General features: G+C 62.7%; 215 protein-coding genes and 3 riboswitches (2 of these 218 running past the window's edge). Of the genes, 86 read left to right on the forward strand and 129 right to left on the reverse strand.

From position 1 onward, the window contains the following. From B9A23_RS01890 to B9A23_RS01900, 3 genes are all read left to right on the forward strand, one after another. Positions 1–481: the 3' end of a LacI family DNA-binding transcriptional regulator gene (locus B9A23_RS01890; protein WP_084277126.1), read on the forward strand. Its footprint begins 554 nt before the window's first position; the window shows 481 of its 1,035 coding nt (coding positions 555–1,035); its start codon lies beyond the left edge, outside the window; its stop codon occupies positions 479–481. A 151-nt stretch (positions 482–632) separates the two neighbouring features. Next, entirely contained in the window at positions 633–2,138 is a 1,506-nt protein-coding gene (locus B9A23_RS01895; protein ID WP_084277485.1) for an MFS transporter, read from the forward strand. After that, a complete protein-coding gene (locus tag B9A23_RS01900) occupies positions 2,135–3,034 on the forward strand; it encodes an ROK family protein (RefSeq protein WP_084277129.1) in 900 nt (299 codons plus the stop codon). The genes B9A23_RS01895 and B9A23_RS01900 overlap by 4 nt, the downstream gene beginning before the upstream one ends. On the opposite strand, the gene B9A23_RS01905 is transcribed toward B9A23_RS01900, so the two are convergent. From B9A23_RS01905 to B9A23_RS01920, 4 genes are all read right to left on the reverse strand, one after another. Beyond that, positions 3,013–4,338: a glycoside hydrolase family 32 protein gene (locus tag B9A23_RS01905; RefSeq protein ID WP_084277132.1), complete on the reverse strand. Its 1,326-nt coding sequence runs from the start codon at positions 4,336–4,338 to the stop codon at positions 3,013–3,015. The genes B9A23_RS01900 and B9A23_RS01905 overlap by 22 nt on opposite strands. A gap of 1 nt (position 4,339) precedes the next feature. Further along, a complete protein-coding gene (locus B9A23_RS01910; protein WP_084277133.1) occupies positions 4,340–5,719 on the reverse strand; it encodes a putative 2OG-Fe(II) oxygenase in 1,380 nt (459 codons plus the stop codon). Beyond that, on the reverse strand, positions 5,716–7,218 hold the full coding sequence (locus tag B9A23_RS01915) for a tryptophan halogenase family protein (protein ID WP_084277135.1): 1,503 nt from the start codon (positions 7,216–7,218) through the stop codon (positions 5,716–5,718). Before B9A23_RS01915 ends, B9A23_RS01910 begins: the two co-directional genes overlap by 4 nt. Before the next feature lie 171 nt (positions 7,219–7,389). Further along, positions 7,390–9,897, reverse strand: coding sequence for a TonB-dependent receptor domain-containing protein (locus tag B9A23_RS01920; RefSeq protein WP_254894918.1), 2,508 nt, complete (start codon positions 9,895–9,897; stop codon positions 7,390–7,392). A 268-nt stretch (positions 9,898–10,165) separates the two neighbouring features. On the opposite strand from B9A23_RS01920, the gene B9A23_RS01925 reads away from it, so the two are divergent. After that, complete coding sequence (locus B9A23_RS01925; RefSeq protein ID WP_084277139.1) at positions 10,166–11,185, forward strand: LacI family DNA-binding transcriptional regulator; 1,020 nt, start codon at positions 10,166–10,168, stop codon at positions 11,183–11,185. Positions 11,186–11,187: 2 nt separating this feature from the next. Here B9A23_RS01925 and B9A23_RS01930 read toward each other — a convergent pair whose 3' ends face one another. The 15 genes from B9A23_RS01930 to B9A23_RS02000 all read right to left on the reverse strand — a co-directional run bounded on the left by B9A23_RS01930 (position 11,188) and on the right by B9A23_RS02000 (position 28,115). Next, the gene (locus tag B9A23_RS01930; RefSeq protein WP_084277141.1) at positions 11,188–12,312 is read right to left on the reverse strand and encodes a glycoside hydrolase family 68 protein; all 1,125 of its coding nucleotides are present in this window, start codon (positions 12,310–12,312) and stop codon (positions 11,188–11,190) included. A 21-nt stretch (positions 12,313–12,333) separates the two neighbouring features. Next, positions 12,334–14,436, reverse strand: coding sequence for an alpha-galactosidase (locus B9A23_RS01935; RefSeq protein ID WP_084277143.1), 2,103 nt, complete (start codon positions 14,434–14,436; stop codon positions 12,334–12,336). Further along, a complete protein-coding gene (locus B9A23_RS01940) occupies positions 14,433–15,755 on the reverse strand; it encodes an MFS transporter (RefSeq protein WP_139797283.1) in 1,323 nt (440 codons plus the stop codon). The genes B9A23_RS01935 and B9A23_RS01940 overlap by 4 nt, the downstream gene beginning before the upstream one ends. Before the next feature lie 179 nt (positions 15,756–15,934). Then, the gene (locus tag B9A23_RS01945) at positions 15,935–16,942 is read right to left on the reverse strand and encodes an alcohol dehydrogenase catalytic domain-containing protein (RefSeq protein ID WP_084277147.1); all 1,008 of its coding nucleotides are present in this window, start codon (positions 16,940–16,942) and stop codon (positions 15,935–15,937) included. A gap of 10 nt (positions 16,943–16,952) precedes the next feature. Next, entirely contained in the window at positions 16,953–17,792 is an 840-nt protein-coding gene (locus tag B9A23_RS01950; RefSeq protein ID WP_084277486.1) for an SDR family NAD(P)-dependent oxidoreductase, read from the reverse strand. Positions 17,793–17,818: 26 nt separating this feature from the next. Further along, the gene (locus B9A23_RS01955; RefSeq protein ID WP_176217840.1) at positions 17,819–18,886 is read right to left on the reverse strand and encodes an aromatic ring-hydroxylating dioxygenase subunit alpha; all 1,068 of its coding nucleotides are present in this window, start codon (positions 18,884–18,886) and stop codon (positions 17,819–17,821) included. Between the two features lie 10 nt (positions 18,887–18,896). After that, positions 18,897–19,430, reverse strand: a complete 534-nt coding sequence (locus tag B9A23_RS01960) for a 2,4'-dihydroxyacetophenone dioxygenase family protein (RefSeq protein WP_084277151.1) — start codon at positions 19,428–19,430, stop codon at positions 18,897–18,899. Between the two features lie 7 nt (positions 19,431–19,437). After that, a complete protein-coding gene (locus B9A23_RS01965; RefSeq protein ID WP_084277153.1) occupies positions 19,438–19,983 on the reverse strand; it encodes a 2,4'-dihydroxyacetophenone dioxygenase family protein in 546 nt (181 codons plus the stop codon). 14 nt (positions 19,984–19,997) lie between these two features. Continuing rightward, complete coding sequence (locus B9A23_RS01970; RefSeq protein WP_084277154.1) at positions 19,998–20,531, reverse strand: 2,4'-dihydroxyacetophenone dioxygenase family protein; 534 nt, start codon at positions 20,529–20,531, stop codon at positions 19,998–20,000. A gap of 69 nt (positions 20,532–20,600) precedes the next feature. After that, on the reverse strand, positions 20,601–23,120 hold the full coding sequence (locus B9A23_RS01975) for a TonB-dependent receptor (protein ID WP_084277156.1): 2,520 nt from the start codon (positions 23,118–23,120) through the stop codon (positions 20,601–20,603). A gap of 162 nt (positions 23,121–23,282) precedes the next feature. Further along, positions 23,283–24,224, reverse strand: coding sequence for a helix-turn-helix domain-containing protein (locus B9A23_RS01980; RefSeq protein ID WP_084277158.1), 942 nt, complete (start codon positions 24,222–24,224; stop codon positions 23,283–23,285). Between the two features lie 17 nt (positions 24,225–24,241). After that, the gene (locus tag B9A23_RS01985; protein WP_176217841.1) at positions 24,242–25,501 is read right to left on the reverse strand and encodes an MFS transporter; all 1,260 of its coding nucleotides are present in this window, start codon (positions 25,499–25,501) and stop codon (positions 24,242–24,244) included. A gap of 115 nt (positions 25,502–25,616) precedes the next feature. Beyond that, positions 25,617–26,120 (reverse strand): VOC family protein, encoded by a 504-nt coding sequence (locus tag B9A23_RS01990; protein WP_254894919.1) that lies wholly within the window; start codon positions 26,118–26,120, stop codon positions 25,617–25,619. A 96-nt stretch (positions 26,121–26,216) separates the two neighbouring features. Further along, a complete protein-coding gene (locus B9A23_RS01995; protein WP_084277487.1) occupies positions 26,217–27,230 on the reverse strand; it encodes a zinc-dependent alcohol dehydrogenase family protein in 1,014 nt (337 codons plus the stop codon). A gap of 84 nt (positions 27,231–27,314) precedes the next feature. After that, positions 27,315–28,115, reverse strand: a complete 801-nt coding sequence (locus B9A23_RS02000; protein ID WP_084277164.1) for an IclR family transcriptional regulator domain-containing protein — start codon at positions 28,113–28,115, stop codon at positions 27,315–27,317. 116 nt (positions 28,116–28,231) lie between these two features. Here B9A23_RS02000 and B9A23_RS02005 point away from each other — a divergent pair, with 116 nt between their 5' ends. The 5 genes from B9A23_RS02005 to B9A23_RS02025 are packed head-to-tail and all read left to right on the forward strand — an operon-like array spanning position 28,232 to position 33,544. Then, on the forward strand, positions 28,232–29,449 hold the full coding sequence (locus B9A23_RS02005) for a Tm-1-like ATP-binding domain-containing protein (protein WP_084277488.1): 1,218 nt from the start codon (positions 28,232–28,234) through the stop codon (positions 29,447–29,449). Between the two features lie 7 nt (positions 29,450–29,456). Then, positions 29,457–29,900, forward strand: a complete 444-nt coding sequence (locus tag B9A23_RS02010) for an acetyl-CoA carboxylase biotin carboxyl carrier protein (RefSeq protein WP_084277166.1) — start codon at positions 29,457–29,459, stop codon at positions 29,898–29,900. Between the two features lies 1 nt (position 29,901). After that, the gene (locus B9A23_RS02015) at positions 29,902–31,236 is read left to right on the forward strand and encodes an acetyl-CoA carboxylase biotin carboxylase subunit (RefSeq protein ID WP_084277168.1); all 1,335 of its coding nucleotides are present in this window, start codon (positions 29,902–29,904) and stop codon (positions 31,234–31,236) included. Then, positions 31,233–32,705: a biotin carboxyl carrier protein gene (locus B9A23_RS02020; protein WP_084277170.1), complete on the forward strand. Its 1,473-nt coding sequence runs from the start codon at positions 31,233–31,235 to the stop codon at positions 32,703–32,705. The genes B9A23_RS02015 and B9A23_RS02020 overlap by 4 nt, the downstream gene beginning before the upstream one ends. Beyond that, on the forward strand, positions 32,702–33,544 hold the full coding sequence (locus B9A23_RS02025) for an HAD-IIA family hydrolase (protein ID WP_254894920.1): 843 nt from the start codon (positions 32,702–32,704) through the stop codon (positions 33,542–33,544). The genes B9A23_RS02020 and B9A23_RS02025 overlap by 4 nt, the downstream gene beginning before the upstream one ends. Here the strand turns inward: B9A23_RS02025 and B9A23_RS23175 are convergent. Next, on the reverse strand, positions 33,541–33,825 hold the full coding sequence (locus tag B9A23_RS23175) for an HNH endonuclease (protein WP_084277172.1): 285 nt from the start codon (positions 33,823–33,825) through the stop codon (positions 33,541–33,543). The two genes, B9A23_RS02025 and B9A23_RS23175, sit on opposite strands and share 4 nt — an antisense overlap. Continuing rightward, a complete protein-coding gene (locus B9A23_RS02035; RefSeq protein ID WP_254894921.1) occupies positions 33,822–34,802 on the reverse strand; it encodes a DMT family transporter in 981 nt (326 codons plus the stop codon). The genes B9A23_RS23175 and B9A23_RS02035 overlap by 4 nt, the downstream gene beginning before the upstream one ends. 243 nt (positions 34,803–35,045) lie before the next feature. Between B9A23_RS02035 and B9A23_RS02040 the strand changes: the two genes are divergently transcribed. Then, a complete protein-coding gene (locus B9A23_RS02040; protein ID WP_084277174.1) occupies positions 35,046–36,587 on the forward strand; it encodes a CpaF family protein in 1,542 nt (513 codons plus the stop codon). 7 nt (positions 36,588–36,594) lie between these two features. Here B9A23_RS02040 and B9A23_RS02045 read toward each other — a convergent pair whose 3' ends face one another. Further along, positions 36,595–36,813, reverse strand: a complete 219-nt coding sequence (locus B9A23_RS02045; RefSeq protein WP_084277176.1) for a hypothetical protein — start codon at positions 36,811–36,813, stop codon at positions 36,595–36,597. Positions 36,814–36,873: 60 nt separating this feature from the next. Between B9A23_RS02045 and B9A23_RS02050 the strand changes: the two genes are divergently transcribed. Beyond that, the gene (locus B9A23_RS02050) at positions 36,874–37,788 is read left to right on the forward strand and encodes a DMT family transporter (RefSeq protein WP_084277178.1); all 915 of its coding nucleotides are present in this window, start codon (positions 36,874–36,876) and stop codon (positions 37,786–37,788) included. Between the two features lie 97 nt (positions 37,789–37,885). Then, entirely contained in the window at positions 37,886–38,017 is a 132-nt protein-coding gene (locus B9A23_RS23180) for a hypothetical protein (RefSeq protein ID WP_254894922.1), read from the forward strand. 61 nt (positions 38,018–38,078) lie between these two features. Here B9A23_RS23180 and gcvPB read toward each other — a convergent pair whose 3' ends face one another. The 12 genes from gcvPB to B9A23_RS02110 form a co-directional block, all read right to left on the reverse strand. Next, entirely contained in the window at positions 38,079–39,632 is a 1,554-nt protein-coding gene (gene gcvPB / locus B9A23_RS02055) for an aminomethyl-transferring glycine dehydrogenase subunit GcvPB (RefSeq protein ID WP_084277180.1), read from the reverse strand. Then, positions 39,629–40,987, reverse strand: coding sequence for an aminomethyl-transferring glycine dehydrogenase subunit GcvPA (gene gcvPA / locus B9A23_RS02060; RefSeq protein ID WP_084277182.1), 1,359 nt, complete (start codon positions 40,985–40,987; stop codon positions 39,629–39,631). The genes gcvPB and gcvPA overlap by 4 nt, the downstream gene beginning before the upstream one ends. A gap of 4 nt (positions 40,988–40,991) precedes the next feature. Further along, a complete protein-coding gene (gene gcvH, locus B9A23_RS02065) occupies positions 40,992–41,363 on the reverse strand; it encodes a glycine cleavage system protein GcvH (RefSeq protein ID WP_084277491.1) in 372 nt (123 codons plus the stop codon). After that, a complete protein-coding gene (gcvT, locus tag B9A23_RS02070) occupies positions 41,363–42,499 on the reverse strand; it encodes a glycine cleavage system aminomethyltransferase GcvT (RefSeq protein WP_254894960.1) in 1,137 nt (378 codons plus the stop codon). Before gcvT ends, gcvH begins: the two co-directional genes overlap by 1 nt. A 63-nt stretch (positions 42,500–42,562) precedes the next feature. Beyond that, a riboswitch (glycine riboswitch) is annotated at positions 42,563–42,688 on the reverse strand. After that, positions 42,689–42,789: riboswitch (glycine riboswitch) on the reverse strand. It lies immediately after the preceding riboswitch. A gap of 53 nt (positions 42,790–42,842) precedes the next feature. Then, positions 42,843–43,520, reverse strand: coding sequence for an NAD(P)H-binding protein (locus B9A23_RS02075; protein WP_084277187.1), 678 nt, complete (start codon positions 43,518–43,520; stop codon positions 42,843–42,845). Then, positions 43,513–44,727: a deoxyguanosinetriphosphate triphosphohydrolase gene (locus tag B9A23_RS02080; RefSeq protein WP_254894923.1), complete on the reverse strand. Its 1,215-nt coding sequence runs from the start codon at positions 44,725–44,727 to the stop codon at positions 43,513–43,515. The genes B9A23_RS02075 and B9A23_RS02080 overlap by 8 nt, the downstream gene beginning before the upstream one ends. Beyond that, positions 44,693–45,382, reverse strand: coding sequence for an aspartate/glutamate racemase family protein (locus B9A23_RS02085; protein WP_084277189.1), 690 nt, complete (start codon positions 45,380–45,382; stop codon positions 44,693–44,695). The genes B9A23_RS02080 and B9A23_RS02085 overlap by 35 nt, the downstream gene beginning before the upstream one ends. A gap of 79 nt (positions 45,383–45,461) precedes the next feature. After that, complete coding sequence (locus B9A23_RS02090; protein ID WP_084277190.1) at positions 45,462–45,782, reverse strand: hypothetical protein; 321 nt, start codon at positions 45,780–45,782, stop codon at positions 45,462–45,464. Beyond that, positions 45,782–47,194, reverse strand: a complete 1,413-nt coding sequence (locus B9A23_RS02095) for an NAD(P)(+) transhydrogenase (Re/Si-specific) subunit beta (RefSeq protein WP_084277191.1) — start codon at positions 47,192–47,194, stop codon at positions 45,782–45,784. The genes B9A23_RS02090 and B9A23_RS02095 overlap by 1 nt, the downstream gene beginning before the upstream one ends. Beyond that, a complete protein-coding gene (locus tag B9A23_RS02100; protein WP_011445494.1) occupies positions 47,194–47,478 on the reverse strand; it encodes an NAD(P) transhydrogenase subunit alpha part 2 in 285 nt (94 codons plus the stop codon). The genes B9A23_RS02095 and B9A23_RS02100 overlap by 1 nt, the downstream gene beginning before the upstream one ends. A gap of 11 nt (positions 47,479–47,489) precedes the next feature. Beyond that, entirely contained in the window at positions 47,490–48,605 is a 1,116-nt protein-coding gene (locus B9A23_RS02105) for an NAD(P) transhydrogenase subunit alpha (RefSeq protein ID WP_084277492.1), read from the reverse strand. Between the two features lie 19 nt (positions 48,606–48,624). Next, a complete protein-coding gene (locus tag B9A23_RS02110) occupies positions 48,625–48,747 on the reverse strand; it encodes an aa3-type cytochrome c oxidase subunit IV (RefSeq protein ID WP_139797307.1) in 123 nt (40 codons plus the stop codon). Between the two features lie 165 nt (positions 48,748–48,912). Between B9A23_RS02110 and B9A23_RS02115 the strand changes: the two genes are divergently transcribed. Both B9A23_RS02115 and B9A23_RS02120 read left to right on the forward strand, forming a co-directional pair. After that, positions 48,913–50,331, forward strand: a complete 1,419-nt coding sequence (locus B9A23_RS02115; protein WP_084277193.1) for a sigma-54-dependent transcriptional regulator — start codon at positions 48,913–48,915, stop codon at positions 50,329–50,331. A gap of 19 nt (positions 50,332–50,350) precedes the next feature. After that, the gene (locus B9A23_RS02120) at positions 50,351–51,118 is read left to right on the forward strand and encodes an SDR family NAD(P)-dependent oxidoreductase (RefSeq protein WP_368655922.1); all 768 of its coding nucleotides are present in this window, start codon (positions 50,351–50,353) and stop codon (positions 51,116–51,118) included. Here B9A23_RS02120 and folP read toward each other — a convergent pair. The 3 genes from folP to B9A23_RS02135 form a co-directional block, all read right to left on the reverse strand. After that, a complete protein-coding gene (gene folP / locus B9A23_RS02125; protein WP_139797284.1) occupies positions 51,115–52,224 on the reverse strand; it encodes a dihydropteroate synthase in 1,110 nt (369 codons plus the stop codon). The genes B9A23_RS02120 and folP overlap by 4 nt on opposite strands. Then, the gene (locus B9A23_RS02130) at positions 52,221–53,363 is read right to left on the reverse strand and encodes a site-specific DNA-methyltransferase (protein WP_084277195.1); all 1,143 of its coding nucleotides are present in this window, start codon (positions 53,361–53,363) and stop codon (positions 52,221–52,223) included. The genes folP and B9A23_RS02130 overlap by 4 nt, the downstream gene beginning before the upstream one ends. A gap of 207 nt (positions 53,364–53,570) precedes the next feature. Beyond that, positions 53,571–54,161 (reverse strand): ribonuclease HII, encoded by a 591-nt coding sequence (locus B9A23_RS02135; RefSeq protein ID WP_084277196.1) that lies wholly within the window; start codon positions 54,159–54,161, stop codon positions 53,571–53,573. A gap of 49 nt (positions 54,162–54,210) precedes the next feature. Between B9A23_RS02135 and B9A23_RS02140 the strand changes: the two genes are divergently transcribed. After that, positions 54,211–55,344 (forward strand): PQQ-dependent sugar dehydrogenase, encoded by a 1,134-nt coding sequence (locus tag B9A23_RS02140; protein WP_084277494.1) that lies wholly within the window; start codon positions 54,211–54,213, stop codon positions 55,342–55,344. Positions 55,345–55,829: 485 nt separating this feature from the next. Here the strand turns inward: B9A23_RS02140 and B9A23_RS02145 are convergent, their stop codons facing one another. Then, positions 55,830–57,929: a S8 family peptidase gene (locus B9A23_RS02145; RefSeq protein WP_176217843.1), complete on the reverse strand. Its 2,100-nt coding sequence runs from the start codon at positions 57,927–57,929 to the stop codon at positions 55,830–55,832. 353 nt (positions 57,930–58,282) lie between these two features. On the opposite strand from B9A23_RS02145, the gene B9A23_RS02150 reads away from it, so the two are divergent. The 7 genes from B9A23_RS02150 to B9A23_RS02175 all read left to right on the forward strand — a co-directional run bounded on the left by B9A23_RS02150 (position 58,283) and on the right by B9A23_RS02175 (position 62,128). After that, the gene (locus B9A23_RS02150; protein ID WP_084277495.1) at positions 58,283–58,972 is read left to right on the forward strand and encodes a pyrimidine 5'-nucleotidase; all 690 of its coding nucleotides are present in this window, start codon (positions 58,283–58,285) and stop codon (positions 58,970–58,972) included. Positions 58,973–59,018: 46 nt separating this feature from the next. Further along, positions 59,019–59,855, forward strand: a complete 837-nt coding sequence (gene dapD, locus B9A23_RS02155; protein WP_084277198.1) for a 2,3,4,5-tetrahydropyridine-2,6-dicarboxylate N-succinyltransferase — start codon at positions 59,019–59,021, stop codon at positions 59,853–59,855. A gap of 111 nt (positions 59,856–59,966) precedes the next feature. Further along, positions 59,967–60,125: a hypothetical protein gene (locus tag B9A23_RS22655; RefSeq protein WP_176217844.1), complete on the forward strand. Its 159-nt coding sequence runs from the start codon at positions 59,967–59,969 to the stop codon at positions 60,123–60,125. A 22-nt stretch (positions 60,126–60,147) separates the two neighbouring features. Beyond that, positions 60,148–60,501: a hypothetical protein gene (locus B9A23_RS02160; RefSeq protein WP_084277199.1), complete on the forward strand. Its 354-nt coding sequence runs from the start codon at positions 60,148–60,150 to the stop codon at positions 60,499–60,501. 35 nt (positions 60,502–60,536) lie between these two features. Then, a complete protein-coding gene (locus B9A23_RS02165; protein ID WP_084277496.1) occupies positions 60,537–60,971 on the forward strand; it encodes a cupin domain-containing protein in 435 nt (144 codons plus the stop codon). After that, the gene (locus tag B9A23_RS02170; RefSeq protein WP_084277200.1) at positions 60,968–61,372 is read left to right on the forward strand and encodes a DoxX family protein; all 405 of its coding nucleotides are present in this window, start codon (positions 60,968–60,970) and stop codon (positions 61,370–61,372) included. The genes B9A23_RS02165 and B9A23_RS02170 overlap by 4 nt, the downstream gene beginning before the upstream one ends. A 3-nt stretch (positions 61,373–61,375) precedes the next feature. Then, positions 61,376–62,128, forward strand: a complete 753-nt coding sequence (locus B9A23_RS02175) for a sulfite exporter TauE/SafE family protein (protein WP_084277201.1) — start codon at positions 61,376–61,378, stop codon at positions 62,126–62,128. Here the strand turns inward: B9A23_RS02175 and B9A23_RS02180 are convergent. Next, positions 62,121–62,723, reverse strand: a complete 603-nt coding sequence (locus B9A23_RS02180) for a GNAT family N-acetyltransferase (RefSeq protein ID WP_084277202.1) — start codon at positions 62,721–62,723, stop codon at positions 62,121–62,123. The genes B9A23_RS02175 and B9A23_RS02180 overlap by 8 nt on opposite strands. 76 nt (positions 62,724–62,799) lie before the next feature. Between B9A23_RS02180 and B9A23_RS02185 the strand changes: the two genes are divergently transcribed. After that, positions 62,800–63,105 (forward strand): alkylphosphonate utilization protein, encoded by a 306-nt coding sequence (locus B9A23_RS02185; RefSeq protein ID WP_084277203.1) that lies wholly within the window; start codon positions 62,800–62,802, stop codon positions 63,103–63,105. Between the two features lie 6 nt (positions 63,106–63,111). Here the strand turns inward: B9A23_RS02185 and B9A23_RS02190 are convergent, their stop codons facing one another. Next, a complete protein-coding gene (locus B9A23_RS02190) occupies positions 63,112–63,630 on the reverse strand; it encodes a DUF4142 domain-containing protein (protein ID WP_084277204.1) in 519 nt (172 codons plus the stop codon). Between the two features lie 425 nt (positions 63,631–64,055). Here B9A23_RS02190 and B9A23_RS02195 point away from each other — a divergent pair, with 425 nt between their 5' ends. Both B9A23_RS02195 and B9A23_RS02200 read left to right on the forward strand, forming a co-directional pair. Next, a complete protein-coding gene (locus B9A23_RS02195; RefSeq protein ID WP_084277497.1) occupies positions 64,056–64,346 on the forward strand; it encodes a hypothetical protein in 291 nt (96 codons plus the stop codon). Between the two features lie 222 nt (positions 64,347–64,568). Continuing rightward, positions 64,569–65,015: a hypothetical protein gene (locus B9A23_RS02200; RefSeq protein WP_084277205.1), complete on the forward strand. Its 447-nt coding sequence runs from the start codon at positions 64,569–64,571 to the stop codon at positions 65,013–65,015. Here B9A23_RS02200 and B9A23_RS02205 read toward each other — a convergent pair. The 3 genes from B9A23_RS02205 to B9A23_RS02215 all read right to left on the reverse strand — a co-directional run bounded on the left by B9A23_RS02205 (position 64,993) and on the right by B9A23_RS02215 (position 66,105). Then, positions 64,993–65,379 (reverse strand): hypothetical protein, encoded by a 387-nt coding sequence (locus B9A23_RS02205; protein WP_084277206.1) that lies wholly within the window; start codon positions 65,377–65,379, stop codon positions 64,993–64,995. The two genes, B9A23_RS02200 and B9A23_RS02205, sit on opposite strands and share 23 nt — an antisense overlap. A gap of 67 nt (positions 65,380–65,446) precedes the next feature. Continuing rightward, a complete protein-coding gene (locus tag B9A23_RS02210) occupies positions 65,447–65,839 on the reverse strand; it encodes a DUF4440 domain-containing protein (RefSeq protein ID WP_084277207.1) in 393 nt (130 codons plus the stop codon). Positions 65,840–65,898: 59 nt separating this feature from the next. Continuing rightward, positions 65,899–66,105, reverse strand: a complete 207-nt coding sequence (locus tag B9A23_RS02215) for a cold-shock protein (protein WP_084277208.1) — start codon at positions 66,103–66,105, stop codon at positions 65,899–65,901. Between the two features lie 248 nt (positions 66,106–66,353). On the opposite strand from B9A23_RS02215, the gene B9A23_RS02220 reads away from it, so the two are divergent. Continuing rightward, positions 66,354–66,809 (forward strand): YaiI/YqxD family protein, encoded by a 456-nt coding sequence (locus tag B9A23_RS02220; protein WP_084277498.1) that lies wholly within the window; start codon positions 66,354–66,356, stop codon positions 66,807–66,809. Between the two features lie 65 nt (positions 66,810–66,874). Then, on the forward strand, positions 66,875–67,009 hold the full coding sequence (locus B9A23_RS23185) for a hypothetical protein (RefSeq protein WP_254894924.1): 135 nt from the start codon (positions 66,875–66,877) through the stop codon (positions 67,007–67,009). Between the two features lie 50 nt (positions 67,010–67,059). Here the strand turns inward: B9A23_RS23185 and B9A23_RS02225 are convergent, their stop codons facing one another. Next, a complete protein-coding gene (locus tag B9A23_RS02225) occupies positions 67,060–67,539 on the reverse strand; it encodes a hypothetical protein (RefSeq protein ID WP_084277499.1) in 480 nt (159 codons plus the stop codon). 157 nt (positions 67,540–67,696) lie between these two features. Then, a complete protein-coding gene (thiC, locus tag B9A23_RS02230; protein ID WP_084277209.1) occupies positions 67,697–69,580 on the reverse strand; it encodes a phosphomethylpyrimidine synthase ThiC in 1,884 nt (627 codons plus the stop codon). 50 nt (positions 69,581–69,630) lie between these two features. Continuing rightward, positions 69,631–69,738: riboswitch (TPP riboswitch) on the reverse strand. Between the two features lie 187 nt (positions 69,739–69,925). Between thiC and B9A23_RS02235 the strand changes: the two genes are divergently transcribed. Next, entirely contained in the window at positions 69,926–71,971 is a 2,046-nt protein-coding gene (locus B9A23_RS02235) for a TonB-dependent siderophore receptor (protein ID WP_176217845.1), read from the forward strand. Next, a complete protein-coding gene (locus B9A23_RS02240) occupies positions 71,971–73,251 on the forward strand; it encodes a PepSY-associated TM helix domain-containing protein (protein ID WP_084277211.1) in 1,281 nt (426 codons plus the stop codon). The genes B9A23_RS02235 and B9A23_RS02240 overlap by 1 nt, the downstream gene beginning before the upstream one ends. Before the next feature lies 1 nt (position 73,252). Here the strand turns inward: B9A23_RS02240 and B9A23_RS02245 are convergent, their stop codons facing one another. Together B9A23_RS02245 and B9A23_RS02250 are read right to left on the reverse strand one after the other, a co-directional pair. After that, positions 73,253–74,770, reverse strand: a complete 1,518-nt coding sequence (locus tag B9A23_RS02245; protein ID WP_084277500.1) for a flavin-containing monooxygenase — start codon at positions 74,768–74,770, stop codon at positions 73,253–73,255. Between the two features lie 127 nt (positions 74,771–74,897). After that, positions 74,898–75,491 carry a DUF2585 domain-containing protein gene (locus B9A23_RS02250; protein ID WP_084277501.1) on the reverse strand — a complete coding sequence of 198 codons (594 nt, stop codon included), beginning with the start codon at positions 75,489–75,491 and terminating at the stop codon, positions 74,898–74,900. A 99-nt stretch (positions 75,492–75,590) separates the two neighbouring features. Between B9A23_RS02250 and crtY the strand changes: the two genes are divergently transcribed. The 6 genes from crtY (at position 75,591) to B9A23_RS02280 (ending at position 81,505) form a co-directional block, all read left to right on the forward strand. Then, complete coding sequence (crtY, locus tag B9A23_RS02255; protein WP_084277502.1) at positions 75,591–76,787, forward strand: lycopene beta-cyclase CrtY; 1,197 nt, start codon at positions 75,591–75,593, stop codon at positions 76,785–76,787. Then, a complete protein-coding gene (locus tag B9A23_RS02260) occupies positions 76,784–78,262 on the forward strand; it encodes a phytoene desaturase (protein WP_084277212.1) in 1,479 nt (492 codons plus the stop codon). The genes crtY and B9A23_RS02260 overlap by 4 nt, the downstream gene beginning before the upstream one ends. Continuing rightward, positions 78,259–78,840, forward strand: coding sequence for an LOG family protein (locus B9A23_RS02265; RefSeq protein WP_084277213.1), 582 nt, complete (start codon positions 78,259–78,261; stop codon positions 78,838–78,840). Before B9A23_RS02260 ends, B9A23_RS02265 begins: the two co-directional genes overlap by 4 nt. A 3-nt stretch (positions 78,841–78,843) precedes the next feature. Continuing rightward, positions 78,844–79,827, forward strand: a complete 984-nt coding sequence (locus B9A23_RS02270; protein ID WP_084277503.1) for a phytoene/squalene synthase family protein — start codon at positions 78,844–78,846, stop codon at positions 79,825–79,827. A 77-nt stretch (positions 79,828–79,904) separates the two neighbouring features. Then, the gene (locus B9A23_RS02275; protein ID WP_084277214.1) at positions 79,905–80,759 is read left to right on the forward strand and encodes a cytochrome b/b6 domain-containing protein; all 855 of its coding nucleotides are present in this window, start codon (positions 79,905–79,907) and stop codon (positions 80,757–80,759) included. Further along, positions 80,756–81,505 (forward strand): molybdopterin-binding protein, encoded by a 750-nt coding sequence (locus B9A23_RS02280; RefSeq protein ID WP_084277215.1) that lies wholly within the window; start codon positions 80,756–80,758, stop codon positions 81,503–81,505. The genes B9A23_RS02275 and B9A23_RS02280 overlap by 4 nt, the downstream gene beginning before the upstream one ends. 145 nt (positions 81,506–81,650) lie before the next feature. On the opposite strand, the gene gorA is transcribed toward B9A23_RS02280, so the two are convergent. Together gorA and pgi are read right to left on the reverse strand one after the other, a co-directional pair. After that, a complete protein-coding gene (gene gorA, locus B9A23_RS02285; protein WP_084277216.1) occupies positions 81,651–83,021 on the reverse strand; it encodes a glutathione-disulfide reductase in 1,371 nt (456 codons plus the stop codon). 86 nt (positions 83,022–83,107) lie between these two features. Next, positions 83,108–84,628, reverse strand: a complete 1,521-nt coding sequence (gene pgi / locus B9A23_RS02290) for a glucose-6-phosphate isomerase (RefSeq protein ID WP_084277217.1) — start codon at positions 84,626–84,628, stop codon at positions 83,108–83,110. Between the two features lie 168 nt (positions 84,629–84,796). Here pgi and lepB point away from each other — a divergent pair, with 168 nt between their 5' ends. From lepB to B9A23_RS02315, 5 genes are all read left to right on the forward strand, one after another. After that, complete coding sequence (gene lepB, locus B9A23_RS02295; RefSeq protein ID WP_084277504.1) at positions 84,797–85,645, forward strand: signal peptidase I; 849 nt, start codon at positions 84,797–84,799, stop codon at positions 85,643–85,645. Beyond that, positions 85,594–86,316, forward strand: coding sequence for a ribonuclease III (rnc, locus tag B9A23_RS02300; RefSeq protein WP_084277218.1), 723 nt, complete (start codon positions 85,594–85,596; stop codon positions 86,314–86,316). Before lepB ends, rnc begins: the two co-directional genes overlap by 52 nt. 65 nt (positions 86,317–86,381) lie before the next feature. After that, positions 86,382–87,287, forward strand: coding sequence for a GTPase Era (gene era / locus B9A23_RS02305; RefSeq protein ID WP_084277219.1), 906 nt, complete (start codon positions 86,382–86,384; stop codon positions 87,285–87,287). Then, positions 87,275–88,141: an SGNH/GDSL hydrolase family protein gene (locus B9A23_RS02310; RefSeq protein WP_084277220.1), complete on the forward strand. Its 867-nt coding sequence runs from the start codon at positions 87,275–87,277 to the stop codon at positions 88,139–88,141. Before era ends, B9A23_RS02310 begins: the two co-directional genes overlap by 13 nt. Before the next feature lie 148 nt (positions 88,142–88,289). Then, complete coding sequence (locus B9A23_RS02315) at positions 88,290–89,837, forward strand: hypothetical protein (RefSeq protein ID WP_254894925.1); 1,548 nt, start codon at positions 88,290–88,292, stop codon at positions 89,835–89,837. Positions 89,838–89,883: 46 nt separating this feature from the next. On the opposite strand, the gene topA is transcribed toward B9A23_RS02315, so the two are convergent. The 3 genes from topA to plsY form a co-directional block, all read right to left on the reverse strand. Next, entirely contained in the window at positions 89,884–92,517 is a 2,634-nt protein-coding gene (gene topA / locus B9A23_RS02320) for a type I DNA topoisomerase (protein WP_084277221.1), read from the reverse strand. A 101-nt stretch (positions 92,518–92,618) separates the two neighbouring features. Continuing rightward, positions 92,619–93,734 (reverse strand): DNA-processing protein DprA, encoded by a 1,116-nt coding sequence (gene dprA, locus B9A23_RS02325; RefSeq protein WP_084277222.1) that lies wholly within the window; start codon positions 93,732–93,734, stop codon positions 92,619–92,621. Next, the gene (gene plsY / locus B9A23_RS02330) at positions 93,731–94,324 is read right to left on the reverse strand and encodes a glycerol-3-phosphate 1-O-acyltransferase PlsY (RefSeq protein WP_084277223.1); all 594 of its coding nucleotides are present in this window, start codon (positions 94,322–94,324) and stop codon (positions 93,731–93,733) included. Before plsY ends, dprA begins: the two co-directional genes overlap by 4 nt. Positions 94,325–94,397: 73 nt before the next feature. Here plsY and murI point away from each other — a divergent pair, with 73 nt between their 5' ends. The 5 genes from murI to B9A23_RS02355 all read left to right on the forward strand — a co-directional run bounded on the left by murI (position 94,398) and on the right by B9A23_RS02355 (position 98,728). Further along, a complete protein-coding gene (gene murI, locus B9A23_RS02335) occupies positions 94,398–95,225 on the forward strand; it encodes a glutamate racemase (RefSeq protein ID WP_084277224.1) in 828 nt (275 codons plus the stop codon). 30 nt (positions 95,226–95,255) lie between these two features. Next, a complete protein-coding gene (locus B9A23_RS02340) occupies positions 95,256–96,143 on the forward strand; it encodes an MBL fold metallo-hydrolase (protein WP_139797285.1) in 888 nt (295 codons plus the stop codon). 140 nt (positions 96,144–96,283) lie between these two features. Next, positions 96,284–97,504: a 5-aminolevulinate synthase gene (gene hemA / locus B9A23_RS02345; RefSeq protein WP_084277226.1), complete on the forward strand. Its 1,221-nt coding sequence runs from the start codon at positions 96,284–96,286 to the stop codon at positions 97,502–97,504. A 118-nt stretch (positions 97,505–97,622) separates the two neighbouring features. After that, the gene (locus tag B9A23_RS02350; RefSeq protein ID WP_084277227.1) at positions 97,623–98,306 is read left to right on the forward strand and encodes a nitroreductase; all 684 of its coding nucleotides are present in this window, start codon (positions 97,623–97,625) and stop codon (positions 98,304–98,306) included. A gap of 38 nt (positions 98,307–98,344) precedes the next feature. Continuing rightward, positions 98,345–98,728, forward strand: a complete 384-nt coding sequence (locus tag B9A23_RS02355) for a YkvA family protein (RefSeq protein ID WP_084277228.1) — start codon at positions 98,345–98,347, stop codon at positions 98,726–98,728. Positions 98,729–98,786: 58 nt separating this feature from the next. On the opposite strand, the gene B9A23_RS02360 is transcribed toward B9A23_RS02355, so the two are convergent. From B9A23_RS02360 to B9A23_RS02375, 4 genes are all read right to left on the reverse strand, one after another. Further along, the gene (locus B9A23_RS02360) at positions 98,787–100,010 is read right to left on the reverse strand and encodes a type III PLP-dependent enzyme (protein WP_084277229.1); all 1,224 of its coding nucleotides are present in this window, start codon (positions 100,008–100,010) and stop codon (positions 98,787–98,789) included. A gap of 172 nt (positions 100,011–100,182) precedes the next feature. Next, positions 100,183–101,409 (reverse strand): serine hydrolase domain-containing protein, encoded by a 1,227-nt coding sequence (locus tag B9A23_RS02365; RefSeq protein WP_084277230.1) that lies wholly within the window; start codon positions 101,407–101,409, stop codon positions 100,183–100,185. A gap of 41 nt (positions 101,410–101,450) precedes the next feature. Further along, the gene (locus tag B9A23_RS02370) at positions 101,451–102,650 is read right to left on the reverse strand and encodes a carboxynorspermidine decarboxylase (protein ID WP_084277231.1); all 1,200 of its coding nucleotides are present in this window, start codon (positions 102,648–102,650) and stop codon (positions 101,451–101,453) included. A 195-nt stretch (positions 102,651–102,845) separates the two neighbouring features. After that, positions 102,846–104,051: a saccharopine dehydrogenase family protein gene (locus B9A23_RS02375; protein WP_084277232.1), complete on the reverse strand. Its 1,206-nt coding sequence runs from the start codon at positions 104,049–104,051 to the stop codon at positions 102,846–102,848. 92 nt (positions 104,052–104,143) lie between these two features. Here B9A23_RS02375 and B9A23_RS02380 point away from each other — a divergent pair, with 92 nt between their 5' ends. From B9A23_RS02380 to B9A23_RS02390, 3 genes are all read left to right on the forward strand, one after another. After that, positions 104,144–105,154, forward strand: a complete 1,011-nt coding sequence (locus B9A23_RS02380; RefSeq protein WP_084277233.1) for a threonine ammonia-lyase — start codon at positions 104,144–104,146, stop codon at positions 105,152–105,154. Between the two features lie 64 nt (positions 105,155–105,218). Next, entirely contained in the window at positions 105,219–105,650 is a 432-nt protein-coding gene (locus tag B9A23_RS02385; protein WP_084277234.1) for an MAPEG family protein, read from the forward strand. Between the two features lie 27 nt (positions 105,651–105,677). Next, positions 105,678–106,112: an MAPEG family protein gene (locus B9A23_RS02390; RefSeq protein ID WP_084277235.1), complete on the forward strand. Its 435-nt coding sequence runs from the start codon at positions 105,678–105,680 to the stop codon at positions 106,110–106,112. Between the two features lies 1 nt (position 106,113). On the opposite strand, the gene B9A23_RS02395 is transcribed toward B9A23_RS02390, so the two are convergent. The 7 genes from B9A23_RS02395 to B9A23_RS02425 form a co-directional block, all read right to left on the reverse strand. Beyond that, entirely contained in the window at positions 106,114–107,319 is a 1,206-nt protein-coding gene (locus B9A23_RS02395; protein ID WP_084277236.1) for a class I SAM-dependent RNA methyltransferase, read from the reverse strand. Further along, positions 107,316–108,737 carry an NAD(P)H-hydrate dehydratase gene (locus B9A23_RS02400; protein ID WP_084277237.1) on the reverse strand — a complete coding sequence of 474 codons (1,422 nt, stop codon included), beginning with the start codon at positions 108,735–108,737 and terminating at the stop codon, positions 107,316–107,318. The genes B9A23_RS02395 and B9A23_RS02400 overlap by 4 nt, the downstream gene beginning before the upstream one ends. After that, positions 108,721–109,077: a hypothetical protein gene (locus B9A23_RS02405; RefSeq protein WP_084277238.1), complete on the reverse strand. Its 357-nt coding sequence runs from the start codon at positions 109,075–109,077 to the stop codon at positions 108,721–108,723. The genes B9A23_RS02400 and B9A23_RS02405 overlap by 17 nt, the downstream gene beginning before the upstream one ends. Further along, on the reverse strand, positions 109,077–110,924 hold the full coding sequence (gene ilvD / locus B9A23_RS02410) for a dihydroxy-acid dehydratase (RefSeq protein ID WP_084277239.1): 1,848 nt from the start codon (positions 110,922–110,924) through the stop codon (positions 109,077–109,079). Before ilvD ends, B9A23_RS02405 begins: the two co-directional genes overlap by 1 nt. 123 nt (positions 110,925–111,047) lie before the next feature. Beyond that, positions 111,048–111,770, reverse strand: coding sequence for an N-formylglutamate amidohydrolase (locus tag B9A23_RS02415; RefSeq protein ID WP_254894926.1), 723 nt, complete (start codon positions 111,768–111,770; stop codon positions 111,048–111,050). Then, positions 111,767–112,570: a 4-(cytidine 5'-diphospho)-2-C-methyl-D-erythritol kinase gene (locus tag B9A23_RS02420; RefSeq protein WP_084277241.1), complete on the reverse strand. Its 804-nt coding sequence runs from the start codon at positions 112,568–112,570 to the stop codon at positions 111,767–111,769. The genes B9A23_RS02415 and B9A23_RS02420 overlap by 4 nt, the downstream gene beginning before the upstream one ends. 68 nt (positions 112,571–112,638) lie before the next feature. Continuing rightward, on the reverse strand, positions 112,639–114,288 hold the full coding sequence (locus B9A23_RS02425) for an electron transfer flavoprotein-ubiquinone oxidoreductase (RefSeq protein WP_084277242.1): 1,650 nt from the start codon (positions 114,286–114,288) through the stop codon (positions 112,639–112,641). Between the two features lie 110 nt (positions 114,289–114,398). Between B9A23_RS02425 and B9A23_RS02430 the strand changes: the two genes are divergently transcribed. The 5 genes from B9A23_RS02430 to B9A23_RS02450 are packed head-to-tail and all read left to right on the forward strand — an operon-like array spanning position 114,399 to position 119,239. Continuing rightward, positions 114,399–115,178, forward strand: coding sequence for a uracil-DNA glycosylase family protein (locus B9A23_RS02430; protein WP_084277506.1), 780 nt, complete (start codon positions 114,399–114,401; stop codon positions 115,176–115,178). Further along, entirely contained in the window at positions 115,175–116,950 is a 1,776-nt protein-coding gene (locus B9A23_RS02435) for a lytic transglycosylase domain-containing protein (RefSeq protein WP_084277243.1), read from the forward strand. The genes B9A23_RS02430 and B9A23_RS02435 overlap by 4 nt, the downstream gene beginning before the upstream one ends. After that, positions 116,940–117,467 carry a molybdenum cofactor biosynthesis protein B gene (gene moaB, locus B9A23_RS02440; RefSeq protein ID WP_084277507.1) on the forward strand — a complete coding sequence of 176 codons (528 nt, stop codon included), beginning with the start codon at positions 116,940–116,942 and terminating at the stop codon, positions 117,465–117,467. Before B9A23_RS02435 ends, moaB begins: the two co-directional genes overlap by 11 nt. A gap of 51 nt (positions 117,468–117,518) precedes the next feature. After that, positions 117,519–118,175 carry a hypothetical protein gene (locus tag B9A23_RS02445; protein WP_084277244.1) on the forward strand — a complete coding sequence of 219 codons (657 nt, stop codon included), beginning with the start codon at positions 117,519–117,521 and terminating at the stop codon, positions 118,173–118,175. Further along, positions 118,169–119,239, forward strand: coding sequence for a PA0069 family radical SAM protein (locus B9A23_RS02450; RefSeq protein ID WP_084277245.1), 1,071 nt, complete (start codon positions 118,169–118,171; stop codon positions 119,237–119,239). Before B9A23_RS02445 ends, B9A23_RS02450 begins: the two co-directional genes overlap by 7 nt. A gap of 631 nt (positions 119,240–119,870) precedes the next feature. Here B9A23_RS02450 and B9A23_RS02455 read toward each other — a convergent pair. From B9A23_RS02455 to B9A23_RS02495, 9 genes are all read right to left on the reverse strand, one after another. After that, complete coding sequence (locus B9A23_RS02455) at positions 119,871–120,284, reverse strand: DUF1330 domain-containing protein (RefSeq protein ID WP_084277246.1); 414 nt, start codon at positions 120,282–120,284, stop codon at positions 119,871–119,873. Positions 120,285–120,286: 2 nt separating this feature from the next. Beyond that, entirely contained in the window at positions 120,287–121,918 is a 1,632-nt protein-coding gene (locus B9A23_RS02460) for a long-chain fatty acid--CoA ligase (protein WP_084277247.1), read from the reverse strand. A 20-nt stretch (positions 121,919–121,938) separates the two neighbouring features. Then, positions 121,939–125,529: a DNA polymerase III subunit alpha gene (dnaE, locus tag B9A23_RS02465; RefSeq protein WP_084277248.1), complete on the reverse strand. Its 3,591-nt coding sequence runs from the start codon at positions 125,527–125,529 to the stop codon at positions 121,939–121,941. Positions 125,530–125,602: 73 nt separating this feature from the next. After that, positions 125,603–126,091, reverse strand: a complete 489-nt coding sequence (locus B9A23_RS02470; RefSeq protein ID WP_084277249.1) for a glutathione peroxidase — start codon at positions 126,089–126,091, stop codon at positions 125,603–125,605. Beyond that, positions 126,088–126,321: a hypothetical protein gene (locus B9A23_RS02475; protein ID WP_084277250.1), complete on the reverse strand. Its 234-nt coding sequence runs from the start codon at positions 126,319–126,321 to the stop codon at positions 126,088–126,090. Before B9A23_RS02475 ends, B9A23_RS02470 begins: the two co-directional genes overlap by 4 nt. A gap of 57 nt (positions 126,322–126,378) precedes the next feature. Then, positions 126,379–126,642 carry a hypothetical protein gene (locus tag B9A23_RS02480; RefSeq protein WP_084277251.1) on the reverse strand — a complete coding sequence of 88 codons (264 nt, stop codon included), beginning with the start codon at positions 126,640–126,642 and terminating at the stop codon, positions 126,379–126,381. Positions 126,643–126,695: 53 nt separating this feature from the next. Beyond that, positions 126,696–127,385 (reverse strand): ABC transporter ATP-binding protein, encoded by a 690-nt coding sequence (locus B9A23_RS02485; protein WP_084277252.1) that lies wholly within the window; start codon positions 127,383–127,385, stop codon positions 126,696–126,698. After that, entirely contained in the window at positions 127,378–128,619 is a 1,242-nt protein-coding gene (locus tag B9A23_RS02490; RefSeq protein ID WP_084277253.1) for a lipoprotein-releasing ABC transporter permease subunit, read from the reverse strand. The genes B9A23_RS02485 and B9A23_RS02490 overlap by 8 nt, the downstream gene beginning before the upstream one ends. 109 nt (positions 128,620–128,728) lie before the next feature. Beyond that, positions 128,729–129,664 carry an MASE1 domain-containing protein gene (locus B9A23_RS02495; protein WP_084277254.1) on the reverse strand — a complete coding sequence of 312 codons (936 nt, stop codon included), beginning with the start codon at positions 129,662–129,664 and terminating at the stop codon, positions 128,729–128,731. Between the two features lie 285 nt (positions 129,665–129,949). Between B9A23_RS02495 and purF the strand changes: the two genes are divergently transcribed. The 3 genes from purF to B9A23_RS02510 all read left to right on the forward strand — a co-directional run bounded on the left by purF (position 129,950) and on the right by B9A23_RS02510 (position 132,594). Next, positions 129,950–131,440: an amidophosphoribosyltransferase gene (gene purF, locus B9A23_RS02500; RefSeq protein WP_084277508.1), complete on the forward strand. Its 1,491-nt coding sequence runs from the start codon at positions 129,950–129,952 to the stop codon at positions 131,438–131,440. 6 nt (positions 131,441–131,446) lie between these two features. Further along, positions 131,447–132,148, forward strand: a complete 702-nt coding sequence (locus tag B9A23_RS02505) for an SDR family NAD(P)-dependent oxidoreductase (RefSeq protein WP_254894927.1) — start codon at positions 131,447–131,449, stop codon at positions 132,146–132,148. Between the two features lie 92 nt (positions 132,149–132,240). Continuing rightward, positions 132,241–132,594 (forward strand): PilZ domain-containing protein, encoded by a 354-nt coding sequence (locus B9A23_RS02510; RefSeq protein WP_084277256.1) that lies wholly within the window; start codon positions 132,241–132,243, stop codon positions 132,592–132,594. Here B9A23_RS02510 and B9A23_RS02515 read toward each other — a convergent pair. Then, positions 132,591–133,859, reverse strand: a complete 1,269-nt coding sequence (locus B9A23_RS02515; RefSeq protein ID WP_084277257.1) for an SAM-dependent methyltransferase — start codon at positions 133,857–133,859, stop codon at positions 132,591–132,593. The two genes, B9A23_RS02510 and B9A23_RS02515, sit on opposite strands and share 4 nt — an antisense overlap. A gap of 37 nt (positions 133,860–133,896) precedes the next feature. Then, a complete protein-coding gene (locus tag B9A23_RS02520) occupies positions 133,897–135,276 on the reverse strand; it encodes a cryptochrome/photolyase family protein (RefSeq protein WP_084277258.1) in 1,380 nt (459 codons plus the stop codon). A gap of 157 nt (positions 135,277–135,433) precedes the next feature. On the opposite strand from B9A23_RS02520, the gene B9A23_RS02525 reads away from it, so the two are divergent. Next, positions 135,434–136,099, forward strand: coding sequence for a phosphatase PAP2 family protein (locus B9A23_RS02525; protein ID WP_254894928.1), 666 nt, complete (start codon positions 135,434–135,436; stop codon positions 136,097–136,099). On the opposite strand, the gene B9A23_RS02530 is transcribed toward B9A23_RS02525, so the two are convergent. The 3 genes from B9A23_RS02530 to B9A23_RS02540 all read right to left on the reverse strand — a co-directional run bounded on the left by B9A23_RS02530 (position 136,096) and on the right by B9A23_RS02540 (position 140,119). Further along, the gene (locus B9A23_RS02530; RefSeq protein WP_084277260.1) at positions 136,096–137,037 is read right to left on the reverse strand and encodes a metal-dependent hydrolase; all 942 of its coding nucleotides are present in this window, start codon (positions 137,035–137,037) and stop codon (positions 136,096–136,098) included. The two genes, B9A23_RS02525 and B9A23_RS02530, sit on opposite strands and share 4 nt — an antisense overlap. An 83-nt stretch (positions 137,038–137,120) precedes the next feature. After that, entirely contained in the window at positions 137,121–138,173 is a 1,053-nt protein-coding gene (locus B9A23_RS02535) for a 2-oxoacid:ferredoxin oxidoreductase subunit beta (RefSeq protein ID WP_084277261.1), read from the reverse strand. Then, complete coding sequence (locus B9A23_RS02540) at positions 138,170–140,119, reverse strand: 2-oxoacid:acceptor oxidoreductase subunit alpha (protein WP_084277262.1); 1,950 nt, start codon at positions 140,117–140,119, stop codon at positions 138,170–138,172. Before B9A23_RS02540 ends, B9A23_RS02535 begins: the two co-directional genes overlap by 4 nt. 205 nt (positions 140,120–140,324) lie before the next feature. On the opposite strand from B9A23_RS02540, the gene B9A23_RS02545 reads away from it, so the two are divergent. Beyond that, positions 140,325–141,278, forward strand: a complete 954-nt coding sequence (locus tag B9A23_RS02545) for an alpha/beta hydrolase (protein WP_084277263.1) — start codon at positions 140,325–140,327, stop codon at positions 141,276–141,278. Next, a complete protein-coding gene (locus B9A23_RS02550) occupies positions 141,275–141,760 on the forward strand; it encodes an RNA pyrophosphohydrolase (protein ID WP_084277264.1) in 486 nt (161 codons plus the stop codon). Before B9A23_RS02545 ends, B9A23_RS02550 begins: the two co-directional genes overlap by 4 nt. Positions 141,761–141,772: 12 nt before the next feature. On the opposite strand, the gene B9A23_RS02555 is transcribed toward B9A23_RS02550, so the two are convergent. The 5 genes from B9A23_RS02555 to B9A23_RS02575 form a co-directional block, all read right to left on the reverse strand. After that, positions 141,773–142,279: a tetratricopeptide repeat protein gene (locus tag B9A23_RS02555; protein WP_254894929.1), complete on the reverse strand. Its 507-nt coding sequence runs from the start codon at positions 142,277–142,279 to the stop codon at positions 141,773–141,775. Positions 142,280–142,345: 66 nt separating this feature from the next. Next, a complete protein-coding gene (locus B9A23_RS02560; RefSeq protein ID WP_084277266.1) occupies positions 142,346–143,533 on the reverse strand; it encodes an RsmB/NOP family class I SAM-dependent RNA methyltransferase in 1,188 nt (395 codons plus the stop codon). A 10-nt stretch (positions 143,534–143,543) separates the two neighbouring features. Next, complete coding sequence (gene guaB / locus B9A23_RS02565) at positions 143,544–145,001, reverse strand: IMP dehydrogenase (RefSeq protein ID WP_084277509.1); 1,458 nt, start codon at positions 144,999–145,001, stop codon at positions 143,544–143,546. Positions 145,002–145,093: 92 nt separating this feature from the next. Beyond that, a complete protein-coding gene (locus B9A23_RS02570; protein WP_139797286.1) occupies positions 145,094–146,626 on the reverse strand; it encodes a M28 family peptidase in 1,533 nt (510 codons plus the stop codon). Between the two features lie 133 nt (positions 146,627–146,759). After that, the gene (locus B9A23_RS02575; protein WP_084277267.1) at positions 146,760–147,545 is read right to left on the reverse strand and encodes a 3-hydroxybutyrate dehydrogenase; all 786 of its coding nucleotides are present in this window, start codon (positions 147,543–147,545) and stop codon (positions 146,760–146,762) included. Between the two features lie 93 nt (positions 147,546–147,638). On the opposite strand from B9A23_RS02575, the gene B9A23_RS02580 reads away from it, so the two are divergent. Together B9A23_RS02580 and B9A23_RS02585 are read left to right on the forward strand one after the other, a co-directional pair. Beyond that, the gene (locus tag B9A23_RS02580; protein ID WP_084277268.1) at positions 147,639–148,502 is read left to right on the forward strand and encodes a KPN_02809 family neutral zinc metallopeptidase; all 864 of its coding nucleotides are present in this window, start codon (positions 147,639–147,641) and stop codon (positions 148,500–148,502) included. Positions 148,503–148,580: 78 nt separating this feature from the next. Next, positions 148,581–149,246: a hypothetical protein gene (locus B9A23_RS02585; protein ID WP_176217821.1), complete on the forward strand. Its 666-nt coding sequence runs from the start codon at positions 148,581–148,583 to the stop codon at positions 149,244–149,246. Positions 149,247–149,329: 83 nt separating this feature from the next. Here B9A23_RS02585 and B9A23_RS02590 read toward each other — a convergent pair whose 3' ends face one another. The 4 genes from B9A23_RS02590 to sdhC form a co-directional block, all read right to left on the reverse strand. Next, positions 149,330–150,049 carry a hypothetical protein gene (locus B9A23_RS02590; protein ID WP_084277269.1) on the reverse strand — a complete coding sequence of 240 codons (720 nt, stop codon included), beginning with the start codon at positions 150,047–150,049 and terminating at the stop codon, positions 149,330–149,332. Between the two features lie 136 nt (positions 150,050–150,185). Beyond that, complete coding sequence (sdhA, locus tag B9A23_RS02595) at positions 150,186–151,997, reverse strand: succinate dehydrogenase flavoprotein subunit (protein ID WP_084277270.1); 1,812 nt, start codon at positions 151,995–151,997, stop codon at positions 150,186–150,188. Between the two features lie 3 nt (positions 151,998–152,000). Continuing rightward, the gene (sdhD, locus tag B9A23_RS02600; protein ID WP_084277271.1) at positions 152,001–152,384 is read right to left on the reverse strand and encodes a succinate dehydrogenase, hydrophobic membrane anchor protein; all 384 of its coding nucleotides are present in this window, start codon (positions 152,382–152,384) and stop codon (positions 152,001–152,003) included. A 34-nt stretch (positions 152,385–152,418) separates the two neighbouring features. Next, positions 152,419–152,844 carry a succinate dehydrogenase, cytochrome b556 subunit gene (gene sdhC, locus B9A23_RS02605; RefSeq protein ID WP_084277272.1) on the reverse strand — a complete coding sequence of 142 codons (426 nt, stop codon included), beginning with the start codon at positions 152,842–152,844 and terminating at the stop codon, positions 152,419–152,421. 159 nt (positions 152,845–153,003) lie between these two features. On the opposite strand from sdhC, the gene bla reads away from it, so the two are divergent. Genes bla through B9A23_RS02620 form a run of 3 tightly spaced genes read left to right on the forward strand, consistent with a single transcriptional unit; the run spans position 153,004 to position 155,671 of the window. Continuing rightward, positions 153,004–153,864: a subclass B3 metallo-beta-lactamase gene (bla, locus tag B9A23_RS02610; protein WP_084277273.1), complete on the forward strand. Its 861-nt coding sequence runs from the start codon at positions 153,004–153,006 to the stop codon at positions 153,862–153,864. After that, positions 153,861–154,817: a 50S ribosomal protein L11 methyltransferase gene (locus B9A23_RS02615; RefSeq protein ID WP_084277274.1), complete on the forward strand. Its 957-nt coding sequence runs from the start codon at positions 153,861–153,863 to the stop codon at positions 154,815–154,817. The genes bla and B9A23_RS02615 overlap by 4 nt, the downstream gene beginning before the upstream one ends. 56 nt (positions 154,818–154,873) lie before the next feature. Then, positions 154,874–155,671 (forward strand): enoyl-CoA hydratase/isomerase family protein, encoded by a 798-nt coding sequence (locus B9A23_RS02620; protein WP_084277275.1) that lies wholly within the window; start codon positions 154,874–154,876, stop codon positions 155,669–155,671. Here B9A23_RS02620 and B9A23_RS02625 read toward each other — a convergent pair. Genes B9A23_RS02625 through recN form a run of 5 tightly spaced genes read right to left on the reverse strand, consistent with a single transcriptional unit; the run spans position 155,656 to position 161,233 of the window. After that, positions 155,656–156,159, reverse strand: coding sequence for a CinA family protein (locus B9A23_RS02625; protein ID WP_084277276.1), 504 nt, complete (start codon positions 156,157–156,159; stop codon positions 155,656–155,658). The genes B9A23_RS02620 and B9A23_RS02625 overlap by 16 nt on opposite strands. A gap of 15 nt (positions 156,160–156,174) precedes the next feature. Then, a complete protein-coding gene (locus B9A23_RS02630) occupies positions 156,175–156,801 on the reverse strand; it encodes a LysE family translocator (RefSeq protein WP_084277277.1) in 627 nt (208 codons plus the stop codon). 12 nt (positions 156,802–156,813) lie between these two features. Then, positions 156,814–158,880 (reverse strand): NAD-dependent DNA ligase LigA, encoded by a 2,067-nt coding sequence (gene ligA, locus B9A23_RS02635; protein ID WP_084277278.1) that lies wholly within the window; start codon positions 158,878–158,880, stop codon positions 156,814–156,816. Then, positions 158,877–159,572 carry a GNAT family N-acetyltransferase gene (locus B9A23_RS02640; protein ID WP_254894930.1) on the reverse strand — a complete coding sequence of 232 codons (696 nt, stop codon included), beginning with the start codon at positions 159,570–159,572 and terminating at the stop codon, positions 158,877–158,879. Before B9A23_RS02640 ends, ligA begins: the two co-directional genes overlap by 4 nt. Beyond that, positions 159,569–161,233, reverse strand: a complete 1,665-nt coding sequence (gene recN, locus B9A23_RS02645) for a DNA repair protein RecN (protein WP_084277280.1) — start codon at positions 161,231–161,233, stop codon at positions 159,569–159,571. The genes B9A23_RS02640 and recN overlap by 4 nt, the downstream gene beginning before the upstream one ends. Before the next feature lie 146 nt (positions 161,234–161,379). On the opposite strand from recN, the gene B9A23_RS02650 reads away from it, so the two are divergent. From B9A23_RS02650 to B9A23_RS02660, 3 genes are all read left to right on the forward strand, one after another. Further along, positions 161,380–162,291 carry a UDP-2,3-diacylglucosamine diphosphatase gene (locus tag B9A23_RS02650; RefSeq protein WP_084277511.1) on the forward strand — a complete coding sequence of 304 codons (912 nt, stop codon included), beginning with the start codon at positions 161,380–161,382 and terminating at the stop codon, positions 162,289–162,291. Further along, positions 162,288–163,358, forward strand: a complete 1,071-nt coding sequence (locus B9A23_RS02655) for a glycosyltransferase family 4 protein (protein WP_084277281.1) — start codon at positions 162,288–162,290, stop codon at positions 163,356–163,358. The genes B9A23_RS02650 and B9A23_RS02655 overlap by 4 nt, the downstream gene beginning before the upstream one ends. 65 nt (positions 163,359–163,423) lie before the next feature. Further along, positions 163,424–164,437, forward strand: a complete 1,014-nt coding sequence (locus B9A23_RS02660) for a DUF481 domain-containing protein (protein ID WP_254894931.1) — start codon at positions 163,424–163,426, stop codon at positions 164,435–164,437. A gap of 39 nt (positions 164,438–164,476) precedes the next feature. On the opposite strand, the gene B9A23_RS02665 is transcribed toward B9A23_RS02660, so the two are convergent. From B9A23_RS02665 to B9A23_RS02675, 3 genes are all read right to left on the reverse strand, one after another. After that, entirely contained in the window at positions 164,477–165,283 is an 807-nt protein-coding gene (locus tag B9A23_RS02665) for an outer membrane protein assembly factor BamD (RefSeq protein ID WP_084277282.1), read from the reverse strand. Between the two features lie 51 nt (positions 165,284–165,334). After that, positions 165,335–165,769 carry an RrF2 family transcriptional regulator gene (locus B9A23_RS02670; RefSeq protein WP_084277283.1) on the reverse strand — a complete coding sequence of 145 codons (435 nt, stop codon included), beginning with the start codon at positions 165,767–165,769 and terminating at the stop codon, positions 165,335–165,337. Positions 165,770–165,908: 139 nt separating this feature from the next. Then, positions 165,909–167,414, reverse strand: coding sequence for a carboxylesterase/lipase family protein (locus B9A23_RS02675; protein WP_084277284.1), 1,506 nt, complete (start codon positions 167,412–167,414; stop codon positions 165,909–165,911). 162 nt (positions 167,415–167,576) lie between these two features. Here B9A23_RS02675 and B9A23_RS02680 point away from each other — a divergent pair, with 162 nt between their 5' ends. Continuing rightward, positions 167,577–168,611 (forward strand): LacI family DNA-binding transcriptional regulator, encoded by a 1,035-nt coding sequence (locus B9A23_RS02680; protein WP_176217846.1) that lies wholly within the window; start codon positions 167,577–167,579, stop codon positions 168,609–168,611. On the opposite strand, the gene B9A23_RS02685 is transcribed toward B9A23_RS02680, so the two are convergent. The 5 genes from B9A23_RS02685 to B9A23_RS02705 all read right to left on the reverse strand — a co-directional run bounded on the left by B9A23_RS02685 (position 168,577) and on the right by B9A23_RS02705 (position 176,534). Next, entirely contained in the window at positions 168,577–171,984 is a 3,408-nt protein-coding gene (locus B9A23_RS02685; RefSeq protein ID WP_084277286.1) for a glycosyl hydrolase, read from the reverse strand. The two genes, B9A23_RS02680 and B9A23_RS02685, sit on opposite strands and share 35 nt — an antisense overlap. 47 nt (positions 171,985–172,031) lie before the next feature. Then, the gene (gene rhaI, locus B9A23_RS02690) at positions 172,032–173,324 is read right to left on the reverse strand and encodes an L-rhamnose catabolism isomerase (protein WP_084277287.1); all 1,293 of its coding nucleotides are present in this window, start codon (positions 173,322–173,324) and stop codon (positions 172,032–172,034) included. Between the two features lie 22 nt (positions 173,325–173,346). After that, the gene (locus tag B9A23_RS02695; protein ID WP_217806571.1) at positions 173,347–175,473 is read right to left on the reverse strand and encodes a bifunctional rhamnulose-1-phosphate aldolase/short-chain dehydrogenase; all 2,127 of its coding nucleotides are present in this window, start codon (positions 175,471–175,473) and stop codon (positions 173,347–173,349) included. Between the two features lie 140 nt (positions 175,474–175,613). Next, positions 175,614–175,991 (reverse strand): c-type cytochrome, encoded by a 378-nt coding sequence (locus B9A23_RS02700; protein ID WP_084277289.1) that lies wholly within the window; start codon positions 175,989–175,991, stop codon positions 175,614–175,616. Positions 175,992–176,054: 63 nt separating this feature from the next. Next, a complete protein-coding gene (locus B9A23_RS02705; protein WP_176217847.1) occupies positions 176,055–176,534 on the reverse strand; it encodes a MarR family winged helix-turn-helix transcriptional regulator in 480 nt (159 codons plus the stop codon). 215 nt (positions 176,535–176,749) lie between these two features. Between B9A23_RS02705 and B9A23_RS02710 the strand changes: the two genes are divergently transcribed. Next, positions 176,750–177,292, forward strand: coding sequence for a DUF3237 domain-containing protein (locus B9A23_RS02710; RefSeq protein ID WP_254894932.1), 543 nt, complete (start codon positions 176,750–176,752; stop codon positions 177,290–177,292). A gap of 7 nt (positions 177,293–177,299) precedes the next feature. On the opposite strand, the gene B9A23_RS02715 is transcribed toward B9A23_RS02710, so the two are convergent. The 4 genes from B9A23_RS02715 to ahpC all read right to left on the reverse strand — a co-directional run bounded on the left by B9A23_RS02715 (position 177,300) and on the right by ahpC (position 183,232). Next, positions 177,300–178,766 (reverse strand): helicase HerA domain-containing protein, encoded by a 1,467-nt coding sequence (locus B9A23_RS02715; RefSeq protein ID WP_084277291.1) that lies wholly within the window; start codon positions 178,764–178,766, stop codon positions 177,300–177,302. Positions 178,767–178,841: 75 nt separating this feature from the next. Beyond that, positions 178,842–180,770, reverse strand: coding sequence for a glycoside hydrolase family 3 protein (locus B9A23_RS02720; RefSeq protein ID WP_084277292.1), 1,929 nt, complete (start codon positions 180,768–180,770; stop codon positions 178,842–178,844). Between the two features lie 167 nt (positions 180,771–180,937). After that, the gene (ahpF, locus tag B9A23_RS02725) at positions 180,938–182,497 is read right to left on the reverse strand and encodes an alkyl hydroperoxide reductase subunit F (protein WP_084277293.1); all 1,560 of its coding nucleotides are present in this window, start codon (positions 182,495–182,497) and stop codon (positions 180,938–180,940) included. 171 nt (positions 182,498–182,668) lie between these two features. Further along, positions 182,669–183,232: an alkyl hydroperoxide reductase subunit C gene (ahpC, locus tag B9A23_RS02730; RefSeq protein ID WP_084277294.1), complete on the reverse strand. Its 564-nt coding sequence runs from the start codon at positions 183,230–183,232 to the stop codon at positions 182,669–182,671. A gap of 343 nt (positions 183,233–183,575) precedes the next feature. Here ahpC and B9A23_RS02735 point away from each other — a divergent pair, with 343 nt between their 5' ends. The 5 genes from B9A23_RS02735 to B9A23_RS02755 all read left to right on the forward strand — a co-directional run bounded on the left by B9A23_RS02735 (position 183,576) and on the right by B9A23_RS02755 (position 188,701). Continuing rightward, entirely contained in the window at positions 183,576–184,715 is a 1,140-nt protein-coding gene (locus B9A23_RS02735) for an HlyD family secretion protein (protein WP_084277295.1), read from the forward strand. Positions 184,716–184,744: 29 nt separating this feature from the next. Next, positions 184,745–186,301 carry an MDR family MFS transporter gene (locus tag B9A23_RS02740; RefSeq protein ID WP_084277514.1) on the forward strand — a complete coding sequence of 519 codons (1,557 nt, stop codon included), beginning with the start codon at positions 184,745–184,747 and terminating at the stop codon, positions 186,299–186,301. A gap of 41 nt (positions 186,302–186,342) precedes the next feature. Further along, positions 186,343–187,758: an efflux transporter outer membrane subunit gene (locus B9A23_RS02745; protein WP_084277296.1), complete on the forward strand. Its 1,416-nt coding sequence runs from the start codon at positions 186,343–186,345 to the stop codon at positions 187,756–187,758. A gap of 84 nt (positions 187,759–187,842) precedes the next feature. Beyond that, the gene (locus B9A23_RS02750; RefSeq protein WP_084277297.1) at positions 187,843–188,034 is read left to right on the forward strand and encodes a hypothetical protein; all 192 of its coding nucleotides are present in this window, start codon (positions 187,843–187,845) and stop codon (positions 188,032–188,034) included. Then, the gene (locus tag B9A23_RS02755; RefSeq protein WP_084277298.1) at positions 187,982–188,701 is read left to right on the forward strand and encodes a TetR/AcrR family transcriptional regulator; all 720 of its coding nucleotides are present in this window, start codon (positions 187,982–187,984) and stop codon (positions 188,699–188,701) included. Before B9A23_RS02750 ends, B9A23_RS02755 begins: the two co-directional genes overlap by 53 nt. Here the strand turns inward: B9A23_RS02755 and B9A23_RS02760 are convergent. Then, positions 188,670–189,947 carry a cytochrome b/b6 domain-containing protein gene (locus B9A23_RS02760; protein WP_084277299.1) on the reverse strand — a complete coding sequence of 426 codons (1,278 nt, stop codon included), beginning with the start codon at positions 189,945–189,947 and terminating at the stop codon, positions 188,670–188,672. The two genes, B9A23_RS02755 and B9A23_RS02760, sit on opposite strands and share 32 nt — an antisense overlap. Before the next feature lie 121 nt (positions 189,948–190,068). Here B9A23_RS02760 and B9A23_RS02765 point away from each other — a divergent pair, with 121 nt between their 5' ends. Next, positions 190,069–190,902: a TIGR00266 family protein gene (locus B9A23_RS02765; protein ID WP_084277300.1), complete on the forward strand. Its 834-nt coding sequence runs from the start codon at positions 190,069–190,071 to the stop codon at positions 190,900–190,902. A 51-nt stretch (positions 190,903–190,953) separates the two neighbouring features. Here B9A23_RS02765 and B9A23_RS02770 read toward each other — a convergent pair whose 3' ends face one another. From B9A23_RS02770 to B9A23_RS02805, 8 genes are all read right to left on the reverse strand, one after another. After that, positions 190,954–191,088 carry a YezD family protein gene (locus tag B9A23_RS02770; RefSeq protein WP_254894961.1) on the reverse strand — a complete coding sequence of 45 codons (135 nt, stop codon included), beginning with the start codon at positions 191,086–191,088 and terminating at the stop codon, positions 190,954–190,956. Between the two features lie 342 nt (positions 191,089–191,430). Then, the gene (locus B9A23_RS02775) at positions 191,431–191,649 is read right to left on the reverse strand and encodes a hypothetical protein (RefSeq protein ID WP_084277302.1); all 219 of its coding nucleotides are present in this window, start codon (positions 191,647–191,649) and stop codon (positions 191,431–191,433) included. A 384-nt stretch (positions 191,650–192,033) separates the two neighbouring features. Continuing rightward, complete coding sequence (locus B9A23_RS02780) at positions 192,034–192,555, reverse strand: c-type cytochrome (RefSeq protein WP_254894933.1); 522 nt, start codon at positions 192,553–192,555, stop codon at positions 192,034–192,036. A gap of 7 nt (positions 192,556–192,562) precedes the next feature. Next, positions 192,563–193,120 carry a methylamine dehydrogenase light chain gene (locus B9A23_RS02785; protein WP_176217849.1) on the reverse strand — a complete coding sequence of 186 codons (558 nt, stop codon included), beginning with the start codon at positions 193,118–193,120 and terminating at the stop codon, positions 192,563–192,565. A 33-nt stretch (positions 193,121–193,153) separates the two neighbouring features. Continuing rightward, complete coding sequence (locus B9A23_RS02790) at positions 193,154–193,753, reverse strand: thioredoxin domain-containing protein (protein ID WP_254894934.1); 600 nt, start codon at positions 193,751–193,753, stop codon at positions 193,154–193,156. 2 nt (positions 193,754–193,755) lie between these two features. Further along, positions 193,756–194,301 carry a MauE/DoxX family redox-associated membrane protein gene (locus tag B9A23_RS02795; RefSeq protein ID WP_254894935.1) on the reverse strand — a complete coding sequence of 182 codons (546 nt, stop codon included), beginning with the start codon at positions 194,299–194,301 and terminating at the stop codon, positions 193,756–193,758. After that, positions 194,298–195,461 (reverse strand): amine dehydrogenase large subunit, encoded by a 1,164-nt coding sequence (locus tag B9A23_RS02800; protein ID WP_254894936.1) that lies wholly within the window; start codon positions 195,459–195,461, stop codon positions 194,298–194,300. Before B9A23_RS02800 ends, B9A23_RS02795 begins: the two co-directional genes overlap by 4 nt. 101 nt (positions 195,462–195,562) lie before the next feature. Next, the gene (locus B9A23_RS02805; RefSeq protein WP_084277305.1) at positions 195,563–196,243 is read right to left on the reverse strand and encodes a TetR/AcrR family transcriptional regulator; all 681 of its coding nucleotides are present in this window, start codon (positions 196,241–196,243) and stop codon (positions 195,563–195,565) included. A 184-nt stretch (positions 196,244–196,427) separates the two neighbouring features. Here B9A23_RS02805 and B9A23_RS02810 point away from each other — a divergent pair, with 184 nt between their 5' ends. Genes B9A23_RS02810 through B9A23_RS02825 form a run of 4 tightly spaced genes read left to right on the forward strand, consistent with a single transcriptional unit; the run spans position 196,428 to position 200,648 of the window. Then, a complete protein-coding gene (locus B9A23_RS02810) occupies positions 196,428–196,931 on the forward strand; it encodes a (2Fe-2S)-binding protein (RefSeq protein ID WP_084277306.1) in 504 nt (167 codons plus the stop codon). Then, positions 196,928–199,090, forward strand: a complete 2,163-nt coding sequence (locus B9A23_RS02815) for a xanthine dehydrogenase family protein molybdopterin-binding subunit (RefSeq protein ID WP_084277307.1) — start codon at positions 196,928–196,930, stop codon at positions 199,088–199,090. The genes B9A23_RS02810 and B9A23_RS02815 overlap by 4 nt, the downstream gene beginning before the upstream one ends. 14 nt (positions 199,091–199,104) lie before the next feature. Next, positions 199,105–200,082 carry an XdhC family protein gene (locus tag B9A23_RS02820; protein ID WP_084277308.1) on the forward strand — a complete coding sequence of 326 codons (978 nt, stop codon included), beginning with the start codon at positions 199,105–199,107 and terminating at the stop codon, positions 200,080–200,082. Beyond that, on the forward strand, positions 200,079–200,648 hold the full coding sequence (locus tag B9A23_RS02825) for a nucleotidyltransferase family protein (RefSeq protein WP_084277309.1): 570 nt from the start codon (positions 200,079–200,081) through the stop codon (positions 200,646–200,648). The genes B9A23_RS02820 and B9A23_RS02825 overlap by 4 nt, the downstream gene beginning before the upstream one ends. On the opposite strand, the gene B9A23_RS02830 is transcribed toward B9A23_RS02825, so the two are convergent. Further along, positions 200,636–202,786, reverse strand: a complete 2,151-nt coding sequence (locus tag B9A23_RS02830; RefSeq protein ID WP_084277310.1) for a penicillin acylase family protein — start codon at positions 202,784–202,786, stop codon at positions 200,636–200,638. The genes B9A23_RS02825 and B9A23_RS02830 overlap by 13 nt on opposite strands. 263 nt (positions 202,787–203,049) lie before the next feature. Further along, positions 203,050–203,835, reverse strand: coding sequence for a sulfotransferase family protein (locus B9A23_RS02835; RefSeq protein ID WP_084277311.1), 786 nt, complete (start codon positions 203,833–203,835; stop codon positions 203,050–203,052). A gap of 322 nt (positions 203,836–204,157) precedes the next feature. Between B9A23_RS02835 and B9A23_RS02840 the strand changes: the two genes are divergently transcribed. The 3 genes from B9A23_RS02840 to fumC are packed head-to-tail and all read left to right on the forward strand — an operon-like array spanning position 204,158 to position 206,159. Beyond that, a complete protein-coding gene (locus tag B9A23_RS02840; RefSeq protein ID WP_084277312.1) occupies positions 204,158–204,346 on the forward strand; it encodes a DUF3008 family protein in 189 nt (62 codons plus the stop codon). Positions 204,347–204,348: 2 nt separating this feature from the next. Continuing rightward, positions 204,349–204,759, forward strand: coding sequence for a low affinity iron permease family protein (locus tag B9A23_RS02845; RefSeq protein ID WP_084277313.1), 411 nt, complete (start codon positions 204,349–204,351; stop codon positions 204,757–204,759). A gap of 11 nt (positions 204,760–204,770) precedes the next feature. Then, positions 204,771–206,159: a class II fumarate hydratase gene (fumC, locus tag B9A23_RS02850; RefSeq protein WP_084277314.1), complete on the forward strand. Its 1,389-nt coding sequence runs from the start codon at positions 204,771–204,773 to the stop codon at positions 206,157–206,159. Between the two features lie 19 nt (positions 206,160–206,178). Here the strand turns inward: fumC and ligD are convergent, their stop codons facing one another. The 3 genes from ligD to B9A23_RS02865 all read right to left on the reverse strand — a co-directional run bounded on the left by ligD (position 206,179) and on the right by B9A23_RS02865 (position 210,811). After that, positions 206,179–208,713, reverse strand: a complete 2,535-nt coding sequence (ligD, locus tag B9A23_RS02855) for a DNA ligase D (protein ID WP_084277315.1) — start codon at positions 208,711–208,713, stop codon at positions 206,179–206,181. 3 nt (positions 208,714–208,716) lie between these two features. Beyond that, positions 208,717–209,574: a non-homologous end joining protein Ku gene (locus tag B9A23_RS02860; RefSeq protein WP_084277316.1), complete on the reverse strand. Its 858-nt coding sequence runs from the start codon at positions 209,572–209,574 to the stop codon at positions 208,717–208,719. Between the two features lie 766 nt (positions 209,575–210,340). After that, complete coding sequence (locus B9A23_RS02865; protein ID WP_084277317.1) at positions 210,341–210,811, reverse strand: Lrp/AsnC family transcriptional regulator; 471 nt, start codon at positions 210,809–210,811, stop codon at positions 210,341–210,343. Between the two features lie 140 nt (positions 210,812–210,951). On the opposite strand from B9A23_RS02865, the gene ald reads away from it, so the two are divergent. Both ald and B9A23_RS02875 read left to right on the forward strand, forming a co-directional pair. After that, a complete protein-coding gene (gene ald, locus B9A23_RS02870; RefSeq protein WP_084277318.1) occupies positions 210,952–212,067 on the forward strand; it encodes an alanine dehydrogenase in 1,116 nt (371 codons plus the stop codon). A gap of 158 nt (positions 212,068–212,225) precedes the next feature. After that, entirely contained in the window at positions 212,226–213,176 is a 951-nt protein-coding gene (locus tag B9A23_RS02875; RefSeq protein WP_084277319.1) for a YihY/virulence factor BrkB family protein, read from the forward strand. A 593-nt stretch (positions 213,177–213,769) separates the two neighbouring features. On the opposite strand, the gene B9A23_RS02880 is transcribed toward B9A23_RS02875, so the two are convergent. Beyond that, a complete protein-coding gene (locus B9A23_RS02880) occupies positions 213,770–214,531 on the reverse strand; it encodes an SDR family NAD(P)-dependent oxidoreductase (protein WP_084277320.1) in 762 nt (253 codons plus the stop codon). 50 nt (positions 214,532–214,581) lie between these two features. Beyond that, on the reverse strand, positions 214,582–215,817 hold the full coding sequence (locus B9A23_RS02885) for an aromatic ring-hydroxylating oxygenase subunit alpha (protein ID WP_139797287.1): 1,236 nt from the start codon (positions 215,815–215,817) through the stop codon (positions 214,582–214,584). Between the two features lie 175 nt (positions 215,818–215,992). On the opposite strand from B9A23_RS02885, the gene B9A23_RS02890 reads away from it, so the two are divergent. After that, positions 215,993–216,682: a CoA transferase subunit A gene (locus B9A23_RS02890; protein WP_084277322.1), complete on the forward strand. Its 690-nt coding sequence runs from the start codon at positions 215,993–215,995 to the stop codon at positions 216,680–216,682. Positions 216,683–216,684: 2 nt separating this feature from the next. Next, positions 216,685–217,323: a 3-oxoacid CoA-transferase subunit B gene (locus tag B9A23_RS02895; protein WP_084277323.1), complete on the forward strand. Its 639-nt coding sequence runs from the start codon at positions 216,685–216,687 to the stop codon at positions 217,321–217,323. Positions 217,324–217,455: 132 nt separating this feature from the next. On the opposite strand, the gene B9A23_RS02900 is transcribed toward B9A23_RS02895, so the two are convergent. From B9A23_RS02900 to B9A23_RS02945, 10 genes are all read right to left on the reverse strand, one after another. Then, positions 217,456–218,220 carry an SDR family NAD(P)-dependent oxidoreductase gene (locus B9A23_RS02900; protein ID WP_176217850.1) on the reverse strand — a complete coding sequence of 255 codons (765 nt, stop codon included), beginning with the start codon at positions 218,218–218,220 and terminating at the stop codon, positions 217,456–217,458. Between the two features lie 60 nt (positions 218,221–218,280). Further along, complete coding sequence (locus tag B9A23_RS02905) at positions 218,281–219,072, reverse strand: SDR family NAD(P)-dependent oxidoreductase (RefSeq protein ID WP_084277325.1); 792 nt, start codon at positions 219,070–219,072, stop codon at positions 218,281–218,283. After that, positions 219,073–219,885 carry an enoyl-CoA hydratase/isomerase family protein gene (locus tag B9A23_RS02910; RefSeq protein WP_084277326.1) on the reverse strand — a complete coding sequence of 271 codons (813 nt, stop codon included), beginning with the start codon at positions 219,883–219,885 and terminating at the stop codon, positions 219,073–219,075. 15 nt (positions 219,886–219,900) lie between these two features. Continuing rightward, positions 219,901–221,544 carry a GMC family oxidoreductase gene (locus tag B9A23_RS02915; protein WP_084277327.1) on the reverse strand — a complete coding sequence of 548 codons (1,644 nt, stop codon included), beginning with the start codon at positions 221,542–221,544 and terminating at the stop codon, positions 219,901–219,903. 40 nt (positions 221,545–221,584) lie between these two features. Next, positions 221,585–223,060: an AMP-binding protein gene (locus B9A23_RS02920; protein WP_084277328.1), complete on the reverse strand. Its 1,476-nt coding sequence runs from the start codon at positions 223,058–223,060 to the stop codon at positions 221,585–221,587. A 43-nt stretch (positions 223,061–223,103) separates the two neighbouring features. Beyond that, positions 223,104–223,994, reverse strand: a complete 891-nt coding sequence (locus B9A23_RS02925) for an enoyl-CoA hydratase (protein WP_084277329.1) — start codon at positions 223,992–223,994, stop codon at positions 223,104–223,106. A 64-nt stretch (positions 223,995–224,058) separates the two neighbouring features. Further along, positions 224,059–224,922: an enoyl-CoA hydratase/isomerase family protein gene (locus tag B9A23_RS02930; protein ID WP_084277330.1), complete on the reverse strand. Its 864-nt coding sequence runs from the start codon at positions 224,920–224,922 to the stop codon at positions 224,059–224,061. 38 nt (positions 224,923–224,960) lie between these two features. Then, entirely contained in the window at positions 224,961–225,728 is a 768-nt protein-coding gene (locus tag B9A23_RS02935) for an SDR family NAD(P)-dependent oxidoreductase (protein WP_217806572.1), read from the reverse strand. Between the two features lie 33 nt (positions 225,729–225,761). Continuing rightward, positions 225,762–226,610 (reverse strand): TauD/TfdA dioxygenase family protein, encoded by an 849-nt coding sequence (locus B9A23_RS02940; RefSeq protein ID WP_084277331.1) that lies wholly within the window; start codon positions 226,608–226,610, stop codon positions 225,762–225,764. Between the two features lie 81 nt (positions 226,611–226,691). Next, positions 226,692–226,993: the 3' end of a diflavin oxidoreductase gene (locus B9A23_RS02945; RefSeq protein ID WP_084277332.1), read on the reverse strand. It continues 1,411 nt past the right edge of the window; the window shows 302 of its 1,713 coding nt (coding positions 1,412–1,713); its start codon lies off the right edge, out of view; its stop codon occupies positions 226,692–226,694.

A 226,993-nucleotide genomic window follows, 5' to 3' on the forward strand; every position in this document is an offset into this window, starting at 1 on the left:
GCTGGCGCGCGGGCGGCGGAATATCGCATTCCTGGGCCAAGCGGATCCGCATTACCCGGAATTCCAGCAGCGTCATGCCGGACTGATGAAAGCGATCGCGACCGCCGGCCTGGTCGCCGATCGCGATCTCGTGGTCGACGCGACGTCATCGGAGGAGATCGGATACAATGCGGGGCGAACCCTGCTGGCCCGCGGCAAGCCGTTCGATGCGATATTTGCGGCGAGTGATCTGATCGCGATCGGAGCGATGCGTGCGCTGTCCGAAGCCGGCATTTCCTCGCCGGGAGATGTCGCGATCGTCGGATTTGACGACATTCCCGCCGCATCGTTGACCAATCCCCCCCTGACGACGCTGATGCAGGATATCAGGCTCGCCGGAGAGGCGCTGGTAGAGAGCGTGATTGCGCAGATCGAGGGCCGCCCTGCAACCACCCGCGTGCTCCCTGCCCGGCTCGTCGTGCGCGCAAGTACTGGTGGATGACGAGCTGGCAGCCGATGCATGTGTTTGGTATTCGTATGCGCATCGATTGCAGCAGAGGCCTGTTTCTGCGAGTTCGAACGCCGTAACGACGCTCGGCAAGGCAAGCGCCTGCCATCAACCAGCGCATAAGCGTCGGCAGGCGGGAGCCAGGATGAATACCTCGACACCATTCACGGCACGCGAGAAGCCACCGCAGTCCTTTGGCGGTCTGTGGAACATCAGTTTCGGCTACTTCGGCATCCAGATCGCGTTTGCCCTGCAGAATGCCAATGTCAGCCGCATATTCCAATCGCTGGGAAGCGCCGTCGACGATCTGGCCTTCCTGTGGATCGCCGGACCGGTGACCGGGCTCATCGTGCAGCCGTTGATCGGTTATCATTCGGACCGGACCTGGAGCCGCTTCGGCCGCAGGCGTCCCTACTTTCTCGCCGGCGCAGTGCTGGCAGCTCTCGCCCTCGTCGGCTTGCCCAACACCGGCCTGCTCCTGATCGCTGCTGCGTTTCTGTGGTTGCTGGACGCCTCGCTCAACGTCGCGATGGAGCCGTTCCGGGCGTTTGCCGGCGACATGACGTCAGAACGCCAGCGGGCGCAGGCTTTTGCCTTCCAAACGTGCTTCATCGGCGCAGGCGCGGTCGTCGGCAGTCTGGCACCCGCCCTGTTCAACTGGCTGGGCATAGCCAACACCGCGCCCGAAGGCGTCATTCCGGCATCGGTGCGCTACAGCTTCTACCTGGGAGCGGTCGCCATGCTGTTGAGCGTGGGGTGGACGGTTTTTAGTGTGAAGGAATATTCACCGGCTGAAATGGCGGCGTTCGAAGGAGTTGCCGAGGACTCCGGGGCAGAGGCGCACGAGCCGCTTGTCTATCCGCGCAGCGGCCCGATCTGGGTGGTCGTCGGCGTGATCCTGCTGGGGCTTGTGGCGATGCTTGGTCTCGACAAGCAACTGTATGTGCTGGGCGGCGGGATTTCCGTATTTGGACTGATGCAGATCGGCGTGAGGGCGACCACGGCACGCGGTGCCCTCGCCCATATCGTCAGCGACCTTGCCCAGATGCCGCCTCAGATGCGGCAGCTTGCCGTGGCGCAGTTCTTCACGTGGATCGGCTTCTTCATCGTCTGGATCTACACGACGCCTGTCGTGACGGCGCAGGCGTTCGGTGCGCGCGACACCACAAGCCAGGCATTCAACGCCGGGGCAGACTGGGTCGGCGTGATGTTCGCATTCTACAATGGGGTCGCCGCCGTGGCCGCATTTCTGCTGCCCGCTCTCTCGAGGCGCGTGGGCAATGCGGCCACGCATGCCGTAGCCTTGCTGTGCGGTGCTGCCGGCTTTGTCGGCATCCTGCTGATCCGGGACCCGATGCTGCTGCTTCTGCCGATGGTCGGCATGGGTGTGGCCTGGGCGTCGGTTCTCTCGATGCCCTACGTCATCCTGACCCGCGTCCTGCCGCCACGCAAATTCGGCATCTACATCGGAATCTTCAACTTCTTCATCGTGATACCGCAATTGGTCGTCGCCACGCTGATGGGCGGGGTGATGCGCAGCTTCTTCCCTGGCGAGCCACGGTGGACCATGCTGGTTGCGGCGCTGATGATGGCGGCAGCGGCTGGCGCGATGATGCTGGTCAAGGAAAACACGGAAGGGACGGTCGCATGAGCGGGCAGGGTCTGATCGGCGCGGTCGAAGCAGGTGGAACGAAGTTCGTCCTTGCCGTTTCCACGCAACAGGGCGAGATCATGGCCCGCACGCGCATGCCGACCAATACGCCTGCAGAAACGTGGCCAGCCATGCGTGCCTTCTTCGCGGAGGCAAGTGCGCAGCATGGGCCAATCGCTGCATTCGGAGTGGCGAGCTTCGGGCCGATCGATATCGATCCGGCTTCGCCAGCCTATGGCACATTTACGACCACGCCCAAGCCGGGCTGGTCCGGCGCGCGGTTTCAGGACGTGCTGGCCGGGTTCGGCGCGCCGATAAAGGTCGACACCGATGTAAACGGCGCAGCGATCGGTGAGTGGATGGCAGGTGCCGGGCAAGGTTGCCGCACTTTGGCCTACACCACTATCGGCACCGGGGTCGGCACCGGCGTGGTCCGGGATGGGCAGTCGCTGATGGGCATATCGCATTTCGAGAGCGGCCATATCGCCACGCCGCGTGACCCTTCTGTCGATCCTTTCACGGGAATCTGCCCCTATCATGGCGACTGTCTCGAGGGGCTATCCTGCGGACCTGCGATTGAACGGCGCTGGGGCACCAGCCTTGACCAGCTGGGGTCGGAACACGTCGCCATCATTGCAGGCTATATCGCGCATCTCGCCAGCACACTGGTGCTGCTGCATATGCCTGATCGCCTGATCTTTGGCGGGGGAGTGATGAAGGCTCCGGGGCTGGTCGAAGCGGTCCGTGAAGCGACCGCAGCGAAGCTCAACGGCTATGTGCAGCACCCACGCCTTGACGCAGGGCTTGAGCGTTACATCGTGACGCCCGGCCTTGGCGATGATGCCGGGATCACGGGTGCAATCGAACTTGGTCGTCAGGCTTTGCTGGCGAGATAAAGCGCATCGAGGCGGCCTTCGCCGCGTATCGCCCACGCTTCTCCCTGCAGCCGATGCTGCAGGGTAAGGCAGGCAGTGCCGCCCCCGGCGATGACTTCGATGCTGCCGCTGTCGAGCCAGATGCTTACCGGTGCATCGACGCCTACCGCCATCGTCGAGGTGCGGTCCAATTGCGGCGTTACCGGATCGCGCCTGTCAACCTGGAACTGCCCCGCCCTCAGCGAGCAGGAAAGGTTGCGACCAGCGTCGTCGCAGATCGCGAAGTGACAGGTGTCGCCCGCGCGGACGGAAAGCAAGGCGCTTGCAGCAAGCGGACGCGGGCCCTGCCCCAGCGACATGGCCTCAGGATTGCCAAAAAGGGCACGGCAGGTGGGCTCGATTTCCTGAACCAGCAGAAACCCGTCGCCCGCCATGCGCAGCGAAAGCCGACGCGGCAGGCTCATCGCGCCGCGCCATCCCTGCCGCGGCAGATGCTTTTGCACCGCATGATTGCCCATCCAACCGAGCCACGCCGGGCGCCCTGACCGGTCACGCGGGTCGTTCCATCCGATCGCGGCATAGAACTCATCGCCATGATCGGCCAATTGCCAAGCCGTCTGCGGTTCGAAGCGTTCACCATCGAAGGTTCCGACGCGATAAAGCGCGCCTGATCCGGGAGCGCCTGACAGGACATCGACCTTGAACAGCCAGCGCGTTTCGCCACTGCCCTCCACGGGAAGTTCAACCAGGTACGGGCATTCCCACAGATGACCGGGGGCGTCGTCTGTCGGGATTTCGGACAACTCGGCCCATGCCTTGAGGTCAGTTGACGCATAGAGCAGTGCCCGATTTTCGTCTGACAGGACAACGACCATGATCCAGCGGCGTGAAGGTTCGTGCCAGAACACGTTGGGATCGCGAAAGTCTGCCATGGTGCGGTCGAGCACCGGATTGCCAGGGTGTTTGACGAAGGTGCGGCCGCGATCATTGCTGGCCGCGATGCATTGGAACTGGTGGGCGCGGTCGGTCCGGGCACCGGTATAGATCGCCACCATCGCATCGTTGCCGAAACCTGCGCTGCCAACGTGATCGATGACGGCCGACCCGGAAAAGATCATCGTCTGATCTTCTTCCGCCAGCGCGACTGGCATTTCCTGCCAGTGCGCAAGATCGGGAGAGACTGCATGGCCCCATGACATGTGGCACCAGTCTTCACCGAAGGGATTGTACTGGTAGAACATGTGCCATTCGCCGTCCTGCCAGACGAGGCCATTGGGATCGCTCAGCCAGTTGGCAGTGGGGGCATAGTGGTAACGAGGGCGCATGTCAGGCTTTCGGGGGCATGGCAGGAATGACGTCGAACGCGATGGTCATCCTTTCACCATCACTGAACGGAACGGTGCCGTGCCACATGGTTGACGGGAACAGCGCAAGCCTTCCGGGCATGGGAGCAATTGCGCCATAAGGGGCGAGGGGCAGGCCGAGTTCGGGTGGCGGACTCCCGAACTGCAGATGTCCGGCAGGCGGTGGCCCCAGAGCTTGCCCTTCGGGCACGGTCACGTAGAGGGCCGAGCTGATCCAGCCCATGGGATGGGTGTGCATGGCGTGAAAGCCGCCGGGACGAAGCCGCACCGACCAGCTGCCCGCAAAAAGGAACCGGCCCCGCGGTGCAGCAAGCAAAGGATGTTGCGGATCGGCAGGCGGCAGTTCTGCGATGTAATGCGTGACCGCCGCTTCGATCTTCGTGCGCACCGATGCAATCACGGGATCAAGGCGGAGAAGCAGGGGGCGTTCGGTCTGCGTGCCGCCCCGGACGGATTGCTCGTGCCACGGCTCGCGCATCGTGTGAAGGCGGCGCAGGGTGTCGGCAAGCGCTGCAAGTTCTGTCTGCGAGAACGTGAGATCGAAGGAGCGTACGTCACGCATACCGGCGTCGAGCCAGTCGGCGCGGGGATCATGCAGCAGGCGCAAGGAAAGCGACAGGTAGGACCAGAACGCGCGCATAGCCGGTGTGCCGACATGCCGAAGGCAAACATCACGCGCTCGCTCCACCTGGTTCGTGCGCAGGAAGTGGCGGACACGGGCGAGGTCAAGGCCGACATCCTGCACTTGTTCGACCGTATCGAACAGCGCCGGATCGTCGGCTGAGTGGCCGCTTTCGCTGGCAATGAAGAGCTTGCCGAGCAGCGAGGCCTGTCTTTCACCAAGGGCGGCCTCCGCATCCGCTAGGACCTTGCGAGCCACGTCCCATTTACGTGCCGTGGCAAGGATATGAAACCATGCCATGCGCAGGCCGAAGTTTGCAGGTTCGCGCTCGATCGCGGAAGAAAAGCTGCGCGCGAAGTCAGCGTCTCCCGCCGTTGCGCGCAGCCCGCAAAGTGTGCGATGCCCATCGATCCAAGCCGGGTTTTGGGCGAGGACCGCCTCGAGAAGCGCTTCAGCCTCTCCCTGCCTGCCTTCTGCTGCAAGCGCGCTTGCACGACTGCGCTGCAGATCGACCCGCAGCGGTTGCAGGCGCGCAGCATCGGCATAAAGTTCTGCAGCATCGAGACCCGCCTCGAACGAGATTTGTGCAAGCCCGAGCGCGACATTCGGATCTGCGGGCGCTGCCTTGGCTGCGAGCAGTATCGCATCGAGTGCGCCACCAAGATCCTGCACCTCGCGCAAGGAGATGGCGCGTTGAAGCAGGGCTTGCGCTTCGTTCATGCGGCGCAGTTGGCTCTGATGAACTGCTCGTGCGCTGGTTGCTGCAAAGCTGCATGGTGCATCGCCGCGCGCAGCTTGCTCAGCCACTCGCGGCCGTCGATCCCGCGATAGTCGGCGAGCGGATCGGTACGCTCAGGGATGTTGCCCTGTCCGACATGCACCGCCAGCCACGAAGGCGCGCCGAACAGGTCGGCATCACGCTGCACAAGGCGGCCGTAGCGGCGGAAATGCTCGATCTTCATCAATAGCGTATCGGGAATGTCCATCGCCGCGCAGTAGCGCCACAGTTCTGCATCGTCGCGGGTGGTGAGCTTGTAGTGCAGGATAAGGAAATCGCGGATCCGCTCGTACTCGTTGATGGCGATGCGGTTGTATTCGTCAATCACGATCGGATCGAAGGTGCGGTCGGGAAACAGCGCGAGCAGCTTCGAGATTCCGGCCTGGATCAGGTGGATCGATGTCGACTCCAGCGGCTCCATGAATCCGCTGGAGAGGCCGATCGCGATCACGTTCTTCTCCCAAAACGTTTTTCGCCGCCCAGTCACGAAACGCAGTGGACGAGGGTCAGCCAAGGCCTTGCCATCGAGGCGCGACAGCAGTTTTTCCGCTGCCTCATCCTCGGACAGGAACTGGCTGCAGAAGACATAACCGTTGCCGGTGCGATGCTGCAGCGGGATACGCCACTGCCAGCCCGCCTCACGTGCAGTGGACCGGGTATACGGTGTCAACGGCCCGGCGTTCTCGCAGGGCACGGCCATGGCGCGATCACACGGGAGCCAGTGAGTCCAGTCTTCGTAGCCCGCTTTCAGCGCACCTTCGATCAGGAGACCGCGGAAGCCCGAGCAATCGATGAAAAGCTCGGCCTCGACAGCGCGACCATCTTCCAGCGTCACGCCAGTCACGAAGCCGGTCTGGGCGTCCTGCTCAACACTGGCGACCTTGCCCTCCATGCGCGTAACGCCCTTGGCTTCGGAGTATTCGCGCAGAAACCTTGCGTAGAGCCCCGCGTCGAAATGATAGGCGTAATCGTAAGTGGAAAGGACATTGCGCTGGTCGGGCATCGGTGGCGCAAAGCGGTTCTCCTTCGCCAGCGCCCAGGCCATCGAATGCTCATCGAGAGGGGCTGTCTCGCCCCCTTCGCGGGCGCGGAGCCAATAGTGGTGCAGGTTGACGATATCGAACGCCCGTCCGTGCGGACCGAACGGATGGAAGTAGCTGTTTCCGAGGCTGCCCCAGTCGACGAACTCGATACCGAGCTTGAACGAACCCTTTGTCTTGCGGACGAAGTCGCGCTCGTCGATCTGCAGGGTCTCGTTGAAGGTGCGGATCGGCGGAATCGTCGCTTCGCCCACTCCCACTGTGCCGATCTCATCGGATTCGACCAGCGTGATGCGACAATTGTGCCGCAGCGCCTGTGCCAGTGCGGCAGCGGTCATCCAGCCTGCGGTGCCCCCGCCGATCACGGCGACCGAGCGGATCATCAGGCCCGAATCGTTCATGCCTCATTGCCCATGCGGTAGTGCCTCTCCTTGGCGTCCCCTCGCCCCTTATCACCAATCGCTCTTGCGGCGATATTGGAACGGAAGGGCGAGACGCCAAATGCGCCCCGCCCCTCCCTCAATGCGACCCGATATGTCGGGAGGAAGCATCTGGCCCTCCTCCCGCCAGCATCAGAAGTTGTAGCGGACCGAGGCCGAGACCGTGCGACCCAGCGCCGGTGCCCCGCCGATCACGACCGGGTTGGCAGTCGGGTCGGCAATGCCGCCGTTGCCGCGCAGGTCGAAGGTGTCGAACACGTTGTAGACCTGCAGGCCGAGTTCGAGATTCTTCATCGGGTAGACGCGCAGCGACGGGTTGAAGATCGCCTTGCCCGGATATTCGAAGCCACCATCATCGATCGCGCTTGTCTGGCCGGTCATGGCGATACCGAGAGTGGCAATGTCGCCGAGATCATAGTTGGCAGACGCCGTATAGATCAGGTCAGGCAGGTTGGGCGAGCGGGTGTACGCCGTTGTCCCTGCCGACTGGCGCTTCGCCTTCGAGTACGTCGCGTTGCCGACGAAGCTGAAGCCACCGTTGCGATAGGTTGCGAAGAATTCCGCGCCGGTCGACTTGAACTTGGCGTCGATCACGCAGCCGCCCGAACCGCCGGGGCAGCGAGTGGCAGACAACTCATAGGTCGACTGCTTGAAGTTGCCCTTGAGCAGCGTCATTTCCATGGTGAATTGGCCACCAAGCAGATCGCCCCGGCTCTTGATGCCGAGTTCGTGCTGGGTAACGAAGTCCACCGAAGGCGTCACGCCGTCTGCCGAGCAGCCATTCTTGCCGATATCGCTTGCCCGGCACAGCGCGCCGTCGTTGCGGATCTTGCCGCCCAGCGTCTGACGGTCGCTGTTGAAGCGGCCACCGCGCGACGTGCGGGCGAAGAGCGTCACGTTCGGCGTGACCTTGAACAGGCCGCCCACGGTCCACGAAGTGTAGCTACGCGTGTAGTTCAGGTTCTCGCGAACGCCATTGGCGGTGATCGCGGGGATGGTCACGCCATTGCTGTTGATCGGGAACTCCGACCCGCCACCGATGGCATAGCCGGTCGACTTGATGCGCTCAAAACGGACCGAGCCATCAAGCCCGAACTGGTCGTGGTCGAAGTCGAGCGAGAGATACGGCGCGGTGTTCGCATACGACAGGTCATAATCGCGAGCGCAGCATTCGCCCCAATTGTTGTTGTAACCCGAAGTGCCGGCCTGAGTCAGCTTGTTGCCCGCGCTGTCGAACAGGTCGAGCTGCGAGGGATTGTCGCCGTTCAACTCGCGCAGCGACTTGTTGACGTGCCAGTCCATCGCGATCTTCTGGTTCATGTAGAACAGACCGGCGCGGGTGGTCAGCTTGCCCGAGGCGACATCGAACTTGCCAGCCAGGGTCAGGTCGTTGGCAAAGCTGCCGATGTCGCGGATGTTGGTGCGGACGTTGACGTTGTTGTCGAGATAGCGGTCGGTGAACAGCTGCCCGGCCTTGGGTCCGCTGGCATAGCGGATGGCCGCGACGGTCTTGCCGTTGACTGTCGAGCCGAGCACCGTCGACGTCAGGGCAGTGTTGAGGAAAGGAGAAGCAAACGCGCCGCTCATGTTGGTGTAGCGCATGTTGTTGTCGACGGTGATGCCGCCGTCGAAGTCGTAGTGGAACTGGCCGCCGAAGGACTGCGCCTTGGTGGTGATCCCGTCCATCTTCACGCGCTCGAGGTTGCCCTCGCGATTGTAGATCAGGAAGTCCTGATTGTAGATCGAGTAGTTCGAGGAGTCCCGACCGTCGAAGCCCGGATAGGGGCGGATGTTCGTGACCTTCTTGCCGGTGATCGTGGCAAGTGCAGGAGCGCCGGTGTAGTTCGGCTCCTGCGTATCGGCCACCTTGAAGTTCAGACGGAAATAGCCGCGGCCTTCGTTGAATTCCTTCGTCAGGTTGCCCTTGATCTGGAACGAGTCCGAGACGGTATAGTCAGCCTTGAGCGGACCACGGCCGTTCTTCACATAACCACCGATGTGGAAGTACATCGTGTCGTTGATCGGACCGCCATAGCGGAAGTCAGCGCGGGTCTCGTCGTAGCCGAGGCCGCGATTGATCGAGACGAAGCCGCCTTCCTGCTTGCCGGTGTGGCTGATGTAGTTGATGACGGCGCCAGGTGCCTGCGAGGCGAAGGTGCCGGCCGAACCGCCGCGCACGCCTTCGATATTCTGCACCGAGCCATCAAAACGGGTCCAGTAGTCGTTGTTGCCGAACTGGATGTCGCCGAACAGCACGGTCGGCAGGCCGTCTTCCTGGATTTGCACGAAGGGCGAACCGCCCGTGGCAACCGGAAGACCGCGAACCGCGATGTTCGAGTTGCCGCCCGGACCGGCAGTGCCCGCGACCTGAATGCCCGGGATCGCACGGAACACTTCTGCTTCAGACGTCGGCCGAATGGCCTGGATCGTTTCCGAAGAGATCGAACTGACCGAAACAGCGCTGTTGAGCTGCGTCTTGTCGCGACCCGATGCGGTTACGACGATCGCGTCGAGACCGACGGCTTCGGGAGCTTCTTCGGCGGAATTGGCTTGCGGCGCGTCCTGGGCGGACACAGGCGCCGCCAAGGCTGCGGCGGCGAGCGCAACGACAGAGGCACACGCACGATAATTGAAATGCATCTTCAATACCCTCCCTGCTTGCTCCTGCGGTAACCGCAAGAATCATCTGAGTGTGGGATACGCATGCCTGCAATCGTTTGCAACCGAAATCTTGCAATCGATTTCAAAAACCCATGCGCAAGCTGACGCATTCCCAGTTTCGGAGATGCTGCCTTGGACTGGCGCTGTCTATACGGTTGACATCGGTTGCAAACGCGTCGCATCAAACGCGCCGGGAGCGATACGTCCGCATTCGCGTGCACGGCATCGCGCAGGATTACGAAACACAATGACTGACGTGAAAAAGCCGTCCAAAATCAAGAACATTGCGGAGCTTGCGCGCCTTGCTGGCGTTTCGGCCGGCACGGTTTCGCGCGCGCTCGCGGACAAGTCCCTGGTCAATAAGGAGACCAGAGAACGCATACAGGCGCTTGCCCGACAGCATGGGTTCAGGCCGAACCAGATGGCGCGTCGGCTAAGAACGCAGCAAACTGGTGTGATCGGCGTGGTGATACCGCTGGGTCATGAGCGTCGCCAGCATATCTCCGATCCCTTTTTCATGACGCTGTTCGGATATCTGGCGGACGAATTGACCGAAAGCGGTCATGACCTGATGCTCTCCCGGGTCATTCCGGGAGACGATGAATGGCTCGATCGCATCGTCGATTCCGGAATGCTGGATGGTGCGCTGGTCATCGGCCAGTCAGACCAGTTCGAAGCAATCGAACGTGTTGCGCGCGACTATCGCCCCCTGGTGGTTTGGGGGAGCTGCAGGGCAGGACAGGCCCAGTGCACGGTTGGGGTCGACAATGCCGCTGGCGGCAGGCTCGCTGCCGACAGGCTTCTGTCACGGGGCCGCCGCAAGCTCGCCTTCTTCGGTGATACTCGTGGTCCCGAAATCGCGGAACGCCTGCGCGGCGTGGAAGAGGCGATCAAAGCCGCCGGCCATGCTGCCTTGGCCGTGTTTCCCACCCATCTTGCAAGCGACGAGATGTCGGCACAGATCGGCAGTCATCTCGATGCACTGGGTGACGAGGTCGACGGTATAGTCTGCGCCTCGGACATCATCGCAATGACGACAATACGCCTGCTGCACGAACGAGGCATCATCGTGCCCGAACGGGTCGCCGTCACCGGATTCGATGACTTGCCCCTCGCAACCCGCATGGTGCCCCAATTGACGACGATCCGGCAGGATATCGCCGCCGGCGCCCGAGCCATGGTGGCAGCGTTGCACCGCCGGATTGCAGGCGAGGACGCGCCGTCAACCGTAATGCAACCACTGCTGGTCGAACGCGAAAGCGCCTGACTTCACGCAACGGTTACCCGATCGCCCGAGAATACCAGGGAGAAGCGCGGAGCGGGGGTTCCACCGAAATTGCTGCGCAAGAGTTCAGGGTGTCGCGATACGTCGCGGCCCTGCAGGCCCCAATAGTCCACGAAGCTCCACACCTCGCCCTTGCCCGTCACCCACCAGCTGTAGGACTGCTTCGGTTCATCCGCGGGATTGGCCGCAACGAGGCCACCTTCGTTCAGTGGGCGCCATGGACCAGTCATCGCATCGGCAACCATGCCGTACAATCCGTTTGGCCCCGCCGCTGCGCCAGGCGCGAAAGTGTGGGTCTGCGTTGACCAGAACAGGTAGTATCGACCGTCTCGAACAATTACGTGCGGGCGTTCAAGCTCGTTGTTCACGCCGACAGCTTCGATGATCACGTCTCCCAGCGTCCAGCGACCTTCATCAAGCACGGCTTGACCGATGATGCCGTTGAATGGGTCGTCCGACCATGCTGCACTGGCCGTGAATAGCAGGTGCGCCTTCCCGGTTGCCGGGTCGCGCAACCAGGCCGGGTCCCGGAACCCTTTGATCAGGCCCGGTGCGCCCTTGTCCTGTCTGTCCAGAACGTAGCGTTCGCCATCAGCTCTGACGACCTCCTCCGGCACTTGCCAGGCGGTCGGACCTTCTTCCGCAAGTTGGCCCATGCTGCAAAACAGCCGCTGCTCGAAAGTCAGTGCGCTTTCACCCCTTCGACCTGCGGCAGTGAAAAACTGCCGTATGGTGACACCATCGTCCATGAGTACGGCCGAGCCTGCCCACTCCCGGCTGCCTGGCGTGAAGCCTTCGGGGAAGGCGTTGCCGTGATCGCGCCAGCCATCGGTCCCATGCGACAGAAGCCTTATGCGGGCATGGCCATGACGTTCCACGGGATCTGCAAAGACCGGCGCAGAAAGGAAGAACCACCAGTGTCGCCCGACGTGCTCGACGGTGCGGCCATCCTCGTGCGCGAGCGGCCAACAATCCCACAAGTCGAGATGGTCGAACAACCGTTCAACATCTTCGCGGGCAATACGTGGTATCAATGGACCGTGACCATACTCAGCCGGCTCCCAGCGCGAAGTGGCAACAGATTGAATGGACGAGGAAATTTCGGGCATTCTGAGCTTTCTGCAACGGTATCAGGCGCGCTTGCGCATATGAAAAATGGTAACGGTTTCGGCCTTGCCCGGCGGCAACGGCAAACCTGCACGCGATAGCCAGCTCGCTGCGAATTGCCGGGGGCCTGTGCGCATCGCGTCGAAAAGGGGTGCGCTGTGCGCCGCATGGCCGCCTTCACCGCCAGCAATTCTAAGGAGCTGCACATCCCAATGGCCCGCGCTGCCGCAGAACGGCAGTATCAAGGGCTGTGGTCGACGATCAGCCGGCGGAGACGCGCGAATGACGAAAAGGAGAAGTTCGTCGGCATCCCCCAGGGCCTGCCAGACGATGTCATCCGCTCCCTGCCCAAACTGGACTTTGCCCCGGTGCAGGAGTGACCTCCACTGCTTGTGAAAGACAATCCAGTCAGCAAGTTCTGCACGCTCGCTCTCAGCAAGCGTCCTCGGGTCCATCTCGACACCGAGGTGCCCGGTCATCGCCATCGCCGCGCGAAAGCCCAGCGAGTGCCGCCGCCCAGTCGCGTGAGCTGGGCTTGCTGCCACGTGGGAGCCCATTACCTCGGGGGGCAGGAAGGCAAGGAAACCACGCTGAATGCTGATGCGGCTTACGGCGTCGATGTTGTCGCTCGTCCAGTAGCGATGGCAATAATCGGCCATGCCGGCATCGTTGCGACCGCCGCCACCTGCACATGCCTCGATCTCGACGTGCGGATGTGCAGCGCGCAGGCGACGCAAGAGATCGTACAGCCCCTGCACCTGTTGCGCTCCGCCGGCCGGGGCGAGATCGCGGTTGTGATCCCACTTGAGATAACCAATCGGAAGCTCGGTCAGCAACTTGTCCAGGCAAATGAACAAGTGCTCGCGCACATCGGTACGGCGCAGATCAAGCACCAGCTGATTGCGCGCGGTCGTTCTTGGCAAACCGCTTTCTGCCAGCACCCACTCCGGATGCGCGCGATGGAGATCGCTGTCCGGATTGATCATTTCAGGCTCGACCCAAAGGCCGAACTCCATACCCAGCGCATTGATCCGCTCTGCCAGCGGGCGCAGGCCATTGGGATATTTGCGAGGGTCTGCGGTCCAGTCTCCCAGCCCGGCGGTATCGTCATTGCGATTCCGGAACCAGCCGTCGTCAAGGATGAAGCGCTCTACGCCGATTGCACCTGCTGCCTCGGCAAGCGCGATGATCCGCCCCTCATCGTGATCGAAGTAGCACGCCTCCCACGAATTGAGATGAACCGGACGCGGACGCATGGTCCCGCCAGGCCATTGCAAGCGCAGCCTGACCGCTTCGTGGAATGCCCCAACCACGCCATTTCGGCCATTGTCGGACACGGCAACCAAAGCATCCGGCGAACGCCAGCTCTCGCTCGGCGCCAGGACGATTTCGCCCGGCTGAAGCACCGCTCCGGCATTGAGCGTCCAATAACCTTCGTCGTCGCGCTCGATGGTTATGTTGTTGTCGCCCGACCATGCGAGTTGCACGGCGCGAACGATGCCGCTGTGCCACGTTGCACCATCGTCGAGCACGTATACGCCGCCTGGCCCGCCGTGCCCGGACAAGCCTCGGCGTACTTCGCGCACCCAGCTCTGCTGCGGCATGGCCTCACGACATTCAACCAGCTCGGCATTGTGGCGGCCCCGCCAGGACACGATCTCTCGCGCGCTTGCCGACAAAGGCACAAGCACACTCGCCAACCAATCAACGGTGAATGGCTCTGAACCGACATTGTGCAATTGGTTGTGGCATACGTATGCCGAGCCGACCTTGCGGAAGGTTTGTTCTAGCTCGACGCCCGCCAGAGTATCGATCGCTCGGAAAATAACCCCTTCTTCAGCCTGTAGGACTTCAGTCGTTGCAAAGCGCAGCAGGACGCGCCGACCGGCACGGCTGATCCGGACCAGCTCGGGGCCAAACCACCCCAAGCCTGCCGTGGGTGCAGTGCAGAGTGGAACGTCATCGTCTAGCGAATAGGACGCGGGCGTCCGCGTGGCATCAAGCGAAGGCATATCGCTCACTGCGACAGCGAGTCCGAAATGGCGCCACGCCGGCAACTGGTCCGGGCGCTCCTCCCAGACCATGGAGCCACAACCAGCTTCAAGCAGGATGGTCGATGATGTCATGCTGGTTGGACCGAGGCAGGCGTTGCAACCACTCGGCCTTCGCGCACCCAGAGCACTGACAGTCCTGCCAACAGGAGGCAAACGCCGCAGAACATCAGCATGTTGCGCGGATCGCCCCCGAGCACCTGCTTGTAGGCATCAAATCCCAGAGTGATGAACCCGAGATCCAGGCTGCTCATCACGATTGCGAAGAGCAGCATTGGGATCACGATCATCATGTTGAAGATGCCCATGTAGACCCCAGTGCGATGGGGTGGGATCGAGTTGCTCAGGATGGCATAGGGATTTCCCATGATGCTTCCCCACGCGAGGCCGATGCCTATGGCGGGGACAAACAGTAGTGCCTTGTCCGTCACGTTGGGCAACAGCACCATGCCGATGCCTCCGGCAAACAGGCAGATAGCGTGGAGGGGGCCGGGGCCGATCCGCTTGACCAGCGGTACCATCGCAAATGCCGTGACAAAGGCGATCGCGTTGTAGAACGCAGCAATCTCACCATTGGTCAGGACAGCGGTGTGAAAGGAACTGCTGTGTGCGTCGGTCGTGCCATACACGGTGCGACTGATCGAGTAGACCGCATATGTCCAATAACCCGACATGCCGACCCATTGGAAAAGGCTCATCAGGCCGAGCTTGCGCATGGCCAAGGGCATATCGGCGATTGCACCGGCAATCTCGCGCAGGGTCGCCGCAGGCCCCTTTGGCAGCGTTCTGATATGAGTTATTTCCTGCTGGCTCAATGGCAGCTCGGGCACCCTCAATACCGACCAGAGTATGGTGCCGAGCGAAAGAGCCGCGCCGACCATGAAAACAACCCGGACCGTGTAGGGAATTCCATGATCGTCGACCCAGTCCTGGTTCATGCCAAGGCCAACGAGGATAGAGGGAGTCAGAAAGGCGAGCATCTGGGCAAGGCCGGTGAAGGCGCTTTGCGAAAGAAAGCCGGTCTGGCGCTGATCCGGGTTCAACCGATCAGACACATAAGCGCGATAGGGCTCCATCGTGATGTTGTTACCGGCATCAAGAATCCACAGCAGCGACATGGCCATGAGGATCGAACTCGAAAGCGGCATGAACACCAGGCCAAGGCAGCAAAGGACAGCTCCGATCAGGAAATAGGGGGTGCGACGGCCCCATCGGCTGATCGTGCGGTCGCTCATCGCTCCGATGATGGGCTGGACAAGAAGCCCCGTGATCGGCCCGGCGAGCTGCAACATGGGAAGCTGCGATTCGTCCGCGCCGAGGTAGCTGTAGATCGGCCCCATGTTTCCCTGCTGCAGGCCGAAGCTGAATTGCAGGCCAAGAAACCCGAGATTCATTTCGAGAATGCGGGCCAACGGCAGACGTGGTCTACGATTTTGGCAGGCTACATCCATGCTCAGACTCTCCCGTCGGGTTCGCGAGGACCCGTTGCGAGAACCATGTCACAAGCAGACGACTAACACAACAATCGATTGCATTAACGTGCGAACATAACCTTCGAATTTGGCAGCCGACCTCAGGCGTGTGGGTCGATCAGGACCTTGCACTGCTCCGTGCGCTTGCGCAGGCTCTCGAAAACGTCAGGCGTGGAGCACAGGTCGATCGTGTCCGTGACGAGCAAGCGCGGTTCGATCGCACCGCAAACGAGCGCGTCGAGTGCGGCCTCGTATTCCTGCCGGGTAAAGAATGCCGAGGTTACAAGTTTCACCTGCTTCGACAGCATTGCAAAGCTGTTGAACGTGTCCGGACGAGTGCAAAGGCCGAGCAGGGTTACAGTGCCATCGTTGCGCACCTGATCCACCGCCTGCGCAATCAGGCCGGGCACGCCGACGCATTCGAAGACAACATCCGCCTTGCCGCCAACCGCGCGCTCCGCGCTGCCCACGGGGTCTGCCGGTTCCACGACAAAGTCATGCGCACCCATTTGCAGCGCGCGGTCACGCTGCCATGGCGCGAGGTCTTGCACCACCACCCTCCCTGCCCCGAACCGGCGCGCCCAGAAGGCAACAGCCAGGCCAATGGGACCAGCGCCAAGAATCAGTACCTTGTCACCGATGCGCATGCAGCTGAGTGCGACGCCGTGCAGTGCCACGGCGAGCGGTTCGATGATGGCCCCGTCTGGGAGGCTGGCGCTCGACGGAAGGAGAACGCACTGGTTTGGCCGCGTGAGCGCGTATTCGGCATAACCCCCGCCCTGCAGTCCGAACCTGTCGCACCATTGAACTTTTCCAGTCCGGCAAGAATGACACTTGCCGCAGCTTTGCAGGGGGATGACCGAAACAAGGTCCCCAGCCCTCAGTCCCTCTACGCCCTTGCCAAGCGCAACGACCTCGCCGGCAAACTCGTGGCCGAGAACGGAGCCGGCTCCCGGCCCGTAGGCCGGGTCCTCGGTCATGTGGAGGTCAGAGCCGCAGATACCACAGCGTCCGACCTTCACGACGACGTCGCCCTCCCCCGGCGTCGGGTCGGCTATCGTCTCGACGGCCAATGGCTTGTGCAGACCCTGCATCACGGCGGCGCGCATGGGGAGTATCCTACTTGTACTTGCCGAGCATCATTCCGCCGTCGATCACGACATGGCTGCCGGTCATGTAGTCCGAGGCATCGGACGCGAGCAGGAGGGCTAGAGGCTTAAGTTGCTCGGTTTCGGCCACCGAGCCGAGCGGCACGATCGCATCCCAGGCGGCGCGAGCGACTGGATCCTTCTTCAGCCAGCCTCCGCCGATGTTTGTGACGAACGGCCCTGGCGCAATGGCGTTGATGCGGATCTTGAATTCGGCGAGTTCAAGACCGAGCGCCCGCACCATGTGCAGCACGCCTGCCTTGGCGGGCATGTAGGGCAAGCCGACGATCGGCTCCGTGACCAGCCCGGCGTTGGACGCCGTGGTGATGATCGAACCTCCGCTGCGGCCGTTTGCACGGCCTGTCTTCTTCATGACGCGCACGGCGTTGCTGACTGTGTAGAACACCCCGTTGAGGTTGACCTGGATCGACCGGTCCCAGCGGTTGTGGTCGTATGTATCGACCTGGCCCTCCGCGTTGCGATGGCCAGCAGGGTTCCAGAAGCCTGCGCCAGTGTCGATCCCTGCGTTGGCGAAGCAAATGTCGAGGCCGCCGTAAGCGGCATCGTGCGCATCGAAGGCAGCCGCGACAGCCTCCCAGTTCGACACATCGAGTTGATCCGCGCGGACCTCATGGCCATCGGCTCGCAGGCGGGCCGCTTCGCGCTCTGCACCTTCAGCGTCGATATCGGTCAGAGTAACCGCAGCGCCTGCCTCTGCCATGGCCTCCGCATACGCCAGGCCAATCCCCGATGCGGCACCCGTAACAAGCGCAGAGCGGCCCTTGATATCAAACCTGTCGAGCGTTCCCATTGGCATCCTCTCGTTCTTGCTTTCATTCAGGCGGCGCTGAATTCACGCTCGCGGTCGATCAGGCGTTGCAGCATGCGGCGCGCGCGCACGCCGCCGCCGTCGCCATTCAGGATCAGCGGGCGCAGATCCCAGAATTCTGCACCGCGCATCAGACGGTGGCTGTCGCGGATGATCGGCATGTCTTCCTGCTCGAACGCGAACTCGAGCGCGGCCCGCATGGCCGCGGTAAATTCGGCGTCGCCAAGCTTGTAGTTACGGGCTGTAGCCCAGAAGTAGTGGGTGGTGTCTGGAGTCTCGGGGGTAAAAGCGTGGAGCGAGGGCAATAGGGTGCATGCCTCGCGCGGGGTGCCGGGATCGCCGGCGCGAAAATCGAAGTAGAGGACGGCGGGGGCGTGCCACTGGACCAAGCCATAGAAGTCCTGTTTGCGTCCTTCTGTGCCCATGACAGCGGAAATACCCACGGACAATTCGTCGTTCAGCCGTATGTACTGGGCGAAGACGCTCTCCCCGTCCTGCCAGAACTTGCGCTCGCCCTCGGTGAAGGCGCTAGCGACAAGCGCGGGATGGACAAAGTTGGCATGGCTGAGGTCGAGGATGTTGTCGCTATAGAGTTCGTAATGGCCCTCAGCGATTGTTGCGCCGCGCACTGCTTCCCATTTCGGGTCCGAAAGCCAGCCGAAGTCCGGGATGAGGGCCGGATCGGCTTTCTCGGGATCGCCCATCCAGATCCACAGCAGGGCGTGGCGCTCGATCAGGGGGTAGACTTGCAGCCGGGCCTCGGGAAGCTGGCCGCCGGGGTGCGGATTGTTGACACAGCGCCCTTCCCCGCTGAAGCGCAGGCCGTGGTAAGGGCATGCCAAGGCACCATCGACCACGGTGCCATGGCCGAGCGGAGCGAAGCGGTGCGGGCAGCGACCGGTGATGGCCTGCGCCACACCTTCCGCATTGCGGAATAGCGCGACCGGCTCCTCGAGAAAGGTGCGTTGCTGCGGTTCCGCACCGAGATCGCCGGCCCAGCCTGCCACGTACCAGGTGTTGCGCAGATACGTGGCCTGAGGCTTGGCGGACAGTTTCGGAACGGGACCATTGCTCACCGCCGTACCCTCAGAGGTAGAGCGCGGGGTTGATCGCGATGTTGTGTTCGCGGCAGTAGCTCTCGTAGTGATTCATGAACCACCACACGTCGAGCGTCTCGACGTGATTGCCGTGCTCGTCAAAGAACTCGTTGGCACCCTGCATGTGGAACAGGGCCTTCATGCCGTTCGGATCATCGGTGACGAGCGTGTGCGCCGTGCCTGGGGTTTCCGTGATGAAATCGCCGGGACGGCAGACCCAGTCATATTCCAGATAGCGGAACGAGCCTTCCAGGCCGATTGCCCAGACCTTGCCGCGGTGCTTGTGCGTGCCGATGACACCGGGACCCTTGATCCAAAGCACGTTGACGTAGACGTTCTCGCGCACATCGAAGGCAAGGTGACGGATGGCGGCGTTATCTCCGAACGGGACCCACGGGCTTTCGGCTTGAGAGGACCCGACATAAGTCCCTTCGACGCCCTTCGCACGGATCAGGTCACCGTAGAGTTCGGGAACGTTGACGATCTTGTAAGCGCCCGAAGGTGGCGCAGTCATGGTACCCATGGCAGCCTCAGAGATAGAGCTTGGGGTTGATGGCGATACCGTTCTCGCGGCAGTAGTTTTCGTAGTGGTTGATGAACCACCAGACGTCCGTGGTGTCCACGAGCACGGCGTTTTCGTCGTAGAACTCGATCGGGCCCTGCATCCAGCCGAACAGCTTGCACCCCTGCGGGTGATCGGTGACGAGCGTGTGGCTCTCACCCGGGGTTTCAAGGATCAGGCCGCCGGGTGTCGCTACCCAGTCATATTCAAGATAGCGGACGCTCCCTTCAAGGCAGACCATGGTTATGGTGCCACGGTGGAAATGGGTGCCGATCCCGCCCGGCCCCTTCACCCACAGGATGTTGGAAAACAGGTTCTGGCGCACATCGAAAGCCAGGTGCTTGATTGCGGCATTGTCGCCAAAGGGAACCCAAGGGCTGTCGATGTCGGTCTGTGCGTCGATATAGCGGCCCCCCGGACTCAGTCTCTTGACCAGATCCTTGTGCGCAAACGGTACGTCGACGATCTCGGCCTTGTCGGAAGGCGGGGCGGTCATCACGGCGGCGGTTGTCATTTCTGCAAATCCTCTCAGCGGATCAGGGTATCGACATAATCGGCGCCAATACCGACCGCGTCGTAATGCTCGCGCGCGGCCTTCATGTAGTCGAACACATCGTAGTGCCCGACCGTGTTGCCTTCATCGTCCAGCCACATCAGCGGACCCGAAACCACAAAGAACACCTTCATCGGGTCCTCGTGTTCGTAGCAGACCAGAGTGTGGCTCTCGCCCGGGGTCTCGTAAACGAAATCGCCAGCCGTCGCGGTCCAGCTGTGCTCAAGGTAGGCCCACTTGCCGCTGATGGTGTAGGCCCAGATCGGATGCGGGTGGTAATGGCGGTTTACCAGGCCCGCCTGCTTGCTCATCAGGACATCGGCCCACATGTTCTTGGACGGGCTGATCCAGACGGGCTTGGAAAAAACCGTCTCGGAAATCGGGACCCAGTAGCGCTCGTCGCCCTCGGCGATCTTGGGCAGGTACACTTCGGGGAGGCCGCCCTCACGAAACACCTTGTCGACCGGCTTGATGTCTTTCCAGAATTCGGTGTGCGCCGCTTCAGGCATGTTCTCTCTCCGCAGTATCCAAGTGCAGGCGAGGCCGATTGCTGGCCCCGCCTGCCTTATCGAGTTTTATCAGAACTCCACGCCAAGGCGCGCGAACCATTCACGCGGGCGGCTGTAGGTGCCGTAGAACTGACCACCGGCGATCTGGGCCTGGCCCGTCACGAGATAGCGTTCATCGGTTATGTTGGTCATGCCTACGGTCAGCTCCCAATGATTGCCGGACTTGTAGGTGATATTGCCGTTGACGATGTCGGTCGGGCCGCGCTGCAGCAGGAAGGCCCGCTCGGTATCGTTCCACAGCGAGGTGGTATGGGTCCAGTCAGCCAGCACGACCAGCCTGGCATCTCCGCCCATCGACAGCTCGTAGCGCGGGCTGACGTTGAACTTCCACTTCGGCGTCTTGGGCAGATCGGCACCCGGGAAAACGCCTGCCTGGAAAGGATTGGCGGCAACCTGCGCACCAGCCAGCACGGCGGTGTAGTAGGCGTCGGTGTATCCTACCGAGGCATTGATCAGGAACCCGTCCGTCGGAGCCGCGACAACCTCGACTTCGAAGCCCTTGATGCGCGCGTCGCCTGCGTTCTGGATCGTCGGCGAGACGCCCTGCTGGAAGTTCAGCTGAATGCCCTTGTAGTCAGTAAGGAATGCTGCTGCGTTGACCTGAAGCCGGCGGTCAAGCAGCGTGGACTTGAGGCCCACTTCCCAAGTGGTGGCCTTTTCCTCGTTGAAGTCCGGCGCGGTGGGCAGAGGATTTGACAGGCGCGTGGTCCAGCCGCCCGTCTTGTAGCCCTTGGACCAGCTTGCGTAGAGCATGGCATCGTCGTTCGGGTGATATTGCAGGCCGATCTTGGGTGAGAAGTCGCTGAAGGATTTGCGCTGCGTTCCCGCGATGTAATAGCGCAGCGGCTGGCCCGGGTTGGGAAAGCCAGCGGCTACGCGACAAGCATCGCTGATCGGGTTGATCGAAGCGCAAGGCGGTACGCCGATCTGGGTGAGGATCTTGTAGGTCAGACCATTGGCATCCGACTGGAAGCCTTCGAAGGTCTTGTTCTCCTTGGTATAGCGTCCACCAACAGTGATGCCGAACTGCTCGGTCGGGCGATAATCGATCTGACCGAAGAATGCGTAGTTCTTGGTCGATAGGTCGTTGGGACCGTCCACCTGCAGCAGACCTTCGGCAAAGGTCACGTAATCGTGCAGATCGCCTGCTTCCTTGAAGAAGTATGCGCCAAGGACATAGTTCAGTGTCTTGTCCATGGCTGAGCCGTTGAGCTGCAGTTCCTGGCTGAACTGCCACTGGTTCATCGTGAAGCTGGTATGGAGGAAGTTGAGCGGCGAACCGTCAAGGTCCATCCCGGCATTCCAGTGAAGCTCGCGATAGGCAGTGATCGACTTGACCATCACCGTGTCCGACAGATCGAACTCTACCGTGCCGGCGCCGCCGTAGGTCTTGAGCTTCGAGTAATTGTTGCCGTTGGCGTACGATACATCGATATCCTTCGACACGAAGCGATTGTCGTAAGGCAGGCGATTGTTCGCCGGGTTTGCGTCAGCATTCACCCCGAAAACGGTCGGGTTGTCGAAGATCGAATTGAGGCCGCCAATTCCGCCTATGTACGCAAAAGCAGGCGGGCCACCGCCGCAGTCGGCGGAAACCACACCACGGATCGCGCAGTTGTAGGTTCCGGCAAATACGGCAGGCGTGGTCGAAATAAGCGTGTTGGGGAGCTGCGACTGGTCGATGTTGCCGTAATCACCCGACAAGGTGATGCGCATGTTGGACTTGTTGTCGTAGCGGAGCTTGCCGCGCAGGTTCCAGACGTTGTCACCGCCTTCGCTACCATAGCCGATGTTGTAATAGCCGGCTGCCTTGTAGCGCGTGATTGGCGTTGACGCGAAGTTCTCGGCACCGGGGAACGCTACGCGCTTCACGTAGCCATCGCGGTTTTTGGTCGAGAAGCTGACCGAGGCGCCCAATCCGTCGGCGAGCGGAACATCGACCGTGCCGCGTGTCTGCAACAGACCAAAACGGCCCGTGGTGACGTCACCCTTGAAGCGGAATTCGTCGCCCGGATCATGCGTCACGATCGAGATTGCACCGCCGATGGTGTTGCGGCCGAACAGTGTGCCTTGCGGCCCCTTGAGAACTTCGATGCGCTCGACGTCAGGCAGATCCTGGTTCGCACCGACCGAGCGAGCGAGATAGACGCCATCAAGATAGACGCCGACACCTGGATCGATGTTGAAGGCGAAGTCGTTGGCACCGATCCCGCGGATGAAAGCCGACAGAACTGCCGAGGAGCCGGAGAACGGCGTGCCGGCATCAAGCGTTACGTTAGGGGAAATGTTCGACAGCGAGGCGACGCTTCCAACTGCGCGCTCCTGCAACGCGTCTGCACTGAACGCCGAGATCGCAATCGGAACGTCCTGGACGTTCTCCGCGCGCTTTTGTGCGGTTACGACGATCTCGGCAATGCCGCCGCTGCTGCCGCTGCCTGCGCTGCCTTCGGCTTGCGCCTGATCCTGTGCCAACGCCGGCGCGGCCAGGACCGTCGCCATTGCAGCTATGGAAACCGATGCAATTCTCATGGTTTTCCTCTCCCTGTTTTATCCGTTCGATACCCAGACCGGAGCCTTTCCTCCGGGAACCCGCCAGCTTGATAAGCCACTGGCGGAACTTGCTGCTTGCACTCACGCGCAAGTGGATCAGGACAACTGCGCAAAAGTCATGCTGCTCAGCATTCCGCTACGTCATCCTTGTCCGTTCCGACCAAGGCGCCAGTCCCGGGGCGCGACGCCAAACTGCTGGCGGAAGCACCGGGTGAAATAGGCACTGTCGTTGAAACCAAGCTCGAACGCGATCTCGGTGATGCTTGCGCTGGGTCGTGCCACCAGCCTGTCGGCAGCCCGGCGCAAGCGTTGTTCCAGGATGTAGGCGGTCGGCGTCGTCCCGATTGCGGCGAAGACGTTCTGCACGGTACGCACCGAAATGCTGCAGGCCTCGGCAATCGATGCAGTGCGAAGCGCAGGGTCCTCAAGGTTTGAAGAAACCATCTTGACGATACGGCGCCGCATATCGGCTTCCGCAACCATGCACGAAGGACGCTGCGCCCCGCGCATTGCCATCGCGGCGAGATCGTAGAACACGGCGTTGACGCCGGATTCCCACTCGGGGTCTTCGGCCGCTTGCTCTCCTTGCTGCCATAATGAGAGTAGGAAGTCGTGGAAGACGCGGCCGCCCGGTGTTGCGCCGCACATCCGCTGCATCAGGGCATCGTCAATGCCGGGGAAGCGCTCTGCCAAGGGGGCACGCGGAAACTCCACCACCAGCAGCTCATGGCCGGTGAGCTTGATGGAATAGGGCGAATGCGGACTGGCCAGTACGAAGTCGCCCGGGTCCAGCGCACATTCTGCCTGCTTTTGCGAATGGGTGCTCGAGCCACGGCACTGCAGGTGCAGAATGAGCCGTTCCTCGTTCTGCGGGATCGGTGTCCTGCCTACCGCGGAATTGCTGGAATCCGTGCGGATCATGTCTAGTTCGCCAACCCGCCATGCAAGCATCCGGCCGGTGAAATCCTCGCCGGGTACGTTGACGAACGTGCCGGTGAAGGCGCGATCGGCTATCTCGTTCCAATATCGCGCCCGGTCGGCCGGGGCGACATCGCCGGTGTGAAACTTGAGAAGTGCACTCATGGTTCTTCTCCAATGTCTCAGGCGATCGACGGGATCGCATTCTCAGAGCGCCGCGCCACGACACGCGGCGCGGATTCGATGAGGCCCAGTGTGAGGAAGCCGGCCAGAACCGTGCAGACCAGCATCAGCCATAGAGGCGCAGAAAGTCCGTAAATGTCGGCCAGCGTTCCGGCGAGGAAAGGGGAAAGGACACCGCCCAGCACTTCCCCTGTTCCCATGACAACGCCTGTCAGTGTGGCAGTGAGCCTGGGGTCGACCGATTCCGAAGGGATTGTCGCCATGAACATCGGGAACAGTCCATTGAGACCCCACCCGAAGAAGAAGATCGCAGCCAGGCCCCACGTCGATCCCTCATAGTAAAGCCCGCCGAGAGGAAGGATCACGCCCAGGAACGAGAAGAAGATCATCACGGGGCGGCGTCCGATTGCATCGGATATCGCCGGGACGACGAAGCTGCCGAGACCCGCCGAAATGCCCAAGGTTGCCATCAGCCACCCCATCGTCTCAGGGGCCAAGCCTCGGGCCTTGGTGAGATAGAGCGGCATGAAGGCCCAGCAGACGACAAGATAGGAAACCAGCAGGATCGAGATCAGGGCGCAAAGGATGACGTTGCGGTGCGCAAAGGCTTCGCGCAGGGTCACGCGTGGCGTGGCGTCATCGTGTGTCTCTGCCGGTGGTTCACGCAAGGTGAACCAGATGAGCGCAGCGGTGACGAGACCCGGGACGGCAGCGAGGTAAAAGCCGGTGCGCCAGCCTGCGGCAACCGCGACCGGCACGAGGAGGATCGGTGCAAGGCCTGATCCCAGCAGGTTCGAGCCAAGATTCTGCGCAACGCCCATGGCAAGGCCGCGACGCTCTGGGGAAACCTCCGACACGATCATCGAATGGCTGACCGGCATCACTCCCCCCTCGGCCGCTCCCATCAAAAGGCGGGCGCCAAGCAGCATGAGAAACGACGATGCCGCGCCGGAAATGAAGGAGCAGAGGCAGAAGGCGACAGTCGCGACCACCACAACCGGCTTGCGTGAACCGAGCTTGTCGGAAATTCGCCCGACCAGGAGCCCGGAAAGCGCCCACGTCAGTGACAGGGCGGAACTGAACATGCCCACCTGCGTGTTGGTGAGCTGGAGGTCCGGCTGCACGAACGGCATGAGAAAATTCAGCGCGTTGCGATCAAAGAACAGGATGCCAAAGTTCAGGCTGAGCAATGCGGTCACCCAGATCTGGTAGCCGCTTCCCCTTTCCCGTCCGGTACCGTTGCCTGCCCGTGCCAACATCGCCATCTCCCATACCCCGCGTCGATCCTGCGCCGACGTTTCCTGTCTTCTAGGTCGCTATTGCCTTTCCCTCTTGCATTTGCGCGCAGTCCGACCGGGACCAGCACGCACGGGTTCACATAAATGGACGGATGGGATCACTTCCGTCCCAGTCTAGAGAGGCTCGCCACATCGCCGTGAAATGGGTGTCCATGCCGGGCGTTGCCGGGATCAGTTCAATGAAGCCAGGTGCGGTCCGCGATCCGCTATCAAGATAGGCGACACTGCCTCCTGTCGGCACCGCAGCCTTGAACGCCAGTTCATGACCCCGGGCTAGGTAAGCAGGCAGTTCAGCCTCCACGTCCTCGCAAGCAATGCCGAAATGGTGGAAGCCGAAGCCACGCTGCTGAACGGTTTCCCGGTATACCGAAGGATTGTCGTCCAGAGGCTGGATCAATTCGACCTGCATGTGGCCGATAAAGCCCATTGCGATAGCAACATCGGCTGTCGATTGCGCACCGCGATAGGTTTGCTGGTCTCCAAGAAAATGATCGAGCAGAAAGAACGGGCCAGCACCGCAATCCTGCTGGAAGTGCGCGATCGAAGCGCGCACATCCTCGACCACGAACGCGGTCTGCATGACGCCACCAAAGGGCTGGCCAAAGCCTAGCATTCTCGCCATTTGTGTCCTCTCCCCGCCCGCCGCCTCTTGTGGACAGCGACACGCCAAACAAGCTCAGAGCGTTATCGCGACTTTTCCGAACAGACCCGCTGATGACTGGTAAGCATAGGCATCCCGAGCGTTTTCCATCTCGAATGTCCGGTCGACCACCGGCCTGATGCCATGGGTGTCGATGAACGCGTTCAGTCGCGCGGCCATGCCTTTCGATCCCACGAATATACCACGGATCGAGGCTCCCTTGAACATCAGGCCGTGCGGGTTTGTATCCCCTTCCCGCGTGAGCACGCCGATCAGCGCAATTTCGCCGGCAAAGCCGACGGCGGCGATGGACTGCTTCAAGGTTCCCGCGCCACCGACTTCGACCACCTTGTCGACGCCGCCGCCAGCAAGGCTTGCAGCTTGCGCACCCCACTCGGGCGTGGTGCGGTAGTTGATCAGATGGTCGGCGCCGAGCGCCCTTGCTCGTTCAAGCTTCTCATCCGATGATGACGTGGCAATAACCGTGGCTCCGGCTGCCTTAGCGATCTGCAACGCCAGCAGCGACACGCCACCTGTGCCAAGCACCAGCACGGTGTCGCCCGGCCTTACCGGGCGCGGCCCTTCCATGAGCGCGTTCCAGGCCGTAACGCCTGCGCAGGGCAGGCAAGAGGCCTGAACGAAGTCGAGGCTGTCTGCCAGGCGGACGACACCATGTTCAGGCAGCACCACATAGTCCTGCAACATTCCAGGAGCGGGCGGCGCCCCGAGCGCGGCGCCCATCCCGGGGTTCGGCGGACCATCCATCCAGCCCTGAAAGAAGATGCCGGCAACACGATCGCCGACTTTCAATGTTTCGACACCCTCGCCGACGGCGGCAACCTCGCCCGCGCCATCTGACAAGGGCACAGTATCGTGCTGCACCACGCCGCCCATGTAGAGGCCGAGCGGGATGATCTGATCACGGTAGTTCAGCGAACAGGCGTGAACACGCACGAGCACTTCGCCCGGCCCGGGTTTCGGCGTAGCAGTCTCGTCCAGTCGCAAATCATCCAGCGACGTCGAGCCTGCGGTTATTACCCACTGGCGCATCGGTTCTTCTCCCTGTCCGGGGAGCATCACCGATAATGCCGCACAAATTAATCAGTTGGACAAACGGATTTCACCTGTTGAAATTCAACAGGGGGAAGCCTGAAGTGCGGCAGCGATGGCGCGGGCGGTGGCCTTGAGCGCGTCCAGATGCCTCTGCACTACCGTCTCGTCCGCACCTCTGCGCCCCGGCCAGGTAACGTTTATCGTCGCGATCGGCGTGCCTGCCACGATGATCGGCACGGCCATGGACCTGCGTCCATCGCGCAAAACCAACTGCTTCGAGCGATCGGGCCATGGCAGCATCGGATCGCGCGTTGCATATCCGCGTTGCCGAACGAGCTGGAGCATCTGCCGCAATTCCGCCTCGCTACCTTCGCCGGGGTTGGCAGGACGCAAGCGATCGATGATGGAATCCCGTTCAGTATCGCCGCAGGCCGCCAGATAGGCGCGCCCCGTCGCCGTATGAATATAGGACAGCTTGACCCCAACCGGGCCGAGTGTGGCCGAGTCCAGCCGGAACAGCGGGCTGTTTGTCTCGATTATTTCCATGTGGTCGAGTCGCGGCGCGGCAAGGACCGAGGGCCATGCGACCTTGGTGGAAAGCGCCTTCATATGCGGCGAGGCAACTTCGGCAATGTGCGCCGCCGATGTGAACGATGCTCTCTCTATCCGGTCAACGTGCGGGAGATAGGCTCCGTCCGCCAGCCGTTGCCAGACCAGCCCCTTTTGTCCCAGCGTGACAAGCATTCTCAACAGCGTGGCCTTCGGCAAGCCGGTGGCCAGATGCAGTTCGTGCAGGCTTGCCGCCTTGCGCGTCTGAACCTCTATCAGCACATCCAGCCCACGCTCCAGCGCGCGCACGGTCTTGACCCTGCGTTCCAGCATCCCGTCCTGCTCCGGCAGATTCTGCGTTTCACCTTATGCAACGCAAAATCATCAAACCCCCGTGCAAAGTCAACCGCACTGTCGCAGCAATAGGCGACGGAGAGGAAAACAAGACGATGACCAAGCCGAGCGTTCTGTTCATCTGCACGCAGGATACCAAGGAGGAGGAAGCCCGCTTCACGCGAGCAGCGCTCGAGGCTGCGGGCGTCGAAGTGGTCCACCTCGATCCCAGCGTGCGCCGCACCATCGGGGGCGCCGAGATTTCACCGGAGATGGTCGCGCAGGGCGCTGGCATGGCCATCGAGGACGTCCGCAAGCTTGGCCACGAAGGCAAGTGTCAGGACGCGATGATCCGCGGTGCCATCGTCGCAGCGCACGCCTGGGACAGCAAATCGCCGGTATCCGGCATCCTCGCGGTGGGCGGATCGATGGGGTCGGCATTGGCGGGCGCGCTGATGCAGAGCTTCCCCTATGGCCTGCCCAAGCTGATCGTCTCCACCATGGCCTCGGGTTTTACCAAACCCTACATGGGCGTGAAGGACATCGCGATGATGAACGCGGTCACCGATATCTCGGGCATCAACACGATCAGCCGCGATGTCTTCCGCAACGCTGCCAATGCCGTGGCCGGCATGGCCAAGGGTTATGACCGCGATAAGGGCCCGGAAAAGCCACTTGTGCTGATCACAACCCTCGGCACCACCGAAACGAGCGTGAAAAGGATCCGGCAGGCGCTGGAAGCCGATGGCTGCGAGGTGATGGTGTTCCACTCATCGGGCGCCGGCGGGCCGACACTGGATGGTCTGGCGACCGACAAGGACGTGGCGCTGGTGCTCGATCTCTCGCAGACAGAAATCCTCGATCACATCTTTGGTGGCCTTGCGGATTCCGGACCCGACCGAGGCAGGGCGGCATTGCGCAAGGGAATTCCGACAATCATTGCGCCGGGCAACGCCGACTTCATCATTGGCGGCCCGATCGACATTTCGCGTGAGCAGTTTCCCGGCCGCCGCTATCACGAGCATAACCCGCAACTCACCGCGGTGCGCACGGGCATCGAAGATCTCAGGAAACTCGCCGATCACCTCGCCGCGAATGCGGGCGAGGCCAAGGGGCCGGTCAGGGTATTCACACCGCTCAAGGGTTTTTCCAGCCACGACAGTGCGACAGGTCATTTGCAGGACCTCACGGTTCCGGGCCCCTTCGCGGCATATCTGACGCAGGTCATGCCTGAAAGCGTGCCGGTGACCGCCATCGATTCCCACTTCAATGACGAAGCCTTTTCGAGCGCGGTGATCTCTGCCGCACGCGAGATGCTGGCCGCAAAGAATTGAACTCGAGATGACAGACGACCTGCCACTAACTCACGAAGACATTGCAGAGATCACTACGATCCTCGAAAATTCGGGATATCGCGAACTCGACCTTGCGACGCGCCGCTTCCGGTTACGCGTTGCAAAAGGCGATGTTCAGGGCGGTTCCACGCAGGAATGGCAATGGGCAGGTACCGCACCGGAAGTCGCTGGCGATGCCGAGTCCGCTGTGGTCGACCCCGAGGCAATCTGCTCACCCTTGCCCGGAACATTCTACCACGCTCCACAGCCTGGAGCGCCGCCCTATGTCCAGCCCGGCGATGCAGTGGGTCCAGAAACGGTCATCGGCATTGTCGAGACGATGAAGCTGATGAACCCGGTCCATGCAGGCCGCAGCGGCACCATTGCGCAAGTGCTGGTGGCAGACGGAACGCTCGTGGCCAAGGGCGAGCCATTGGTGCGGCTGACCTGACATGATCCGCAGACTGTTCATCGCCAACCGCGGGGAGATTGCACTCCGCGTGATTCGAACCGCAAGAGCCATGGGTATCGAAACCGTACTCGGCGCGTCCGAAGCGGATGCGTCGTCGCTTCCGGCAACTTTCGCCGACCGGGTCGAGATCGTTGGCCCCGGTCCGTCGGCGCAAGGCTACCTGGCGATCGAGCGAGTGATCGCTGCGGCCGTCCGCTCGGGGTGCGATGCGGTGCATCCCGGTTACGGCTTCCTTTCGGAGAATGCACAGTTTGCGCGCGCCGTGCTGGCTGCAGGCCTGCGCTTTGTCGGCCCGGACATAGCGACGCTTGAAGGCATGGGAGACAAATTGGCGGCGCGTGCCCTGGCGGTGGAGGCAGGATTGCCGGTATTGCCCGGCGGCGAAGCGGCCACGCGCGCCGACGTTCACGCCCGCGCCGCCCAGACCGGTTACCCGCTCCTGCTAAAGGCCGTGGCAGGCGGTGGCGGCAAGGGAATGCGCAGGGTCGATCGGCCCGAAGACCTCGATAACGCGCTCGATATGGCGCAAGCGGAAGCGCAGGCAGCCTTTGGCAATGCCGCCGTTTATGTGGAGCGCTTTGTGGCGCGGGGCCGGCATGTCGAGGTGCAACTGCTTGGCGATGGCGCAGATGCCCTCCATCTTGGCACGCGCGACTGTTCGATCCAGCGGCGCTTCCAGAAACTGGTGGAGGAGGCACCCGCTCCGGCCATGCCGCTTGCGGCACGCGACGGGATCGAGCAGGCAGCAGTAAGGCTTGCCCGACACCTGAATTATCGCGGAGCCGGCACAGCCGAGTTTCTCGTCGATGCAACCGACTTCTCGTTCTATTTCCTGGAGCTGAATGCCCGCATCCAGGTCGAGCATCCGGTGACCGAGGCGATCACCGGGGTTGATCTGGTCGAACAGCAATTGCTGGTGGCGATGGGCAAGCCGCTGTCGTTGACGCAAGCCATGATCCGTCCCACGGGCCACGCGATCGAGGTTCGGATCAACGCTGAAGACCCCGATGCCGATTTCCGCCCCTCGCCAGGACGCGCAACACGCGCAGCTTGGCCTTCCGGTGAGGGTGTCCGCGTCGACACGCACATCGGCGTCGGCGGGGAAGTGCCACCCTTCTACGATTCCCTGATGGGCAAGCTGATCGTGCACGGTGCCACACGTCAGCAGGCAGTCGATCGCCTCGAAAAGGCATTGGGCGCGTTGCACATCGCTGGCCTGCCGACAACGGCTCCTCTCCATCGCCGCATCGTCGCCGATCCGCGCTTCGTCGCCGGCGGCGTCGACACCGGCTTCCTCGTGGGACTTGCCCTATGACCGAGATCCGTCTCGTCGACGTTACCATGCGCGACGGCAATCAGAGCCTGTGGGGCGCGACCGGCCTCAACACCGCGCACATGCTGCAGGCTGCCTCTCTCACCGAAGCCTGCGGGTTCAGGGCCATCGACTTCACGTCCTCGAGCCACATGGCCGTGGCGGTGCGATACTTCCAGAACAATCCGTGGGAACGCCTGCGCCGGATGGCCGCGGCTATGCCGACGACGCCGCTACAGTTCATCACGACGGGCCTGCGCTTCATTGCCTGGCAGCAGGCAGACCCTGAATTCATGCAGCTCGTATATCGCGCATTGCAGGCGAACGGGGTCGGACGCTTCGTCCTGCTCGACCCGATGCACGAAGTGCCTGCGGTGATAGAGGCGGCAAAGCTCGTCAAGGAAGAGGGAAGCGCCGAAGTCATGGCGGCGCTGACCTTCACGCTATCCGAAATTCACACCGACGAGTTCTATGCCGATTTTGCAAAGGCAGTCGGCCAAAGCCCGCATATCGACCTGTTTTACATCAAGGATCCCGCAGGTCTGCTCTCGGTCGACCGCGCGCGGACACTGGTGCCGGCGGTCAAGGCTGTCATCGGCAACCGCCCGCTGGAAATTCACGCCCACACCACGGTCGGTCTTGGCATGATGGCCAGCCTCGAAGCCGCAAGGCTGGGTATCTCGGCAATTCACGTCGGCGTTGGCCCCGGGGGGGACGGCTCTTCCCTTCCGGAAGCCAACCGCATGGTCGCGAACCTCGAGGAGGCTGGATTTGATGTCGGCATCGACAAGGCAGCACTGAAGCGACTGACAACCTATTGGCAACGCGTCGCGCTTGCCGAGGGCCTGCCACCAGGTCGTCCGCAGAATTTCGATGCCAGCTTCCTGCGCCACCAGATCGCGGGCGGAGTCATGACCACGATTGCCCGCCAACTTGAAGAACTGGGGCTGTCTGACCGTATGGACGCGGTCATCGAGGAAACTGGCCATGTTCGCGCTGACCTCGGCTTCCCGATCATGGTCACGCCTTTCCCCCAGATGGTCATGACGCAAGCGCTGTTCAACGTGATCGGTGACCGGCGCTATGCGCAAGTGTCGGATCAGGTGATCCGCTATTGCATGGGCAAGTTTGGCAAACCGACCTCGCCTGTTGACCCACAGGTGCTGGCAACGATCATGGACCGCCCGCGCGCGCGCGAACTGGAAAAGGAACCCACGTTCCCGGCCCTTGGCGACCTGCGCCGCCAATTCGGTACCAACCTGCAGGACGAGGAATTCCTGCTCCGCGCGGTCATGCCAGCTGAACAGGTTGACGCAATGCTTGCGGCCGGGCGCTCGCGCGCGACCTATTCGCCAGCAGCAGCGCCGATTATCTCGCTGCTGCGCAGGCTCGCCGCTAATCCGCAGGCGCGCGACATCGTGATCGAACGCGAAGGCTTCCGCCTCGCCCTGCATGCCGGAGCATCGCTTTGATACTTGGTTCCGAATTCAAGGCGCGTGCGCGCGATGCTGCCGGCTATATCTTCGACATGGACGGCACCATCGCTTTGGGTGACTCCAAGAGCGGCGGCCACCGTGCCCTGCCTCACGCCATTGCCGTTCTCGAGGCGTTGAGGGCAACCGGCAAACCTTACGTGGTCTTCACCAACGGCACGGCAAAGCCACCTGCCGCCTATGCCAACTCGCTGCGCAATGCCGGTTTTCCTGTAGACGATCGGCAGATGCTGACGCCTTCCAGTTCGGCTGCGATATGGCTAGGCAAGGCTGGATTGAGCAAGGTTCGGGTGCTGGGAAATGCCGGCTGCGCCGCTCCGCTAGTGGACGCCGGTCTGGAAGTGGTCGGTCCTTCAGAGGAAGCCGAAGGGGTTCAGGCTGTCTATACTGGCTGGTTTCGCGAGTTTGATTTCAACGCGCTCGAAGCGGCCTGCCACTCGCTATGGAACGGCGCGCGATTGGTCACGGCGAGCAATGTCCCGTTCTTCGCAACCGAGAATGGTCGCGCAATCGGCGCGAGCTTTCCCATCAATGCGATGTTGACGGCAATGACGCGCAAGCGCCCGCGCATCTTGGGCAAGCCATCGAAGGTCGCCTTCGATACTGCGATGTCGATCATGGGTCTGCCGAGGTCCGCCGCCTCCGGAGTGGTTGTCGTCGGCGATGATCCCGCGCTTGAGATGCGGATGGCCAATGCTGCGGGTGCCGTGTCTATTGGACTGGCAACCGGTGTGATGGCCCGCGATGTCGAACTTCCCGAGAAGGATCGCCCCACAGTGCTGCTGAACGATCTGGCGCCGCTTCTCGACGCGCTCTAGCGCTTTTTCCGTGCGGTAGGAGCGTGGAAGTCGGGATGTTTGTCGGCAATCCAGACGAGAAATCGTGCCATTGCGGGGTTGGCAATGATAACTCCACGGTCTGCGCCAATGCGCGCGAGTTCGCTGTTCGAAAAGGTCGAATGAAGAGTGCGATGGCAGATGGGATGAACCTCTTCAGTCGTGCGGCCGCCCCGGCTTTTGGGCACCGGGTGATGCTGTTCGGAGCGGCGACCGATCGGCCTGCTACAAAGCCAGCAGACCGGTCGCGGCGCTTCGGTCATTCGCCGATTGCCGGGGTCGCCACGGCCCTGCCCGTCCGCCACAGATAAAGCCCGGCTGCCACGATCACCAGCGCCCCGGCGACGGACACCAGATCGGGACGCTCGCCGAACAGGGCCCAGCCGAATGTACCGGCAAGCAGCAATTGCACATAGGTCATCGGTGCGATCGAGGCTGCGCCGGCCTTTGTTGTGGCAAGGTACAACAACGCATGCGCACAACTAGCGGTAACGGAAATGATCGCGGCCTTGATCAGCACCGAAACCGGCAAAGCTGGCACCGCAAATAACGGAATGCCGCTGGCATCGCCCGCAACCGCACCGACGCAGAGGAATACCGCACCGATCAGCGCCACGTTGAACTGCATCGACAACGCCGATCCGGTGCCCGTCACGTTGCGGTTCGCCACCATAAGCAGCGCCATGCCCGAGGCGGCCAGGACCGGCAATAATGCCGCCGGCCCCAGTACGGCGAGGTTCGGGCGCAGGATTACCAGAACACCGCAAAATGCGATTATTGTCGCGATCCAAGTTTGCCGGCGCATCGGCTCCTTGAGCAGCGCTGCTGCAAGGAAGGCAGTGATCATCGGGCTGGTAAACGAAATGGCCGTGGCCTCGCCTATCGGCATCAGGTGAAAAGCCGTGAACGATGTCATTGCCGCCACCGCTACGCTGCCTCCGCGCGCGATCTGCCAGCCCAACTTGGGGAAAGTGAAACTGGCTGGACCTTCCTTCACCAGCAGCAGCACGCCGAGGCCAATGGTTCCGAACACATAACGCAGCGCAGCGATGGCGGTCCCTGGCCATGCACCGGCCATGCTTTTGACAAGGACATCGCCTACCGAGAGAAGTGCGAAGCCTCCAAGGGCCAGCAATAGCGCCGAACGTGACTGATCTGACAAGGCTGAAACTCTCACCACCGACTTGGCCATCCAAGGCGGGTTGTTGCACTGTTCGGGACCATTAGCCGCATAGAACATTGTGTTGAGTTGACAAAGGTCAGTTGCGGGGCGGGCAAGACGGGAATCTGCCCCTTCTCCCGATCGACTGCGGTATGGTTCAGTCGCACTGGCTGCCGTGTCCAGCGCGGTCCCTCACGGCCCACGGAGCCAGTGCATTATCATTAGGAAATCCTAAAAGGTTCACGGGCTATTACCCCTTCAGATCGTGACCGGCGGGGCTATCCGTCACGCCAGGTCCGGCAGCTTGACGGGACATTGCATATGAGCGCTTTCGGGCGAAAGAACGGCGTTGCAGGAACAACAGGCGGGGCGCGGCCATCGTTTGGTGTTGCGCGCCCAATGCGCAATGGCGAGACAGCCGCCCCCGCTCCTTCGCCTGCCGCCGTACCGATGCCGATGGGAGGAGAGCAGTTTCCGCCACTGCCCCCGATGGATGCGATCGACACGCCAGTTAATGCTGCATCCCTGAAGGCCGATGCCCTGACCCGACTCGCCGATCGCGCGAATGGCGTGAACGAGGGGAACTATCAGGCCGAGGGTTTCGAAGCATCGGTTCACAAGATCAAGGAACAGGTGCTGCCGCGCCTGCTCGAACGCGTCGATCCCGAAGCTGCCGCTACGCTCACCAAGGAAGAGCTGTCGGAGGAATTCCGGCCGATCATCATGGAAGTGCTGGCCGAACTTAAGGTCACGCTCAATCGGCGCGAACAGTTCGCGCTGGAAAAGGTGCTGATCGACGAACTGCTCGGCTTCGGTCCGCTGGAAGAGCTGCTCAACGATCCAGATGTGTCCGATATCATGGTCAACGGGCCCGAGCAGACCTACATCGAAAAGAAGGGCAAGCTCCAGCTTGCCCCGATCCGCTTCCGCGACGAAAGCCACTTGTTTCAGATCGCGCAGCGCATCGTCAACCAGGTCGGCCGCCGCGTCGACCAGACCACGCCGCTGGCCGACGCCCGGCTCAAGGACGGTAGCCGCGTCAACGTCATCGTCCCGCCGCTCTCGCTTCGCGGCACTGCCATCTCGATCCGTAAATTTTCGGAGAAGCCGATCACGATCGACATGCTGCGTGATTTCGGGTCGATGTCAGACAAGATGGCGACGGCGCTGAAAATTGCCGGTGCATGCCGCATGAACATCGTCATCTCGGGCGGTACCGGCTCGGGCAAGACGACCATGCTCAATGCCCTGTCGAAGATGATCGACCCGGGCGAACGTGTGCTGACGATCGAAGACGCCGCAGAACTCCGCCTGCAGCAGCCGCACTGGCTGCCTCTGGAAACGCGCCCGCCGAACCTCGAAGGCCAAGGCGCGATTACCATCGGCGACCTCGTCAAGAACGCCCTGCGTATGCGACCTGACCGGATCATCCTGGGCGAAATTCGTGGCGCGGAGTGTTTCGACCTCCTCGCGGCGATGAACACTGGTCACGACGGTTCGATGTGCACCCTGCACGCCAACAGCCCGCGCGAATGCCTCGGCCGTATGGAAAACATGATCCTGATGGGCGACATCAAGATCCCCAAGGAAGCCATCAGCCGCCAGATCGCGGAGTCGGTCGATCTTATCGTTCAGGTCAAGCGCCTGCGCGACGGTTCTCGCCGTACCACCAACATCACCGAGGTGATCGGGATGGAAGGCGACGTCATCGTGACGCAGGAACTGTTCAAGTTCGAGTATCTCGACGAAACCGAGGAGGGCAAGATCATCGGCGAATTCAGGCCTTCAGGCCTGCGCCCGTACACGCTTGAGAAGGCACGTCAGTTCGGTTTTGACCAGGCGTACCTCGAAGCCTGCCTGTAACTGGAACTCATCCTGCGAACCACTCTCGTGCCGCAAGGCCGAGAAACACGCAGGCCGCCAGGAAGGCGATCAGGTAGATCACGGTCCAAGGCATGAAGCCGACAGCATCGAGATTCACCCGCCGGAAGCGACGACGCTCGGCCCAGACCGAAACGATCGCAACGGCCAGCGCAAGGCTCCCCGCGACGACGTGAAACTGCCAGAGATGCGGGAACCAGTCTTCCATCGCGTCGCAGATGGGCAACGAAGGGGTTGATCGCAAGGGGCATTCGCCTATGCCCCCGGCATGTCCGCAGCCAAGCCAACCTCGCTCGATCGCCCGATGCTGGCGCTTGGACTGCGCCTCATGGCTACAGTGCTTTTCTCGGTCATGTTGTTGCTGGTCAAGTTGACGGGCGAGCGCAACATCGCGCTGCCCGAGACGCTGTTCTTCCGGCAGGCGCTTCCCGCCCTCGGCATTCTGGGATGGCTGACGGCGCGAGGCGAGCTGCACCGTTTGCGAACCAAGCGCCCATGGATCCATGCCCGTCGTGCGCTGATCGGCGGGACCGGCATGTTCCTCACGCTTGGCGTGGTGCGGCTGTTGCCCTTGGCGGAGGCGACCGTCCTCGGTTTTACAACGCCCATGTTCGCAGTGATCCTGTCAGCCATATTCCTGAAGGAGAAGGTGGGTATCTGGCGCTGGACCGCCGTGATCCTCGGCCTCGTCGGCGTGCTTGTCATCGCCGGGCCGGAAACCTCCAGTCTTCCTCCGTTTGGCGTCGCCGTGGGCATTGGAGCAGCGCTGATGGTAGCGCTCGTCACCATACAGGTGCGCGACCTGGGGCGGACAGAGGAACCGCTGACGGTCGTATTCTACTTTTCGGCATTCAGCGCCCCAGTGCTGGCGATTGGCCTCATCGGTCAGGACATGAACCATGACGCCATAGGCTGGGCCATGCTTGGCGGCATTGGCCTGACAGGCCTGTTTGCGCAGATCGCCATGACCGCTTCATTACGCTTCGGGTCAGTGTCGAGCGTCATGGTCGTCGATTACATCCAGCTCGCATGGGCTACCATGTGGGGATGGCTGATCTTCGATCATTTGCCACCGCCAACCACATGGCTTGGCGCTCCAGTCATCATCGGGGCGAGTTTGCTGATTGCCTGGCGCGAACATGTGCTCTCCCGCGCAAGGGAGCGCGCGCCACTCGCGGCATGATGGAACCACGCAGGGCGATCAGCGTTCTGCCTTTCGTCCAGTTCGTGAGGTCGGGGAATATCCCTTGCCTCGCACCAAGGTTCGAAAGGTCAAAGCCATGGTCCGCAAGTTTGTTTTCGCCACCATGATGGGTGGTCTTCTTCTCGGCGCAACTGCCTGCAACACCGTCCGCGGCGCAGGCGATGACCTCAAGTCGGCAGCCAACACCACCGAAGAAGCGATCAACTGATCCTTCCTCAGGTGCGTACAAAGGGCCGCTCCGGTTATCCGGGGCGGCCCTTTTCGCATTCTCAGTCCTTGTAAACCAGCTTCGGCTTGCGCGCAGCCAAGGTCTCGTCAAGCCGGCGGCGCGGCGCAAGATGCGGCGCTGATTTGAGCAGTTCATCACCTGCCCGTGCCCGCTCGGCCAGGGAGCGCATAGCTCCGATGAACTGGTCAAGCCCGGCCCTGCTCTCGGTTTCGGTGGGTTCGACCAGCATCGCGCCGTGAACGACGAGCGGGAAGTACACCGTCATCGGGTGATACCCCTCATCGATCAGGCCCTTGGCGAGGTCGTTGGTCGAGAAGCCCTCGGCAAAACCATCGTCAGAGAACAACGCTTCGTGCATGCAAGGCCCGGATGCACCGAATGGCGCATCGAGCACGTCTTCGAGACTGCGCAGGACATAGTTGGCGTTGAGCACGGCATCGCCCGATACCTGGCGAAGACCATCGGCGCCGTGGCTCAGGATGTAGGCGAGCGCGCGGGTGTACATACCCATCTGGCCGTGGAATGCGCACATGCGTCCGAAAGCCTGCGGGTGCTCGTCATGCGCCTGCTCTTCCTCGATCAGCTTGATCGAGCCATCGGCCTGCCGCGCCGTGAAGGGCAGCGGGCCGAACGGCGAAAGTGCCTCGGACAGGACGACAGGTCCCGAACCCGGACCACCGCCTCCGTGCGGGGTAGAGAAGGTCTTGTGCAGGTTGATATGCATTGCATCGACGCCAAGATCGCCCGGACGCACGCGGCCCACGATGGCGTTGAAGTTCGCGCCATCACAGTAGACATAGCCACCTGCTGCGTGAACCGCATCGGCAATGGTCTTCAGGTCCCGTTCGAACAGACCGCAGGTGTTCGGATTGGTGATCATCACGCCCGCAACGTCCGGACCTAGCCGCGCGATCAGGGCGGCGGTGTCAACGCGGCCGTCCGGCGTGGCCGGGATGTTCTCGACCTTGAAGCCGGCGAATGCCGCTGTAGCCGGGTTTGTGCCGTGGGCGCTCTCCGGAACGAGGATGACATCGCGCGGGTCGCCCTTTGCTTCAAGCGCAGCGCGAATGCACAGCAGGCCGCACAGCTCGCCATGGGCACCAGCCTTGGGCGTCATCGCAACGCCGTGCATGCCGGTAAGCTCGATCAGCCAGTGCGCCAGTTCGTTGATGACGCCAAGCGCGCCCTGCACGGTGTGGACCGGCTGCAGCGGATGAACATCGGCAAAGCCGGGCATACGCGCGACCTTTTCGTCGAGCCGCGGGTTGTGCTTCATCGTGCACGAACCCAGCGGGAATAGACCGAGGTCAATCGCATAGTTCTGGCGCGAGAGGCGGGTATAGTGGCGAACGGTCTCCGGCTCGGAAAGACCCGGAAGTTCAGGACGCTCGGCGCGCGCCATCGGCCCCAGTGCGGACATGTCGATGCCACCGGTTTCGGGGAAATCCACGCCTGAGCGGTCAGCATCGCCAAGCTCGAAGATCAACGCTTCCTCAAGCTGCAACGCACGGTTGCCGGTAAAGGTCTGGATTGCGTTGTCAGGGGCGCCTTCCCCCATCGATGGACGCCATCCGTTAGGATTGATCGCGTTCATGCCAAAACCTCCTTCAGCGCCGCGACCAGCGCAGCGATGTCCTCGTCCGTCGTGCATTCGGTAGCTGCAACCACCATGCCGTTAGCCAGGGCGTCTTCCTGCGGATAAAGCCGCCCGAGCGAAATTCCACCCAGCACCTGGCGGTCGGCCATCTCACGCACGATCTGACGTGCATCCCTTGGCAGGGTCACGGCGAACTCGTTGAAATAATGGTTGTTCACCACCGTAACGCCCGGCACTTCTGCCAGAGCCGCCGCCGTCTTGCGCGCCGCATGGTGGCTTAGCCTGGCCATGTTCGACAGGCCCGAACCTCCCAGCAAGGTCATGTGGATCGAGAACGCCAGCGCGCAGAGGCCCGAATTGGTGCAGATGTTGCTCGTCGCCTTCTCGCGGCGGATGTGCTGCTCACGCGTGGAGAGTGTCAGCACAAAGCCGCGCTTGCCATCGGCATCCACGGTTTCGCCACACAGGCGGCCAGGGATCTGGCGAAGGTACTTCTCGCGGCAACCGAACAGGCCGAGGTATGGTCCGCCGAACTGCAGGCCCACTCCAAGCGACTGGCCTTCGCCCACCACGATATCGGCGCCAAGGCTGCCGGGGCTTTGCAGCACGCCCAGGGCCACGGGTTCGGTCACCACTGCGATCAAGAGCGCACCTGCAGCCTGCGCTGCTTGTGCAATCCTTGCCAGATCGGGAATTCGGCCCAGAATGTCTGGATACTGCACAACCACACACGAGGTCTGAGCGTCGATCTTCGCGATCAGCGCATCCTCGTCAGCGCTGGCTTCGAGAACAGGGGCGCAAGTATCCAGAACGTCGCCGGTGAACTTTGCCATGGTCCGCGCAGTCTCGACATAGTGCGGATGCACGCCACCTGAAAGCACGGCGCGGCCGCGCTTGGTGATACGGCCAGCCATTGCGATGGCTTCCCAGCATGCGGTCGAACCATCGTAGAGCGAGGCGTTCGCCACATCAGTGCCGAACAGGCGCGCGACCTGCGTCTGGAATTCGAACAGCACCTGCAGCGTGCCTTGCGCGATTTCGGGCTGATAGGGCGTGTAAGCCGTCAGGAACTCGCCGCGCTGGATCATGTGATCCACCGTGGCTGGCACGTGGTGGCGGTAGGCGCCCGCACCAAGGAAGAACGGCACCGAGCCTGCGGTCGTGTTGTTGGCGGAAAGCCGCGCCATGTGGCGCTCGACCGCCATTTCGGTCGCATGTTTGGGCAGGCCCGAAATCGGGGCAGTCAGACGCGCTTCGGCGGGCACATCGGCGAACAGTTCGTCGATCGAGCCTGCGCCGATGACCGAGAGCATCGCGCTCCGGTCGGCGTCGGTCAGGGGAAGATAGCGCATGGGATCACAGCTCCGCGACGTAGGCCTGGTAAGCGGCCTCATCCATCAGGCCTTCGAGTTCGGCAGTGTCGGCAAGCGCCATTTTCCACAGCCAGCCCTCGCCTTCGGGGTCCGTGTTGACCAGTTCGGGTTGGTCCTCGAGCGCGGCGTTGGCAACCGTCACCTTGCCCGAGACCGGGGCATAGACATCGGAGGCGGCCTTCACGCTGTCGACGACCGAGGCGCTATCGCCCTTGCCGACTTCGCTGCCCTCGGCGGGCAGTTCGACAAACGTAATGTCGCCAAGCTGGCTCTGTGCGTAGTCGGTGATGCCGACCGTAGCTTCATCGCCCTCGACCGCAATCCATTCGTGGTCCTTGGTGAAATAGCGGGTCATCAAGCGGCTCCTTTGCGGTGGTAGCGATGGGGAACGAAAGGCATGGGCACGACGCTGGCAGCGAGCTTGCGGCCGCGCACATCGATGGAAAGCTGGGTGCCAGAGACGGCGAGTTCGGCCGGTACATAGGCCATGGCGATCGGGCGCTCGAGGCTGGGGGAGAAGCCACCCGAGGTGACGATACCGACTTCGTTTTCGCCAGAAAGAACCTTGGCCCCCTCACGAGCGGCCATGCGTCCTTCGATGGCGAGCCCGACACGGCGGGTGGCAGCGCCCGCGGCAATGACCGGCAAGACCTTGTCTGCACCGATGAACCCGCCATCGGTACGACGGCGCTTGTTGATGCCGAACAGCAGGTCGGCGCTGACCGGATCGATGGTCTCGGTCATGTCGTGCCCATACAGGGGCAGCCCTGCTTCGAGGCGGAGGCTGTCACGCGCGCCAAGACCAATCGGCTTCACCTGCGGCTGGGCGCAGATCAGGTCGGCAAGTTCCGCAGCGTTTTCAGCTGGAACCGCAATCTCGAACCCATCCTCGCCCGTGTAGCCGGAGCGGCTGATCCAGGCATCGATGCCGCCAAGCTTGAACTGACCGCCGCGCATGAATGTCAGCGCCGACAGCGGATGATCGCCCGAAACCAGCGGCTCGAGAGCTTCAAACGCCTTCGGTCCCTGCAAGGCAAAGAGGGCATTGTCCTCAAGATGGTTCAGCGTCACCGCATCGGGCAGATGTTCGCGCAAATGGCCGATGTCGTCCCACTTGGTTGCTCCGTTGACCACGAGATAGAAGCCCGTGCCCCAGCGCGTGACCATCAGGTCATCGAGGATGCCGCCTTCTTCGTTCAACAGCAGCGAATAGCGCACGCCGCCCACGGGCAGGGTTGAAAGATCGATCGGCAGAACTTGCTCGAGCGCGGCCTCGGCACCCTCGCCCGATACGTAAAGCTGGCCCATGTGCGAGACGTCGAAGAACCCAGCGCTCTCGCGGGTCCACAGGTGCTCGGCGATTATTCCTTCGAACTGCACCGGCATCCAGTACCCGGCAAAGTCCACCATACGCCCACCACGGGCGCGATGCCACTGGTCAAGCGGAAGCACCAGCGGGCCGGTCGGTACGTCCGGATCGATATCGTCAATGTCGGCAGGATTATTGTATGTGTCGCTCACAAATATCATTCCCGTGCAGTTCAGACGCCATGCGGCGCCCCCTCTGTCACGGAAACCTGAGAGCTTTCCCCCGCCCGCCTCTCCAGACGGGTTTGGTTGGGGTTACCCCTTCGGCGGCCCTTCCCTTTTCGGGAAGTGGCACTTTCCAGAGTGTCGCTATCGACCAACGCGGTCCATTTGCCTGAGAGATTCCGGGGCGGTTGCTCCTTCGGCGTCTCTCGACCCTGAACGAATCGAGAGAGCTCTCCCGCGCGATCAGCGACGGCTCCTCATCGTTGCACTGCAGCGCCAAGTCAACTGCGCTGCGACAAGCTTATCCCCGACGCAGGATGCGCTGCATATCGTCATGCTGATGCACGACGCGCCCGCGCTGCCTCGTACCGGCCAGCGTCAGTATGACCCGCGCGACATCGCCCGCCTTGGCCGACCGATATTTGCGCAAGCTTCCCATCATCAGCAAGTCGGCCAGTGGGCTCAGGATCATCCCGACCTTCTCGGCAAGGCGCACGGGCCCTTCGCGCTTGCCGCGCAACAAGCCCGGACGGATGATGTCGAGCCGGTCGAAATGCAGCTTGGCCAGCTTGTCCTCAACCTCTCCCTTGACCGATAGATAGAAGTTCTTCGACGAGAACTGCGCACCGACCGAGGAAACGACGATCAATTGCCTCGCCCCAGCTGCCTTGGCCGCCGCAGCACTTTCCAACACAAGATCGTGATCCACGGCCCGGAAGGCCTGCTTGTCGCCACCCACGGCCTTGATCGTGGTGCCCAGTGCAATCACCACGGTATCGGGCCGTCCCGCGGCGATGGCATCGGGCCAGTGCCCGGTGTCGGACAGGAGCATTTCCATCCGCGCGCCCTTCGGCAAGGGCACTTCGCGGCGGGCTACGGCCACGAGGTGAACGTCAGGACGTCCGACAGCCTCTGCCATGACGGCCCGGCCAATCAGCCCGGTTGCGCCGACCAGAACCACGCGCGTCTGGTCAGACATTGCGCAGCCCCTCCGGCGCCTGCCCGAACAGCTTGGCGTAACTGTCGATCGCGTAGCGGTCGGTCATGCCGGAGATGAAGTCGGCGATGTGCCGGGTTCTGGCAGGTTCTTCGGCAGGCAGCGACGAACGCCAGCTTTCCGGCAAGAGCGCTGGGTCATTTGCATAAGCCCTGAACAGCGATGCGATCACGTTTCGCGCGCGATCTGCCGTCTGGCACTGTTCTTCGTGCAGATAGAGGCGCTGATACATGAACTGCTTTAGCGCCCGTTCCTCCTCGGCCATCGCGGCAGAGAAGCCGGCCAGTGGCCGACCTGCACTGCGAACATCCTCGACGCTCGCCACACCGGCATCCCTGATGTTGGCCTGCGCTGTCGCGATGACGTCGTTGACCATGTGGCCGATCTGCCCGCGAACCAGTTCGCGCAACATCCGGTCTTGCTGCGCCCCCGGAAAACGACGCTCTATTCCGCGCCACTGATCCGCCACGGATGGCAGTTCGAGCAACTGGTCGAGGCAGAGGAACCCCGCTCGCAACCCGTCGTCGATGTCGTGGTTGTCGTACGCAATATCGTCGGAAATCGCGGCCACTTGCGCTTCGAGCGACGCAAATGTCCGAAGATCAAGCGGAAAACCTGCGTCCAGTTCCTCCAGCGCCCAGGTCGGCTTCAGGATCGGCCCGTTGTGCTTTGCAAGGCCCTCAAGTGTCTCCCACGAAAGGTTCAGCCCTTCATGCCCGCAATAGGGGCTCTCGAGCCGCATCAGCACGCGAAGGGTATTCGCGTTGTGATCAAAGCCGCCAGCCCCGGCCATCGCCTCTTCCAGGGCATCTTCCCCGGCGTGGCCGAAAGGCGGATGGCCGATGTCGTGCGCCAGGCACAAAGCCTCGGTCAGGTCTTCGTCCAGGCCGAGCGCGCGCGCAATCACGCGCCCGATCTGGGCCACTTCCAGACTGTGCGTCAGTCGTACGCGATAGTGGTCGCCGTCGGGCGCGATGAACACCTGCGTCTTGTGGCGAAGCCGCCGGAACGCGATGGAATGGATAATGCGGTCGCGATCACGCTGGAACGCGCTGCGAGGCCCGCGCGATGCCTTGTCGTCAAGACCGAACTCCCGCCCGCGCGTGCGCGCAGGGTCGCTGGCGAAAGGTGCGCGGCCCTCGATCATGCTGAGATCAACCGAGAATCCAGTCGACTGCCGCCTGTGCATGGATCCGCGTACCGTCAAAGATCGGCAGCACGTTGGCATCGACATCGATCACCATGTCGAGTTCGGTGCACGCCAGAACTGCACCTCTCGCGCCGCGCTGGCCCATGTTGGTCAGCATCGTCTTGAACGTCCGCTCTGCCGAGCGCGAGGCCTTGCCCAGCATCAGCTCGTCATAGATGATCTGGTCCATTGCCTCGACTTCCTCGACCACCGGCGGCAGCAGGCTCACCCCGTGGGCAACCAGGCGCTTGCGGTAGAAGCTCTCCATCACGACATTGCGCGTGCCAAGGAGCGTTGCGTTGGTAACGCCGGCCTCCTTCATCTTCGCGCCAACCGCGTCGGCAATATGGATCACGGGTACCGATACGGCCTCCGCCACCTTGTCATAGACCTTGTGCATCGAATTCGCGCCAATCAACAGCGCGGTGGCTCCGGCCTGCTCCAACCTGCGGGCGCTGTCAGTCAGCACCTCGGCGGCATGGTCCCACTGCTCCGGCGTGGACAGCCGGATCAGGTCGGTGAAGTCGAGGCTTTCGATCAGCAGCGGCGCGCTGGCCATCTTCGAGGTGCGAGCCTGCACCAGCTGGTTGATGTCTTCATAATAGGTGCGGGTCGAAACCCAGCTCATGCCGCCGATAAGGCCGATCTTGCGCAAAACGATAACTCCCCGGGCTTGGATGACAGGCCCCTGTTTGCACCGGCCTTACGAAAGGCCGCGCGGGAGGTCCAGAGTGCTAGCGCCTCTTCTCGGGCGCCAGACCGCTCGCACAGAGCGCTGCGGCGCTTGTCGTCACGCCGAGCAGCTCGGCGTCTCCCAGACGCTTTACGGTAGCGACATAGTCGGCCAACCCGCGCTTGACGCCCTGCAGCGCCTGCAGGCGCTTCAACTGGCCGATGCTCAGACGGTCGGTCATCCGTTCTGCCATGCAGGCGGCATTGCTATCGGACAGGCCCGCATCGACCAGAGCCGAGCGGACCTTTCCGTAAGCCAATTTCGATGGCGCGCATGACGCCACCATCAATGCGATTGCAACGACGGTGACGCACCTGGCCATCAGTGGGCCAGCGCCTTGACGATGTCCTCGACCATCTTCTTGGCATCGGCCAGCAGCATCATCGTCTGGTCCATGTAGAACACGTCGTTGTCGACGCCGGCATAGCCCACGCCGCCCATCGAGCGCTTGACGAAGAAGATCGTCTTGGCCTTGTCCACATCGAACACCGGCATGCCGTAGATCGGCGAGGACTTGTCGGTCTTGGCAGCCGGATTGACCACGTCGTTGGCGCCAATGATGAAGGCAACGTCAGCTTGCGCGAACTCGCTGTTGATGTCCTCAAGTTCGAACACTTCATCATACGGCACGTTGGCCTCGGCCAGCAGCACGTTCATGTGGCCGGGCATGCGGCCCGCGACCGGGTGAATGGCGTATTTGACGTTGACGCCTTCCTTCTTGAGTACGTCGCCCATCTCGCGCAGCGCGTGCTGCGCCTGGGACACGGCCATGCCGTAACCCGGAATGATGATGACGTTCTCGGCTTCCTTCATCATGTAAGCGGCATCTTCGGCAGAGCCGCGCTTCCAGGGGCGTTGCTCCTTGGCAGCGCCGCCACCGGCAGCAGCCTCAGCACCGAAGCCGCCTGCGATAACCGCCAGGAACCCGCGGTTCATCGCCTTGCACATGATGTACGAAAGGATCGCACCCGAGGAGCCGACCAGCGCGCCGGTCACGATCATCGCGGTGTTGTGCAGCGTGAAGCCCATCGCTGCAGCCGCCCAGCCCGAGTAGGAGTTGAGCATCGAGACGACCACCGGCATGTCCGCGCCGCCGATCGGGATGATCAGCAGGAAGCCGATGATGAACGACAGCACGGTGATGGTGGCGATCACCCAGGCTGACTGGTCCTGCGTGAAGTAGGCCACCAGCCCGATGATCGCGATCAGCGTGCCGAGGTTCAGCACATGGCGTCCCGGCAGCAGGATCGGCGAACCGCTCATCTTGCCCGCCAGCTTGAGGAAGGCGATGACCGAGCCGGAGAAGGTGATCGCGCCGATGGCAATGCCAAGGCCCAGTTCGATGCGGCTGACCGGGTTGATCTGGCCATCGGGCAGCATGATCCCGAAGGCATCGGGATTGAGATAGGCCGCAAGGCCCACCAGCACGGCGGCAAGGCCGACCAGCGAGTGGAACGCGGCGACCAGCTGCGGCATGTCGGTCATCGCGATCTTGCGGGCGATGACGAAGCCGATGCCGCCGCCGATGGCCAGCGCCACGATGATTTCAGGTAGGCTCGCAATTTCGTGCGTCAGCAGTGTGGTGGCGACCGCGATGGTCATGCCGATCATGCCATAGCGGTTGCCTGCACGGCTCGTCGCGGGACTGGAAAGCCCACGCAGCGCGAGAATGAAGAGGACGCCCGAGACCAGATAGGCCAGCGCGACCCAGGGAGAGACAGCGACGTGTTCCATCACTTCTTCTCCTTCTTCTTGTACATCGCGAGCATCCGCGCCGTCACGGCGAAGCCGCCGAAGATGTTGACCGAAGCCAGCACCACCGCGCCCAGCCCCAGCCACTTGGCCGAAGGACTACCGGCAGCGGCCGAAGCGACCAGCGCGCCAACCACGATCACAGAGGAGATCGCATTGGTCACCGCCATCAGCGGCGTATGCAAAGCCGGCGTGACCGACCAGACGACGTAATACCCGACAAAGCAGGCGAGCACGAAAATGCTCAGGATCGAAATGAAATCCATGTCAGGCCCCCTCAGCCGAGCAGTCGTTCGTTTACAACCTTGCCGCCCTGCGTCAGGCGAATGGAGTTGCCGATTTCCTCGTCCAGAACAGGTTTGCCCTGCTCCTTGTCCCAGAAGGCCGAGAGGAAGTTGTAGAGATTGCGTGCAAACAGCGCCGAAGCGTCGGCCGGAAGGTGCGCAGGCGTGTTCGAATAGCCGACGATCTTGACGCCATGCTTTTCGACGACCTGATCGGGCACCGAACCCTCGACGTTTCCGCCTTGCGCCACGGCAAGGTCGTAGATCACCGAGCCGGGCTTCATTGTCGCGATCTGCGCGTCAGAGATCAGGCGTGGTGCAGCGCGGCCCGGGATCAGCGCGGTGGTGATCACGATGTCCTGCTTGGCAATGTGCGAGCTGACCAATTCGGCCTGCGCCTTCTGGTATTCCTCGCTCATTTCCGTGGCATAGCCACCGGCGCCCTCACCTTCGATGCCAGCAACGCTCTCCACGAAGATCGGCTTGGCGCCGAGCGACTGGATCTGTTCCTTGGTGGCCGAGCGCACGTCAGTTGCCGAAACCTGCGCGCCAAGTCGGCGCGCCGTTGCGATCGCCTGAAGCCCGGCAACGCCTACGCCCATGACAAAGCACTTGGCAGCAGAGACCGTGCCCGCCGCGGTCATCATCATCGGAAACGCGCGGCCATAGAGGTTGGCGGCGACCAGCACCGCCTTGTAACCGGCGAGGTTCGACTGCGAAGACAGGATGTCCATGCTCTGTGCGCGGGTGATGCGCGGCATGAATTCCATCGCCAGCGCTTCGAACCCGGCAGCGGCATAGGCATCGACCCGCGCCCGCTTGCCGAACGGATCGAGCCCGGCAACAATCCACGCGCCGGGATTGGTGCCAGCCAGCAGCTCAGGTTCCGGCCCCTGCACGCCGAGCACGATATCCGCACCCTGCACCGCATTGTCCGCAACCTCGGCCCCTGCTGCGCGATAATCATCGTCGGAGATCGAGGCGGTGATGCCCGCCCCGCTTTCGACAGCTACCGTGGCCCCGAGGGCAATGAACTTCTTCACAGTCTCCGGCGATGCCGAAACCCTGCTCTCCCCTGTCGCGCGTTCCCGAAGGACGGCGATCTTCATTGCCCCCGCCACGGCGCTCTTACTGGATCACCAGGATGACCACGAAAACCAGCACACAAATTGCCGGCGTGGCCCACTTCACCATGTTCACGAAACCTTCGTAGGTCGACTTAGCAGCCTTGATGTCGTTTGCCGGAGCCATTTTCTTCCCCAAAAACCATGCGCCACCGGGGCGCGACATTCATGCTCTAGCGCTCGCTGTCTGCACTCTCAAGTGTGGAGCAGTCGCATAGCGCTTAATCGGCTCTTTACCCTATCGCCTTAGAGCAAGGCTCCTGACGTATTTGCGGGGGTCATAAAGGTAGACATGCAGGAGTCCGAACAGCGCCTTCTCATGCTGATCGATGACGAACCCGCCCAGTGCCGCCTGATTTCAGCGCTGGCATCGCGGGAGGGATGGCGCACGATCATCGCGCGCGATTCGGAGAGTGCGATTGCCACGCTCGGTACGCGCCAGGGCATGCAGCTTGGCGCGATCATCCTCGACCAGTGGGTGCCGGGCGACGATGCCTGCGCCCTGATTGCCGAACTCAAGGCCCGCCGCCCCGCTCTGCCAATCCTCATGCTGACAACCAGCAGTTCGCCCCTCCTTGCCGTAGAGGCCATGCGCGCCGGGGCCACGGATTACCTCATCAAGCCGGTTGCTCCCGAGCGTTTGCTGCAGGCTCTGCGCAGTGCGACGTCACGCGAGACCGACGCCAGCGAATTGCAGCCCCTGACCGAAAAGCTGGGCGCTCCACTCGACTTCGATTCGATGATCGGCGCAGCCCCAGCCTTCCGGGCGGCGCTTGCTGTTGCAGCCAAGGCCGCCCGCACCCACGGGAATATCCTGATCGAAGGCGAAAGCGGCACGGGCAAGGAAATGCTTGTGCGCGCCATGCACGCCGCAAGCCCGCGAAGCCGCAGCGCGTTGCGGACGATCAATGCCGGCGGCATTCCCGCCAACCAGATAGAATCGGCCTTGTTCGGCCACGAGAAGGGTGCCTTCGCCGGTGCGTTCGAACGGCACGTAGGCCTGCTCCAGCATGCTGATGGCGGCACGCTCGTGATCGACGAGGTCGATCGCCTGCCAGACAACGTTCAGGAACGCCTCGCTCGCTTCCTCGATCGTGGCGATGTCCAACCGATCGGCGCCCGCCACTCGTTCCGGGTCGACGTGCGGGTGATAGCCTGCGCCAACGCCGGTTTGCGAGATCTTGTCGAGACTGGGGATTTCCGGTCGGATCTGCATGCACTGCTCGCGCAGACCCAGGTGCACCTGCCCGCATTGCGCGAACGTCCTGCCGACATCCCGGCACTGGCCCGCCATTTCCTTGCCCGCATCGGAGAACAGCCCGGTCTTCGCCCGCTCGGGATCACCGACGGCGCACTGGCACTGCTTGCCGCCTATGACTGGCCCGGCAATGTCCGCCAATTGCAGGCCACCCTGTTCCGCGCCGCCGTGTTCTGTGATGGCGAAGCGCTGACGGCGCAGGATTTCCCGAGCCTTTCCAGCATGATCGGCGAAAGCAGCCGCCGCGCGCCCAGCGTCACCGACGGTGCCGGCATCACGCTGTTCGCTCCTGACGGCAACCTGCGCCCCCTCGAGGAAATCGAGGCCGACGTCATCCGCCTTGCCATCGGCCATTACCGCGGCCGCATGACCGAGGTTGCCCGGCGCCTCGGTATCGGGCGCTCCACCCTTTATCGCAAGCTTTCGGAACTGGGCATCGACAACGCCGCCTGACCCGCGCTAGCCTTTCGTCATGATGGGAATGACGGAATTTGCAGGGCGGACCGCGCTCGTGACCGGAGCCGCTTCAGGCATCGGCGCCGCCAGTGCGAGATGGCTTGATGCGCAAGGCATCGGCGAACTCATTGTTATCGATCTGGATCGTCCGGCCCTCGACGAACTGAAGCTGTCGTGCCGCGTTTCCCCGGTCGGCGGTGACGTATCCGATCCTGCGCTCTGGAAACTCCTGGAGCGCGAAGGACGGGCCATCGACTATGCCGTGCTCAACGCGGGCATAGCCTCCAACGGCGAAATCACCGATCTCGACATCGCCAGTTGGCGCAAAACGCTCGCCGTCAATCTTGATGGCATGTTCCTCTCCTTGCGCACTTCGCTTCGGGTGATGAAGAAGGCCGGCAAGGGAGCCGTCGTGCTCACCGCGTCAGTCTCGGGCATCAAGGCGGCGGCCGGCACTGCTGCCTATTCGGCATCGAAGGCCGCAACCATCCAGCTTGCCAAGGTCGCTGCAGCCGAAGCCGCGCGATATGGCGTCAGGGTCAATGCCATTGCCCCGGGTGGCGTGGATACCGGCATCTGGGACCGTGCAGAATGGTTCGGAGCCCTCGTCGAACAGCATGGTGGCCGGGCCGAAGCTCTCGCGGCAATGGCGCGCGATGCAACACCGCTCGGACGTTTCGCCAGCGCAGAGGAGGTCGCCGCGCAGATCGGTTTCCTGCTTTCAGACGCTGCGGCAACCGTAACCGGCACGTGCCTCGTCAGCGACGGTGGCGTATCGCTCTAGGCCAGTTGGCTGAAGTCCGTCAGCGCCGCATCGCGTAGGCCCCGCCAGACATGCAGTGCTTGCACCGTCTCGGCAACGTCATGCACGCGCACCATCTGGCATCCCGCGTCCATCGCCTTGAGCGCCAGCATGACCGAGCCAGCCATGCGCTGGTGCGCAGGCGCCTCGTTCGAAAGCGCACCGATCATCCGCTTGCGGCTTGCGCCGAACAGGATCGGTTGGCCCAACGCGTGAAACATTGGCAGCGCATTGATCAGGGCAAGGTTCTCGGCGAGCGACTTGCCAAAGCCGATGCCCGGATCGAGCAGGATCCTGTCCCGTGCGATTCCCGCCGCCATTGCGGCATCGCGCCGTTCGCGCAGCGCGTCGAAGACATCCAGCACGACATCGGCATAGTCGCCATCGGCATGAAGATCCCCGTCACTGCCTGGCGCATGCATCAGGATCACTGGCGCACCGGATCGCGCAACGATCTCGGCCGTGCGGGCATCGTGGCGCATTGCCGATACGTCGTTGACGATATGCGCTCCTGCGGCCAACGCGGCCTCGATCACCGTCGATCGCCTGCTGTCGATCGAGATGGCGGCGCCCGCAGCCGCCAGATTCTCGATCACCGGGACGACGCGCTTCACCTCGTCCCCTTCCCACACCGCGCCTGCGCCGGGCCGCGTCGATTCTCCGCCCACATCTATCAGCGCGGCCCCGGCTGAAAGCATCGCGTGCGCATGTTCCAACGCTGCATCGGGCTTGTCGAGGAACTTGCCGCCGTCAGAGAAGCTGTCAGGCGTCACATTCAGGATGCCCATGAGCTGCGGCTGGTCGAGCCGCAGCATGCGCTGACCGCAAGCGATTGGCGCGTGTGAGCGGCGCAAGTTGTCCCACTGCTCTGTCGCATCGGCGGCAAGTGCATCGGGAAGGCCGGCAATAGCCTCACGTGCCTCGGCTCCACCAAAGCGGCGTCGCGACACCACTTTGGTGCCATCGCACACGAGCAGGCCGAAGCGGCTGGCATAGACCAGTCCTCCGCCCAGCCTGATCGCTTCGCCGTCCTCCGCCTGCGGACTGTCGGCCAGCGCGATTGGCCGGATATAGACGCTTGGCATCAGTCCTCGACGGCGAGGAGGTAGAGTTGCCGCAGCGCATCGATGGGCTTCACCTCGCCCTCATGCTCGACATGCCAGAACGTCCAGCCATTGCACGAAGGCGCGCCTTGCAGCTTGGCACCAAGTCCGTGGATCGAACCGATCTCCGCGCCGGCCTGAAGCGAACCGTCGGCGCGCACCACCGCTTCGAACTTCGCCTTCTTGGCCGTCAGCCGCGTGCCGGGGGCAAGCATCCCGCTTTCGACCAGCGCACCGAACGCCACCTTGGGCGCGCTGCGCTTGGATTGCATTGTCGTTAGCGCACTCTCATCAAGCGGCAGCGCCAGTTCGATGCGCTCCTGCGCCACTTCGATGTAGTCGTCCTCACGCTCGCAGCCGATCCAGTCTCGGCCCAAACGCTTGGCTACTGCGCCCGTGGTGCCAGTGCCGAAGAACGGGTCGAGCACCACGTCGCCCTTGTTGGTCGTTGCCAGCATCACGCGATAGAGCAGGGCCTCGGGCTTTTGCGTCGGGTGCGCCTTGGTGCCGTTGCGGCGCAGGCGTTCCGGTCCCGAACAGATCGGCAGCACCCAGTCCGAGCGCATCTGCAACTCGTCGTTGAGCGTCTTCATCGCGCGATAGTTGAAGGTGTACTTCGACTTCTCGCTCTTCGATGCCCAGATCAGCGTCTCGTGCGCATTGGTGAACCGCGTGCCCTTGAAGTTTGGCATCGGGTTCGCCTTGCGCCAGATGATGTCGTTCAGGATCCAGAAGCCCAGGTCCTGCAGGATCGTGCCGACGCGGAAGATGTTGTGATAGCTGCCGATCACCCAGATCGACCCGTCGGGCTTCAGCAGGCGTCGCGCTTCGGCCAGCCATTCGCGGGTGAACTTGTCGTAAGTCGCAAAGCTGGAAAACTTGTCCCAGTCGTTGGTCACCGCATCGACATGGCTGCCATCAGGCCGCGCCAGATCGCCACCCAACTGCAGGTTGTAAGGCGGATCGGCAAAGATCATGTCGATCGAGGCATCGGGGAGTTTGCGCATCTCGGCAATGCAGTCACCGCGCAGGATCTGGTTTACCGGAAGCGCAACATCCGCCTTCAGCACCTTTGCCGGCGCCGCACGCAATGCTTTCGCGCGTTCCTTGACTGCAACTGCCATATCTTGTCCCTGACCCCTTGTGGATAAGGTCACCGTTTGAGTCATCGCGGACTCGCCGTCAAGCGTCGACTCGCCAGAATTCGGCGAGTCGCGCGGGGTTCAGGATGAGAACGAACAGAGTCTATTTCGATATGTTGAGTCTTGGACAGCCTACGAGACTCAACATCTGGTGGTGTGTCCGCGCGGACTCACCACCAAAATTTTTCGTCAGAGCAACTGCAACTGCGCGACCGGAGCAAAGCTGCGCCGATGCAGCGGGGTCGGCCCATGTTCACGCAGCGCCGCAAGGTGTTCGGGCGTGCCATATCCTGCATTGCGCTCCCACCCGTAGTGCGGATGCTCCAGCGCCGCCTCGCGCATGATCCGGTCGCGGTGTTCCTTGGCGATGATCGAGGCGGCGGATATGCACGGCTCCAGCGCATCCCCGCCGACGATCGGCCGCGCCGGCCAGCACCATTCTGGCCGACGACCATGAGGCGTCAAGTTGCCGTCGACGAGCACCTCGCCCACGCCCTCGTCATGCGCAATCTGATCGCACAACGCCTGCACTGCCAGCGTCATCGCCAGCATCGTCGCGCCGAAGATGTTGAGCCGGTCGATCTCCTCGGGCTCGACCACGCCAACCGCCCATCTGCACCGGCGCTTGATCTTCTCTTCCAGCTCCGCCCGCCGTGCCGCGCTCAGCTTCTTGGAATCGTCCAGCCCTGATGGCCGCGGCTTGCACAGCACCACGGCTGCCGCCACGACCGGCCCGGCCAAAGGCCCACGCCCCGCCTCGTCCACGCCAATGGTGACCATGGACGAAAAGGAGGTGGCACAACTGGCGTCTGAGGGCATTGTGGCTTGCATGACGAATCCGATCCTGCGCTCGCTATCGCCGCTCGCCTTGCTTCTCGCAAGCTGCGGCTCATCGATTTCCGCCCAAGGTGCCGATCCGGCCGCCGCTGGCATCGCGATCACCGACGTCGCCACCTTTGACGAGCCATGGGCGATGACCTTCCTGCCCGGCACCAGGATGGCACTGATCACCGAGAAGAAGGGCAAGCTCAAGCTCTGGACCGAAGGCACGAGCAACGCCGTTGACGTCTCCGGCACGCCGACCGTCGATTACGGCGGACAGGGCGGCTTCGGCGACGTCGTAGCCGCACCCGATTTCGCTCAGAGCGGCATGGTCTATCTCAGCTGGGTCGAAGCGGGCGAAAGCGACACGCGCGGCGCAGTCGTCGCGCGGGCCAAACTGGTGATGGGCGACGCGCCGCGCCTCGAAGGCTTAAATGTGATCTGGCGGCAGTTCCCCAAGGTCACCGGCAAGGGCCACTTCTCGCACCGCATCGCCTTCTCGCCAGACGGAAAGTACCTGTTCATCTCCTCGGGCGAGCGGCAGAAGTTCACCCCGGCACAGGACCTTGCGGTCAACCTCGGCAAGGTCATCCGCCTCCTGCCCGATGGCACCCCCGCTCCCGGCAATCCCTTTGCCGACAAGGGCGGCGTTTCGGCGCAAATCTGGTCCTACGGTCACCGCAACCTGCTCGGCCTCGCCTTCTCGCCCGACGGCCGCCTGTGGGACCTCGAACACGGCCCTGCCGGCGGTGACGAAATCAACCACGTCGAACCCGGCAAGAACTACGGCTGGCCCTTGGTGTCAGACGGCGACCACTACGACGGCAAGCCGATTCCCCGCAACAAGACCCGCCCTGACCTCGCCCAGCCCGCGATCAGCTGGAACCCCGTCATCGCGCCGGGCGACATGATCTTCTACACCGGCCAAGCCTTCCCCCAATGGCAAGGCCAGGCCCTGATCGCCGCCTTGGGCGCAGGCGGCATCGTCCGCGTGAAGATCGACGGCGAAAAGGCGACGGAACTGGAGCGCATAGACTTCGGCAACCGCATCCGCGAAATCGAGCAGGCCCCGGATGGCACGATCTATGTGCTGGAGGATGGTGAAGGCGCGAAGTTAAGGCATGTGGTGCCGAAGGGGTGAGCCAAACTAGCGCTGATCAGTTTTGTGTGAGAGCGGATGGCACAACTAGCATGTCCTCTTTCGCCCATTTGCGAACGCTAGACACTTAACCGCGCTGGCTTCAACCACGCTAACAGCACCGCAAAGACACCTCCCACGAATGCAGAAATCGCGATCCAGCCTGCAATGAACGGCAAGGTAGGAGCGCAGTAATCGAAGCAAAACCTATTCGGTCCATTACCTACAGACCGACCTCCGAAAATGCCAACGAAGTGGTCCCAGTAGTCTCCTCCCCCCATGACCGCTGCGGTGATATAAAGCCGGATGATCCATGCTTGAATAATACCGGCAACAAGAGCGGCGCTAAAGAGGATCAGTGCTAGTAGGAGCCTTCTGTCTCGCCTCAATCTATGCCTCCCTTACAGTGCCGATGATCAGGATAATCCAAACAACGTCCGGTTTCACCCACCGTCAGTCGCTTCGCCAAACAAGGATGGTGTCACTTCTCAAAACCCCCGCGACCACCTTACCGCAACCCCACCATCGTCCGGCGCACCCACAAAATGCCCCGGCTCCCGGCGGAAGAACACGCTGGCCGAGGCATCGCCGCCCCACAGCGCCGTCGCCCAGGCCAGTTCGGCATCAAGCTCCCGCCCCTTAGGCGCCAGCGACAGCGGCACGCGGGCGAAAGTGGCGCTTTGCGTCGCATAGTCCCACGCTACCGGCAGGTTCAGTTCCAACCCGCCGCGCTCAACCCGCAGCGGTTGCGAGACGCGCAAGGCCAGTCGGTCGCCACCCGCCAGCACGCCTTCGCGCGATAGATCTACGCTCCACGATGACGACACCAGTCGCGAACCACCGGTCGCCACCGCCCCACTGTCGATCCGCGTGAAGCCGAGGCTGCCAGTCGCGCCCAGCGCCCAGCCCTTCCCAAACCGCCAGCCAAGCCCCGGCGAAACAGTCGCCGTCGTCGCCCCACCGCCGCCCAGCGCATCGGCAAACCGCGCGCCCAGTACCGTGCGCTCCTCGCGCATCAGGCCGAGGCCAAGCCGCCAATCGAACGCCCCGCCCTGCCCGCCATCGAGCGCAAAGCCGATCTGCGTCATCCAGTCCTCGCGCCGTTCGCGCAAGGGATCGGGCCGCACCAGCACGCTGCGCTCCGCCGAAACCGTCAGGCCAAGCTTGCCCAACCGATAGCGCGCCGCCATCCCCGTCTCGGGCCGGGTGAAGAGCCCGCTCGCCATGCCCGCCACAAGAAACTGCGGTTCGTGCCGCTGCTGCAACCGCGCGGTGAGGCTGTCCGCGCTGACCTTCCAGCCCAGCGCCAGATCGAGGGACTTGTCGAGCCGCGTCACCACCGAAGATGCGAGGACTCGCGCCTGCGCCTGCTGTCCGGGCTCCAGCCGCATCGGCACGGCGCCGAAACGGCGATCCACCGTGAAGGCCAGTGCCACGGGGCCGGCATCGATCGCCAAGGGGCGCAAGCCGGTGCTGAGGCTGTCGTGCAGGACTGGCCTCAAGGCCGCACTACGCAAGCCTGCAGCCAGATCGAGGCGATAGGCGCGCTGATAGCCATCGAGCATTACGGTTCCGACCGAACTGCCGGTGATGGCGTCGCCCATGGCGGTGCTCGTGGCCCCGGCCAGAGTGCTCAGCGAGACCTGCGTCGCCGTCCCGGCAAGCGAGGTTGCCCCCTGCGGCGAAAAAGCGTTGGCGATGTCGAGGATGCCGCGTCCGTAGAGCGAATCCGTGCCAGCGGCACCGGCGTCGCGCGCGGTGCGCAGCAACAGGCTCACGATCTGTGCACCCGTCAGGTTTGGGAACGCTTGTGCCAGCAGCGCCACCGCGCCCGAGACCTGAGGCGCTGCAAAGCTGGTCCCGTTGACGACCGTGACGAACGTGCCTTGCGCGTTGGTGGTCGTCCTGATCTGGCTGCCGTCATAAACGCAGCAGATACCCTGCCCTTGCGCCATGATGACCGACGAGGCCAGCGTACCGGGCCGATTGCTGAAGTCCGAAAGCGTACCGTTCTCGTCAACCGAGCCAACGATGATCACGTTGCCCGGTGCGGCCTGCAGGACTGAAGCGGCAAGCGGATCTGGATTGTTGGGATCGACACCGGCTGCAGTGCTCTTGCCCTCGTTCCCTGCCGAGATGACCACGACAACGCCGGCATTCGCTGCCCGGGCCACGGCATTGCGCAGGACTGCGTTGGCCGCGTCCCCGCCCAGAGACAGGTTGATGACGCGGGCCCCCGCATTCACGGCGGCATCAATGCCGGCAGCAATGTTGCTGTCGGAAAACGTGCAGCCGTCGCCGCTCGAGCAGGATCCGTCGGTGTCGGCCCGCAACATTTGGACAGTCGCGTTCCAGGCAATCCCGAGAATGCCGGAATTGTTGCGCGCTGCGGCAGCCACCAGGGCAACCTGGGTGCCGTGGTCATCGTCTGCGTTCGCCACCTGCCGTCCGGAGACGACGTCGCGCGAAGAGGCTGCGATCCGGCCGGCGAACTCTGTATTTGCAGTATCAATGCCGGAATCGACAATGCTGATGGTCACGCCCTTGCCGTCGGCGCCGGCCTGCCATGCGCTGATTGCACGATGCAAGGTCGGTCCGTCGGAGCGGCGATATTCGGCAGTGTCGAAATTGATCCCGGCCGGTGTCGCCGTTGGCGTCGGCGTCGGCGTAGGTGTGGGAGAAGGTGTCGGTGCCGGGGAAGGCGTCGGGGTTGGCGTCGGAGCTGGCGCCGGAGCGGGAGTTGGCGCAGGCGTGCTGGAAATGCCTCCGCCGCCGCATCCGGCAAGTGCCAGGCAACCGGCCAGAGCGGTAGCAGTTGTAAAACCGGCAGAAAGCCGCACGCTGGCCATTATGCTTCTCGCCTCCTGTGGCATTCCCCAAACCTTGCTGATAACTGCCAGTCGGTAAATGTCGAATGACACAACCGTGCGAGGAAATCCCGATGCCGTTCGATCCCACCATCGTGGATTGCTGGATCTTCGATCTCGACAATACACTCTATCCCCCCTCTACGCGGCTGTTCGATCAGATCGATCAGCGCATGGGGCAATTCATTCAGGAATTGCTCGGCTGCGATGGCCAGGAGGCTCGCCGTGTGCAGAAGCTCTACTTCCACGATCACGGTACGACCCTTTCGGGCCTGATGCATTATCATGCCACTGATCCGCACGAGTTCCTGGGCTTCGTGCACGATATCGACATGGCCCCGCTGGCCGCCGCGCCGCGTCTTGCAGACCGGCTGGCACGCCTGCCAGGGCGCAAGATTCTTTTCACGAATGGGGACGATGCCTATGCGGCCAAAGTGCTTGCCGCGCTTGACCTTGCGGGGAGCTTCGAGGCCGTGTGGGACATCCACGCCATGGCTTATCGGCCCAAGCCCGAGCCTTCCGCCTATACCGGAATGATCGAGGCCTTCGCGATCCATCCAGACACCGCCGTTTTCGTCGAAGACATGGCCCGAAACCTCTCCCCGGCAAAGGCGCTGGGCATGCAGACCGTGTGGCTTGATCTCGGCACCGACTGGGGTGATCGCGCCAAGGACGACGGCGCGATCGATGTCATCGCCGACGACATCGTCGCTTGGCTAGATCATACGATTGCGAGCCTTGCCGAGGCGGCATCGCTGGGCTAGTCGCCACGCAATTTTGTTCCACGATGATCGCGCACGGAGACACAGCATGACCGAACAGCTGCAAGCTGCCATCGAAGCCGCCTGGGAAGATCGCGCCAACGTCACCCCGGCCAGCGCTGCTGTGCGCGAAGTGGTCGAAGCAGCGCTCGAACTGCTTGACAGCGGCCAGGCACGCGCCGCCGAAAAGATCGGCGGCGAATGGCGCGTGAACCAGTGGCTCAAGAAGGCCGTGCTGCTCTCGTTCCGCCTCAATGACAATGCCGTGATCGAAGCCGGCTCGGGCGGTGCGCCTGCGTTCGACAAGGTGCCATCGAAGTTCGCCGGTTGGGGCGAGAACCGCTTCCGCGATGCCGGTTTTCGCGTCGTCCCCGGGGCGGTTGCCCGCAAGGGCGCCCACATCGCCAAGGGCGTGGTGCTGATGCCAAGCTTCGTCAACATCGGCGCATTCGTCGATGAAGGCACGATGGTCGATACCTGGGCAACGGTCGGCTCTTGCGCGCAGATCGGCAAGAACGTGCACATTTCCGGGGGCGCCGGCATTGGCGGCGTGCTCGAACCGCTTCAGGCTGGCCCGGTGATCATCGAGGACGGCGCGTTCATCGGTGCGCGTTCGGAAGTGGCCGAAGGCGTGATCGTCGGCGAAGGCGCGGTGCTGTCGATGGGCGTCTATCTCGGCGCTTCCACCAAGATCGTCGACCGTGCGACCGGCGAAGTCCACATTGGTCGTGTACCACCCTATGCTGTCGTCGTCCCTGGTGCGATGCCTGGCAAGCCCCTGCCCGATGGCACCCCCGGCCCCTCGCTCTACTGCGCCGTGATCGTCAAGACGGTCGATGCGCAGACCCGCAGCAAGACCGGCATCAACGAATTGCTTCGCGATTGATTCATCTGGTTTAATTCCGGTTCGGCCCCTGCCCCTCGGGACATGGGCCGGAACAGGGCGCTTTCCCGCGCGTAGAGTCGTCAAACACGGTCCTACCGAAGGAGAAGCGCCATGGAACGACAGGGCGAAGAAACACACATTACCACCGAGGAAGTTCGCGGGGGCGAAGGTCTCAACGTGGTCCGCTGGGTCCTGCTGATCAGCCTGATCCTCGCGATCGGCGCATTGACGGTTATCTGGGTAACCGGGGCCTTGACCACGCCCCAATAAGACCTGCACGAAAGGGGGCGGCATGACATTGGGTTGGAAGCTGGACAGAATTCAGCGCGACGCCCTGCTTGCCGCCCTTCCTCTGCGTTACGGCCGGCCGGTCGCGGATCACGTAACGCTCTCCGTCAGCGGCAATGTTTTGCCCAATCCCGTAACAAGCAGTGCCATTGTCGGCCACGCTGACGATGGTCAGGGCGTCGAAGCCTATGTTGTCGAGATCGATGGCTCGACCGCACGACCCGACGGGGGAACATGGCACATTACCTGGTCACTGGCAGAAGGTCGGGCGGCGAAGGAAAGCAATGCCGTCATCGCCGATCTGGGATGGACAGCCATCTCGTGCATCCCCGTTCACCTGATACCAGCGCAGTGGTGATTGACACGCCCCTTGCCAGCGGCAACCGTTCCTCGATGCTCACCGCGCAAGACATCATCGCCGAATTGAACCTCGCCCGGCACCCCGAAGGTGGCTGGTACCGCGAGACTTGGCGCGCACCGACCGAGCACGGCCAGCGCCCGGCAAGCACTGCGATCCTCTTCCTTCTGCCTGCCGGCGAACGTTCGCACTGGCATGCGGTCGATGCCGACGAGATCTGGATCTGGCAGTCGGGCGATCCGCTGGCCCTCCATGTCTACGAGAATGACAAGACGCCGCCGACAACCAAAATCTTGGGCGGAAACATTTCATCCCACGAGCTTCAGGGCGTAGTCCCGACCGGCCATTGGCAATCGGCCGAGCCACTGGCTGGCGCGCACGGCTACGCGCTCGTCTCGTGTATCGTCGCCCCGGGCTTCGATTTCAGCGGTTTCACGCTCGCTCCCGCCGACTGGAAGCCAGGCGCATGACACGAAACGTCCTGCGCTGGATCCTGGCGCTGTTCTACTTTGCCGCCGGTGTCATCCACATCGCCGCGCCAGCTCCGTTCATGACGATCATGCCCCGCTGGGTCCCCATGCCGGAAGAGGTCGTGTTTCTCACAGGCATCGCTGAACTGCTCGGCGCTGTCGGCCTCGCCCAAGGCATTTCGCTTCCCCTGCGCCGAGCGGCAGCGATCGGGCTGGCGCTCTATGCCGTCTGCGTATTCCCGGCCAACATAAATCACTTTGTGCTAGACATGGCCAAGCCCGGCCACGGCGCAGGCCTTGTCTATCACGTGCCCCGCATGTTCGCTCAACCGCTGCTCGTCTGGCTGGCGCTGTGGACCGGCGGCGTCACCGATTGGCCGTGGAAGGCAAGGCACCGCTAGACAATGCTTCTTTCCGATCCTGCCGTCGTCGCTGCCTGTGCGGTAGCGGTCGTCCTCGTTGGCATGGCCAAGGGTGGCTTTTCGGGCCTGGGCGCTCTTGGAACGCCGGTCGCCGCGCTGGTCCTGCCACCATCGACAGCCGCGGCCATTCTGCTGCCCATATTGATCGTGCAGGACGTGGTCAGCGTCTGGTCGTTCCGTCATGCGTGGGACAAGTGGATCGTCGGCTGGATGCTGCCCGGGGCCGCGGTCGGTATCGGCATAGGCTGGGCCATCGCCGCCAGCGTCGACGAGAAGGCGTTGATGGGCGTGCTCGGCGCCATAACACTTCTGTTTGGCATCTACCGGCTCTGGATCGAACGCGGCAATCGCGAGGTGGCAGCGTCAGCCTCGCCCGGCTGGGTCGGCGCGCTTTTCGGCGTCGCCACCGGTTTCACCAGCCAGGTAGCCCACGCCGGAGGGCCGCCATTCCAGATGTGGGTCACCCCGCGCAAGCTGCCGCACCTTACCTACGCTGGTACCAACAGCATCCTGTTTGCTACGATCAACTGGCTGAAGGTGCCGAGCTATGTGATGCTCGGAGCCTTTACCCATGACGTCATCGTCGCCGCCGCCATGCTCGTGCCGCTGGCGATTATCACCACGCTGGTTTCGGTCCGTGTGGTGCGCGTGCTGCAGCCGGAGCGCTTCTATACGATCATCTACCTGCTGATGGTCCTGCTCGGCGGAAAGCTGATGATCGATGCCGTCACCTGACCGGGACCGGCCGCGTCATCGTCCAGAATGTCGGACCATTTTTGGCCACCGGCCAGGTGTCGACCAGCTCGAATCTCATTGCGCGGTAAAGCCCGACGTTGCTCTCCGTCGCAGTCTCCAGCACAGCGGGGAGCCCCTTCGCGTCAGCTTCGGCCAGCCCGGCGCGGATGGCAAGTCCGCCCAGTCCCTGTCCCTGCCGGTCAGGCCGAACGCCTGCCATGCGCAGATAGAACTGCCCTTCTCCCTTGGGCAGATGCTTGCCGATCATGCGATCCGCCCGCTCGGCCCGCAGGACAGCGGTGCCCAGCATCCTGACGAAGCGCACCAGTGCCGGTGGCGTCAGGGGCGCATGTTCGTGAACGGTCCCCGGCGGGCGCCACAGCGTCACCACCTCGCATCCGGGCGTGCCAAGCACCATGCCGTGCCGCAGATGGTCGTGGAACATCCAGTGGATCAGCCGGGGCATTCGCCGCGCCCTTGTCGCAGCATCGGGAAACATCCAGCACATCGCCGGGTCGTCGCGGAATGCCGCCGCGAGCGTCTGTGTTGCCGCGTCGGCATCGCCAGCGCCAAGCCTCACGATTGTGCGCTCCACGCAATCCTCCCATCGGTACCACTTTCGCTGGCAAGTCTCCCCACTGCGTGCAAGGGAGCGCCAAACGGAGGGAACGATGAGCGAAGACGAAGACTATGTCTATGATGAGGATAGCGGCGAATGGCTGCCGGCGTCCGAGCTTGCGGCAAAGCAGGCGGCGGCCAACGCCGTGGAAGTGCGCGATGCCGTCGGCAATCTGCTGGCAGACGGAGATCAGGTGACGCTGGTCAAGGATCTGGAGGTCAAGGGTGCTGGCCAGACTCTCAAGCAGGGTACGCTGATCAAGTCGATCCGCCTCACCGGCGATCCGCAGGAGATCGATTGCAAGTATCCCGGCATCAAGGGCCTGGTGCTGCGCGCCGAATTTGTCCGCAAGCGCTGATTTGCGTCAGGGAAGCCGCCGGGCCTCTTCAAGGTGGTGGCTCACGACCTGCGCAGTCTTGCCGGCGAAGTCCATGAGAGGCTTGGCGTCGCCGCTCTGGGCATAGGTCTGGAGCATGGCCAGTGCCTTTTCGTGCGCCGCCACCTGCTGCCGCGCATAGATTGCGGGCATCTGCTGCGTGTTGGCGGCCTTCAGCGCGGCAAGCTGTGCCTGCTGATCGGCCGTCATTGCCGGAGTCTCGTCCAACCGCACCTTGTCCACCTCACTGGTGGTCCTGCGCAATTCGTCGCTCGACTTCTGGTGATCGCGGATCATCATCTGGGCGAAGCTTCGCGTGGTTCCAGCCACACCCGCCGACTGCACGGTCCTTGCGCTTTCAAGCTCAAACCTGTCACTGGCTGACATTGCATCGGCAAAAGCCTGTCCGGTCAGCGGCACCGCATCTCCGCGCGCTGCGCCAGACGCCTCCTCGACAACCGTCGATGTAGCCGCTGCCTGCTCATCCGCCGCCGTCGTGGACGGCACCTGGGGATCTTCGGCCCCGGCTTCCGCAAGCGCTCACAAACAGCAATGGAAGGATAATGAGCGAGGAATGCCTGAGCTTGGTGATCTCCTGATCCAGCCCACGGGATCCGCGTCCAAAGCTTGTGGGCAGGACCGGAATAGCCTGAGGCATGTCATGTTCCGCCGCTCTGCCAGACGGCCCCAACCTCCGACAGGACGATGATTGCGCTGATCCATGTTAGGCATGCTTACGTATGTTTGGGCATGTCGCGGTCTTGGACGAGGCGCTAACCATCTGCGATTCCGCAACTTTTCCACCACTTGCAGAACATGCAACTGCAGCATCCCGAAATACAATTGCCGCACTGCACACGATTTGTATGCTGCAACGCAACAAGATAAGGGTGCTGAAGGCAATCTTTCCTTATCTTCCAGGAGATATTGCCATGATCAAGACTGTTCTCGCCGCAGCCGCCGCCGTTCTGATCGCCACGCCGGTCTTCGCTGCCGAGCCGGAAACCGGCTCCTTCACCTATCAGGGCGTCAAGTACGACTACACCGCCGAGCAGCAGGGCGAAGTCAAGGTTCTCAAGGGTTCGGCCTATGCTGGCAAGGTCCCGTTCGAACTGAAGGTCACCAAGCGCTCGGTCACCGGCCGTTTCAATGGCCGCCCGGTCTCGTTTGACGTCAAGGACGTCAAGCCGATCGCAAGCAAGGCTGCTGCCAGCAACGATTGACTGCCAAGCAACACGGGGCTGCCTCGCCAACTGGCTAGCAGTGCAAGATCCGTGAACCGCGCCAGCTACGCGCTGAACCGGTAAAAAGCGTAGGGCGCTTCCGGAAACGGAGGCGCCCTTGGCATTTCCACTCCCTGCCTGCCGCGTGCTCGTTGTGGCCGGAACCACTCACCACCGTTCCGCATTGCTCCAGACGAAGGAGGGGCATGAGGAGATGGAACAGTGTCGTTCGACCGCTTTGCCACCGCGATGATCGTGATCGGAGCAGGTGTTGGGTTTGCCGCGGCCAGCGTCGTGCCCACGAGCCAGGCGTCGCATGACAAGTCCTATCGCTCCGCAAGCGCTGCCGACTATCCCGAAATTGCTGCGGTCACTTACGAAAGGTACCCGATAGCGCAGGCTCCACTCATGCGCCGCGCCCCGCTCAAGCTTGCTGCCTGGGATGCGCCTTGGTCAGAAAATTCGAGCGATAGCGCCGTGCAGCTGCCCGAGCAGATCGATCCCGATTTCCAGCCCGACCCGCAAGTCGTCGAGGATGACCACGACGCCGAGCCGCCTGCAGCAGACCGCGGCACCTTGCAGCGGGCAAGCTTCGAGCCCGAACGCGAGCCGGTGGTCGACGCTCAGCCGGCCAAGGCCGTGCGCATCACCCTTTCGGACCTCCCATAAGTCGCACGTCGAGGCTCTTTCCATCGGTGCCAGCTTCATGGCGCGCGGTGATCTCGCTCAAGAAGTCCTCGACTTGTCGGGGGCTGGCATCCCGCTCGATCGGGTAGCGTGCCACCACCAACCCATCTGCGATATTGGTCACGCAGATGAACCGGATGCTCGAGCTTGTGGCAAGGGCATCAAGATCGATCCCGTCCGAAAGCACCCACGACTTGCCCCCTTGCGAGTGAACTTCGCGTTCGCAATGGCGGCAAACAGCGTGCAGCGTGCCGTTCTCGTCACGCCAGCGCTTCGGCCCCGGCTGATGAATGCGGGTGTACCAGCACTGCGTAAGCGTATGCGATGTGGCAGGCCTGATAAGCATGCCGCAAGGATCGCCATGTGTGGTTAATATCAAACTTGCGCTCAGCTACGTAAATCACGCTTATTCATCAGCCTAGCGTGACGAATATCTCGGCCATCAGCATCCAGGCACCGGTGCGCGACAAGCGCCACTTGGCAGAATAGATGCCGGACGCCGCCACAATACCGTCGTTCGCGCCCTGCCAATGGCCTTGCTCCATCGCGATCGGCTCGACTGCGGATGCGATCACGCGATCGGTCGTGCGTGCATAGAGCGTTCTCGGGACATGCGCGAACTCGCGCTTCCAGGCGGCAAGTTGCGCCTTGCGCCCGGCGATCACGGCGCTGTCGCTGCCAGTGATCATCATGACATCGGGAGCGATGATTTCCCCGATGGCGGCTAGGTCCGCCTCCGCCAGCGCACGGTTGAACGCAGCGCGGCGCAGGCGGACCTGCAGTTCGGCTTCTGTCTGGTTACGCATCAGGCCGCGATGGCAGGCATCGAACCCGTTGCAAAGTCCCTATCGAAGCCGAAGATCGATCAGGCCGAAGCGAGATTGACGGCCGAGGCCTTGCCATTGCGGCCGGTCTCGACCTCGTAGCTCAGGCGCTGGTCCTTATCGAGGCTGGCCATGCCGGCAGCCTGGACGGCCGAGATGTGGACGAAGCTGTCAGCGCCGCCGTTGTCCGGCTGAATGAAGCCATAGCCCTTTTCGGTGTTGAAGAATTTTACGGTGCCTACGGGCATGGGATGTCCTTTCAAGAACGAAGGTTGCCCGGAAGCGAAAGTGCCGCCGGGCCGTGCGTGTTTCGTCAATTGAAAGGAAATCGTCGTCGAAGGCCGCATATGCGCACAAGGGCGAACGGGCGGTAGTCTAGGCCGAAGTCCGTCGCAAAATTCGACGTCAGCGGCGCTCTTGTAGCACCATTGAACCTCTTTGGCGAATGGTATCGCGCGCAGTGGCAATCGCACAGCCGCCCGGCTATGACCCGGCGATGTCAGAAACGCTGCAAATCCTCGTCGATGGCGATGCCTGTCCGGTCAAGGAAGAGATTTACAAGGTCGCCTACCGTCGGAACGTGTCGGTCGTCGTCGTCAGCAATTCGCCGTTCCGTGTACCGGTTCACCCGCTCGTCCGTCGGGTCGTGGTAAGTGACGGTTTCGATGCAGCAGACAACTGGATCGCCGAAGCTGCGCACGCCCGTTCTGTCATCGTTACGGCAGATATACTGCTTGCCGAACGCGGTATCAAAGCCGGCGCCACGGTGATTTCCCCGGCAGGTAGGCCCTTCACCACCAGCTCGATAGGGAGCCAGATCGCAAACCGGGCCATCATGGCGGACCTGCGGGCTGGGGGCGACATCGTCGGTGGGCCAGCCCCGTTCTCAAAGGCAGACCGTTCGCGCTTCCTCTCCGCGCTCGACGAAGCTTTGGCCCGGTTGGCGCGTTAAGGTTCGCTATTGGCCCCAGATGCGCCTAGCCAGGTACTGGGCAACCGCCCGCATGGAGAACGATAATGGCCAAGGGCCAGAAGAAATCGAACCGCGAGGTTCGCAAACCCAAAGCTGAAAAGCCGAAGAAGCTGAACGCTTCCAACCCGTCGCAAAAGCCCGGCGTGGTCACCGGACTCGAAAATATCAAGAACACCTGATCGACAGGTGGGCTCCACTTGGGAGCCCACCGATGTAGCCAGATTACTGTTTACCGGCAGCGTACATTCGTACGGTCATTGCGATTACGGTTGCCGCTGTCGATAGCCGCACCGATGGCTGCGCCACCGATCGCGCCGATGATTGCGCCCAGCGGCTTGCTGTCGCCCTCGGCGATGATCGCGCCTGCAGCCGCGCCACCAAGGCCGCCTACGATCAGGCCCGTCGAACCATCCGAACGGCGGCAGTAGTAGCGTCCGTCGCGTCCGCGGTAGACGCGGTCGTCATAGGAAAGCTGGCGCTCGCGATACCGCGAATTGTTGCGGTAATAACGGTCAGCGTAATACCCGCCATAGCGGGGATCGGGGTTGTTGTAGTCGTAACGGCCGTTCTGGTTGTAATACCCGCGGTCGTAATACCCCCAGTCGCCATAGCCGTCAGCGTACCCGGGTCGATCGTAATAGCCGTTGCTGGTGCACGCACCGGTCAGCGTAGCCGCCGCCAGGGCGGAAATCATAAGGGCCTTCTTCATGGCCATCTCCACTGCGTCTGACAGGGCGCACGGAAGTGGCGCCCGATTGTCTAGGCAATGGATGGAGGGCAGCAGGGTTCCCCGCCGCCCTCCACATGCCGTCCTTCCTCGTGCCACCCGCCAGATGCCGCCCGGCACATGCCCGACGTCTGGCAGATCAGTCGTGTTCGCGCCCGCCCGCGCCGATGTAGAGCTCGCGGCCCATCTCGTCGTACTTGGCGCTCATCGCCTTCATGCCCGCTTCCGCTTCTGCTTCATCAGCTGCAACGAACGTCTCGATCGGCTGGTTCTGCTTGGCAGCAAATTCGCGCACTTCCTGGCTGATCCTCATTGAGCAGAACTTCGGCCCGCACATCGAGCAGAAGTGCGCAGACTTCGCGCCCTCTGCCGGCAGCGTCTGGTCGTGATACTGCTCGGCGGTGTCGGGATCGAGCGACAGGTTGAACTGGTCGCGCCAGCGGAACTCGAAGCGCGCCTTGCTCAACGCATCGTCGCGGACCTGCGCCGCCGGGTGGCCCTTGGCGAGGTCGGCTGCATGGGCCGCCAGCTTGTAGGTCACCACGCCAACCTTGACGTCGTCGCGGTCGGGCAGGCCAAGGTGCTCCTTGGGCGTCACGTAGCAGAGCATCGCCGTGCCGTACCAGCCGATCTGGGCAGCACCGATGCCGCTGGTGATGTGGTCGTAGCCCGGGGCGATATCGGTGACGAGCGGCCCGAGCGTATAAAACGGCGCTTCGCCGCACGCTTCGAGCTGCTTGGTCATGTTCTCCTTGATCTTGTGCATCGGCACGTGGCCGGGGCCTTCGATCATGACCTGCACGTCTTGTGCCCAGGCGCGCTTGGTCAGTTCGCCCAGTGTGTAGAGCTCGGCGAACTGGGCTTCGTCGTTGGCATCGTAGATCGAGCCGGGGCGCAGGCCATCGCCCAGCGAATAGGCCACGTCATAGGCCTTCATGATCTCGGTGATCTCGTCGAAGTTGTCGTAGAGGAACGACTCCTTGTGATGCGCCAGGCACCACTTGGCCATGATCGAACCGCCACGGCTGACGATCCCGGTCATGCGCTTGGCCGCCAGCGGAATGTACGGCAGGCGCACGCCGGCATGGATGGTGAAGTAGTCCACGCCCTGCTCGGCCTGCTCGATCAGCGTGTCTCGGAAGATCTCCCAGGTCAGGTCCTCGGCCACGCCACCAACCTTTTCCAGTGCCTGGTAGATCGGCACCGTGCCGATCGGCACCGGCGAGTTGCGCAGGATCCACTCGCGGGTGTCATGGATGTTGCGCCCCGTCGAAAGGTCCATCACGGTGTCCGCACCCCAGCGGATCGACCAGACCATCTTGTCGACTTCGCTGGCCACGTCCGAGGCCACGGCCGAATTGCCGATGTTGGCGTTGATCTTGACCAGGAAATTGCGCCCGATCGCCATCGGTTCGCTCTCGGGGTGGTTGATGTTCGACGGGATGATCGCACGGCCCCGCGCCACTTCGTCGCGCACGAACTCCGGCGTGACATAGTCGGGGATCGAAGCGTCCCAGTCCTGCCCGTCGCGGATCAGCGCTTCCTTGGCCTGCTTGCGGCCAAGGTTCTCGCGGATCGCGACGTATTCCATCTCGGGCGTGATGATGCCCTGCCGCGCATAGTGCATCTGGCTGACATTGCCGCCGGCCTTCGCGCGTAGCGGGCGCTTCACCACATTCGGGAACGCCGGTACGCCGGCCGAGCGGTCAGGCCCCTTCAAGCCGTTGTCCTCTGGCTTCACTTCGCGCGCATCGTACTCCTCGACGTCGCCGCGCCCCATGATCCAGTCACGGCGCAACTTGGGCAGGCCTGCGGCAATGTCGATCATCACATTGGTGTCGGTGTAGGGACCCGAGGTATCGTAGACCCGCACCGGCGGCTCGCCGCTCGAAGGCTCGAGGGAAATCTCGCGCATCGCCACGGTCAGTCCCGGGAAACGCGCGCTCTCTACGTGGATCTTGCGGCTGCCGCGGATCGGCCCGGTGGTCACGCCGATTTCCAGCTTGGAGTTGATGTCGGCCATTCAAGCGCTCCTCTCGTCAGGCATCGGGAGCGCGGATGCCATGGCTGCTCGGCCGCTGGCACTGCCCTTCCCTCCGCCCGTGCTAACGGGTTCAGGTTCAACGGGTCGGGCTGCGTGACCAGCCCCTCTCAGCCACACTGGCTCCCCGGGGTATGCCGCCACTTCTACTGCCGTCCCCCGGTGCTGGCAACCTGACATTCCAAGCGGCTTCATTCATCTTTAATGCGAATGATTCTTACTTGCATTGACTCTTGAGAATGAATCGCACTAAGCGTTGCCCATCACTGACGGGAGCCTAACGTGCCGTATCGCCTGCAATTTCTCTCTGCTTCTTCGCTGGCCGCCTTGGCTCTTACCTCCCAGCCCGCCCTTGCTGATGAGGTCGAAGACACGGAAAACCGCATCACCGTGATCGGTGATCGGGTCGAAGCGGTCCCTTCAGGCGCAACCGGACTTCCGCTTGCCATTGTCGACACGCCCCAGTCGGTCACCGTGATTGACCGGACCCTGATCGACGATTTCGCCTTCGACGAAGTCAACGATCTGCTGCGCTATGTCACCGGCGTGAATGTCGAGGAGGCCGAGACTGACCGCACCTACTATAACGCCCGCGGTTTCGACATCACCGAGGCGATGGTCGACGGCATCCAGCTCCCCAATATCTGGGGACCGTCTATCGGCTCGCTGGACACGGTGCTCTGGGATTCGATCGAAGTGGTGCGTGGCGCCAATGGCCTCCTTTCAGGCGTCGGCAATCCGTCTGGCACGATCAACTACCGCCGGCGCCATTATACCGGACAGAAGCGGGTCACTGCCGAACTGACCGCTGCGTCGTGGAACCGGGTCCGCGGCGAAGTCGATATTGAAATGCCGCTCACTTCCGATGGCAACTGGGGCGTCCGTCTTGTCGGCGCGGCGCAGAATGCGGACTCCTACCTGCGCGACTACCGCTCGAACCGAACCGCCTTGCAAGGTGTGATCGACGGCCGCATCGCCGATAGCCTTGCCGTGTCCTTCGGCTACGCCCGCCAGCAGGGCACCTCGCGTGGCGTCCTGTGGGGCGCATTGCCGCTGCTCGACAGCGCAGGCAACCAGCTCGACTGGGATTTCTCCACTTCGACCACACAGGACTGGACGTACTGGAAGTCCAAGGACCAGACCGCGTTCGGCGAGGCCACATGGACCTTTGCTCCGGGCTGGAGCGTAAAGACCCACCTCACCCGGCGCATCAACGATGAACCCTCGCGCCTGTTCTACGTTTACGGAACGCCTGACGCGCAAACCGGCCTCGGCCTGATGGGCAATCCCGGCGGCTACCTGTCCACGGCACGCGGCTGGATCTGGGACAACCGCCTCGATGGCACGTTCAAGCTGTTCGGTCGGGACCAGAAGCTGACCTTCGGCATCCAACGCACCGCCGCAAGGTTTGGCTATCTTTCCTACCCCGTGCCCCTCACCGATCCCGCGTGGGCACCTTTGCCGCCGCTGCAATCGGGCTGGAATGGCAGCGAAGTTCCATATCCCGCCTTTGGCGATCCCGTCGAAAGTGCCAGCATCAACGACAAGCAGTGGCGGATTCGCGCCGCTACAGATCTTGAGCTGGGCGATCGCCTGAGCCTGATCCTCGGCGCAAACTATGTCGATGTGAAGACCACCGGCTTCACCTTCGGCGTGAGCGCAGCGCGCAGCGAAAGCGCCGTCAGCCCATTCCTCGGCGCAACATTCAAGATTGTCCCCGGCGTCAATCTCTACGCCAGCTATTCCGATATCTTCAATCCGCAGAAGGAACTCGGCACCGATCTCAAACCGGTCGGCTCGGCCAAGGGCAAAAGCTGGGAGGCAGGCCTCAAGGGGGAGACATCCGACAAGGCGCTGTTCGGCTCGCTCGCCCTGTTCCGTTCCGAACAGGCCAACCTCGCCGAATCCTCGGGCTACGACGCCAATCTCGGCCAGACACTCTACACCGGCATCTTCGTGCGCAGCCAGGGCGTCGAGGCTGAAGTCGGCGGTCGCATCGCCCCCGGCCTCACCGTGCAGGGTGGCCTGACGCATCTGTCCCTCGAAGGGCGCGATGGCAACCCCGTGCGCACCTATGTGCCCCGTACCACGGCCAACCTGCTCGTCCGCTGGGAGCCGGTCGAGAAGGTGCAACTCGGCGCGGCCATGCGCTGGCAGGATGCGGTCTACTCGACCAACGCTCTCGGCACGATCAGGCAAGGCGATTATGCCACGCTGCAGTTGCAGGCCGGCTACCGGCTCAATGACAACGTCAGCTTCAACCTCAATGTCGCCAACGCCACCAATCACAAGCATCTCGCCAGCCTCTACTGGGACCAGTCCTTCCTCGCCCCGCCGCGCAGCGTGACCGGCTCGGTCAGGATGACGTTCTGATGGCCACGCGCGCGCAGGGATCGCTCGCTCCTCCCCGGCGCCTTGCGCTGCCGGGGCGTGCGACATGGGTTGTGGTCCACCGCTGGGCGGGCCTGACTCTCGCGCTGTTCCTCGCCGTGGCGGGCCTCACCGGCTCGCTATTGCCGTGGATCGAGGAGCTCGAGGCCGCCACCGCGCCCGAACTGCACAATTCCCGCTGGATTGGCACGCCCGATCCCCTGCGCGTGCGCGAGGAAGTTCTGGCGCGCTATCCCGGCGCTGGGCTGGATTTCCTGCCGCTCTCGGTCGAACCCGGCAAGGCCCTTCGCCTTCACCTTCACTGGCTCGACCCCAGGACCGGGCTTGAGCGCGAAAACGGCCCCGGCGTGCCCGAATGGGACGACCTGTTTCTCAACCCCGTTACGGGCGAGGAACAGGGCCGCCGCGAATGGGGCAACATCGGCCAGGGCACGAAGAACCTGATGCCGTTTCTCTATCGCCTGCATTATTCCCTCGCACTCGGCACCATCGGTACGCTGGCCTTCGGCATCGCCGCGCTGATCTGGACAGTCGATTGCTTCGTAGGCTTCTACCTCACCCTGCCACCCAAGGCGCCCAAGCCCGCCCGCACACCCTTCCTCGATCGCTGGCGGCCAAGCTGGCGCATTCGGAGGAAATCCACACCCTACAAGCTCAACTTCGATCTCCACCGTGCCGGAGGCCTGTGGCTCTGGCCGCTGCTGCTTGTATTCGCCTGGTCGAGCGTGTCGTTCAATCTGCCACAGGTCTATGTGCCGGTGATGGAATCCCTTGGAGCCAGGGACGGGCGCGCGATCCTGATCGAAAAGGCCCTGCCTGCCCCTCGCAACGCGCCCGCGCTCGATTTCCGCATGGCCACGCAGCGTGGTGAGGACCTTGCCAGAAGCGAAGCGATGAAAAGGGGCCTAGCCCCGCTCGAGGATGGAGAGCGCTGGATCTGGCACATTCCCACCAGCGGCCTCTATGTCTACGGCTTCACCACCAAGTCCGACATCGGTCACCACGGCGGTGGCACCCGGGTGGCTTTCGATAGCAACACCGGCGAACTGCAGGCGGTCGAATGGCCAAGCGGCGTCAATACGACCAATACTTTCAGCAACTGGCTGGCGGCACTGCACATGGCGCAGGTCTTCGGCCTGCCTTATCGCATCTTCGTGAGCGCGCTCGGGATCGCGGTGACCATGCTTTCGGTCACCGGTGTGGTCATTTGGCTGAAGAAGCGTTCCGCACGGGCTGGCCGGACGATGCGCCGGTCAGCCTGATCTATTCAGCCGCCTCCGCAAGCGTCGCCTGCCGCCGCACCCCGTCATAGACGAACTCCTGCCCTTCAAGATCGATGAAGGGGATCACGTCGCGCTCTGCCCAATAGTTCTGGTTATGCCGCCAGACGTCATTGCCGCCGGCACGCGGCAGCTTTTCCAGATCGCGCATCAGGTAGCCGGGATTGAAATTGTCCGCATCGATCCACGGCTGTATTTCCAGTCCTTCGTCAACGTCGCGGAAAGCCACCTCAACCTTGTGCGCGTCTCTTTCGTCCATGTGCTTCAGCAGACGGCAGACGAAATCGCCCAGCATGTCGACCCGCAAGGTCCAGCTTGCGCGGAAATAGCCGAAAACCCAGACCATGTTGGGAACACCGGTGAACATCATCCCGCGATAGGTGACGGTATCGCCCCAATCGACAGCCTTGCCGTCAACTTCGAACGGAATGTCGCCCAGAACCTTGAGGTGGAACCCGGTACAGGCAACGATGATGTCGGCTTCCAGCAATTCGCCGCTGCTGGTCAGCACGCCGGTTTCCGTAAAGCGGTCGATCGTGTCGGTTACCACGCGCACCTTGCCTTCGGACGCCGCCCGGAACAGGTCGCCATCGGGGCAGAAGGCCAAGCGCTGCTGCCAGGGCCGGTATCGCGGCGCGAAATGCGGCTCGAACGAGAAGTCCTCCCCGGCATAGGCCCGCGCCGCCGCCTGCAGTTCCTCGACCACGACATCGGGCTCTTCCACGCAGCGCCGGTCGATGACCGACTGGTCGTGCATGATCTGCGCGCGCACCACGCGGTGGATGGTGGGCTCGTCGATGCCGATCTGGCGAAGGCGATCGGCCAGTTCGTTCTGGTTGGGATGACAGAAGAAATACGTCGGCGAACGCTGCAGCATCGTCACCTGCGCCTTCTCGGCAAAGGCCGGCACCACGGTCGCTGCTGTCGCGCCCGATCCGATCACCAGCACGCGCTTGCCTTCCCAGTCGGTCGCCGGGTCCCACAGCTGCGCGTGCACGAACAGCCCCTTGAAGTCCGACACGCCCTGCCATTCCGTGGGAATGTAAGGCACCTGATGGTCGTAATAGCCCTGGCACATCCACAGGAAGTTCGCGGTGAACGTCGCCGTGCCACCGTCCTTGGTCCGGGCTTCCAGAGTCCAGCGATTGCTGGCGCTGTCCCATTTCGCGCTCGTGATCGTGTGGCCATAGCGAATGTGCTGGCCGATGCCGCCTTCCTCGATCACCTCACCCATGTAATCGAGGATCGCCTGCGCGCTTGCGATCGGCGCGCCGACCCACGGCTTGAAGCGGTATCCGAAAGTGTAGAGGTCCGAGTCCGAGCGTACGCCGGGATACTTGTGCGTATCCCACGTCCCGCCGAAGGTGTCCTTGCTTTCGATGATCGCATAGGTCTTGCCGGGGCACTGGTCCTGCAGGTGCCATGCGGACCCGATGCCGGAGATTCCGGCTCCCACGATCAGTACGTCAAAGTCGCCGCCCGTTGCTGCGCGCTCGCTCATCATGCCTCTCCATGGTCTGACGCCACTCCGGCCGTTTTCGGCTCATTGCAGAAGGTGACATTGATGCCCGTCAATTGGCAACTGGACGGGCCACCGATTGAGGCATTCGGTCACGAAAATCGGATGCTCAGCCCGCCGCCTGCCACTGCCGTACCGTTTCAAGCGGCCAGGCCAGCATCAGCACGTTGAGCGTGAGGTTGTCACGGATCATTGCCAGCGTGAACAGCTCGAAGGCCAGCGCGACGATCACCGTCACCCGTACCGGAGCGCGGCTTGCGAACATGAAGCCCAGCACCATGCAGGCCATGTCGCTGAACGAATTGAGCACGCTGTCGCCCGAATAGCCCCAGGAGATCGTTACGGCACGATATCGGTCGATGATGATCGGTGAATTCTCGAGAATCTCCCACGACCCTTCGACCAGCACAGCCAGCGCCAGCGCCCAGGCTGGAGAGACAGCTTTAAGCCCGAACCTTTGCCAGAGCAGATGGGCCGCGCCGTAGAACAGGAAGCCGTGAATCACGTGGCTGAAGCTGTACCAATCCAGGATCTGCTGGCTGTTCTCCGCCGATTCAACCACCCCCTGCCACAGCCTGATCGTGCCGCACGGGTATATCGGCGGTCGCGCCATGCCAAGCAGGATGATCACGATCCCAAGCGCCACGCCAAGCGCCGCAATCCAGCCTGCCCTGCCCGGCTGCAGCGAAATCCCTCGTGTCATCCACGCCCCTCCACGATCCATGCCCTTTCTGACGGGGGATGCCGACAGCGGCAAGCCCATGGTTGCACCGGCAACCGCATACCCCTAAGCGCTATGACCATGAGTGTGCGGAACTGCGACATCGCGATCCTTGGCGGAGGGCTGGCTGGCGGCCTGGTTGCCCTGGCGCTGCGTCAGGCCCGTCCGGAACTCGACATAATCCTCGTCGAACAGGGCGATACGATCGGCGGAAACCACGTCTGGTCGTTTTTCGGCACCGATGTGAACAAGGCAGGGCGCGCGCTGCTTGAAGGCATGGTCGTCGCCGCCTGGCCCGAATACACCGTACGCTTCCCGCGTTACGAACGCCGGTTGAAGACAAGCTACTACTCGATCAACTCGCACCGTTTCGACAAGATCTTGCGTCAGCGCCTTGCACCCGGCGCTATCATCACGGGGGTACGCGCGCTCGCCTGCAGCCCGACGAACGCCACCTTGTCCGACGGCATGCGCCTCGAGGCCAAGGGCGTGATCGATGCCCGCGGCCTTCGCAACGTTACGGACCTGACCGGTGGCTGGCAGAAGTTCGTCGGCCGCCGCTTCCGCCTTTCGGCCCCGCACGGCCTCGATGCTCCGATCGTCAAGGACGCCACGGTCGAGCAGATCGACGGTTACCGCTTCGTCTATTCGCTGCCCTTCGCCGCCGACGAGATCTTCATCGAAGACACCTACTATTCCGATGGGCCCGCGCTCGACGCTGACGCCATCCGTGCCCGGATCGACGAATACGCCGCCGCCAAGGGATGGCAGATCGCCGAAATGCTCGAAGAGGAACAGGGCGTCTTGCCCGTCGTCGCCGGGGGCAACTTCGATGCTTTCTGGCGCGCCAGCGGCGGTCCGGTCGCCCGGGCCGGGGTGCGCGCCGGGCTGTTCCAGGCCGTCACCAGCTATTCACTGCCCGATGCGGTCAAGTACGCCCTCGCACTTGCCCGTCAGCAGGATCTTTCCGGTGAAGCACTTGCCCGCTTCAGCGAACAGTGGGCGCGCAAGCACTGGGCGCAGTCGGCCTATCTGCGCCAGCTGTCCGCGCTGCTTTTTGCCGGCGCCGCGCCCGACAAGCGCTATCGTGTGCTCGAACGGTTCTACAGCCTGCGGCACGGGCTGATCGAACGCTTCTACGCTGGAAAGACCACGGTCTTCGACAAGGCCCGCATCCTTGCCGGCAAGCCGCCATTGCCGATCACCAACGCCATCGGTGTGCTCACCGGCCTCGGCGCACGTCCCAAACCTTTATCCCTTGCAGGAACTCCACGATGAAGCGCGCTTGCGTAATCGGCTCCGGCTTCGGCGGTCTTGCCCTCGCCATCCGCCTGCAATCCGGCGGCATTCAGACCACCGTCATCGAAGCGCGCGACAAGCCGGGCGGCCGCGCCTATCACTGGGAGAAGGACGGCTTCACGTTCGATGCCGGCCCCACGGTCGTCACCGATCCAGCCTGCCTGCAGGAACTCTGGGGCCTCAAGGGCCACCGGATGGCCGATGATGTCGAGCTCATGCCGGTCATGCCATTCTATCGCCTCAACTGGCCCGATGGCACCAACTTCGATTATTCGAACGATGAAACCCAGCTTCGTGCCGAGATCGCCAAGCTCAATCCGGCCGATGTCGCAGGCTACGAAGAGTTCCTCGAATACTCTGCCGGTGTGTTCGAGGAAGGCTACGTCAAACTGGGCTCGGTCCCGTTCCTCGATTTCGCCTCGATGCTCAAGGCCGCCCCGGCGCTTGCCCGCTACCAGGCATGGCGGTCGGTCTATTCGATGGTCTCGTCCTACGTGAAGGATGAGCGCCTTCGCGAAGCGTTCAGTTTCCACACCCTGCTCGTCGGCGGCAACCCGATGAACACCAGCTCGATCTACGCCCTGATCCACAAACTGGAAAAGGACGGGGGCGTGTGGTGGGCCAAGGGCGGCACCAACAAGCTGATCCAGGGCATGCTCACGCATTTCGAGCGCCTCGGCGGCGAAGTGCGCATGGGCGATCCGGTGACCCACATCGAAACGCTCGGCACCCGCGTGACCGGCGTCACCACCAAAAGCGGCTGGTCGGCCAAGTTTGACGCCGTCGCCTCAAACGGCGATATCGTCCATTCCTATCGCGATCTGATGCCTGACAATCCACATGCACAACGCCGCGCAAAGTCTTTGACGAAAAAGAAATTTTCTCCAAGTCTCTTCGTGGTTCACTTCGGTGTCGAGGGCACGTGGCCGGGCATCCCGCACCACATGATCCTGTTCGGGCCGCGCTACAAGGGCCTGCTGGACGACATCTACAAGCACGGCGTCCTGCCTGAAGACTTCTCAATCTACCTTCACCACCCGACGGTAACCGACCCCTCGGTGGCGCCGGAAGGCATGAGCACGTTCTATGCACTCGTTCCGGTTGCCAACATGGGCAAGCTTCCGGTGGACTGGGACGAGATCGGTCCCATTCTTGAAAAGCGCATCCTCGACGAGGTCGGTCGTCGCCTGATCCCGGACATCCATTCGCGTATCGTAACGAAGTTCCACTACGCACCGTCCGACTTCAAGACCGATCTCTCGGCCCATCTCGGAAGCGCTTTCAGCCTCGAACCGCTGCTCACGCAAAGCGCTTGGTTCCGCGCCCACAACCGCGACGACGCGATTTCCAACATGTATCTGGTCGGTGCGGGAACCCATCCGGGCGCCGGGATTCCCGGAGTGGTCGGGTCGGCAAAAGCCACCGCCAAACTGATGCTGGAGGATCTTCTTTGAAACGTCTTGCCGTCTACTGCGGCTCTGCCTCGCCTGCCGACACGCGTTACGTAACCCTCGCCCGGGAGATCGGCGCCGAACTGGCGCGCCGCGGCATCGGTGTCGTCTATGGCGGTGGCAAGCTCGGGCTGATGGGCGCCGTGGCCTATGGTGCGCTCGATGCCGGCGGCGAAGTGATCGGTGTCATTCCCGAAGCCCTCGTCAACAGCGAAGTGTCGAACCACGATTGCACCGAGTTGCACATCGTCCCCGGCATGCACGAACGCAAGAAGGCCTTCACCGATCTGTCGGACGGCTTCCTGACCATTCCCGGTGGCGTCGGCACGATGGACGAGCTGTGGGAAGCCGTAAGTTGGGCGCAGCTTGGCTATCACGCCAAGCCGGTTGGCCTGCTGAACGCCTACGGCTTCTACGATCACCTCCTGGCCTTCAACCAGCACATGATCGACGTCGGCTTCATCCGCGAAGCCCACGCCAGCATCATCATCGCAGAACCCGATCTCGATGCCCTGCTCGATCGTATGGCAGGCTACGTGCCGCACAAGCCGATCTTCGCCATGAAGGCCGAAGATCTCTGAGTGATGCTGGATCGCAAAGCCCTCGTTAGTAACGCTCGCAAGTCAATCCTGAAGGGCTCGAAAAGCTTCGCTGCGGCCAGCCATCTCTTCGACAGGGAAACGCGCGAGCGCGTCTGGCTTCTCTATGCCTGGTGCCGCCGTTGCGATGATATCGTCGATGCGCAGGATCATGGCGGAGCCTTGGGCGATCAGGATGGTGCTGCCCAGCGGCTGGCGCAGGTCCGCGAACTGACCACGCTGGCCTTTGCCGGGAAAAGCACCGGGGATCCGGCCTTTGACGCACTCGGGGTTGTGGCCCGCGAAACTGGGCTCACGCTGGAAATGGCCCGTGCCGTAACGGACGGCTTCGCCCTCGATGCAGCCGATTGGCAACCGCGCAGCGAAGCCGATCTCATGCGCTATTGCTGGCACGTGGCCGGCGCCGTGGGCGTGATGATGGCCGTGGTCATGGGTGTCAGCCCGAACGATGAAGACACGCTCGATCGCGCCTGCGACCTTGGCCTCGCGTTCCAGCTCGCCAACATCGCCCGCGATATCGAGGAGGATGACGCCGCTGACCGCTGCTACATCCCGCTCGACTGGCTGGTCGAGGCCGATATCCCGCCCGGTGAGCAGATGAAGCCGCATTTCCGCCCGGCGCTGACTTCGCTTGTCGCGCGAATGTGCGAAACGGCCCAGATCCACGAATGCTCGGCGCGCATCGGGGCGTCGCGGCTGACTGGTCGCCAGCGCTGGGCAATCCTTGCGGCGGCCGGCATCTACGGGGAGATCGCACGCGAGGTCGCACGGCGGGGCGCCCACGCCTGGGACCATCGTACCGTCGTTACTAACGCCCGCAAGCTGGGCTTCATCGGCAAGGCGGCATGGAGCGCGTTGCGCCCGGTGCCACGATCATGCCTCGCTACGGCCAGCCAGCGCCGTTACTCTCGCGCCGATCTCATCGCCCTTGCAGCACAGCAACCGGCAATCCATTCTGCCCAGGCGTAACTGATATCCTGTCTCTGGCCCTTGCCCGGACGCGGATTTGTGGCACTCTGCGCAAACTCAAGGACGGGGAAAGCACAATGGACGCCGCGCCAGCACTCGTTACGTCACAAGAAGACGTTCCGCCCCGCGGCACATCAACAGATCAGCCGCTCGTTTACCGCACCAGGTTGCCCGTCCGCATCTGGCACTGGGTCAATGCGCTGACGATCTTCATCATGCTGATGAGCGGAGCGACGATCTTCAACGCACATCCGCGTCTCTACTGGGGCAAGTTCGGCGCGAACTATGAACGGGCGTGGTTCGCGATCGGCCATCGCGGACAGGAGGGGTATCTCTATTTTTCGGGTCTCGAGATTCCGACCACCGGATTCCTCGGCTGGACAGAGAGTTCAACCAAGGCGTTTCCCCCACTCCTGACGATACCCAACTACTACAGCTTGGCCGAAGGGCGACAGTGGCACTTCTTCTTCGCATGGGTGCTGGTTATCTCGATCAGCCTGTTTGTGATTTATGCGATTTTTTTCAAGCATTTATCACGTGATCTTGCGTTAACGCGTGAAGAGCGCAGGCCAGCTCACCTGTGGCATGACATCAAAGAGCATGCGCGGCTGCGCTTCCCCACCGGCGAAGCGGCCAAAGCCTACAACCCCTTGCAGAAAATAGCCTATCTCGGCGTCATTTTCGTTCTGATCCCGCTGGTCATCCTTACCGGGATGACGATGTCACCAAACCTGAACGCCGCATTCCCGTGGCTGCTGGATCTGTTCGGCGGGCGACAATCGGCGCGGTCCATCCATTTCCTGTGCGCTGCGGGCTTCGTCGGGTTCATCGCCGTGCACCTCCTGATGGTCATCCTCGCCGGGCCCCTCAACGAACTGCGCTCGATCATCACCGGCTGGTATCGCCTGCCTGTGCGAAAGGACGGACAATGACGCTTATCTCGCGACGTAGCGCCCTTGTCGGCGCAACCGGATTGCTGCTGTCAGGATGTGAAAAGATCACCACCGCCCCAGCGGTCCGCAAGGTGCTGACTGCAGGGGAGAAAGCTATGCTGTCGGGCCAGCGGCTGGTGACGGATCGCAACGCGCTGGCACCAGAATTCACCCGCGCCGACCTGTCGCCCCGCTTCAGGATGAACGGCAACCGCCTGCCAGGATCCGCGGACTATCAGGCACACATGGCAAATGGCTTTGCCGATTGGAAGCTCGAGATCGGTGGAAGGGTAGCCCGACCATTCAGCATGACCCTCGCCCAGCTCAAGTCCGCGCCGCAGCGGACGCAGATCACTCGGCATGACTGCGTGGAAGGTTGGAGCGCAATTGGTGAATGGACTGGCGTGCCGCTAGGCCTGATCCTTCGCCAAGCGCAGATTTTACCTTCTGCACAATACGTTATTTTCCATTGCGCAGACGATTTCTCGGGAACGCCCTATTACGAGAGCATCGACATGATTGATGCCATGCATCCCCAGACGATACTCGCACACACGATGAACCGGCAGCCCCTGCCCGTTGGCCACGGCGCGCCAGTCCGGCTGCGGGTAGAACGCGCGCTCGGCTACAAGCAGGCCAAGTACGTGATGAAGATCGAGGCGGTCGATACGCTGGCTGGGATCCATGGCGGGGGTGGCGGTTACTGGGAGGATCATTCCGGCTACCAGTGGTTCGCCGGCATCTGAACCTGCTCAAGACCAGCCAAGGAGCGTGAAGCGCCTGCCTTCGGCCTGCGCTCCACCTATGCTCCACCTATGCCAGACCTATGGCCAACCCTCACCACGACCGGCGTCAGAAAATGTCGCCGTTTTTGCAACGTAACGGGACGAATTATCGCATCAATACAAGCTCTTCAGCCATCGAAGGATGTAACGCTACGGTCGCATCGAAGTCTGCCTTGGTCAATCCCGCCTTCACCGCGATCGCCGCAGCCTGAAGTATCTCGGGACTGTCCGGACCGATCATGTGGATGCCCAGCACCTTCTCGGTCGTCGCCTCGACAATCATCTTGTAAAGCCCGCGCTCGGGCCGGTGGCCGAAGATGTTCTTCATCGGCCGGAAGTCCGAAGAATAGACCTTGATGTTGCTGCCATACGCCTGCCGCGCCTGGCTTTCGGTCATGCCGACACCGGCCAGAGGGGGCTGCGAGAACACCGCGCTCGGGATTGCGTCGTAGCTTACCGAGGTATCCTTGCCACCGAACACCCGGTCGGCAAAGGCATGGCCCTCGCGGATGGCGATGGGGGTAAGCTGCACCCGGTTCGTTACGTCACCAACGGCGTAGATGCTGTCGCAGGCCGTCTTGCCATGGTCATCGACCGGGATTTCGCCATGGGCTCCAAGCGAAATGCCGGCATTCTCCAGGCCGAGGCCGTCGGTCTTGGGCCGGCGACCGGTGGCGACGAGCACGACATCGGCGTGGATCGGATCGGGCTGCTTGCCAAGGTACACCGCAAACGATCCGTCGTCGTTCTTCTCGACGCGGTCGAACGGACAATTGAACTTGTATTCGATGCCGCGCGCCATGGTGATCTGGAGCAGCCGATCGCGCAGCGATTCATCGTAGCCACGCAAGATCGTCTCGCTACGGTTCACGACCGTTACGTGACAGCCCAACGCATTGAAAATTCCAGCGAATTCCATTGCAATATAGCCCGCGCCGGAAATGACCACGCGCTTTGGCAGGCGTTCGAGATGGAACACCTCGTTCGAGGTGATGCAATGCTCCGAGCCCGGAAATTCGGGCATGATCGGCCAGGCACCCGTCGCGATCAGGATGTACCTCGCGCTGATTTCCCGGCCAGAGGCGAGGCGGACCGTATTTGGCCCAGCCACTTCGGCACGCTCCAGAGACCGCTCGACCTTGTTGGTCTCCAGCGTGCTGGTATAGGCCGAATTCAGCCGGTCGACGTCCTTGAGAACGGCGTCACGTAACGTCGGCCAGTCGAATGTCATCTTCTCGACCGTCCAGCCATAGTTGGCCGCGTCCTGCAGTTCTTCGGCAAAATGCGAACCGTAGACGAGCAGCTTTTTGGGCACGCAGCCCCGGATCACGCAGGTCCCGCCCACGCGATACTCCTCGGCCACGGCCACGCGCGCACCATGGCTAGCCGCGATCCGGCTGGCGCGCACGCCGCCCGAACCTGCGCCAATCACAAAGAGGTCGTAGTCGAAGTCCTGCCCAGATGCTTGATCAGCCATATGCACTCCTTGTCACGGGCTGCATATGGCCCCTGGTCCCGGCCAAGACCAGAGGCTTTCCCGGCAATGCAGCAATGCGAAACGGATCAGCCGATCCCTGCCGCCTTGAGCAGCGCTTCGGTCGAAGGATCGAAGCCCTTCCCGCCGCCGGATTCGATCTGCTTGGCAATGGCCTTGCCCAGCTCGACGCCGAACTGGTCGAACGGATTGATGCCGAGCATCGCTGACGAAACGAACGTGCGGTGCTCGTGGAAGGCGATCAGCGCGCCGAGTGTTGCGGGGTTGAGATCTTCGCACAGGATCGTCGCCGAAGGTCGGTCACCCGGATAGGCGCGCGCGCCGTCGTCCGAGGCCTTGCCTGCCATCAAGGCTGCCCCTTGCGCGAAGCAGTTGGACAGGAGGATCTCGTGATGGGCACCATCGAGATCGTGTCCTGGCGTTATGACGGCAAGGAAATCCACCGGAATCAGGTGCGTACCCTGGTGCAGGAGCTGGAATACTGCATGCTGGGCATCGGTGCCGACGCCGCCCCAGGTGATCGGCGCGCTGGCGCGGGTCAACGGCGTGCCATCGGCCAGCACGCGCTTGCCGTTCGATTCCATCTCGAGCTGCTGGAGATAGTCGGGCAGCAGCTTCAGTCGTTCGTCGTAGGCGAACACCGCCCGCGTCTCGCACCCACGCACTTGCGTATAGTAGAGATCGGCAAAGGCCGCACGCACGACCACGTTCTCGGCAAGATCGGCATCGATGAAGTGGCGGTCGATCGCCGCCGCGCCATCAAGGAACTCGGCGAAACCTTCCCAGCCCAGCGCCATGGCGACAGGAAAGCCGATCGACGACCACAGCGAGTAACGACCGCCAACGGATTCTGAAAACGGCAGGACGCGGGTTTCATCGACACCCCATTCGACCGCCTTTTCGGGCGATGCCGTCAGCGCGACAACACGGCCATAGGGATCTGATACGCCATTCTCGCGCATCCAGCTCAGCGCCGACTGCGCATTGGTCATCGTCTCGGTGGTGGTGAACGTCTTTGAGGCGACCGCGATCATCGTCGTTTCAGGATCGCAGGCCTTCATTGCCGCTTCCAGCGCGCAGCCATCGATATTGGAGACGACATGCACTGCGACCTTGGCGCCATCGCGAGTCAACGCATCGATCGCCAGCGCCGGCCCGAGGGCCGATCCGCCGATGCCGATGTGGATCAGGCTCTTGATCTCGCCGAAAGCGCCTTCGTGGATGGCCTCGACCAGCATCCGCATGCGGGCATGAAGCGCCTCGGCTTCCTCGACGCTGGTTTCCTTGCCGATGCCCCGCTGGGCGGTGTGTTCGGCAGCCCGGCCTTCGGTGTTGTTGATCTTTTCGCCGCCGATCAGCGCATCGCGGCGTCCAGCCAGATCCATCGCCTTGCTGATCGCCACAAGCGCCTGCTCGACCTGCGATGACAAGTGGGTCTTCGACCAGTCGAAGATCACCGGGCCTCCGGGCAGTTCGAGCGTGGTCGAATAGCGTTCGAGGCGTCCGGCGTCCTCGAACAGCGTCTCCAGGGATGGACGCGGCTGCGCCTCCAGTTCCGCCCAGAGGGTTTGCGCTTGGCTTGCCGACATCTCGAACCTCTTCCTTTTCGCAACTGCGTAATGTCCCTAATGCCTGCTGTGACAGCAATCGCCAAGGCCGGTGTTCAGCGCGCAGCAAGCCTTGCAGACGTATTTCGGCGCCGTATTATACCAATAACACACTTGACGAAGGCGCACGCTGGCAACATGACCGCGACGATGAACGACACGCCCGACGCCACCCCGCAATCCTCGCCATCCCCGGCTGCCGAGCCTGCGGTGAAGAAGGAGAAGAAGGAAGACAGCTTCCCGGTTTTCCTCATCAAGCTCGTGCTGGTCGTGGCGATCTTCCGCAGTTTCATCTTCTCCCCGTTCAATATCCCGTCGGAATCGATGTTGCCGCGGCTCGAGAACGGGGACTACCTGCTCGCTGCAAAGTGGCCCTATGGCTACAGCAGCTATTCGCTTCCTTTCAGCGCACCGATCCTGCCCAAGCGCTACTTCGCCAGCCAGCCCGAACGCGGTGACGTGGTGATCTTCAAGGCGCCCCCCGGCAACGATATCGACTACATCAAGCGCGTGATCGGTGTGCCTGGCGACACCGTGCAGATGATCGGCGGTGTCCTGCATCTTAACGGCAAGGCCGTGCCGAAGGTGAAGCAGCCCGATTTCGTGATCCCTGTCAGCCCGAACACCGATTGTCTCTCGGCCGAGTTCGCCGTGACCGAAGCCGACGGCAGGCAGACCTGCCATTATCCGCAGTTCCGGGAGACCCTGCCCAGCGGCAAGAGCTACAACGTGCTCGATCTTGGCCAGCGCTCGGTCGATGACACGGTGCCCGTGCTCGTGCCGGAAGGTCAGCTGTTCCTGATGGGTGACAACCGCGACAATTCGATGGACAGCCGTTTCCCGGCCATGGAAGGCGGCGGGATCGGCCTTGTTCCCCAGGATAACCTCGTCGGGCGCGCGACCGTGATGATGTGGTCCACCGATGGCAGCGCCAACTGGTTCCTGCCATGGACGTGGTTCTCGGCGGCTCGCTGGGATCGGATCGGGGGCACGTTCTGAGCACGCTCCCGCCCGAAACGCTCGACTACCTCGCCAATCTTACGGGAAAGTCGCCCGAGCGGAGCGATCTGTGGATCGAGGCGCTTACGCACGGCTCGATGGGCGTGGCGCGAGATTACCAGCGCCTGGAGTTCCTTGGCGACAGGGTGCTCGGGCTGGTCATTGCCGAATGGCTGCATGAGAAGAGCGACGCCGCCGAAGGCAAGCTCTCGCAGCGCCTCAACGCGCTCGTCAGCCGCGAAACCTGCGCCGACATGGCGCGTGCCATCGGCCTTTCAGCGCACATCCGCCTGGGCAAGCAGGCCCGTGACGATGGCGGCGCGCAAAGCGACAACATTCTGGGCGATGTGATGGAAGCGGTGATCGGCGCGCTGTTTGTCGAACGCGGCTTCGAAGCGGCGCGGGCATTCGTGCGCAAGATCTGGGAACAGCCGATGGCCTCGGGCACCGGCCAACGCAAGCATCCCAAGGCCGCGCTTCAGGAATGGGCGGCGGGCAACCGGCGCAAGCCACCGGTCTATACGCTCGTTGCGCGCGAAGGACCGGACCACGCAGCGAAATTCACCGTCTCGGTCGAGATCAAGGGCGTCGGCACGGCCAGCGCCACGGGAACGAGCAAGCAGGATGCCGAGACTTCGGCAGCCCGCGCCTTCATGCAGGCGCATGGCTGACGCCAAACTGGCGGCGGCCACGCAAATGGCCTAAGCTGGCCGCACATCTTCAGAGAATTGGAATCATGACCGATAAATGTGGCCTCGTGGCCGTCCTTGGCGCTCCGAACGCCGGCAAGTCCACCCTCGTCAACGCGCTCGTCGGCCAGAAGGTCGCGATCGTCTCGCCCAAGGCGCAGACAACGCGCGCGCGGCTGATGGGCATCGCGCTCGAGAATGTGGGCGATGACAAGGCGCAAATCATCCTGGCCGATACTCCCGGCCTGTTCGAACCCAAGCGCCGGCTCGACCGCGCCATGGTCAGCGCAGCGTGGGACGGCGCGCAGGAAGCCGATGCGATCCTGCTCGTGGTCGATGCCCGCAAGAAGAAGCGCGATTACCTGGAATCGATTCTCGAAACGCTGAAGGCGCGTCCGGAGCGCAAGCTGCTCGTCCTCAACAAGGTCGACTCCACACCCAAGGAGCCGCTGCTCGTCATGGCCGAGGCGCTGACGCAGGAAGCGGAGTTCGACGAGGTCTTCTTCGTGTCCGCGCTGACGGGCGATGGCGTTCCCGAGCTCAAGCAGCGGCTCGCCGCGCTCATGCCCGAAGGCGCATGGCATTACCCGGAAGATCAGGTTTCCGACGCCTCGGAACGCCTGATGGCCGCCGAGATCACGCGCGAGCAGCTCTATCGCCAGCTGCACGACGAACTCCCCTATGACAGCACGGTCCGGCCGGAGAAGTATCTCACCCGCAAGGATGGCTCGATCGAGATCCACCAGCAGATCGTGATCGCGCGCGAGACGCAACGCCCGATCGTGCTTGGCAAGGGCGGTGCGCGGATCAAGGCGATCGGCGAGGCTGCGCGCAAGGAGCTTGCGCAATTGCTCGACGCCAAGGTCCACCTCTTCCTGCACGTGAAGGTTGACGAGCGCTGGGCGGACGCTCGCGAAATCTACGAGGAAATCGGGCTGGAATGGGTCAAGTAATGCGGTTGTCCCTTGCCGTGGGAGCGCTGGCGCTCTCCATTCCTGCCATCTCTCATGCCGATGCCAGGCCTGCTGCACCTGTGCCGGGCGAACGATACGTTGCGATGGGCAGTTCCTTTGCAGCAGGCCCCGGTGTCGGCCCCAACAAGCCCGACACCCCTTCGCGTTGTGGCCGCGGGCAATTCAACTATCCGGCGCTGCTCGCCGCACGGCTCAAGCTCGATCTCGTCGATGCGACCTGCAGTGGCGCAACTACCGAACACGTGCTGGGTCCGTGGAAGGAGATCCCGCCACAGATCGAAGCCGTCGATGCCTCGGCGCGGCTTGTCACGATCACGATCGGCGGCAATGACATCGCCTTTGTCGGCAACATCATGGCCGCCCTGTGCGAAAGCAGTGCCAAGCCCGATCCGCGCTGCCAGCCCTGGCGTGAGATTACCGAGGCCGACTGGGCAGCGGACGAGCGGAACCTGCGTGCCATCGTGCAGGGCGTTCGCAAGCGCGCCCCCAAGGCCCGCATCGTCTTTGTCGATTACATCACGGTCCTTCCTGCCAAGGATGCCTGCCCGGCCCTGCCGATCACTCCGGAGCGGCTGGAACAGAGCAAGGCCGTGGCCCGGCGGCTCTCCCGGCTGACAGCACACGTGGCGCGAGCCGAGTTTGCCGAAGTGTTCCGCTTCTCCGAGAAATCGCGCACCCACGCGCCGTGCTCTGACAAGCCATGGAGCAACGGGATGACTGCCCCTGTCGAGGACGGAATTCCGGTGCATCCGAATCGGATCGGGCATGAAGCGGCTGCAGAAGGTCTGGCTGCGTTTCTCGGCAAACCGCCTGCCTCGGCTCGTCGTCGCTGAGGTTCCCCCAGCCGCATTGGCAAATCCCTGTTGGGTGCTGCAGCGCCTGAGACATCGTGCATTAATCTGACGCGCCTACCGCCCGGACGAAGGGTCCGAGCTTCTCGCTCGTTGACGTCCCGTAATACCGAGTGGACGGAGCGATCGAATGAAAGAGATGAAGGCTGCCGCGACGAATGGCGCGGCGGCGGCAGTCCGGGCGGGACCGCTCTCCGGGCCATTCAGGATCCCTTTCGGAGTGCCGGCGTGGCTTGTGGGAACACTGGCCTATCTGGCGCTCGTCGTCGCCACGCGCAGCTTCCTCTACGGCAATCCCCTGATCCATATCGACGAGCAGTTCTATCTGTTCGTCGCCGAGCGGATGCGCGAAGGCGCCCTGCCCTATGTCGATATATGGGACCGCAAGCCGGTGGGCCTGTTCCTTGTATACGAGTTTCTGGCGGCGCTGCCCGGAGACCCTGTCATTGCCTATCAAGTGGGCGCGACTTTCGCGATGGTGGGGACGGCTGCGCTGATCTCGCGCCTCGCACGCGAAATCGCGAGGCCCCTTGCTGCATGGCAGGCAGGCGCCGCCTATCTTCTGTTCCTGCCGATCTTCAACAGCGGCATGGGCCAGGCGCCGGTCTTCTACAATCTGCTGGTGGCAATGGCAGGCTGGGGCGTGATCGAAACGGTCAAGCGCCATGAGCATGATGCGCTCGTATGGCGTGGATGCCTCATCATGCTCCTGCTGGGGCTTGCCATCCAGATCAAGTACTCGGTCATCTTCGAAGGCGCCGCCTTTGGCCTGATGTTGCTTTCGCGCGGATTTGCCGACGTCTGGTCGTACCGTAGGCTGGCAGCGGTCGCCTTGCTGTGGATGGGCGTCGCCCTTCTGCCGACCTTGGCCGCGATCGTCTGGTACGCCGAGCTCGGCCACATCGATGAATTCGTCTATGCCAACTTTGTCTCGATCTTCGAGAGAGGCTCGGACGGGTGGCAGGCACCGTGGCGGCTGGTCAAGGAAGTGGCCGTGCTCCTTCCCTTCTGGCTGGCAATCTTCAAGGCGCCGAAGCTTTTCGACACTACGGGCGGTGCCCATCCCCGCTCGCACGCGGTGCTGAAGCTATGGGGCATTGCCGCCTGCGCCGGCTTCCTGCTTTTCGGCACGTGGTACGATCATTATGTCGCCCCGGTGCTGGTGCCCCTTGCAATCCTCGCCGCCCCAGCCCTTGCCCGCGCAGCTCCTTCCGAACGCTGGTTCGGGCGCGGACTTCTTGGCCTGGGACTAGTCGGGGGGCTTGCTGTGCCGTTGTATCAAGTGGGACAGCACGGGACTACCACCCAGTTCGCGCAGATGAACGCGCTCATCGCGCAGGAGATGCACGGCGGCTGTCTGTTCATATACGAGGGCGAACTGGCGTTTTACCGCACGACCCGCTCGTGCCTGCCGACGAGTCGCATCTTCCCCAATCACCTCAACACCTATGTCGAGGCAAAGGCGATCGGAGTGGACCCGCTTGCCGAAACCCGACGGGTGCTGGACAGCCACCCCGATGTGATCGTGATGCGCAGCAGCGAGCACAGGCCCTATCTGCCCAACATGCAGACCCGCAAGCTCATGGAACGCCGCCTGAGCGCCGACTACGAACGCTACGCCTCCTATCGGCTCGGCAACAAGACCTACTGGTTGTTCCGCCCCCGACAAAAGGGGTGAGCGAACGCGCCGATCCCAGCCCTGGGGGCGGGATCGGCAGCAATCGTCAGTCCGGTTTTGCTGTCTTGGCCTTTGTAGCGGCTGCTTTCTTGGCCGGCGCCTTCTTTGCCGGTGCCTTCTTTGCTGGAGCCTTCTTCGCAGCGGGCTCCTTGGCCGCATCCTTCTTCGGAGCTGCTTTCTTGGCTGCGGGTTTCTTCGCCGCCTTCTTGCCTTTGGCTGGGCCCTTGGCGGCGCGCTCGTCAATCAGCGCGATGGCCTCTTCGAGCGTCAGGCTCTCGGGCTGCTGGTCCTTGGGCAGCGTGGCGTTGGTGGTGCCATCGGTAACGTAAGGACCATAACGCCCCGCCATCAGCTTGATTTCGCCGCCCGAGGTTGGATGCGCGCCGAAAACCTTGAGCGGTTCTGCTGCCACGCGGCCACCGCGCGCGCCTGCTCCGGCGGCAGCGGCAGCAAGATGCATGACGGCTGCATTCATGCCGGTCTCGAACACGTCGGCCGTGGTCTTGAGCCGGGCGTATTTGCCATCATGCGCCAGATAGGGACCATAACGCCCGATGCTCGCCGTGATTGGCTTGCCACTTTCGGGGTGCGTACCCACCTCGCGCGGCAGCGACAACAGCTTCAGGGCCCATTCGAGATCGAGTTCGCCGATGTCCTTGGGGATGGACGCGCGCTTGGCTTCCTTGCCTTCGCCGAGCTGGATGTACGGGCCAAAGCGCCCTGCCTTGCGCACCACCTCGAGGTCGGTCACCGGGTCCTTGCCCAGAACGCCATCCTCACCGCCATCACCGTCGGCGCCGCCAGGCTGTGCAAACTTGCGGGTGTACTTGCACTCCGGATAGTTGGAACAGGCGACGAAAGCGCCGTAGCGCCCACCACGGAGCGACAGGCGACCGGCTTCGCACTTCGGGCACAGGCGCGAATCCTTGCCATCTGCCCGCGGCGGGAAGAGGTAGTCCGAAAGGAACTCATCAAGCTCAGCGGTAACCTCGCTCGGCTTCTTCTCCATCACCTCGTCGGACTTCGGCTTGAAGTCACGCCAGAACTCGGCCAGCACCTTCTTCCATTCGGCACGCCCGCCCGACACGTCGTCGAGTTCCTCCTCCATGCCGGCCGTGAATTCATACGCCACGTAGCGATTGAAGAAGCGTTCGAGAAATGAAGTAAGAAGTCGTCCGGATTCCTCTGCAAAGAAACGGTTCTTCTCAGTCCGAACGTAATTGCGATCCTTCAGCACCTGCAAGGTTGCGGCATAAGTCGAAGGGCGTCCGATGCCCAGTTCCTCAAGCCGCTTGACCAGGCTGGCTTCCGAATAGCGCGGTGGCGGCTGGGTGAAGTGCTGGGTCGCATCGACGCCACGCTTGGCCGGCGTGTCGCCCTTGCCAAGGGCAGGCAGCAGATTGCCATCCTCGTCGTCACCATCCTGCTTCTGATCGCGGCCTTCCTCGTAGACGGCGAGGAAGCCTGGGAACTTCACGACCTGGCCCGTCGCGCGCAACTCGTGCTTTCCGGTGCCATCGCGCAGGGTCACGCTCGTCCGTTCGATATTGGCAGAAGCCATCTGGCTGGCCATGGCCCGCTTGTAGATCAGATCATAGAGACGTGCCTCGTCGCCTGACCCGTACCTGTCCTTGCTGAAGTCAGTGGGACGAATGGCTTCATGCGCTTCCTGAGCATTCTTGGCTTTCGTCTCGTAATGACGCGGTTTTTCCGGCAGATAGTGGCCGTCATAGCGGTCCGAGATCGCCTTGCGCGCTTCGGAAATCGCGCTCGGGTCCATCTGCACACCGTCGGTACGCATGTAGGTGATGGCGCCCGCTTCATACAGAGTCTGCGCCACGCGCATCGTATGGCTGGCTGAAAAGCCGAGCTTGCGCGCCGCTTCCTGTTGCAACGTCGATGTGGTGAACGGCGGATAGGGATTGCGCCGCGTCGGCTTGGTCTCGACTTCCTCGACCCGGAAGGTACCTGCTTCGACGACGGCCTTGGCCTTCATTGCGGCGCCTTCGTCACCCAGCGCCAGCTTGTCGAGCTTCTGTCCATCGAACTTGACCAGGCGAGCGGCAAACTCGGTGCCGCCCTGCTCGAGCTGCGCAACGACCGACCAGTATTCCTGCGCCCGAAAGGCCTCGATCTCGCGCTCGCGCTCCACGATCAGGCGCAGCGCGACCGACTGCACGCGGCCGGCCGACTTGGCACCGGGAAGCTTGCGCCACAGGACTGGCGAGAGCGTGAAGCCGAACAGGTAATCAAGCGCGCGGCGCGCCAGATAGGCGTCGATCAGATCCTGATCGAGTTCGCGCGGGCGCTTCATCGCCTCGGTCACCGTCTGCTTGGTGATCGCGTTGAAGGTGACCCGCTCAACTTCCTTCGGAAGCGCCTTACGTTTCTTGAGCAACTCCTTGACGTGCCACGAAATTGCCTCACCCTCACGATCAGGGTCAGTCGCCAGGATCAGGCGGTCCGAATCCTTGGCTGCGTCGGTGATCGCCTTCACGCGCGATTGCTTGTCGCCGTAAAGCTCCCAATCCATGGCGAAGTCTTCATCCGGGCGGACAGAGCCATCCTTGACCGGAAGATCGCGGATGTGGCCGTAGGAGGCGAGCACCTTGTAGCCGGGGCCCAAGTACTTCTCGATGGTCTTGGCCTTGGCCGGAGATTCAACAATGACAAGCTGCATGGCGTTAAAAAGCAGTCCTTACGTGTACGTACGCGCGAGGGTGGCGGTGGGCAGCGCGGTTCGTCAAGCGTCTGGTTGGGCGGGGTCGGTTGAGGACAGCGTCAGGACACCAGACTGACACGGCCCGCCGCGTGGCGCTGCAGGCGGCCCGCCAGCTCAAGTTCGAGCAAGGCCATCTGGACCACCCCGGCGCTGGCACCGCTCTGACGTATCAGTTCATCGACGCCAACAGGAGCGCTGGTGAGCAGGCTGGCGATGTCAGCTGGCGCATCGTTCGATGTCGGCGCGAAGTCCACGCCAGTCTCGCGAAAGGTTGAGCGTGGCAGTCCGGTGAAGCCGACCAGAAGTTCGACGACGTCTTCGGGCCGCTGCACGAGGATCGCGCCTTCCCTGATGAGCTGGTTGCAGCCGTGCGAGCGGCTGTCGAGTGGAGAGCCCGGAATCGCCATGACCTCGCGCCCGGCTTCGGCAGCCAGACGCGCGGTGATGAGCGAGCCTGATTTGGGCGCCGCTTCCACCACCAGCGTGCCGGTGGCAAGCCCGGCGATGATGCGATTGCGGTGGGGAAAATGGCGCGCCAGCGGTTCGGTGCCCGGTGGCATCTCCGCGATCAGCAATCCCTGCTGTGCGACCTGCTCCTGCAATTCCGCGTTTTCGGGTGGATAGGTGATATCGATGCCGCTGGCGATCACGCCCACGGTGCCGCCGCCATCGTCCATGCCGGCCAGCGCACCGCGATGAGCCGCGGCGTCGATCCCGCGGGCGAGGCCCGAAACAACTGCATAGCCCTGCCCAGCCAGCGCCGTCGAAAAATCGCGCGAGAGCTTCACTGCCGCCGCCGAGGCATTGCGCGCGCCGACCACGGCAACCGAAGGCCTGCGCAGCAGTGCCGCATCGCCTCGTACGGTCAGGATCGGGGGCGGACTGTCCAGTTCGCCCAGCAGAGACGGATAATCGGGACTGTCGTGAAAGAGGTAGCGCGCGCCGGCCCTGCGAACGGCGGCAATCTCCGCCTCGATCCGCTCGGCCGCGGCTGGCCGGTAGGGCGCCCCACCCCGCGCCGCGAGGTCAGGCAGGGCATCGAGTGCCGCCACGGCTGTGCCGAAGCGGCGCAACAACTGGTTGTAGCTGACCGGCCCGACGTTGGGCGAACGCAGCAGCCGTATCCGGGCAAAGGCCTCGTCCCGCGAAAGCGTGGCTTCGCCCGCAGCGTTCACTTCTTGCTGCCGACCTTCGGCTCAGTCCCCGCCCGCAGCCGGCCGATGTTCTCGCGATGAAGAAACAACACGAGCAGCGCCAGCAGCCCGAGCACTGGCACGTACGTGGTGTACCCGAGAACGAGCGCCGCCACCGGCGCCGCCACTGCCGCGCTCATTCCTCCGAGCGAGGAGATGCGGCTGGCAAACAGCACGCCGAGCCAGACGACCGCATAGGCCAGCCCGATCGGCCACGCTAGGCCCAGCGAAATGCCCATCATAGTCGCCACGCCCTTGCCGCCCTTGAAGCGCAGCCAGACAGGGAAGCAGTGACCCAACACAGCGCCCAGCGCGGCGAAAGCCTCATTATCCGGCCAAAGGTGGCGCGCGATCAGGACCGCAGCGAGACCCTTGCCAAGATCGAGCAGCAAGGTTGCCGCCGCCACCCCCTTCTTGCCGGTGCGCAGAACATTGGTCGCTCCGATATTTCCCGAGCCGATCGCCCTCAGATCGCCACCGCCGGTGAGGCGCGTCAGGATGAGACCGAAGGGGACTGAGCCGAGCAGGTAGCCCACGAAGAGAGAGAGCAGCGTTTCCACGGCACTGCTCATATCCTCCCCGGATACAAAAGCGAAAGAGGCCACTTCCCATTTTGTCGCCATTCCCGATACAAGCCCCCGGGAAATGAGCTCACATCCCTTCTCCGATCAGGCCCAGCCCGACCCTGCCGCCCCGCTGCTCCTGTTCGATTCAGGCGTTGGCGGGCTTTCGGTCCTGCGCAAGGTGCGCGAACGCCTACCCCAGGCGCCGGTCATCTATGTCGCGGACAATGCCGGCCTGCCCTATGGCGCCAAGAGCGAGGCACAGATTGCCGCGCGCGTCTCGGGACTGCTTGGACGGCTTACCGAGCGCCTCAAGCCCCGGCTCGTGTGCATTGCCTGCAACACCGCATCGACGATCGCGCTGGCGTCCGTGCGCGAAGTGCTAGAAGTGCCGATCGTCGGCACCGTGCCGGCGATCAAGCCGGCTTCTGCGATGACGCGTACCGGTGCGATCGGACTGCTCGGCACTGCGGCCACGATCCGGCAGGGATATGTCGACCGGCTGGAAGCCGAATTTGCGGCTGACAAGCACCTGCTGCGCCATGGCGCGCCCGAACTCGTTGCAGCAGCAGAAGCCAAGCTGCGCGGGCAACCGGTCGATCCTGCCGTTTTCGAGCGTGCGGCACGGTCGCTGCGCGAACAGCCCCATGGTGAAAGCATCGACACGGTCGTCCTGGCCTGCACGCACTTTCCCCTGGTACAGGACGAATTGGCGCAGGCCTTCGGACCGGGCGTGTCATTCATCGACGGCTCCGACGGGATCGCACGCAGGATCGACGCACTGACGCAGCATCAGGATTGGCGCAAGACGAGGCCGGACCGCGCTCTCTTCACCCGTGGCGGAATCGAAGTCGATCAGCTAGGTGCCGTACTCGAAGCGCATGGCCTGACCGACATCGGCGTGGTTTGAATCGGTGAAAGTGGCGCGGGGGACAAGACTTTGAGCAGATTTTCGCGCGTCATGATCGTGCTGCTGCTGGTGGCGGGTCTGGCTTACTACTGGTTGCTGGTAAATGCGGGGCCAGCGCGGATTCCCGCAAGACCGCTCGATCTTGCAGCGATGCGCCAGGCTGCACTGGCCCTGCCTGGCAGCCGGCCCGAGAGCATCTCGTTCAAGGTGCTTGCGCGCCGGCACGTTCCCGGAGCAGCGCTTGCGGCAGGAACGGGGCTGCGTCAGGTCGATGTCGGCATCATTTCGTGGCGCCTCAACAGGCCAGACGGCGGCATCGTGATCGATCCGGGCCTGTCGCAGGCAGATGCGGCCGCAATCGGGTTCAAGCACTATGATCGTGCCGCCAGGGCGACGGTGGACAATTGGCTGGAGCAAAGCCGGCTGATCCTGTTCACGCACGCACACGTTGATCATGTAGGGCTGTTTCTGGATCATCCGGCGTTCGATTCAATCGTGGCAAAGGCTATCATCTCGCCCACGCTGCTCAACGGCATAAGCGCCCTGTGGCGCGAGAATGGCGGGCGCATTACCCAGACCAGATCGCTGCGCCCGATCGAAGCTGTCGCCCCTGGCGTGGTTCTGGTCCAGACCCCGGGGCACACGCCGGGATCGGAGATGGTCTTCGTGAAACTTGCCGATGGGCGCGAGTTCCTCTTTGCCGGCGACACGGCCTCGCTGGGCGTCAACGCAGATCGACCGACGCCGCGTTCGCGACTGATGGCGGAATGGCTTGCCCCGGAAGATCGCCCCGCCGTGATCGGCTGGCTCAAGGGTCTGAAAGCGCTCAAGAAGCGCAACCCCAAGGTCGTGATCGTCCCTTCGCACGACCTTGCGTGGACATTCGGTAACCAAAAGCTTTTTGCCAAGGACAAATAGCTACGTCTTTCGGTCAGTGGGTCCAAATGATGCTGGCAATGCCGATCCAAGAGGCGTAGAAGCCGCCCATTCGCCGGAGGGCCCAACGGGATCGGGCTCCCAGGGACGGAAACGTCCTTGTTGCAGGAAGGAGCGGCGGGGTGAATTACGATCAGGTTTTCGATTCTGCCATCGAGCGTCTGCACTCCGAAGGCCGCTACCGCGTTTTCATCGACATCCTGCGCAACAAGGGGGCCTACCCCAACGCGCGCTGCTTTGCCGGCCACAACGGGCCCAAGCCGATCACGGTGTGGTGCTCGAACGACTATCTCGCGATGGGCCAGCACCCCAAGGTCATCGCTGCCATGGAAGAGGCGCTGCATAACGTTGGCGCCGGCTCTGGCGGCACGCGCAACATTGGCGGCAACACCCACTACCACATCCAGCTTGAGGAAGAGCTGGCCGACCTTCACGGCAAGGAAGGCGCGCTGCTGTTCACTTCGGGCTACGTCTCGAACGATGCCACGCTGTCCACGCTGGCAAAGATCCTGCCCGGTTGCGTGATCTTTTCCGACGAGTTGAACCACGCTTCGATGATCGCGGGAATCCGCAACTCGGGCGCGGAAAAGAAGGTGTTCCGTCATAACGACGTTGCGCATCTGGAAGAGCTGCTGGCCGAGACGGACCCCAGCGTCCCCAAGCTGATCGCGTTCGAGTCGGTCTATTCGATGGACGGTGACGTTGCGCCGATCCACACCATCTGTGACCTCGCCGAGAAGTACAACGCGCTGACCTATATCGACGAGGTCCACGCTGTCGGTATGTATGGCCCGCGCGGCGGCGGTATTACCGATCGTGATGAAGCGGCCCATCGCATCGACATCATCGAGGGCACACTGGGCAAGGCCTTTGGCGTCATGGGCGGCTACATCGCTGCCGATCGCAAGATTATCGACGTAATTCGCTCCTATGCGCCGGGCTTCATCTTCACCACCTCGCTCTCCCCTGTGCTGGTCGCAGGCGTGCTCGCCTCGGTCCGCCATCTCAAGGCGTCGAGCGAGGAGCGCGAAGGCCAGCAGGCTGCTGCCGCCTACCTCAAGAAGGCCTTTGCTGACGCTGGCCTCCCGGTCATGCCGTCAACCACGCACATCGTGCCGCTGATGGTCGGCGATCCGGTGCGCGCCAAGAAGATCAGCGACATCCTGCTGGCTGAATACGGCGTCTATGTTCAGCCGATCAATTTCCCCACCGTCCCGCGCGGTACCGAGCGGCTGCGCTTCACGCCGGGCCCCTCGCACACGCAGGCCATGATGGACGAACTGGCTGGAGCGCTGGTCGAGATCTGGCAGCGGATGGAAATGGAAATCCAGAAGGCCGCCTGAAGCGGCGTCTCGTAACGATCCAAGGCCCTCCCCTGATCCGGGAGGGCTTTTTCGTGGGGCTTGCCTTTCGCGCTGACCGCGCTAGCCTTAACCGATCAATTAAAAATCGGGAGAGTGCATGTCGGTTCCGTCCTTCGACGAAGTTGTCCTCGGTCGCCGGTCGATACGGGGATATCTCGACAAGCCTGTCCCGCGCGCGCTGATAGAGGAGATCCTGTCTTTGGCGATGCGTTCGCCCACGTCGATGAATACCCAGCCCTGGCATTTCCATGTGATTACCGGCAAGCCGCTTGACCGCATCCGCAAGGGCAATACCGAGCGCATCCTTGCCGGCGAGCCGGACAGCCGCGAGTTTCGAAGGGGTGAACCCTTCGCTGGCGTTCACCGTGATCGGCAGGTCGAAGTGGCGAAGCAGCTTTTCGGCGCCATGGGCATCGCGCGCGACGATGCGCCCGCTCGCCAGGATTGGGTATTGCGCGGCTTCCGCCAGTTTGACGCGCCAGTCTGCGTGATTGTCGCCTATGACCGCGAGTTGTCGGGAAGTGACGACACCGCTTTCGATTGCGGCGCGGTGACCACCGCCCTCGTCAATGCTGCGTGGTCGCGAGGTCTGGGCTGCGTCATCAATTCACAGGGCATCATGCAATCCCCGGTCGTGCGCGAACATGCCGGCATCCCCGACGACCAGGTTATCATGAAGGCCGTGGCGCTCGGCTGGCCCGATCCGGACTTTCCGGCCAACGCCGTCGTCAGCAACCGCAAGAGCGTTGACGAGGCCGCAAGGTTCGTCGGCTTCGACTGACGCTTGCATCGCCACGCCGCGTTCCTACCTCGTGCCCAATGGCGGGTAAGGCGTTTCACGAACTCAAGGCATGGGCAAGGCGCATCAAGCGTGATGTCGTGGCGCTGTGGCTTGCAGCGCGTGACCCACGCGTGCCTCTTGCGGCGAAGATCGTCGCGGGTCTTGTCGCGGCCTACGCGCTGTCGCCGGTCGACCTCATTCCGGATTTCATCCCGATCCTGGGCTATCTCGATGACGTGATTCTTGTGCCGCTCGGCATCGCCTTGGCCGTGCGGCTGATCCCGCCCCAACTCATGGAAGACTTGCGCAGCCGCGCAGCTGCAACCGACAAGCCTCGCTCAACGGCAGGGCTGCTTGCCGTCGTTCTGATCTGGCTGCTGGGCGCAGCAGCAGTCTATCACCTGATCATGCGCTGGCCGTAAAAAGAAAGGCCCCACCTTCCGGCGGGGCCTTCTGTTTTTCCTGCGATTGCGCCTTGGCTCAGCGAAGCGAAACCACGTTGTCCGAAACCCGCGGATCGCGACGGTCGCCACGGTACTGGCTCGACATCGGCTCGTCCGAAACCTCGAAGACTTCGGTTGCGCCAAAGCCGTTGAACGCGGTCTTCATCGCTGCCCCATAAGCGCCGAGCATGCCGATCTCGATGTAGTCACCGGCCTTCATGTCCAGCGGCAGTTCGAACGGACCTTCCATGTGATCCATGTCGTCGCACGTCGGTCCGTAGAAGCTGAACGGCTCGAGCTCGAGCTCGGTCTCGACGTCGTTGGCCACTTCGTCGCGCAGCACGCGCACCGGGAAGCGCCAGCCAACATGCGCTGCATCGAACAGTGCGCCATAGGCGCCATCGTTGATGTACAGCTCGGTCCCGCGGCGACGTTCGACGCGCACGATCATCGAGTTGTACTCGGCGCAGAGCGCACGGCCCGGCTCGCACCAAAGCTCAGCCGAGTACGAGACCGGCAGCGATTCATAGGTGCGATCGATCACGCCGAAGTAGTCTTCGAGCGGGGGCGGCTCCATGCCGGGATAGATCGACGGGAAACCGCCGCCCACGTCGATGATGTCGACGAGGACCGAGGCATCGACGATCGCGGCGCGAACGCGCTCAAGCGCCTGCACATAGGCATGCGGGCTCATCGACTGACTGCCGACATGGAAGCACACGCCAAGCGAATCCGCGACCTGGCGGGTTGCCTGCAGGAGGTCACCCGCCTGCGTCAGGTCGCAGCCGAACTTCGACGCCAGGCTCAGTTCCGAATACTCGGACGACACGCGCAGGCGCACGCAGAGCGTGAGATCAGTTGCGGGATTGCCTTCGGCATCGGCCGTGGCAGCCTTGATCTTTTCCAGCTCCTCGAACGAATCGAGGCTGAATACACGCACGCCGTGATCGTGATAGGCTTCACGGATCGCCGCAGGTGCCTTCACCGGGTGCATGAAGCACAAGGTTGCCTGCGGCAGCGTCTCGCGCACAAGACGAACCTCGACGATCGAGGCGACGTCGTAGTGCGTTACGCCCGAATCCCACAGGATGCGGATCAGATCGGCCGACGGATTTGCCTTTACCGCATAGAGCGACTTCCCCGGAAACTTCTCGACGAAGAAGCGGGCAGCGCGCGCGGCGGCGTGCGGACGGTTCAAAATGGCGGGTTGTTCAGGCGCGGAGGCGCGAACTACAGCCAGTGCGTCAGGATGGATGTGCAACTCAAGGGACCCCCAAACGGAACGTTGAACGAAGCTGCCTTGCGGTTTGGAAGTCCCCATGGGGCAGCGAGAGGGGGGTAAATAAGGCCCTGCGCCTGAATCTCAAGTGAAAATAACGCTGCCCCAAAGTCCCGTCAGAAAAACGAAACAATTCCAGATGGATCGTGCCAGATCAGCGACTTAGCACATCGGCCAGCGCAGCCCATGCCGGCAGGGAAAGGGGATCGTTCGCACCGTTTGCGGCGGTAGGGTGCGATGCGAATCGTGCGACAGTCATTTCCGCAGCCGGATCGATCCACAGGGTCTGCCCATGGATGCCCCGCGCGGAGAAGCAGCCGCGGTTGTTGTTGCTGATCCACCACTGGCTGCCATAGCTCCAGCCCGGCAGTTGCGGATAGCGATTGCGGTCAAAGTGCGAAGGATCGCCGCCGTGCGTCGCACGCTCGACCACAGCTTCGGGAATGACGCCAAGTCCACCCATGCGCATCGCCTCGCCAAACCGCGCGAGGTCTTCGAGCCGCAGGTTCAGCCCGCCGCCCGCAAATGCCGTGCCCGCCTGGTCGACTATGAGGTCGGCGTCGCCCAGCATGCCAAGCGGCTGCCAGAGTCGCTCCGAAAGCACATCGGCAAAGTGCTTGCCCTCGATTCGCGAAACGATCCATGCCAGCACTTCGGTGTTGGGCGTTCGGTAAGTGAAACCCACGCCATGTTCCCCCGCCTTGCCGATCGTCGGCAGGTAGGACGCAAGGTCAATCGGCCCGGCATAGTCCACCGGGCGCGGGGTAAGCCCAAGAGCCGCGCTATAGGCCCCGATGCCGGAGTCGGGATCGGCATAGTCCTCGGAGAAGTCGAGCGCGGTCGTCATGTCGAGTACCTGGCGAACCGTGGCATCACCAAATCCGCTGACGGCAAGCTCGGGCAGGTATCGAGACGTGGGGGCAGCCGGATCGAGGCGGCCCTCGTGCACCAGCATCTCGGCCACGGCGCCCACGAAGCTCTTCGTCACCGAAAATGCGATGTGCCGCGTCTCTGGAACGGTCACGCCAAACCAGCGCTCTAACACCACCTTGCCGCGATGCAGAACCAGCAGCCCGTCCGTGAAGGCTTGCGTCAGCGATTGCTCCAGCGTGATCGGCTCGTCGCCATTGATCGGCACGAAGCTGACCTGTCCAAGACCGTCATCCAGCGCACGCTCGAATGCGACGCCCCCGCCCGCTGCGGCAACCCTGCGCGAAGGCACGAACTGGCGCATGTTCGAGTAGGACCAGCGGATCATCGGAAAGCGCATGTGATCGGCGCGCGATGCCAGCAGGATCCTGTCGGCAGGTGGAGGCGAACCTTCCATCCAGCCCATGCGCACCGGATCGCTAGTCACACCATCGAGCAGCTCGCCCGCCATCGCACTCTCCTGCCAACATTCTTGTCAGCAGGCAGCATGCCTCAGGAAAGGCGGTCGCGGAAGTCCTCGTAAGTGAAACCCTTGACCTTCTCCAGAGCATCGGTCGCGCTGTCCCACAGCCAGATCGAGGGCAGCGGCACGCCGTTGAAGGTCGTGGTCTTGACCATCGAGTAATGGGCCTGATCGAGGAAAGCGAAACGGGTGCCCGGTCCTGCACCGTTCGGCAGCCGATAATCGCCGATCACATCGCCGGCGAGGCACGAAGGCCCGCCCAGACGCACCGGAGCCCCACCCTCGCCGCCATCTTCATACTCGTCGATCGGCAGCTCGCCCAGCATGGCAGGACGGTAAGGCGCCTCGATCACATCGGGCATGTGACATGTGGCCGAAATGTCGGTGATGCCAAGCTGCATCCCGTTCCAGTGCGTGTCCAGCACAGTGCCGACCAGTATGCCCGCGTCGAGCGCCACCGCCTCACCCGGCTCCAGGTAGATCTCGCAACCCGTCCGCGCCTTCACATCGCGCAGGAAGGCGATCAGGTCCTCGCGCTGGTAGTCGGCCCGGGTGATGTGATGCCCGCCGCCGAAGTTGAGCCACTTGAGCTGTCCGAAATACGGCGCGATCCGCGCTTCAAGCGCCTGCCACGTGCGCTTGAGCGGTTCGAAATCCTGCTCGCACAGCGTGTGGAAGTGCAGGCCCGAAACCCCTTCGAGGTGCTCGGGCAGCAACTGGTCCACCGGAAAGCCCAGCCGCGAATGCGGCGCGCAAGGATCATAGCGCGGCACCTCGCCCTCGGCATGAAGCGGATTGATCCGCAGGCCAATATCGAACGCCTCGCCCGCAGCCTTCGCCGCCGCAATCTCCCCGCCAAAGCGCGCATGCTGCCCCGGCGAATTGAAGATCACATGGTCCGAAAGCCGCAGGATCTCGCCCATGTCCTCGGCCTTGTAGGCCGCACAATAGGTCGCGATCTCGCCCGAGTAATGCTCGGCCGCCAGCTTCGCTTCCCACAGGCCGGAGGTGCATACCCCGTCGAGATATTCCCCGACGATCGGCGCCACCTTCCACATCGAGAATGCCTTGAGTGCCGCCAGGACCTTGATCCCGGCACGGTCACGCACATTGGCCAGCGCAGACAGATTGGCCCGCAACTTCGCAGCGTCGACCACGAAGGCAGGGCTGTCGACACGGTTCAGGTCAAACTGCGCAAACGCGCCCGGATCGCCCGCTCTGGTTTCCATGCTCAGCCCTCACCTTGAAACAAACACCCCCGCGCAGGCGGGGGCCCAGTGCCGTCAGGCACTTCATCTACGGATGTGCCGACAGGCACCTTATCGACAGATGTGCCGACAGGCACCTCGTCAACAAACGTGCCGCAAAGCACAAATCGAAGCGTTGTAAGGTCCCCGCCTTCGCGGGGACCCAATGCCGTTGGCTCAGAACGCCAGCGGACCCGCCAGTTCCTTCACCTGCCACGGCAGTCCATGCTTGTTCAGCATGTCCATGTAGGGATCGGGATCGAACTGTTCCATGTTGAACACGCCCTCTCCGGACCAGATGCCCTGAACCATCATCGCCGCGCCGATCATCGCCGGAACGCCGGTGGTGTAGCTCACCGCCTGGTTGCCGGTCTCGCGATAGGCATCCTCGTGGTCGCAGATATTGTAGATGTAGAAGGTCTTTTCCTCACCGTCCTTCGTGCCCGTGGCGATGTCGCCGATGTTGGTCTTGCCCTTGGTCGTGGGTCCAAGCGATGCGGGTTCGGGCAGCACGGCCTTGAGGAACTGCAGCGGGATGATCTCCTTGCCCTCGTAAATTACGGGGTCGATCCGCGTCATGCCCACGTTCTGCAGCACGGTGAGGTGCGTGATATAGGCATCGCCGAAGGTCATCCAGAAGCGGATGCGCTCGATCTCGGGCAGATGATGCGCGAGGCTTTCGAGCTCCTCGTGGTACATCAGATACATGTTCTTCGGGCCGACTTCCTCGAAGTCGAACTGCTGGCGGATGGTCAGCGCCGGCGTCTCGACCCACTCGCCGTTCAGGTAATGACGCGCAGGCGCCGTCACTTCGCGGATGTTGATTTCCGGGTTGAAGTTGGTGGCAAAGTGCTGGCCGTGATCGCCGCCGTTGCAATCGAGAATGTCGAGAGTGCGGATCGTGTCGAGCTTGTGCTTCTTGAGCCATGTGGCGAAGACGCTGGTCACGCCCGGATCGAAGCCCGAACCCAGCAGCGCCATCAGGCCAGCCTGCTTGAACTTGTCCTGATAGGCCCACTGCCATGAATACTCGAACTTGGCCTCGTCGATCGGCTCGTAGTTTGCGGTGTCCATGTAGTTGACGCCGGCAGCAAGGCAGGCGTCCATGATGTTGAGGTCCTGGTACGGCAGTGCAAGGTTGACCACCAGCACGGGCTTGACCTCGTTGATCAGCGCCGTCGTCGCGGCAACGTCATCCGCGTCGATCTGGAAGGTGTCGATGGAAACGCCAGTGCGCTCCTTGACCGAAGCGGCAATGGCATCGCACTTGGCTTTCGTGCGGCTGGCCAGCGCGATGCCGGTAAAGATATCCGAATTCATCGCCATCTTGTGGACCGCGACCGAGCCGACGCCGCCAGCGCCGATGACGAGAACTTTTGCCATGGTAACTCCAAATGCCTGTTGCCCCGGCACGTTCCAGGCCCTTTGGGCCGAACGCGCGGGACATTCATGGCAAGCGCCTTTAGAGTAGAGCCATGACAAACCCAAGTCCCGATGTTGGCCCACGTCCTTCCGTGCAAACCCGCGCCCCCACTCGCGAAGGCGTCCTGCGCGCTGCGGAGAAGATGACGCAGCTTCTGCCGCAGACGCCGCTGCTTCCTCTCGAACTGCCGAACGGCGCCACCGTTTGGTGCAAGGCCGAAAGCCTCCAGCCCGTCGGCGCGTTCAAGATTCGCGGCGCCTGGCACCGGCTGTCTGACCTGACCGAGGAAGAGCGCGGCCGCGGCGTCATCGCCGTATCCAGCGGCAACCACGCGCAAGGCGTGGCCTGGGCGGCGCGCAGGCTCGGCATCGCGGCCCGGATCGTGATGCCCAACGATGCGCCACAGGTGAAACTTGCCGCCACGCGCGAACTCGGCGCAGATGTCGTGCTCTATGACCGTCCGGGCGGCGAGGACCGCGATGCCGTTGCCGCCGATCTCGTGGCGAGGAGCGGGGCTACACTGGTCCATGCCTACGGCGATCCGTGGGTCATCGAGGGACAGGGCAGCGCCGGGATCGAACTCGAAAGGCAGATGGAGTGCTTCGCCGACGGCGGACCAACCCGCGTGGTCACGCCGTGCGGCGGTGGCGGCCTTGCCGCTGGTCTCGCTCTCGCCCTGCCCCACGCCGAAATCGTGCCCGTTGAACCGGAAGGCTGGGACGACGTCGCCCGCAGCCTTGCCAGTGGCGTGATCCAGCGAGTGCCCCGCGATGCCCCTCGCACCGCATGCGACGCGCTGCAGACCCCTGTCACTTTCCCGATCAACTTCGCTGTCCTGTCTTCGCGCGGCCTGAAGGGCTTGAGCGTGACCGAAGCCGAAGTGCGCGCCGCGCAGCGCTATGCCTTCAGCAAGCTGAGGCTGGTGGTCGAACCTGGCGGAGCAGTGGGCCTTGCCGCATTGCTGGCAGAAAGGATCGAGGCCGATGGCTGCACCGCCGTGATCCTGTCAGGCGGTAACGTCGATCCCGCTGCCTTTGCCCAAGTGATTGCGCACGAGGGATAAGTTGCATTTGACAATCTAACTCACACCCCGCACTCTCCCGGCAATTCTCGGGGGAGATCTGAAGATGCAGGTACAAATCCTTACGCCCGCGGCCGTGCTTGTGCTGTGGTCGATCGTCATGCTGTTCTGGATGGCAGGCACACGGCTACCGGCGCTGACGAAAATGGGTGGACTTGGCAAGGCCAAGCCCGGCGGGCGCGGACAGGATCTCGAAGGCGTGCTGCCTGACGAGATCAACTGGAAGGCGCACAATTACAGCCACCTGATGGAACAGCCGACGCTGTTCTATGCGACAGTCATGATCCTCGCGATCATGGGCGCGGCCTCGCTCGATGTGATGCTGGCTTGGGGCTACGTCGTCCTGCGCATCATCCACTCGATCTGGCAGTCGACGGTCAACCGCGTGCCCGTGCGCTTCAGCCTGTTCCTGCTGTCAACACTGTGCCTGACGGGGCTGGCCCTGCGCGCCCTGGGAGCGACCATGGGCCACGGCTGACGACTTGAAGAAGAGGGGGAAACGCCGATGAAGATTGCCCATATCCTGCAACCTGCGGTCGCCCTGATGGCCTGGACCATGGTCATGTGGCTGTGGATGTATGTCACCCGCATACCGGCGATGAACGCGGCAAAGCTCGATCCCGACAGCCTCGCGAGAGATCCCACCAAGACGCTAGACGATCTGCTGCCCGCCAGCGTCCAGTGGAAGGCCCACAATTACAACCACCTGCACGAAGCGCCGACGCTGTTCTACGCGGTCTGTCTGGTCATCGCTGTTGTCGGCGCCGGCAATGGCACCAGCGCAACAGTGGCGTGGGCCTATGTCGGTTTGCGCGTCGCGCATTCACTGGTTCAGGCATTGGTAAACAAGGTCACCGTGCGCTTCCTGCTATTCACGCTGTCAAGCATCGCGCTGATGGCGCTGATCTGCCACGCGGCAAAAATCGTCTTCGGCGCGTGACCTAATCTCGGACGAACAGGCTGGCGAGCTCGACGTGGGTCGACCAGCGGAACTGGCCCACGGGCCGAAGCTCCGCCAGCCTGTATCCGCTCGCAATCAGCTTGACCGCATCGCGCGCCCAGCTCGCGGGGTTGCAGCTTATATAGACCACGCGCGCCACCTTGCTCAGCGCGATCTGCTCTACCTGGTCCTGCGCGCCGGCGCGCGGCGGATCGAGCACTACCGCCGCAAAGCGATCCAGCTCTTCCACGCGCAAGGGATTGCGGAACAGGTCACGGTGCAGCGGATGCACGGGCCTGCCGTTCATTCGCGCGGCGGCCTGACACGCAAGGTGCGCATCGCGCGCCGCTTCGGCGGCCAGCACCTTGGTCCTTGGCCCGGCGAGCGCAAAAGCGAAGGTGCCAAGCCCTGAAAAGAGGTCGGCAACCGTCGCCGCGCCAGCCAGCCATTCGCGCGCCGCGTCCACCAGCGCGGCTTCACCGTCGGTGGTTGCTTGAAGGAAGGCACCGGGCGGCAATGAGACGGGCGTACCGCCCAGCGTCACGGTCACCGGCTCCGGCTCCCAAACGCCTTCCGCGCCATATCCCGAATCCATCGTCAACCGCGCCAGCGCATTGTCGCGCGCGAAGTCGAGCAGGGCTTCGGTCTTGGCAAGGCCCTCGGCACTCAATCCCTTGAGACCGACCGATACGCCCTGATCGGCGAGTGTCAGTTCGATATCGACCGCGAGCTTGCGATCGCCCCACGTTTCAAGCAGCGCACGCAGCGGCCCCACCAGCGCGAAGAGTTCCGGCGCCAGCACATGGCACTCGCGCATGTCGACGATCTTGTGCGAGCCCTGCTCGCGAAAGCCGACCACCACGCGCTTGCCGATCGCCTGGGCATGCAGGGTCGCTCTGCGGCGCGTGCGCGGCGGCGAGATGTGCGCCGCTCTGGCCTCCGCATCCTCGATGCCCTGCCCTTTCGCCGCACCGACGACACGATCGTGTACGTAGTCCGCCAGCGCGCTTTCTGTCAGATGCTGCAAGTGGCATCCGCCGCAGGCAGGAAAGTGCCGGCACGGCGGGCTGGCGTGATTTGGGCCGTGAACAAGGGTGCCGTCAGCCTGCAGTACGTCGCCCGGTGCTGCCAGCGCCGCATACCTGCCGTCTGCCGTTGCGCCTTCCCCCTTTGCGGCAACACGCACGATCAGACCAGCTTCACTCATTCAAGACATTCCTTCAACGCCGTCTGCACGGCTCGCGCCAGTTCGCCGGCCGTAAACGCAGGCCCGCACAGCCGCGCCGCCTCGCCGTGGAGCCATAGGCCTTCCTCCGCTGCGCGCAAGGCTTGCTCCAAGCCCCGGCAATTCGTAGCAAGCCGGCTGGCGATGGTCCCGGCAAGCACATCGCCCGTCCCCGCCACCGAAAGCCATGTCGGAGCGCGCGGCTCAACGACCACCTCGCCAGAAGGCGCCGCGATCACCGTATCCGGCCCCTTCAGCACGACCACCGCGCCGCAAGACCCTGCCAGGGCCCGCGCCCGCTCGCGTCGCAAGCCCTTGCCGGAAAGTCCGAACGCCCGCTCCAGCGCCGCCATCTCGCCCTCGTGCGGTGTCAGCACGCAAGGTGATTGCGCCAGCATGTCAGGACGCAACAGCGTCAGCGCGTCGGCATCCACCACTGTCGCCCGCCCCGCATGCAGGGTTCTTGCCAGCATCCTTGAAGCCTCATCCGACCGGCCGAGCCCCGGCCCGATCAGCAAGGTCGAAGTGCGTCCATCGGCCAGCATCGCGTCGAGGTCGGAAGTCACCACGAGTTCGGGCGGGACGGCAGGTGGAGCAAGCCTGGCCGCCATCTTGACGTATCCCGCACCGGCCCGCAGCGCTGCCGTCGCCGCGAGCAAGCCTGCCCCCGGCATCTCGCCCGCCACAATCCCCAGCATCCCCCGCCGATACTTGTGCGAATCTGCCGCGGGTGCCGCGATCACGGGCTTGTGCAGCAACCGGGCTGCGCCAGCAACGCTGCCCATACCGATGTCCACCAGCCTCAACGCACCCATTTGGGCGCACGAGGGCATGGCAAAGTGCGCGTGCTTCCACGCCCCCAGCGCAATGGTCAGCGACCAGTCCGGCAGTGCGTCGTTCAAAGCCGCGCCACTGTCGCTGTCGATCCCGCTCGGCACATCGATGGCAATGCGATGCCGGTGCCGCGCCGCCAGCGTACATACCATCGCATGAAGATCGTCCGGCAAGGCGCGCGTCAGCCCGCTACCGAAGAGGCAGTCGACAAGGACGTCAGCCGCTGCAATTTCTCCAGCGGCAACCACCGCCCCACGATAGAGAGCCTTGGCCTTGCGCGCCGCACCGGTCGCCGGCGGCCGCGCCTCGATCACCTGAACCGCATTGCCGTGTTCGCGCAAAGCTTCGGCGATCACCCAGCCATCGCCACCGTTGTTGCCCGGCCCGCACAGGACCGTGACTGAGCCCCCGGCCGCAATCCGCCGCACCCACTCGGCAGCACCGCGTCCCGCCACCTGCATCAGCGCATCGACGCTCGTGCCCGCAGCGATCAGTTCCTCTTCGGCAGCGCGCATCTGCGCCACGGTCAGGACCTGCGAGAGCACGGCGTCACGGCTGCGGGGCATCGTCCTTCATCCTTGCCGGAAAGCGATAGCGGTCTTGCGCCACGGTGACTTCCAGAACGCCCTCGGCCGACCAGCGTGCGGTCGCGGCATCAGCGCCATCGGCGGCTACGACACCGCGGCCATCGTCCACCATTTCGAAGCGGCGAAATGCCCCGTCCTTGTGGCGCACTGTCAGGAAGCGCTGATTGCCCACGCGCGAATCCTGCACGAAACAATCGGGCAGAAACTTGTCTGCCCCTGCCAGAGCACAGTCGATCACGCGCCCCTGGGGCTTTTCCTCAGGCTTCGAGCATGCAGCAAGCGCTGCACATGCCAGCACAAGGAGGACCCCCGTTCGCATCAGTCGATGCCCAGTTGCTTGAGATCGCGCACCGCGCCGCGTGCCGCGCTTGTCGTCATCGCCGCATAAGCCTTGAGCGCGGTCGAGATCTGGCGCGGCCGTGCCTGCGCAGGCTTCCACCCCTTGGCATCCTGCGCCGCGCGCCGATGCGAAAGCTCCTCGTCACTTACCGCCAGATGGATCGTGCGGTTGGGGATGTCGATCTCGATGATGTCCCCATCCTCGACCAGACCGATCTCGCCGCCCTCGGCCGCTTCCGGCGAGGCATGGCCGATCGACAGGCCCGAAGTGCCGCCCGAGAAACGCCCGTCGGTCAACAAGGCGCAAGCAGCGCCAAGGCCCTTCGACTTGAGGTAGCTCGTTGGATAGAGCATTTCCTGCATGCCCGGGCCACCCTTTGGACCTTCGTAGCGGATCACCACAACGTCGCCCGCCACGACCTGCCCGGTCAGGATCGCCGTCACCGCTGCATCCTGGCTCTCATAGACCTTCGCCGGGCCCGAGAACTTGTGGATCTTCTCGTCCACGCCCGCCGTCTTCACGATGCAGCCATCGCGCGCGATGTTTCCATAGAGTACGGCAAGGCCGCCGTCCTTGCTGAAGGCATGGTCTGCCGAACGGATAACGCCGCTTTCGCGATCAAGGTCGAGTTCGGCCCAGCGGCGGTCCTGCGAGAACGCAACCTGCGTCGGCACGCCGCCCGGTGCAGCCTTGAAGAATTCCTGGACGCTCGGCGAATTGGTGCGCTTGATGTCCCAGCGATCCAGGGCCTCTGCCAGTGTACGACTGTGCACGGTGGGGAGATGCGTGTGGATCAGGCCTGCGCGGTCGAGTTCGCCCAGGATGGCATAGATGCCGCCAGCGCGGTGCACATCTTCCATGTGAACGTCGTTCTTGGCCGGAGCGACCTTCGACAGGCACGGCACACGGCGGCTCAACCGGTCGATGTCTGACATGGTGAAGTTGACACCAGCCTCGTGCGCGGCAGCCAGCAGGTGCAGCACGGTATTGGTCGAACCGCCCATCGCGATATCGAGGCACACCGCGTTCTCGAACGCATCGAAACTGGCGATCGAGCGCGGCAGCACGCTGGCATCGTCCTCTTCGTAGTAGCGCTTGCACAGGTCCACCGCGAGCCGCCCTGCTTCAAGGAACAGGCGCTTGCGATCGGCATGGGTCGCCAGGGTCGACCCATTGCCCGGCAGCGACAAGCCCAGAGCCTCGGTCAGGCAGTTCATCGAATTGGCGGTAAACATGCCCGAGCACGAACCGCAGGTCGGGCAGGCTGACCTTTCAACCGCGGCCACTTCCTCGTCGGTCATCGTGTCGTCGGCGGCTGCGACCATCGCGTCGACCAGATCGAGCGCATGTTCCTTGCCCTTGAGCACGACCTTGCCCGCTTCCATCGGCCCGCCCGAGACGAACACCACGGGAATGTTGATGCGCATCGCTGCCATCAGCATGCCCGGCGTGATCTTGTCACAGTTCGAGATGCAGACCATTGCGTCGGCGCAGTGGGCGTTCACCATGTACTCGACGCTATCGGCAATCAGGTCGCGGCTCGGCAGCGAATAGAGCATGCCATCGTGGCCCATGGCGATGCCGTCATCCACCGCGATGGTATTGAATTCCTTGGCAACGCCGCCTGCAGCCTCGATCTCACGCGCAACCATCTGGCCCAGGTCCTTGAGGTGGACGTGACCCGGCACGAACTGCGTGAACGAATTGACCACCGCGATGATCGGCTTGCCGAAATCCTCGTCCTTCATTCCCGTTGCGCGCCAAAGTCCGCGCGCGCCTGCCATGTTGCGGCCATGGGTGGTGGTGCGTGAACGATACGGCGGCATTGTGCGAACTCCGGACAGGGAATCAGTTTTTATGAGCGACTTGGGATCGTTCCCTAGCCCACGGAATCAGCCGCTGTCGAAAGTATTAATTACAACTATGTCAGCCAATAAGCCGCAGATTTCCTAGCTGATTGCAACCGCAACCTGATTGGCAATCCGCGCCAGGCGCTCTGCCCATTCGGCCTGGCCTTCAGCATGGCCGATCAGGTCCTGACGCACCTCGATGCCGACATAAGGCCGCCCATCGGCCTCGGCATGGCGGTTCATCGTCGCGTTCAGCAGCCTGCCCGAATAGGGCAGCTGATCCCCGACGCACAGCCCCTCGGCTTCCAGCAGCGGAATGGCAATCCGCGCGGCGCGCCCGTCCTCGTTGTAGAGCACGCCAACGTGCCATGGCCGGGGCTCGTCGCTCGATGCCAGTTGCGGCGTGAAGCTGTGCAAGGACAGGATCAGGGCCTGCGGCACATCGGCCAGAAGCTCAGCCAACGCGTCATGATAAGGCCGGAAAAACCTCGCCAGCCGCGCCTCATGTCCCGCTTGATCGAGCGCATTGCCGGGGATTGCATGGCCATCGCTGGCGATCGGCACCACAGTCGGCAGATGTTCCTCGCGGTTGAAATCGCACACCAGACGGCTGACCCCGCCCTGAAAGGCGGCAATTCCGGTCCTTCGCGCCATCAGCGCGCCGACTTCCGCCACGCCGATGTCAACCGCGATATGCTCGTTCAACAGTTCGGGAGCTATGCCGAGATCGATATCGTCAGGCACGCGATTGGAAGCATGGTCCGACACAACAAGGATGCCGCCAAACCGAGGCTCGCCAAGAATGGTGTAAGCTTCGCTCACCGCAACGCCCCCGCCAGAGACCACCATCCAGCACGCATCGCTGCCTGCGCCGCATCCCTCCGGTCTGCCGTGTCGTAAAGCGCAAAACACGTCGCGCCAGAGCCTGACATCCGCGTCAACCACGCGCCAGTTCGAGCCAGAGCCGCCAGCACATCGCCGATTTCCGGCACCAGCGTCAGCGCCGGCGCTTCGAGATCATTGCGCCCGCCCAAAGTCATCTGCCGCAGGTTCTCACCTTCCAGCGCCCCGCGATCAACACCATCCCAAGCCTTGAACACCGGCCCTGTGGCGAGCGGAATGCGCGGGTTGACCAGCAGCACCGGCGTGCCTGCCAGCTCGTTGGCAATCGGCTCGAGCTCAGTCCCGGTCCCGCGCCCGATGCAGGCCACGCTTTCGACGCAAGCCGGCACGTCGGCCCCCAGCTTCGCCGCCCGCGCATGCCAGTCCTCCGGCAAGCCATGGCTGTCGTGAACCATCCGGAAGATCGCCCCGGCATCGGCCGAACCACCACCCAGCCCCGCCGCCACCGGCAGGTTCTTCTCCAGCGTTACCGCCCAACCCGCGCCATGCGGCAACGAATGCAGGGCCTTGGCCACGATATTTCCGAACGGATCGTCCAGCGCCCCGCCAAACTCCCCAACGACCCGTAGCGAATCCGCCTGCGCGGTCGACGCGCTTAGCTCATCCCCCGCATCCACGAAGGCAAACAGCGTCTCAAGTTCATGATACCCATCATCGCGCCGCCGCCGCACGTGCAGCGCCAGATTGATCTTGGCGTATGCCGTCTCTCGCAAGGTCATGTCCTTCCCTGAAACGGAAGAAGCGCCGGAGCAAGCCCAGCGCTTCCTGAAATCCGTGTCCGACCGAATTACATATTCGGATAATTCGGCCCGCCCCCGCCTTCCGGCGTGACCCATTCGATGTTCTGGGTCATGTCCTTGATGTCGCAGGTCTTGCAGTGGACGCAGTTCTGGGCGTTGATCTGCAGGCGCGGGTTGCCTTCTTCCACGCCGACGTACTCATAGACGCCTGCCGGACAGTAGCGCTGCTCGGGGCCTGCATAGAGCGGCAGGTTGATCCGCGTCGGCACCGTTGGGTCCTTCAGCACGAGGTGGCTCGGCTGGTCTTCCTCGTGGTTGGTGTACGAGAACGAGACGCTGGTCAGGCGGTCAAACGTGATCACGCCATCGGGCTTCGGGTACGCAATCGGCTTGTAAAGGTCAGCGCGCTGCGTAGCCTCGCTGTCGCGGTGGTGCTTCATCGGCTTCCAGATGCCGAAGCCGCCGATGGTGCGCAGCCACATGTCCGCACCGGCCAGTACCGTGCCCAGCTCGCCGCCGAACTTGGCAACCAGCGGCTGCGCATTCTGGACCTTCTTGAGTTCCTTGGCGATCCAGCTTTCGCGCACGGCCGTATCGTACTCGACCATGTCGTCCTTCGTGCGGCCTGCCGCCATTGCCGAGGCGATGGACTCGGCGGCCAGCATCCCGCTCTTCATCGCGGTATGGCTGCCCTTGATGCGCGGCACGTTGACGAAGCCCGCCGAGCAGCCGATCAGCGCACCACCGGGGAAGGACAGGCGCGGCACCGACTGCCAGCCACCTTCGTTGATCGCGCGCGCGCCGTAGGACACGCGCCGCCCGCCTTCGAGGATCGCGCGGATTTCCGGGTGCTGCTTCCAGCGCTGGAATTCCTCGAACGGATAGACGTAAGGGTTCGCGTAATCGAGCGCAGTGACGAAGCCCAGCGCCACCTGATTGTTGGCCTGATGGTACAGGAACCCGCCGCCCCACGAATTCGATTCCGACAGCGGCCAGCCCTGCGTGTGGATCACGCGGCCCGGAACGTGCTTTTCGGGATCGATGTCCCACAGTTCCTTGATGCCGATGCCATAGACCTGCGGCTCGCAATCGCGCTCGAGATCGAAGTGCGCCTTGAGCCGCTTGGTGAGGTGCCCGCGCGCGCCTTCGGCGAACAGCGTGTACTTGGCGTGGAGTTCCATCCCGGGCTGGTAATCAGGCTTCTTCGAGCCGTCCTTGGCAATGCCCATGTCGCCGGTGGCGACACCCATCACCGCGCCGTTCTCGTCGAACAGGATTTCCGCCGCCGGGAAGCCGGGGAAGATCTCGACGCCCAGTTCCATCGCCTGTTCGGAAAGCCAGCGGCACAGGTTGCCAAGGCTGCCGGTGTAGTTGCCATCGTTCGACATGAACGGAGGCATCGGCCAGTGCGGGATCGAAGTCTTGCCGCCCTTCGACAGCACCCAGTGCCAGTTGTCGGTCACCGGCACTTCGGCCATCGGGCAACCCTGTTCACGCCATTCGGGCAGGAGCTCGTCCAGCGCCTTGGGATCAACCACCGCGCCCGAAAGGATGTGCGCGCCGATTTCCGAACCCTTTTCCAGAATGCAGACCGAGATTTCCGGGTTCACCTGCTTCAGCCGGATCGAGGCAGCCAGGCCCGCAGGTCCTCCGCCAACGATGACGACGTCATACGGCATCGATTCCCGTTCGCTCATGCCCCGATATCTCCCGACTGCTGCTAAACGCACGATTGAATTTCGAATGTGCCTTGAAAGAGGCCACTGGCAAGGTCAAGACCGCAAATTGGACTGGAAGGGAAGACAGCTTGCCCGATATCGCTAACGCGGAAAACCAACACTGGCGCGATGCCGTTACGGCTGCGCTCGATTGGTGGCGCGATGCGGGCGTGGACCATGCCTTTGTCGATGCCCCGCAAGACTGGCTGGCAGAAGCCCGCAAGCCCAAGGATGCAGCGCAGCCTGCGCCCATGAAGCCATTGCGTGAACTCGTGGCAGAGCGCGATGATTCGCCCAAGGTCGCCAAGGTTGGTGCGAAAACGGATTGGCCGCAGACGCTTGAAGCCTTCGTGCCGTGGTGGCTTGCCGAACCTGCGCTGGCCCCCGCAGGCCTCATGCGTCTGCCTCCGGTCGGCGCGCAAGGCGCGGACCTGATGATCCTTGCTCCGATGCCGTCGGCCGACGATGGCGACGCCCTTCTATCCGGACGTGCCGGCAGATTGCTCGATGCGATGCTGGCGGCGTTTGGCCTGGACCGCTCCTCAACCTATCTCGCCTCGGCAGTGCCGGCGCACGTGCCGATGGCCGATTGGCAACTCCTGAAGGAGTCGGGTCTGGGCGATGTTCTGCTTCACCACATTGCGCTGGCCGCACCCAAACGGCTGCTGATCCTGGGCGCGTCGGGCATTTCGGCGCTTCTCGGCAACGACCCGCCGAATTTGGCTCAAAGTTTACGGGCAATTAATCAAGAAGGGCCACCAATCCCCGCGCTGCCGGCGTGGGATCTCGAAGCCATGCTGCAGCGCCCTGCCCTCAAGGCAGGCTTCTGGAGCCGCTGGCTCGACTGGACGGGGACCGAAACGATTTGAAGCTGGCTCGCGCCAAGACGTTCACGCTGCTCGCGCTTGCGACTTCGTGTGCCGCCATCTCCGCTGTTCCGGCCCATGCCAACAGCGCAGCGGTCGATTATTTTCGCGGCCGTGCGGATCGGACTGCCGTCCCCTCGCTGCTCAGCGCTGACGACCGCTCCTATTACAAGAGCCTGTTTTCCGCGATCGAGCGTGAAGACTGGCTACAGGTCCAGTCTTTGCTCGCCCAACGCACCGATGGTCCGCTCCATACTGTGGCCCGCGCGCAGTACATGCTGGCGGCAAACTCGCCCAAGGCCGAACTCGCGCCCCTTACCGAAGTTCTGACCAAGGCGCCGGACCTGCCGTGGGCCGAGCAACTGGGCCGCCTCGCGGTGAAGCGTGGCGCCACCGAAATTCCCGCCCTGCCACAGGCACAGCGTCTGGTCAGCCTTCCCAACGTCTCGAAGCGCATCCGCCCCCGCTCGATTGACGATGGCACGATGCCCGCTTCGGTCGCCGCCGCGATCCAGGACCGGATCAAGTTTGACGACCCGGTCGGTGCACGCGTCCTGCTCGATGGTGTCGATGCAACGCTCTCGCCCGATGCGCGCGCCGAATGGCGGCAGAAGGTGGGCTGGGCCTTCTACATCGAGAATGACGACGCCACCGCACGCGCTCTCTCGCTGACCGCAGCCGATGGCTCCGGCCCATGGGTCTCCGAAGCCTATTGGACCGCTGGTCTTGCCAGCTGGCGCCTTGGCGATTGCCTCGCTGCAGCCGACTCGTTCGAAAAGACCGCCGGCTCGGCCCAGAACGACGAACTCGCCTCTGCCGCGCACTATTGGGCAAGCCGCGCCTGGCTGCGTTGCCGCAAGCCCGAAAAGGTCTCTGCTTCCCTGCGAAATGCCGCCCGTTTCCGCGAGACGCTCTACGGCATGATGGCATCCGAAGCGCTGGGCATGCGCGAGAGCGCTCCGCCGATTGCGCCGGATTTCTCGCAGAACGACTGGCAACAGTTGCGCGACGTTCCCAACATCCGCACGGCCGTCCAGCTTGCCGAAATCGGCGAGGATGGTCTTGCCGACGAAATCCTGCGCCATCAGGCTCGCATTGGCGCTCCGGGCCAATATGCCCCGCTCTCGCGCCTCGCCCGCGACCTTGGCCTTCCATCCACGCAACTGTGGATGGCCTACAATGCTCCCGCAGGCGCTCGGCCCGATGAAGCCGCGCGTTTCCCGGCGCCGAAATGGACCCCGGCCACCGGTTGGAAGGTCGACCCTGCGCTGCTCTTTGCCCATTCACTGCAGGAATCGAATTTCCGCACCGCTGTTACCAGCCCGGCAGGCGCCAAGGGCCTGATGCAGGTCCGCCCGGGTACTGCCAGGGACATGGCCCGCGTCGAACCGCAGATGGCCGGACGCGACCGCCAGCTTGACCTGCCCGACGTCAACCTCGCCTTCGGCCAGCAATATCTGCAGCAATTGCGCGATTCCGACGCGACGCAGGGCCTCCTGCCCAAGGTCATGGCCGCCTACAACGCCGGCCCCCTGCCAATCAGTCGCTGGAACAGTGAAATCCGTGGCGGCAACGATCCTTTGCTCTGGATGGAATCGATCCCGTACTGGGAGACCCGCGGCTACGTTTCGATCGTCATGCGCAATTACTGGATGTACGAGAAGCAGGCCGGCGGCCCGTCCGAAAGCCGCATGGGCCTCGTCCAGGGCATGTGGCCCAAGTTCCCCGGCCTGTCCGGCGCAGAGAATGTCAGGATCGCATCGCGTGGCAATTGATACTTCGCGCGAATTCAAGCCGATCAACATTGCCCTGCTCACCGTCTCCGACACGCGCGGCCCGGCTGAGGATACATCGGGCGACATTCTTGCCGAACGCATCAAGACCAAGGGGCACAAGCTCGCCGCTCGCGCCATGGAAAAGGACGATGCCGACCGCATCGCCAGCCGTCTCAACAATTGGATCGATGATCGCAGCGTCGACGCCGTCGTCATCACCGGCGGCACCGGCCTCACCGGGCGCGACGTGACCCCCGAAGCGCTGGACCGCGTCAAGACGCGCGATATTCCCGGCTTTGGCGAGTTGTTCCGCTGGCTTTCCTACAAGACCATCGGCACGAGCACGATCCAGTCTCGCGCCTGCGCCGTGGTCGCGCGGGGCACCTACATCTTCGCCCTGCCCGGCTCCAACGGCGCGGTGAAAGATGGTTGGGACGGCATCCTCAGCGAACAGCTCGACAGCCGCAATCGCCCATGCAACTTCGTGGAATTGATGCCGAGGCTGCTAGAAAAGTAGGCCCACGCACGGTTACTTGCCGCTTCGTTCCACTTATGTTCTAATGCTGTCATGGCATTCCGTGGCAGAGGCGCGCAATCTTCAAATGTCCCGATTCGCTTCGGCCTCGCCACGCGCGAGGCTGATGGATACTGTCTTGACGCGCCCGAGGACATCGACGATCGCGGCCCTAGATCGCACACTACCGCCATCGAAGAACGCGCCCGCTCGATCTTCAGCTTCAACCGCTCACCCGGCATTCCGTGCGAGTTTGCGGCGGCTCTATCGCTTCTGAACGTTGACGAGTTTTTCGATCAGAACCGTGCGAGTGCCATCGCCAAGGTATCGCTTCGCACGCTGCTGAGCACTTACGCGACCATAAAGCCGGACGCTAAATTCCCCCGACACTGGTTCAGCTTTGTGCCAGTTGGCCACTCGCCTGGCTTGCGCGTCAAGCTGCTCGCAGCTCTGCCCGAGGCATTCGATGGAAGCTCCATCCTCGATGTCAACGAGCTTTCCATCTTCCGCTCGGCAACGATCGAACCGACTGCTTTCGAAATTCGAGAACCAATCGCAAACCAGGAGCTGCCTCTGACCGTAAGTCACACTCTTATGCGTGATACCGGCTCCGGCCTGCGGAACGGCTGTTGCCATAGAGAGCGCGAAGATCGACCACATGTTGACAGCTTATCGGTGCCGTCAACCGGTGCAATGGTATTTGCATGGTGAAGGTCCGTGGTCGAGGCGCCACTCAGAACGCAACGAGCACGCGCTTTAACCTGCCCGAGCGAGAGGTCGACGGTGACTGGTTGGACGCGCAGTCGATGGTGGATGGCGAGCCACCCAAGCTGCGCACCACGGTGACGCGACTCAAGCCGAAGACAATCCTGTCATTCAACGCATCGCCGGACATCCCCTTCGACCGCTCCGTGAACAGCTATCAAGGCTGCGAGCATGGTTGCATCTATTGTTATGCGCGGCCCACCCACGCTTATCACGATCTCTCGCCCGGTCTGGACTTCGAGACGAAACTCTTTGCCAAACCCGAAGCAGCCAGGCTCCTGCGCGATACTCTGGCCAAGCCCGGCTACATGCCCGCTCCTATCGCCATGGGCACCAATACTGACCCTTATCAGCCGATCGAGGGCCACTACCGCATCACGCGCGACGTGCTCGAACTCTGCCTCGAACTGCGCCACCCGGTCACCATCACCACCAAGTCCGCCCGCGTGCTGGACGATCTTGACCTGCTGGCCGAACTTGCCCGCCACAATCTGACGGCAGTCGGCATTTCGGTTACCAGCCTCGATCCGCGCCTGTCTGGCCTGCTTGAACCGCGCGCAAGCAGTCCGGCAAAGCGCTTGGCGGCACTGGAGAAGCTCGTCGCAGCAGGGGTACCCACCCACGTCTCGGTCGCACCGGTCATCCCGTCGATCACTGATGAATTCATGGAAGGCATCCTCGAGGCCGCGGCTGAGCGCGGCGTCCGGTCGGCAAGCTGGATCATGCTGCGCCTGCCGCATGAGGTCGCCCCGCTGTTCCGCGAATGGCTCGACACCCACTTCCCTGACCGTGCCGCCAAGGTCATCGCCATCGTCCAGTCCGTGCGCGGGGGCAAGGACAACGACGCGCAATTCTTTACCCGCATGAAACCGCACGGTGTCTGGGCCGACCTCCTGCGCACCCGCTTTCGCATCGCCTGTCGCAAGCACGGCATCGGCAAGGCCCAGCTCGATCTCGATTGTTCGCAGTTCCGCAAGCCAAGTCCCGGCGGCCAGCTGGACCTGTTCTGATGCTAGCCTTCGTCACTTCCTCGCCGGGAGCATGAGCCTATTGGCTTGGCCTTGACAAAATGAACCATATAGGTTAATTGCTTTGCCCGCAGGTCAGGATAGGGCACATGGCCAACCCGCTCCTCTCCTTTCGGAAGTCGATGCGCAGAGCGATCTGTACGCAAACGCTTCCGGCGCGATCGGTGTGGCAGGAGCGCGTGGGTTCAATGCGGGGCGTCAAGCCCAAGACCCGTCGGGCAAAACTTGCCGTAACCCAAGGACAGAAAGGACATCCGGGGGCCATTGGCACGGCGCAGAGCCCCTGAGTGAAGCTGCGGATGCGGAACCGCCTGACTTGCGTGGCAAAGTCTCACGCAACCGGCGCGTTCTTTTCGCGCAGCCGCTTGCCAGGTTGCAAGGCAGCACGCGAGCCGCTGCCGAAGCGCCGTCCTTTCGAAAGGTCCACGAACAGGCTGAGCCGACAGGGGGTTCGGAACCGCCCCCGGCCACTCGCAAACGGTCCCGCGCCCTTCCCGCGCGAGCCACAACGGCGCCGCACCGGTCGCGCGATCTGTGATCTGCCCACCGGCTTTACCGTCCGCACTCGCCAGCGGATGAGCTGACCTGCGCGCGCTGAAACGCTGAAGTCCGGCTAAGCCCCGTTGAACCGGATTAATCGGCTATCCGCCACCGCCGCCGTGCGATGCGGCAGCGCATTGCGCGCATAGGTCTCGTCCTTCACCATCGCGAAAAATGCTCCGGCGTCGGGATAGCCCATCACGAAGGCCTCGTCCCATTCGCCCTGCGGCCCGGTAACCACGCACTCCATCGGCGCGTGCCATACCATTGCCGCACCGGAGTCCTTGACCACCGCCTGGAAGGCGTCCTTGTAGATTGCGTAGGCCTCACGCCCGGTCAGGCCCTTGCCATGGTTCTCATGGCCTTCAGGATACTCGGCCAGATCGCGAAACTTGATCAGGTTGAGCATGTGGATCGGGCAGTCGCGCGGCAGGGACTTGAAGACCTCGAAATTCTCGCGGCTCGGATCGATATAGGTCTCGGCCATCCTCAAGCCACCTTGTCCCAGGCGAAGTCCCGGAACTGCTCGCGCAGGTCCTTCTTGCTGATCTTGCCGGTGCCGGTGTGCGGGATCTCGTCGACGAACACCACGGCATCGGGCACCCACCATTTCGCCACGACGCCACTCAGGAAGCTGCGGATCTCCTCCTGATTGCACTCCATCCCCGGCTTCTTGACCACGACCAGCAGCGGCCGCTCATCCCACTTGGGATGATAGACCCCGATCGCCGCGGCCTCGCCCACAGCCGGAAAGCCGATCGCCGCATTCTCCAGTTCGACCGAGCTGATCCATTCGCCGCCGGACTTGATCACGTCCTTGGTCCGGTCGGTCAGCTGCAGCGTGCCGTCGGCGTGGATGACCCCGACATCGCCGGTATCGAACCACTGACCGGCCACCACCGCATCGGCCTCAGCCTTGAAGTAACGCTTGACGATCCACGGGCCCCGTACCTGCAGCGCCCCTGCCGTCGTGCCATCGCGCGGCAACACCTTCTCGGGATCATCGAGATCGACGCAGCGGATCTCGACGCCGAACGGGGGCCGGCCCTGCATGGCCTTGACCGTCACCTGCTCGTCGAACGACAGCGAATCCCAGTTGCACGTCTCGGCGCCTGTCGTGCCGATCGGCGAAGTTTCGGTCATGCCCCAGGCATGCGCGACCCGCCGCCCGGCACGCATGAAGCGCTCGATCATGGCGCGCGGCATGGCAGAGCCGCCGGTGACGATGGTCTGCAGGCTCGGCGGAATTTCACCGCCGTTGTGCGCATCGACATGCTGCAACAGGGCCAGCCACACGGTCGGCACGCCGGCAGAACAGGTAACCTTCTCGCGGTTCATCAACTCGCACAGAACCGCACCGTCGTTGACCGCCGAATAGACGAACTTTGCCCCGGCTGCCGCGCCCGCCCACGGCAGACCCCAGCTTGCGGCATGGAACATCGGCACGATCGGCAACATCACCGAGCGGCAGTCCATCCCGAACACCGGCGGGCTGATCGCCGCCATGGCATGGAGCATGGTCGAACGGTGCTCGTAGAGCACCCCCTTGGGATTGCCGGTGGTGCCGCTGGTGTAGCACAGCATGCACGGATCGCGCTCATCGCCGTCGTGCCACTCGGCCAAGCCATCCTCTGGCCCGATCCATTCCTCGAAATGCAGCGCAGGTTCGCTGCTGTCGAAGCAGATGTAATGCTCGACCGTTTGCCAGCGCGACTTCATCCGCTCGACAATCGGCGCCCATTGCTTGTCGAACAGCATGACCCGATCTTCGGCGTGATTGACGATGTATTCGAGCTGGTCATCGAACAGCCGGGGATTGAGCGTGTGGAGAATGCCGCCAACGCCGACCGCGCCGTACCATGAGACGAGGTGGCGGTGATGGTTCATCGCCAGAGTGGCAATCCGGTCTCCCGGCTGCACACCAAGCTTGCGCAGGGCCTGCGTCATCCGCAGGGCATCATGACGGATGCCGGCCCAGTTGGTCCGCGTCTCGCTGCCATCGGCCCAGCGGCTGACGATCTCGCGCCCGCCATGCTCACGCGCCGCATGATCGATCAGATGCGTGACCCGCAGCTTCCAGTCCTGCATTGCGCCCAAGGTCTGTCGAAGCTGCTGAGTCATCTCTCTCTCCGTTCGTTTTCTTATTCGACCAGCCGCAGATGCCTTTCCGGTCTTGCGGACAGGGCGACATTGGCGAGTCCTTCTATCGGAATCAATCGCTCGATTAAGTCGCTGTCCAGTTTAAAATCATTGCCAAGACGGACGAGCGGTTCCTTTGGCCCGCCGGTCCGCAGCCGCGCCAGAACTTCACCGGTCCCACCGGCCCCGCGCGGCAGCAGCAGCGCCAGCTCCGAAATCGCCTCTGGCTTGTTCACCTCTAACTTGAGCAGCATCCGTGACGAGCTTGTCACCGATGCCAGCGGCCGTGCCCCCCGCACCGTCACGCGCGGCGGCTCGTCGGGGTTCGGCCTGTCCAGTTCGACGTTGAGCAGCACGCATGTCCCGTCCTTCGCCCACTGCTGGAACGGCTCGACCAGGCTCTCTTCGAAGCAGGATGCCGAAAACAACCCCGAGCTGTCGGAGAAATCGGCCATGACGAAGTCCTTGCCCTTCTTCGTCTTGCGCTTCTGCACATTCTCGACCAGCGCCGCCATCACCGCGCCCGAACGTCCGCCCGGCTCACCGCTGCTCGTCATCAGGCTGCCATAGGAGCGCGCGCCATTGGCTGAGGCGACCGCGCGATATTCCTCCACCGGGTGCGCGGCGAAATAGAATCCGAAATTCTCGCGCTCGGCCGCCATCTGGTCGGCCCGGCTCCACGGCTTCGTTTCAGCAAGGCGCGTTGCCGGCGTGGCATGATCGTCCCCGCCGAACAGGCCGCCCTGCCCGGACGTGCGAGAGCGTGCCGCCTCATCCGCCACCGCCATCAGCAGTTCGGCATTGCCGATGACCTGCGCGCGATTGGGTTCGAGGCAGTCGAGCGCCCCACCCGCAGCGAGAGCTTCCAGCTGACGCCGGTTCATCGATCCTGCAGGAATGCGCCGGAACAGGTCGTCAAGCGAGGCATAAGCCCCGTTCGCCTCGCGCTCCTCGACGATCTGCTCCATCGCCTTTTCGCCGACGTTCCTCAAACCCGCCAGCGCATAGCGCACGGCAAAGCCGTCCTGCGTCCGCTCGACGGTGAATTCGGCCTCGGAATGGTTGATGTCCGGCCCTGCCAGCGCCACGCCGTTCCTGCGCATGTCGTCGACAAAGACGGAGAGCTTTTCCGACTGGTGCATGTCGAAACACATCGAGGCTGCATAGAACTCGTGCGGATAGTGCGTCTTGAGCCAGGCCGTCTGGTAGGCCAGCAGCGCATAGGCGGCAGCGTGAGACTTGTTGAAGCCGTAGCCTGCGAACTTGTCGATCAAGTCGAACAGTTCGTTGGCCTTGGCCGCCGGGATGTCGGACACGGTCTTGCAGCCATCGACGAAGCGCTGGCGCTGCGCATCCATTTCCGCTTGCACCTTCTTGCCCATGGCGCGGCGCAGCAGGTCTGCATCGCCCAGCGAATAGCCCGCCAGGATCTGCGCGGCCTGCATGACCTGCTCCTGATAGACGAAGATCCCGTAAGTCTCGGCAAGGATGCCTGCCAGCTTCTCGTGCGGATATTCGATGCTTTCCAACCCGTTCTTGCGGCGCCCGAACAGCGGGATGTTGTCCATCGGGCCGGGGCGGTAGAGCGAGACGAGCGCGATGATGTCGCCGAAGTTGGTTGGCTTCACTGCCGCAAGGGTGCGCCGCATGCCTTCGGATTCCAGCTGGAACACGCCGACCGTATCGCCCGACTGCAGCAGCTTGTAGGTCTGCTCGTCATCCCAGGCGAGCGCCGACAGATCGATGCTGATGCCGCGCTTGCCCATCAGGTCCACCGCCTTGCGCAACACCGACAGGGTCTTGAGGCCAAGGAAGTCGAACTTCACCAGCCCCGCATCCTCGACATGCTTCATGTCGAACTGCGTAACCGGCATGTCCGAACGCGGATCGCGGTAGAGCGGCACCAGTTGCGCCAGCGGACGATCACCGATCACCACGCCCGCCGCGTGGGTCGAGCTGTTGCGTGGCAGGCCTTCAAGCTGCATCGCAAGGTCGATCAGCCGCTTGACCTCTGGATCGCGATCATACTCCCGCTTGAGTTCCAGCACGCCGTTCAAGGCACGCGGCAGCGGCCATGGGTCGGTCGGGTGGTTGGGCACCATCTTGCACAGGCGGTCGGTCTGCCCGTAGCTCATCTGCAGGATGCGGCCGGTATCGCGCAGCACGGCGCGGGCCTTGAGCTTGCCGAAGGTGATGATCTGCGCCACGTGGTCCAGCCCATACTTGCGCTGGACATAGCGGATCACCTCGCCACGCCGGGTTTCGCAGAAGTCGATATCGAAGTCCGGCATCGAGACGCGTTCCGGATTGAGGAAGCGTTCGAACAGCAGGCCCAGCTTGATCGGATCGAGGTCAGTGATGGTCAAAGCCCAGGCCACCAGCGAACCTGCACCAGACCCACGCCCCGGCCCCACCGGAATGTCGTTTTCCTTGGCCCACTTGATGAAGTCGGCCACGATCAGGAAGTAACCGCCAAAGCCCATGCGGTTGATGATCGCGATCTCGAATTCAAGCCGCTTGCGGTAGTCGAGCACTTCCTCCCACACGCCCGCAACATTGAGCTGCGGATATTCGGCGGCTTCCGGCTCGGCATCGGGGCCAAGGCACAACACGCGCTCCAGTTCGCCGTGTGCGGCCTCCGGGTAATACGGTTTCAACCGCAGGACGAGTCCTTTGCGGCTGTCTTCCGCGCACATCCGCGCCTCGCCTTCCTGGTCACCCGCAAGGCTGGGCAGGATCGGCTTGCGCTTGGGCGGCATGACCGCGCAACGCTGCGCCACGACCAGCGTATTGGCCAGCGCTTCGGGAAGGTCCTTGAACAGTTCCTCCATCACCGGCGCCGGCTTGATCCACCATTCCTTGCTTGATCGCGGACGGTCGGTGCTGTCGACATGGGTTGAGCTGGCGATGCACAACATCGCATCATGCGCATCGTAGAAGCCGCGCTCGGCAAAGCAGGCCGGGTTGGTCGCCACCAGCGGCATATTCCGAGCATAGGCCAGGTCGATCAGTGCCTCTTCCGAAGCTTCTTCCACCGGCTCGTTCCGCCGCGCGATCTCGATATAGAGCCGCTCGGCGAACAGTTCCTGCAACCAGTCCAGGTATGCTTCAGCGGCGGATTGCTGCTGGCCTGCGAGCAACCGCGCCAGTGCCCCCTCGCCCGCCGCGGTCAGGCAAATCAGCCCATCGGTGTAGCCGACCAGATCCGCCAGCACGACATGTGCCTCGAACTCCAGCGGCCGATCGAGATGCGCGCGGCTGACGAGGTGGCACAGGTTGTCATAACCGCGTGCATCCTGCGCGTAGAGCGCCAGCCAGTCGACCGTTGGCGCGGCAGGCCCGAATCCGGTTGCCGCGCCTTCTCGCTCGGGCCGGGCCACAGCGAGCATCGTGCCGATGACCGGCTGCACGCCCATATCCTTGCAGGCCTTCGCATAGGCGACGCTGCCATAAAGCCCGTTGCGATCAGTAATTGCCGCCGCCGGAAATCCTCGTTCCGCCGCCGTCTTGGCAATGGCCTTGGGATCGATCGCTCCGTCGAGCATCGTGTAGGACGAATAGATGCGGAGCGGGACGAAAGGGGCATGGGGCATGGGTCCAAGGTAGGAAAAAGGCCGCGCTCTTGCGAGAGGCGCGGCCTGTTTTTCCCCCGAACCGGTGCTGCTTTCAGAGCAGCTTCTCGATATCCTTCGCAATGCTCGCCGGCTTGTCAGTCGGCGCATAGCGACGGACCACCCTGCCGTCGCGGCCGATCAGGAACTTCGTGAAATTCCACTTGATCGCCTTGGTGCCGAGAACGCCGGGGGCTTCCTTCTTGAGCCAGTCGTAAAGCGGGTCTGCGCTGTCGCCATTGACCTCGATCTTGGCCATCAGCGGGAAGCTGAGGCCGAAGTTGACCTTGCAGAAGCTCTCGATCTCGTCGGCCGAACCCGGCTCCTGCGCGCCGAACTGGTTGCAAGGGAAAGCCAGTACCTCGAAGCCCTTGTCGCCATAGTCCTTCCACAGCGTCTCAAGCCCATCGTATTGCGGCGTGAATCCGCACTTCGATGCGGTGTTGACGACGAGCAGGACCTTGCCCTGCTTGTCGGCCAGATCAATCATCTCGCCATTCGGCTTGCGGACCTTGAAGTCGGCGATCGTGGTCGGAGCGCTCATGCCAGACCTTCCTTTGCGGCAAGATCGAGAATTTCAGCGACATTGAGAGATTTGCCACCGGCCACATCAATCACGAGGCGGGCGCGCTGGGCGGCGTCCATGCCCGCCACTTGCGATACCAGATCGCGCAAGGGAGCCTTCTTGAGGACGCTGAAATTGTACTGCATCTCCGAGCCAGCATCATCACGTTCGTGGAGCGTGGCTTGCGCGTTCCAATCAAGACCAGTCATGTTTTCTCCCCTTGCCGCGCAAATGGTATGCCCGACAAGGGGGTGGATCAATCGGAATCAGCCCGGGAAATCGATACGTGCGGCAAGGCCAATGATCTCGGCCGCCGAATACTGGCGATCTCCCGATTTCTCGATGACCAATTCCTTGCGCTCGTCCTCCGGCATGCGGGATACCATGCGGACCATGTCGGCAAAGCTGCCCGAATGGAGCGAGGCAAAACCATGGAATACGCCATCTGCAGCCTCGCGGCGCAGGATGACGGCGTGATCATTCCAGAAAGATGCGGCGTCGGCGGCTTCTGCCCGGATCGTGGTATTCATAAGATACGATCTCCTTCTTCGCCGTAAAACGCGTCAGAAGTGCGATGTATCCCTCATGTCAGTGTGCCTTCGTGCAGGCGCACCACCCGGTCCATGCGCAGCGCCAGCCGCTCGTTATGCGTGGCGATCAGGGCCGCGCTGCCTTCACCGCGCACCAGCTTGAGAAACTCCTCGAGCACGCGGTCGGCGGTCGCCTCGTCAAGATTGCCGGTCGGCTCGTCGGCCAGCACCATTTCCGGCCGATTGGCGAGCGCGCGAGCCACGGCAACGCGTTGCTGCTCGCCGCCCGAAAGCTGGCTGGGCCGATGATCGAGACGCTTGGCAAGGCCAAGTGCAGTCAGCAGTTCCGTTGCCCGTGCTTCGGCCTCGGCGCGCGACTTGCCTGCGACCATCTGCGGCAGCACGACGTTCTCGGTCGCGTTGAAATCGGGCAGAAGGTGGTGAAACTGGTAGACGAAGCCCAGATGATCGCGGCGCAGGGCGGTGCGATCGTCGCCCGAAAGCTGCGAGGCATTGGTGCCGGCAATCTCGATCAGGCCGGAGAACCCGCCCTCGAGAAGACCTATCGCCTGCAGCATCGTCGACTTGCCCGAACCGGAAGGCCCGAGCAAAGCCACGATCTCGCCGGGGCGGATTTCAAGATTCACCCCGCGCAGGACGTCAATCGTCACGCCGCCCTGGCTGAACGAACGACGCAGATCGGCCAAACGGACTACGGGCGGGCTGACTACCGGATTACTCATAACGCAGCACCTGAACCGGATCCGTGCTGGCAGCCTTCAGCGCGGGATATAGCGTGGCAAGGAAAGAGAACAGAAGCGCCATCAGGCAGATCGTGGTGATCTCAACCGGATCGGAGCGGCTCGGCAGTTCGGTGAGGAAGCGGATCGAGGGATCCCACAGGTTCTGGCCGGTCATCCACTGGATCGCGTTGACGATCGGCTGGCGGAAGAACAGGAACACGAAGCCCAGCCCGAGGCCCGACAGCGTGCCCAGCGCGCCGATCACGAAGCCTATCGTCACGAAGATCTTGAGCAGGCTTTTCCGCGTCGCTCCCATCGTGCGCAGGATCGCGATGTCCCGCGTCTTGGCGCGTACCAGCATGATCAGCGACGACAGGATGTTGAACACGGCAACCAGCACGATGATCGAGAGCACGATGAACATGGCCACGCGCTCTACCGCCAGTGCTTCGAACAGGCTGGCATTGATCGTCTTCCAGTCGGTCACGACCGCCGTGCCATCAAGCTGCTGCTTGATCGGCCCCAGCGTGTCCATCACCGTGTCGGCGTTGGTCGTGGTCACCTCGATCATGCCGATGGTATCGCCGGTCAGCAGCAAGGTCTGGGCATCGTTGATCGGCATCACGACATAGGCGTTGTCGTAATCGTAGACGCCGATCTCGAAGATGGCAGAAACGGTGTAGGCGATCTCGCGCGGGACGGTGCCGAACGGTGTCGAGCGCCCCTGCGGGTTGATGATCGTGATGCTGTCGCCCACCCGCGCGCCAAGGTTCTGCGCAAGGCGCGAACCGATCGCAATGTTGCCCGAACCGGGGCGAAGCGAGGCGATCACGCCATCGACGCGCTTGCTTTCGAGCCGCTTGATGTCGCCCGCCGTATTGCCGCGCACAAGGATCGCCTCGACTCGGCCGTTGAAGCTTGCCAGCAGCGGCTGTTCGATCAGCGGCGAAGCATGGGTTACGCCAGGCGTGGCCTCGACCTTCTTGAGGATGTCCTGCCAGTCATCAAGACGGCCGCCATAGGCCTGGATGATCGCATGGCCATTGAGGCCGACGATCTTGTCGAGCAGTTCGGCGCGGAAGCCGTTCATCACGCTCATGACGATGACAAGCGCGGCGACGCCGAGCATCACCGCAACCAGGCTGATACCGGCGACGAGCGCGATGAACGCCTCACCCCGGCCCGGCAGCATGTAGCGCTTGGCGATGGTCCATTCGAACGGAGACAGGATCAAGCAGGAGCCCTTTGGAATAGAGCCGCCGACGGCACGGCGTCGGCGGGAACGCGAGCGGATGTAGGGCGAAGCGCAGAAAACGGCAATGCCGCACTGCGGGGCGCGCTGGTCAGGGGAGAGTCTGACCGGCTTCCAGTGCCGCAATCCGGCGCTGCATGGTGCGCATCTCGGCCATCCGCCGCAGGCGCTCGCACGTTATCGGGAAGGCCGCGAAGACCGAGACACCGAGATAAAGCTGGAAGAACTGGATCCGGTCGCCGAAATCCATCTCCATGCCCGCGATCGGGCCTTGTCCCAAGATGGTCATGCCCCCGCCCACGCCGATCATGATGACCGGAAGGATTGCCGTGATCGACCCTGGCAGGACCGCCGCGCTGACAACCAGATAGATGAGCGGAAAGACCAGCAGCGCCCGCATGTCGAGCGTGAAGACCAGAAACGTCAGCAGGGCATAGGACCCGACGACAACCGCCGCGAGCGGCAATTGCGCCGTAGAGGGCAGAAAGCTCCGTCCTCGGCTCAGCCTTGCGAATACGTAGTGGAAGATCGGCAGGCAGGCGAGCAGGCCGAGCGAATGGCCGATGATCCAGTGCGTGAAGTTCTCTACCAGCGGAAGGTCGAGCGTGAGCCAGCCCGCGCAGGCGGCCAGTGCACCTGTCAGCAGGGGCAGCATCAGGGCAATGCCGATATAGTAGGATGCGATCCATTCGAGCGTGTCGTAAGGCCAGAATGCCTTGGTTATCCGCCGCCACAGCCATGCCGCGCCAGCGGCCTCGGCAATGTTGATGACCGCAAAGGGACCCGCTGAAAACCACCCCAGCCCGAGCAGACCCGTAGCCAGCGCGCTTGCGACACCGCATGGCACCATCCACGCAGACCAGCGCTGTTCGGGCAGATGAATCAGCCTTCCGGCCAGAAACGCACTTGCTGTCCAGGCCATCGCCACGCCGCCGCTGAACCGGGCGAATGCCACCGACCCCGCCGCAAGGACGAAGTAGACGATGGCTGTCGCTGCCGGACCAGAAAGCACACGTGCGAGCTTCATGCCCGAGCATGTGAACGTTTCTACTTAACATTGTCTAAAAACAGGTCAGCGCAGGATTACGCCGATTAGATACGACACGGTTCCAGCGGTGACGCCTAGCGCGGCTGCGGCAACGACGAGGATCTGCAGGAACTTCAATCTTCGTCTCCACGGGTGCGTTTCACGGCCCAATACGCCGCAGGGCACGCGAGGTTCCACAGCTTGCACTTGCCAATGCGGACAAACGTCGCCATTTGGGCGCCAGCAATCGGCCGGCGCACGCGCCCACGCGAGTCCATGGGACCCATGACCACACATCACGAACTTTCTGACGCAACCCCGTGGGATATCGGCGGCGACGACGACAAGCTGCGCGAGGAGTGCGGCATCTTCGGCGTACTTGGCGTGCGTGACGCTGCGGCGACAGTAGCGCTTGGCCTCCACGCCTTGCAGCATCGCGGCCAGGAGGCTGCGGGCATCACCAGCTTCGACGGCAAGGAATTCTATTCGCGCAAGGGCATCGGCCACGTTGCCGCGAACTTCTCGGCAAGCGCGGCGATTGCCGAACTGCCGGGCATGATGGCATCAGGCCATGTGCGCTATTCGACGACCGGCGGCGCCGGTCTGCGCAACGTCCAGCCGCTTTTCGCCGATCTCGCCTCTGGCGGGTTTTCCATTGCGCACAATGGCAACATCTCCAACGCGATGTTCCTCAAGCGCGATCTCGTGCGCAAGGGCGCGATCTTCCAGTCGACGTCCGACACCGAAGTCATCATCCATCTCGTTGCGACAAGCCGCTACCCCACGCTGCTCGACCGCTTTGTCGATGCGCTGCGACTGGTGGAAGGCGCCTATTCGCTTATCTGCATGACGCCCGAGGGGATGATCGCGTGCCGTGACCCGCTCGGCATCCGTCCGCTCGTCATGGGCAAGCTGGGCGATGCCGTTGTCTTTGCAAGCGAGACGGTGGCACTCGATGTCGTAGGCGCGGAATTCGTGCGCGAGGTCGAGCCGGGTGAACTGATCCAGGTCGATCTGGACGGCAACCTCAGCACCCATCGTCCGTTCGGCACGCCCGACGCACGGCCCTGCATTTTCGAGCACGTCTATTTCAGCCGCCCGGATTCGCTAATGGGCGGCAACTCGGTCTATCAGGTGCGCAAGGCCATTGGCGCGCAACTCGCGATCGAAAGCCCCGCCGATGCCGATCTGGTCATCCCCGTGCCCGATAGCGGCGTTCCTGCCGCCCTTGGCTATGCCCAGCAGTCGGGCATCCCGTTCGAACTCGGCATCATCCGCTCGCACTATGTCGGGCGAACCTTCATCCAGCCTTCGGATGGCGCGCGCAATGCCGACGTCAAGCGCAAGCACAACGCCAATCGCGCGCTCGTCGCGGGCAAGCGCATCGTGCTGATCGACGATTCGATCGTGCGCGGCACCACCAGCCTCAAGATCGTGCAGATGATGCGCGAGGCGGGCGCCGCCGAAGTGCACATGCGCATCGCCAGCCCTCCGACCGAGCACTCCTGCTTCTACGGGGTCGACACCCCCGAACGCTCGAAGCTGCTGGCCGCGCGCATGGACGTGCAGGCCATGGCCGACTTCATCCAGGCCGACAGCCTTGCCTTCGTGTCCATCGACGGTCTCTATCGTGCGGTTGGTGAGGAGCAGCGCAACAAGAAGTGCCCGCAATACTGCGACGCGTGCTTCACGGGCGACTATCCTACCCGGTTGACCGATCTTGGCGAGCGCGAGAGCCCGTCACAGCTTTCGCTGCCGGTCGAAAAGGTCGCCTGAATGCAGATGGACGGACAGGTCGCGCTGGTTACCGGCGCGAGCCGCGGCATTGGCGCGGCCACTGCAAAGGCCCTTGCCGCCGCCGGCGCGCATGTGATCCTTGTTGCGCGCAATGCCAAGGACCTCGAAAAGGTCGAGGAAGAGATCTTCGAAGCTGGTGGATCGGCAACGATCGCGCCGGTCGATCTTGCCGAAGCCGATGGCATTGCCCGTCTGGCAACTGCCATCTCGGGTCGCTGGAGCGCGCTTGACGTGCTCGTCATCAATGCCGCCGTCCTTCCGACGTTGACCCCCGTGTGGCAGATCGATGCGCGCGAGTTCAACCAGGCGCTGACGCTGAACGTGCTGGCGACGCAGGCCCTGCTGGCTGGCTTCGATGGCATGTTGCGCAAGAGCAAGGACGCCCGCGTCGTCGGCGTGACCAGCAGCGTTGGTGCCACGCCGCGTGCCTACTGGGGAGCCTATGGCGCTTCGAAGGCAGCCTTCGATACCCTGCTCAATTGCTATGGCCAGGAAGTGCGCAACACCGCTTCGATCCGCGTCGCCGTGGTCGATCCCGGCGCTACGCGCACCAAGATGCGCGCCCGCGCCTATCCCGGCGAGGACCCGTCGACCGTGAAGGCGCCGGAAGTCGTTGCTGAACGCATCGTTGCGCTTCTTGGTGAACAATTCGCCAGTCCACACCGCATCCGCGTTAACCAGGAATAGCAGTTCGGAATTAACGAACGTCCGCGATTCTTTGCAAAGGTTTGCCGTACCGTTCGGGAAGCCAGAACAGCAATGGGTCGAGGGCGTCCCGCATGACGACGACGGACTGGAACACCAATATCTACAGCCAGGCAGCGCTGGAGGATCGCAGCGCCCCAAGGCAACGCGTGAACATCCCGGCGATGCTGCGCCCCTCCGGCGGAAAGGGGTTCCAGACGATCGTGCTGGACCTTTCGCTGGGCGGCTTCTGCGCGAACGCCTTGCAACGGATGCACCCCGGCAATCGCTGCTGGCTGACCCTGCCCGGAACGGAATCGCTGCAGGCCGAGGTCGTCTGGTGGGATGCCGGCAGGGTCGGCTGCGCCTTCGCCAACCTCCTGAGCCCGATCGTCCATGACAACATCCTGGCCCGCTATCGCGGCGATGGCGTGCTGCGCAGGTTCTAGATCTTGATCAGGGTGACCTGGCTGACATTGATCCCGCCACCGCTGAACCCGCCTTCGCAATACATCAGGTAGTATCGCCACAGATCGACGAAGCGCCTGTCAAAGCCTTCGGGCAAGCGTTGCTCGTCGACTGCCCGATCCAGCGCTTCCCGCCACAGCTTGAGGGTTCGCGCATAGTCAGGTCCGAAGTCCAGCCGATCCTGCCATGTCAGCCCGCGCTCCTGCGCCAGGCGGGCAAACTCGCGCTCGCTGATCAGCAGGCCTCCCGGGAAGACATAGGCCTGGATGAAATCCGCGCTGGCGGCATAAGCATCGAACAGGTCGTCGCGAATGGTGATATACTGCAAGGCAGCGCGCCCACCCGGCTTGAGGCAGCGTGCAAGGCAGTCGAAATAGGACGGCCAGTATTCGCGCCCCACCGCCTCGACCATCTCGACGCTCGCAATCGCGTCAAACTGGCCCGCGACATCGCGATAATCCTGATGCAGGTAGTCGATGCCCGACACGCCCGATGATGCCAAAGCATCGCGCGCCCAATCCAGTTGCTCGTCCGAGAGGCTGATCCCGGTCACTCGCGCGCCGCTGGTCTCGGCCAACCGCCTTGCCAGAAACCCCCAGCCACAGCCAATTTCGAGCACCTGGCTACCGGGCTTCAGTGTCAGGCGCGCCGCCAGCCGGTCAACCTTGTTAGCCTGCGCTTCGGCCAGTGAAGCGTCGGGGGCGATGCCGTCCCACAGCGCGCTCGAATAGCTCATCGTCTCATCGAGCCACTGGCGATAGAAATCGTTGCCAAGATCATAGTGCGCGGCGATGTTGCGCCGGGCCTGTTCCTTCGAATTCTTGCGCAGGAAGTTGAGGGCCTTGCCTGCGAGCCGCCAAGGCCCCTTTGCGCGCCCGACATCCCCGAGCGTTGCCGCATTGCGCATGAACAGGTCGAATATCGGCACAGGATCGGGGCTATCCCATTCGCCAGCAACCCAGGCTTCATACCATCCGATCGACCCGGCGGTTGCGAGGCGCACGATCGCGTTCCAGCTGCGCAAGTGGATGCGCGCTACCGGTCCCTCGCCCCTTCCCCCCACGGTCCGCTGGCTGCCATCAGGAAGCGTTGCGTGGATCGTCCCGTGCACGAGCCCACGGTCGATCCGCTCGACAACGCGCTCGAACGGTCCGGTAAACAGGTGAGCGAGCCAGCGGCCGGCGGCGGACATGTTCCAGCCTCCGGCTACCAGATGCCGTCCCCTCGATGGCGTCTGTGCAGTCATGGGCGGGATATGCGGTGGCGAAGCGTAACGCGCAAGGTCAGCCATGTGCCTTCATCGCATCATGCGCCGCCAACGCCCGCGCACGGGCCTGTGCGTGGGGCACGATCTTGTGGACATAGCCCTTGGGCGGCACCTTGGGATCATGGATTTCAGCGTCGGGCAGGTTTGCCAGCTCAGGCACCCATCTGCGGATGTAGTCGCCGGCGTCGAACTTGGGCGATTGCGTGAGTGGCGCCATGATCCGCACGAACATGTTGGAATCGATGCCCGTACCTGCCGTCCACTGCCAGTTCACCGCGTTCGAGCCATAGTCTGCGTCGACCAGGGTGTCCCAGAACCAACGCTCTCCCTCGCGCCAGTCGATCAGCAGATGCTTCACCAGAAAGCTCGCCGCGATCATGCGCACACGGTTGTGCATCCAGCCGGTGTGCCACAACTCACGCATGCCCGCATCGACGATGGGGTATCCCGTCCGGCCTTCCTGCCACGCGCGCAATCCGTCGGGATCGTTGCGCCACTGCAAGCTGTCATAGGCCGGGCGCGCGTTCTTCGACCCATATTCGGGGAATTGCACGATCACGTTCTGCGCGTAATCGCGCCAGCCAAGCTCGCTCAGGAATACATCGACCGATCCGCCGGCGTCGGCCACACGCTGCCAGACCGTTGCCGGGGAGATCTCACCGAAGTGAAGGTGGGGCGATAGTCTCGATGTGCCCTCGACCGAAGGCAGGTTGCGGCACTCGCCATATCGCGCGGCCCGCGCCGCGAAGTCTTCAAGGCGTTCGTGCGCGCCCTGCTCTCCCGGTGTCCATTCGGCGCGGAAGCCCCCAGCCCAATCGGGGCCGGTCGGCAGAAGTTTCCAGTCATCCAGCCTATCGCTCGATGGCCAGAATGCCGGCGCGACCAGTCCGGTCGGCGCATGCGCAGGGTGAGCCGGCGGCATCCGCTCCTTAAGTGCGTGCCAGAACGGCGTGAAGATCTTGTAGGGCGCACCGCTGCCTGTTTTCACGGCACCGGCAGGGGCAAGGTAGTTGCCGTCGTGCAGGACCAGTTGCATCGCGCTGGCCACCGCCTTTTCGGCATTGCGCCACCATGGCTCGTAGTGGTGGAGCGCATGGACCGTACGCGCACCGGTTTCGCGCCGGATCGTTGCCAGTTCCTCGTGGCATTTGCCCCGACGCAGGATCAGGCGCGAGCCAAGCTTGTTCAATGATGCGTCAAGGCTGGAAAGACTGTGATGCAGCCACCAGCGCGAGGCTGCGCCCATCCGGCAATGCTTCGAGGTCTCGTCATCAAGGACGTAGACGGGAATCACCGGCCCCGCTTGGGCAGCCGCCAGCAGCGCAGCCTGATCGGCCAGACGAAGGTCGCGCCGGAACCAGACAATTGTCGGCTCGGCCTGCGTCGAGGAAGACACCAGTTCCCATTCTCCTGCATTGTGGGCCTGACGAGGCGTTGTTCGGGAACAACGTCTGCGGCATTCTCGTTCCAACGCTTCGATGATCCAACCTGCTCCCGAACGAAACCTGCCCCAAAGGACGCGAAGCTTCCGGATTTCGCCGAGTCATGCCCTGATGGCATCGGCGCTGTGCTGGACTGGTTTCCTGTTCGTGGTCTGGCTTGTCCTGACCGGGCATGGCAGCGATATCGACAGCGCAGGCCTGTTGTTCTGGCGACGCGGTTCCGACCTCGTACCGGCGGGCCCGCAATGGCTGCTGGAAGCGGTGCGCGACATCACGGCCCTTGGGGGAGTGCTGCTGCGCAACCTTATCCTGCTTGGCGTGCTTGCCGCACTGCTGTTCCTGCGGCTCAAGCGCGAGGCCGTGCTGCTGACGGGCACGGTCATGGGCGGCTGGCTGGTAAACTCGCTGGTCAAGCTGGCAGTCGGCCGCCCGCGCCCGATGATCGTGCCGCATCTGACTGAAGCCGGCGGGCAAAGTTTCCCAAGTGGCCACAGCTTCAATTCTGCTGTCGTCTACATCGCCATTGCGCTGGCTTTCGCCGCAATCAGCCCTCGCCGATCGGTGCGCTGGACGCTGGTCGGCACGGCAATCGTCCTGAGCATTACCATCGCCGTGAGCCGCATATGGTTGGGAGTCCATTTCCCTACCGACGTCACGGCCGGATGGCTTGGCGGCGCAGGCTGGGCGTTTCTGGCCTCGGCCCTGCTCCACCGCCCGGCCCAGGTCGTGGCCGAACAGGCAGACGACATGCTCGATAGCGTGACTCCCGCCCGCTAGCAGGTCTTCAGCCGTACCACGGTGTTGAAGTTGCGCGCCATCGCCGGTCCGGCAAAACGCGCATCAGCGAACGTCACCGTCGCCTCGCAGGCGGAGGGCGCTTCGACCCGCGCCACCGGCATCTGGGACCAGGCAAGGAACTTGACCGCCTCGGGCGTTGCGGTTGCGGCCCGTTTTACCAGCGGCAATCCCATGTCGTCGGCAAGCGCTTCACCTATCGGCTCGACCCGCAAGAGCGACCGTGACGGATCGAATTGACCGAAGCCGATGACGCCGCGTTCGCGCCAGACCATGTCACGCTTCCAGAAGCGAACGGGCGCGGGCGACGCGAAAATGCGGTCGGGCTGGGGATAGGGCGCGCCCATGACCAGAGCACTGCGGGCCAGTGCGGAGATGCCGATGTTTCCGGCGATGAATGCCACTCCAGCCGCCACCGCCGCGACGGTCGGCCATCCGGCCGTGCGCCTGCGCGCCAGCCAGATGCCGCTCCCGAAAAATGCCAAAAGCCAAGGCGATACGATGAAGAGCCCGTCGGTATGGAACCACCGTTCACTGACTGGTGACAGAAGTTGCACCGCGTAGACATTCTGCAGATCGAGCAACGGATGGCTGATTGCTCCCAAATAACAGAGCGCAATCAGCCAGCCGACACGAATCGGCTCGGCGTCGGCAGCAAGTTTCCCGCGCGAGGCCTGCCAGCGGTCCAGCAGCCACAGGAGGCCAGCCAGCAAGGGCGGCATTCGCAGCACACCGCCGACCAGCCCGTGCGTGAAACCGCGATGCATCGCGAGCGGTGCCCACGGCGCCCAGCCGAAGAACACGTCGATGTCGGGCATGTTCGCCGCCAGCACCAGCGCCGCCAGCCCTTTGCGCGTGCTGCGCTTCAGGCCGGTTTCGGCCAAGGCCCATCCGGCGAGGCTATGCGTCAGATTGTCCAATGGTCGACCTCAAAAAGAAAGGCCGCAAGAGCGCGCGCCTGTCGCACTCTTGCGGCCTTTGAAGCCTTAGGCAATCCGCCTTGTCAGACCGGATCTGCAGCCGTTCCGCTGACGGTCCAGGTCTGGCCCTTGCCGAGGAGCTTGGCGAGGTTGGCGTCCTTGCCCTTGCGGGCTTGTTCGTCCTGGCCGAGCAGCACTTCCTCGTACGAAGGACGCGCATCGTCGTAGATCACGCCGAGCGCCATCGGGAACGGGCCGAACGGCATTTCCACCAGCATGTGTGCCAGCGCGCGGTTCTTGACGTTGTGCACGATCACGCCCGCACTCTGCCAATCGCCGTCCACCACATCGACGACCTTGAGCGTCAGCGTCTCCATGTCGAGCGCAATGCCCTTCACGCCACCCGACTTTTCCGAGCCGAACAGCATCGGCTCGCCATCGGTAAGCCACAGCTGGTTCTGGTCGGCCACGCCCTTGGCGACGAAATCGTCGAAGCGGTCCTTGTTGTAGACGATGCAGTTCTGGAAGATTTCCACGAACGCGGCGCCCTTGTGGGCGTGGGCCGCCTTGAGTACGCCGGGCAGGTTCTTCGACACGTCATAGGCCCGCGCGATGAAGCGCGCGCCCGAACCCAGCGCGAAGGCGCAGGGCAGCGCGGGACGGTCAACCGAACCCAGAGGCGAGGTTGGCGAATTGGTACCTTCGCGGCTGGTCGGCGAGAACTGGCCCTTTGTCAGCCCGTAGATCTCGTTGTTGAACAGCAGGATCTGCAGGTTCACGTTGCGACGAAGGACATGCATCGTGTGATTGCCACCGATCGACATGCCATCGCCATCGCCAGTCACCAGCCAGACGTCGAGTTCCGGATTGGCGAGCTTGATGCCGGTGGCAAAGGCCGGAGCACGACCGTGGATCGTGTGGAAACCATAACTTTCCACATAATACGGGAAGCGGCTAGAGCAGCCGATGCCCGATACGAACACGGTGTTGGCGGGATCGGCGCCCAGTTCCGGCAAGGTCCGCTGCACTGCCTTGAGGATCGCATAGTCGCCGCAACCCGGGCACCAGCGCACTTCCTGGTCGGTTTCCCAGTCCTTGAGCGTGGTCTGGACCGCGATCTTGGTCATCTCGTTCATGGATTGTCACTCTTGATGCTGGGCAGCTGCGTCTTGTCGGCGTCGACCTCGCCGCCGGCATGGCCGCCAAGCGCGTCGACGATCGCGGCTTCGATTTCCGCAATGGTGAAGGGCTGGCCGCTGGTCTTGTTGAGCGGCTGGGCGTCGATCAGGAACTGGTCGCGCAACACGGTCTTGAACTGGCCGGTGTTCATTTCAGGCACCAGCACCTTGTCATAGCCGCGCAGCAGGTCGCCAAGGTTTGACGGCATCGGCCAGATGTGGCGGACATGAACGTGGGAAACGTCCAGACCCTTGCGGCGGGCGCGGCGCACGGCCTGATAGATCGGGCCATAGGTGCTCCCCCAGCCAACGACCACAAGCTTGCCCGAAGTCTCGCCGTGGTTGACTTCCTGCAGCGGAATCGAGTTCGCCACGCCCCCGACCTTCGCCTTGCGGGCGTCGGTCATGATCTGGTGGCTGGCGGGCGAATAATCGATGTTGCCGGTACCCGGGTTCTTCTCGATGCCGCCGATGCGGTGCATCAGGCCGGGCGTGCCGGGCTTGATCCACGGACGCGCGCCCTTTTCATCGCGCGCGAAAGGCAGCAGTTCGCCGTCGGGACCGTTCTTCTGTTCGAGGAACGTAACCGGGAACGGCTTGAAGCTTTCGGGATCCGGCACCTTCCACGGCTCGGCCGCGTTGGCGATGTAGCCATCTGTCAGCAGCATGACCGGGGTCATGTATTCAACCGCGATGCGGCAGGCCTCGATGGCGACTTCAAAACAGTCCGAAGCGCTTCGTGCGGCGATCACCGGCATCGGTGCATCGCCGTTGCGGCCATAGACTGCCTGGTAGAGGTCCGACTGCTCGGTCTTGGTCGGAAGGCCAGTGGACGGACCGCCGCGCTGCGAGTTGACGATGACCAGCGGCAGCTCGGTCATGATCGCAAGGCCCATCGCCTCGCCCTTGAGCGCGATGCCGGGGCCCGACGACGAGGTCACGCCAAGCTGGCCCGCATAGCTTGCGCCGATGGCCGAGGCGATTGCGGCAATCTCGTCTTCCGCCTGGAAGGTGGTGACGCCGTACTCCTTGAGCCGAGCAAGGTTGTGCAGGATCGCCGAAGCCGGGGTGATCGGATAACCGCCAAAGAACATGTGCAGGTCGGCAAGCTGTGCCCCTGCAACCAGGCCAAGGCTGATCGCTTCCGCGCCAGTGACGGTGCGGTAGAGGCCGGGTTCGCTCTCCACCGGAGCGATGTGATACTGCTTGAGCGGGCCCGAAAGCTCGGCGGTTTCGCCATAGGCATGGCCGGCGTTCAGCGCGGCGATGTTGGCCTGCGCCAGCACCGGGTTCTTGGCGAACTTGGCGTTCAGCCAGTCGACCAGCGGCTGTCGATCACGGTCGAACATCCACAGCGCCAGGCCCAGCGTCCACATGTTCTTGCAGCGCAGCGCTTCCTTGTTGCCAAGGCCGAAGGGCTTGACCGCCTCGAGCGTCAGCGCCGAGATGTCGAATGCCAGCAGTTGCCACTTTTCTAGGCTGCCGTCCTCGAGCGGATTGACCTCGTACTTGGCCTTTTCGAGGTTGCGCTTGTTGAACTCGCCGGTGTCGGCGATGATCAGGCCGCCGGCCTTCAATGCGCCGACGTTGGTCTTCAGCGCCGCCGGGTTCATCGCCACGAGCACGTCGGGCTGGTCGCCCGCGGTGTCGATCTCGGTCGAGCCGAAGTTGATCTGGAAGGCAGAGACGCCGAACAGTGTGCCTTGCGGGGCGCGAATTTCTGCCGGGAAGTCCGGGAAGGTGGCAAGGTCGTTGCCAGCCAGCGCCGTGGAAAGGGTGAACTGACCGCCGGTCAGCTGCATGCCGTCGCCCGAGTCACCGGCAAAACGCACGACCACCGCTTCCGGGGTAGGCGAATCCTTGCCGCCCGTCAGTGCGTCCGGTCCTTCAACTAATGTAGCCATATCGTCCTCTGCTGCGCGCCGGGAGTCTCACCCGAAGCTGACACGCGCCTATGCCCCTCATGTTCCGTTCGCAAAGAAGAAAATCTGCGCGCTGCGAAAAATCCTCCTGCGCTCTTGATTCCCAACCCGCTTGCCAGTCAAGTTGCAAAAGCCAACTTACCCAAGTGTTCATAACGAATCCAATCAGGCGGGACGAGGAACTGCGATGACCGATCAGAAGACCCATTACGTACGCCCCGACGTGCAGGCCTTCCTGGCCTTTCTCAACAGCACCGAAGCTCCGCCGATGAGCCAGATGGGCCTGGAGGCTGCGCGCGCGAGTTACATTGCGATGGGTCAACTGGCAGAAGCCGACCCGCGCGAACTTGCCGTGATCCGCAACCTTACATGCCCCGGTCCTGCGGGCGACATACCGCTACGGCTCTATGACCTGCGCGAAACCCGCGAAGCCGGGCCAGCGGTAGTGTTCTTCCATGGCGGCGGCTTCGTCATCGGCGATCTCGACAGTCATCACAGCCTGTGCACCGAAATCGCAGCAGAACTCGATCTGCCCGTCATTGCAGTGGATTACCGCCTCGCCCCCGAACACCCCTTCCCTGCGGCGCCCGACGATTGCGAAGCGGCAGCACGCTGGATCGCGGTGAATTCGGCAACGCTGGGGCGAGAGATCACTGGGCTGATCCCGATGGGTGACAGCGCGGGCGGCAACCTGACGATCGTCGTCACGCAGGCACTGGTCGAAAGCCCGGCAGCGGTTCCGGTGGTTATGCAGGTGCCGATCTACCCGCTTTCCGACGACAAGCCCGATCACCAGTCCTTCCTCGACTTTGCCGAAGGGTTCCTGCTGACTTCGGATTCGATGAACTGGTTCGCCAATGCCTATCAGGCGGTTACCGGCCACAAGCGAGCCTACCCGATCTATGGCGATCATTCGACGACGCCGCCAACAGTGCTAGTGACCGCTGGGCTCGACCCGATTCGCGACAGCGGACGGGCCTATGGCGCGGAACTCATCCGGTCTGGAGCAGAGGTCGTCTTTCTTGAAATGAAAGGCACGATCCACGGGTTTACGCAGGTGCGCAAGGCGATCCCGAGCGCGCAGGCTGACATGCAGTCGATCTTCAAGGCCGTTCGGCTGCTATTGGAAAGGTTGAAATGAAAGACGAATTTGCCGGGCTTCCTTACCGTCCATGTGTCGGGGTGATGCTTGTGAACAGCGCCGGGCGCGTGTTTGTGGGCAAGCGCATCGATAACAAGGAAATGGACGCCTGGCAGATGCCACAGGGCGGGATCGACGATGGCGAGGACCTTCATGCCGCCGCCCTGCGCGAGCTTCAGGAGGAAACCGGCGTTTCCTCCGACCTCGTCACGATAATCGCCGAGACGCGCGACGAGCTGCTCTACGATCTGCCCGACTTTCTTATGGGCAAGATGTGGGGCGGCAGGTTCCGCGGCCAGCGTCAGAAATGGCTTTTGATGCGCTTTTCAGGCGAAGATGCCGACGTTGACCTGAATGCGCACGAACACGCCGAGTTCGAGGCTTGGCGCTGGGTCGAACCGGAACAGGTCCCGGAACTGATTGTGCCGTTCAAGAAGCGTGTTTACCGCCAGGTCGTCGACGAGTTTCGCGACCTTATCTGACAGGCCGGAACGTCAGTTGGTCTCAACCTTTTCGGTCGGCATCTTGGCTTCGGCCGAAACCACCTTCGGCGCCGGGCCCCGGGCAATCGCGGCGGAGAGTTCAGCCGTTTCGGCGCAGCCCTTGCCACACAGGCCTTCGAGCCGGGTCAGGTTGCGACGCGCCTTTTCGAGCGCGCCCTTTTCGACCATGGCTCCGCCCTCGCCCGAGATCGCGACGACATTGTTGGGATCGCGCGACAGCACTTCGCGGTAGTAATGGATCGCCTTGCCCTGCAAACCATCGCGGCGGGCGGCATCGGCCAAGGCTAGCAACGCCGCATTGTTTGCAGGTTCGATCACCAGCGCGGCCTCGAAGTTGTCCGTCGCCGCGCCAACATCGCCCTTGGCAAGCGCGGCGCGGCCGTCTTTCAGAAGGGCTTCGACGCGCGGATCGGCAGGTGATGAACTCTTCGCCACACCCATGCTTCCGGTCACGCCTACAACCAGCGAGAGGGCAAGGGCAATCGGGGCGTAACGCATCAGCAACTCCTTGGTCCGGCGCTTGTCCGGGCGACCTTCACTGAATGAACCGGCGTCCATGACGCTTCAGTTAACACGCCGTACGAGCGTTGCGAAGAAAAACCCGTCAGTACCATCCCCAAGGGGCGTAAGCCGCGTACCGCTACCACGTGGAGTACCGGCGGGGAGATCGGGACGGGAGACGTCCCAGCCAGGATTGTCCTTGAGGAAAGACGCCACCCGGTCTGCACCCTCGGCATCGAGCAGCGAGCACACGACGTACGTCAGCCGGCCACCGGGCTTTACCAGTGCCGCACCGATGTCGAGCACATTGGCCTGCATCGCGCAGTAACGGTCGATCGCCTTGGCATCCAGCCGCCAGCGCGCCTCGGGATTGCGTCGCCACGTCCCGGTGCCAGAGCACGGTGCGTCGATCATCACGGCATCGGCCTGGCCGAGCCAGTCCGTCAGCATCGCGCGCTCCTTCCCCGGATCGAGGAGCCGCGTCTCCACAAGGACGCCGGCACGCGCGGCCCTCTCAGGCAGGCGGGACAGGCGCGGACGGTCGATATCGCAGGCCAGCAGCTTGCCCCGGTTCTGCATGGCCGCGCCGAGCGAGAGCGTCTTGCCCCCCGCCCCGGCGCACAGATCAAGCACCGCCTCGCCGGGCTGCACGCCAAGCGCCATGCAGGCGATCTGGCTTCCGGCGTCCTGAACTTCGAACAGACCTTCTGCGAATTCCGGCCATGATTCCACCGCCGTGCCCGAGGGAAGCCGCAAGCTTTGTGGGGCGATGGCGGGCCTCGCCTCCACCGGCAGTCGCGGCAGCAATTCGTCGCGCGTGATCTTCAGCGTATTGGCCCGGATATCGAGAGGCGCCCTGCCCAGCAGCGCCGCCTGTTCCTGATCATCCAGACCGGACGCTGCCAGTCGCGCGGCCAGCCTCGCCGGTGCCACTCCGCCCGGCGCCACAGGCTCACCCGGTTCGACCGGCGCTGGCCCATAATTCGAACCATCGAACTGCGCCGCGAGCGGAGCGTCGTCTTGCGCCAGTCGAAGCATCGCGGCGCGCCCGGACACCGGCACTTCGCCGCATGCCCTGATTGCATTCCACACCAGTTCGCGGATGGCGCGACGGTCCTTCGAGCCGACATAGCGCCGCGCCCGGAACCAGTCCGCCGCAATCCGGTCTGCCGAGGCGCCCTGCCCCCTCGCTGCCGCAATCACCGCGTCAAGCAGGTCGATTGCGGCCTGAACCCGCGCCGGGGGCGTCATTCAGCCGCCCTCAGCCGACCTTGTAGTTGGGCGCTTCGCGCGTGATCGTCACATCATGGACGTGGCTCTCGCGAAGGCCTGCATTGGTAATGCGTACGAACTGCGCGCGCTTGCGCAGATCCTCGATCGTGCGGCTGCCGGTATAGCCCATCGCGGCCTTCACGCCGCCGACGAGCTGGTGGACCACATCCTTGGCCGGTCCCTTGTAGGGCACCTGGCCTTCGATGCCTTCAGGGACCAGCTTCATCTGGTCCTTGATGTCCTGCTGGAAGTAGCGGTCGGCCGAGCCGCGCGCCATCGCGCCGACCGAGCCCATTCCGCGATACGACTTGTAGGCGCGGCCCTGATAGAGGAATGTCTCGCCCGGCGCTTCCTCGGTGCCGGCGAGCATGGAGCCGATCATCACCGAGCTGGCCCCGGCGGCAAGCGCCTTGGCAGCATCACCCGAAGTGCGCAGGCCGCCATCGGCAATCACCGGTACGCCCGACTTCTCTGCTTCCTCGGCACACTCCATGACGGCTGTGAGCTGGGGAACGCCCACGCCCGCAACGATGCGCGTGGTGCAGATCGAACCGGGCCCGATGCCGACCTTCACGCCATCTGCACCTGCATCGATCAGCGAGCGGGTGGCTTCCGCGGTGGCAACATTGCCGGCGATCACCTGCACCGAGTTCGACAGCTTCTTGGCCGCTTCGACGGCGCGGGCGACGTCACGGTTATGGCCGTGTGCGGTGTCGATGATGACAACGTCGCATTCGGCCTCGACCAGCGCCTGCGTGCGCAAAAGGCCCTTCTCGCCGACGGTGGTCGCAGCCGCAACGCGCAGGCGCCCGGCGGCGTCCTTCGTGGCATTCGGGAAGGTCACGGCCTTCTCGATGTCCTTGACCGTGATCAGGCCGATGCACTTGAACGCATCGTCGACCACCAGCAGCTTCTCGATCCGGCGCTGGTGGAGCAATCGGCGTGCATCGTCGCCGCTGGCGCCGAGCTTTACCGTGGCGAGGTTTTCGTGCGTCATCAGTTCGCGCACGGGCTGCTGCGGGTTGTCGGCAAAGCGGACGTCACGGTTGGTGAGGATGCCGACAAGCTTGCCAGAGGCTTCCACCACGGGAATGCCGCTGATCTTGTGCTGGCGCATCAGTGCCTGGGCCTCACCGAGCGGCGCATCAGGCGAAATGGTGATCGGGTTGACGACCATGCCGCTTTCGAAGCGCTTGACCGCCCGGACCGCAGCGCACTGCTCTTCGATCGAGAGATTGCGGTGAAGCACGCCGATGCCGCCCAACTGCGCCATGACGATGGCCATGTCCGCCTCGGTCACGGTGTCCATCGCCGAGGACAGGACCGGGATGTTGAGGCTGATGCCCTTGGTCAACCGCGTGCGCGTATCGGCCATCGAAGGCACGATATCCGACTCGGCAGGACGCAACAGCACGTCGTCGAAGGTAAGGCCGAGGGGGATGTCCATGATGCGCGCCACTTTCTGATGCTCCGGGGAGATTCGTGGCGGCCCATGTAAACAGGAAGGTGCGGATGCGCTAGGGGGTTTGGTTCCCGAAATCAGGGGCGGCCTGGCTGCGCTGCCGCCGGGCGCCCGGGATAACGCCTGGTATCGGCAAAAGCGCGGACGAGTTCGACTTGCAGCGCCACGTCATCGGCCATTCCGGCGTAGTCAATCGTCGCGTTCGCCTGATCGCTGGGCCGGTGGTAGGTGTCTTCCATGAACCGCTCGATGCGGTCCATGTCGCCATAGGAGTTGCTGACCATTACCGCTGGCACATCATGCTTCTGCAGGATGAAGCTGTCCTGCCGCTTCATGTAGGCATTGGCAGCGTCACTGGCAGCAAGCTTGCGCTTCATCCGCCTGACCACATCGGCGATCAATGGCTCCAGCGGTGTCTGCCCTTTCCCGACAATCCCGATCGGCCCGCCCGGCGGGACGAGCCCGGTGCTGTCGACATTGAAGGCCGCAACGAAGCGGTCGAGCGGGATCGGCGGATTTTCGGCAAAGGCGATGGCGCCAAGCAACCCGAGCTCCTCGCCCGTCGTCGCGACGAAATAGACGTCGCGATCCATAGGCTTTCCGCGTGAGAGGATGCGCGCGGCTTCGGTGATGACCGCCAGCCCTGATGCGTTGTCGATTGCACCGTTGCAGATCACGTCCTCGGCGGGCGGAGAGCCGCATTCGCCGAAATGGTCCCAGTGCGCCATCATCAGAACCGCGCCTGCAGCAGGATTGCGCCCTTCCAGCTTGCCTATCAGATTGTGCGTCTTGATCCGGGTCTCGCGGCTGCTCGCCTCGAACGAGGCGGTAAGCCCAAGCAGATAGGGCGAAAACTGCGGCGTTGCGGCGTCGCTGCGCAACCTGGCAAGGCTGGAATGTGCCGATCCGGCAAGCAGTGCATCCGCCGTTGCGGGAGAGACGAAAGCCTCGATCTCGCTGCCGAGGCGATCCCCGGCGACGGCATAACCCGCCCGCTTGCGGCGGGAGACGATGTCTTCGATGCCACGCTCGTCATCCAGCACCGTCACCACGGCAAGGGCACCGGCATCGAGCAGTCGGCCAGCGCGGTCGCCCACCTGTTCGCGCGTCATTCCATCGGGAACGCTGTCGAGCATGACCGCCACGCGCCCTGCCAGCTCTGCTCGCGCAGCCCCCGCCGAAGCGGCATGGCCGACGAAGATAAGCGGGGCATCCTGCACGAGGCTGCGCAAGCCCGAGGTTACGACAAAGACGCTGTCCGGCGGGAGATTGATCCGCTTGCGCCCGCGCATGAACGAGGCGCGTGACAGAACCGGCTCACGCTCTACCAGTTCGACAGGTGCGAACCATCCGCTGCCGGGAATGTTGGTGCCAGCTTCCATGCCGATATCGAACCATTGCCGCGCGAGATAGCGCAGCGTCTTGGTTTCACCCTCGGTACCGGGTTCGCGTCCGTCGAAGTCGTCACTGGCGAGCGTTTCGACATGGGCCTTGAGCGAGAGTTCGAGCGGCGTCGGCTTGCGGGGCGATGGCTTGGCCGAGACAAGCAACAGTGCGCCAAGGGCCATCGCCCCCGTCATCGCCCTGCGCCAGCCCCCTGCACGTTTCATCGCCGACCCCAAACGCCTCGTCGCTGCCCCTTGCTCTCAAAACCAGCAATGCTGCGCAAGTTCCCAATTGGAGTGCAGAACATGAACAGAGGTTTACACGAACCGCAGTTTTGCAGGCGCCGCGCGATAATCGCTATTGCGCGACCCAGCCTCCGTCGACGTTGTAATTGGCGCCGGTGATGTTGCGCGCCTCGTGGCGGCAAAGGAACAGTGCCAGCGCCGCGCAATCTTCGGGCTGGACGAACTGCTTGGTGGGCTGCCGTTCAAGCAGGACATCGTTGATGACCTCTTCGCGCGTCAGCCCGCGCGCCTTCATCGTATCGGGAATCTGGTTCTCGACCAGCGGTGTCCACACATAGCCGGGGCTGATGCAGTTGGCCGTGACGCCATCGGTCGCGAGTTCGAGCGCCAGGGTCTTGGTCAATCCGGCAATGGCGTGCTTGGCCGCAACGTAGGCGGCCTTGTACGGCGAGGCGGTGAGCGAGTGCGCGGATGCCGTGAAGAGGATACGCCCCCAGCCCCTGGCTTTCATGCCGGGAATGCACAAGCGGCACGCATCGAAAGCGGATGTCAGGTTCAGCGCGATAATCGCATCCCATTTCTCGACCGGGAACGCCTCGACCGGGGCGACATGCTGCATCCCGGCGTTGTTGATCAGGATATCGACCGCGCCGAATTCGGCGAGCGCCGTGGCCACCATCGCCTCGGTGCCTTCGCGCTTCGTCAGATCGCCAGCTGCAAAGATCGCCCGCCCGCCACTGATCCCGGACAACTCCTCACATAGCGCTGCGATCTGTTCGGCATCACCAAAGCCGTTGAGAACAATGTCTGCACCTTCTGCGGCAAGCGCCCGTGCATAGGCGAGGCCGATGCCCGAGGTGGAGCCGGTGATGAGCGCGCACTTGCCCTTCAGGAACATTCAATTACTCCGGGGTTTCTGCATGGACTTATCGCGCTGGCATTGCGGGCGGTGCGCCGCTTGTCCAGTCGCAAAAGCAAAAAGGGGTGTGCAATGCGGCTCGACGATTTTGACAGTTCGATCAACGTTCAGGACCAGCGCGGCGGTGGTGGCGGTGGCTTCCCCTTTGGCGGTGGCGGAAAGGTCGGCTGCGGGTCGATCGTGATCGCGCTGATCGCGGCAGTGGTCTTCGGGGTAGACCCGATGCAGATGCTTGGGTCAATGCAGCAAGGCCAGGTCTCGGCGCCTGTCGAGCAGCAGGGTGGCGCGTCGCTTGCAGAAGGCTGCACTGTCAACGAATTCAGCAAGGAAAGCTGCAATGCGCTGTCCTCGCTCAACAAGACCTGGGGGCCGCTGTTCAGCCAGGCAAACATTCCGTTCAAGGCGCCGACGCTGGTGTTCTATTCGCAGAACGGCCGTTCCGGCTGCGGCGCAGCGCAAAGTGCGATGGGCCCGTTCTATTGCCCGAGCGATAGCGGCATCTATATCGACACAGACTTCTACACGGAGATGGATCGTCAGATGGGCGCAGGCGGAGATTTCGCGCGCGTTTACGTTATGGCGCACGAATACGGCCATCATATCCAGAGCCTGCTTGGCACATCGGACCAAGTCAGGCGGGCACAGCAGCAGAACCCGAGCCAGGCCAACCGCTACTCTGTTGCGCTCGAACTACAGGCCGACTGCTACGCCGGTGTGTGGGCGGGCCGCAATCGTGACCGCATCGAGGCTGGGGACATTGAGGAAGGCATGCGCGCTGCGCACCAGATCGGTGACGATACGCTAATGAAGGCCGCAGGTCGCCGTCCGGTAGAGGACGCGTTCACGCATGGTAGCGCCGCCCAGCGCATGCGTTGGCTACGCAAGGGCCTCGAGACTGCAGACGAGGATCAGTGCGACACCTTCGCAACGCTGTGACGGGCACCTGCGGATTTATCCCGGGTTAATGGAACCAATCGGCAGGCCGTGGCGTATTCAGGGCAAAAGGGGATGAAAATGATTTCTACCAAGGCCCTTCGGTTCGCAACGATACTGCCTTGCACGCTCGCCGTCGCTTCACCTCTTCTGGCACAGACTGCCGTGTCGGAAGAAAAGGTGACGGCGGGCGATGTCGTTACAAAGCCGCTGTCCGACTTCAACATCAAGAAGGATGAGATTCCCGACATTCTCGTCTCGGCGCGACAGAACCCCTATTCGATGTCGGGCCTGAAAAAGTGCCCGGCCATCGCCACCGAGGTAGGAAAGCTGGACGCCGTTCTGGGCGACGACATCGACGTAGCTCGCGACGATGGCAATTCGACCATCAAGATGGGCAACATCGCCAAGTCGCTCGTGGGATCGTTGATCCCGTTCGGCGGCGTAATTCGCGAGATCAGCGGCGCCAACGCGCAGCAGCGCAAGTGGCAGGAGGCGATCTACGCAGGCTCGGTTCGCCGTGCCTATCTCAAGGGCATGGGTGAACAGCGCGGTTGCAAATACCCTGCCCGCGCCGCATCAGCCAAGGATGCGGCGACGCTGTGGGCGGCCCGCGATGCTGCGGAGGCCAAGGGCGATGCTGGCAAGAAGGGCGACGACAAGGACAAGCAGGACAGCAAGACCAAGTCCGCGAAAGCCGAGCCAGAGAAGTTCGTGAGCAAGCCGGTCGGCCAGCGGACGCAATAGGTCGGGAGCCCAATCTGACAGCTAAAAAAGGGGCGGCATGAAACCGCCCCCTTTTTGTTGAAATTGCCCGCGCAGTCTGGGCGTCAGCCCTTAGCCTTCAGCTTGGCCAGTTCGGCGTCGAGTTCGTCCATTACCTGCTTGCGGATGGACTCCGAAAGCGACTTGTCGCGCGCTATCTCGGCACGAGCCTGGCGGATACCTTCGATCGCCTGGCTCATGGCATGACGCTCGATCTCCGCCTCGCTCCCAGCGCAAGTTCGAATGCGCACCCGCGTGATCTTGCCGTCGCCTTCCTCCGAAGTATCGACGTTGCTCAGCGCATTCTTGCCCGAACACCGCCCGCCTTCTTCCGAAACGATGTCGGTCACGCCCTCGTTTTCGCCGTCGATCACAATCACGCGCTGCTGGATGCGGTGTTCACCCTTCCCGGCCATCGGCGGAATTGGTGGCACGCGCGGAACCGGCGGAATGCCGGCCTCAGCCTGGGCGATCCTGGCCTCTACCTCGGCATCCGAGAGTGGCTTGTCGGTCTTGAAGACGAACGTCTTGCCATCGCGAGTGATGGTGCGCACATGCTGCTGGCCGTCCTCGCTGCCGCGCCGTTCGACGATCACGATCTGCTGACCCATATGCGCTGCGGGTGGTGCAGGTGGCGTTGGCGGAACCGGAGGTGCCGGCAGAGCCGACGGCGCAGGCGGGGTCGGGACAACAGATGTTCCCTGCGCCAAGGCACCCACCGCCGTAACGGCGAGCGCCGCACCTGCAATCAGCGACAACTTCGCATTCGTCGAACCGGTCTTCATCGAACTGCCTCCCCGGGCTGCCCTTTTCATCGGGCCAAAATGACTGGTGCCGGAGTATCATACCCCGGCACCACATCATTTCCTGTTCGACCAACCGCTGGTCCGGCTGGACCAGTGTCAACCAATCGGCGTCAGGTCAGTACACGCGCTTCTTGGGCTTGATGTACTCGACGTCGTCGGTCAGCGTGTATTCGTGGACTGGGCGGTAGTCGAGACGGACTTCGCCGCCCTTGCCGCCCCAGCCGTTGAACCAGGCTGCGGTATGCTTCATCCATTCGGCATCGTTGCGATCGGGGAAGTCCTCGTGCGCGTGGGCGCCGCGGCTTTCCTTGCGGTTGTAGGCCGAATGCATGGTGACCGATGCCTGGCTGATCAGGTTGTCGAGTTCGAGTGTCTCGACCAGGTCCGAGTTCCAGATCAGCGAACGGTCGGACACGTGAATGTCCTCCATGCGCTTGTAGGTGTTGGCGAGCTTTTCCTTGCCCTCGGCCATAAGCTCGTCGGTGCGGAACACAGCGGCATGGGCCGACATCGTGCGCTGCATCTCGATGCGCACTTCTGCCGTGGGTGAACCACCCTTGGCATGGCGGAAATGATCGAGGCGGGTCAGCGCGAGGTCCGCGCTGTCCTTGGGCAACGAGTTGTGCGACGTGCCCGGCTTGATCAGTTCCTTGAGACGCAGGCCAGTGGCACGACCGAACACGACGAGGTCGATCAGCGAGTTCGAGCCGAGACGGTTGGCACCGTGGACCGAAACGCAGGCAGCCTCGCCCACCGCGAACAGGCCGGGGACGACCGTCTCGGGGTTGCCGTCGGCACCGATGGTGACGACTTCGCCGTGGTAGTTACAAGGGATGCCGCCCATGTTGTAGTGGACGGTCGGAACGACCGGCAGCGGCTGGCGGGTCAGGTCGACGCCTGCGAAGATCTTGCCGCTTTCGGTGATGCCCGGAAGACGCTCGGCCAATACGCCCGCATCGATGTGATCGAGGTGCAGGTAGATGTGGTCCTTGTGCGGGCCGACACCGCGGCCTTCACGGATTTCCATGGCCATCGAACGCGAGACAACGTCACGCGAGGCGAGGTCCTTGGCCGAGGGAGCATAGCGCTCCATGAAGCGCTCGCCCTCGGAGTTGGTGAGGTAACCGCCCTCGCCGCGCGCGCCTTCGGTGATCAGCACACCTGCGCCATAGATGCCGGTCGGGTGGAACTGGACGAACTCCATGTCCTGCAGCGGGAGACCTGCGCGCAGGACCATGCCGCCGCCGTCACCGGTGCAGGTGTGGGCAGACGTGGCAGTGAAGTACGAACGGCCATAGCCGCCGGTGGCGAGCACGACCGCGTGGCTGCGGAAACGGTGGATAGAACCATCGTCCATGCACAGCGCGATCACGCCGCGGCATTCGCCGTTCTCCATGATCAGGTCGATCGCGAAGTATTCGATGAAGAAGTCCGCATCGTACTTCAGCGACTGCTGGTAGAGCGCATGGAGCATGGCGTGGCCGGTACGGTCGGCCGCGGCGCAGGTGCGCTGCACCGGCGGGCCTTCGCCCATGTTCTGCATGTGGCCGCCGAACGGGCGCTGGTAGATCGTGCCCTCGGGGTTGCGGCTGAACGGCACGCCAGCGTGCTCGAGTTCGTAGACTGCAGCCGGGGCTTCGCGCACCATGTACTCGATCGCATCCTGGTCACCCAGCCAGTCCGACCCCTTCACGGTGTCGTACATGTGCCAGGTCCAGTGATCGGGCGAGTTGTTGCCGAGCGAGGCGGCGATGCCACCCTGCGCCGCCACGGTGTGCGAGCGCGTCGGGAAGACCTTGGTGATGCAGGCGGTGCGCAGGCCGGCCTGGGCCGAACCCATGGTGGCGCGCAGGCCCGAACCGCCGGCACCGACGACGACGGTGTCGTAGGTGTGGTCGATGATCTTGTAGGCAGGCTGTGAAGTCATGTCTTATGCGCCCCCGAGCGCAATGCGCAGAACCGAAAGGATGCCAAAGGCAGCAGCCGCGAACGGCACTGCATTGACCAGAAGCCAGGCAATGACCTTGCCGCCTTCTTCATGGACATAATCTTCGAGCATGACCTGCACGCCCATACGGGCATGGGTGAAGGTATTGATCATGATCAGGATCAGCGCGATCGACGGCAGCGGCCGTGCGACCCAGCCCCGCACCGTGGCGTAGCTGTGATCCGGCAGCAACGCGAGGCTGGCGATCAGGAACGTGATCAGGACAAGGTTGCCTACCGCCGTCAGGCGCTGCGTGAGCCAGTGGTGCGTACCTTCGTGACTGGAGCCCAGCCCGCGTACGCGGCCGATTGAGGTGCCGTTACCCATGAGATGCCTCTCTAGCTAAGGTTCGTGCCGGCGCTCAGCGCAGCAGCACGAAGGCCCAGAATGCGATGGTGAGGATGACCGAGATGACGATCGTCAGGCTCGACCAGCGGGCGTTGGTTTCCAGTTCGTATCCCGCGCCGATATCGAGGATCAGGTGGCGGATGCCCGATGCGGCGTGCTGGAAGAAGGCCCAGGTCAGGCCGACGAGCACGATCTTGCCGAGGATCGCGGTAACGGCTTGCAGGCCACCGCCGGTGCCGAGCCACACGTAGTCCAGGAACGTCTGATAGGCCCCTGCCCCACTTGCCAGCGCACCGATCCACCACAACAGGAGACCAAGTCCTGCAAAGGCAAGGCCGTTGCCGGTAATGCGGTGCAGGATCGAAACCAGCATGGCCGGGCCCCAGCGCCAGATCTGGAGATGCGGAGAAATCGGCTGTGCCTTGCGCGACTGCGCCATGAATATACCCCCTCGACTAGGTACAAGGATCGCGAGGGGCAGGCCCCCGCGACGGATTGCGAGTCCTATTAGTCGAAAAGACTGCCTGCGCAAGCGTATGCGGGATGTAAAAAAGGACAGCCGGTTGCGCTTGCCCAGTGGGGTGCCTAGACGCACCTCATGAGTTTAACTCTTGCCCTGCTGGCAGCAACTGCGACGACCGCCGTTGCATCGCCGCCCTCGTCCGATTCCGTCGCGCTGGCCCGTGTCTGCGAGGGCAAGGACGGGTTCGCCGATCCCGCTCCGCCCGCAAAGGTCTTCGGCAACGTCTGGTACGTCGGCACTTGCGGCGTGACGGTTCTGCTCGTGACCGGACCGCAAGGGCACATCCTGGTTGATGCGGGTGTGGAAGAGGCAGTTCCGCAAGTCCTTGCGAACATCCACAAGCTGGGCTTCAACCCGAAGGACGTGGGCCTCATCGTGTCGAGCCACGAGCATTTCGACCATGTGGGCGGCTTGGCAGCGCTGGAAAAGGCAACGGGCGCGCGGTTCGTTGCTACGGCTGAAGCGGCAAAGGTCATTCGCAGCGGCAAGGTCAGCCCGGCCGATCCGCAAGCGCAGGAGATCCACGGTTCACGCCCGGCGCGGGTGAACGGCATTCTCAAGACTGGCGACGTGTTCAACGTCGGGCCTCTCAGGATCACGGCGTTCCGGACACCGGGGCATACCGAGGGTTCGACGAGCTGGACCTGGACATCGTGCCAGGGGACGGACTGTCGCACGATGACGTACGTCGACAGCCTGACCGCGCTGCCGCTCGGCACGTATCGCTTTGCTGATCACCCCGATCGCGTTGCAATGTTCCGCAAGACCTTCGCCGAGGTCGAGGCGCTGCAATGTGGCATCCTGTTGACGCCGCACCCTTCAGCGAGCGCCATGTTCGAGCGGATGAGCGGTGCGCAGCCAATGGAAGACTCCGAAGCCTGCAAGGCGCTTGTCGCGAGCGCGCGGGACCGGCTGGAAAAGGCGCTGGTGAAGTGAGCTGGAAAGTCACCGTTTTCGCACCGCGCGACGTCGTTCAGGCTGCGCTGATCGCGCATGAGGATGCGTGGGACTGGGACCACGACATCGTCATCGCCGGGAGCGAGATTGCCGAGGACAAGCCCGAGGACTGGCAGCTTGAAGCCTGGCTCGACCGCAAGCCGACCAAGGCCGACCAGAACGCCATCGCCGACCTGTTCGAGGGCACGCCGCCCAAGCTGCAGATCGAGAAGCTGCCCGAGACCGACTGGGTGACGCTGAGCCAGCAAGGCGTCGAACCGATCCGCGAGGGCGTGTTCCACGTTCATACGCCGGAATATCCGCCGCTCCACCTGCGCGGAGTCCGCGATTTCGTGATCCCGGCAAGCCAGGCCTTCGGCACCGGCCAACATGCGACGACGGCGGGTTGCCTCGCCATGCTCAGCCACATGAAGCAGCAGGGCACCACCGTTCGCAATCTTGCCGATATCGGCACCGGCACCGGGTTGCTCGGCTTTGCGGGACTGCACCTGTGGCCCAATGCGCATGCCATCGCGAGCGACATCGACGCCGTGTGCGGGCCGGTGGTGGCGGAAAACGCCGACAACAATGGCATCCCGCTCGGGCATGGCGCCGGCCGCATGGCGATGGTCATTGCCGCGGGCATGGATCATCCGCTGCTGGAAGCTGCCGGCCCTTACGATCTGCTGATCGCCAACATTCTGGCCGGACCGCTGGTCGAACTGGCACCGGATTTCGCCCGCGCGGTGGTGCCCGGTGGCAGCGTCCTGCTCGCAGGCTTGCTCGAGACGCAGGAAGCTGCGGTGCGCGCGGCCTATCGCAAGGCGGGCTTGCGGCTGGCAGCGCGGATGGTGCGCGGCGATTGGTCGATCCTGTGGCTGCGCCGGCGGGCGGCAGGCACCGTGCGATCGAGCCGGGTCGGCGCTTTGGCAGAATGGTCGAAACGCTGGTAGGGGCTTGTGCATTGCGCCTTCCCGTTTAATCATTCGATTAAGACGGGAGATGTGCGATGGACTACGAGACCTTCACTGTCGAAAAGCGCGGGGCGGCCGATTGGCTGACGCTCAACCGACCGGATGTTCTCAACGCCATCTCCCTGCAGATGGTGCGCGAGCTTTCCGACTACTTCGGCGCCCTGTTCAACGACCGCGATACGCGCGTCGTCGTGATGCGCGGCGCGGGCAAGGCGTTCTGCGCCGGGCTCGACATAAAGGAACGGGCAGAGAACCGGGAGCAAATCCCGTTCGCGGGCGGCTTCGGTTTTCAGGGGTATCTCGCCGACGTCTATATAAAGATGCGCCGCTGTCCGCAGCCGATCGTCAGCCTCGTTCATGGCACGGCCTGCGGTGGTGGCTTCTCCTTCGTACTGGCATCGGACATCCGCATCGCGGGGACGAGCGCGAAGATGAATGCTGCCTACATCAAGCTGGGGCTGTCGGCCTGCGACATGGGCTGCAGCTATTTCCTGCCTCGGCTCATTGGAACGTCGGTGGCCAGCGAGCTGATGCTGACAGGACGATTCATTCATGCCCCGCGTGCGCTGGCAACGGGCCTGGTGTCGGAAGTCGTACCCGACGACCAGCTTGAAGCGGTCGGGCAAGGCTATGTGGAGGACTTGCTTGCCGCATCGCCGATGGGACTGCGGTTGACCAAGGAGGGGCTCAACCTTGCGATCGATGCGCCAAGCCTTGAAGCGGGGATGGCAATCGAGAACCGAAACCAGTTGATGACCTCGGCCAGCCCCAACTTCCGAGAGGGCATGCAGGCTTTCCTCGAGAAGCGGAAACCGAACTACCTGCCCGAATGACCGGCCAAGGTGTCACGGAGGAGGCTCAAGGCAGCAGCGGTGAAGGCCTGCATGTTGCCGAGGCGTTCATCGCTTTGCGTGACAACCTGCACCGAGGCTTCGACCCCGCCGGGACCGACCACGCCGATGGCGCTGGTGCCCGATGAAACGCCGAGCGGATGGGCGCTCCCGCCCGATGCGCCGGTTTCTGCAATGCCCCAATCGGCACCGTAGCGCTGTCGGATCAGCCGCGCCTGCGCCAGCGCGTAGTCTTCGCGGGCGGAAGTGAAGCCGCGCAGTGATCCCGGCGGATGATCGAGCACGATGCGCCGCCCTTTCAGGGTATAGACGATACCGCCACCCAGATAGAACGCCGATGCGCCCGGCATCGCGAGCAGGCTGGCGGAAATCAGACCTCCGGTCGAACCGTCGACGACAGCGATGGTCTCCCCGCGCTGCTTGAGCAGTGCGCCCGCATCGGCAGCGATTGCAGCGAGATCTTCAAGCATGCTCAACTCCTGCCGTCATGATCGCGAAAGCAGCATTCCTATGCCGAACGCGGCAAAGATGCCTCCGGTCACCCGATTGAACAGCACCTGCATGTTCGGCCGCGTCAACGCCCTGGCGATCGTGCGCCCGCCGAGCGCGTATACGAAAAACCACGATATCTCGATGACGCCGAAGGTCAGCACCATGATGGCGAATTGCGGCAATTCGGGCCGGTTGGCGTCGATGAACTGGGGCAGGAAGGCAGCGGCGAAAAGAAGGGCCTTGGGATTGGAAATGCCGACACCGAATGCCGTGCGGAAAATTCGGGCGCTTGTGATCTCGGCGTCACCACGGCCTGTGCCCGCATCCACGTCGGAGACCGGGCTGGTCCAGGCCTTGTATCCCAACCACAGCAGATAGCCCGCACCGAGGATGCGCAAGACCGTGAAGGCACCTGGCAGGGCGGTGAGCAGCGCGGTCAAGCCGAGCGCCGAGGCACTGAGCAGACTGACCACGGCAAGAAAACATCCCGCCATCGCAAAGACCGTGCGACGCAGGCCAAACTGGACGCTCCGGCTCATCACGTGCAGCATGTTCGGACCGGGAGAGCCGGAAATGAAGAAGACGGTGGCGGCAAAGAGCCACCAGGTGTGAAACGCCATGGCTGCCCTGCCCTACCCTGCCGCCTTCACGATCTCGGCCCAAGCGGCCTCATCGATCACGTCAATGCCCAGCGCCGCCGCCTGCTTGAGCTTCGAGCCAGCGCCGGGGCCTGCAACGACGAGGTCCGTCTTGGCTGAAACCGAGCCTGCCGCGCGCGCGCCAAGAGCTTCGGCCTGGGCCTTTGCCTCGTCGCGGCTCATGGTTTCGAGCTTGCCGGTGAAGACGATGGTCTTGCCAGCCACGGCACTGTCCTTCGTCTCGACCACGTAAGCTGGCGGGGAAACCTCCGAAAGCAGGTCTTCCCACACGGCGATGTTGTGTGGTTCGTGGAAGAAATCGCCCAGCGCTTCAACAACAACCGGGCCGACGCCTTCGATGGAGAGGAGGTCTGCAGTCGCTTCGCCACCTTCCCGCGCCGCAACGGCTGCATCGCGCAGGACCGGAAGCGTGACGAAACGCTTCATCAAATCCCGCGCGGTGACTGCGCCGACATGGCGGATGCCGAGGCCGAACAGCAGGCGCGCCGCGTCCGGTTCGCGTTTCGCCTCGATAGCTGCCAACAGGTTGTCCACAGACTTGTCCTTCCAGCCTTCGCGCCCGACGATGTCGCTGCGGCGCTTCCTCAGGCGGAAGATGTCGGCCGGGCTTTCGAGCCAGCCGAGGTGGAAGAACTCGATGATGGTCTTCTCGCCCAAGCCCTCGATATCGAGCGCGGCCCGGCTGACGAAATGCTTGAGCCGCTCGACGCGCTGGGCGGGGCAGATCAGCCCGCCGGTGCACCGCACATCCACCTCGCCTTCCTCGGCAACCGCTTCGGACTGGCATTCGGGGCAATGGTCAGGGAAAGCATAGGCTTCGCGCGTCTCGTCGCGGGTCAAGTTCTCGACCACCTGCGGGATAACGTCGCCCGCGCGTTGCAGCACGATGCGATCGCCGACGCGCAGGCCCAGACGCCCGATCTCATCGCGATTATGCAGCGTGACGTTGGTCACGGTGACGCCGCCGACCAGAACCGGCTTCAGGCGACCGACCGGCGTCAGCTTGCCGGTCCGGCCAACCTGGATGTCGATGGCCTCAAGCGTCGTCTCGGCGCGCTCTGCCGGAAACTTGTGGGCGATCCCCCAGCGCGGCGCCTTGGCGACGAAGCCGAGGCGCTCCTGCCAATCGAGCCGGTCGACCTTGTAAACCACACCATCGATATCATACGGCAGATCGGCGCGCTGCTCGCCGATTGTGCTATAATGCGCGACCATCTCCGCTGCTGATGCGCAGCGTACCAGCAGCGGCGATACGGGCAGGCCCCAGTCAGCAATCTTGCGCATCATCTCGAACTGGGTGGCGGCCGGAACTTCGCTGGCAGCGCCCCAGCCATGGGCGAGGAAACGCAAGGGACGGCTCGCGGTAACGCTGGCGTCCTTCTGGCGCAGCGATCCGGCGGCTGCATTGCGCGGGTTGGCAAAGATCTTGTCCCCGGCTTCTGCCTGCCGGGCATTGAGCGCGAGGAAATCAGCCTTGGCCATGTAGACTTCGCCACGGATCTCGAACACCGCGGGAACGTCAAACAGGCCGGTGCCCTTCAGCTCCTGCGGGATGTCTGCAATATGCGCGACATTGGCCGTGACATCCTCGCCCACCTGGCCGTCACCACGCGTGGCAGCGCGAACCAGCTTGCCATTCTCGTAGCGCAGCGAGCAGGACAGGCCATCGATCTTGTCCTCGGCGGTCATCACCACTTCCGCGCTTTCGGAAAGGGCGAGAAAGCGGCGGACGCGCCCGACAAATTCCTCAACCTCCTCGTCGGTGAAGGCGTTATCGAGGCTCATCATGCGAACCTCGTGGGCCACCTTGCGTAAAGGGGAGGACGCAACTTCATGGCCGACCTGCGCGCTCGGGCTGTCGGGCCGGATCAAATGCGGATAGGCAGCCTCAAGCTCGGCATTGCGACGCACGAGCGCATCGTATTCAGCGTCGGAAATCTCCGGCGCATCCTCGGCATGGTAAAGCCGGTTGGCGCGCGCAATTTGCCTCGCCAGCCGCATCAGTTCGTTGGCGGCATCGGCTTCTGTCATCTCGATCATTCGTCAGGTCCAAGGAGCGTGGCGACCATTTCGCGGCGCGACCGAAAGCCGAGGCTTTCATAAAGCCGGATGGCCGAGGCGTTGGAGGCGTAGCTATGGAGGTATGGAACTTCGCCGCGAGCCGTCATGCCGGCCATGACCTTGCAGATCAGCCGCGCGGCAAGGCCCCTGCCCCGGAATTCGGGCCAGGTGCAGACGCCGCTGAGTTCGGCGAGGTGGCTGGCCGGACGCATGCGCTCTCCGGCCATCGCGGCCAGCCTTCCATTTACGCGGATGCCGTAGAACTGGCCATAGCGCCAGGTCTGTGAAGCCCAAGGCCCGGGCTCGGTGGCCATTGCCAATTGCGCCATCTCCGCAGCATCGCCTGCGCCCAACGCAACGATGTCCGGATCAATGCAAGACCCGATTTCACCGTCGGCAATCATCTGCAGGAGCGGCGCTTCCTTGAGCACGCGCAAGCCTTTTGGCGCGCTGACGGCGCTGGGCTCTACAAGCCAGATCTCGCCGCCATGAAGATGATTGCACAAGCCCTGCTCGGCGTCCGGAGCGGCTGCCGCAAACGGCCCATAGGCTGGATCGAGCCGGCGGACATTGCCCCCGCCCACGTCAAGCGCGCTCTGCGGTCCGCCGAGCGAGTGCCACACCGGGCGATCGAGTACGTCCGCGTCTGACATTGGCACAACGATGCTCACGCCTTTTCCAGCAGCCGGTCAGCCTGGGCGCGAGCTTCTGCGGTAACTTCGGCGCCCGAAAGCATCCGCGCGATCTCTTCCTTGCGCGCTGCCGCATCCAGAAGGGCAACGGACGTGCGGGTGACGGTGCCCTGCGAGGACTTGGCGATCATGTAGTGCCGGTCTCCCCGCGCCGCGACTTGCGGGCTGTGGGTTACCGCCAGAAGCTGTCCCCCGCCGGCAAGGCGCGAAAGCCGGTCACCGATCGCGCTGGCCACCGCACCGCCGACACCGCGGTCGATCTCGTCGAAGATGATCGTAGCGGCTCCGCCTTCTTCGGCCAGCGCAACCTTGAGCGCGAGGATGAAGCGGGAAAGTTCGCCGCCCGAGGCGATCTTGCCCAGCGGAGCAAAGTCCGCACCGGGGTTTGTGGAAATCAGGAATTCAACCGCATCGATCCCGCCAGCGCCCCAGCGATCCTCGGGCAGGCGCAGCACGGCCGTGTGGAACTTTGCCGCATCGAGCTTCAATGGCGCCAACTCGGCAGCAACGGCCTTGTCGAGCCGGCGCGCAGCCTCGGCGCGCTGGACCGAAAGCGTTTCGGCTTTTGCCTGATAATCCAGTGCAGCCTCGCGCGCAGTTCGTTCAAGTCCGGCGATCTGCGCCTCGCCGCCTTCGATGGCATCGAGCGCGGTGCGCATCTCGGCCATCTTGTGCGGCAGTTCGTCAACCGTGCAGCTATGCTTTCTGGCCGCGGCGCGCAGGTCGAATAGCCGGGTCTCGATCCGATCGAGCAGCGCGGGGTCATGAGCGAGTGCTTCGGCTGCGCGGGCAAGTTTGTCCTCGGCCTCGCCCGCTTCGATCACGGCACGGTCAAGCGCTTCAAGCGCTTCTGCCAGCAGGGGGTGCTCGGTGGCGATCCGGTCAAGCCGGCGCGCCGCGCTGCGCAAGGTGGCCAGCGCCGAATCCGAGCCCTCCCACAAGCGCTGCAACTCGACGAGATCGCCCGAAAGTCGCTCCCCCTTCTGCATGTCGGCGCGCTGACCGGCAAGTTCGTCTTCCTCGCCAATGACCGGAGCCAAGGCGTTGAGTTCGGCAAGATGGGCCAGGAGCAGATCCTGCTCCTCCGCTGCGCGGGAGACGGCTGCGCGGGCAGATTGCAGCGCATCTTCGGCCTTGCGCCATTTCGCCCAGGCAGCTTCCACTCCAGCGGCATCTGCCCCTGCGTACCTGTCAAGCAAGGCGCGGTGCCCGCGCGCGTTGACGAGACCGCGATCATCGTGCTGGCCGTGCAACTCGACAAGGCTGCGCGCCAGTTCGCGCAGCAGTGCGACGCCAACGGGCTGGTCGTTCACGAAGGCTTTCGAGCCGCCATCGCGCCGGACCCGCCGCTTGACGATGAGCGGCTCTCCCGGCTCGACGTCGACCTCCGCTTCGCCCAGCGCGGCTCTGATCGCTGCCGGAAGCTTGTCGAATTCGAACGTGGCGGTCACGCTTGCCTGATCTTCGCCCGCGCGAACAAGGCCACTGTCGGCACGATCTCCCAGGATCAGGCCCAGCGCATCAAGCAAGATCGATTTGCCGGCCCCGGTCTCGCCCGTCAGCACGCCGAGTCCGCCGGCGAAATTGAGGTCGAGCGCTTCGATGAGCACGACGTTGCGGATCGACAGGCTGGTGAGCATCGCGCGATTCTCTAGCCGGTTGTCACGCGCTCGTCCACGCACGGCAGCAAGTTCGTTCTACACTTGTTTCAGTGCGGTGACAGGCTGCCACATGGCCGCAACGCGAATCTGCCATTGCCTCGACCGACATGGAGAAAGGTTCGTCGATGGCGCGCGTTGCAAAGCTCGATGGCAAACAGCCGTTCAAGACCGCCGCTGAACTTGTTGCTTCGGCTCCGGCATGGCTCGACTTGCCCGAACCGCGAGGGTTTCGCCCGAAGCGCAAGTATCGCACGGTTTGGATCTCCGACGTTCATCTTGGCACGCGCGGTTGCAATGCCGGCCTGCTACTCGATTTCCTTTCGGCCATCGAATGCGAGACACTCTACCTCGTCGGTGACATCGTCGATGGTTGGCGGTTGCGCAAGGGATGGTTCTGGCCTGACGCACACAACGAAGTGGTGCGCCGAATTCTCAAGATGGCGCATCGCGGGACCCGCGTTGTGCTGATTGCCGGCAACCATGACGAAATGCTCCGCCCCTACGCAGGCATGAGCTTCGGCGGCGTCGAACTCGCGCTCGAAACCATTCACGTGACTGCAGACGGCCGCCGGCTGCTCGTGACACACGGCGATGGCTTCGATGGCGTGGTGCTCTATGCCCGCTGGCTCGCCTTCCTCGGCGACAAGGCCTATTCGCTGCTCCTGCGCGCCAACGTCTTGTTCAATCTGGCGCGGCGCCAATTCAAGCTGCCCTACTGGTCGCTTTCCGCCTATCTCAAGAAGAAGGTGAAGAACGCTGTCCAGTTCGTCTGCGATTTCGAGGAAGCGGTAGCCCACGCCGCGCGCGACATGGGCGTCGACGGCGTCGTGTGCGGGCACATCCACTGCGCCGAGATCCGTCAGATCGGCGATGTCACTTATTACAACGACGGCGATTGGGTCGAAAGCTGCACCGCGCTGGTCGAAGACGCCTTCGGTGCGATCGCGATCGTCGACTGGGCTGAAGAGACCCGGCGCAATGCTGCTCTGAAGGCCGTGCTTAAACCCATTCCGCAGCTTGAGGAGGAACCGGCATGAGGATTGCGATCTGCACCGACGCCTGGCACCCGCAGGTCAACGGCGTTGTCCGCACCCTGGCGGCAACGGTCGACCGACTGACCATGCTTGGCCACGAGATCGAACTGATCACGCCTGGCCAGTTCCTCACCCTGCCACTGCCCGGCTACAGTGAAATCCGCCTGGCCATGGCGCCCCGGTTCGGGACGCGGCGGACCCTGGCCGATTTCGCGCCCGACTTAGTGCACATCGCCACCGAAGGGCCGATTGGCTGGAGCGCACGAAGCTGGTGCAAGGCCAACGACGTCCCGTTCACCACCGCCTTCCATACGCGCTTTCCGGAATATGCGGCGGTTCGCACTGGTCTGAGCGCGGATCATTTCTGGCCGCTCATGCGTCGCTTCCATGCCGCCAGCCGTGCCGTGCTGGTATCGACACCCACGCTTGCCCGCGAACTTGCCGGACAGGGCATCGGCCATACCAGGCTGTGGACCCGCGGCATTGATCGGGACCTTTTCCATCCCGGGCACGAACCATTAGAATCCCTCGCAAACCTCCCACGACCGATCCTGCTTAACGTCGGCCGCGTCGCGATCGAGAAGAACCTTACAGCCTTCCTCGATGCCGATGTGCCCGGCACAAAGGTCGTGGCAGGATCGGGACCCGACCTAGTTCGCCTGCGGCACCGCTATCCCGATGCCGTGTTCCTCGGCCCGCTTCATGGCGAGGATCTGGCGCGCGCCTATTGCTCGGCTGATGTCTTCGTCTTTCCGAGCCGGACCGACACGTTCGGTCTTGTCATGATCGAGGCGCTTGCCAGTGGATTGCCGGTGGCGGCTTATCCGGTGCCGGGCCCGCTCGATATCGTCGGCCCGCGCGGCCGAGGCCCCGCCGACGACCTGCCGATGCAGATCGGCGCTCTGGAAGATGATCTTGCCCTGGCGATCGCGAAGGCATTGCGCTGTCACCGTCTCGGTGCGGCGGTGCAAGGTGCGCGATACAATTGGGACCGCGCGACCGAGCAGTTCCTTCAGGCTGTTGGTGCAGCGCTTGCGCCCGCGCCGCAGGGCGATTTGCTGCCCGCCTGACCTTCGTCTGTCGCATGCGTTTTCAGCCGGTTGCCGCAAAAGCGGTAGTCACTGGCGGAAAGCACATGCTAGACAGCCGCCATGGAACGGTCAGCATGATCCTTGCTACAGTCGGCTTGTCCGCCGCACTTGCGTTCTCCGCGGCACTTGCATCCGCGTCACAGGAATCCGCGGACGCGGCAATGCCCGTGGGCATAAACGCCGTGCTTGAAAACGCCCTTGCATCAGGCGATCCGGTCGAGATCGAAGCGGTGTCGCGAGTGGCCAAGCGAACCTATCCGGCGTTCTCAGAGGAGATCGACCGCAGACTGGCGCTCTGGCGTGCAACGCGCGAGACAATTGCGCTGCCGCCGGTCCTTGCCGTGAATACAGCGCCAGCACTGGCGGCAAAAGCTCCGGTCGCCCCCGTATCTGCAACGCTGCCCACGCTGCCGACCCTGATCAAATCGTCCGGCGAAGGCGAAGCCGGAGCGTTTGCCAACACCGGCAATGCCCCGGGGATCGGCCTTGTGGGCGGGTTCAAGATGCTCGTCGAGGGTGCGAACTGGCGCATCGGCACCAATGCTCGGGCCGATTACCAGGAAACCGCCGACGTCGTGATCCGCGAGCAATACCGCGTTTCGGCCGAGCCGAACTACAAGTTCGACGAACGCGGCTATCTGTTCGGCTTGGGGCAGTACGAAAAGGATCGCTTCCAGGGGTTCGACTCCCGCTACAGCGTGTCGGGCGGTCTGGGCTACAACCTGCTCAAGAGCAACGACGCCAAGCTCAGCGTCAAGGGTGGTCCTGCGTGGCGCGTGACCAATCCGGTCGACGGCGAAAGAGAGTCGGTCGTTGCCGGCCTCGCGTCCCTGGAAGCCAAGTTCAAGCTGACACCCACGCTAACCTACAGCCAGGACGCAAGCGCCTACGTCGATGCCGAAGGAAGCACGTTCTACACGCTCGCCGCGCTCGATTCGCGGCTGATCGGCAAGCTGAAGGCGCGGTTGTCGTACATGGTGCAGTATGAAACCGCCCCCGAAATCGGGCGCATCGGAACCGACACGACCAGTCGACTCACACTCGTCTACGGCTTCTGAGAAATTGCCGACGCGGTTGCCGCGCCGGCCAATGCAGCGTCAGACGGCTTTGGTGCCCGGCGCGTACTTGTTCATCAGCTCGTACGAACGCTCGTACCACTTGCTGCCTGGATAGTTGGTGCCGAGCACGGCCGCAGCCTTCTGCGCTTCGACCGGCAGGCCGAGCGAGAGGTAGCTTTCGACCAGACGATAAAGTGCTTCCGGCGCATGGCTGGTGGTCTGGTATTTCTCGGCAACAGCGCGGAAGCGCAGCGTTCCGGCGAGCCACTTGCCGCTGCGCTGGTACATGCGGCCGATCTCCATTTCCTTGCCGGCAAGGTGATCGTTGATCAGGTCGATCTTCAGGCGCGCGTCGGCGGCGTAGTCGGTGTTGGGGTAGCGACGGACCAACTCGTTCATCGCCGTCAGCGCCTGCTGAGTGATCTTCTGGTCGCGCGTGACGTCAGAGATCTGCTCGTAATAGCACAGCGCGACGAGGTAGTAGGCGTAAGGCGCGTCCTTGTTGCCGGGGTGGATCGACAGGAACCGCTGCGCCGACTGGACCGACTTGGAATAATCGCGAGCGGCGTAGTAGCTGAACGCGCTCATCAACTGCGCGCGGCGCGCCCACGGCGAATAGGGATGCTGGCGTTCGACCTCGTCGAACAGGGCAGCAGCCTGCTTGGCGTCTCCGCGATCGAGCCGATCCTTGGCCGCCGTGTACAGCGTATCCACGTCGCGTGCGACGTAGGCCACGTCCTTCTTCTTGTTGCTCCCGCCAGCACAACCGGCGGTCACGCCCATGGCGACAGTGGCGGCAGCAAGGACGGCGAAGCGCAACGGACGGCGCATGTCGAGGACGGTCATGCCGACCCTATAGCCAGCCGGTTCCTGAACGCCAAGTGAAGTTGCAGGGTTTTACGCTTCGGCGAAAGGTGGCTCGACCTTGATAGGGTCGGCGAGTGTGATTCGGTCGAGGATGGCGGCGGTATCGTCGCGAAGTTGCAGCATCAGGCCGCGCAGCCGACATTCGGCTTCAGGAAGGCAATTGTTGCACTTCTCGTGCGCATTGCGCGCCGCACAGGGAACCAGGGCAAGACTGCCACGAGTCAGGCGGATGATGTCGCCATAACGGATGTCGACGGGAGGCAGGGCAAGTTCGTAACCGCCTTCGCGCCCCCGGTGCGAGATGACAATGCCTTCCCGTGCCATTTCCGACAGGATGACGGTCAGGAACTTGCGGGGAATATTCTGCGCTTCAGCAATCGCGTCGAGCCGCACCGGGCCCTGCCCGAACGTATCAGCCAAGTGCTGCAGAGCACGGATTGTGTAGCGGGTCTTCTGCGAAAGCATGAGAAACAGATGAACTCTGCCGCGTAATTGTCAACGGGGGCGGTAGAAATACTCCCTCGACAACTTCGCGACCGGTCATTCTGGCCTCCATGGCATCGCGTGAAGAACCCGCTGGTCAGAAAGAGGCTTTTCGGTCCGGCTATTTTTGTACAGCAAGGCCTTCCGCGAAATCGAGCCGCGCCTGGTAAGGGTCAGCCTGGTGACGCGCGCCATCAGCCCCGATCAGCATGACTTTCGTGTCATCAGGAGAAACTGCCGGCCAATCGGAACTTGGTTTGCCGCTGCGTGCGAAATCGATCCACAACTTGTGGGTGATGGTTGCGACCGGTTGTTCCGCCGGCACGGCCTTGTACATCGTGCGCGCGGAGACGGTGTCAAAGACGTAGGGCAGTTCGCTGGCGTGAGGCGCTCCGCCCATTGCCGCCGCAGCATCGGGATGCGCGTAGGCGAAGCGGTAGAGGTACGCCGTCCGTCCGCGCCGGGCGAGGCCCCGGGCGATAGCGCGGGCCGGCTCTATGAACATCCGGTCAGCGCTCGTCATCGTGCCGACGACAAGGCCAGTTGTGCGGCCATCGGCATCGTAAAGGCGACGCGCTTCGGGCGCCTTGAAGGCCGCAAAAATGCTCGCCTTGTCCGTCGTCATCGGGAAGCCATCGGCGGAATTGGCGCCGACAATGACGGGAACATCGGCATAAAGACCGGCCTCGACGCCGTCGATGCTTGCGCCAAGGATGGTCCGCCCGTCGATCATCGGGCCCGAGTACCCCGGCTTGGCCATCGTCATCATCGACAGGTCGCCGGTCACCTGCGCTTCAGGCAAGGCGCGGAGGGCAGCGGCATCAAGCCCCGGAGCAAACGCCTCACCTGCCTTTGCCGCCGTTGCAATCGTCGGCATGGGCAGGGTTCGATCGCGCCCGCCGCCGCTTTCGATGATCACCTTGTGGAACAGGCCGCGGGCCTCGGGAGCCTGAAGCAGCATGTGCATCGACATGCCCCCGGCGCTTTCGCCAAACACGGTGACGTTGCCCGGATCTCCACCAAAGGCGGCTGCATTTGCCTTCACCCACCTCAGGGCTGCGATCTGGTCAAGAAACCCGAAGTTACCGCCGGCACCTTCCGCCGCAAGGCCCGGGTGCGCAAAGAAGCCAAACCGTCCAAGGCGGTAGTTCAGGCTGATCAGAACAACGCCGTCCCGCGCGAAGTTGTGTCCCGAATAAGTCGCGGGAGAGGTTCCGCCGTTCACGAAACCACCGCCATGCACCCACACCATTACCGGCAGCTTCGCGGCCGCCGATGCCTTTGCCGGGCGCCAGACGTTAAGGTAAAGGCAGTCTTCCCTGGGCGTGGTCCGGATCGGCGCCGCGTCGGGCGGAAACGGAGCTTGCGCGCAATCCGCGCCGTATGACGTCGCTGGTCTTGTCCCGCTCCACCGGGCTACCGGTTGGGGAGCGCGCCAGCGATTTGCGCCTATCGGTGGCGCAGCATAGGGAATGCCGAGGAAGGCCTCGACGCCGTCGGCCAGAACTTGGCCTCCGACCGCACCATCGCTCGTGACGACGACAGGCTGGACCGGCGGAGCCTTTGCCGAGAGTGCGGTGCTTGCAACGCATGCCGCTGCCAGGGTGATCAAGGCCTTCCTGCGCATCTCCGGATCTCCATCTTTTTCGTATCTTCGGCGACCGGGATGCCGCCCCATGTCAACGCTGTCAAGAAAGCGCTGCGGCCCCCTCCCGTTTGCGTGACGGGTTTGCTAAGCAGGGCAACGACAGTGTTCAATCAACGAAGGGCCTTTCCAATCTCCATGTCGATGTCCGAGAACGGCCGCGCCGGTGAACACGCCACCATGGACGACGTGGCGCGCCTCGCCGGCGTGTCGCTCAAGAGCGTTTCGCGCGTGATCAATGCCGAGCCTCACGTCTCTGCCCGGCTGCGCGAAAAGGTCGAGGCCGCCATCTCCGCGCTGAACTACGTGCCCGACACCGCCGCCCGCTCGCTTGCCGGTTCGCGCACGTTCATCGTCGGGCTGCTCTTCGACAATCCCAGCCCGAACTACACCATGAATATCCAGAAAGGCGTGTACGAGGCCTGTCGCGCCAACCAGTATCACCTGCGCATCGACAACGTCGATTCCAGCGCGCCCCGTGCGGAATACGAAGCGCGCCTGCTGGGGCTTGTCAGCAACAGCCGGTGCGATGGCTTCATCCTCACGCCGCCCTTGACCGACGATGTCGTTCTGCTCGATTTCCTTGATCGTTCCGGCATTCGCTACGTGCGGATTTCCCCGGCGCTGCAGGCACAGCGCTCTCCCAGCGTCTGCATCGACGATGCGCAGGCTGCAGCGTCACTTGCACGGCACCTGTGGGAACTTGGCCATCGCAAGCTCGCCGTTGTCCTTGGCCCGGAGCGCCATCTCGCCGCCGCGCGCAGACGCGACGGCTTCATCGCGGCGTTAGCCGAGTTGGGACTGCCGGAACCGGTGCGCGAAGTGCCGGGCAATTTCAGTTTCGAAGGCGGCATCAGGGCGGGCACCGAACTCCTGCAGGATGGACCGAGGCCGACCGCCATCTTCGCAACCAACGACGATTCCGCCGCCGGGGTGATGGCCGCCTGTGCGCAGGCCGGGCTCAGGGTACCGGCTGACATATCGGTTGCCGGGTTCGACGACAGCTGGATCGCGCGGTCGGTCTGGCCCTATCTCACCACGGTCAACCAGCCCATCGAGGAAATGGGTTATGCCGCAGCCTCGCTGCTGCTGCGCAAGGGAGAGCCGCAAAACACCCCTCACCTGCTGGACTATTCGCTCGTCGTCAGGGATTCGACGGCCGCGCCGCTTCGAGCGTGACCGGGCCGATGAGCCCCGATGGTCGCAGCGGCGCATCGGCGCGATAGGTCGGGATGGCAGTCCATGTGACCCTCTTGGCGTCAGGCTGCGCATCGCCGATCAGGCGGTTGACCCACAGATTGGCGACCTTCACCTCCAGCGCATTGCGGCCCTGCCTGACCAGGCCCGAAAGGTCGACCCGATAGGGCTTGTGCCAGGCATAGCCTGCGCTCTTGCCGTTCACGGTAACCTCGGCGATTTCTCCGACCTCGCCAAGATCAAGCCAGAGCGGCGCTCCGGGCTTGACACCCTTGGGCAGGGTGAAGCTCGTGGTGTAGCTGGCGACGCCCGAGAAGTACCTGACACCCGGATCGGCTTGCTCGGTCAATGAACGCAACTTGGGCAGCATGATCGCGGCAGGAGCGCCGCGCGCAGTCTGGAAGGCCACTTGCCAGGGCTTGTCGAGTGTGGCGACTGCCGTCGGCACCACCTTCTTCAGCATCATCGCACTGGATGCGGCAGTCTTGCGGAACACCACGAAGACCGAGCTTTCCGCATCGAACGTCATCGGCACCACCGTCTCGCCGTTTTCGATCCGGTAGGACACGGGCTCCGTGGCGCCAGTATCGGCGTGCCACAATTCAGGCTGCTTGCCGGTGACGCGGAAGTGCGCCTCGACCTGCTCCGTGCCTGGCCGACGATTGTTGACGAACCAGACGTCACCATCAGAGAGCTTGCGATGAACGAACAGGACCTCGACATCACCGGATGCACCCTCCAGGTGAAAATCGGGTGCTATGCCATCCAGCGCCAGAGCGGCGTCCACATCGTCCGAGGCGATGACCTTACCCGCACCGACCTTGGTAACGGGCTGACCGCTCCAAAGGCGTGCAACGACAGCAGCAAAGTCTTCCTGCTTGTCCGTCAAGGCCGGCGAGCCTGACGGCGCCTTGCCGATCACGGTTGCGCCCGCCTCCACCAGAGCCGCAAGGCGCTGCAAGGTGGCAAGCGTCATCTTGCGCGAGGAGCCGCCGAGTTGGATGGCGCGATAGCGCGCACCACCGCGAGCGACCACATCGCCATCGCGCACGTCCACCGCATCGAACAGCGCATCGCGATTGATGAAGTCATAGGCATGCGCCTTGGGCGCATCGGCAATGCGATTGCGCCCGTAAAGCGCAGTAAGTGGGCCCTCTTCACCATAGAAATAGGCGACATCGGCGACATTGCGCCCGGCCTGCAGCAAAAGCGAAGAGCGCGCCATGTAGTCTACCCACGGGCGAGCCAGTTCGGCCCAGGCTTCGTGGCGGTTGAAGAACTGACCGAAAATCGCGAGCGAGAGGCCCGGCACCTTGTCGTCGACAGGCTGGTGGACCGAAGTGTGAACCACCGGCCGGTTTACTCCGGTTCCGAATTCCAGATCGATGATGCGACGCAACTCGTTGGGCGCATAGGCCCAGGGCGCCACTGCCGAAGTCATCGATTCTGCAGCGACGATATTCTGGCCATAGATATGGGCAACAGACGCTGCCCCCTTCATGTCAGCGAGATAGCTGGGGTTCGGTCCTGCCTTTCGGCCAAACGTCCACAGCGCCGCCATCGGCACGTCGGCATGGCGGCGCATCGCCATGTCATCGCCCAGCGAAGGCCGGTTGTCCTCCAGCGCCTCGCCGTAGACCTTGAGGCCGTTCTCGTGCGCCACTTGGGCCACCGTGCCGTAATGTTCGGACGCCATCAGGTCGGCCAGCGTCTGCCGATAGTCGCGCAGGAACTTGTCCGATTGCGCGCGCGTGCCGACGAGTACCCCGGCAAGTGCAGGCAAGTACGGCGTCGGGTCGTAGCCACGCAGCCGGCGGAACTGCTCGATCATGCGCGGCGTCCAGTTGGCCGCACCAACCTCGATCGAATCGGTCAGCAGCGCTCGCACGCCGCGCTGGCCAACAAGCTCGGCGCCAGCGGCATCCTTGTAGGTGCCGAGGTAATGCTCGAGATACCGGCGGACCGCCGCACCATCGAACTTGTCGACCTCAAGCCCCGTCGCTTCGGGTGGAGCCGGATGATTGGTCGTGCCTAGAAGGCTCGAACCCATCCGGATCACGCGCCATTGTCCCTGCGGCGGCGTCCAGTCGAGTGAGCCGTCCGGCCGCATCCTGTTCGTCAGATCGATGATCTTGGCCGGATCGACGCCAACTGCAGACGCATCAGGCGCGCCAAGCGCATCGTAGTCCCGAGCGATGGCAAAACCTGCTTTCGCCTCGAACTGGTCGATCATCACATCCGGGTTGAGGCGGAATTGATTGACGGCAATCGGCGCCTTTGCGCTGCTTGCCATCATCTCGAGGAAACCGCTGACGATCACCCCCGGCGCAGGATCGCCCATGTTCGATCCGCTGAACTGCAGAGGGGCGAGGACGAGCCGGAAATGCCGCGCGTTTACCGGCGGGAAGCTTACGGTCGACGGCGCACCGGTGATCGGCAGGTCCGACACCTTGCGCCAGCTGCTGGCGTCGTCGCTCGCTTCAAGTCGGACGTCAACCGTCGGCCCTGCGAACATGCTCTTGGCGCCAGGCATGGCGACAGTCACCGAACGGATCGTTTGCGGCTTTTCGTAGCTTGCCACCAAAGTCGCGGGATCCTCGGCAGGGCCGCGCGGCAGCGTCACGCCGGTCGTCAGATTGCCGTCGGAAAGGGCTGCGCCATCAATTGTCTTCCCACCAGAACTGTAGGCCGGGATTATCTCGGCCAAAGCTGTATCAGGCACGGCGAAGACGGCGATGTCTCTATAGTGCTCAGGTGCCTTGAAGCCCTTCTCGCCGGTAATCTTCGCCAGCGGATCGTCCGTGGGCATGTCGAGGAATGGCCCGGTGGTGACCGGCGGCATCGGCAGCTTGCCGAAAAACGTCCTGCCACCTTTCACACGCAGTTCCGACCATACGACCTTCTTCAGGCCATCTTCCGGCTTGACCCACGGCCCGCCGGTTTCGGACCAGCCCGGCGATGCAGCGATGGCTAGCTCAAGCCCGAGGCGGTCAGCCTCGCTTGCGGCAAAACGGAAAGCGTCCTTCCATTCGGGCGTCATGTAGACAAGGCGTTTGTCGACCACCTGACGAGTATCAAGATCGGCATCGAAGTTCTGCAAACCACCAATCCCGACGCGCTTCATCCACGCCATGTCCTTGGCGATGCCGTCCTTGGTGATGTTGCCGTTCATCCAGTGCCACCACACGCGCGGGCGGGCCTCCATCGGCGGGTCCCGGAATTGCTGGGCAAGCTCGTCTGCTTCCGTCGCCTTCGCGGCGGCGGCAGCAGGGGTTTCCTTGGCCATACCGGCAGAAGCGAGCATCGTCGTCGCAGCAAGAATTGCGGCGATGGACAGGCCATTGCGGATAGTCATCAAGCTCACTCCCAAATATCTTCTTTTTTCCAGCAGGTCAGATCGGATCAGACGATACCTGCGCCCAGCCCCACCGCCTTGCGCTCCTGCGCCTTGCGGCTGCGGTACTGGCTCATGCGGTAGGCTTCGAGGACGTCGATGGCGCCGCCTGCTTCCATCCGCGCCTTGGCGAGGATCGGGGCAACGTCGACGTTGTAGGCGCGGCGCAGGGCCTGGAAGGCCATCATCGTGTCGTTGGCTTCCTGCGCCGCATGCAGCGTCTCGCGGTCGACCAGCTGCGCCTTGGCGAAGCACTGGGTGATCGTCTCGGCGCTGGAGAGCATCGATTCAATCGGATCGGTCACGTTGTGCGACTGGTCGATCATGTAGCTGGGATTGAAGCCATCACGCGGATTGCGTTCCGCCTCGACCAGTTCGTTGAACACCAGGAACAACTGGTGCGGGTTGATCGAACCGCTGTCGAGATCGTCATCGCCATACTTGCTGTCGTTGAAGTGGAAGCCGCCAAGCTTGCCGAAGCGGTGCAGGCGGGCAACGATCTGTTCGATGTTCACATTGGGCGCGTGGTGGCCGAGGTCGACGAGGCACTTGGCCTTCGGGCCAAGCTCTTGCGCGGCAAGGATCGAGGAACCCCAGTCGCTGATCACGGTCGAATAGAACGCCGGCTCGAACATCTTGTGTTCCAGCAGCATCCGCCAGTCGTCGGGCAGCGCGGCGTAGATCTTCGAGGCCGCTTCGAGATAGCGATCAAGACTGCGACCAAGGTCCTGCTGGCCCGGGAAGTTGGTGCCATCGCCCACCCACACCGTCAGGTCGGTCGATCCGAGCTGACGCCCGATCTCGATGCACTCGATGTTGTGATCGACGGCCTGCTGGCGCGTGGCTGCGTCCTGCGCGGCAAGCGATCCGTTGGCGTAAGTGTGCGCCTGGCCGACCTGATCCTGGAAAGTGTTCGAGTTCACCGCGTCCCAGCCAAGGCCGAGCGCAGCAGCCTCTTCACGCAGCGCGTTGTAATCGCTGACCTTGTCCCACGGGAAGTGCGGGGACACGCGCGGAGTGACGCGGCTGAGCTGCTGGATGACGGCGCAATCTTCCAGCTTTTCATGGATGTTGGTCGGCTCGCCCGCAATCGGGAACTTGGCAAAGCGGGTGCCGCCGCGCCCTGCGCCCCATGAAGGCACGGCAACGGAAAAACCAGCGACGCGGTCCTTGATCGCATCGATATCGATACCGGTGCGTGAGAGCTTGCGGCCCAGCGCGGCGTAGTCTTCCTCCAGCGCTTCGGCATGGGCGGTGTTGCGCGTCGCGATCAGGTCGGCCGAGATCGGCAGTTCGGTCATGTCGTTATCCTCTCCCGGTGCTTCAGCGCGTGAATGCCTGCGCGTTGCCCGCGTCGACATTGATCATGTTGCCGGTGGACTTTGCGCTCATGTCCGAACCGAGGAAATAGACCGCTTCAGCAATGTCTTCGGGCAGAACGTCGCGCTTGAGCATCGAGCGCTGGCGGTAGTGTTCTTCCAGTTCCTTGCCGCTGTCGATGCCGTGGGCCCCTGCGCGCTCCTTGCGCCAGTCGCCGTCCCAGATCTTGCTGCCCTTGATCACGGCGTCCGGGTTGACGGTGTTGACGCGGATGCCGTGGGGCGCGCCTTCCAGCGCCAGGCAGCGCGCGAGATGGTTTGCGGCAGCCTTGGCCGAGGCATAGGCGCTGGCATTGGTCGCCGCAGCAACGCCGTTCTTCGAACCGATGAACACCACCGACGAACCGCCTTGGTCCTTCATCCGCTTCATCAGCGGCCAGGCAGCGCGGGCGGTGAGGAAGTAGCCTTGTGCCAGCACGTCGTAGTTGCGGTTCCACAGCTCGATCGTGGTCTCCTCGATCGGCGCGGACGAGGCAATGCCGGCATTGGCGACAAGAATGTCCAGCCCGCCGAACTCGCGTGCAGCCACATCGATAGCGGCTTGCACTTGCGCTTCGTCGGTGACGTCGCAGACCGCCGCGCGCACGACATCCTTGCCGAACTGCCTGGCAAACCCGGCGCGCACTTCCTCGACCGCATCGGCCGCGCGATCCGCCAGAACCACGCAGGCTCCCTCGCGCAGCAGGCGCGCGGCAGACGCGGCACCGATGCCCCCTGCCCCGCCGGTGACGAGCGCGATCTTGCCGACCAGCGGCTTGGGCGCAGGCATGCGCTGCAGCTTGGCTTCCTCGAGCAACCAGTACTCGATGTCGAAGGCTTCCTGCTCGTCCAGTGCGATGTAGTCACCGATTGCCTCGGCACCGCGCATCACGTTGATCGCATTGCCATAGAATTCGCCAGCGAGGCGGGCGGTGGTCTTGTCGGTGGCGAAGGTGATGCGACCGACGCCCGGCACCAGCACGACGACCGGGTTGGAATCGCGCATGGCCGGGCTGTTGCCCCGCTTGCAGCGCTCATAATAGGCCGCATACATCTCGCGATAATCGGCAACCTTCTGCGCCAGGTAGGCATCGTCCTGCAGACGCGCCGGATCGAGCGTGAGCGGCGCGATCTTGGTGCGCAGGAAGTGATCGGGGCAGGACGTCCCCAGCGCAGCAAGGCGCTCGAAGTCTGCCGAGCCTGTGAACTCGAGCGCCTCGGCATCGTCCGAGAAGTGGCCGAGCTTCTGGCGGGCGCCGGTCATGAAGCCGCGCAGGCGGGGCATGAGGTCGGCGGCAATGGCCGCGCGATCCGGGTTCGGCGCAACCTTCTGGCCGCCGAAAGCAGGTGCGCTGCCAAGCCTGGCGTTCAGATAGTTCGCAGCGTCGGCAATCAACTGCACGGTGTGCTCGTAGCAGGCCTTGGCGCTGTCGGCCCAGCAGATGATCCCGTGGCCCGCCAGCATCACGCCTTCGACATGCGGGTTCGCCTTCACGTAATCGCGCAGCATCACGCCCAGCGTGTAGCCCGGACGCTTCCACGGCAGCCAACCGATCCTGCCGCCCCAGATCTCCTGCGTCGCCGCTTCACCGCCAGACGACGCTGCCAGCGCGATGATCGCGTCCGGGTGGACATGATCGACGTGCGCGAACGGCAGCAGCGAATGGAGCGGCGTGTCGATGCTCGCCGCGCGGCCGTTCAGGTTGAAAGTGCAGTGCGGCAGGAAGCCGACCATCTTGTCGTCATCGTCAGGACCTGAATAGTGCGCCTCCAGTCCCAGCAGCTTGGCCTGATAAAGCGTGGCAAAGCCATCAAGCTTCATCGACCCGATGTCGCCACCCGACCCCTTGACCCACAGCACCTCGACCTTCTCGCCGTTAAGCGGATCGACCTCCTCAAGCTTGGCAGAGGTATTGCCGCCGCCAAAGTTCGTCACCGTCAGATCGCTACCGAGCAGGTTCGAGCGGTAAAGCAGCAGTTCTGCCGGGCTGAGCCTGCCTGCAACTTCGTCGTCCCAGCGACTCGACGGCACGGCAAACGGAAGAGCGGAAGTGATGGGGGTATGGGCGTTCATGGCGGTCCTGCGAAGCATGCGCGATTGCGCTTTCGCTCACCATCTAACATCGCGAGCAGAAACGATCAAGAATGATCGTTTATGATTGAATGAATGCAAGCCGCAAAAAAAGCCCCGCATCCGCCGATGCGAGGCCCCTTCACCTTCAGGGCTGGTATTCAGCGCGCGGATTGTTCGAGAAATGCAATCAGGTCCGCGCGGTCCTGCGGGTTGGCAAGAGGCGGAAAGGCCATACGATTTCCGGGCACGTACTTGGCCGGTCCGGCCAGAAAAGCGTCAAGCGACTGAGCGTCCCACACGACGGCCTTGTCCTTGAGCGCCTGCGAATAGTTGAAATTCGGCATGGTGCCCGATGTGCGCCCGACCACGCCCTTGAGCGACGGTCCAAGCCGGGTAGCCCCGGTGTTGAGATCGTGGCATGCAGCGCAGCGCGCGTAGACGGCCTTGCCTCTTACCGGATCGCCGCCGGACTGCTGGGCCATCGCGGTTCCGGCAATGGCCAGGGACACTGCGGCAACAAGGGCAACTGGCTTCATCAAGCGAAATCCTTTGATCATCCGGCTTTCATGCCATGCCGGGGCTGTCCCGGTCCTGAACGGTCAGCCCTTGGCGGGTACCGACAGATAAAGCTTCATGAGAATTCGGAAAAGTTCGGACTTTTCGCGCGCGGTGAGCGACGTCGTCAATTCCGTCTCATGCTGGGCAATGGCTTCGCGGGCACTGGCCAGCACTTCGCGTCCCTTGTCGGTCAGCCACAGGCCTCCAGCTCGCCGGTCCAGCTTGGAAGGTTCGTTGACCATGAAGCCATTCCTGGTCAACTGCCGCACAAACTGGTGCACGGTCGGCCGCTCGATCTGGAAGAAGCGCGAAAGATCGGTCTGCTTGACGCCCGGATTGGCGTTGACGAGCCACAGGATCGCTACCTGCTTTGGCGTGACGCTCATCGGATCCAGCCGCTTTTCGAGACGGGTCACGAACAGCGTGTTGACTGTCCCGATATGCAGCCCGAGCACCGAATCGAGATCGTCAAGATCGAGATCCGAAACGACGGATTGCCTATTTACAACTGCCGTAGCCAAGTACAGTCCCTTCCAACGCAGGGTGCGCGAAAACCACGGAACGGCGGAATTGCTGGCCAGGATCGCGCTGCGCCAACTTTGATCCATTAGTAATACTTACAAAATGTGCAAAGCCTTTTGTGCATTGCACAGTCAGGCCGTCACGGCGATGTCTGGTCACCGGACGCATTGGCAAGTGTCAGTCCCAGCCCGGAACCCAGGATGGAGCAATGCAGATGAAGATGCCGATCAGGTCGATTATCGCTGGCTTTGCCGCACTTTCCGGCGTGGCATCTGCGCTTGCTTCCGATGGGCCAAGCGCGCCGCCGCCAACTCTGGCTTACGCGTTCACAGTATCGGCATCGCTTGCCCCGCCGGTAGAACAGGGCGAAGTAGATAGCGGGCGCAAGCGCTTCATTCCGGTCACCGGCGGTACGGTAAGCGGCCCTGCCCTTGCCGGCGTGGTTCTGGCTGGCGGTGGTGATTGGCAGGTCATCCTGCCGGGCGGACTGACCGCGATCGAGGCGCGCTATTTCCTCAAGGCAACCGACGGCACCGTGATCGAGGTGACCAACCCCGGTGTCCGAACGGCCGAGCCGGCGATCATCGAGAAACTGGCAAAGGGCGAACCCGTTGATCCTGGCGCCTACTATTTCCGAACGACACCGCGATTTTCGGTCAAGCCCGGCCCTTACGAGTGGCTTCGGCGCAAGGTGTTCGTCGCGCGCGGCATTCGCAAGCCCGAGGGCGTCGTGATCGATTTCTACACCGTCGAATAAGCGCCGATCAGGCTTCGACCGGCGCCGTCGTCATGCCGAGCGCCGGGATGCCGACAGAACGCCGCCCGCCATAGTCGGTCCGCACCACGATCAGGTTTCCTTTCTCGAGATGCTCGAGCAGGCGGCGGATGCGTCCTGATGAACGGGTGCCGTAGATTTCGGCAAGCCGTTCGTCATCGGGGCACGGCGCACCTTCGACTGCGGCACGCGCCAGTGTCAGGAACGGCGCAAGCAGATCGTCGGGCACATCCCGGCCAATGCGCAGCAAGTCCTGCCATTGCGCGGCCTTGTCATCGTAAATTCCGGCCACCGCCATGGCGAACCGGCGCCGGAACGCGCCGAGATCCATGCCGGGCAAAATCCGCAGCATCCGGCAGCGCACGGTGAAGTCCTGGTACAGCTGGGCGGCCGGCTGGAACGTGCAGTCCGGTTCGGCGGCCATTTCCGCAAGGATCGACGCAATGCTGGCGGCCGTCTCTTCGGCCTCGAACAGGCTTGGTGCCTCGGGCGGCTCGACCTGCTCGCTTGCCGGGACAAATCCGGCAATCTGCTCGAGCAGCTCGCCGCTTTCGGGGGCAGGTTCTTCCTGCTCCGGCATGCGAGGGGGCGGCTCCATCGCAAGGGGCTCTGCCAGGAGAATCGATTCCATCTCGGCCCCGGCTGCATTGGGCATCGGCATCAGCCCCTGCACCACGTTGCGGGCGCGGGTCTGGACATCGGCAATACGCACGCCGACCGGGCGACGGGCAATCGCGGGGCCAAGGCCAAGGAAGTGCCCGCGCTCGAGATCGCGGATCTTTTCCGCCTCACGCCGTTCCATGCCAAGCAGATCGGCTGCGCGGGCCATGTCGATATCGAGGAAGGTCCGCCCCATCAGGAAGTTGGAGGCTTCGGCAGCGACGTTCTTGGCGAGCTTTGCCAGACGCTGCGTCGCGATCACGCCTGCCAGGCCGCGCTTGCGGCCGCGACACATCAGGTTGGTCATGGCCGAAAGGCTCAGCCGTCGCACTTCATCGGTCACGTCGCCGGCAGCGGCCGGGGCAAACATCTGCGCCTCGTCGACCACAACCAGCGCGGGATACCATTCGTCGCGCGGCGCATCGAACAGCGTGTTGAGAAACACGGCGGCGCAGCGCATCTGTGCTTCAAGCTCCAGCCCGTCGAGCGCAAGGATGACCGAAGCGCGATGCTTGCGTATCCGCGCGGCGAGCTTGGCAATCTCGGCACCATCGTAGGCCGCGCCATCGACCACGACATGTCCGAACGGCTCGGCCAGGGTCACGAAATCGCCCTCGGGATCGATCACCACCTGCTGGACGATACTGGCGCTTTCCTCGAGCAACCGGCGCAGCAGGTGCGACTTGCCTGACCCGCTGTTGCCCTGCACTAGCAGGCGGGTGGCAAGAAGCTCCTCTACATCGATCCTGACAGGGGCGCCGGACCGATCGGTTCCGATGACGATTGATGCGCTCACGCCCGGTGCTCTGGCCTGCCCGGACGGAGTCGGCAAGGCCGGAGAGCAGGGATTTCCCCGGCCATGCGCGTGGCTTTACGGCAGAACGATGCCATCCCCGCGCTTGTAGAGCGGCGCGGCGCTATCGTCGGGGCGGCCGGGATGCTGTTGTTCCACGGCCTGCGCTGACGATGGCAGTTCGAACGGGAGCCGCCCGCGGGACTTCGCCTTCCCGGCGACGAGGTCGACAAGCACGGCATCGCTCGCCCCGAACAGACCGTAAAGCGCGCCTTGCGCGTCGCGGAGCACGGCATTCCTGAGCACGGTCAGCACGGCAGGGCGATCAAGGTCTACCGCGACGATCGTGGGCACCTTGGCCGCGGCCATGGACACGGTCTTCGTTGCTGCGTCGTCAGCGCGGAAATCGAGCCGGCCTTCGTGCTGGCGCGAACCGAAGAAGTGGTTCGGGTGCAGTACCTCGAACGGGGTGGCGACACGGACCAGCGCAACGTCTGCCTGATCGAGCGATTCGACCACCGTCAGGCCTCCTGCCCGCGCCGCCTCGGCCGATACGCCGGACAGCCAGACCTTGCGCGACGCGGCCAGCGGCAGGAGGCTGCCCTTGTTCTCGAGCAGCACTTGCGCGGCGCGTTGGGCCTTGTCGGCCTCGGCCTGGATGGCCGGATCGCCGATCACCTGTGCGGCCTGCTCTTCGCTGACATAGGGGTTGTCGAACAGGCCAAGGTCAAACTTGAGCTTCAAGACCCGCCGCGCCGCCTCGTCGACCCGCTCGACCGAGAGCTTGCCCGACCTGATCGCGGCCAGGAGCGGTGCCGGATTGTCCACCCCGCCAAACTGGTCAATGTCCGCGTTGGCGCCGAGGGCGTAGCGATCTTCCTCCGACAGATTCTCGACGCCCCACGGCATGGCGATGGCGAAGCCTTGCGGCTTTTCCGCCGTCGGTGCGCTGCACTGCTCGGGGCAGGTGTTGGTGATTCCCCAGTCGGAGATGACAATGCCGCCAAACTTCTTCGTCTCGCGCAGCAGGCCTTCGATCAGCGGCTTGCTGAACCCTGCGCCAACCTGCGGCAGCGGTTTGCCGTTGATCGTCACACCTTGCGCAATCACGTAGGTCGGCATGATTCCCGCAGTGTTCGCGGCCAGCGCGCCATCGAATGCGGCCACATGCCGGGCGAAGCTCGCGTTATCGAGCCTGGCTGCGCGCCCATAGTAATTGTGCCCGTCGAAGCCCTCTGGCTCGGCCCCGTAGCCTACCCAGTGCTTGGCCACAGTCGCAACGCCAGTCCTGGTCAGGCCTTTCGCGCTTCCCTGAAATCCGCGCACATAGGCGCCAGCCAGCCGCGAAACCGTGGCCGGGTCCGATCCGAAGGTGGCGACGCCGCGGGCCCACCGCGGTTCTGTATAAAGGTCCGCCTGCGGGCTCAGCGCCATGTGGATACCGACGGCGCGATATTCGCTCGCGACGAGCTTGCCGAAGCGTTCGACAAGCTTTTCATCGCCGATTGCGGCAAGGCCCAGTGTTTCGGGCCATTGCGAAAAGCCGCCGCTGGCCGAACTGACCCCGACCGTGACCTGGAAGTGGTTACGCGGGTCGGTGCTGATCGTCGCCGGTATGCCGAGGCGCGTGGCCTCGGCCAAGGTCTGGATCGCATTGTTTTCACGAGCAAAACTGCGAGCATCGGGGGACAGGCGGGTGATGAAGCTGTTGACGCCGCGCGCGAGCAGATCCCGCGCTGCGGGCTTGTCGTAAGCCGTGCCGACCCCGATCCGCGCGCCTTGCTCGGCGGCTAGCGTGCCATGCAGCATGAGCGCGACCTTCTCCTCGAGCGTCATCCGCCCGAGCAGGTCATCGATTCGCGCATTAACCGCCAAGGCGCTGTTTTCGTAGGGATCGCGAACGCCATTGTGATTGAGATCGCGATAGCCATTCTGCCCGGAAGCGGCGGAACCGCTGCTCGCCGCAAGGCTGGCGCACAACACTGACAGGGCGATCGATCTGCTCATTCTGCTCTCCCGAGGTTTTGCGCATGACAGCGCAAGCCAATGGCAACGTTAGTCGCAGGTCGCCCAAGGGGCAATCGCACAAAACACGAGCGGCGACGCAGCTTTCGCCACGCCGCCGCTGCAGCGACCCGAAGGGCCTGTGGGAGGCACGCCCTTCGTGCTTATATCTACCCCTGACGGATCAGGTGGTCGAATGCAGACAGCGCCGCTTTGGAACCTTCGCCCATCGCGATGACGATCTGCTTGTAGGGAACAGTGGTCGCATCGCCCGCCCCGAAGATTCCGGGAACGCTTGTCGCGCCGCGCGCATCAACCTCGATCTCGCCCCGCGGGCTGAGGTCGATCGCGCCCTTCATCCATTCGGTATTGGGGACAAGCCCGATCTGGACGAAGATGCCCTCGAGTTCGACGGTGTGCAGCTGCTCGGTCTGGCGGTCCTTGTAGACCAGCCCCGTGACCTTCTTCCCGTCACCAAGCACTTCGGTGGTGAGAGCCGAAGTGATGACGGTGACATTGGGCAGCGAAAGCAGCTTCTTCTGCAGGACGGCATCGGCACGCAACTGGCTGTCGAACTCGATCAGGGTGACGTGGGCTACGATGCCGGCAAGGTCGATCGCCGCTTCGACGCCCGAGTTGCCGCCGCCGATCACCGCCGTACGCTTGCCCTTGAACAGCGGGCCATCGCAGTGCGGGCAATAGGCCACACCCTTGTTGCGATACTCGTCCTCGCCGGGGACGCCCATCTGCCGCCAGCGCGCGCCGGTGGAGAGGATAAGTGTCTTCGCCTTGAGGCTGGCGCCATTCTCCAGCCGGATTTCGTGGAAGCCACTGTCACCGGCAGGAACGAGCGCCGTCGCCTTCTGCAGGTTCATGACGTCGACGTCGTAATCGCGCACGTGCTGTTCGAGCTGGGCGACGAGCTTGGGGCCCTCGGTGTGCGAGACCGAGATGAAATTCTCGATCCCCAGCGTGTCGAGCACCTGCCCGCCGAAGCGTTCGGCAACCACGCCGGTGCGGATGCCCTTACGCGCGGCATAGATGGCCGCTGCTGCGCCGGCTGGTCCGCCGCCGACCACAAGGACGTCGAAAGGCTCCTTGGCGGCAAGCTTTTCAGCAGCCTTGGCCGAAGCGTTGGTATCGAGCTTGGCAACGATCTGTGCCAGATCCATCCGGCCCGAGCCGAACGGCTTGCCGTTGAGGAAGACAGTCGGCACCGCCATGATTTCGCGGCGTTCGACCTCGTCCTTGAACAGCGCGCCATCGATGGCGACGTGCGTGGCCACGGGATTGAGCGCGGCGATCATGTTGAGCGCCTGGACCACGTCCGGGCAGTTCTGGCAGGTCAGCGAGAAGAACGTCTCGAAGTGCAGCGGTCCGTCAAGGGCGCGCACCTGATCGAGCAGGTCTGCGTCTTCCTTGGGTGGGTGGCCGCCGACATGCAGCAGCGCGAGCACGAGCGAGGTGAATTCATGGCCCATCGGCAGGCCAGCGAAGATGGCCTCGGCGCGGCCTTCATCGGCACGAATGGCAAAGCTCGGCGCACGTTCGTCCGTGCCGTCGAAACGGGCAGAAACCTTGTCGGACTGTGCAGCGATTTCCTCGACGAGGCTGCGCAGTTCAGCCGACTTGGGGCTGTCATTCAGGGTGGCGACCAGCTCGATCGGACGGCGCAGGTTGCCGAGGTAGGCCTTGAGCTGGGCTGTGGTGGCGGCGTCGAGAACAGGCATGGTCACTTCCTTTGGACGTAATTGGCCGCACGTCACCGTATGGTCGGCGCGCGGATGGCAGTTCGAATGAACGAAATCGTGGGTCCGGCGGGCCGCCCTGAAGCGGCACGGCCCGTCCGGTGGCTATGGCAGGACGTTCAACCCCACGCGGTCAACGCCCCGCCAGAACAATCAGATTTTGCCGACGAGGTCGATCGAGGGAGCCAGCGTTTCAGCGCCTTCTTCCCACTTCGCCGGGCAGACCTGACCGGGATTCTCGCGCCAGTACTTGGCAGCCTTGATCTTGCGCAGCAGTTCCGCAGCATTGCGGCCCACGCCTTCCGGGGTGATTTCGACCAGCTGGATCGTGCCATCGGGATCGGTCACGAAGGTGCCACGGTCAGCCAGGCCAACGCCTTCGCGCAGGATGCCGAAGTTGTTCGAGATGACGTGGTTCTGGTCACCCAGCATGAAGTAGTTGATCTTGCCGACGGCCGGCGAGGTTTCGTGCCATGCCTTGTGGCTGAAGTGGGTATCGGTCGAGACCGAGTAGACTTCGACGCCGAGACCCTGGAGTTCGCCGTAGATATCGGCAAGGTCTTCGAGCTCGGTCGGGCAGACGAAGGTGAAGTCGGCGGGGTAGAAGAAGAACACGCCCCACTTGCCGAGCACGTCCGCATCGCTCACGTCGACGAACTTGCCCTGATGGAAAGCGGTTGCCTGGAACGGCTTCAGCTTGGTTCCGACGATCGACATAGACTAAAATCCTTCTCGTTGTGGGTTGGTGAACCGGGATACGAATGATCAGGTAGGGGAACGGGGCCGGTTTTTCCAATGAGCAAAATCGCCCTGTTTGATTGATTGGCTCGATCAATAGGTACGCCTAGATCACACTTTGACGATGTGTTTGAAATCCCTGACCCAAAGTTCAGGTGTTTACGAATCCCGAGGAAGGCCCGGCAATCGATCGCGTTGCGGCGCACGGATGCAGATTTTGCACTGCCCGTCGCATTTTCCGCACTTGAAATCCTGCACCGCTTGAACCAAGTGGCAAAACGCAACGGAACGATTTCGTTCAATTTCTCCGGATGGATCACAGATGGCCGCCTCGACCGACACTTCGCCTGCAGTAACGACAGCAGAAAACGATGGCCGCAAGAAGCTGATCGGCAAGATCGCGCTCGGGGGACTAGCGGCAGGCGCGCTCTATGGAGCCTACGCGCTTTACGAATATCAGACAGTCGGCCGCTACCTGCAGGATACCGAAGACGCCTATGTGAAGGCCGATGGTGTCACGATCAGTTCAAAGCTCGGCGGCTATGTTCGCCGCGTTGCGGTTTCGGAAAATCAGGCTGTCGAACAGGGTATGCTGCTCGTTCAGATCGACCCGACCGATTACAACACGCGGCTCGCCCAGAGCACTGCGCAGGTCGATGTTGCCCGTGCGACCGAGAACGCTGCAGTCGCCGCGATCCAGGAAGCGCAGTCGGCCACCGGGCAAGCCCGCGCCGCTCTGCAAGCTTCGCAGCGCGACCTCGCCTACCTGAACGGCGAAGTTGCCCGGATGCGTCCGCTGGTGGCGAGCGGCGCGGAGCCGCGCCAGGCCTTCGACCAGCTGGTGGCAAACCGGGACAAGGCCGCGGCCGACGTTTCGGCCAAACAGGCGGCGCTTTCGGCAGCCAACGATCGTGTCGCCAGTGCGCGGGCGCAAGCCGGACAGAGCACCGCGCAGATCAAAGCAGCGCAAGCGCAGCGCGAGGCGGCCAGCACCGATCTTGCGACAACGCGCATCATGGCGCCGATCGGCGGAAAGGTCGGCAATTCGACCGTTCGGATCGGCCAGTTCGTTCAGCCCGGGCAGCGGCTCATGACCATCGTGCCGACCGAGGCAATCTACGTCGAGGCGAATTTCAAGGAAACGCAGATCGGGCTGATGCGTCCCGGCCAGCCGGTGACAGTGCACGTTGACGCCCTTCCCGACGTCGACTTCCACGGCACGGTCGAAAGCATCACGCCGGGCACAGGCGCCAACTTCTCGCTGATTCCGCCGCAGAACGCGACCGGCAACTTCACCAAGATCGTGCAGCGCGTCCCGGTGCGGATCCGCATCAATGCCGGGCCTGAATCGCGCAAGGTGCTGGTACCCGGCCTGTCGCTGTCGGTCGAAGTCGACACGCGCGCAGCCAAATCGACCATCGACGCTATCCGCAACGAGCAGGAACGGGTCTCGGCCAAGTGAGCGCTGCAGCGACACTGGATGAAGGCACGATGCCGCCACCGGCCGCGACCGGCGACAAGGCTGACATCACCGCCTGGCTGGCAGTGGCCGCAGGCGCAATCGGGTCGCTCATGGCGACGCTCGACATCTCCATCGTCAATGCCTCGCTGCCGACGATCCAGGGCGAGATAGGCGCTTCTTCCAGCGAGGGTACGTGGATTGCCACGGCCTATCTCGTCTCGGAAATCATCATCATCCCGCTGACCGGCTGGCTCGAGCGCGTATTCGGCCTGCGCCGCTTCCTCCTCATCGCAGCGATCCTGTTCACCGGCTTTTCGGTGATGTGCGGATTGTCGTCGTCCTTGACGATGATGATCTTCGGCCGCGTCGGACAAGGCTTCACTGCAGGCGCGATGATCCCCACCGCGCTGACCATCATCGCCACGCGATTGCCACCCAGCCAGCAGCCTGTGGGCACCGCGCTGTTCGGCCTCACCGTCATCATGGGACCGGTGCTGGGCCCGCTGGTCGGCGGCTGGCTGACCGAGACGTTCAGCTGGCACTATGCCTTCTTCGTCAACGTGCCGATCAGCCTGATCCTGATCACGCTTCTTCTGGTGGGTCTGCCCAAGGGCAAGATGCAACTGGGTGAGCTCGTCAATGCCGACTGGCTGGGCGTGGTCGGACTGGTTCTGGGGCTTGGCGGCATCACTGTCGTGCTCGAGGAAGGGCACCGCGAGCAGTGGTTCGAATCCGCGCTGATCTGGAAGCTGAGCGCTGTCACACTGCTCGGCTTCATCCTGATCGCTGTAGGCCAGTTCACGGCAAAGCGGCCGGTGATCAAGCTGGCGCTGCTGCGTCAGCGGTCCTTTGCTGCGGTATTCGTGCTGGCCCTGGTTCTGGGTGGCGTGATGTTCGGGACTGCTTATGTCATCCCGCAATTCCTCGCCGCAATCGCCGATTACAACGCGATGCAGGCAGGCAAGATCGTGTTCATCTCCGGCATTCCGGCAATGATGATGATGCCCCTGTTTCCGATCCTTATCGCAAAGTTCGACCTTCGCGTGATCGTTGGCACCGGCATCATGCTGCTGGCCTTGTCATGCTATCTCGATGTCAATCTCACGGCGCAATCGCGCGGCGGTGATTTTGTCGAAACGCAATTGCTGCGCGGCCTTGGCACCGTGTTCTGCATGATGTTTCTCAATCAGGCTGCGATCAGTTCGGTCTCGCGCGAGGATGCCGGCGATGCCGCAGGCCTGTTCAATGCCGGCCGAAACCTGGGCGGGTCGATCGGCCTGGCCATGCTGGCATCGCTGCAGGACACGCGCTGGGAATTCCATCGCTGGACCCTGCATAGCTCGCTCGGCGCCAATGACCTGCGCGTGCAGGACTGGGTCAGCCAGCAGGCGATGACCTATGGCGGCGGCACCGACGGCGTGTCGGCCGCGCTGCGCGCGCTCGACGGGATGATCCTGCGCGATGCGCTGGTCATGGCCTTCAACGACGATTTCATGGCCCTGACGATCGGCATCCTTATCGTCGCTCCGCTTGTCCTGCTCCTTCGCCCGCTTCCCAAGGGCTACCATGCAAAGGCTGCACACTGATGTTTGCGCAAACTCCCTTTCGCCGCCTGGGAAGCACAGGAATGCTGGCCGCGTTGCTTGCCGGGTGTGCGACTGTCGGTCCAGACTACACGGGCGCCCCTGAGGCTGCTCCACAGGCAGCATCGCGCGGTGCTTTCGTGCGCGGAGCCGATGGCGTGGTTGCCACAGCCCCCGCAGCACGCTGGTGGGAGAGCCTGGGCGATCCGGTGCTCAACCAGCTTGTCGACAGCGCCATGTCGGACAGCCCCGGCATCGCGGCGGCGAATGCACGGATTGCACAGTCCCGTGCCGCGCTGGCGGCCAATCGCACGGCTACGCTGCCGACGCTGAACACCTCGTTTGCAGCGCCTTACATCAATGTGCCGGGCAACATCGCCGGCAACGGCAGTGGCCGTGACGAGATCAACGCCTACAATCTCGGCTTCGACGCTTCGTGGGAGATTGACCTGTTTGGCGGCACGCGCCGCAAGGTCGAGGCCGCATCCGCCCGGGCGGAAGCTGCCGAGGCAGGCGCTGCCGATGCACGAGTGACGTTGTCGGCCGAAATCGCACGGGCCTATGTGGGCCTGCGGGCGCGCCAGGCGATGATGGGCCTGCAGGAACGGCAGGTCGGCATCGACCGGGAACTGGTGTCCCTTGCCAAGCAGCGCTTTGCCGCCGGGACGATCCCGCAGCAGCCGGTCAACGCAGCCGAGGCACAAGCCTTTGCCAGTGAATCCGACGTTGCCAAGTCCCGTGCCGAGATCGCCGTGCTGATGGACCAGATCGCCGTGCTGACGGGCAAGGAGCCGGGCGCGCTTGATGCGCTGCTGGGGTCGCCTGCGCCGGTGCCCCTGCCGCCTGCCGAGGTGGCAATTGGAGATCCTGCAATGCTGCTGCGCAGTCGTCCCGACATCCGCATGGCCGAACGGCAACTCGCCGCCGCCAACGCCGATGTCGGCGTGAAGATTGCCGACAAGTTCCCCAAGATCTCGTTCCTGGGGCTGCTGGGACTTGGCGGGCAGAACATCGGCGATGTCTTCAATCCCGCGAATATCGTCGGGATCGCGCTGCCGCAGATCAAGTGGAACCTGTTCGATGGAGGGCGCGCCGACCGTCAGGTAGACGCGGCCAAGGGGGCCTTTGCCGAGGCCGAGGCAAATTATCGACGCACGGTCCTTTCTGCGTTGCAGGACGCCGAAGGATCGCTAGCCCGATTCGGCGCGCAACGCGTAGCCTTCGGCAAGGCGCTTGATGCCGAAGGTCGGGCCCGCCGCAATGTCGACCTGCAGCAACAGCGCCTGCAGGCAGGCACGATCGGCAAGCCGGATCGGCTCGATTCGGAACGGCAGGCCCTGCAACTGGCGATGGCTTCCGCGGCCGCTCGGGCCGAACTCACCAGCAATTTTATCGCGGTGGAGAAGGCACTTGGCCTTGGCTGGACGGTCGAAGGGACCGGGTCAGGCGGGACTAAATGAAACGAAATTGCCCATTTTATAGGACATTGACTCCAGCAATGGCTGAGGCATTCTACCCACAACAAGCGCCGAAAAGGCGAGAAAGTGGGAAAGATGCGCTGGATTACCGATGCGGGCCTCCGCTTCTGGCAGGCCTATCGCGAAGGACTGGAGATGTCCTGCCCGGTTCACAACCGGATTGCCGAAGCCATGGCCGAACGGCTTTGCGAGCGGGATACCCCGCATGACACCGCCGCCCTCGCCGCAATGGCCGAGCAGCAGCTCACCGTCCACTGATCTTTCGGGCAAGACCGCAGCAAAGCCCGGTCGCCCGTCGCTGGAGGAAGCCCAGCGCCTGCCCGCGCGAATTCTCGAAGCGGGCTGGGAAGTCCTGCGAGACTACGGCTTCGAAGCCTTTACCTTCGATCGCGTCGCCCGCCATGCCCACATCGGCAAAGCGACAATCTACTCGCGCTTTGCCGGCAAGCGCGAATTCCTCGATGCGCTGCTTGCACACAAGACAGTAGAGCGCCGTCTTCAAATCCAGAAACTTGGTGCGGGGCTTCCCCTCATCGAGTCGTTCTGCATCCGCGCTGCCGCGGTGATCCATGTCATCAATTCTGCCGAGGGGCGCATGATGGAGCGACTGGTCGACTGGTGCGACCAGGAATTCGGCAGCGACGAGGTCAATTACCGGCAGGCCATGTACGCCGATGCGCTGAGCAACATTACCGACGAACTTCGAGAAGCCGCGAAGGCGGAAAGCATTGCACTTGCCGATGCGGAACTCGCCGCCCGTTTCTGGCTCGAGGGATTGCTAGGCCATGCGCGCCTTGAAGGGTCGGCAACGACGATCGACAAGGCAGCCAACAAACGGTGGGCGCGGGCCTATTCCGAATTCTTCTTCGCCGGTCTGCGCCAGGCCGGTTCGATCACGGCGTCTTCCGTAACGCCTTCAGCGTAAAGTCGACGCCGACTGCATCTTTCAGCTGATCGGTTGCCGAATATTCGGATTCGCCTACGCCAAAGGACAAGCGCTGCAGCATGGCGCTACCCGTGGCGGCGGCACGATCACCATCGATCTTCAGCGTGAAACGCAGGCTGACCGGCTTGCGCTGGCCATGCAGCGACAGCGTGCCGCTGGCGACATAGCGGCCTTCTCCCGCTGCCCGAATGCTGTTGGACACGAACTGCGCCGTCGGGTGCGCACCTACACCGAAAAAGCTTTCGCTGCGCAGCATGTCATCCCTTTGGCTGTCGCCACTTTCGACCGACGCAAGATCGATCGTAGCGCGGATCGATGATCCGGGCAGGTCTTCGGGATCGAACACGATTGTCGCATCCCAGCGCGAGAAGCTGCCCTTGATCGCCTCTCCGCTGTATTCGGCCGTAAACCCAAGGCGGCCGCCTTTCTCAAGCTTCCAGGGTGCCGCCTTGGTGTCAGGGCTCTCCGCAGCTTCCGAAGCGGCCACAGCCTGCGAGGGAGTGCCCAGCGGATTTGCCGAAGGTTCGACGACAGCCTCTTCAGATGCACTATCGCTCGGCTTTGAGGTGACATCTGATGGAACAGCCTTGCCGGTCGGAAACGACAGGAACAGACCGCACAGCAAGGCCCCTGCCCCCAGTGCAATGGCAGCGAACCCGGTCATGCCGATCGCTCCATGCGAGCGCACGGCAGCGGGCAACATCCGCCCGATCACGTCCTCACGCCTGAAGTGGTGATACAGTGCGCCTGCCACGTGCAGCACGATCAGAGCCAGCCCCACTGTCCCAAGTGCGCCGTGCAAAACTTCGGCGGGTTCGTGGAAGGCCTGGCCGACTGGAAGATCGGGCCATGGGATCGTGCCGAACAGCATGGTCTGCAACCGGACCTTCGCCGTCGAAACGATGATCCATCCGGTCAGGGGACCGACGATCATCACCGCGTAGAGCAGCACATGCACAGCCGAGGCCACCAGCATCTGCGTCTTGCCGCCCGGCACCGGAGCTGGCCGCGCCTTGAACAGACGCACCACAATCCGCGCCACGCTCAGCAGCAGGATCGTGATGCCGACGGACTTGTGGAACTGGTAGCCAGCAAACTGCGCTGCGCCCTTCGGCAAGTCTTCCAGGGCCCAGCCCAGTCCAATCTGAAACAGCAGCAGGAGCGCAATGGCCCAGTGCAGCGCGATGGCAATGGCAGAGTAGCGTTCCGGTCGCAGCGTCGTCATGCGTCAATATCCCCCTCGATCCGACGAGCGTTATAACAGCGCCGACGAAGACATGATATGCCCTCTCCCATCGGCGCTGGCGATTGCTACATCTGCGCCATTGCATTCACGGGAGACCTTCATGTCAAACAGCCCATGGGCCCACCACCGCAGCGCAAGCATTGCCGACGACATCGACTTCGAGATCAAGGGGCAGGAACTGCAATTTCTCGAGATCGAGCTCGACCCTGGCGAAAGTGCCGTGGCCGAAGCCGGTGCGCTGGTGTGGAAAGACGGCTCTGTTGGCATGACGACGGTCTTTGGTGATGGCAGCGCCGATCAGCAGGGTGGCTTCATGGGCAAGCTGCTGGGGGCTGGCAAGCGGCTGGTGACGGGCGAAAGCCTGTTTACAACCGTGTTCACCCACAACGGCTACGGCAAGGCTCGTGTGGCTTTCGCCTCCCCGACCCCCGGCGCGATCCTGCCCATCAAGCTATCTGACGTTGGCGGCACCCTGATCTGCCAGAAAGACAGCTTTCTGGCCGCCGCGCGGGGTGTCTCCATCGGCATTGCCTTTCAGCGCCGGGTGATGACCGGCCTGTTCGGCGGCGAAGGCTTCATCATGCAGAAACTCGATGGCGATGGCTGGGTCTTCGTCCAGATGGGCGGCACCCTGGTGGAGAAGGAACTGCGCGCGGGCGAGGAACTGCACGTCGATACCGGCTGTCTGGCCGCCTACACCCCGGGCGTGGATTTCGACCTCGTTACAGCAGGCGGCGTGAAATCGGTTCTGTTCGGAGGCGAAGGCCTGTTCTTTGCGCGGTTGCGCGGCCCCGGCAAGGTCTGGATTCAATCCCTGCCATTCTCGCGACTTGCCGGACGGATGCTGGCAGCGGCCGGGTCTCGTAGTGGCCAAAACCGTGGCGAAGGTTCGGTCCTTGGCGCACTTGGCGACTTCATCGACGGCAATAACTGACGCCGGAGGAAAGCCGGTGGCGTGCACCACCGGCTTTCGCATCGGCCATGTTCAGCCCGGCTTGAGCCGCCGCTTCTCGGTAACGTCAATCTGCACTACGCGCCCTTCGTGAACTGTCAGTTGCACCGCGCCATACCGCAGCCCCGTCAAGGCGTCCCGGACCGCTGCAAGGCTCTCATCGATCAGGGCCGACGCTGGATCGCCGGCCGCGCCTTCAGGCAAACTGTCTTTCGTCACCGAATCGCTCCATTTGCCGCGCACGATTGGTGGTTGCGCGACCTTGCGTTGTGCGCGGCTGAAGACTCGCCCGCGTGACGCTTATATATTCAACCAATTCGGTAGAGATGGAACGTTGTCTGCGTGAGTGCAAAGCTCAGCTTCGCCGGCCCACCGACGCGCGAATTCCCGCACAATTAGCTGCTGCGTGAGATCAGACTGGTTTCGATGATGCGGGCTGCCCACTTCGGCAGCGTTCGTGCCTGCTGGCGCGCGTCCCCAGCAACCGCGCCTAGCCAGCAAAAGACATCGTCAGGACGACGCTACCAGGCGCAGATGGGGGGGCCATTTGCGGTGCGCCTTTATGCCTTGCCCGTGCGAGGTGTTATCCTCACCCTCGATGCACGCCTTCAGGCAGTCGACTGCCATGGCAAGATGAAGCGCTGCCATTGCTTCGCCGTGGTAATCAAGATCATCCAGCACGCCAGACAAGGCGGTGTAGAGTTCATCAAGTGGTCGGGCTGCTTGCATGGCAAATTCTTTTCCCGCTCTGCACGCCGGTGGACCTCGTATCCGGCGGCGGGCACGGATCCGTCCTATGCCCAACACGGGTCCTAACGCCAATTTCCGCCAGTGAAAGTGGCAGATTGCACCGCTTGTGAGCAAATGTGGGGGAACCGGGCGTGCTATCTGGCCAAGGAACCCGGGATATTACTTACCTGTCTGACAGTTAGCGAAAGTCGAGGAACAGTGTGAAATAGATCACATTACGACGAATTTCGCCGCATTGGTGGCGATCCCCACTCGGCCTGTCTCTAACGGCTGAAATCCGCCGTGACCGCGACAGGCTGATCCTTTTAAGCGGATTAATCTTCCGAAGCGGAACATAACACTCGGCAAATTGCGGCGCGCATTTCACTTTGACTGGTAGAAGTTCCGCAAGCTGCTCGGTGCACCGCACTTGCTGATGGCCGTATCGACATGTCGCTGCCGCTCCCTGACAAGCGAGGCCGAAGTGAGCGCGAACCGCCGCTCGCTAGCCACTTCGTCAGCGGTAAAGGGTCTTGTCCCGGGCAGCACACTGTCGCCGCCGAGGCCGAAGACCATGAAGTTCAGCATATCGGCCAATTGCTGGTTATCGGCGATGCGGCTCTTGGCAATGTTCGGCAGGCGCAGCAGGTAGCTTCGCGTTTCGGCTGTGCACATCATGTAGCCAACCCGGCCGCGCAATTCCGGCAGGCGGGCCGGAGCGGACAGTCCCTGCACACCGTGGCAACCTGCACAGTGTTCGACGTAATCGCCTCTCGCAAGCTCAGGATCGGTGATCGCACCGAGGCCTTGCGCAACCGTGGCAGCGCGCGGATCGGAGCTGGCCTGCAGGTGCGGTGCGGCCAGGAGCAGCCCTAGGACGGCCGATGCCGGACCCCAGATCCTCATCGTTGCCTCAGGCCGCGCCGATCATCATGGCGGTAGAGCAGTGATATTCCATGCTGCTCGTGCCGAAGCACCAGATCACGTTGTTGTTTAGCTGCGGCAGGTAAAGCTGCGTCTCGCGATCGATGTTGTCGCAACCGCATTGGCCGCAGGCGGGTTTGCCGCAGCAATCTCGGTAGGCGATCATGTAGGCCTTGCCGTCGTCGGGGTTGATGCACGAACCCACCCACGACACCGGCGATGGTTCTGCCCCGGCCGGACAGGTGTGGATGCCGCCGCCGCAGCAGGTGCATAGCGCGCCATCAATCGCGCAATACCGCCAGTAATCGCACTTGGTATCGTCCTTCGTCTGGGCCGAGCGTGCGAAAGCCGTCTTGGCTTCGGGCGACCGATCCGGCTTGGCCGCTTCGGCACGGCTCACGGGCAAAAGCGGAAAGACCGGCGCGGCGACCAGTGCGGCGCCAAGGCGCGACAGAATGCCGCGGCGCGAGGTTGCTCCGGCAAAGCGCCGCAACAGCTTTTCGCCCTGCGCATCGGGGTTGCCGAGCATGTCCCTGACGATCTTCATAAACGTGCCCCCTTGACCTGAATCACTGCGAAATCACGCGGCTTCGACCCTCAGCCTGGAAATGTAGTCCTGCACGGTGGCAACGCCCATTTCATGCGCGACGATCAGGCTTTCGAGATGTTCGCGGCTGTTGACGAGGCCCTTCGACAGGATGGCGCCATCGGCATCGAGCAGGACTGCATAAGGCAGCTTCGCCACCTCGAACGCCTGTCCGACTTGTGGCCCGTTGACGAAGCGATAGCTTGCCAGCCCTTGTGCTTCGACCAGTCCGCGCTGGACCGAGGCGTCATCGTCTCCAACGAATGTCAGTTCCACCCGCTCGTCTCTGACGAACGACCTGGCTGCTGGAATGATGGCCTTGCACAAGGGGCAAGTGGCCGAGACGAACAGGAGGAGGCGCAAGGGAACGCCGCTTGCCGGTCCTCCGACGACAATATCCTGACCATCGAGCGTGGTGGCAGAGACAGCCGGAGCCTTGCCCCCGACAGCAGGCCCGCCAGAGGTTTGAAGAGCGCCCGCAGGAGCCACGCGCATGTGGAGCACGCCCACTTGCCGGGCCAGAGCCAGCAGCGCGACAACGAGGGCCAGAATGACGATCCAGGCAAGCACCTGCCCGACGATCAGTGCGGTCATCATCACGTTTTCCTTTCAAGAACCCGTGCCTGCGCGGCGAGGCCGGCCAGAGCATTGCAGACAAGAACAAGCATGTACGTCGCAGTGCCGGCAGCCACGCCGATCACCCATTGCGCCGAGCCTGCATTCGGCAGCGCTCCAAGTCCTGCCAGAAGCGCGAGCGCGAGCGCGAGGTTGCGCAGGACCAGTGCGACGCTGAGCGGCTGGCGCAATTCGGGCCGACCGCAGCCACAGTCGATGTGGCCCCGGCCGCGATGAAGGTTGATGGCCATGGCAAGGGCAAACAGGCAAAGCAGTCCAATGGCGGCAACGATCGCCACGCGAAAGCCTGCAATCAGCCCGCCGGCGACAGCCAGTTCGGCTATTGGCAAGCCAGCAGCGACCGGACCGACGAGCGCGGCGGGGAGCAGCCGGTAATTTGCGATCACACCAGGTAGTTGCCGCCGGTTGCGCAGCTTCGAAAGGCCAGCGACGAGGAACAGCAGCGCATTGGCGACAGTGGCAGCAACTCCGATCACGCCGGCGAAGGACAGCGCCAGCCCGCTCACCTGGGTTCGACCACGGTGATCAGTCCCCCACCAGCATTCTTGATGGTGTGTTTCACCTCGCCGGTCCTCGAGTCTATGATCATTGCATCGTTGTTCATGCCGTTGACCATGATCATCGCCGCATCGTCCTGCGTGATTTCGATGTTGCCCGGCTCGTGCTCGACCGGGATGCGCTTGACGACATTGCGGGTCTTGAGATCGACGCCCCAGATCTCTTCGGCGCCCGCCTTGTGGGTCCAGTATTCACCCTTGTGCATCAGCACCCAAAGCGTGCCCGTGGGCCGGTGCAATGCCATCGGCTGCATACCGCCGGGGTACCAGGCAATATCGAGCGGCTTGTCGTCGGCCGCACGCATTCCGCCTGCTTCCTGTAGGGAAAACGGGGCGGATACGCCGGGCGTTCTGCCCATGGTCGCGACGCGCACCTGGCCAGTGTAGCTGAGCATGACCGCAAGCTTCTTCTGGCGGTCATAGACAACATTGGAAAAGATCGGATCAGCCGCGGCATCGAAGAACGGTTCGCTTCGCGTGATGTCCTGCGTCGCACCCTTGATCGCGACGGTCGCGAGCGTCCCATCGGCGCATAGAGCGGAAAAGCCGACGCCGGAATTGGGAATCAGGCTGGCGCAACCGGGCAGTTCGATCGCGCGCACAAACTTGCGCTTCGAAAGGTCGATGATGTTTACCGATGAGGCCGGGTCGAAATTATAATCGTAAGCGGTCTTGCCATCGTCGGTAAGGATGAAGTTCGTCTTGAAGCCGCCGATGATCAGCCGGCCGGGCGTGACGATTTCTGTCTGGAGCTTCAGCGTGACCGGATCATAGACCGTGATCATGTCCTGACGCGTACCGCGGTTGCCCTTGCTCCAGATCGTTTCGGCCACGTAATAGGCCTTGCCGGCCGGATCGATCGCCAGGTCGCTGTCGCGGCTCGTTGCCACCATCCCGACCATCTTGCCCGACTGGGAATCGAAGATGCTGGTACCGGCTGTTCCCCAGCCCCCCCTGACATAGAACCAGCCCGGTTGCGGCTGAGGCATCGTGTTGACCGAGGCCTCTTCGGCTTCGGGAACGACCGTCTCGGCATTCACCGTGACAACCGGCGCGACAACGAGCGTTATCCCGGTCAAGAGCTGCGCCAGCATACCTGCAAGCTTCATCGAGGCCCCCTGTTGCCATCAGACACACAGAGACTTGACGAGTGTCCAGATTCGGTCAAGCGCCTTTTTGCATCTGCGAAAAGGCCGGACGACGCGCGCCTTCAGCTAAGATCGGCAATGCCCGCGATCTGTGCTGGCGAGATGGTCTTTGCCATGTGCACCAGCGAATGTGCAGCTATGGCGGTGAACGCCGACATGCGCTTCGCCCATGGCTTTTCATAGCCCAGGAAAGGCGTGGCTCCCTCCATCGACGCGCTGATGAACAGCGCCACATCGCGAACATCCTGCGCGCTCAACCCCGGATTGAGCTCCTGCACATAGGTCGAGATGAAGTCGTGCACTCTCAGATAGAAAAGGCGGACGCGATCGGCGACAAAATCGTTATGGTTTGCCAGCGCCCACAATTCGGTGAACAGGCGGGTCGTGCGCTTGCCGGCGATATCGTCCAGACACATGACCACGATCAACCGCAGGCGCTCCTCGGCATCGAGGCCGGGTTGCCGCACGGTCCGTTCGAGCAACTTGTCGTAATTGTTGATGATATCGTCCAGCAAGGTCTGGATCAGCAGTTCCTTGCGCGGGAAATGGTAGCTGACATTGCCGACCTTCATCCCGCATTCGGACGCGATCCGCCGGATCGTGAAGGCCCCCGCCCCTTCGTCGATCAGGACGCGCAAAGCCGCCTTGATGATCGTGTCGACAGTCTCGGTTCCGCGCGCGTAGGTGCCGGGCCGCTTTGCCGATGGCAGGTCGGATTCAAGAATGTCGGGACGCGCTGCCATGGTCGGCGGCGCATAACATCTTAAACTTGCTCGCGCCAATGCCTATCGCAGGCTGTGCGCGCACCGCCCAGCGGCCGAACAAGGCGCTTGACCGCCCGCACCCAAGGCTTCAGGCTTTGCGGCGCTGCGGCAAACTCGTGATGCCGCCGGCAGAATCAACCAGCCAACCAGGGAACCCCATGCGATGAGCGTCAACCTCACCGTTAATGGCCGCAAGCGCGTGGTCGATGCCGAAGGCGACAAGCCGTTGCTTTGGGTATTGCGCGAAGACCTCGACATGCCGGGGACCAAGTTCGGTTGCGGCGCCGGACTTTGCGGCGCGTGCACCGTGCACCTTGATGGCGAGGCAGTCCGCTCGTGCCAGACCCCGATTGCAGATGCTGCGGGCAAGTCGGTGACGACGATCGAGGGCGTCGCTGCCAACGATATCGGCCGCCGCGTGGCCGAAGCCTGGAAAGCGCTTGACGTCCCCCAATGCGGATATTGCCAGGCAGGTCAGATCATGTCGGCAACGGCGCTGCTCCGCCAGAATCCCAAGCCGACTGCAGATGATATCGATGGCTGGATGAGCGGCAACATCTGTCGCTGTGCAACATACCTGCGGATCCGGGCGGCCATTCGTACCGCCGCCGGCCTTGCGCCGGAGACCGAGGTGACCAAGCCCGCGATCGTGGAGAAATCGGCATGAGCGCGTCCATAGCTATCAATCGACGGTCGTTCCTTGCAGCATCTGTTGCCGGCGGCACGGCGCTCGCCTTCGATGCATCGTTGGTGCTTGCTGCTGCTACGGCTGATGCTCCTGCCCAGGTCCTCAACGCCTTCGTGCGGATCAATGCCGAGAACACGGTGACCATTGGCGCGAAAAATCCGGAAATCGGACAGGGCGTCAAGGTCATGCTGCCGATGCTCATCGCCGAGGAGATGGACCTTGCCTGGGAGCAGGTAAGGATCGAGCAGACAGACGCCGACGAAAAGCGGTTCGGCGTGCAGACGGCGGGCGGCAGCACAGCCACGCCGCGCAACTGGCTGCCGATGCGCCAGGTCGGCGCAGCTGCGCGCCAGATGCTGATCGCCGCTGCGGCAAGCACATGGGGCGTTGCGGCTGAGAGCCTTTCGACCGCAAGGGGCGCCGTTGTTCACAAGCCTTCTGGCAGGAGCGCGACTTATGCTGCTCTGGCCAAGGCTGCGGCTGCCCTGCCCGCGCCGGACCTCGCCAGCGTGAAGCTGAAGGACGAGAAAACGTTTTCGATCGTCGGCACCAGCAAGCCGGGCGTCGACGTAGCAAAGATCGTCAAGGGAGAGCCGCTCTTCGGCATCGACACGCGGTTGCCGGGGCTGCTGCATGGAGCGATCATCAAATGTCCGGCGCACGGCGGCACGGTCATTTCCTTTGACGACAGCGCTGCGAAGGCAATTGCCGGTGTTGCCGCTGTGGTCGCGGTCAACAGCGGGTTTGTGCCCGAAGGCAAGAACGATACCATCGTGATCGTTGCCGACAGCTGGTGGAAAGCGAGCAAGGCACGCGAAAAGGTTTCGGTCAAATGGGACGACAGCGCGGTCTCGGGCTTTTCGACCGAGGGATACGAGGCGCAGGCAGCGAAGATCCTGGCAGGCGCACCCCAGACCAGCGCATTCACGGCCGGCGATGCAGACGCCGCGATGATGAAGGCGGCCAAAGTGGTTTCGGCCGAGTATGCCTATCCGTTTCTCGCCCACGCCTCGCTCGAGCCACAGAACTGCACGGCCCGGTTCGAGGCCGGAAAGCTCGAACTGTGGGCACCAAGCCAGGCTCCTGCCAATGGCCGGGCCGAAACAGCCAGATTTTGCGGCCTCACGCCCGATGACCTCACGATCCACCTGACCCGCATCGGGGGCGGGTTCGGCCGAAGGCTGCTGAACGATTACATGGTGATCGCGGGGCAAGTGGCGAAGGCCGTGCCGGGCAAACCCGTCAAGGTGCTGTTCGACAGGACCGACGATCTTCGCCACGACTTCTACCGCCCTGCAGGCTGGCACAAGCTGGCAGCCGGCATCGGGCCCGATGGTTCATTGCTGGCGCTCAAGAACCACTTCGCGACATTCGGGAGCGATGGCAAGCCGGCGCGCGCCGCGCAGATGAATCCGGCAGAATTCCCCGCACCGGTCGTGCCGAACGTCGATCTCGGCGTATCCTACATGGCAACCAACCTTGCTACCGGCTGGCTGCGCGCACCGTCATCAAACGCCATGGCATTCGTGTTCCAATCGTTTCTCGACGAAGTGGCGCTTGCGGCCGGGCTGGACTTGCCCGAACTCATGCGGCGAACGCTTGGCGATGCGCGCGAAATCCCGGGCGAGCGGGCCAAGTTTCACACGGGCAGGGCGCGCGGCGTGATTGACGCCGTCTGCGCGACCGCAGGTTGGAAGGGGCGCCAGAAGGGCCGCGGTTTCGGCTTCTACTTCAGCCATCTTGGCTATTTTGCCGAGATCGTTGACCTTTCGCAAAAGAACGGCGCAGTGACGGTGGACAAGGTCTGGGTTGCTGGTGACATCGGCGCGCACGTGATCAACCCGCTCAATGCCCTCAACCAGGCGCACGGCTGCGTCATCGAGGGACTTGGCCAGGCGATGATCGGGCAGAAGATGGTGCAGGATGCAGGTGCGATGACTGCCGAGAACTTCGGCGATTTTCCGCTGATGCGCATCGACGCGGTACCGCGCGGGATTGCCGTCGAATTCCTCGAAACACCGTTCCCGCCGACCGGCCTTGGCGAACCTGCCTTGCCGCCGGTCTTGCCTGCGCTGGCAAACGCGCTGTATTCGCTGACCGGCAAGCGACAGCGTAGCCTGCCGTTGACACTGACCTGAGAAAGCCTGTTTTGATGATTGCTGCCTGTCCGCGCGACATTCTGGACTTTGTCGTTGCCCGCGGACGCGAGGGAACCGCTTGCGTGCTTGTCACCCTCGTCGGGATCGAAGGCAATTCTTCGCGGTCGATCGGCACCCAGATGGCGGTCGCTGCCGACGGCAGGCGGATTGGCTCCTTTTCCGGGGGCTGCATCGAGGACGCCATCGTGGCCGAGGCGATCGAGGCCTTGCATGAAGGCTGGGGTCGCGTCGTGCGCTACGGTGTCGGCTCTCCTTATATCGACATCCGGCTTCCGTGCGGGGGAGGGATCGATCTGCTGTTCACGCCTGCGCCTGACGCAGACGCGATCAGTGCCGCAGCCAGTGCGCTCAGGGATCGCAATGCGATTGCCCTGCGCATCGACAGCGATCGCGTTGCGTTCTGCGGGGCCGCAGAGCCGGCAGACTGGGACGGCCACGCGATAACTGTCGCAATCCAACCGCAACTCAAGGTCAATGCGTTCGGACAGGGAGATGACCTTGCCGCATTTGCCCTGCTGGCATCGCAATTCGGAGCGGTGGTACACGCATTCACGCCGGATGTGGCAACGCAAGGCGATCTTGGCGCAGCGTCGATAGTCTCCACGCAACTAACCTCGCGCAGGGCGCTTGCACCGGTGGCGTCAGACCCTTGGACAGCAAATCTTTTCCTGTTCCACGGTCGCGACTGGGAAGAGCATCTTCTGCCGCAGGTGCTGCAGTTGCCGGGCTTCTACCATGGCGCCATTGGCAGCCGTCGGACCCACGAAGCCCGGATCGCCATGTTGCAAGAGGCTGGCACCAGCGAAGCCCAGATCAAGCGGCTGCGCGGGCACATCGGCCTGATCCCGGCAACGCGTGATCCGGCAACGCTCGCCCTTTCCATCCTTGGCGAGATCGTTGCCGACTACAACGCGCTCAGGCACTGGACCTACTGGACGGGTCAGCAGCTTGCCGCCCCTGCCGGGGCATGATGGCCATTCCCGCGCACAAGCTTGCCATCGTGCTGCTGGGCGCGGGTCAGGCCTCTCGCTTTGGCGGCCCGAAGCTTGCAGCTGACCTTGGTGGCCAGCCCGTTGCCCTGCATTGTGCGGCGCGGCTTGCGGGCCTGGCAGCGGCAGAACGGATCATCGTCTGCTCAAGCCAAACGCCTGACGTGCCTGGCTTCCGGCGGGTCTTGCTTTCGCCCGAAGGAGCACCGCTTTCGCGCTCCATCGCTACCGGGATTGCAGCGCTCGGCCCGGTCGATGGCGCGCTCATTGCACTGGCCGACATGCCACTTGTCACCACAGATCATTTCGCCGCGCTTCTGGCGGCGTTCGAAGGGCAGCGGGTGGCGAGTTCGGTCGATGGCCGCAGGATGGCTCCGGCGATATTCCCCGCAAGCGATTTTGGCCTGCTGCAGTCTCTGGAGGGCGATCAGGGCGCCGGAGCCCTGCTCAAGTGCGCGCAAGCGGTGACGCTGGCACCGGCTCTCGCCCTGGATATCGATACGCCTGACGATCTTGATCGGGCGCAGCACACGCTTCAGGGCTTGTAGGTCCGCTCGACATGCCCCGCGAGATCGGACTGGTAGAAATAGACCTCGCGAAGCTTGCCCGAAGCGTAGAGCTCGGCCTGGTCGTTGAAGTGGGGCGAACCCGAGCGTCCGCTGGCCCCACCGGACGAGACGGCCATGGCGCGGACTTTCGGCCCGAATTCCACTACTGCGACAAAGCTGTTGCCACTCGTCCCGTACCACCTTCGCGTGCCGGGGTACTGCTTGGCACCAAAGGACGCGAGCGAGCCCCAGCGAGCCGATGCAAACACCACCGGAAGGCTCGGCTTCGTATCATCGAACTGCTGGACGATGCTAGGGCTGGTGCGCTGATAGCGGTTCACTTCGCCCCAAGGCACTTGCCAGGAACCCCACTCGCGGGTGATCCGCTCGACCGCTCTGCCAAGGGCTGCGTGAAGATCCGCCTCGCTGCTGCCCCGCATCTCGGCAAAGATGTTGGCGTGGGAAGGCATCCGCGCCCTGACGGCGCTCTCCAGTTCATCACCCCAGTAATTGGCGAGCGTCATCGCGGTTGAATCGCCCGCCCAGCTGCGATCCCAGCGGCGCAGCAGCGCGACCGGACCGGCCAGGCGCGCGGGCACGCGGCCAGAACCCAGCCGGTCGATCAGATCGTCGAACAGGGGCAGATGCGGATCGTAAGCCAGGGCATGAAGCGATTCCAGCGTGAGCTTGCCGGTCTGGCCGAGCAGCGAAATCGCATGATCGCCGCGCGGATTGGCTCCAACCTGATCATATGTGGCAGCAAAGCGGCCCGGATCGAGCGTACCGTCGCCCGCCGCCTGCCACGGCGCATCATTGGAATTGTAGATCCAGCCGGCAGCAGGGGTCAAAACCTTGGGCGCTTCGGCAAATCCATAAAGCCCGTGCCAGTCTGCCAGTGGATTGCTGCCATCGACCGGATCGCGATAATCGAATTGCGCGCTGCGACGCGGAGCGAACTGCGGCATCAGCAAGGCGATGTTGCCGTCGCGATCGGCATAGAGCGTGTTGTTGGAAGAATTCGCATCGAAGGCCAGCGCCTTGAGATATTCACCCTGCGAGCGCGCCTTCGTGCGCAGCCATGACTGGCTGAGCGCAGCAATTGGACGGTTCATCAGCGAAAGGGCGATCCAGCGATCGCCAGCCACGCCTACGATCGGGCCGTGGTGCGTCGCAAAAGTGGTGAAGGTCCGCGCAGTCATGCCGCCATCGGCGTCGCGATAGCGAACGGTGATCTTTCGGTCGATCAGCGGATGCCATCGCTTGCCAGCAAGGTAGAACCGGCGCCCACCGCGCAGTTCGATCCGTTCGGCAAATTCGTCGACATTGTCGGCGCCGCTGGTCGTGTGCATCCACCCGAGATGTTCGTTGAACCCCTGGTAGATGAAGAACTGGCCCCATGTGGAAGCGCCATAGGCGTGTAGTCCCTGCCCGCTTTCCATCGCCAGTTCTGACCGGAAGAAGAGCGATGTGTGGGGGTTGATCAGCAGCATGGGATGGCCGCTGATCGACTTCTGGCCGCCGATGGCGATACCATTCGACCCGCGCGGCTCGCCATCGCGCAAGCGGTCCATGGCAAGAGGCGCGACAGCAGCGCCGTTGCCATAAAAGGCAGCAAGGCGCTTCAACGATGCCTTCTCGATATCTCCGCCAATAGATCCTTCCGTGAAGGACAACGCCATCCACGGTTCGAAATGCGTCAGGACGCGCGGACGCTCCTCGGGGTGGGTGGCGAGATAGTGATTGAGCCCGGCAGCCCATGCTTGCATCAAAGTGCGCAGCCAGGCGGGCGATCTTGCGTAATCCCGCTTGAGCGCGGCATCATCGATCCAGAGGCGCTGTCGCAGATCCTGCCAGACCGCATCTTCGCCTTCCGCCTCGGCCAGCCGACCCAGAGCCGTGAGCAGGTTCTGCTCGATGCGCGGAAAATCGTCTTCCGCTTGCGCATACATCGCGCCGAATACGGCGTCTGCATCCGTGGCGCCCTTTACATGAGCAATGCCCCAGTCATCACGAGAGATGGTCACCTGCCGCACGGATGAACCGGATGCGTTCATTGGCACCTTGGCACCAACGCTAGTGGCTGGTCCCGATAACGCCAGGATAGACAGCAAGGCGAGAGCGATTGATTCCTTCCTCATGGAGATCAGTGGAACCGTTCCTTTCGCGACTGGCAATGCTTAATCGCGCGAAATCCCCCCGGCGCGACCAATGCACTACGTAAAATGGCCCATGGCGCGACGTACGCGAGCGCCTAGGCTGGCTGGGCATTCTGGTGGGGCTGATCCTGCCCGGATTTGTACTTCCTGCGAAGACTCAGGTCGCCGAGGTTAACGCCCGGCGACCTTTTTTCATCGGTATCCGCACCTTTGCTATGGCCGGTGTGGCAAGCCCGCCATCGGCGCTAATCCGCGGTGATACCGTGTGCGGCAAAGAACTCGATAACGGGCGTCAGTTGGCCTGCGCAATCGCGCCATCTGCCAATATCGTTCTCGATCGTTGGCAAGGTACAGCCAGGGTGCCAATCCAGTCCGCAGTGCGCGAGCATCCGCCGGGTTTCGGTCTCGGGGTCAGCAGTGAGCCATTCATAAGTGACTTCGTGGATGCGGCCGGGAAAACGCTGGCGCCAGAAGCCCATCAGCCTCTGGAACAGCAGGACCAGTCGAGCGGCCTCCTGCGTGGATGTGCCCCAGCAATCGAACGGCGCGACAAGCCTTTGTCCGTAGAGATTCCAGGCGCTATCCATGGCCCCGCGCCTGACGCAAAGCACGCGGGCGTGCGGCAAGGCCTGAAGGATGAAGCCGACATAGAGAAAGTTGAGGGCGTGCTCTTCGACGACGTGCAAGCCATCGCCTTTGCCACCACGATAGGCCGCTTGGACATAGGCTCGCCCGATCCTGTCAGCCGACACCCCGACGATCCTGCGGATGGCATCTGCATCGATCATCGCCTTGCCGGTCACCTTGCATAGCACATCGGCGAAAGTGCCGTTTTCAGCAGGCAATGCTACCGCGGGATGGCGCGAGAGGATGGAAGCTACGACGCGCGTTCCGGTCTCCGGCAAACCGATGACAAAGATCGGACTGCAGCCGGTCTTGCCTTGGCCTTTCAGTGGCAATCGTGCGGTGAAAGCACTTCGGATCGTCGCAAAGATCTCCTCGTCAAGATCGGAGCGCGGGATCGAGGGCATAAGATGTCCGGCGCCGATCTTGAACGAGCTTTCGCAACGGGAAACTGGGGTATCGGCGCTGCCGCAGCCTTCCACAGCCCCTTCTGAGTAGGGAGCGCTTATGCTGTCCCGCCGCCGATCACCGGTGGCAATGTTATCCTGTGTTTGCAAAGCCTGCGCCCACGACTTGCGCGACAGCCCCCTGCTGCCGACAGCAAGTCTATACCGGAAGGCCCATTCCCCCGTACGCACAATGGCGCAGGGACCTCAAGGGATAGCTGGAGTGGAACCATGATGGTGACCTAGATGTTCTGCACTGAGGACGGGCGAAGGGAGTAGCGAGATGCCTGCCAAGTCTGCAGCCCAGCAAAAAGCCGCCGGTGCCGCATTGTCGGCAAAGCGCGGCGATACGCCGAAAAGCAAGCTGAAAGGCGCGTCGAAGGAGATGGAGGCTTCGATGACCGAAAAGGAGCTTGAGGAGTTCGCCTCCACAAAACGCAAGGGCAAGCCCGAACACGTCAAGAACGACTGACCATGGAAAAATACTTCACCACCGTTGCCAACAGCATCTCGGCCTGGGCGGGCAAGTCGATTAGCTTCGTCCTCGCTCTGGCAGTGATCATCGCATGGGCGGTCAGCGGTCCCGTCTTCGCCTGGAGCGATACGTGGCAGTTGGTCATCAACACCGGCACGACGATCGTCACCTTTCTGATGGTATTCCTCATCCAGAACAGTCAGAACCGCGATGCAGCGGCCATGCAGGCCAAGCTCGACGAGCTGATCCGCGCGGTCGAGAATGCGCGCGAGGGCTTTGTCGGGATCGAACATCTGACGGACGACGAAATCTGCCGTCTGCGCGCCGCGCTTGAGCGCGAAGTGGGTGCGCCAGATAATGAGTTCACCCGCGCTGACGAAACGGTGGAGCGGCTGCTCGATCGCACCTGACCGGAGGACCAATGCCAGAATCGAAGCATAGGGCAGAGACCGACAGCATTGGGACGGTCTTCGTGCCCGATGACGCCTATTGGGGCGCGCAGACGCAACGCAGTATCGAGAACTTCCCCTTCGGCGGTGACGAAAGGATGCCCGCCGGCATCATCCATGCCTTGGGGCTGATCAAGCAGGCAGCCGCGCGGGTTAACCGCGCGCACGGACTGGACCATCACCTGGCAGACGCAATCGAGGCTGCCGCCGGTGAGGTCGCGGCAGGTGCACTCGACACGCAATTCCCGCTGGTCATCTGGCAGACCGGCAGCGGCACCCAATCGAACATGAATGCCAACGAGGTGATTGCCGGACGGGCCAACGAAATGTTGACTGGACAACGCGGCGGCAAGACGCCGGTCCATCCCAATGACCATGTCAACATGGGCCAGTCCTCGAACGACACCTTCCCTACGGCGCTGCACATTGCCGCCGTCACCGCGCTCAACGATGCCCTGATCCCGGCGCTCGACAAGCTTTCTGGTGCACTGTCCGGTTGCGCGATCGCGTGGAAAAGTGTGGTCAAGATTGGCCGCACGCACTTGCAGGATGCCACCCCGCTGACCCTTGGCCAGGAATTCTCGGGCTATGCGCTGCAACTTCGCAACGCCTACGATCATCTGCGCCAAGCCGAGCAACACCTCCTGCGCCTTGCACAAGGCGGAACGGCGGTTGGCACGGGGATCAATGCGCCGCCCGGCTTTGCCGAGGACATGGCGGGCCAGATCGCAACCTTGACCGGCTTGCCATTCGTCACCGCGCCAAACAAGTTCGAAGCGTTGGCATCGAACGACGCGCTCGTGCAATTCTCCGGCACGCTTGGAACGCTTGCCGTGGCGCTCACCAAGATTGCCAATGACATCCGCCTGCTCGGATCAGGACCGCGTTCGGGCCTTGGCGAACTGGATCTGCCGGCGAACGAACCCGGCAGTTCAATCATGCCGGGCAAGGTAAACCCCACACAGGTCGAGATGCTGACGATGGTTTGCGCGCAGGTCATCGGAAACCATCAGGCCGTGACGATCGGCGGGATGCAGGGACATCTGGAGCTCAATGTCTTCAAGCCCATGATCGGCGCGGCGGTCCTTCGCTCGATCCACTTGCTCGCGGTGGGCATGGAAAGCTTTGCCAAGCGCTGCGTCGAAGGCATCGAACCGAACCACAGGCGCATTGCAGAACTCGTCGAACGCTCGCTGATGCTGGTAACGGCTCTCGCGCCCGAAATCGGCTACGACAATGCCGCGAAGATCGCCAAGCATGCCCACGAGTATGATCTCAGCCTGCGGGAGGCCGCGCTGGATCTGGGTCTGGTCGACGAAGCCACCTTCGATCGTCTGATCCGCCCTGAGCGAATGGTCTGATCGGCGCGTACGGCAACGGTCAGATGTCGGGGAGCGATTGTTCCGCCACGCCCCACCCTTTCAGCAACTTGCCCTGGCTGCGCTTGAGTAGCGCCTCGCCGTCGGCAATCTTGAAGGGATGGGCGTTTTCAAATGTATCGAGCTCGTCCCAGTCGATCGGCGCCGCCACCGGCGCATTTGCTCGAGCGCGAACGGAATAGGGCATGACTGCAGTGCTGCCGCGCTGGTTGCGCAGCCAGTCGATAAAGATCCGCCCCTTGCGCTTGGCCTTGCTCATGTTCGCAACATAGCGCTCGGGGTCGGCCAGGCCGAGCGCCTTGGCGAAGCGTTCGGCAAAGCTGACGTGGGCCTCCCACGTGTGATCGCGCCGCAACGGCACCACGATGTGGACGCCCTTCCCGCCTGACAACATCGCAAAGCTGACAAGGCCAAGATCGGAAAGCCGGGCGCGAATATCCTTGGCAGCGCGTTTCACGTCGCCAAAATCCAGCCCTTCATCTGGGTCCAGATCGATCACCATCCGGTCTGGCGCCTCGACATCGTCGGCCTTGGCGCACCAACCATGGAATTCTATCGTCCCCATCTGGACGCAAGCGAGGATACCCGCCGCGTCGTTTACGTACAGATAGTCTTCGGCATTGCCGTCCTTTTCGCGGATCGGCACGTGGTGCACGTGATCGCCGAACGAGCCGCTGTCGTGCTTCTGGAAAAAGCAGTGCTTCGATCGGCCCTGCGGGCAGCGGACCAGACTGGTGGGGCGATTGGCAAGGAAAGGAAGCATCGCCGGTGCCAGCAGAGTATAATAATCAGCAAGATCCCCCTTGGTCTGCCCGCTTTCAGGAAAGATCACCCGGCTGCGGTTGCTGATGGCAACGTCTGCTACCGGTTGCGCGAGATGGACCGGCTTTTCCGGGGTCACGTCTTTCGCTTTCTTGTCCTCGCGCAGACCCACGAAACTTGCGTGGCGCACCCTGCCCTCCCCCGTGAACTCGGCAAAGGCGACTTCTGCGACAAGCTCGGGCTTGAGCCATTGCGCACCGCGCGCCTCGACCTTGGGCACTTCCAGCGGACGGTCATCAATCTTGAGCGGATCAAACTGCAGCGCGAGGCTTTCCAGCAGTTCCTCGTTGAAGCCTGTGCCAACCTTGCCCTTGTAGACAAGTTCGCCCACCTCGCGCTGTGCCAGAAGCAGTGACGCGAAAGGACGCTTTCGCGCTGTCGAGCGGGTCATTCCGACGATCACGAACTCCTGGCGCAAGATACATTTGATCTTCAGCCAGTTCTGCGTCCGCTTTGCGAGGTAGGGAGCGTCTGCGCGCTTGGCGATGATACCTTCCTGGCCCGCCTTGCACATTGCGGCGAACAGCTTCTCACCCCCGCCAATGATGTGATCGGCCACGTGAATAGGCGGCTTGGCCTCGGCCAGCAGGCCGGAAAGGCGCTGCTTGCGCTCCACATTCGGGAGCGGCTTCATATCCTCTCCATCCAGAGCCAGAAGATCAAAGGCGTGGAAGGAAAGCGCGTCGCCCTCGCCCTGTGCGCCATGCCCCCGCTTCAGGACGCTCTGCAGCAGGGAGAAACTTGGATTTCCCTCGGCATCTGCGGCCATGATTTCGCCGTCGATCAGACAAGACGGGAGATCCATGCCCGCAATGCTGCGCACAAGCGGACCGAACTTTTCCGTCCAATCAAGACCGCTGCGCGTAAAGACCCGGACCGTTTCGCCCCTTGCGGCGATCAGGGCCCGATAGCCGTCGAACTTTATCTCGTGTATCCATTGCCGCCCCTCGGGGACGGCATCCACGAGGGTCGCCAACTGCAGCGGCTCAAAGTCCGGCAGGGCGGCGCTGGACTTCTTGCGCTTCGATGCAGGCTTGGCCTTCTTGCCTGCCACTTTCACATTGTGGCTGCGCGCTGCCTTCATCTCGGCGGCAAAGTGGCTGCCTTTCTTCCCGCTGAGCGAGTAGCGGGCCTCTTTGTCCGAAGCGATTTCAGCCATGGTACGGCCAGTAAGGACGCTGGTAAGGGAGCGTTCGACCAGAACATCGCCTTGCGCCGCATGGGCATCGCCGATCTTTCGCAGCAGCCAGTTGTCGCGCTTCTCGTTGCCCCGGCGCTTCAGCTTTATCAGCAACCATTCGCCCTTCATCCGTTCGCCCAGGAGCCGGAAGTGCAAATGGCCATCGGCGAGGTCGTTCGCACTCTTGCCCTCGACCGGCTCCCAGGTTCCGCGATCCCAAAGCATCACCGTTCCGCCGCCATATTCGCCTGCCGGGATCGTGCCTTCGAAATCGGCGTAGTTCAGCGGGTGGTCTTCGGTTTGTACGGCAAGTCGCTTGTCATCGGGATCAGGGCTGGGACCTCGGGTCACCGCCCAACTCTTGAGCACACCTTCCACCTCAATGCGGAAATCCCAATGAAGCCGCGTTGCATCGTGCTTCTGGACGACGAACAGATTCCCGCCTTTGCTCGAAGCGCGCTTGCCCGCCGGTTCGCGTGTGCGGCCAAAGTCACGCTTTGCGCTGTACGCCTGAAGCGGATCGCGCGCCGCCATGATTCAGGCCCGCTTCCGCCGAGGAGCGGCAGCCCGCTTTTTCGGACGCTCCTCGTCTTCATCTCCGTCCGCATCCTTGCCCAGCGATTGCTTGAGCGCTGCCATAAGATCGATGACGTTGCCGCCCTTTTTCGCATCGCCGGCCTCGGCGTCCTCGATGATCCGCTCACCCTTGGCCTTGACCTTCTTCTCGATGAGCGAATGCAGCGCGTCCACATAACGGTCGTGGAACTTGTCGGCGGCAAACTTGTCCGTCTTCTTCTCGATCAGGCTCGCGGCAAGATCGAGCAGTTCAGGATCGGCGTCGCGCGCGGGGATGTCGCGAAACCAGGTCTGCGCCCGCTGCACTTCATCCGCATAACGCAGCACTTCCATGATGAGCCCCTTGCCGCAGGGCTTGAGCGAGACAAGTTGCTCGCGCCCGCGCACCGAAAGCTGCCCAAGGCCGACCGTGCGCGTCTTGCGCAGAGCCTCGCGCAGCACGATGTAGGCGTCTTCCGCCAGATCGTCTGCCGGCACGACGAAGTAGGGCTTTTCGTAGTAGAGGACGTCAATTTCGTCAGCCGACACGAACTGCACCAGTTCGAGGGTCTTGCGACTTTCAATGCGGACGGACTCGATCTCCTCGTCGTCCAGCAGCACATAGTTGCCTTTGGACACCTCGTAGCCCTTGACGATTTCTTCATGATCGACCGGCCCCACTCCGGGCACGATCTTTTCGTAGCGGATGCGCTTGCCGCTCGGCTCGTGAATCTGGTGAAAGCTTATCGCCGCGCCGCTGCGAGTAGCCGGATAGACCTCGACCGGGATCGATACGAGCGCCAGTCGCAATTGTCCCTGCCAGTATGCGCGGGCTGCCATCTGCAAGTCCTTTTCGCCAGCCGCCGCGCAGTTCGCGTGCGAACAAGACTTCAAGCCGGAGGTGTGCAGTCGGTTCCCGAAAGCTGCGCCGTGATGGATTTAGCCGTTTTCGCTTCTCATGGTGTTCGTGCTTAGTGCGAACCCGTAGATAAAAACGCCAAAATGGCCGCTTCCTAATGGCTGGCTGAAAAGCGTTAACCAGAAGACGCAACTTCGCCTTGGTAGGGGTGGGGGCATGATCTGCACAAGTTAACGGAAGGTCAGATCATAAATCACCTGCAAAAGAGCGCAATCGCTCTCGCCCTCTCGGGACAATCTTCAAACTTCGGCAACTGGCAGTCGTAATTGGTTAACTTGGACTTAACCTTACGCTTGGCAGCCGGGGAACGTGCACTCGGGATGGGTGCAATTCGGGGTGAAATGGGGCCAATTGCATCGATATTGGATTATTAACAGTTTTGGTTAAACTGTCGAAACTTAGTAGTTGATCTTATGGGAAATTAACTACAATTAACCATCGTGAGCCGCATGACTCCGGCATTTCGAAAACCGTTCATAAAGCGGATTACATTCGTTTCAGACATCGGATCTTGCCGCGCAATTGCCGTTTGTTATCAAGCATAGTTAACGCCCGAAACTGTCATGAAGACGCGACGCTGCCAGCCGGAAGCGGCGAAGCGACCACGAATCGCCACGCTTCTTTCCCCGAGTCGCTGACTGTCGCGGACCCTATTCGCCGTCTAACCATCGGGGCGCATCGCCCCAATTACGGCCGGTGCATGCGGCGGGTAGGATAGCCGCGCATCGTCTTTATGCGCCTCAAGGAAAAGCTCGACCGCATCGATGACACTCCCGGCAGCCGGGCAAGGCAGTCGCGGTGGATCTGGTCGTATTCGCCAAGATCATGCGCTGCTATGCGCAAGAGGTAATCGGCGGCGCCTGACATCAGATGGCATTCAAGGATTTCTTCGAAATCCCCGACCGTCCGCTCGAACCGATCCATCGCTTCGCGGCTCTGGCTTGTCAGCGTGATCTCGACGAAGACCTCCACGGTCAGGCCCAGACCTGCAGGCTCCAGCCGCGCTCCATACCCGGCGATCACACCAGCCTGCTCGAGCGCCTTGATCCTGCGGTGGCAGGCCGACGACGACAGGGCCACCCGCTCCGCAAGCTCGGCAATCGAAAGCGACGAGTCATCCTGCAGCACTTCCAGCAGGGCGAGATCCGCACGATCCATGAAGAATTCTCCCACATACACCGCATTTTTCGGCAGGATTCACCATAACCGCTCATCGCAAAGGGCGAAATAGGCAAGAACTGCCGCTGAGGAGCCTATAATCTTCGCGCGTTGGGTAGAGTCACCAAGGGAAGCTCGAAATGCGCGTCGGCACGGTCAAGGAAATCAAGAACCACGAATATCGCGTCGGTCTCACGCCCGAAAGCGTCGGCGAACTGATCGCACATGGTCATGAAGTCTGGGTCGAAACCGGTGCAGGCAGCGGCATCGGCGCAGGTGACAGCGATTATGAAGCCGCCGGCGCCTCCATCAAGCCCGACGCGCGCACCGTGTTCGATGGCTGTGAAATGATCGTCAAGGTCAAGGAGCCACAAGCGGTCGAGCGCGCGATGTTGCGGCGTGGCCAGATCCTTTACACCTATCTGCACCTTGCGCCCGATCCCAACCAGACTGCTGACCTCGTCAAGTCGGGCGTCACGGCAATCGCCTATGAGACCGTGACCGGACCCGGCAACGCGCTGCCCCTGCTCAAGCCGATGAGCCAGGTTGCCGGTCGCATGGCCATCCAGGCTGGCGCAACTGCGCTGGAAAAGGCGCACAGTGGACGCGGTGTTCTGCTCGGTGGCGTACCGGGCGTTCTTCCGGGTAAGGTCGTCGTGATCGGCGGCGGCGTCGTCGGCTTCAATGCGGCCCAGATGGCCGTAGGTCTTGGCGCCGATGTCACGATACTCGACCGCGATCCCGAAGTGCTTGAACGGCTCGACAACCATTTCGAGGGCCGCGCTCGCACCCTGTTCTCGGGCAAGGCGGCACTCGCCGCACTTGTTGCCGAGGCCGACCTGGTGATCGGCGCCGTGCTCATCCCAGGTGCCGCAGCCCCCAAGCTGGTGACGCGAGACATGCTGGCGACGATAAAGCCCGGGGCCGTGCTGGTCGACGTGGCGATCGACCAGGGAGGCTGCTTCGAAACGTCCAAGGCAACCACCCATGCCGATCCGACCTATGTCGTCGATGGCGTCGTTCATTACTGCGTTGCCAACATGCCCGGCGCTGTCGCCCGCACCAGTACTTATGCCTTGAACAACGTCACCCTGCCCCACGCCTTGCGCATCGCCAACGAAGGCTGGGTCGAGGCCCTGAAGGCAGACCCGCATCTTGCTGCTGGCCTCAATGTGCATGACGGCAAGGTGACCTATGAAGCCGTGGCACGTGAACTGGGATATGAGTTCACGCCTATCGAGAACGTTCTGGCCTAAGGGCCAGATGCCGCGCGACGCCTGGGATAACTGCGTTGCGCGGCACACCGCCGGACGGTTCGCAGTATCGGGCCTCGCACCTTCTTCGCCGCGCCTGATTTGTATCCCAAGACGGGTTCTGCAGTGAAACGATAAGCCGACTGGCCCGTTGCAGCGCCATGGCCGGACACCACGCAGAGCATACCGATCGTTCGTCATCAGGGCAGACAGTAAGGCAACGGCTGAGGGCGGCCTGGCAGAACCCGGTCTTCGCAGATCTGCGGCAACGTCTGAACGATCTCGATTTCAGCTTGCAGGCCGCCGGGATCGCCTTCTTCACCTTTCTTTCCATCGTGCCGCTTATCGGTAGCCTCGCATTGGCTTACGGACTGTTCAGCGAGCCTGTCGTGCTCGAACGACGCCTCGACGAGATCAAGCGTCTTTTTCCGAGAGAGACCGCAGTGCTGCTGCAGGAGCCGATCCGCCTCGCTCTCGACAGTGCGCGATCTCGGCAGGGATTGGCGCTGCTGGTCGGCCTAGGGGTAACGCTGTTTGCGGCAAGGGGCGCAGCATCGTCGATCATCACCGCTCTCAACAACGCCTACAACCGCGAGGAAACTCGCTCGTTCGTCCGGCTGCAATTGACCGCAATCGCGCTGACGGCCGCGATCATCGCCACGTTGGCGACGACGTTTGCCATCGCCTCGCTCATCTCGTCCCTTGGCACCAGCCTGCTTCCCGCCTCGCGGGTGACGGAAGCCCTGATCACCACGCTTTCCGTCGTTACTCTGACAGCGATCAGCGCCGCAGTCGTCGCCAGCATGTTCAGGTGGGTTCCAGACCATTCCGAAGCGAAGTGGAAATGGATCACACCAGGCAGCGTGACGACCGCGGTTGCCTGGTTCCTGCTGTCCTCGGGCTTTTCCTGGTATGCCGACAACTTCGGTCGCTTTGGCACCGTCTACGGATCGCTCGGTGCAATCATCGCCTTGCTGACTTGGCTCTATTTCTCAGCGATGGTCCTGTTTGTCGGTGCCTGCCTCAACCGCAGTCTCGAGGCCGTCGCGGTGGCGGGCGAAAAGGACTGCGCATTGCACCCCACACAACCATCAACGCCATCGGCAGGCTGAACGCCAAAACCCTGCCTCCCCATCGGGAGGTCTCATTCACGGTTGTCTGGATGGGTATTGGCGGAGAGGGTGGGATTCGAATTCAAGGCTTCAAACCTTGCATTTAGCGCTTTGGACATCGGATACGCCGCGTTTGTGCCCCCAGCACTGCCCCCAAAAGAAGTGGATGCATCTGAAAAATTTTTGAACGAAGTTCTTTAACATGGGAGAGGCCGACCGACGGTAGCGGGCACTATCCATAAAGGCCATAATACCATGTCTCTTGAAATCGGTGGTATGCGGACTTTTGTGGAAGCGTGCGGATGGTAGCGGAGGAGGGACCGGAAAATTCTATCCAAGGTTTTGTAAAAAAAGGCCATTTTTAGAAGCGTCGGGCAGAAATACCCCCACCAGTACCCCCGCCGTGCTTCCGTTTCGACGAATAGTCTCAAAGATGCGGCGAAGCGAAATTCGACCGCCAATCAATTGTCATCGAATCTCAATCGCGAAGCGACTTTCGAGGCTTCGTGGTCGGTGGGGATCAGCCAGTTCTGCGTCGATGTGACTATGTCCGACCTTCAGTGGGATCGGCCCAAGGCCGGTTCGGTCTTCGCCTATCTGGGCGGCATCCGAATTGCGCCATCGAGCCTGATGACCTCTCCATTTAGCATCGGATTGAAAATTATCGCCTCAACCATTTGGGCAAACTCTGCGGGGCGGCCAAGTCGGCTCGGATGAGGAACTTGTTGGCCGAGTGCGTCCTGAACCTGTTTTGGAAAACTTTCGACCATTGGTGTCAGAAAGACCCCTGGTGCGATAGCGGCCACTCTGATGAGATGCTGAGAAAGGTCGCGCGCAACCGGCAACGTCAATCCAACTACGCCGGCCTTGGATGAGGCGTAAGCAGCTTGCCCGATCTGTCCGTCAAACGCTGCTACGCTCGCCGTATTGATGATGACGCCCCTCTCTTCTCCCAGTGACGGCTGAGCAGCAAGCCGAGCTGCAAACTGCGAAAGAACGTTGAAAGTTCCTATGAGGTTTACCTCGACCGTAGCGCGGTAGGTATCGAGGGAATGAGCGATATTCTCTCGCCCAACCGTTTTCATGCCCGGAGCTATGCCCGCACAATTCACCAATATTCTTGCAGGTCCGTGGGCGGCTTCGCTACCGTCCAAACCCGCTGTGACACTCGCCGGATCGGTGACATCAACCTTTTGAAAGACAGCTCCGATTGCGTGGGCTGTGGAACGTCCTTCAGGCTCATTCACATCGAAAATTGAGACCCTTGCCCCTTTCGATGATAGCAACTGAGCAGTAGCCAAACCTAAGCCAGAGGCTCCCCCGGTGACAACAGCCGGTATGTTTTCGAGTTCCACGTTCTGTACTCGACACTCTTCAGGATATGCAGATCAGTCTATGGGTCCAGCTATCCCATGGGGATTTCGATCGGAACAACGCGCAATTCCGCCGGAACGTTTTCCGATCCGATCACTTCGTCAATCGTCTGCTCGTGATGATAGATGAAATGTTCGGCCCAACACACCGGGATCCCGTCGATACCGCCATTGGCCAGCGCCTGATGCATACCGGCGAGCGCTTCGAGATCTTCGCCGATGAAACTGCGGAAGAATGTAAGCGTACTTTCGTCGAGCTGGGGATCGTCCTTGCCGCTGCCAGTCTTGACGAAGGAAACCTCCACCTTGGTGCGACCCGGATCGATCGGCCAGACCATGACGATCGGAAACAGATATTCGGCAATCGGGAAGGTTGCATTCGGGAAGAGATTATAGCTGCGCTGCGCAAGCTTGGAAATTTCCGCAAGCTTGGCTTCCTGCTCTTCCGCCGTGTCGTTCTCCGACTTGAAGAAGGCCGCCCCCATGCCGCGGGTCAGTTCGCCTCTTGATTTGATGGCGATGGCGGTGTGGCCGTTCTTGACCGCCTGCAGAGCGGAAGTCTTAGCGTCGATAACCTTGTCGATCGTGTTCTCGTGAACATATTTCGCGTGATAATTCTCTGCGAAATTGTCCTGTACGCATTTCCAGTTGCAATCGACCTCAAAGCTGAAGCGATCGAATAGAGTCAGGTCATCCAGCGGAACATCTGCCCACAGCGCTGGAATACCGGTCAAGTATTCCATTAGCGGCTCGGCATCGAGATCGAAGTTCACGAAGACGAGGTTGCCGAAAGTTTCGCAACGCAGATCCTTCAGGCTTCGCTTCTCTTTTTTCAGATCGGAATAGTAATGCTCATCCGGCACGAACTGCAAATCACCCTGCAAATCGTAGGTCCAACAATGGTAGAGACACCGCATGTTGGGGGCGATGCCCGCCTCGTCCTTCATCAGCTTGGAACCGCGATGCTGGCAGACATTGTGGAATGCGCGCAGTTCGCCGTCCTTGCCGCGGATGACCACGACCGGACTGTCATTCAACGTGTAGGTTCGATAGCTGCCCTTTTCAGCGAATTCGTTCGCCAGCCCAACGAAGAGCCACGTTTTCGACCAGAGATGGGCCTTCTCGAGGTCGTAGAATTCCTGGCTCGTATATCGTGCAGCGGGAATGTCAGGCATTGCGGGAAAGGCCTCGGGATACCTCTTGGCCTTCATGTTCTCCGTGACGACTTGCCACATGGATTGAATGCGCTCGGGCGTCTCGATGGTCATGATCACTTTCCCTAGTTTATGGTCTGGACACAGCTTTGCATCCGGATGCCCTCTTTCGCCATCCCCCTAGGGGGGGACCGCGCCGCGTCCCGTTTCGAAGGGACAGTGATGCAAGATAAACCAGACTAGGGTCCTTCGTCCGACGAATTACAGGGGACCGAATTTGCCTCATATCTTGACGAACTCCGCAGACGCGCTGGACGGCTTGCTGTTCGATGGGATGACCATCGTAGCGGGAGGGTTTGGCCTTTGCGGGATCCCTGAAAACCTCATCGAAGCGCTTCGCCACAGCAATGTGCGCGATTTGACGGTCATTTCGAACAATGCCGGTGTCGATGAATTCGGACTTGGTCTGCTGCTTCAGACGCGCCAGATACGTAAAATGATCAGCTCTTACGTCGGCGAAAACAAGGAGTTTGCGCGGCAGTATCTAGCTGGGGAGCTCGAGCTGGAATTCAATCCGCAGGGCACACTTGCCGAACGCATTCGCGCCGGAGGCGCCGGCATCCCAGCCTTTTATACCAAGACCGGCGTTGGGACCTCAGTAGCGGATGGCAAGGAAGAGCGTGTCTTCAATGGCGAGCGATACCTGATGGAAACCGGGCTTTTCGCGGACTTGGCGCTGGTGAAGGCATGGAAGGCCGACAGAAAAGGCAACCTTTTGTTTCGCAAGACAGCGCGCAATTTCAATCCGATTGCCGCGACTGCGGCAAAAATCACTGTGGTAGAGGTTGAGGAACTGGTCGAGGTTGGCACGATCGACCCGGATCAGGTTCACACGCCCGGTATTTACGTCGACCGGATTCTTACGGGCCAATCGTTCGAAAAACCGATCGAGCAGCGCACGGTCAGGGCGGGAGTATAAGCATGGGCTGGACAAGAGAACAAATGGCCGAACGTGCGGCGCGTGAGCTGAGTGATGGTGACTATGTCAACCTCGGCATCGGCGTTCCCACGCTGGTACCAAATTTCATTGATCCGGCGATCGAGGTGACATTTCAGTCGGAGAACGGCATGCTCGGTGTCGGCCCCTACCCCACCGAGGAGGAGGTCGACGCTGACCTTATCAATGCTGGAAAGCAGACTGTTACCGCCCTGCCCGGCGCGTCCTTCATGAATTCGGCTGAAAGTTTCGCCCTTATTCGTGGTGGTCACGTCGATCTGTCGATCCTTGGCGCCCTCGAAGTCGCTGAGAATGGCGACCTGGCAAACTGGAGCATTCCCGGCAAGATGGTCAAAGGCATGGGCGGCGCTATGGATCTCGTCGCCGGCGTCGACCGGATCATCGTCCTCATGGATCATCTTGCGAAGGACGGCACGGCAAAATTTCGCAAGACCTGCGAACTGCCGCTTACGGGCGCCGACGTGGTGGATATGCTCATCACCGACCTGGCCGTTTTTGAACGTAAGGGCCGCGGCTCGGAGATGTTCCACCTGCTCGAGCTTGCACCTGGAGTGGATCTGGAGGCCTTAAGGTCAAAGACGGAAGCCAGCTTCATCGCCTAGATTGTTTGCGGGTGTAGCCGGCGCGAAGGCACGAGTACCGATCGGTCATTACACTCGGTCATTGAGGCCGGACGATATGGCGATCACCAAGTGCCATCCCGTCAATCTTTCAGAGCCGACAAATGTGGCGGATCAGTCTTGCCCAATCCGGCTGGAATGATCGAGAGAAGACAGGCGACTCGTCATCCCGGCATCGACCGTAACCGCCTGGCCAGTCACATACGCACCTCCATCGCCGGCAAGGAACAGAGCAGCTGCTGCAAGATCGGCTGGATAGGAATTTCGTCCCAGCACGCTTGCCGCCGACAGATACGCCCGACCCTCGGGGGAATCCTCTGGTGCGAACCAGTCTCGGGTGATGCCGGTGACGGTATTTGCCGGACTGATGCAGTTGACCGTCACGCCGCTATCGCCGAGCTCGATGGCGAACCCCTTCATCAGTCCGGACACTGCATGCTTTGAGGCGACATAGGGACCCTGTAGTCGAAGACCGTACTCGGCGCAGACCGATGCATTCGTGATGATACGACCGCGCCGACCAGCCTGGCGCAGCAAGGGCACGAAGGCGCGCAAAATCCTGAAGACAGCATCGACGTTTACGGCGAACACCTTTCGCCAATTCTCGTCAGAACAATCTTCAAGCAGCGCAAGTTCGCCGGGAACGCCGGCGTTGTTGACCAGAATATCGAGACCTCCAAGATCATTGACGCAAGCCTCGACCAGAGCTGCCGGCGCATCGTCCGCGGACACGTCCACTCGGAGAAGGGTGACACCAGCCCGTCCATCGAAACCCTCAGCCAGCTTTTCCGCGTCCAGGTCCACAGCAAGCACCTCTGCGCCCTGATCGATGAAGCACTCTGCGATGCCTCGACCGATTCCATCGGCCGCGCCGGTCACCAGAGCTCTACGTCCTTGAAGCTGTTTCATCGTTCCACCTGCCAGACTCTATTGCCTGCATCAATTCATCCAGAGCCCGCCATCCACGTTGAGGGTCTGACCTGTCACGAATGCGCTCTGGTCGCTGGCAAGAAACAGCACGGCACGCGCGCAATCTTCCGCGGTACAGATACGGCCCATCGGAGTCATGGAGAGCTGCATCTCCTTTACCGTCGGTCCGTCGACAGGAAGCCTGCCCGCGTAATCGCGTTGGACCTGGTCCCACATCTCTGTTTCGACCGCGCCGGGGGCAATCGCATTCACCCGGATGCGGCTTGCCGCCAGTTCGCTTGCACAGCCTTGGGTCAGACTGATAACCGCAGCCTTGCTGGCGGAATAAGCAATAGACCCTGCCGTTGCACGACGACCTGCCGCAGAGGCGACATTGACAATTACTCCCCCCCTGCCTGCTGCCGTCATGGATTGCGCCACCGCTTGCGTCATGAACGCAGCGCCTTTCACATTGACGGCGAACAGCCTGTCCCACTCGGGTTCGGTAATCTCGGGTAGAAACTGCATGCGATAGATGCCGGCGCAGTTCACGAGGATATCGATCTTGCCTGCTTCCTCGCAAACGGAACCGACGACGCTGCCGACATCCTCGATGTTTGACACATCGAGAGCGCGGATATCCCATGCCGCGCCACGGTCAGTTCGAACATCGGCGAGACGGGCGCTGTCCAGATCTGTGGCGAACACGCGGGCACCTGCACGCTCAAGGCACACCGCGATCTCGGCCCCCACGCCACCGGCCGCGCCAGTGACCAGAGCAGTTTGCCCGCTCAAATCGCAAGGGGCAGAAAGGTCAGCCACTCATGCGCCTTGGCGGAGCGAGAAGTCTGCGGGTCGCTTCTCCACGAAAGCTGCGAGCCCTTCCCGCCCCTCCGGCCCGGTCGCCTGCGCTTTCACGCTTGCCGCTTCACGCTTCATCTGGCTCACCGGGTCAGCGCGATAGCTGTCGAGGAGCAGTCTGCGGGTCGCCGCATTTGCGCTAACCGGGCCGCGCGCCAGTGCGGCGGCGACTTTCACGGCTTCGGCCTGAAGATCAAGATCCTCGCCGTCGACAACCCGCGTGACGAGACCTAATGCTACTGCCTCTTCGGAGGAAAGCCTGCGGTTGGTAAGCGCCATTTCCTGCGCGAGCCGAAGACCCACCAGCCTCGGCAGAAGCCAGGTCGATCCGCCATCGGGCGAGAAGCCGATCCCTGTATAGGCCATCGAGAAATGCGCTTTCGGCCCGCAAAGCACGATGTCGCCGCACAGCGCCAGTCCCAGCCCGCCCCCGGCCACCGGCCCGTTCACGGCAGTGACGAGAGGTTTTTCCATTTCAAGCAGGGTCTGGACTGCGGCATGCAAAGACGTGGTGAGGGTTTCGATGACCTCGCCCACCTTTTCTGCGGCCTCCAACATGGCCGAAATATCGCCGCCCACGCAGAAGAAACGGCCGGAGCCCGTCAGGAGAACGCAGCGAACCGAAGCGTCTTCCGCGAATGACTGCACGGCATGCAGAAGCCCGTTGGCCAGTTCGATGCTGAGGGGATTGCCTTTGTCGGGCGCGGCGAGCGTGATCTTTCCCACCCCGTCTTCGATTGTCGTCACGATGGGCGGGGATGCAGTGTCACTCATGAATGGCTCGCCTTCCTATGCTGCGCGACTGTTCGCAATCGACGCATCGGCACCCTTGATGATGTCGGCTGCCTTTTCCCCAATCATGATAGCCGTCGCATTGGTGTTTGTGCTGGTGATGGCCGGCATGATCGAAGCATCGGCGATGCGAATGCCCGTGAAGCCTTTGACCATCAGGTCAGGACCGACCACTGCGCTATCATCGTCGCCCATGCGGCATGAACCAACTGCGTGATAGCCAGGTGCGACATGCTTGCGGATGAAGCTGGCCCATTCGTCGTCACTCGACGGGACCGGATTGGGATTTCGATCCGCGACGACGATCTCCTGCATGGCTTTCGTTTGATAAAGCCGGTCGACAAAGCGGCAGCCCGCGACAAGGGTTTTCATGTCTTCGGGGTCGCCGAAGAACTGATGTTCCACTCTCGGCTCGCCATTTTCCCCGAGAAGCACGCGCCCCCGACTTTTGGGATGACATACCGACGCATAGAGCGTCACGATCTTTTCCTTCGGCAACCCGCTGGAATCCCATGCCTCGGCGTTCGGGTCAGCATCGTATCCGAGTGGCATGAAATGCACCTGCACATCGGGTTCGTCCAGATCGGGATCGGTTCTAATTAACCCCATCGCCGGTACGGCCGGCGTAGACAGGGGCCCTGTACGGTTCAGCAGGTAGCGCAAAGTATAGCCGGCCACGTGCCAGGGCCGCATACGGCTGTTAAGCGAATGTCGGTTGATGAACTTGTTTTGCCCGACACCTGGATGCTCCTGCAGGTTCGCGCCGACACCGTCTCGATCGGCGATTACGTCAATCCCCAGATCCGACAGATGATCGGCAGGACCGATGCCCGAGCGCATCAGCAAACCGGGAGTGCCCATTGCTCCTGCAGAAAGGATCACTTCGCGGGAAGCCTTGGCCTTCATAGTCTGGCCGTCCTTTACGAACGAAATGCCCACGGCCCGGCGCCCGTCGAACAGGACCTTGCGAGCCTCTGCACCCGTCAGGACAGTCAGATTGGCGCGCCCTTTTGCTGGGCGGAGGTAGGCCTTTTCCGTGCTGCACCGCCACCCGTCCCGTTGAGAGCCGTGCGTGAGAAACACCCCGTCAAGATTACCGTCCTGATATTCGTCGAGTGTCGACATGCCGGCCAGGTTGCAGGCCTCAAGGAAGGTATGAGTAAGTGGATGGTATCCATCGCGCATCGGTGAGGTCGATTGAGGGCCGTTCGATCCATGCGCCTGGTTGGGCTCCCCAGCCCAGCCTTCCGATCTGAGGAAGTAGGGAAAGACGTCCGCAAATCCCCAGCCCTTCGCCCCTAGCTCCTCCCAACGGTCGTAATCGCGCCGGGTGCCACGGACATAAACCATTCCGTTGATGGCGCTGCCTCCACCCAGGCCCTTGCCTCCGGACCAGGCGAACTTGCGCCCCTCGATGGTCGGATCGGGAGACTGCGCATAGGTCCAGTCATATCGCTTGTTGCCGATCAACTGGACGACTCCTGCGGGGATCTGCACGATCAGGGAGCTGGTGTTCCCGCCCGCTTCGAGAAGCAGAACTCGCGTCCGACCATCCTCGCTCAGGCGGTTGGCAAGAACTGCCCCCGCACTTCCTCCGCCTACGATCACAAAGTCAGCCTGAAAAACGGCGTCCTGGCTCATGCCGAAAGCTCCTCGAATGTTTGTCCCGCTCCGGAAGGCATCAGGAAACTGCGGCCTGTGTCAGTCGATCTTCGCGCAATTGCTGTCGGCGTACCTTGCCCGCGTCGTCGCGCAGTCGCTGACGGGTGAATTCGAAACTTCGAGGGATTTTGTAGGTCACAATCCTCTCTCTCAGGAAAGCAACCAGCGTTTCACTATCGGGTTCGTCGAGCCCGTGTGCTTCGAGATCCTCGACCACCTGCACGATCGCATGTACCCGTGCGCCCAAGTCGGAATCGGGCAGGCCGATCACGACAGCTTCAGCTACAGCCGGGTGCGCCATGAGCGCCCCTTCGACTTCCGCGGGAAAGACATTGGCCCCGCCTGACACGATCATATCGGTGCGGCGATCGGCAATGTAGAGATAGCCCTCATCGTCCATCCATCCGAAGTCACCAATCGTTTCAAAGCCTCCGGCAATAGTCCTCCGCTCCGCCCCGATATAACTGTAAGTGGACCCGGCTCCGCTTGCAGGCAGCGCGAAAATCTCGCCGATCTCGCCCTGCGGCACTTCGGTACCCTCGTCGTCGACGATCTTTATTTCGCTGCCGACAGCTCGGCCTACGGACCCGCGATGCTCGAGCCATTCCGTTCCGTTGAGGATTGCCGTCACGATCCCTTCGGTGCCGCCATAGAGCTCCCAAATCGTTTCCGGGCCCAACCAGTCGATCCACTCCTGCTTGAGCTCGGCCGGCATCGGCGCGGCCCAGTGCCAGACGGTCTTGAGCGAGGTCACATCGTATTTCGACCTGACCGCTTCCGGAAGGCGCGAAATGCGCATCATCATTGTAGGAACGAAACTGGTCCAGGCTATCGCGTGTTCGTCGATGAGACGAAGCGCCTCTTCGGGATCGAAACGCTCCATACCGATGACAGGATGACCTTCGAACAAGGCCTGAAGGTTCGTTGTCATCGGCATGTTGTGATAGATTGGCCCTGTGGCAAGGATTGGTCCCTCGGCCGGGAATCGCAGGGGCGGCTTCTTCTCGTCATCGAAAGCGTTGGGACCAGGCGCTACGATAATCTTCGGGCGCCCGGTCGACCCTCCGGACGACATCGCCTTCCAATTGTCGGCGAGAACTGGCTCCAAAGGCGAAAGATCATCACAATCCATACCTAAGTCGGCGGCGAACGCTCCGAGCGAACTCTGCAGCTGAGGGTCGCTCGCTACAACCATGGCGGACTTGGCAACTTCGATGATCGCTCTTAGTTCGGATTCGGGCAAACGATACGAAACGACATGCGGTGTCGCGCCAATGCGCCAGAGTGCAAACAGCCACTCATAGATCTGCGATCCATTGGGCAAGGCCAGGGTCACCAGATCGCCGACACCCAATCCGCGGTTTCGCAGTGCATGCGCACGCCGAAGCGCACGATCTGCCAACTCGCCCCATGTAATAACATCGTCGCCATGCCGAATTGCCCAGGCGTCGCGGCCATGTCTTGCACCGCCGCGTGCCGGAATGTCTGCGAGCATTATTATCGCCACTCCCAAGTCCTCCAATCAATTCCCAAGGCAATCACGATGCGCCTTCCTCGCTGTCATCATTGCGCTTAAACTTCTCGCGAACCGCAGGCGGCAATCCGGTCGGATCGATCGGCAGACCGAAAACCTGTTCGTTATGTGAGTGGCTGAGTTGGTGCAGCGCAAAGCTGGTATTCATCGCAGACACACGTCCCTGCGCATCCTGCGCAGCGTTTGCCGCTTCCTTGAGAAGCTTGAGTGCAAAGGCCGGCTTGAGCGAAATCTTCCGTGCCAGATTGAGTGTAAATGCCTCTAGCTCGTCCAGCGGCACGACGTGGTTTACCATGCCCAGCCGATGCGCCTCGCAGGCGTCAAGGAAGTCGCTGGTGAACAGCATCTCCTTCGCTTTGCGAATACCTAATTCCCATGGATGCTGAAAGAATTCAGCTCCTGCGACGCCAATTGCGGCAGTGTTGTCGGCGAACATTGCGTCGTCCGCCGCGACGATCAAGTCGCAAGGCCAGATGAGCATCAAGCCGCCGGAAATGGCCTTCCCCTGAACTTGCGCGACGGTCACTTTCGGGATGTTGCGCCAACGCTCGGACAGTCCGAGAAACATCTCTTTCTCGATGCCCATTCTGCCTTCCGCCCCACTGCAGCCGAAACCGCACCAGGAACCAACCGGGTCCCATTGCTTCATCCCGGCCATGAACGCGTCCATGTCCAGGTCATGACCGGCCGAAAAATGCGGTCCCCGCGCCGCAAGGATAATCACCTTGATAGTATCGTCGCGCGCGCACAGATCGAACGCCTCGTTCAATTCATACAGCATCGTCGAGCTCTGCGCGTTGCGCGTATCCGGTCGGTTCAGAACGATCCTCGCGACAGCATCAGTCGGATGCTCGAGAAGGATCGTCTCAAAGGCTTTCTTGGCAGAGTTCGGCATAATGCATCCTTAGAAATGAGGGGCCGGCACGATGGAGAGGAGATGCGCCGGCCCCTTAGTCGACTCACGGATTGGCTTCGCGGCCTTCACCTGCATCTGCGCGGTCCTTGGGATAGAGGCGGCGCAAGGACTTGTAGTGATCGCTTCCTTCGTTGCTCTTATCCCAGACCATCCAGCCGCGATCGAGGTGCGCGAGCGCCTGCAGCGCCATGCCATACCCCACCCCGACCCGGTCGTTGAACAGCTGCTTCCAGCGATCGACAAAGCACTGGCGCGTGTAGCGCAGTGTCAGGTCGTCGTAAGTTGCCATTTGGTGCGCCAGCTCCATGGCGCGCGGCATCAGCTGGTCGGGTTCGAGCACTTCGTTGACTACGCCAAGCTGAAGAGCTTCCTGAGCATCGATGTGCTGCCCCGTCATAAGGAAGTATTTCGCGCGGTTGATGCCGATCAGCTCCTGCCAAAGAATATGAACGCCATCGCCGGGGACTTCACCTGCAGTAAAATGTCCTTCGTCGGCAAAACGGGCTGTTGTCGAAGCGAGATTGATATCTCCTAGGACCATCAACTCACCGTGGATCAGTGCCGGTCCATTGCAGGCACAGATGATCGGCGCCTCGATCTCGAACATCCGGCGGAACATCATCTTCTCGCCCCAAGACGGAACGTCGAAATCGCGCGGTGTCGTGATCGGGGCGCCCCATTCACCATGACGGTCGATGAAGACATCGCCAGTGCCTGTGAAGACGACAACGCGATTGCCGCGGTCATTGCCGATATCCGTGAAGGCAGGCGCCCATTCCTGGTGATGCTGCGCGCCGTACAGTACGGGACCATCATTGCTGTGCCAGCGCACAGTCAGTACCCCGTCATCAGTTCTGTCGAACTTCAGGGTCTCGTATTTATCGAAATATTCCGGGCGCGTTGCCATTGTAATCTCCGTTCGTGTTCAAAAAAGCTGGGTGCCAATCAGGCGATGACCATTCCCCCGTCCACCGACAGGATGGCGCCGGTGAGGTAGGATGCTTGCTCGGAGCAGGCCCAGACGACGGCCGAGGCAATCTCGTTCGATGCCCCCGCCCGCTTCATCGGGACCGAGCCCTGCACATATTCGTCGATACTGAAAAAACCCTCGTCGGCCTTCTTTTCCAGCATCGGAGTCCGGACGACGCCCGGACAGACGAGGTTCACCCGGATGCCTTGCTCGGCATGTTCAAGCGCAGTCACCTTTGTGAGGCCGACCAGCGCATGTTTGCTGGCGACATAGGCTGAAATATAGGGTGCGGCCCGTAGCGAAGAGACCGAGCCGGTGTTGACGATCGCGCCCCCGCCCGAATTCAGCATCGCCTGAATCTCATGCTTCATACACAGCCAGACGCCAGTCGTATTGACCGCAAATATCCGATCCCAGAGTTCACGTGTGCAATCGACCGTGCTGCCTGTGTCGGGAGAAATACCGGCATTGTTATGAGCGGCATCGAGTCGCCCATATTTCTCGACAACGGTTGCAATGGCATTCGCCACCGACGCTTCGTCGCTCACGTCGGTTTTCAGGACCAGAGCCTCGCCTCCGCCGTCCACGATGAGTTGGGCCGCCTCCTCCGCCATGATCGCATCATGGTCAAGAATTGCCACGCGAGCACCACACTCGGCAAAACCAAGTGCCGTAGCCCGCCCGATGCCGCTGCCGCCCCCCGTGACGAGAGCGACACGACCGGCAAAATCGATATTTTTCAATTACTCTCTCCCGCCCCGTGACTTTTTTCGGGATTACTTGCGCATGTGTTCCGGGAGACGGTCATCGGGGATCGGTGGCCGGTAATCACTCGACTGGCCATTGGTAATGCAAACACGCTGCAAGGTCCGGGTCTTGCCTGGAACTAGGCCGCCACGCGCGTGATGGAATGCCTGGTTCGACCAGATCACGAGGTCGCCATTGCGCCAACGATGCTCATAAATATTGTCATCATTGTAGAGATGCTCATGCAGTTCCCCGATGAGTTCCTCGCTCTCCGCCTCGCTGAGACCGACGATCAGGGCAGTGTTCTGCTGTGTGGCATAGAGCACTTCCCAACCCGTGATCGGATCGACATGGATGATGTCATGTTCGGCGCGTGGCGCGTCTTCGGGATAGCCCTCAATCCGCTGACGTCCGGTCAGACCTTCCTCGCTCGCAGAAAAAAGGTTAAGCCCCTTGAGATCACGCAGCCGGTCGCGCGTTTGCTGCGACAGCGATTCCAGTGCCAGCTTGCCGCTGGCGAACCGGGTCCAGGTCTCTTCATACGGCACTTCGATACCATGCAGCGAGATGCCAAGCAGCGGGACCGGAGTGTAGATGAAGTCGGAATGGAAAGAGACTTCGGAATCGCCCAGCAGCCCATCTTTCCGGGTGTTCGAAACGTAGCCGACGGTCGTGAAATCCTCGAGCAACGGGCCGAGGCGGGCCATCACGCGCTTCTGTTCGTCCTGGCTAAGCTCCTGCTCGCGAAAAACAAGGAACCCGTGTTCCTTGAACAAGTCAGCGACCTTCTCGTCGTTTGACGGATCGTTGAGATCAAGGTCGACTTCGACACCAAACGGCGTGATTGGGTCGACCTTTACCGATGAAGTTGTTGGCATCGTTCTACTCCTTGCGCGTTTTGTTCTCGACGGGTCGGACAGCCCTGCACCACGAGCGGTCTGGCCAAAGACTTGAAGGCTTCAATAAACATCGCGTTGATATCGCTTTGCACGGCGCATGGTATTGAGGATGTTCTCGGCACCGCCAGCGTCCAGCTGCTTGCTTCGTGCAAGTGCTTGGACAATGGCATCGTGAACATCGTTCGCCATTCCGGCGTCGCCGCAGATGTAAATGTGGGCACCCGCATCGATCCAGGCTACGATGTCGTCGGCGTGCTCCGCGATACGATGCTGCACGTAGACCTTCTCGCTTCCATCGCGCGAAAATGCCGTGTCCAGACGCGTCAGAATGCCATCCGAAAGATATCCTTCAAGTTCCTCAC

The organism is Novosphingobium sp. B1 (assembly GCF_900176395.1).
Taxonomy (GTDB): Bacteria; Pseudomonadota; Alphaproteobacteria; order Sphingomonadales; family Sphingomonadaceae; genus Novosphingobium.

Excerpts from the sequence above, each read along its gene's own strand:
- B9A23_RS02455 (WP_084277246.1), bottom strand. The coding sequence starts at position 120,284 with ATGGCCGAGACCTATATCGATCCGAGCCGCGAGAATTTCGAGGTCTTC.
- B9A23_RS02310 (WP_084277220.1), top strand. The coding sequence starts at position 87,275 with ATGGGTCAAGTAATGCGGTTGTCCCTTGCCGTGGGAGCGCTGGCGCTC.
- B9A23_RS02495 (WP_084277254.1), bottom strand. The coding sequence starts at position 129,664 with ATGAAGCTCGCACGTGTGCTTTCTGGTCCGGCAGCGACAGCCATCGTC.
- B9A23_RS02160 (WP_084277199.1), top strand. The coding sequence starts at position 60,148 with ATGACATTGGGTTGGAAGCTGGACAGAATTCAGCGCGACGCCCTGCTT.
- B9A23_RS02835 (WP_084277311.1), bottom strand. The coding sequence starts at position 203,835 with ATGCCCTCGATCCCGCGCTCCGATCTTGACGAGGAGATCTTTGCGACG.
- B9A23_RS02720 (WP_084277292.1), bottom strand. The coding sequence starts at position 180,770 with ATGAGCAGATCGATCGCCCTGTCAGTGTTGTGCGCCAGCCTTGCGGCG.
- B9A23_RS01985 (WP_176217841.1), bottom strand. The coding sequence starts at position 25,501 with ATGTTGGCACGGGCAGGCAACGGTACCGGACGGGAAAGGGGAAGCGGC.
- B9A23_RS02825 (WP_084277309.1), top strand. The coding sequence starts at position 200,079 with ATGATGGCCATTCCCGCGCACAAGCTTGCCATCGTGCTGCTGGGCGCG.
- B9A23_RS02315 (WP_254894925.1), top strand. The coding sequence starts at position 88,290 with ATGAAAGAGATGAAGGCTGCCGCGACGAATGGCGCGGCGGCGGCAGTC.
- B9A23_RS02090 (WP_084277190.1), bottom strand. The coding sequence starts at position 45,782 with ATGGCCAGGTGCGTCACCGTCGTTGCAATCGCATTGATGGTGGCGTCA.
- B9A23_RS02700 (WP_084277289.1), bottom strand. The coding sequence starts at position 175,991 with ATGAAGCCAGTTGCCCTTGTTGCCGCAGTGTCCCTGGCCATTGCCGGA.
- B9A23_RS01895 (WP_084277485.1), top strand. The coding sequence starts at position 633 with ATGAATACCTCGACACCATTCACGGCACGCGAGAAGCCACCGCAGTCC.
- B9A23_RS02400 (WP_084277237.1), bottom strand. The coding sequence starts at position 108,737 with ATGCCCCGCAGCCGTGACGCCGTGCTCTCGCAGGTCCTGACCGTGGCG.
- B9A23_RS02450 (WP_084277245.1), top strand. The coding sequence starts at position 118,169 with ATGGTGAAGGTCCGTGGTCGAGGCGCCACTCAGAACGCAACGAGCACG.
- thiC (WP_084277209.1), bottom strand. The coding sequence starts at position 69,580 with ATGGCCGACATCAACTCCAAGCTGGAAATCGGCGTGACCACCGGGCCG.
- B9A23_RS02660 (WP_254894931.1), top strand. The coding sequence starts at position 163,424 with ATGCTAGACAGCCGCCATGGAACGGTCAGCATGATCCTTGCTACAGTC.
- B9A23_RS02925 (WP_084277329.1), bottom strand. The coding sequence starts at position 223,994 with ATGCCGAACTCTGCCAAGAAAGCCTTTGAGACGATCCTTCTCGAGCAT.
- B9A23_RS01965 (WP_084277153.1), bottom strand. The coding sequence starts at position 19,983 with ATGACAACCGCCGCCGTGATGACCGCCCCGCCTTCCGACAAGGCCGAG.
- B9A23_RS02740 (WP_084277514.1), top strand. The coding sequence starts at position 184,745 with ATGCCGCCACCGGCCGCGACCGGCGACAAGGCTGACATCACCGCCTGG.
- B9A23_RS02470 (WP_084277249.1), bottom strand. The coding sequence starts at position 126,091 with ATGAGCGCTCCGACCACGATCGCCGACTTCAAGGTCCGCAAGCCGAAT.
- gorA (WP_084277216.1), bottom strand. The coding sequence starts at position 83,021 with ATGGCTGATCAAGCATCTGGGCAGGACTTCGACTACGACCTCTTTGTG.
- B9A23_RS02165 (WP_084277496.1), top strand. The coding sequence starts at position 60,537 with ATGCTCACCGCGCAAGACATCATCGCCGAATTGAACCTCGCCCGGCAC.
- B9A23_RS01925 (WP_084277139.1), top strand. The coding sequence starts at position 10,166 with ATGACTGACGTGAAAAAGCCGTCCAAAATCAAGAACATTGCGGAGCTT.
- B9A23_RS01935 (WP_084277143.1), bottom strand. The coding sequence starts at position 14,436 with ATGACATCATCGACCATCCTGCTTGAAGCTGGTTGTGGCTCCATGGTC.
- B9A23_RS02895 (WP_084277323.1), top strand. The coding sequence starts at position 216,685 with ATGGGCTGGACAAGAGAACAAATGGCCGAACGTGCGGCGCGTGAGCTG.
- B9A23_RS02790 (WP_254894934.1), bottom strand. The coding sequence starts at position 193,753 with ATGACCGCACTGATCGTCGGGCAGGTGCTTGCCTGGATCGTCATTCTG.
- B9A23_RS02930 (WP_084277330.1), bottom strand. The coding sequence starts at position 224,922 with ATGGCAACGCGCCCGGAATATTTCGATAAATACGAGACCCTGAAGTTC.
- B9A23_RS02110 (WP_139797307.1), bottom strand. The coding sequence starts at position 48,747 with ATGGCTCCGGCAAACGACATCAAGGCTGCTAAGTCGACCTACGAAGGT.
- dnaE (WP_084277248.1), bottom strand. The coding sequence starts at position 125,529 with ATGCCCCATGCCCCTTTCGTCCCGCTCCGCATCTATTCGTCCTACACG.
- B9A23_RS02580 (WP_084277268.1), top strand. The coding sequence starts at position 147,639 with ATGCGGCTCGACGATTTTGACAGTTCGATCAACGTTCAGGACCAGCGC.
- B9A23_RS02620 (WP_084277275.1), top strand. The coding sequence starts at position 154,874 with ATGGACTACGAGACCTTCACTGTCGAAAAGCGCGGGGCGGCCGATTGG.
- B9A23_RS01910 (WP_084277133.1), bottom strand. The coding sequence starts at position 5,719 with ATGAACGAAGCGCAAGCCCTGCTTCAACGCGCCATCTCCTTGCGCGAG.
- B9A23_RS02035 (WP_254894921.1), bottom strand. The coding sequence starts at position 34,802 with ATGTTCTATGCGGCTAATGGTCCCGAACAGTGCAACAACCCGCCTTGG.
- B9A23_RS02445 (WP_084277244.1), top strand. The coding sequence starts at position 117,519 with ATGGCATTCCGTGGCAGAGGCGCGCAATCTTCAAATGTCCCGATTCGC.
- ligD (WP_084277315.1), bottom strand. The coding sequence starts at position 208,713 with ATGGCGGCGCGCGATCCGCTTCAGGCGTACAGCGCAAAGCGTGACTTT.
- B9A23_RS02375 (WP_084277232.1), bottom strand. The coding sequence starts at position 104,051 with ATGGCAAAAGTTCTCGTCATCGGCGCTGGCGGCGTCGGCTCGGTCGCG.
- B9A23_RS23180 (WP_254894922.1), top strand. The coding sequence starts at position 37,886 with ATGGTCCGCAAGTTTGTTTTCGCCACCATGATGGGTGGTCTTCTTCTC.
- B9A23_RS01980 (WP_084277158.1), bottom strand. The coding sequence starts at position 24,224 with ATGAGTGCACTTCTCAAGTTTCACACCGGCGATGTCGCCCCGGCCGAC.
- B9A23_RS02140 (WP_084277494.1), top strand. The coding sequence starts at position 54,211 with ATGACGAATCCGATCCTGCGCTCGCTATCGCCGCTCGCCTTGCTTCTC.
- sdhD (WP_084277271.1), bottom strand. The coding sequence starts at position 152,384 with ATGGGTAACGGCACCTCAATCGGCCGCGTACGCGGGCTGGGCTCCAGT.
- B9A23_RS02515 (WP_084277257.1), bottom strand. The coding sequence starts at position 133,859 with ATGACTGCACAGACGCCATCGAGGGGACGGCATCTGGTAGCCGGAGGC.
- dapD (WP_084277198.1), top strand. The coding sequence starts at position 59,019 with ATGACCGAACAGCTGCAAGCTGCCATCGAAGCCGCCTGGGAAGATCGC.
- sdhC (WP_084277272.1), bottom strand. The coding sequence starts at position 152,844 with ATGGCGCAGTCGCGCAAGGCACAGCCGATTTCTCCGCATCTCCAGATC.
- B9A23_RS02220 (WP_084277498.1), top strand. The coding sequence starts at position 66,354 with ATGTCAGAAACGCTGCAAATCCTCGTCGATGGCGATGCCTGTCCGGTC.
- B9A23_RS22655 (WP_176217844.1), top strand. The coding sequence starts at position 59,967 with ATGGAACGACAGGGCGAAGAAACACACATTACCACCGAGGAAGTTCGC.
- B9A23_RS23175 (WP_084277172.1), bottom strand. The coding sequence starts at position 33,825 with ATGACCGAAGCGCCGCGACCGGTCTGCTGGCTTTGTAGCAGGCCGATC.
- B9A23_RS02040 (WP_084277174.1), top strand. The coding sequence starts at position 35,046 with ATGAGCGCTTTCGGGCGAAAGAACGGCGTTGCAGGAACAACAGGCGGG.
- B9A23_RS02920 (WP_084277328.1), bottom strand. The coding sequence starts at position 223,060 with ATGCTCGCAGACATTCCGGCACGCGGCGGTGCAAGACATGGCCGCGAC.
- B9A23_RS01970 (WP_084277154.1), bottom strand. The coding sequence starts at position 20,531 with ATGCCTGAAGCGGCGCACACCGAATTCTGGAAAGACATCAAGCCGGTC.
- B9A23_RS02695 (WP_217806571.1), bottom strand. The coding sequence starts at position 175,473 with ATGCTTCGCAGGACCGCCATGAACGCCCATACCCCCATCACTTCCGCT.
- B9A23_RS02540 (WP_084277262.1), bottom strand. The coding sequence starts at position 140,119 with ATGGCTACATTAGTTGAAGGACCGGACGCACTGACGGGCGGCAAGGAT.
- B9A23_RS02260 (WP_084277212.1), top strand. The coding sequence starts at position 76,784 with ATGAAGCGCGCTTGCGTAATCGGCTCCGGCTTCGGCGGTCTTGCCCTC.
- ligA (WP_084277278.1), bottom strand. The coding sequence starts at position 158,880 with ATGATCGAGATGACAGAAGCCGATGCCGCCAACGAACTGATGCGGCTG.
- B9A23_RS01975 (WP_084277156.1), bottom strand. The coding sequence starts at position 23,120 with ATGAGAATTGCATCGGTTTCCATAGCTGCAATGGCGACGGTCCTGGCC.
- B9A23_RS01945 (WP_084277147.1), bottom strand. The coding sequence starts at position 16,942 with ATGCGCGCCGCCGTGATGCAGGGTCTGCACAAGCCATTGGCCGTCGAG.
- bla (WP_084277273.1), top strand. The coding sequence starts at position 153,004 with ATGAGTTTAACTCTTGCCCTGCTGGCAGCAACTGCGACGACCGCCGTT.
- B9A23_RS02625 (WP_084277276.1), bottom strand. The coding sequence starts at position 156,159 with ATGCTTGAAGATCTCGCTGCAATCGCTGCCGATGCGGGCGCACTGCTC.
- B9A23_RS02655 (WP_084277281.1), top strand. The coding sequence starts at position 162,288 with ATGAGGATTGCGATCTGCACCGACGCCTGGCACCCGCAGGTCAACGGC.
- pgi (WP_084277217.1), bottom strand. The coding sequence starts at position 84,628 with ATGTCGGCAAGCCAAGCGCAAACCCTCTGGGCGGAACTGGAGGCGCAG.
- B9A23_RS02805 (WP_084277305.1), bottom strand. The coding sequence starts at position 196,243 with ATGGCAGCGCGTCCCGACATTCTTGAATCCGACCTGCCATCGGCAAAG.
- B9A23_RS02910 (WP_084277326.1), bottom strand. The coding sequence starts at position 219,885 with ATGAGTGACACTGCATCCCCGCCCATCGTGACGACAATCGAAGACGGG.
- B9A23_RS02045 (WP_084277176.1), bottom strand. The coding sequence starts at position 36,813 with ATGGAAGACTGGTTCCCGCATCTCTGGCAGTTTCACGTCGTCGCGGGG.
- B9A23_RS02150 (WP_084277495.1), top strand. The coding sequence starts at position 58,283 with ATGCCGTTCGATCCCACCATCGTGGATTGCTGGATCTTCGATCTCGAC.
- B9A23_RS01915 (WP_084277135.1), bottom strand. The coding sequence starts at position 7,218 with ATGAACGATTCGGGCCTGATGATCCGCTCGGTCGCCGTGATCGGCGGG.
- B9A23_RS01995 (WP_084277487.1), bottom strand. The coding sequence starts at position 27,230 with ATGCGCCAGTGGGTAATAACCGCAGGCTCGACGTCGCTGGATGATTTG.
- B9A23_RS02560 (WP_084277266.1), bottom strand. The coding sequence starts at position 143,533 with ATGACGCCCCCGGCGCGGGTTCAGGCCGCAATCGACCTGCTTGACGCG.
- B9A23_RS02885 (WP_139797287.1), bottom strand. The coding sequence starts at position 215,817 with ATGACCATCGAGACGCCCGAGCGCATTCAATCCATGTGGCAAGTCGTC.
- fumC (WP_084277314.1), top strand. The coding sequence starts at position 204,771 with ATGCCAGAATCGAAGCATAGGGCAGAGACCGACAGCATTGGGACGGTC.
- B9A23_RS02685 (WP_084277286.1), bottom strand. The coding sequence starts at position 171,984 with ATGACTATCCGCAATGGCCTGTCCATCGCCGCAATTCTTGCTGCGACG.
- B9A23_RS02760 (WP_084277299.1), bottom strand. The coding sequence starts at position 189,947 with ATGACGACGCTGCGACCGGAACGCTACTCTGCCATTGCCATCGCGCTG.
- lepB (WP_084277504.1), top strand. The coding sequence starts at position 84,797 with ATGAACGACACGCCCGACGCCACCCCGCAATCCTCGCCATCCCCGGCT.
- B9A23_RS02020 (WP_084277170.1), top strand. The coding sequence starts at position 31,233 with ATGACCGAGATCCGTCTCGTCGACGTTACCATGCGCGACGGCAATCAG.
- ilvD (WP_084277239.1), bottom strand. The coding sequence starts at position 110,924 with ATGCCGCCGTATCGTTCACGCACCACCACCCATGGCCGCAACATGGCA.
- B9A23_RS02505 (WP_254894927.1), top strand. The coding sequence starts at position 131,447 with ATGGACGGACAGGTCGCGCTGGTTACCGGCGCGAGCCGCGGCATTGGC.
- B9A23_RS02485 (WP_084277252.1), bottom strand. The coding sequence starts at position 127,385 with ATGAGTAATCCGGTAGTCAGCCCGCCCGTAGTCCGTTTGGCCGATCTG.
- B9A23_RS02735 (WP_084277295.1), top strand. The coding sequence starts at position 183,576 with ATGGCCGCCTCGACCGACACTTCGCCTGCAGTAACGACAGCAGAAAAC.
- B9A23_RS02915 (WP_084277327.1), bottom strand. The coding sequence starts at position 221,544 with ATGAGCCAGGACGCCGTTTTTCAGGCTGACTTTGTGATCGTAGGCGGA.
- B9A23_RS02860 (WP_084277316.1), bottom strand. The coding sequence starts at position 209,574 with ATGGCAGCCCGCGCATACTGGCAGGGACAATTGCGACTGGCGCTCGTA.
- B9A23_RS02475 (WP_084277250.1), bottom strand. The coding sequence starts at position 126,321 with ATGACTGGTCTTGATTGGAACGCGCAAGCCACGCTCCACGAACGTGAT.
- sdhA (WP_084277270.1), bottom strand. The coding sequence starts at position 151,997 with ATGACTTCACAGCCTGCCTACAAGATCATCGACCACACCTACGACACC.
- B9A23_RS02550 (WP_084277264.1), top strand. The coding sequence starts at position 141,275 with ATGAAAGACGAATTTGCCGGGCTTCCTTACCGTCCATGTGTCGGGGTG.
- B9A23_RS01930 (WP_084277141.1), bottom strand. The coding sequence starts at position 12,312 with ATGCCCGAAATTTCCTCGTCCATTCAATCTGTTGCCACTTCGCGCTGG.
- plsY (WP_084277223.1), bottom strand. The coding sequence starts at position 94,324 with ATGAGCAGTGCCGTGGAAACGCTGCTCTCTCTCTTCGTGGGCTACCTG.
- B9A23_RS02005 (WP_084277488.1), top strand. The coding sequence starts at position 28,232 with ATGACCAAGCCGAGCGTTCTGTTCATCTGCACGCAGGATACCAAGGAG.
- B9A23_RS02080 (WP_254894923.1), bottom strand. The coding sequence starts at position 44,727 with ATGCACAGGCGGCAGTCGACTGGATTCTCGGTTGATCTCAGCATGATC.
- B9A23_RS02105 (WP_084277492.1), bottom strand. The coding sequence starts at position 48,605 with ATGAAGATCGCCGTCCTTCGGGAACGCGCGACAGGGGAGAGCAGGGTT.
- B9A23_RS02115 (WP_084277193.1), top strand. The coding sequence starts at position 48,913 with ATGCAGGAGTCCGAACAGCGCCTTCTCATGCTGATCGATGACGAACCC.
- B9A23_RS02175 (WP_084277201.1), top strand. The coding sequence starts at position 61,376 with ATGCTTCTTTCCGATCCTGCCGTCGTCGCTGCCTGTGCGGTAGCGGTC.
- B9A23_RS02815 (WP_084277307.1), top strand. The coding sequence starts at position 196,928 with ATGAGCGCGTCCATAGCTATCAATCGACGGTCGTTCCTTGCAGCATCT.
- B9A23_RS02755 (WP_084277298.1), top strand. The coding sequence starts at position 187,982 with ATGACACCGCCGCCCTCGCCGCAATGGCCGAGCAGCAGCTCACCGTCC.
- B9A23_RS01950 (WP_084277486.1), bottom strand. The coding sequence starts at position 17,792 with ATGGGAACGCTCGACAGGTTTGATATCAAGGGCCGCTCTGCGCTTGTT.
- B9A23_RS02820 (WP_084277308.1), top strand. The coding sequence starts at position 199,105 with ATGATTGCTGCCTGTCCGCGCGACATTCTGGACTTTGTCGTTGCCCGC.
- B9A23_RS02585 (WP_176217821.1), top strand. The coding sequence starts at position 148,581 with ATGATTTCTACCAAGGCCCTTCGGTTCGCAACGATACTGCCTTGCACG.
- B9A23_RS02710 (WP_254894932.1), top strand. The coding sequence starts at position 176,750 with ATGAAGATGCCGATCAGGTCGATTATCGCTGGCTTTGCCGCACTTTCC.
- gcvPA (WP_084277182.1), bottom strand. The coding sequence starts at position 40,987 with ATGCGCTATCTTCCCCTGACCGACGCCGACCGGAGCGCGATGCTCTCG.
- B9A23_RS02525 (WP_254894928.1), top strand. The coding sequence starts at position 135,434 with ATGGCATCGGCGCTGTGCTGGACTGGTTTCCTGTTCGTGGTCTGGCTT.
- B9A23_RS02940 (WP_084277331.1), bottom strand. The coding sequence starts at position 226,610 with ATGCCAACAACTTCATCGGTAAAGGTCGACCCAATCACGCCGTTTGGT.
- B9A23_RS02130 (WP_084277195.1), bottom strand. The coding sequence starts at position 53,363 with ATGGCAGTTGCAGTCAAGGAACGCGCGAAAGCATTGCGTGCGGCGCCG.
- gcvPB (WP_084277180.1), bottom strand. The coding sequence starts at position 39,632 with ATGAACGCGATCAATCCTAACGGATGGCGTCCATCGATGGGGGAAGGC.
- B9A23_RS01990 (WP_254894919.1), bottom strand. The coding sequence starts at position 26,120 with ATGCAGACCGCGTTCGTGGTCGAGGATGTGCGCGCTTCGATCGCGCAC.
- recN (WP_084277280.1), bottom strand. The coding sequence starts at position 161,233 with ATGCTCACCAGCCTGTCGATCCGCAACGTCGTGCTCATCGAAGCGCTC.
- B9A23_RS02010 (WP_084277166.1), top strand. The coding sequence starts at position 29,457 with ATGACAGACGACCTGCCACTAACTCACGAAGACATTGCAGAGATCACT.
- B9A23_RS02420 (WP_084277241.1), bottom strand. The coding sequence starts at position 112,570 with ATGACCTTGCGAGAGACGGCATACGCCAAGATCAATCTGGCGCTGCAC.
- B9A23_RS02250 (WP_084277501.1), bottom strand. The coding sequence starts at position 75,491 with ATGACACGAGGGATTTCGCTGCAGCCGGGCAGGGCAGGCTGGATTGCG.
- guaB (WP_084277509.1), bottom strand. The coding sequence starts at position 145,001 with ATGGACATCCCCCTCGGCCTTACCTTCGACGACGTGCTGTTGCGTCCT.
- B9A23_RS23185 (WP_254894924.1), top strand. The coding sequence starts at position 66,875 with ATGGCCAAGGGCCAGAAGAAATCGAACCGCGAGGTTCGCAAACCCAAA.
- B9A23_RS02380 (WP_084277233.1), top strand. The coding sequence starts at position 104,144 with ATGACAAACCCAAGTCCCGATGTTGGCCCACGTCCTTCCGTGCAAACC.
- B9A23_RS02630 (WP_084277277.1), bottom strand. The coding sequence starts at position 156,801 with ATGGCGTTTCACACCTGGTGGCTCTTTGCCGCCACCGTCTTCTTCATT.
- B9A23_RS02215 (WP_084277208.1), bottom strand. The coding sequence starts at position 66,105 with ATGCCCGTAGGCACCGTAAAATTCTTCAACACCGAAAAGGGCTATGGC.
- B9A23_RS01940 (WP_139797283.1), bottom strand. The coding sequence starts at position 15,755 with ATGAATCTCGGGTTTCTTGGCCTGCAATTCAGCTTCGGCCTGCAGCAG.
- B9A23_RS02865 (WP_084277317.1), bottom strand. The coding sequence starts at position 210,811 with ATGGATCGTGCGGATCTCGCCCTGCTGGAAGTGCTGCAGGATGACTCG.
- B9A23_RS02830 (WP_084277310.1), bottom strand. The coding sequence starts at position 202,786 with ATGAGGAAGGAATCAATCGCTCTCGCCTTGCTGTCTATCCTGGCGTTA.
- B9A23_RS02205 (WP_084277206.1), bottom strand. The coding sequence starts at position 65,379 with ATGCTTATCAGGCCTGCCACATCGCATACGCTTACGCAGTGCTGGTAC.
- B9A23_RS02535 (WP_084277261.1), bottom strand. The coding sequence starts at position 138,173 with ATGAACGAGATGACCAAGATCGCGGTCCAGACCACGCTCAAGGACTGG.
- B9A23_RS02075 (WP_084277187.1), bottom strand. The coding sequence starts at position 43,520 with ATGTCTGACCAGACGCGCGTGGTTCTGGTCGGCGCAACCGGGCTGATT.
- B9A23_RS02545 (WP_084277263.1), top strand. The coding sequence starts at position 140,325 with ATGACCGATCAGAAGACCCATTACGTACGCCCCGACGTGCAGGCCTTC.
- B9A23_RS02555 (WP_254894929.1), bottom strand. The coding sequence starts at position 142,279 with ATGCGTTACGCCCCGATTGCCCTTGCCCTCTCGCTGGTTGTAGGCGTG.
- B9A23_RS02185 (WP_084277203.1), top strand. The coding sequence starts at position 62,800 with ATGAGCGAAGACGAAGACTATGTCTATGATGAGGATAGCGGCGAATGG.
- B9A23_RS02460 (WP_084277247.1), bottom strand. The coding sequence starts at position 121,918 with ATGACTCAGCAGCTTCGACAGACCTTGGGCGCAATGCAGGACTGGAAG.
- B9A23_RS02840 (WP_084277312.1), top strand. The coding sequence starts at position 204,158 with ATGCCTGCCAAGTCTGCAGCCCAGCAAAAAGCCGCCGGTGCCGCATTG.
- B9A23_RS02510 (WP_084277256.1), top strand. The coding sequence starts at position 132,241 with ATGACGACGACGGACTGGAACACCAATATCTACAGCCAGGCAGCGCTG.
- B9A23_RS02785 (WP_176217849.1), bottom strand. The coding sequence starts at position 193,120 with ATGAAGATCGTCAGGGACATGCTCGGCAACCCCGATGCGCAGGGCGAA.
- B9A23_RS02590 (WP_084277269.1), bottom strand. The coding sequence starts at position 150,049 with ATGAAGACCGGTTCGACGAATGCGAAGTTGTCGCTGATTGCAGGTGCG.
- B9A23_RS02225 (WP_084277499.1), bottom strand. The coding sequence starts at position 67,539 with ATGAAGAAGGCCCTTATGATTTCCGCCCTGGCGGCGGCTACGCTGACC.
- B9A23_RS01905 (WP_084277132.1), bottom strand. The coding sequence starts at position 4,338 with ATGCGCCCTCGTTACCACTATGCCCCCACTGCCAACTGGCTGAGCGAT.
- B9A23_RS02050 (WP_084277178.1), top strand. The coding sequence starts at position 36,874 with ATGTCCGCAGCCAAGCCAACCTCGCTCGATCGCCCGATGCTGGCGCTT.
- rhaI (WP_084277287.1), bottom strand. The coding sequence starts at position 173,324 with ATGACCGAACTGCCGATCTCGGCCGACCTGATCGCGACGCGCAACACC.
- purF (WP_084277508.1), top strand. The coding sequence starts at position 129,950 with ATGACCACACATCACGAACTTTCTGACGCAACCCCGTGGGATATCGGC.
- B9A23_RS02480 (WP_084277251.1), bottom strand. The coding sequence starts at position 126,642 with ATGAATACCACGATCCGGGCAGAAGCCGCCGACGCCGCATCTTTCTGG.
- B9A23_RS02405 (WP_084277238.1), bottom strand. The coding sequence starts at position 109,077 with ATGCGAACGGGGGTCCTCCTTGTGCTGGCATGTGCAGCGCTTGCTGCA.
- B9A23_RS02370 (WP_084277231.1), bottom strand. The coding sequence starts at position 102,650 with ATGGAAACCAGAGCGGGCGATCCGGGCGCGTTTGCGCAGTTTGACCTG.
- B9A23_RS02095 (WP_084277191.1), bottom strand. The coding sequence starts at position 47,194 with ATGGAACACGTCGCTGTCTCTCCCTGGGTCGCGCTGGCCTATCTGGTC.
- B9A23_RS02425 (WP_084277242.1), bottom strand. The coding sequence starts at position 114,288 with ATGAGCGAACGGGAATCGATGCCGTATGACGTCGTCATCGTTGGCGGA.
- B9A23_RS02280 (WP_084277215.1), top strand. The coding sequence starts at position 80,756 with ATGACGCTTATCTCGCGACGTAGCGCCCTTGTCGGCGCAACCGGATTG.
- B9A23_RS02385 (WP_084277234.1), top strand. The coding sequence starts at position 105,219 with ATGCAGGTACAAATCCTTACGCCCGCGGCCGTGCTTGTGCTGTGGTCG.
- B9A23_RS02015 (WP_084277168.1), top strand. The coding sequence starts at position 29,902 with ATGATCCGCAGACTGTTCATCGCCAACCGCGGGGAGATTGCACTCCGC.
- B9A23_RS02275 (WP_084277214.1), top strand. The coding sequence starts at position 79,905 with ATGGACGCCGCGCCAGCACTCGTTACGTCACAAGAAGACGTTCCGCCC.
- B9A23_RS02135 (WP_084277196.1), bottom strand. The coding sequence starts at position 54,161 with ATGGTCACCATTGGCGTGGACGAGGCGGGGCGTGGGCCTTTGGCCGGG.
- B9A23_RS02350 (WP_084277227.1), top strand. The coding sequence starts at position 97,623 with ATGTCGGTTCCGTCCTTCGACGAAGTTGTCCTCGGTCGCCGGTCGATA.
- ahpF (WP_084277293.1), bottom strand. The coding sequence starts at position 182,497 with ATGCCTGTTCTCGACGCCGCCACCACAGCCCAGCTCAAGGCCTACCTC.
- B9A23_RS02875 (WP_084277319.1), top strand. The coding sequence starts at position 212,226 with ATGGCCGGACACCACGCAGAGCATACCGATCGTTCGTCATCAGGGCAG.
- B9A23_RS02775 (WP_084277302.1), bottom strand. The coding sequence starts at position 191,649 with ATGCAAGCAGCCCGACCACTTGATGAACTCTACACCGCCTTGTCTGGC.
- B9A23_RS02195 (WP_084277497.1), top strand. The coding sequence starts at position 64,056 with ATGATCAAGACTGTTCTCGCCGCAGCCGCCGCCGTTCTGATCGCCACG.
- B9A23_RS02395 (WP_084277236.1), bottom strand. The coding sequence starts at position 107,319 with ATGAGTGAAGCTGGTCTGATCGTGCGTGTTGCCGCAAAGGGGGAAGGC.
- B9A23_RS01960 (WP_084277151.1), bottom strand. The coding sequence starts at position 19,430 with ATGGGTACCATGACTGCGCCACCTTCGGGCGCTTACAAGATCGTCAAC.
- B9A23_RS02100 (WP_011445494.1), bottom strand. The coding sequence starts at position 47,478 with ATGGATTTCATTTCGATCCTGAGCATTTTCGTGCTCGCCTGCTTTGTC.
- B9A23_RS02810 (WP_084277306.1), top strand. The coding sequence starts at position 196,428 with ATGAGCGTCAACCTCACCGTTAATGGCCGCAAGCGCGTGGTCGATGCC.
- B9A23_RS02355 (WP_084277228.1), top strand. The coding sequence starts at position 98,345 with ATGGCGGGTAAGGCGTTTCACGAACTCAAGGCATGGGCAAGGCGCATC.
- B9A23_RS01900 (WP_084277129.1), top strand. The coding sequence starts at position 2,135 with ATGAGCGGGCAGGGTCTGATCGGCGCGGTCGAAGCAGGTGGAACGAAG.
- B9A23_RS02650 (WP_084277511.1), top strand. The coding sequence starts at position 161,380 with ATGGCGCGCGTTGCAAAGCTCGATGGCAAACAGCCGTTCAAGACCGCC.
- rnc (WP_084277218.1), top strand. The coding sequence starts at position 85,594 with ATGGACGTGGTTCTCGGCGGCTCGCTGGGATCGGATCGGGGGCACGTT.
- B9A23_RS02000 (WP_084277164.1), bottom strand. The coding sequence starts at position 28,115 with ATGCTGGAACGCAGGGTCAAGACCGTGCGCGCGCTGGAGCGTGGGCTG.
- B9A23_RS02120 (WP_368655922.1), top strand. The coding sequence starts at position 50,351 with ATGATGGGAATGACGGAATTTGCAGGGCGGACCGCGCTCGTGACCGGA.
- B9A23_RS02240 (WP_084277211.1), top strand. The coding sequence starts at position 71,971 with ATGGCCACGCGCGCGCAGGGATCGCTCGCTCCTCCCCGGCGCCTTGCG.
- B9A23_RS02365 (WP_084277230.1), bottom strand. The coding sequence starts at position 101,409 with ATGGCGGGCGAGCTGCTCGATGGTGTGACTAGCGATCCGGTGCGCATG.
- gcvH (WP_084277491.1), bottom strand. The coding sequence starts at position 41,363 with ATGACCCGCTATTTCACCAAGGACCACGAATGGATTGCGGTCGAGGGC.
- B9A23_RS02210 (WP_084277207.1), bottom strand. The coding sequence starts at position 65,839 with ATGCGTAACCAGACAGAAGCCGAACTGCAGGTCCGCCTGCGCCGCGCT.
- B9A23_RS02665 (WP_084277282.1), bottom strand. The coding sequence starts at position 165,283 with ATGACCGTCCTCGACATGCGCCGTCCGTTGCGCTTCGCCGTCCTTGCT.
- crtY (WP_084277502.1), top strand. The coding sequence starts at position 75,591 with ATGAGTGTGCGGAACTGCGACATCGCGATCCTTGGCGGAGGGCTGGCT.
- era (WP_084277219.1), top strand. The coding sequence starts at position 86,382 with ATGACCGATAAATGTGGCCTCGTGGCCGTCCTTGGCGCTCCGAACGCC.
- B9A23_RS02670 (WP_084277283.1), bottom strand. The coding sequence starts at position 165,769 with ATGCTTTCGCAGAAGACCCGCTACACAATCCGTGCTCTGCAGCACTTG.
- B9A23_RS02170 (WP_084277200.1), top strand. The coding sequence starts at position 60,968 with ATGACACGAAACGTCCTGCGCTGGATCCTGGCGCTGTTCTACTTTGCC.
- ald (WP_084277318.1), top strand. The coding sequence starts at position 210,952 with ATGCGCGTCGGCACGGTCAAGGAAATCAAGAACCACGAATATCGCGTC.
- B9A23_RS02575 (WP_084277267.1), bottom strand. The coding sequence starts at position 147,545 with ATGTTCCTGAAGGGCAAGTGCGCGCTCATCACCGGCTCCACCTCGGGC.
- B9A23_RS02245 (WP_084277500.1), bottom strand. The coding sequence starts at position 74,770 with ATGAGCGAGCGCGCAGCAACGGGCGGCGACTTTGACGTACTGATCGTG.
- murI (WP_084277224.1), top strand. The coding sequence starts at position 94,398 with ATGAGCTCACATCCCTTCTCCGATCAGGCCCAGCCCGACCCTGCCGCC.
- B9A23_RS02745 (WP_084277296.1), top strand. The coding sequence starts at position 186,343 with ATGCTGGCCGCGTTGCTTGCCGGGTGTGCGACTGTCGGTCCAGACTAC.
- B9A23_RS02270 (WP_084277503.1), top strand. The coding sequence starts at position 78,844 with ATGCTGGATCGCAAAGCCCTCGTTAGTAACGCTCGCAAGTCAATCCTG.
- B9A23_RS02680 (WP_176217846.1), top strand. The coding sequence starts at position 167,577 with ATGTCCGAGAACGGCCGCGCCGGTGAACACGCCACCATGGACGACGTG.
- B9A23_RS02845 (WP_084277313.1), top strand. The coding sequence starts at position 204,349 with ATGGAAAAATACTTCACCACCGTTGCCAACAGCATCTCGGCCTGGGCG.
- B9A23_RS02800 (WP_254894936.1), bottom strand. The coding sequence starts at position 195,461 with ATGAAGCTTGCAGGTATGCTGGCGCAGCTCTTGACCGGGATAACGCTC.
- B9A23_RS02570 (WP_139797286.1), bottom strand. The coding sequence starts at position 146,626 with ATGAAACGTGCAGGGGGCTGGCGCAGGGCGATGACGGGGGCGATGGCC.
- B9A23_RS01920 (WP_254894918.1), bottom strand. The coding sequence starts at position 9,897 with ATGCATTTCAATTATCGTGCGTGTGCCTCTGTCGTTGCGCTCGCCGCC.
- B9A23_RS02780 (WP_254894933.1), bottom strand. The coding sequence starts at position 192,555 with ATGAGGATCTGGGGTCCGGCATCGGCCGTCCTAGGGCTGCTCCTGGCC.
- ahpC (WP_084277294.1), bottom strand. The coding sequence starts at position 183,232 with ATGTCGATCGTCGGAACCAAGCTGAAGCCGTTCCAGGCAACCGCTTTC.
- topA (WP_084277221.1), bottom strand. The coding sequence starts at position 92,517 with ATGCAGCTTGTCATTGTTGAATCTCCGGCCAAGGCCAAGACCATCGAG.
- B9A23_RS02390 (WP_084277235.1), top strand. The coding sequence starts at position 105,678 with ATGAAGATTGCCCATATCCTGCAACCTGCGGTCGCCCTGATGGCCTGG.
- B9A23_RS02675 (WP_084277284.1), bottom strand. The coding sequence starts at position 167,414 with ATGCGCAGGAAGGCCTTGATCACCCTGGCAGCGGCATGCGTTGCAAGC.
- B9A23_RS02765 (WP_084277300.1), top strand. The coding sequence starts at position 190,069 with ATGTCAAACAGCCCATGGGCCCACCACCGCAGCGCAAGCATTGCCGAC.